Origin of the sequence: Pseudomonas sp. BS3782 TE3695 (assembly GCF_050435305.1) — a bacterium.
Lineage (GTDB): Bacteria > Pseudomonadota > Gammaproteobacteria > Pseudomonadales > Pseudomonadaceae > Aquipseudomonas.
In genome coordinates, this window is record NZ_JBNDKB010000001.1 from 921127 (window position 1) to 1151812 (window position 230686).

A 230686-nucleotide genomic window follows, 5' to 3' on the forward strand; every position below is an offset into this window, starting at 1 on the left:
CGATGTAAGCCCACTCATAGAAGCAGCGCAGCCCCGTGGGCAACTGGTGCTCGACCATCCGTCGTCCGGCGTCATAACTGAAGCGCCGTTGTACCTGGCCGGTGGCGTCGCGTACTTCGGCCAGATCGCCCGCTGTGTCATAGGCATAACTGGCGAGTATTTCGCGGCCTTGATCCGGATACAGGCGCTCAACCCGAGCAACACGGTCGCGTTCGCGAATCAGCTCGACCTGCACCAGATCGAAGGTGTCGCGCAGCCGCACCAAGCGTCCGGTTTCGTCATAGTCGAGGTAGATGCGGTTGTCATTGCGATCACCCAATTGATCAAGGCGCAGCAACGCGGTATTGCCCGGCGTTGGATTGAACAAGCGATACACGCCGTCATCGCTTTCAATCAATAACTGCCCATTAAGATGGCGCCGAACACTCAGCCCTTCCCCCGCACTGAACACCGCACCACCCAGGGGAATCGAACCCATGTCGATGCGCCGACCCTGTTCATCGGTGTAGATCAGCGTTTCACCACCCTCCGGGTGCGGCAGGATCTCGACGCACACCTCATACGACACACTCCAACCCGCCCCAAACAACCCATCGCGACGTTCATCACGGCTGTTGTAGAAGCGCTGCCAATCCATCGGCAAGAGGCCGGGCAACACGAAATCCAGCTCTTCATCGCCACCCAGCACTTTGGCCCCGGTCGCCGCATGCACCGGGTTCGACGAGCCCATGGCGGCGTTGGCCATCGCCCCCATCGCACTGCTGACGGCCATCGACGTCGCGCCACCGATCAGCATGCACGGCAATTTGCTGAAGAACTTACCCTTGCCGCCTTTGAGCATCAGCAACGCGGTGACTGCCAGCCCCACGCCCGGGGTCTTGCCGCTGCGGATCTCGCGCACCACCACCGAACCGCCGCCAATGGTCACGTTGGAGGAGATCAGTCCGGACGACACGACCTTGGCGTCGCAGGTGCTGCGATCGCCGCTGCGCACGGCGGGCTGGCCGTTGATGGTGACCTTGTCCGAGCCCTCGGCCAGAAACTGCGGCGGCATTGGCGGATGCTTCATGCAGACGAGCAGGTCCAGCGGCTTGGGCACCGCGCCGGGCGCCGGGGTGGCAACGGTGGGGCGCCACATCTGGGAGAAGAAGCTCTCGGCCATGTCGAGGTAGCTGGCTTCGGCTTCGGGCTCGGGCATTTCCAGCTCGGTGCCGGCGGGCGTGACATGGGACGGGATCGCCCCGGCGGCGCGAGCGGCGGGAATATTGTTGGTGAGGGTGTTGGTGGAGCCGGTGAGAATATTTGCCTGCACCGTGGGCGGAAACAGCGCGTTGCTGAAGCTCTCGCATAAATTGCTCAGGCCCTTGTCGGCCCCGGTCTTGCTCATGGCGAGACCGACGATCGTGCCCACCACCAGGCCGAGCACGATACAACCCAACCCGCCGGTGACGACGGTGATGCCGGTGGCCGCCACCACGGCGGCTGTGGCCAGCGCGGTAATCGCGATGTTGGCTGCCACCTCGAGCACGCCACCGAGGATGTCGGCCATCATCGAGGTGTGTTCGAGCGCATCGCCCAGCCGGGCGGCCCAGAGTGCGTCAGACATGCAGGGTGCTCATCAGGCCGGAACGTCGAACAGCAGCGAATTCTTGATGGTCGCCCAATGCGCGGCTTCGGCCTCGCCGAGTTTTTCAGCTTTCACGTAGCTCAGGGCGAGCATCTTGCGGGTGCCGGGCAACACCAGTGCCAACTGGTATTGGAAGACTTTGTCGTTGCCCTTGTTGAACTGGCTGCGCAATTCGATGCCTTCGACTTGCTGGTTGGCCCCCAGGCGCACGGCGACACCCGGTTGAAAACGCAAGTCTTGCACTTGTTTTTCCAGGCGCTTGAGCTGGTCGTCGAAGTTGCTTTGCAGGGTTTCGCCCTCAGCCAGCAAGCTGCGGCTGACAATCAGCGAAGTGCCCAGTTCAGGAAACTTGAGGATGTTGATCGACGCGTCTTGCAGTTCGCCTGCCGGCAGTTGGAACTGGAATTCATTGATTCGGTAAGTCATGGAACACAGATCTCGTGATTAGCCCTTGGGCTTGGGAAACGCGGCATTGATGTTGGCATCGATGCTGGCCTTGACGCCCTGGCCATCAGGCGTGGCGCCAGCGCCGCCGCCGTTGTTCAGGTGCAGCACGCCGCCGGTGTTGATCTCGGCATCACCGCTGGCATAGAAGCTGATTTGCACGCCGGTCAGGTTGATCTGGCCGCTGGCATTGAGCTCCAGGATGCTTTCTCCACAGACCAGCCGCAGGTTCTCACCCACTTCAATGACGTAGCTCTGGCTGATGCTGTCGGTCTTGCGCTGGCCCACCGAAAGAATGTCTTCCTGTTTGACGATACGCAGGCGGTTGTTGCCGATGGTCACCGTCTCGTTATGCCCGATGCTCTTGTTGCGGTCGTGGCCCACCGAGTGGCTTTCATCCACCTCGACCACGATGTCCTGATTGCGCTCGGCATGGATGTACAGCTGCTCGGCGCCTTTCTTGTCTTCCATGCGGATTTCGTTGAAGTTCGCCGGAGTGCCACCCTTGCTCGAACGGCTTTTCATGCCGCTTTGGGTGGCGTTTTCGGGCAAGTCGTAGGGCACGGTTTGTTCGGCGTTGTAGACGCGGCCGGTGATGATCGGCCGGTCCGGGTCGCCTTCGAGGAAGCTGACGATCACTTCCTGGCCGATTCGTGGGATCTGCATCGAGCCCCAGTTTTTCCCGGCCCAGGATTGCGACACGCGAATCCAGCACGAACTGTTTTCGTTGGACTGGTCGTGTCGGTCCCAATAGAAATGCACCTTCACTCGGCCGAACTGGTCGGTCCAGATTTCCTCGCCCTTGGGGCCGACCACCAGTGCGGTCTGCGGGCCTTTGACGATAGGCCGATGGGTGTTGGGCAGGGGACGGTAGCTTTGTTGCGCGTCGATGCAGGTCAGGCTGCTTTCGAACTGCGCCGAAGCGCCAGCGCCGCCGGTTTCCCCGCTTTCCTGGGCGACGTAGTAACGGGCGCCGACGATCAGGTATTCGCGGTTCTGGTCCTGGCGGCTGAAGCCCGTGAGGCTGAACAAATGTCCCGACCCCAGGCCCCGGGCGTTGCCGGCGAACTCGACCTGTTCGTGCAGTGTTTGCAAGGCTTCGATGCGGGTGCGGGCGTAATGTTCGCCGTCTGCGCTTTGCACATAGGTGCCGGGATAGTCGTACAGCGGATAGTCGCCGGCGGTGTGTGGACGAGGCATGGCCGAGCGCACGTCAATTCGCGCGCTGGGGCGTTGGAAGTCATAGTCGTTGAGTTCCAGCGAGCCCGGCTGGACTTCCTGGGCCAGGCGCCAGTCATGAATGTGATCGCGTTCGCGCTGCTGTTCATTCTTGGGATAGTAGGGCACCGAAGCGTAGCCGGGCACGCTGGTGTGGGCGCCGTAGGCATCGGCCAATACCAGCACATGACGACCCTGTTCATGGCGGAAGAAGTAGTAGATCCCTTCCTGCTCCATCAGGCGGCTGACGAAATCAAAGCTGGTTTCGCGATACTGCACGCAGTATTCCCACTCGCGATAGGGCCGGCTCAGGGCATCTTCGAAATCGGAAAAACCCAGGTCGCGAAACACCTGCTTGATGATTTGCGGGATGGTCAGATTCTGGAAAATCCGGCAATCGGAGGTGCGGGTCAGCAACCAAAACCAAGGCCGTAGCGTGACCTGGTAGCTGGCGAACTGGCCCAGGTCGACGTTCTGGCTGCAACGAGCAACGATGCCATGGAAATAGCGCTCGCCACCGCCGTCCAGTTGCAGGCTCAGGCACATGGGTTTGCCCAGCAACTGGTTGAGGTCGATGGCGTTGTCCAGCGAGTGCAATTGCAGCTCATAGTTGAACAGCCGCCCCAGCTCTTCGCCGCCGCCCATGTCCTTGAGCAACAGCACATCCGGCCCCAGGGGGCTGGTGATTTTTGCCAAGCGTGAGAGTTGCTTGAATAGCATTAGTTATCCCTTTGCCGCCTCATTTCCCGTAGGAGCTGTCGAGCGAAGTGAGGCTGCGATCTTTTCTCGATACCACTTGAGTCTCAAGCCGAAGAGCCAGATCAAAAGATCGCAGCCTTCGGCAGCTCCTACAAAGAAAGGCGGTTTGGCCTTAGGCCGCGTCGCTGAAGTCGTAGTGCAATTCGTTATCCCGGGCGCTGATCCGCACGCCTGCCAGCGCTTTGCCTTCGAGCATGCGAGTGAGGAACTCGCGGCTCATGTCTGGCAACAGGCTGTTGGTCAGGATGGTGTCGATCATCCGCCCACCGCTTTCGGTTTCGGTGCAGCGTGAGACGATCAGGTCGATCACCGCGTCGTCGTAATCGAAGGTCACTTTGTGGGTGTTCTCCACACGCTTTTTGATGCGGTTGAGTTGCAGGCGGGTAATGGCCTTGAGCATCTCGTCGCTGAGCGGGTAGTACGGAATGGTCACCAAGCGGCCCAGCAATGCCGGCGGGAAAATCTCCAGCAGCGGCTGGCGCAGGGCCTTGGCGATCTCTTCGGGCTCGGGCACGTTTTGCGGGTCTTTGCAGACCTGGGCAATCAGCTCGGTGCCAGCATTGGTGGTCAGCAGGATCAAGGTGTTCTTGAAGTCGATCACCCGGCCTTCGCCGTCCTCCATCACGCCTTTGTCGAAGACCTGGAAGAAGATCTCGTGCACGTCCGGGTGGGCTTTTTCCACCTCATCCAGCAGCACCACGCTGTAGGGTTTGCGCCGCACGGCTTCGGTCAGCACGCCGCCTTCGCCATAGCCGATATAGCCTGGTGGCGCGCCCTTGAGGGTGGACACGGTATGGGCTTCCTGGAATTCGCTCATGTTGATGGTGATGACGTTCTGCTCACCGCCGTACATGGCTTCGGCCAAGGCCAGGGCGGTTTCGGTCTTGCCCACGCCGGAAGTGCCCGCGAGCATGAACACGCCAATCGGCTTGCTCGGGTTGTCGAGGCCGGCGCGGGAGGTCTGGATGCGCTTGGCGATCATCTGCAGGGCGTGGTCCTGGCCGATGATGCGTTTCTTCAAGTGCTGATCGAGATTGAGCACGGTTTCCAGTTCGTTACGGGCCATGCGGCCCACCGGAATACCGGTCCAGTCGGCAACCACCGAGGCCACGGCCTGGTAATCGACCGTCGGCAGAATCAGCGGGGTTTCCCCTTGCAGAGCACTGAGACGCTGTTGCAGGTCCACCAGTTTCTCGCGCAGGACGTGGCTGTCTTCACTGCCAACGTCGCGGTCTACCACGCCGACGCTTTCGCGCAGGGTGGCACGGGTGGCGAGCAGTTCGTCCACCAGGGTTTTCTCTTCGGCCCAGCGGCTTTCCAGTTCGGCCAGGCGTTCGCGCTCGGCGGCCAGCAGGTTTTCGCTGTTGCTCTGGCGGGCGCCGATGAGGATGCCGATGGCGTGCTCGCGGGCGATGATTTGCAGTTCGGTTTCCAATGCCTCTATGCGACGACGACTGTCGTCCACCTCGGCCGGCACGGCGTGCAGGCTGATAGCGACCCGGGCGCAAGCGGTGTCCAGCAGGCTCACGGATTTGTCCGGCAACTGGCGCGCCGGGATGTAGCGATGGGAGAGCTTGACCGAGGCTTCCAGGGCTTCGTCAAGGATCTGCACCTGATGGTGTTTTTCCATGGTCGAGGCCACGCCGCGCATCATCAGCAATGCCTTGTCTTCGGACGGCTCGGCGACTTGCACCACCTGGAAGCGGCGGGTCAGGGCCGGGTCTTTCTCGATATGCTTCTTGTACTCGGCCCAGGTCGTGGCGGCCACGGTGCGCAGGGTGCCCCGGGCCAAAGCTGGCTTGAGCAAGTTGGCCGCGTCCCCGGTACCGGCGGCGCCACCGGCACCGACCAGCGTGTGGGCTTCGTCGATAAACAGGATGATCGGTTTTGGCGAGGCCTGGACGTCTTCGATGACCTGGCGCAGGCGCTGTTCGAATTCACCTTTCATGCTTGCGCCGGCCTGCAACAGGCCAACGTCGAGGCTGCGCAATTCCACATCCTTGAGCGCCGGCGGCACGTCACCGGCGACGATGCGCAGGGCAAAACCTTCTACCACGGCGGTTTTACCGACGCCGGCTTCACCGGTCAGAATCGGATTGTTCTGCCGACGGCGCATGAGGATGTCCACCAGTTGGCGAATCTCTTCATCACGCCCGACAATCGGGTCAAGCTTGCCACTGCGGGCCTGCTCGGTGAGGTCGACGGTAAAACGCTTGAGCGCTTCCTGCTTGCCCATGGCGCTCGGGGCTATGGCGCCGCTGGCTTCACCGGGCACGCTGCCTGCGTTGAAACCGTCGCTGGCGCTGAGCGCATTTTCCGGCGAGTCACCGACGTATTCGGCAAAACGCTCGCTCAGGGTCTCGGCCTTGATCTTGTCGAACTCTACCGACAGTCCGAGCAGCCCATGGCGCAGGCTCGGCGTCTTGAGGATGCCCAGCACCAGGTAACCGGTACGCACCTGGCTTTCGCCGAACATCAGGCTGCCGTAGACCCAGCCACGTTCCACGGCTTCTTCCACATGGGAGGACAAATCAGTGATTGAAGTCGAGCCGCGTGGCAAACGGTCCAGGGCTTCGGTCAAGTCACGAGCCAGGCGTGCCGGCTCGATATTGAACTGGCGGATGAGGCGGTGCAGGTCCGAGTCCTGCAATTGCAGCAACTGATGAAACCAGTGGGCCAGTTCTACATAAGGGTTACCGCGTAGCTTGCAGAACACGGTGGCGGCTTCGATGGCTTTGTAGGCCACGCTGTTGAGTTTGCCGAACAACGCGGCGCGACTGATTTCACCCATGCTCTTGGCTCCTTGAGGTTTGTGAGGTGTTGGCCTGCTCGGCGTAATGCCGGGCCAGTATTAAGTCCTTGGCATCTTTTTCGGGCTTGCCCAGCCAGGTATTGAAACCCAGGCGGAACTGGCGATTGAGTTGCAGCGCCGGTACTTCGGGCTGTTTCAGAATCAGGTTCAGGTCCCAGTCCAGTTCATGGCCCAGGTATTCGGCCACCCAGGCCACCAGCTCATTGAAGGGTTGGCTACCGGGCAGCATGCTCATGTAGTCATCCAGCTTGAGTGGCCCCAGGCGAATGCGGAATTTGTGCTGGCGATCCCAGACGTAACGGCCCAGGCAAAAATCCACGCCCAATTGATGGGCGCTGACGCCCACGCGGCTGCGTTCCGGCAGTTCCAGCCATTGGCCGACGTACTCTTCGATCTCCACCGGCAGGCCGAAGTACTCGCTGAGAATGGCCTTCAAACCATCCGGGTAGCGGGTTTGTGCTGACAGATGACCGCTGTAATGTAACTTCGCCGTATCGGGGATCAGCCCTTGTTTGAGCAGGCTCGGCATGCCCCGGCCGCTCAGTGCTGCCAGGCGTGCCGACCAGTAGTCATCGTCCGGGCGGTCATGGCTGACGGTCGGCCGCGCTTCGGCCCAGGCCCGATAAAACAGGCTCAGCAGGCGGTGATGGAATACATCCAGAAAGCGTTTGCTGGTGCTGTCGGCGTTGTTGCGCTGGCGTTCGCGTACATATTCGGTGAGGTGCAGCGGCAATGGGCCGTTGGGGCCGCCGAGGCCGAAAAAGAACTGCTCCAGGCGCGCCGGTGCGCCATCGACGCCCGGCTGTACCGACGCCAGGGTCGCCGGGGCGAAGGTGCAGTCGGCTTGTTGCCCAAGACGCAGCGGATCATCGGCCAGGCGCAACGAATGGCCCAGGCGCGGCAATTCAGGCGATTCGCACTCGATACGCCGCAACGCCTGGAAGAAGTCGTATTCCCAGGGCTCCTGGTGCATCGCGTCCAGAGTACTCACAGGGTCGGACGGCGTCCGGGCTTGGCTTTCCATCGCATGATCTCGCCGCGTTCGGTGGTACGGATCACCGTCTCGGTAAAACTGTTGATCGACACGTAACGTGCCAGGAAGCGCTCGAACACTGCACCGAGCAAAAAGACGCCAGTGCCGCGAAACGCGTTTTCATCGAATTCCAGGGTGATCTCCAAGCCACGACCAAACACGATCGGGCCGGGCATCGGCAGGCGTCGGGTGCAGGCCTTGCTGCTGACTTCGCGCAGGCCTTCGATCTGCAATTGCAACGCCGCGTCGTTGCTGTCGCCATACAGACGCAGCAGTTCGCGCAGGGCGGCGGCGCCCTGGCCTTGTTCACTGAGGGACAAGTAATTCAGCGACAGCTGGCTGATCAACCGCCAGGCCTTGGCGTCATGGGCATGGCTGGCGCGTGGGCGACTTGGGCCTGCCACGCAGCGCACCGCCGCCACAGGTGCGCTGTCGGCCAGGGTGAAGTCGGTCTTGCTGTTGCCCACACTCATGAACAGCGGCAGGTCGCGGTTGGTGCACAACGCTGTTACGCCCAGTTGGCGCAGGTCGTGGCGATAAGGCGCCTGCTGGCTGTCCACCAGGCTGACGAAGGTTTCGCTGCCGATGTACGTCGAGCGCGGGCCGTTGCGCCGCTGTCCGCTGGACAGCACGCGGGGTTCGCGTCGCACCGTGTACCAGGCCTGATCGCGGCCGTAGCGAGACGGATCGCGTACCGCATAGAACGGCAAAAAAGGCTGCTCCGAGCCGGTGCCGTGGCCGGTGAGAGTGGTCAGGGAATGAATCTCGAAATCCATCGGCCGGGTGCGGTCGGCGATCACATGGTGTTCATTGACCCGTTCCGACAAGTGAATGCGATCCAGGCGCTTGGGAAACAGGTTGATGGCGGGGGTGCAGAACGGCAGAAACTGCGCAGCTCCGACGCTGCCTTCCAGGCTCGGATCGTGACGGTCGAACAGCACGATCAATTCCAGTTCCTGGCCATCACAGCGTTTGACCGGCCGGCTCAGTTGGGTGAAATCGACAAACAGAAAGCGGTGGGGCAGGGCAAAGTATTCCTGCAACAGGCGATAGCCCTGGAAGGCCCGCGAGACCACCGGCAGCGCGGCGTCGGTATCGTCGAAGCCCTGGGAGCGCAGTGCGTCCTGCGGCAGGCGTTCCACCCAATTACCGCCGGGCTGACGGGCGAACACAGCGCAGACGTTGCCCAGCAGCTGTTCGTAAAGGCGGAAAGGTTGCTCGTCTGCTCCATTGAGGTACAGCGGCAGGTTGTCCAGAGCCAGACTGTTGAACGGTAGTTCGGCGCCGGTGCGCAAGGTCAGGCGCAGGCCGGCCTTGGCCTTGGGTTCGCTGGCGGCCAGGCGCCCGAGCACGGCGGACGGGTTGCCGAAATACTCGGCCTGGCTGACCTGCAACGGCCACAACGTCACCGCGTGGGCGGTGCGGTACTCGCAGCAGGTTTGGGTTTCGCGGCCCAGAGCGGTGCGCAGGACCGTGTCCCGGGGCAGCGGGAAACCGCTGCTCAGCGAGCCTTCATCAGGGTCGGCCTGCAATTGCACCACAGTCATCGACGGTGTCGGCGCCAGGTAATGGGGATAAGCGATTTCCAGCAGGTTATGAGTAAAGGTCGGGTATTCGGCATCGAGCTTGAGCTGTACTCGCGCCGTCAGATAAGCAAACCCTTCCAGCAAGCGCTCGACGTACGGGTCGGCGCAGTCCATGCCGGACAACGTCAGCCGACTGGCGATTTTCGGGTATTCCTGGGCGAACTCCGCCGCGCTTTCGCGCACGTGGTGCAATTCCTGGTTGTACAGTTCCAGCAGGCGCGGGTTCATGAGCGTCTCCGCTGATCGGCGTTGATCACTCGCACATGGCCGGATTCCAGGTCCAGGTCGGTCTGCAGCATCAGGCGCAGCGGCACTGGCTGCGCCCAGAGATCGCCTTCGATCTCGAAACTCAGGGCGTTGTGGTTCATCTCGGCGGATGCCCGGGCCCGCACGCGCAAGGTGTTCCGTAGAATCCGCGGTTCGAACGTAGCGATGGCCTGGTGGATCAGCGCTTCAAGCGCCGCGATATCGACGTTCGACGCACTGTTGCCGGCCAGGGCTGGCAGCCCGAAGTTAACCACCGACGTGCCGGCCGGGGTGTGCAACGTCGCATCGGCGCTGAGCAATGAAGTGGTGTTAAGCAACCACGCCAGGTCGCGCAGCACCGAAGCTTTCAATTGGGTCAGGGAGAGCACACGCTTGTCGGCGCTTTCCTTGAGGTTGCTCGGGTCGTCGTCGGTCAACCGGTCCAGCAGGGACGGTTGCAGACGATCGCGGGTAGCGATTTCGGTTACCACGTAAATGGCCCCACATACATTTTTTGGTCCCCGCCCGAGCCGCAGGAGGCATAGTTACTCGCGGCGCCCGCTTCCAGGGCCCCGTTGATTTGGCGGATAGCCTGCATTTTGCTGAGGCAATCGCGGCTGGGCGCTGGCATGTGCTCGCTACGCCAGACCGCGAATATCGGGATGTCGTTGAAAGTCTCTACACGCAGCCTTTGCGGTTTATCCAAACTGAAGCTGCAAGGCCATTCCATGTCCAGCTTCATACGAGTCTGGTCGGGTTTGACCAGTGTGCATCGGCCCTGATTGTCAACCAATCTGAGTTGTTGTCCGACGAAGACTGCCTGGGTGGCTGTTGGTTCAGCATGTTGGGCCCATGCGCCCAGGCTGATGAAATTCATCGCCAGGCACACGGTGAGCAGATGCTTTTTCATTGATGAACGAAGACCTGACCACGACTCGGACACCGAGCAGGGAAGGATTGGACTGGAGCAGCAAACACCAACCGCCCTCGGCGCGTTCAACCGGGCCGGGAGGGGCGGTTGCAGGCGATTGCGGATGGCGATTTTGGTTACCACCGGAATAGTGCCGTGAACATTTTCTGGTCTTGCTGGCCGAGCCCGCACATGGCGCTGGGGTTGACCGACGAGGCTTCCAGAACGCCGTTGATTTTGCGTACGGCCTGGGATTTTGTATCGCAGTCCCGACTAGGCGGCGGTTCGGGGACGCTCCGTTCGACCAGGAAAATCGGGACGTCTCTGAACATTTCTACCCGCAATTCACCCTTTGGGTTCAGGTTGAAATAGCACGGCCATTCCATACCCAGTACCAAATGAGTCTGATCCGGTTTGAGGACGGCGCATTGACCGTTCTGGTCGACTAGCTTAAGTAGCTGGCCAGCGAACGTTCCTTGAGTGCGAGCGGGCGCGTCGAGTTGGTCTGGATCGGTTTCAGCGCAGGCATTCAAACTGATCAGCAGGCCGCACAGGAGTGTCGCTCGGAGCATTGGCCCTATCATGTCAACTCCCAGAACCAGACCTGTCTGGAAAGGAAATCACCATCAAAGAAACCTTTGGTTCGGCCACGATTCCATAGGTCGATGTGGTCACCTGAGCGCTCACTTTCAGGCTCGTTTGCACGGCTGAAGCAATCCTTGAAAAAGATGATTCCGGTCTTCTGGCTGAGTGTCAGCCGATCGGCTGCGCTACCACTCAAAATAGTCGGACGCCCCAAATGATGCCGCCACAGCCAGTTCGCCAGAGACTCGGCGCCACGGGCATGGTCATGCTTGCATTTTGGGTCGGTGTAGGTCGACTTGTTGACCTTGATGGTCAGCTCGCCATTCAACGCGACACTCATACGAATCGCGCACTGGTTGCCCCAGGGCTGGTCGCATGGATCCTTGACGGTGGGATAGCTGCTCCACAAATTAATAAACGAAGGCTTGGCCATGACTCAGACACCGGATAGGAAAGGATTGGATTCGAGCAAGCACCAAAACACCCCCGGTGCATAACGCCGGGGGCATCTTCGATTACACCTTGACGTTCTGACGGATGTTCCAGCCGAACTTGACCGGCCCGCCTTCCTTGGTGCCATCGGCTTTCTGCGGCTGGTAGTCCACCAGCACCTTGGCGAAGTTCAGGGTGAGGTTTTCGGTCAGGCGATCATCGCTGCCCGAGCCGCCGGTGCTCAGGGACGTGACCAGCACTTCTTCCAGGTTGATGATCATGTACTCGACCTGGCTTTCGCCGCCGGCCTTGCGCACGGTCAGCTTGACCTTGTCGATGTGCTTGCCGCTGGCGCAGTGCATCATCAGGTTCGGTGAGGCTTTGTCGACGAACTTGGTCAGCGACAGGTCCTGGACGTTCACCTTGCCTGCACCACCACCGCTGCCCACGTGCATGTTGCCGGACTGAGACATGCCCCAGCTCCAGTTCAAGACGTCGATCTCGTCCTTGTGGGCCTTGTCCATGGACTCGCCCTTGATGTCGCCGATCTTGATGAAAATATCAACAGCCATGTTTTCTCCCTGTGTGGTCTCTACCACATTGTTTGGTTAACGCCGACCTTGCGAAATCTCTTTGAATGTCAGGCAAGACACAGAACCTGTGGGAGCGGGCTTGCTCGCGAATGCGCCGGATCAGTCGACATCAATGTTGGATGATCAACCGCTTTCGCGAGCAAGCCCGCTCCCACAGGGAGCAAGCCCTATCCACAAATCCGCTTGTTTACGCGCCTTTGGCCGAAGGCAGCTTGGATACCAGGCGCAGCGACACGGTCAGACCTTCGAGCTGATAGTGCGGGCGCAGGTAGAACCTGGAGTTGTAGTACCCCGGGTTGCCTTCCACGTCCTCGACGATCACTTCGGCCGCCGCCAACGGGTGCTGGGCCTTGGTGGTTTCGGTGGAGTGCGCCGGATCACCGTCGACGTAGTTGAGGATCCAGTCCTGCAACCAACGCTGCATCTCGTCCTTCTCTTTGAAGGAGCCGATCTTGTCGCGCACGATGCACTTCAAGTAATGAGCGAAACGGCAGGTGGCGAACAGGTATGGCAGGCGCGCAGCCAGGTTGGCGTTGGCGGTGGCGTCCGGGTCGTCGTACTCGGCGGGTTTCTGCAACGACTGGGCGCCGATGAACGCGGCGAAGTCAGTGTTTTTCTTGTGCAGCAGCGGCATGAAACCGTTCTTCGCCAGTTCCGCTTCACGGCGGTCCGAAATGGCGATTTCGGTCGGGCATTTCATGTCCACGCCACCATCGTCAGTCGGGAAGGTGTGCGCCGGCAGGTTTTCCACTTCGCCGCCAGACTCCACGCCACGAATGCGCGAGCACCAGCCGAAGTGTTTGAACGAGCGGTTTATGTTCACCGCCATTGCGTAAGCGGCGTTGGCCCAGGTGTACTTGGAGCTGTCAGCACCGTCGGTGCTTTCTTCGAAGGCGAAGGCCTCCACCGGATCGGTCTTGGCGCCATACGGCAAACGCGCGAGGAAGCGCGGCATGGTCAGGCCGATGTAGCGCGAGTCTTCCGATTCGCGCAGCGAGCGCCAGCCGGCGTATTCCGGAGTGGTGAAGATCTTGGTCAGATCGCGCGGGTTCGACAGTTCCTGCCACGAGCCCATACCCATCACGGTCGGCGATGCGGCTGCGATGAACGGCGAGTGCATGGCGGCGCAGACTTTCGACAACTCGCCCAACAATTCCACGTCCGGAGGCGACTGGTCGAAGTAGTAGTCACCCACCAGGCAACCGTAAGGTTCGCCGCCGAACTGGCCGTATTCTTCTTCGTACATCTTCTTGAAGATCGGGCTCTGGTCCCACGCGGTGCCCTTGAATTTCTTCAGGGTTTTGTGCAGGTCGGTCTTGGAGATATTGAGCACGCGAATCTTCAGTTGCTCATCGCTCTCGGTGTTGTTGACCAGGTAATGCAGGCCACGCCAAGCGCTTTCCAGTTGCTGGAAATCGGGGTGGTGGATGACCTGGTTGACCTGGGCGGTGAGCTTGGCGTCGATGGCGGCGATGATCGACTCGATCGACTTGATGGCGTCGTTGGACACCAGGTCGGTCTGCGCCAGGGCCTGCTCGGCCAGGGTGCGCACGGCGGTCTCGACGGCTTCGCGAGCGCGTTCGGTCTTGGGTTTGAATTCTTGCAGCAGCAGGGAGGCGAACTCGCTGGCTTCTTCGGTGGTGCTCAGTGTCTGAGCGTCTGCACGTACTGAATCGGTCATGATCATTCGTCCTGATTAAGCCTGAGGCTCGGCTGGCTTCGGCGCACTGGCAAGCGCCTGGAGCAGCGCCGGATCCTTGATGGCCTTCATGATGATTTCTTCGGCACCGGTCTTGCCGTCCATGTAGGTCAGCAGGTTGGCCAGTTGGGTGCGCGCTTCGAGCAACTTATTCAGCGAGTCGACCTTGCGCGCCACGGCGGCCGGGCTGAAGTCGTCCATGCTTTCAAAGGTGATGTCCAGGCTCAGGTTGCCTTCGCCGGTCAGCTCGTTGGGCACATGGAACGCGACGCGTGGCTGCATGGCCTTGAGGCGCGAGTCGAAGTTGTCGACATCCACCTCCAGGAACTTGCGATCGGCCACAGGTGCCAGAGGCTCGGCGGGCTTGCCGGCGAGGTCCGCCATGACGCCCATGACGAAGGGCAACTGGACCTTTTTCTCGGCGCCGTAGAGCTCGACGTCGTACTCGATCTGCACTCGAGGCGCACGGTTGCGCGCGATGAATTTCTGAGAACTTTGCTTCGCCACGTTGCTGCTCCTGGTCGCTCAAGCGACGGTGTTGGCGTCATCGGTGGTACCGCTGACGTGACTGCGTGATCCGTTCGCTTTTATTCGCTGTCTGGTCCGCGCAGGTTTTCAAATTGGCTCATGCCGTCGGGAATCAGGTTGCGCACGATGGCCGCAAAGTCGGCGTGCACCAGATTCTTCGCCCGGTTCAACAGCACCGGCAGCGGGCTGGAGGGCTCATGACGGGTGTAGTACGCAAGAATCCGGTCCAGGCTGCGCAGCACGTCGTCGCGGTTGTTGATTTCGCCAGTGCCGGTACTGCGCGGTGCACTCGGTGCGGTGGCGTATTCAACCGGCGCGGTGCTGTCTTCGCTGAGGGTATCGGGCAGGGGGCTGTCGCCGCTCTGGGGGGCGAACTGGCCGAGAATCTGCAGGGCCATTTTTAGCGGTTGCTTCAACGGGCCAAGGTCAACGCCCTGGGCGGACCCGATTTGTTCGCTGACCTGTTGCTCGATGGCCTCGGCGACACTGCGGGCCTCGTGCAAAGCAGCGCGGGTGATTTCCAACTGTTCGGGATCGCTGTCCAGGAACGCCCCGGCGAGCTGTTCGGCGCCGAGGTTTTCGTCAGGGAAGCTTTGGAGGCCGCTGGCATTGGCGGCGGCGCGCAGGCTGACAGCGCCAAAGGTTCGCGAACGGGCCAGGATGCTTTCGCGCAGCAGGCGAATAGTGGCATCGGACGTCAGGCCGGCGAGGGCATTGATGCGCACGGTGGGATCGTTGTCGTCTTCGGCATCCAGGCGCGGATGCAGGTCGGCCCAGTATTGCTTGAGCAATTCGCTGATCAGTGTCAGGACGCGGGCCAGGCCGGTGACGCCTTCGAGGGCAAGGGAACTTTGCAAAAGGTAATGGGTGATACGCAGGTCTTTGCTGCGTTGCAACAGAACCAGACTTTGCTGCTGGATGCTGCGCCATTCAGGGGGAGCGGCAGGCAATATCGAATCGCCCATGCTGCGCTCGGGTTGGCCTTGGGAATCGCGTTCCAGGCGCAAAAAATCCGCGTCATATTCCAAATCTTCACCACAAGGCGAAGTCGCGGAAACGGCGGCAAGCAGCAAAGACACTTCCACTGAATTTGATCTCCATATCGCCCGACTGACAGTCGGGCTATTCACACGTTAGTTCCAGTGGAACTTCACATGTTTCCTTGAGTGTAATGGCCCTTTGGATACGCAGTGATCTTAAAGTGCCATCATTGATATTCAAGAAGTTGTGCATTTTTGGTGTAGTACTTATGGCTTGTCAAGGTAAGCTATTTCCTCTGTGTGACAGATGTGAAGTGCTTAACAACCCGCGCGACCGATAGGTCGAAGCAGGCACTGATGCAGGTTTTTTGTCACGCAAGCCGGTTAAGATCAGCAATCATGCTGGTAAAAAGCCGTTTCAAGGTTGTTTTTGCAAGGTTGTCGGAGCGAGTCTGGCGGGAGTGAATCCCGATTCGCCCGCGCGCAAAGTGTTCAGCAAGGAGGCAAGATGTCGCTGTGTTTGACTATCACTAGTTATCACAAAATTACCCCTGGCCAGTGCCCTGAGAAATCAATGGATCAGGGCGTGATGGCAATTGGCCGTAATTCTGATAATGACTGGGTATTGCCCGATCCAGAGCGTTTGGTGTCCGGCAAACATTGCGTTGTTCAATATAAAGATGGCCGCTATTACTTAACTGATAACAGCACTAACGGTGTGGAATTGGTCAAGGCCGGTATTCGTCTGCGCAAGGGCAACAGCGAGCCGTTGCAAGATGGCGAAGTTATCCGCATCGGTGATTATGAAATCCAGGCGCGTATCGATTTCAGTCTGCCGGTGACCGACGGCAACCCTTTCGTCGATTCGTCTAGCAGCTTTGAAGCCCTGATGGGGCGTCAGGGCGCCGTCGTGAATACGCCGACGTCGTTGCCCGTGACACCACCTGCACATTTTCAGGGTGTATCGGCCATGGACACGATGCCGGACCTGTTCGACTTTCTGACACCGACCGGCGTTCCGCCGGCTACCCAGCCCGACCATGTCCCGGCCGAGCAGCACGACTTCCGCCCACCGACCCCGATCCCTGTCCCAACGCCCGTGGCCGGGCCTGCACCGCTGGCGTCGGCCCCGGTGATTCCGGAAGATTGGGACCTGCTCAGCGACAAGCCTGCACCGGTGGCGATGACCCCTCTGCCTGTTACAGAGGTTGCGCCGCCACCCGGACCTCACATCAGCGTACCGATCGAACCGGCACCCCTGTGCGAACCGCCCGTGGCTGTCGTCGAACGCCCGGTCGATCCGGTCAGCCCGGCCGGCAATTCTCAACCCGACCTGCTGCAAGCCTTTCTGCGCGGTGCCGGGCTGGATCAAATGCGTCTGGACAAGGCTCAGGTCGAGGCACAAATGGAAAGCATTGGCCGCAGTTATCGGCTGATGGTCGAAGGCCTGATCGATGTCTTGCGTGCTCGCAGCAGTCTCAAGGGCGAGTTCCGCATTCAGCAGACGATGATTCAACCGGTGGAAAACAACCCGCTGAAATTCGCTCCCAATGTCGACGAAGCCTTGCTGTTGCTGTTGCGTCACAGCAATCAGGCGTTCATGGCGCCGGACCTGGCTGTGCGCGACAGTTTTGATGACTTGCGTGCCCACCAATTGGCCGTGATGGCCGGCGTGGAAGCGGCGATCAAGCACCTGCTGGCGCGCTTCGAGCCGGCGCAGCTGGAAGAGCGCATGGGCAAGCCCGGTGGCCTGTCGAGCATTTTCAGTGGCTCGCGACAGGCCCAGTACTGGCAGCAGTTCACCGAGCTCTACAGCAATATTTCCCGCGAGGCCCAAGAGGATTTTCAGGACCTGTTCGGTCGGGAATTCAGCCGCGCCTACGAAGAACACAGTACAAGGCAGCGCCGCGGCTGAGCATCGCCATCGCATAGCGCCATTGATAGTAAAGAACGGAACAACGGATAGCTGAAACGTCATTGAGGACGCAGGATGATTCCCAGGTTTTTACTCGCAGTTGCCACCGCGCTTCTGTTGACCGCATGTGCCAAGGATACGGCCAAACCCCAGCCCTCAGAGGCTGAGGCCGAAGCCGACACGGCCGCCATCGAGTTGCACTTTCACGCCATTGCCGGGCTCAACCCCGGTGCCACTGGCCAGCCAGCCCCGGTCCGGGTGCGTATTTTCGAATTGAAAAATGCCGCCACCTTCGGCCGTTCCGATTATTTCGCACTGGCCGAACGGGCCCAGGCGACGCTCGGCGCCGATCTGATCGATCAGGACGAAGTGCTGATCCAGCCCGGCCACCAGTTGAGCCTGCAGCGCGACCTCGATCCGGCCACCCGCCATATCGGCGTGCTGGTGGGGTATCGCGAACTGGACCAGTCGTTGTGGCGCACGGTGATGAATGTCCCGCCACGCCAATACACCGAATACCAGATCAGCCTCGACGTACGAGCCGTGCGCAGCGCCGTCGTGGTTTCCCCATCCAGCCCTGCCCAATAAGCAATCGGAGCCCCCATGTCCTGGAACAATCGTGTGGTCTGGTCGGAAGGCATGTTCATTGGAACGCAGCACTTTCAGCAGCATGACCGTTACCTGGAGAACCTCATCGACGCCCGGAGCCGCCCGTTGTCGGCCGGCGCCTGGGGTTTCTCCGAATTGCTGATCGACCAGGGCCTGCTGGCCCAGGGCAAACTGGCGATTATTTCAGCGCGGGGCCTGCTGCCGGACGGTACGCCATTCAATGTCCCCCAGGATGACCTGGCGCCGAGCCCGCTGAACATCGACGATAATTTGCGCGATGGCCTGGTGTATCTGGCCTTGCCGCTCAAGCGCGCCGGGGCGCGCGACACCGTCGATGAAGGTGAAGTGCCGGGCGCTGCGCGCTATGTAAGCCAGGTGCGCGAAGTGCGCGACGACAACGCCCCGTTCGAAAACTGCGCACCGGTGGCGGTGGGTTCGCGAGCGCTGCGATTGTTGGTCGCCCAGGATGGCATCAGCGACTACGCCGCCATCGGCCTGGTACGAATCAAGGAAAAACGCGCCGACCGAGCCTTGGTGCTCGACGACACTTACATCCCGCCGCTGCTGGATGTGGCCGCATCCAAGCCCCTCGCCGCGTTCCGCAGTGAACTGTTGGGCCTGCTTCATCAACGTGGCGAAGCCCTCGCCGGGCGGGTGGTGGCATCCGGTGCCGGCGGCGCCTCGGAGATTGCCGATTTCATGCTGCTGCAACTGGTCAACCGTGCTCAGCCGTTGATTCAGCACTTGAGTCAGTTGAGCCCGTTGCACCCCGAGCGGTTTTACAGCGAGCTGGTGAGCCTGGCCGGGGAGTTCTCGACCTTTACCGCTTCCGGGCGGCGGCCTCAGGAATACCCGCAATACCAACACGATGACTTGGCGCTGAGTTTCGCGCCGGTGATGCAAGCCCTGCGTGAGGCGCTATCGATGCTGATCGACAGCAAGGCCACGCCGATTCCGATCGTCGAAAAAGCCTACGGCGTTCATGTGGCGATGCTGGCCGACAAGGCCTTGCTCGACAGTGCCAGCTTCATCCTGGTGGTGCGCGCCGACGTGCCCGCCGAGACCCTGCGCAGCCACTTCGGCCAACAGAGCAAGGTCGGCTCGGTGGAGCACATCCGCAACCTGGTCAACCTGCAATTACCGGGCATTGGCCTGCTGCCACTGCCGGTGGCGCCACGGCAGATCCCGTATCACGCCGGCTCCACCTATTACGAACTGGACCGGGGCAGCGAGCATTGGCAGCAACTGGCCAACTCCGGCGGTTTTGCGTTCTACATCGCGGGGCAATTCCCGGGGCTGAACCTGGCTTTCTGGGCGATCCGAGGATAAACCGCAATGAGCAACGACGATCGTACCCAATTCATGCCGACACCCGGTGGACGTGGCGCCGACCCGGTCCGCCCGGAGGCTGGTCGCGGCCAGGCCGCGCCGCTTTCGATGCCGGCCGCGCCGCTTTCGATGCCGGCCGCGCCGCTTTTGATCGGCACGGCCGAAGGTCTCAACCCCCTGGAGAGCGCCGCTGGCCCGTTGCTGGCTTTGCTGACCCGCTTGCGCAACACCATTGCCCACCCGGCGCCGGCGAGCCTGCGCGCGCAATTACTGGCCTACCTGCGCCAGTTCGAGGAGCGGGCCGAGGCTGCCGGCGTGGTGCGCAACGATGTGTTGCTGGCCCGTTACGCCTTGTGCACCGCCTTGGATGAAGCGGTGTTGAGTACGCCGTGGGGTGGTGCCAGCGACTGGGGCAAACAGAGTCTGCTGATCACCGTGCATAACGAAGCCTGGGGCGGCGAGAAGGTGTTCCAGCTGTTGGAACATTGCCTGCAAAGCCCCCGCGAGCGTTTGTATCTGCTGGAGCTGTTGTACCTGTGCATGTGCCTGGGTTTCGAAGGGCGTTATCGAGTCATGAACGACGGTCGCAGCCAACTGGAAGCCTTGCGTGAACGCACCAGTGCAGTCATCCGCAGCGCCCGTGGCGATTATGAACGTGAACTGTCTCCCCATTGGCGCGGCGTCACCGTGGCCCGCGACCGACTCGCGCAATTCATGCCGCCGTGGATCGCCGTGGCCATCGGCGTGGCGTTGCTGCTGGCATTGCTGTTCGGCCTGCGCTTGAAACTGGCCGCCGATGCCGAGCCGGTGTTTAAAAATATTCATGCGCTGGGCGAGATCCCGGTGCAGGCCATCGACCGTCCGGTGGTGCAACCGAAACTGATCGAGCGTCCCCGTCTGGCAGGCTTCCTCGCTGATGAAATCAAGGCCGGCCGGGTCGCTGTGGAAGATGCCGTTGACCGTTCAGTGGTGACCATCCGTGGCGATGAGCTGTTCGCCTCGGGCAGCGCCAGCATCGTCGACAATTTCCAGCCGCTGATGCTGCGCATCGCCGATGCCGTTCGCAAGGTCAAGGGCCAGGTCCGGGTGACCGGCCACAGTGACAATCGCCCGATTGCCACCTTGCGGTTTCCATCGAATTGGGCCTTGTCCGAGGCGCGGGCCAATTCGGTACTGCAAATCCTTTCGGCCAAAACCGGCCAGCCCGAACGCTTCAGCGCCGAAGGCCGCAGCGATACCGAGCCGCTGGCCTCGAACGCAACGACAGAGGGCCGCGCACGCAATCGTCGGGTCGAAATCACAGTGTTGGCGGAGGGGGTCGAGTGAAGGCGTTTTTCGGTTTTATCATCCGCTGGGTCATTCCGTTGCTGGGGCTGATCGCCCTGAGCCTGATCATCTGGTTTGTCGGGCCGTTGCTCGAATTGCTGGTGCCCGAAGGTCGGCGCTGGGCGCTGATCATTCTGGTGTTTGCGGTGTGGATCGCCTATCGGGTGTTTCGCATCATCCAGGCGCGCCGACAGGCCGCCGAAGTGCTGCGCAGCCTGGCGGCGCAAACCCCGCCGGACCCGACCAGCATCGCCACAGCCGAAGAGCTCGAAACCCTGCGCCAGCGCATGGACGAAGCCTTGGCGTTGTTGAAGAAAGCCAAGCTGGGCGGTGACGAACGACGCAATCTCTACGAACTGCCGTGGTACGTGATCATCGGCCCACCGGGTTCGGGCAAGACCACGGCGCTGGTCAATTCCGGGCTGCATTTTCCGTTGGCGGCGCAGTTGGGCGCCGGAGCCGTGCGGGGCGTGGGCGGTACGCGCAATTGCGATTGGTGGTTTACCGATCAGGCCGTGCTGCTCGACACCGCAGGGCGCTACACCACCCAGGACAGCGACGCGACAGTCGATAAAGCCGCGTGGCTGGGGTTTCTCGGCCTGTTGAAAAAACAGCGGGCCCGGCGTCCGATCGACGGCGCGTTTATCGCCATCAGCCTTTCCGATCTGCTGCTGGGCAATGACGCCGAGCGCGCTGCCCATGCCGCCGCGATCCGCCTGCGTATCCAGGAGCTGTACACGCAACTCGGTGTGCGCTTTCCGATCTACCTGATGCTGACCAAGCTCGATCTGGTGCCAGGGTTCATGGAGTATTTCGATACCCTGAGCAAGGAAGAACGGGCCCAGGTCTGGGGTATGACCTTTGCCCTGGACGACGGCAAAAACAATGACAGCCCGTTGGCCCATCTGCAAAGCGAATTCATCGGCCTGGAACAGCGCCTCAACGATCGTTTGGTGGAGCGTTTGCAACAGGAGCGCGACCCGGCGCGGCGCGATCTGATCTACGGTTTCCCGCAACAGTTCGGCGCATTGAAGGATTGCCTGCAAAGCTTCCTTGAGGGCGTATTCAAACCCAACGCCTTTGAAGAGCGGGTGCTATTGCGCGGGGTGTATTTCACCAGCGGCACCCAGGAAGGCAGCCCGATTGACCGGCTGATCGGCTCCATGGCCCAGAGCATGAACCTGGACCGTCAGCACCTGGCGCGCCAGAACGGCACCGGGCGCAGTTACTTCATCGAAAAACTCTTCAGCGCCGTGGCCTTTGCCGAGCGTGGGCTGGTGGGGGTCAATCCGAAAGTCGAACGTCGGCGCAAGTGGCTGGCCCGGGGCGTACTGGCCTCGACTGTGGCCCTGGTGCTGGTGGTCGGGACATTGTGGTGGGTCAGCTATCGCGCCAACCAGGCGTATATCGCGCAAGTCGATCAGAAAGTCTCGCCCCTGGGCCAGGCCGTGCAGAACCTCAGCCCGGCACAACGGGACGTGCTTGCGGTGTTGCCTTTGCTCAACGCGGTGAAGCACCTGGCCGACGATTCGCCGAACTGGGCCGAAGGCCTGGGCCTGTATCAGGGCGACATGCTTGAAGCCGAGTCTGGCAGCGTCTATCGCAAGTTGTTGATCGCAGTCTTCGCGCCACGCTTGCTCACGCGCATCGAAGAGCAATTGCACGGTGGCGGCAATTCGGACTTCCTTTACGAAGGCTTGAAGGCCTACCTGATGCTTGCCGACAGCGAGCATTACGATGCCGACTTCATCAAGGCGTGGATCGCCCTGGACTGGGATCGCAGCCTGCCGCGCGACTTGCCGGCCGAGCAGCGTTTGGCCCTGGAGGAGCACTTGCAGGCGCTGTTCGAGCGCCATCCGCCCACCGCACGTCTGGACCCGCGGCTGATCGACGACCTGCGCCGGCAATTGCAACAGCTGCCGGTGGCCCAGCGTGTCTATGACCGGGTCAAGCGGCAGAAACTGCCCGACGACATCCCGGACTTTCGTCTCAACGAAGCGGCCGGGCGCGATGCCGCGCTGGTGTTCAGCCGCAAGAGTGGCAAACCGCTGGGCGAACCCTTGAGCGGCTTCTTCACGGCCAAGGGTTACCGTCAAGGGTTTTTGCTGACCAGCCTGAACCAGACCGGCACCCTGGCCGAGGAGCAGTGGGTGCTCGGTCGCGACCAGGCAGAACAACAGAATGTCGCCAGCCTGGCCGCCGACGTGCGCCGTCTGTATTTCCAGGATTACCAGCGTCAGTGGGATGCCTTGCTGGCGGATATCGACTTCGTGCCGATCACCAGCGTGGCCCAGGCCGCCGATGTGTTGCGGGTGATTTCCGGCCCGACCTCGCCGTTGAAAAAACTGCTGGTAGCGGTGGCGAAGGAAACCGACCTGCAACAGGAAGAACACCTGCTGGCCGCCAAGGGCGCGCCGGTGGAGGGCGGGGTCGACAAGCTCAAGGAACGCTTGGGCACCTTGCTCGGCCAGGAGCAGGCGACGCAAAACACAGCGGATGCCGGTGAAGATCCCATCACCGCGCATTTTGCCGAACTCAACCGCATCGTCAGCAAAAACGAAGGCGAGCCGGCGGCCATCGACGGCCTGCTGGCCGACATGAACGCCCTGTATGTGCAGGTCAGCGCCATGGTCGGCGCCAGCGGCGACGCCTTGCTCGGCGAAGCCAAGAACCAGGCCGCAGCGGCCGCGACACGGGTCAGTCTCAACGCCGAACGTCAGCCGCCGCTGGTGCAAGGCCTGGTCAAATCGGTGGTCAACTCCACCACCAACAGCATGATGGGCGGGGTACGCAATCAACTGAACGCGGCCTGGACCAGTGAAGTGGTGAACATCTATCGCCAGTCCCTGGCCGGGCGTTACCCAATGTCGCCGGGCAGTGCGCGAGACGCGACCCTGGACGACTTCGGCCAGTTCTTCGGCGTGGGCGGGGTGATGGACAACTACTTCCGCAAATACCTGCAGCCGTATGTGGATACCTCGACCCAGGCCTGGCGCTGGCAGCCGGGCGCCGCACAGAAGCTCGGCATTGCTCCGGGCGTGCTGCAAACCTTCCAGCGGGCAGCGACCATCCGGGATGCGTTTTTCCGTTCCGGCGGCACCCAGCCGATGGTGCGCTTCGAACTCAAGCCAGTGGCGATGGACGCCACCATCACCCAGTTTTTGCTCGACCTCGACGGTCAGCAATTGAGCTACGACCACGGTCCGAGCCGCCCGACCGCCATGCAATGGCCCAACCCCGGCAGCATCGGCGTGGTGCGGATCTCGATCATGCCGCCCTCGTCCAGCGGTCGTTCCGGGATCACCCTGGACGGGCCTTGGGCCTGGTTCCGACTGCTGGAGCAATCGGACCTGACCGCCGGCAACTCGCCGGACCGCTTCAACCTGCGGCTGCGAGTCGACGGCGCCAGCGCCTCTTATGAGCTGCGGGCCAACAGCGCCTTCAACCCGTTCAAGAGCCGTGTGCTCAGTGGTTTCAGCCTGCCGGAGCGCTTATGAGCACGCCGGGCTTCTATGGAAAGCTGGCCAGTCGCGGGGATTTTGTCAGCCGTGGCTTGCCGCAGAGTTTTATCGGCCCCTGGGATTCGTGGCTGGCGGCGGGCCTGCTCGCCAGCCAAAGCCTCGGGGACCGTTGGCTGGATGCCTATCTGGTCAGTCCGTTGTGGCGCTTCATGCTCGGGCCAGGTGTATGTGGGCCGCAGGCCGCCGTTGGGGTGGTGATGCCAAGCATCGATCGGGTTGGCCGGTATTTTCCGCTGACGGTCGCGGTGCTGCTGGATCACGACGCTGACCCGGCGTCGGTTGTCGTCGGCTCGGATGTCTGGTTTGAGCAAGTCGAGCAATTGCTGTTGAGCACGTTAAGCGTGGAGGCGAGCTTCGAAGCCTTCGGTGCAGGGCTGGAGACGCTGGGCAGCCCGGCTTGCCTGCCGCGTGCTCCAAGCAGCCGTTTTGCCGGCCTGCATCGTTTTGATGTCACCGACCCGAAGGCGCGGATGACCGCGCTTGTCGAACTGGCCTGCGAAGGCGCAAGTCTTTGGTGGGGCCAGGGTTCGGAGCGTATCGCCCCTGCTTTATTGCGGTGCCAGGGCCTGCCGGCCGCCGCTGATTTTGCGCAATTTTTGCTCGGCCAAGAAGGTGTTGTGTAGATGTGTCCAAGCGTTGGAAAGACGTTCAAGTCTGCAAGCAAGAGCCATGTCGGCATGGTCCGCCAGGTTAACGAAGATGCTTGCCTGGACCTGCCGGAAAACGGCCTGTGGGTGGTTGCCGATGGCATGGGCGGGCACGCGGCGGGCGACTACGTCAGCAGTCTGATTGTCGACAGTCTGCGTAGCATTGCCGTAGGCCGCTCACTGGATGAATACGTCGCGGCGCTGAAAACCGATCTGCTGCGGGTCAACGCTGCCGTGCGTGAAGAAACCGCCAACCGCGGCGTGACCATGATGGGCAGCACCGTGGTGGCGCTGGTGGCGCGTGACTTGCGCGGAGTGTGCCTGTGGGCGGGTGACAGCCGCTTGTATCGCCTGCGTAAAGGCCGGCTCAAAAGCATCTCGCGGGACCACAGTTACGTCCAGGATCTGCAGGACAGCGGCCTGCTCAGCGAAGCTGAAGCCCGGGTGCATCCACGGGCCAATATTGTCACCCGCGCCGTCGGGGTCGGGGCGCAACTGGAACTGGCGATAGTCGAGCTGCTGTTGATGCCCGGCGACAGTTACCTGTTGTGCAGCGACGGGCTGAACAAAACCGTTACCGACCAAGAGATCAGTGAGGTGCTTGGCCATGACGAACCCAGTGAAATCGCCAGCAGCCTGGTGTCCCTGGGCCTGATGCGTGGCGCTCCGGACAACATCACCGTCATTGTCGTGAAGGTGCCGTCATGAATTCCGCCCTGCACATTCTGATCCCAGGCTATGACATCGACGGCGAGATCGGCGAAGGCGCCATGGCCAACGTTTACCTGGCGACCCAGCGCTCGCTGGAGCGCAAGGTGGCGCTGAAGGTCATGGCTGCCTCGCTGGCGGCGGACCCGAGTTTCTGCGAGCGTTTCCTGCGCGAAGGTAAAACCCTGGCGCGTCTGTCTCACCCGCATACGGTCACCATCCATGACATCGGCCATGTCGGTGAGCTGTATTACATGGCCATGGAATTCCTGCCCAATGGCACGCTCAAGGAGCGCATCGCCGCCGGCCTGACGCCGGAGCAGGGCCTGATCTATATCCGTCAGATCGCCTCGGCCCTGGGCTATGCCCATGGGCTGGGGCTGGTTCATCGCGACGTCAAACCGGCGAACATTCTGTTCCGCGCCGATGGCACGGCGGTGCTCTCCGACTTTGGTATCGCCAAGTCCATGGATGACCGCACCCAGTTCACCCAGGCCGGTTTCGCTGTCGGTACGCCCAGCTACATGAGCCCGGAACAGGCGCGTGGCCAGGACATTGACGGCCGGGCCGATCTTTATGCCCTGGGTGTGGTGCTCTACGAAATCCTCGTCGGCAAACTGCCGTATACCGGCAACGACGCACTCTCCACGGCCCTGGCGCATTTGACAGAACCGTTGCCGGAGCTGCCAGTACACCACGGTCGCTATCAAGAAGTGCTGCGCAAGTTGTTGGCCAAGGATCCGGCCGACCGTTTCCCGGACGCAGCGGCGCTGTTGCAGGCGCTGGAAAATCTGCCTCGGGAATCGGTTGAAGCGACCACCATCCGGCCGTTACCAATTCCGGTATCGCCGATTGCGGTTAGCAATGACCTGGCGGGATTGACGCCGGTGTCCATCGATATACCGACCGGCCCCGCGCAGCCACAACCTCGGCCCACTCCGGTTCCGCCGACTATGAAACCGGCGCCGTCGTCCACAGTCTCGGAGCAGCGAAAGAGGCCGGTGTTCGCCCTCGCCGCCGTCGCGGTGGCCGTGGCGCTGGTCTTGGGCGGCACGGGTTATTGGTGGCTGTCCGGTGACGTCGAAGCCGACGCCAAGGTGCCTGTGGTTTCAGCACCGCCGGCCAGCACGCCGCCGACCGTGGCGCCACCCGTAAAACCCCCTGTGGCGACGGAGGTCGATGGCGGTCAGCGTCCGCTGCTGATGGCCGGCAAAAAAACCTTGTTCCAGCGAGTACTCAGCAAGCCGGGGGCGAAACTCGCCAGCGAACCGGGGGCCACCCCTGACAAGGCCTTGCCGGCGTTTTCCGTGCTTTACGTCTATCAGCGCAAAGAAGTCGATGGCAGCCCGTGGCTGCGTGTCGGTGCCGCCACCGACGGGCGCAGTGACGGCTGGTTGCCGGCCGCGCAAATCAGCGACTGGAAGCAAAGCCTGGTACTCAAGTTCACCGAACGCTCCGGCCGTGCGCCGGTGATGTTCCTGCGTCAGCCCGGTGACGTGGAGAAGCTGCTGGCCGATCCGTCGACGGCAAAAAACCTGCTGCTCAAGGCCCAGCAGGATCGCGAAGACAACCAGCAGGTACTGGCCCTGGAACCGGCCGCCAGTGCGGTGCCGCAGAATCAGTTTTACCTGTTGCCGATCTTCGACTCACGCGAGAGCTTCGATGAGAACGGCCAGCCGGTGCAGTTGCTGAACGTGGCGTCCATCGACCCCGGCAATGCTCCAAAAACCGCAGCCAACAACACACCAATCACCACCGCCAATGCCGACGCGTTCCGCACTGCCGTGGTGTTGGTCGTTGACACCACTGTGTCCATGCAGCCCTACATCGATCAGGTCCGCGACGTCGTACATCAACTGCAAACCCGCATCGCCGAGCGGGACGAGCAGGACAGTGTCAGCTTCGGCCTGGTGGGGTTTCGCAGCAGCACCCAGAAAACCCCGGGCCTGGAATACGTCGCCAAAACCTTGATCACCCTGGACCAGGGCCGCGACCCACAGCGCTTCATGGACCTGGCGCGGCAGGTCAAGGCGTCCACGGTCTCGAGCCATTCGTTCAACGAAGATGCGTTTGCCGGTGTGATGGAAGCGGTCGAGGGCATGGACTGGTCCGGCTATGGCGGACGCTTGATTCTGTTGGTCACCGATGCCGGTGCCTTGCGCAAGAACGACTCGTATGCCGCCACGCAAATGAACGAGGCCGAAGTGCGCCAAGCCGCGCTGGGCAAGCAGATCAAGATCTACGCCTTGCACCTGCTCAGCGATGCTGGCAAGAAAACCCACAGCGGTGCGCAAAGCCAATACCGCACCCTGACCGCCGACGCCAACCCACAGATCGGCGACCTGTACATTCCGGTGCCGGGCGCCGATGTGCGCAAGTTCGGTGAGCGGGTGGACGAGATCGGTTCGGTGTTTGCCGACCTGGTGCATCAGGTACGTAGCGACAAGCCGCAAACCGTGCCGCTGCTGAGCGCCGCGCCGAGCCTGAGCGACAAATCGGCGGCCGTCGGCTACGCGATGCACATGGACTTCCTGGGGCGTAAAGCCGCCAGCCAGGCGCCGCAACTGGTCAGCGCCTGGACCGCCGACCGCGACCTGACCAACCCGGCACTGCCGGCATTCCAGGTGTGCGTGATGCTGACCAAGTTGCAGCTCAACGACTTGCAGCAATCGCTGAAACTGATCGTCGATGCCGCCCGCAAGACCCAGACCTCGCCGAAGAGTTTCTTTCAGGAAATCGCCAGCGCCAGTGCCTACATGAGCCGCGATCCCTCGGCCTTGCGCAAGGGTGGCAACCTGGCCGATGGCGGGGTGCTGGGTGAGTACCTGGAAGGGCTGCCCTACCGCAGCAAGTCGTTGAACATGACCCAGGATTTGTGGCTTTCCCTGAGTGTGGCCGAGCAGGAGGACTTTATCGACGAGCTGGATTCGAAGATCCGCCTCTACGAAACCTTCCACAACGACTTGGCTAACTGGGTGCGTTTCGGCGATGCCGAGCCGGGTGATGCCTTGTACCGCGTTCCGTTGTCGACGCTGCCGTGATGCTGAACATGAGTGCAGTGCACAAACACCGGGGCGTTGGCAGCCACCGTTACAGCCTGATGATCCCTCAGCTGCAACTGCGTGCCGGTGAGCAATTGGCGGTGGTCGGTCCCAGTGGCTGTGGCAAAAGCACATTGCTCGATTTGCTGGCGCTGGTGCTGGCGCCGGATCAGGCCGGGCAGTTTGATTTTGCGCCTGGCCAAACCCTCACGGACATTACCGGGCTGTGGCGCACAGATGCGCAAAGTGCCTTGGCGGACCTGCGCCGCCGGCACTTGGGCTACGTGCTGCAAACCGGTGGCCTGCTGGATTTTCTGGACGTGCGCGGCAACATCGACCTGTCGCGCAAACTGCTCGGTTTGAAAGACGACGGCAGCGTGGATCGCCTGGCCGGGGCGTTGGATATCGCCGATCAATTGAGCAAAAAGCCGGGTGACTTGTCCGTCGGCCAACGGCAACGGGTGAGTTGCGCCCGCGCCCTGGCCCATGGGCCGCGTTTGCTGCTGGCCGACGAACCGACCGCAGCCCTTGATCCGCTGAACGCCGAACGAGTGATGCAGTTGCTGGTGACCCAGGCCCGCGAATATGGCGTGTGCTGCGTTGTCGCCACCCACGATGAATCACTGGCCCGCGCCAGCGGTTTGCAGGTGCGGCGCATCAGTTGTCATCGCGACGTTGATGGCGGTGTCACCGCCACCCTCGAGGAGACCTGCTGATGCGCAGCGCGCTGGTGGCTTCCCTGGCCTGGCAGGATTACCGCAACGATGCGTGGCTGTCGGCCTGTTCGGTGCTGGCGCTGGTGGCGGTGGTCGCACCGCTGCTGGTGCTGTTCGGCTTGAAATTCGGCCTGGTCAGCAGTTTGACCGAGCGCCTGGAAAACGACCCGGCCACCCGGGAAATCATTCCCTTGGGCGGCGGCCGGTTCAGTGCCGCGTTTATCGCACAATTGAGCCGGCGCAGCGACGTGGCTTTCGCCTTGCCGCGCACCCGGCAGATTGCCGCGACGACGGATCTGAGCGCTGGCGCTTCGACGGTGACCGTCGAAATGATCCCCACCGCCGCCAACGACCCCTTGCTCGGCAGTCTGCCGGTGCCCCAAGGGCTGGATCAGGTGCTGCTCAGCCAGACCGTCGCCGAAAAGCTCGGGGCCAAGGCCGGTGATTGGCTGCAGGCCAGTTTCGGTCGGCAAATAGCTGGTCGTGGCGAGGCGCAGCGCACTCGCGTCCAGGTGCTGCACGTTCTGCCGCTGGAAGCCTTCGCCCGGGACGGATTGTTCGCACCGTTGGCCTTGCTGGAAGCGGCTGAAGATTATCGGGACGGTCGCGCCGTGCCAGCGTTCGGTTGGCCAGGTGATGCGGTGGGTGTGACGGAGCAGCGGGTGTATCCGGCGTTCCGGCTGTACGCCCGGCGTCTCACGGATGTCGAGCCGCTGCGTCAGTACTTCGCTGCGCAGAATCTGCTGGTCTCGACCCAGGCTCAGGCGATCGCCCAGGTGCAATCGCTGAGCCGCAACCTGTCGATCGTATTCTGGATCATCGCCGGATTGGCTTTGGCGGGAGCGTTCGCGGCGATTTTTGCCGGTGCGCTGGCGGCGGTCGAGCGCAAGCGTCGAGCGTTGTCGGTGTTGCGCCTGCTGGGGTTTTCCACGGCGGCGCTGTTGCTGTTTGTTGTGTTGCAGGCGCTGTACAGCGCCGGTCTCGCGGCTCTGCTGAGCGCCGGGCTGTATGGCTTGGCGCAATCGGGCCTGAACCATTTATTTGCGCAGGCGCCGGGCGAATACGCCAGTCATCTGTTGGCACATCACTACGCGTGGGCCTTGGTAGCCGTGCTCGGCGTCAGCGTCGTGGCGGCGGCCTGTGGTGGCTGGCGAGTGGCGCGTATCCAGGCGTGTGAAGGAATCCGAGATGTATAAGGTATTGGGCGCCGCCATGGCGCTGAGCCTGGCGAGCATGGGCATGGCTAGTCTCGTGGGCGCTGATGAAAGCACAGGCAAACTGGACAATCCCAAACCGTTGCCCGATGACGTCAGCCTGCCGCTGCCGTGCGAAGGGCAGATGGTGTTCCGTTACGTCTACATCCTGGCGCAAGGCACTCTGGACGACCGCGAGATCAGCCTCGGCTATCCCTTCAGCGAGGGCGAGGCCGGTTATCAACAGTCGTTCATCTCCGGTTACCGGCGGGACTTCATCAACGGCCAGTTCACCCTCAAGGATCTGCCCAAGGATTGGGGCAAGACCATCACGCCGTTGATGCCCAAGACGGACGCCAAGACCCCGCTCAAACCGATGCTCTATTTCATCGGCAAATACGAAGTCACCGCCCGCCAATACGCCCAGGTCATGGCCCAGGCGCAATCGCTGGCCAGCGGCGAGCCGGCGCCGGCCTGCGAGGCACTGCAAGCCGAGGCGCCGCAAGGCATGGCCGGGCGTTTGCCCAAGGTGAAGTTGTCGCGCTTCGAGGCCGAACGCTTCTCGGCGGTGTATAGCGCCTGGCTGATGAAATACCACAAGGACCTGCTGCCGGTGAGCGGTCGGGGCACCTCGGCTGAAGACGGCGGACTGGGTTTTGTGCGCTTGCCGACCGAAGTCGAGTGGGAATTTGCCGCCCGTGGCGGGCAGGCCATCAGCCGTCAGGATTTGGAAGGGCGCCTCTTTCCCCGACGCCTTGAGGGCAGCGAAAGCGACGGGCCGCTAGCCGATTGGGCGGTGTTCAACCAAGTCGCCGGCGGCACTGGTCAGGCAGCGCGATTGATGCCGATCGGCACCAAACTGCCAAACCCCATCGGCCTGTTCGACGTGATCGGCAACGCCGCCGAGATGGTCCAGGAATCCTTCCAGCTCGTGCACGCCGGACGCCGCCAAGGTACCTACGGCGGCTTCGTGGTCAAGGGCGGCAACTACCTGGAAGGCGAGGGCACCTTGTTCACCGGGATGCGTCGCGAATACCCATTGTTCGCCGCCGACGGCACCGAGCAAAGCAACGAAACCACCGGGTTCCGGGTGGCGATTGGCGCGTTGTCGGCGCCACGTTCGCGCTACAAAGAATTGTTTGCCCAATGGCAGAAAGAAGGTCGGCTGGCTTCGCTGACCGATGCCATCGACGACGCCCAGGACCCGACCAAACGTCTGGACAGCATCATTGCTGCCAGTGTCGATCCACGCCTGCAAGCCGAACTCGGGCTGGTCAACGAAGAGCTCAAGCGCAACGTCTCGCTCATCGCCCAGCAGCGCGAGGAAGCGGCCGGCAACCTGATCCAGTCGGCGGCTCTGGTGGCCGAGACCGTCAACAACTACAACATTCGCCTGACCAATTTGCAGAAGAGTCGCCAGCAGGCCGTGGACGCCAAGGACGAGGCCAGCGCCAAGCTGTTCGCCACCGCCATCGACAATGGCCGCAGCGCGCTGGACGGCGCGGTGGCGATCTACATCGACAACCTGGCGACCGGCACGCGCTACACCGATGCCGTGATCCAGGCGCAGTTTCAACGCATCAAGGAAGAGTTGGAGCGCAAGCCGGTACTGGGCAAAAGCCTGGTAACGCGCGCAACGTTATTCGTTCGCCATGTCGGTGATTATCGTCAGCAACGACGAGCCGACCCGGCGGCGATATTGAAGGAATTGCTCGCATCGAACGCCCAGCGGTCTTGATCGTTCGTTGTACAGCGAGCTTGGAAGGGACTCAGGCGGCGGTGGGCCGTGCTGAGCTGGTCAAACTTAAAAGAGAACACAACTATGCTTTCCTCCCGTAAACCTTTTGCTTCGCTTTCCAAGCGTCACTTGCTGCTGATGGCCGTTGGCTTCAGCACCGTACTGACCGGTTGCGCCACGTCGCCGACCTCCAAGGTCGCCTCGAGCACCAAGGTCGAGTACTACCCGAACTGCTACGAGCCAGTGCAGCACCTGCGTGCCACTGATTCGAACATGACCAAGTCGGTTGTCACCGGCGCGGCCGTCGGCGCTGTCGGCGGTGCACTGCTGGGTGCCCTGGTCGATTCCGAGAACCGTGGTCGCAACGCCGCCATCGGTGCCGCGGGCGGTGCCCTGGCTGGTGGTGCAGCCGGTTACTACACCGAGCGTCAGAAGCAGATCGCCGATGACAACCAGCGCATCGCGTCCTACGCCTCCGACGTCAACAAAAGCGCCGCCGACATCGACCGCAGCACCGCATACGCCAAGACTTCGCAGCAGTGCTACCAGAACGCGTTCACCAAACTGGTCGCCGACCGCAAGGCCAAAACCGTCAACGACACCGAAGGCCGCAAGCGCCTGGCTGAAATCGTCGCGGGCCTCAAAGAGTCCAACGACCTGATCGTTGCGGTGAACGGTAAAGCCAGCGAAGACCTGAACAACTACACCCAGGCCTACGAAAAAGACCTGCAGCAAGTCGGCGTGCAGCGCACTGACGTGGTCACCGTGGCAACCGCCGACACCACGCCAGTCGTGGCACCGACCAAGAGCAAAAAAGCGGTGAAACCGGCGAAAAAACCGGTGCTGCCAACCGTGCCGAAAGAAGCGGTCACCACCGAGAAAACCCTGCAGACCGCACAAGCCAAACAGGCGGAAAGCAAGCAAGTGGCTAGCGCAGGCACCACTCAAGTCAACAGCATGTGCAAGAACCCGGACCTGGGCGACTGGGCACCGGTGCCTTGCCCGAATGCTTGATTGAGTTTTCTGTAGGTCTTGGATCATTCCCACGTGTTGCGTGGGGATGATCTGTACTGGCTACACCTTGGCGCTGTGCGCCGCCATCTCCTGCGCTGGCAAATGATTCAGCGCTCGTTTCACCAGCCAAGCTACACAATCGAATCAATATCCAGATGAAATGGCGTGCCCACGGCATGCCCTCCGGTCATTGCCGCAATGGCTGCGTCGTGGTCTTCGGCCACTGGTGGAATCATCGCCAACTGTTCCTGCCATAAACGTCGGCCTCGGTGACTCGCTGGCTGTGCAGTGCAACGAGTCGAGCCCGGGTCATCTGGATTTTTTCCTTTTCCTTCCCTAGAGCCCGCTTCTTGTGGTCGTTTTGATAGTAATTGGCATGCGCGGTGGGATTCCTGTCAATTTGCTTCTCGAGATCGGTCAATTGTCTGCTGATGTTTTCCAAACCGTTTTTGATCCAGTAGATCTCCCGAGGCGTTGGCGAGCAGTGCTTCAGTGTTGATGCCTGGGCAGACGCTGAAGAGTTGGCCGTTGCGTTAAGTGATTCCTTTCAATTGCCAGAAACTCGGTTGTTCATCCATAGGTAGCTAATACCATGTGGGCAAACTCTTTCTTGCTTGGCTGAATATCAGCGTGCTGCTCCAAGTGCGCGCGCCATGCAGATTCAAGCATGGGGCCATCAAGATCGCCGTCGGTAGCGATATAAGCGGCGGCATCGTCCTTCACGGCTTGGACGTAGTGCTTCGAAGGACCATCTTTAGTGGCGTCTGAGGTCGAAATGAATGGTCCGACCGTTGTGTAGAGCAACCCAATTCCAGTCAGCATCGAGAACTCGAGGGGGCCACCGTTTAATAGGCAGCCAACCCCGTGGCACCCTTCCGCCCGAACAGGAGCGCTAGCTACGACTGTGAACATGGCAATGCAACAACACCCGAAGGCAACCGCCGATTTTTTATTGCGTCGAGTCATGATGGTGGATGGTCTCTTGATTGAAATGCGCTGCACCTCCTCAGCATTTGAGTTGTGCTTGTGCAAAGTACCAAGGCAGAGAGGCACTTCAATCCCAAGGTGACCAAACCAGACGCGTCCTACATGTGTTGCGGAAACAGGGTAGATAACTGTGTTGGCTTTTGTGCTCCCAGCTGTGTGCTGGGCACCCTGACGAGAAAACCCCCGATGGCGAGGAATACATCCATCAGGGTTGTTTACTGCTTGGCGAGTTAACAGGCTCGGCTTTGTCGCTCGGCGAAAATCGCCGCCATCTCGGGTTCATCTAGATGATCCAACGCTCGCTCCACCAACAAATGCACCCCGTCGGCCATCCGGCTGAGCGCCAGCGCTGCGGAGCGGTGTGAGCCGTCCACATCGTCGGCGAGGTCGGCGGCTTCGTTGAGTTTGTTTGAATCGGGGCTTTCGTAGGGAGAGACCGGATCGGTGTCTGGTGGGTTGGGTTTGACCTTGAACATTTACTAACTCCTGAAATGGAGCCGTTCACACGTCGCTGCTAAACGAAGGGTGGCGGCTGTGCGCGGGTTAGCAGACCGGGGAGTTAGCAAACCGGCGCGCCCAAGGGCTCCCCACGCACAGCCACCATCAAGTGCAGGGATATGAATACCTGACTGAAGGAAACGCTATGCACCTCACTAACAACCGCGGGCTGCTAAACCCGATCACTGATGAGCAGTGACACGAACCAAGTTACCGACCGGCCCCAAGGCGCACAAGCCGGCGGATTCTGGCGTAGCCATAGGCAACGACGCAAGGTGTTGTAGCTTGCAGGAAGTAACCTTGAGTCGTTTTAAAAAAGCGCTGTTGGGCGGTGTTTAACCATCGAAAATTCGACAGTTCTTACCAACTTCCATAGGGAATTCCGAACTTTTCTATGTAAGCTTTGGATGTCTCTGACAAGGGCCGATGCTTGCCGCCGGATTTTCCTTCGTAGGGACCTCTTCGGTTAATGGTTCCTTCGACTCGAGCAATTTCGACCGACTTCAGGCAAGGGCCGCCCAGCCAGACTTTGGCAATGCCCCCCGGGGCCAGACCAATCCCGATATCATCGCGGTAGTCGGTGATCCACTTGCCATCAGCCCTGCAAAAAGCTTTTTCAGGTTTACGCATGATCTCCCGAGCTGATTCAGGGATGACGATGTAAGCCTCGTAAGTTTGTGGCTCCACCAGCGATTGCCAACGTACGTAGATCAACCGTGGTAGATCAGCACCTGTGACATGGCGCCCTTTCCCGCCACCGTTACTGCTGACCCATCCTCTGGCAATACCCCGATTATTCGGAGGTTTTGGCACCGAGGCGATACCACCTCCCGCACCTCGGAATACTCGCTCCTTTATATCCACCACGTCTGCGGTTTCAATCCAGACTTCCATATAAGCAGGTGCTGAAAACCCCAAAAACCACGGTAAGCCCTTATCCGATTGAGCGAAGCTCTGCGAGTTGCCAGTAAAGAGCAAACCAAACAATAAACCCGCGCTTTTGGTGAAAAGGCGGACTGAATTATTCATTGGGATGAACCACGCGTTTGCTGTTTTTGGCTGGCCTGTTGATAAAAACAATGTTCGTGTCGCTGCTGTTGAAATCTTTGGCTGCGTTCCAGTGAGCTGAGATGTGGATATAGCGACTGCGTAATAGTGCTCTTTCTTCAACCGTCAATCCTTCGATCTTTGTGTCGCCAAGAGCATAGGCTTGCAGCTTTTTGTGGATGAGTACCAGATCGGCAGGCAGGGCTAGTTTCGGGTCGTTGGCGTCAATGATGTCAAACGGTACATCGTGTCGGACTGCAAGCTCGCGCATGATTCGTAAATAGACCAGCGACAGTTCGCCTCGCACCGGGCGTTCAATGGATGCAGCCGCAAAAACCTTCTTCTGTGGATCGGTATTGGTCTGATCTTTCCCTCTTGGTAAGGGTAGCGGCCTTTCCCAATGCTCCACTTTGATTTTGTTGCCCGGACCGTCGAAGTCGATTACGCCTTTTTCATACCAGGCGAACACCTCTTTTTCGGCAGTAAGGTAAGCAGCACTTCGGGTTGCATCCATGCTCTCGCTCACGGTGCTTGTAGAGGGCTTACCCAACAGGAGTTTTTCCTTGGCAATTGGCAAATAACCGCCGCCGAGGTCCGAGTGCACGCCGGGCAAAACCAGGTCTGTATCACCGAGGCTATTAAGGGCGAAATTTTCACGGACTTCGTCGCGAGCGACCAGGTGCACAACCTTATTGGCGCAGTCATCCGGGAGTTTAAGATTGGCGAAGGGGTTTCTGCTGTTGGCACCAGTGAAGTCGAGTGCCCACGGGTTGGCGATGGATGCGACAGTATCGAACAGGCCAATGAAATTGATGGTGACATCAGTTTTGAGACGCCAGTTGAAGTTACTGGACAAGACCGGAGCACCGGCCGGCAGTAATTCCGCGAGAATGTTTTGCTCGCCCTTGAGCACTTCATTTGCAAAATGTCGCGCGGCTGCCGCACCTCGGCTGAAGCCGAAAATATCGAATTCAATCCGATCAATTTTCATCCCTGGGTTCTTTTCCTCCAGTCGGCGTATCTGTTCCATGATAAGCGCTGGACTCCTTTCGACTCGGGCCGCCACACCTGTTTCGCCAATCCCCGTTGCTTGGGAGTAACGTGAGTCTTCCCCACCGCTCGTGGTCCCGATGCCCTCAACATAAATGGCGATCGATGTCTTCGTTGTTTCTGGCAACAGCGTTTCGTCCACTCGGTCTTCATAGAGTTTGTAAAGCCGGACAATATTGCTCACATCATTCCCATAACTATTGTCCGGCGAGCTCCCATTGCCGTCGTACCCGTAAGCCGCACAGTGCCTTTGTATTTCCTCAGCGGCCTCTGCGAGATTGGCATCCGGTGCATAGCACGCCGCCACAGTTTCGCTGTTGGCTTTGTTGTTTCCCGTGCCATCGAAGAACACCCCGATCCGCAAAGTAATCCCTTCCTCTTCGACGTCTTCCTCCTCTTCCTCCAGCTCATCCGATTCATTCACTTCCGATGGAGAAGGCTCAGGCGCGACGGACACCAACAAGCCCGCCGCAGCCCCCTGCAGTAATGTATGCGCAGCCGTACCCGGCGTTGGAGCACCCCCGACATCAATCGCGCTACTGCTGAAAATACCGTCGGCGTTGAGCACGATGTGTTGATCGCCGACCTTTATGGAAAGGCTCTCTTGCGCGCTAATCACCAGGTGCGTACCTGCCTTGATGTGCACGTGCTCACCGGCTTCGATAACCAGCGTTTCATCAGCTCTTGTGTGGCTCTCGCCTGCGACATGCAGGTAGTCGTTGCCGCTTACCTGGATTTTTCGATCCGACGTGATAGTGAGGTGCTCTTCAGATCCCAGCACCGTAATACGGTCGCCCTTGATGGTGACTCGATGCTCATTGCCCACTTCCAGCCGGCTGTCATTTCCAACCTTCTGCTCCATATCCCGCTGAGCACGCAGGTGGATCAACTCATCGCCAGCGCGATCGTCCATCGACAATTCGTTGTAGCCACCCGTAGCGGGGGAGCTGTGGGTGCGAAGTACGGTTTTGGTTTTGTTTTCGGGCAATGGGTAGGCCGGCGGCGTGACCTTGTTGATCAGGCAGCCGGTGATCAACGGATTATCGGGATTACCTTCGAGGTAGGTGACGAGGACTTCCATCCCGATACGCGGAATGATCACCGTACCGAAGTTGTCTCCCGCCCAGCTGGACGCTACCCGCAGCCAGCAACTGCTGTTTTCGTTATTGCGTTCAGACCGGTCCCAGTGAAATTTGACTTTGACGCGACCGTATTCGTCGCAGTAAATCTCTTCGCCGACAGGTCCGGTGACGCGGGCGGTCTGGCAATTCAGCATGGGCCTTGGTGCAGGCATCGGTGGCCGATAAAAAACGTCCCAGGGAATTGCGCTGAAGCTGTTGCGGTAGCCTTGGGTAAAGTCGTTCTCAGGTTCGGTAGCGCTGGTGGCGAACTCCTGGAGCGCTTGAGGCTGCTTCCCGAAATGGGTCACGCTGAGCAGCAGCCATAGATCATTGTGCGTTTCGTGTGGGTGTTTCGTTAGATTGAAAAAGTGGCCGCTGCGCAGCGTGGGCTGATCACTTTCGCCCTCCGTCAACTGATAATCGACTCGATGCCGTTCCAGTGCCTGCCGGGCCAGTTGTTTGCCGCGCTTTTCGTTCTCTAATGGCAGCGGATAGCTATAGTCTTCAAGCGTGGGGTCGAACTCCGCGGCAAAGCGACTTTCCAGCACCGCGTTCGGACGTTTCAGGTCGTAGTCACGGCGGGTCACGATGCTGGGGCGGGTTTTGAAACCCATGGAAAACTGGTTGACGACCGGATGCTCTGCCACCATGCCGGCGTCTTGCTGATACGGGGTTTCGCCCAGTTTCGGGAAGAATGTCTGGTCATCGGTAAACACCAGCATATGGCCTTGCGAAGAGTGTTGGTGATGCCACGTAATGCCGTCCTCGGCACAGAGCCGCTGGACGAACTCCAAATCATTTTCCCGGTATTGAGTGCAGTATTCGCGCGGGGGACTTGTTTTGACGTGGAAGGTGAATGCATCGGCTTGAATGCCGTGCGCTTTGAGGACGTGAGCGATGATTTGCGGCACCGTCTGACTCTGAAAAATCCGCTGATCCTGGCTGAATTGCAGGTAATACAGCGCCGGCACCAAGTGCACCCCATAGCGGGTCAGGCGTTTACCAACGTCGCCTTCGGACACCCCTTCGATGTATCCGTGGATACCTTCGCCGTTAAGGCCGAATTGGAGAAATGCAGGTTGGAGAAGCAGGCTCTCCAGATCGATATCGGGGTATTCACTGACCAGATCGACGCTGATTGAGTACAACGCGCTGATGGTTTCAGTACCTTCAAATGCCAGCACTTTAAAATCGTTGCGAACCGTCGGAATTGTAATGGTGAATTGCGCGGCATTGGCGGATGCGAGCATGCGCTTATCCTTTTGCTTTTTTAGCTCATCCTTGAGCAGGGAGATAAAAAGTTACGACGCACTTGTCATGTTTCAACTGAGCGAGTCGCAAGAATCCGAAAGCTATCAGCGCGCGGGAAAGAAATGATGTAGGAAGGGGCTAGAAACTGTGTGTGAAACTTCCCGCATTACCGAATATTATTGATGCCATCGGAAAAGAGGAGCACTTGATTTCGTTCTGTGCCTGTGCCCCCAGATGCTTGTAACGATAGCTTCGAAACTCGGGGAGCAACTCGGCCGCGAAGCGACTTCCCAGCAATAGGTCATGGCGTTTATGCGAAAGAAAAAATTCAACTCACGCTAACAAGGCTTGAAACAGATTGATGTAAGAAACCTCCCGGACGTTTGTAAGAGCGTTCCGAATACAAAGCATTGTGAAATAGGTAGGAAGCGCTTGTAGGTGGAGTTCTTTAAAATTATTTGATTTGCTTTCGATTTTGGCAATTTTTAGAAGAATTTCTGAGTTTAAAAAATGCTGTGCAATCAATATGATATCTCGCTCGTGACGAGATTTTTCCATCAAATACTCACGTTGCGTAATACATTTTCGGAAACGTCCTACTTTTATTTTTTTCAAGTCTTGTCATGCTTCGCCACCTGTTTCCAAGGCTGAGGTTCGATCTGCTGTCGAGCAGCTCGAGATCAATTTTTTAAAAGTAGGCCTTCATTGTGCTGAACTCGAATCTTCTAAAAATCTCAGCGTAATTTAGGGTGATATTCGAAAGTCAACAAAACATCTCGCGCCAAATTGTTTAATAAAGTGACAGCTAGTGGCTGTGTCGTTGCCCGATGCATCCACTTTGTAAGATCTCAATTGGATGTGATTTCTCATGGCTTTTCGTTAATTTTCAAGCCGCTGAAACTTCAATTGGCGTACGAGTGCAATCAACCCTAAAGGCTAAGGATGTCCTACTCAAACAAACTGTCGGCGCATTATCTCGATCTGGCAAAAGTCTCTATTTCCAAAGAGCGTTTCGCGGGCGAGGATGTTCGCTTTTCGAGCGAATATGAGGCGTTGGAAAGTGAGCTGGGTAAAGCCTCGTCCATGCACGAAAGCGGTCAGATCGACTGGCTGAAAATCCGCGAAAACAGTGAAAACCTGCTGCGCACTCAATCCAAGGATTTGCGTGTCGCAGCGTGGCTGACCTGGGCGTTGTACCAGCGCGAATCCTTCCAGGGACTGCTGGCCGGCCTCGGTTTGCTGCACCACCTCTGTGAAAATCATTGGGCCAAGGTTCATCCGAACAAGGCCCGCACTCGCTCCGCTGCCATCAGTTGGTTGGTGCCGCGTCTTGAGCAGGTGTTGAACGAAAACGTCGCGATCAAAGAGCAATTGCCGCTGTTCCGCCGTCTGGTCGAGCATCTGGAAGGGCTCGATGCCGCGTGCACCGAGCACCTGGGCGATGACGCGCCGTTGCTGCTGCCGATTTCCCGGCGCTTGAAAAACATGGTCCAGCGCGCCGCCGACAATCAGCCGGAGCCCGGTGTGGTGGGCGCCGCGGTGGCTCAGGTCAAGCAGGCCGCGACCCAGCTGTTCATCCCCGGCGCGCCGATCGATAACGAGAAAGAAGCCCACAAGGCCCTGCGCGCCCAGCAAGAAAACGCCCGTCCGTTGTGTGCCTGGTGGCTCAAGCAGAAAGCCACTGACCTGCGCGCCCTGCGCCTCAATCGCACGCTGCTGTGGCTGCCGATCGACGCGGTTCCCGAGCGTAACGCCGAGCAGATCACCGTTCTGCGCGGTTTGCCGGCGGACAAACTCAAGTCCTATCAGGACCGCTACGACCAGGGGAAATACGCTGATCTGCTAGTAGAGCTGGAGGCGAGCCTGGCGAAGGCACCGTTCTGGTTCGATGGCCAGCGAATAGTCTGGGAATGCCTCCAGGCGTTGAATGCCGAGATGGCGATGCGCGAAGTGGAAATCCACTTCGCGCTTTTGGTTCAGCGCCTGCCCGGCATCATCGAATTGCGTTTCCATGACGGCGCGCCGTTCGCCGATCCGGCCACCCGCGCCTGGATTGGCGCCCACGTCATGCCGCATCTGCAAAGCGCCAGTGCGCCACGCAAGGTCGAAGTCGCCGATACCCAGCCGGCCTGGGAACTGGCTCTGGAAGAGGTCTTGCCGATTCTGCGCAAGGATGGCCTCAAGGCCGCCGTGCAGATCCTCAAGCAGGGCTTGCAAAGTGCCCACGGCGGACGGGTTCGATTCTTCTGGCAGTTCGCCCTCGCGCGGCTGTGCTTCATGGCCAAGAAATACGAACTGGCCAAGACCCAACTCGAAACCCTCGACCAAACATTACAGGACTCAGGCCTGCACGCCTGGGAGCCCGATCTTGCGCTGGAAGTGCTGCATTTGCTGCATAGCTGCTGCGCGTTGTTACCGCAGAACCATGCAGTGCGTGAACGCAAGGAAGAGATTTATCGCAGGCTGTGCCACCTCGATCTCGAAGTGGTACTCGAATAGGCCCCCGGGCCACAACCGCAAGGAGAAAAGCCATGGCCAAAGAAGGCTCGGTAGCCCCCAAGGAACGCATCAACGTCACCTTCAAACCCGCCACCGGCGGTGCTCAGGAAGAGATTGAACTGCCGCTGAAACTACTGGCAATCGGTGACTACACCCACCGCAAGGACGAACGCAAAATCGAAGATCGCAAGCCGATCAGCATCGACAAGATGACCTTCGACGAAGTGCTGGCCAAGCAAGAGCTGAGCCTGACATTGAGCGTGCCGAACCGTCTTCAGGAAGAAAGCGACACTGAAGAACTGGCCGTGAAACTGCGCGTCAACTCGATGAAGGACTTCAACCCGGCCTCGCTGGTCGAGCAAGTGCCAGAGCTGAAAAAACTGATGGAACTGCGCGACGCGCTGGTGGCCCTCAAAGGCCCGCTGGGTAACGCGCCTGCGTTCCGCAAAGCCATCGAAGGCGTGCTCGCCGACGACGAATCTCGCAGTCGTGTACTGGGTGAACTAGGCCTGAACGCCGCAGCCCAGGACGCTTGAGTCTTTATCAGTCAAGGAAGCCAACACAATGAGCACTAGCGCAGCACAGCAAAAGAGCAACGAGAATGGCGAATACAGCATTCTCGACAGCATCATCGCCGAAACCCGCCTGACGCCAGACGACGAAGCCTACGACATCGCCAAACGCGGTGTGTCGGCGTTCATCGAAGAGCTGCTCAAGCCGCAGAACAACGGTGAGCCGGTCAAGAAGGCCATGGTCGACCGCATGATCGCCGAGATCGATGCCAAGCTCAGCCGTCAGATGGACGAAATCCTCCACCACCCGGACTTCCAGTCCCTGGAATCGTCGTGGCGTGGCCTGCAGTTGCTGGTCGACCGCACCAACTTCCGCGAAAACATCAAGATCGAAATCCTCAACGTCTCCAAGGACGATCTGCTGGACGACTTCGAAGATTCGCCGGAAGTGATGCAGTCGGGCCTGTACAAGCACATCTACACCGCTGAATACGGTCAGTTCGGTGGTCAGCCGGTGGGCGCGATCATTGCCAACTACTTCATGTCCCCAAGCTCGCCGGACGTGAAACTGATGCAGTACGTGTCCAGCGTTGCCTGCATGTCCCATGCGCCGTTCATTGCGGCCGCCGGCCCGAAATTCTTCGGTCTGGAAAGCTTCACCGGCCTGCCGGACCTGAAAGATCTGAAAGATCACTTCGAAGGCCCGCAATTCGCCAAATGGCAGAGCTTCCGCCAGTCGGAAGACTCCCGTTACGTTGGCCTGACCGTGCCGCGTTTCCTGCTGCGTAACCCGTACGACCCGGAAGAAAACCCGGTAAAGTCGTTCGTGTACAAAGAAACCGTTGCCAACAGCCACGAGCACTACCTGTGGGGCAACACCGCCTACGCGTTCGGCACCAAGCTGACCGACAGCTTCGCCAAATTCCGCTGGTGCCCGAACATCATCGGCCCGCAAAGCGGTGGCGCGGTTGAAGACCTGCCGTTGCACCACTTCGAAAGCATGGGCGAAATCGAAACCAAGATTCCTACCGAGGTATTGGTTAGCGACCGTCGTGAATACGAACTGGCCGAGGAAGGCTTCATCTCCCTGACCATGCGCAAAGGCTCCGACAACGCGGCGTTCTTCTCCGCAAGCTCGGTGCAGAAGCCGAAGTTTTTCGGCATCAGCGCAGAAGGCAAGGCCGCAGAGCTGAACTACAAGCTCGGCACCCAACTGCCGTACATGATGATCGTCAACCGCCTGGCTCACTACTTGAAAGTGCTGCAGCGCGAGCAACTCGGTTCGTGGAAAGAACGTACTGATCTCGAGCTGGAACTCAACAAGTGGATCCGCCAGTACGTGGCCGATCAGGAAAACCCGAGCGCCGAAGTCCGTGGCCGTCGTCCACTGCGCGCTGCCCAGATCATCGTCAGCGATGTTGAAGGCGAGCCGGGCTGGTACCGCGTCAGCCTGAACGTGCGCCCGCACTTCAAGTACATGGGTGCCGATTTCACCCTGTCGCTGGTTGGCAAGCTGGACAAAGAGTAAACGGAGCGACTCATGACTGGATACGGCAGCCTTTTCGAACGCCTGGGTGGCGACGCGGACAAACGCGTCGGCTGGAGCCGCGAGGTCTGCGCCATGGCGTCCGTGGCTGCCCATCTGGCCAAGATGCTCAGCACCCGTGCGGGCAGCGTGCAAACGCTGTCCGATTACGGGCTACCCGATCTCAATGACATGCGCCTGAGCCTGCACGACTCCCTGAGTCAGGCCCGTTTGGCCATCGAAAATTTCATCGAAGCCTACGAGCCACGCCTGAGCAATGTGCGTGTTATTTCCCTGCCGCGTGACAACGATCAGCTTCGCCTGTCCTTCAGTATCGAAGGCCTGCTGGAAGTTGATGGTTTCAAGCGCCAGGTCAGTTTCGCCGCGCGCCTGGATGGCAGCGGTCAAGTAAAGGTCAATTAAGGAGACTCCGATGTCCGGCAAACCCGCAGCACGTGTATCCGACCCCACCGCTTGTCCGTTCCCCGGCCACGGCACCAACCCGATCGCCGCCGGTTCCGGCGACGTGTTCTTCGACGGCCTCGCGGCCGCCCGCCAAGGCGATGCCTCGGCGTGTGGTGGTGCGATGGTTGGCGATCTTGCGACGACTGTTTTGATCAACGGTAAACCAGCGGCCACTGTGGGTTCTGTTGGTACTCATGGCAATAAGGTTACGGCTGGGTCTTCGACGGTGATTATTGGGAATTCGCATACGCCGGTGCCGTTTGTGGCGCCAGTTCCGTTGAACATTTTTGGTTTTGATGTACGTATTCAGTTGATGGACCCGGTATCTGGAGCTCCACTTAAAAACGTTGCATATATCGCCACTCTTGAAGATGGCTCGGAAATTCAAGGTGTAACGGACGAGACCGGACTGTCTAAATCACTGGGTTCAAAAGCTCAAGTTCAGAATATTCAAATTTCGGCTATTCCAAATTGGTTGGTTAGGGGGGAGTGAAATGCCTCAGGCCGTAAAAGTCGCAACTGTTGCGACAACTCCCGCGAAAGACCATACGCCAGTTCAAATTTACTTGGTAAGCGATCAAGACTTCGTAATTCCAGTCGTCTTTCCAGGCTACAAGATTCATGTTGAGGCAATGGGTGTTAGTCACAAATTCTCTGATTTAGGTCACGCAGGTGTGCTGATTGTCAATGGGAAAACAGGTCTGACGAAGTATGGGGAATACGGACGTTATGAAGGCGCAGGTCCACCTGGAATTGTAAGGGTACGCCCCGTGTCTAACGTTACGATCAAAGGTGGAGCGATAACTGAATTGTCGCTCAAAAAAACCTTGAGGAGCATGTCTACGTCTTATGGGCAGTCGAGCAATGTATCCGGGGTCGTTCTTAGAGGCGCAGCCTTTGCTCAAGCCGAAGCGTGGCTGAAAAACAAAGAAAAAGACAACGCCAATATGGATAGAGAACCGTACAGCTTGAGAAGCCATAACTGCATGACGTTTGTGGCTGATTTGGTTGATAGTCTCAATCTCGGAGCGCCTAAAAGGTCATATTTCGCTGTGATACCAAAAGACTATATGGAAGATTTCCAAGAAACAAAGCCGGATCTGGATTACATATTTAGCACCGATACGCTGGAGATAAAAGATTGATCTGGTTGAAACGCTTTCTAATGGTTGTTGGCGCACTGTCCTTGTTGGTAGCTTTGGGGGTGATATTTTTTATGGACTTTTCAAAAGATAAGCCACATTTGCTCAGTGAATATCCTAATTCCCACTGGAGAGGTGGTGCCGATGGCGGTCAGTATATTGAAGTGACCAAGTCGGAGCCTCCTTATTATTTCGTGCAAGTAAGACATGAGAGTGGCGAGTTATGGGACGAAGGCTGGCTCAAGTTTGGAGATGAGAATAGTGAACCGCTCACGGCTAATAGTGTGATCGCCTTCTCTGGAGAGGGTGTTATTTATCTTCAGCAGCGAAAAGTGCTTAGTTCAGATAAGGCGAAGGCGAAATAGCTTTAGTGAATCTTGAAAGGGTTGAAAAATGAAAGCTAAAAGGGACTGCCCCCGGTTTTCTGATCCATTGCAAGGAGCGGAATTGACGAGCTGCGCGAAAAAAGTGAGGGCAATAATTCTACTGGCACTTGCATTGGTTTTGCCGTTCGCGGTGTTTGAAATCTATGTAGTAACAGTCCATGGATTTGCCGAGCCCTATAGCTATTTTTTCTCGGTTCCTTTGGCGGTTGTTTCTTTTCTGCTTGTGCAGCTCGTTGTTGGTTATGCCGTTGTGAAAGGCTGGGCCCTCTGCAACATGCAAGGCAATTACACGCTTTGCTTGCATGGTTCATCACCTTATTTGTTCTGTTTTCACTCCCTCGGCTCGAACCCCGAGGGGGGGTGTAAATGAACGGCGTTTATTTTTTTGTCTGCGCGGCATTTTGGTTGATGACCTCGATGTTTGGGGTGGCTGCCCTTTATCGATTCAATCAGTGGGTGTTCCGTGAAATTTTCTAATGGGCCGAACCCAATGATCGCTGCTCGTTCGATGAAGGGCAGGGTATTGCAGTGCCCGATCGCATTCCTGAGTTCCGTCCAATGATCAGGTCCGACATCGAGCGCAGTCCAAAGGCAGTTCTTTCATGAGTTCCACCACCAGGCAGCTAACCCATGTCCTTTAACCACTACTACCAAAGCGAACTCACCGCACTTCGCCAGTTAGGTCGTCGATTCGCCGAGCGTAGCCCGGCGTTGGCGCCTTTTCTCGGGCAAGCCGGGCGGGATCCGGACGTGGAGCGGTTGCTTGAGGGCTTTGCCTTTCTGACCGGTCGCCTGCGCCAGAAGCTCGACGACGAACTGCCGGAGCTCAGCCATTCGCTGATGCACCTGCTGTGGCCCAACTACATGCGGCCGCTGCCGGCGTTCAGCATTTTGCAGTTCGACCCGTTGAAGCGTTCCGGGCCTGCGTTGAGGGTCGAGCGTGATACGCCGGTGGAGAGTGTGCCGGTCGATGATGTGCGCTGCCGTTTTCGCACGTGCTATCCGACCGAGGTGTTGCCGCTGGATCTGGCCGCGCTGACTTACTCGGTGAAGGGTGACGGTTCGCTGTTGAGCCTGCGCCTGGAGATGAGCGCCGATGGTCACCTTGGCGAGTTGGAGCTGAGTCGTCTGCGCCTGCACTTTGCCGGTGAGCGCTACATCAGTCAGATGCTTTACCTGAGCCTGTTGCGCAACCTTGAAGGCATCGAGCTGATCCCGCTGGATGGCGCCGGCAAGCCCATCAACGGGGTGAGCGGCCAGCCGATGGCGTTCAAGATGCCCGGCGACCGCGTGCAGCCGGTGGGTTTTGCCGAAGAAGAGGCGTTGATCCCGTATCCGCTGAACACCTTTCGCGGCTATCGCTACCTGCAGGAATATTTCGCCTTCCAGGACAAATTCCTGTTCGTCGATATCAACGGTCTGGACCTGCTCAAGGCATTGCCGGAGGACACGCTCAAGCAAATGCGCGGCCTCGAATTGCGTTTTGACATTCGCAAGAGCGGCATCATGCGCATGCGTCCGACCCTGGACAACGTGAAGCTCTACTGCACGCCGATCGTTAACCTGTTCAAGCACGATGCTTTGCCCATTCGCCTTGATGGCAAGCAGGACGAATACCTGCTGCTGCCGGCTGAATACGATCTGGAAAACTGCGGCGTGTTCTCGGTGGAAACCGTCACCGGCTGGAAGCCCGGCGGCCTCGGTTATCAAGCGTACGTGCCGTTCGAATCCTTCGAGCACGACCCGAGTTTCGACGTGCCCACCAGCCGTCCGCATTACAGCATCCGCCAGCGTTCGTCCTTGCTGCACGACGGCCTCGACACCTACCTGAGCTTCGGCATCCGCCACACCGAGGCTCACGAAACCCTGTCGATCGAGCTGATGTGCACCAACCAGAACCTGCCGCGCAAGCTCAAGCTCGGCGACATCTGCATGGCCTGCGAAGACACGCCGGAGTTTCTGAGTTTCCGCAACATCACGCCGGCCACCTCCAGCTTCGCACCGCCGCTGAACCGTGACTTCCTCTGGAAGCTGATCAGCAACATGTCACTCAACTACCTCTCATTGGCCGACGTCAATGCGCTGAAGGTGATTCTCGAAACCTACGACCTGCCGCGCTACTACGACCAACACGCGGAAAAAGTCAGCAAGCGCCTGCTGGGCGGGCTCAAGTCGATCAAGCACCAACACGTCGACAGATTGCACCGAGGGTTGCCGGTACGCGGGTTGCGCACCGAGCTGACCATCGACCCGGAAGGGTATATCGGCGAGGGCGACCTGTTCGTGTTCGCTTCGGTTCTTAACGAGTTTTTCGCGCTTTACGCCAGTCTCAATTCGTTCCACGAGCTGCGGGTAAAAAGCACACAGGGAGAGGTGTACCAATGGACACCACGTATGGGCCTGCAGCCCCTGCTTTAAGCGGGCTGACCCGGGTAATACGCGAGTACTCGCTGTTTCAGGCCGTGCTGCTGGTGATTGACCGGCTGCGCGATGCGCACCCGTACCTGAGCGAAGACGACCTATACGACCAGCTGGAATTCCAGGCCAATCCGAGCCTGGGTTTCCCTGGCAGCGACGTCGATCGCGTGGAGTTTTTCAAAGAGCATGGGCAGATGCGTGCGCGCTTGCGTTTCAACCTGATCGGCCTGGTCGGTTCCGGTTCGCCGCTGCCGGCGTTCTATGGCGAACAGGCCCTGGGCGACAGCGAAGACGGCAACCCGACCCGCAACTTCCTCGACCTGTTTCACCATCGCCTGCAACGGCTGATGCTGCCGATCTGGCAAAAGTATCGGTACCGCGCCAGTTTCCAGAGCGGCGCCCTCGACCCGTTTTCGGCGCAGCTGTTTGCCCTGATCGGCCTCGGTGGCGAAGAGATCCGCAAAGCCCAGGAGCTGAACTGGAAACGTCTGCTTCCGTACCTCGGCCTGCTCAGTTTGCGGGCGCACTCGGCGGCGTTGATCGAAGCGGTGCTGCGCTACTACTTCAAGCACGCCGAGCTGACCATCGAGCAGTGCATCGAGCGCCGCGTCGAGATCCTCGACGAGCAACGCAATCGCCTGGGCCGGGCCAACAGCATGCTCGGCGAAGACCTGGTGCTGGGCGAACACGTGCGTGATCGCAGCGGCAAATTCCGCATTCATATCCGCGAGCTCGACTGGCAACGCTTTCACGAATTCCTGCCGATCGGTTTCGGCTACCAGCCGCTGTGCGCGCTGGTGCGGTTCACCCTGCGTGACCCGCTCGATTACGACATTCGCCTGGTGCTGCGTCAGGAAGAAATCCGCGAACTGCGCATCGGTGAGCAGAACGCCTGTCGCCTGGGGTGGACCAGTTGGCTCGGCCGCGAGAAAGCGGACGGCGTGGTGACCCTGGGCAGCAAAATTCATTAAGGACAGATGACACATGATCAACGTAGACCTGCAACAACTTATCCAGGCGCTGGACGCCGAAACCCGTCGTGACCTGGAAAGTTCTGCCGAACGCTGCGTCGCCCGTGGCGGCAGCAAGATCCTCGTCGAAGACCTGCTGCTGGGCCTGCTGGAACGCCCGCAAGGCCTGCTCGCCCGCGCGTTGCAGGATGCCGAAGTCGATGCCGGCGAACTGAGCGCCGCGCTGCAATCGCGGGTCGAGCACAGCGCCTCGCGTAACCCGGTGTTCGCCCCGGAACTGGTGCAGTGGCTGCAAGACGCCTTGCTGGTGGCCAACCTCGAGTTGGGCCAGAGCCAGGTCGAACAAGCCGCGTTGATCCTCGCCCTGTTGCGCAACCCGATGCGCTACGCCGGCAGCCGTTATCAGTCGTTGCTGGCCAAGCTGAACATCGAGCGCCTGAAAGAATTCGCCCTGTCGCAGAAAGAACAACCGGCCACCGGCAAACCCGCCGTGCCCGGCGAATCGCTGCTGCAGCGCTTCACCCACAACCTGACCCAACAGGCCCGCGACGGCAAACTCGACCCGGTGCTGTGCCGCGATGGCGCGATCCGCCAGATGGTCGACATCCTCGCACGTCGTCGCAAGAACAACCCGATTGTGGTCGGTGACGCCGGCGTCGGTAAAACCGCGATCGTCGAAGGCCTGGCCTCGCGCATTGCGGCCGGTGAAGTGCCGCAAGTATTGAGAGGTGTCGAGTTGCTGTCCCTCGACATGGGCCTGTTGCAGGCCGGCGCCAGCGTCAAAGGTGAATTCGAACGTCGCCTCAAAGGCGTGATCGACGAAGTCAAAGCTTCGCCGAAACCGATCATCCTGTTCATCGACGAAGCCCACACCCTGATCGGCGCGGGCGGCAATGCCGGCGGCTCCGACGCGGCCAACCTGCTGAAACCGGCCCTGGCCCGTGGCGAGTTGCGCACCATCGCCGCCACTACATGGGCAGAGTACAAAAAATACTTCGAGAAAGACCCGGCCCTGGCCCGTCGCTTCCAGCCGGTGCAACTGCACGAACCGACCGTCAGCGAAGCGGTGACCATCCTGCGTGGCCTGGCTCAGGTTTATGAGAAGAGCCACGGCATCTACCTGCGCGATGATGCGGTGGTTGCGGCTGCCGAACTGTCTGCTCGCTATCTCGCTGGCCGTCAGTTACCAGACAAAGCCGTCGACGTGCTCGACACCGCATGCGCCCGGGTGCGCATCAGCTTCGCCGCCGCCCCGGAAAGCCTGGAACGCCTGCGGGGTGAACTGGCCGAAGGTGGCCGTCAGCGTCAGGCCCTGCGTTGCGACGCCGAGGCCGGTCTGCTGATCGATCACGAAGCACTGGACGCTCTGGAAGATCGCCTGGCCGACGCCGAAGAAGAAAGGGTCGCTCTGGAAACCCTCTGGACCGAACAAAAAAAATTGGCCGAGCGCCTGCTGGACCTGCGTCAGCAACTGGCCGAGGCCCGTGAAGCCGCTGCCGTCGAAGCAACCATCACGGTTGAAGAAGACGCTGAAGGCACCATGATCGAAACGCTGCCGATGGACGAAGCGCAAAGCGTTGAAACCCTGGAAGTCGCACTCAACGAAACTCACAAAGCACTGACCGAGCTTCAGGTCAAAGAACGTCTGGTGAGCTTCGAAGTCTGCCCGCGCCTGGTGGCCGAAGTGATCAGCGCCTGGACCGGCGTGCCGTTGGCGCAACTGGCCCGCGAACACAACGCCAAGGTCGCGAGCTTCGCCACCGACCTGCGCACACGCATTCGTGGTCAGGAACAAGCGGTTCATGCCCTCGACCGTTCGATGCGCGCCACTGCCGCTGGCCTCAACAAGCCTGATGCACCGGTCGGCGTGTTCCTGCTGGTCGGCCCGAGCGGCGTCGGCAAAACCGAAACCGCCCTGGCACTTGCCGATTTGCTGTACGGCGGCGATCGCTTCATCACCACCATCAACATGTCCGAGTTCCAGGAGAAGCACACCGTCTCGCGCCTGATCGGTGCGCCGCCGGGCTACGTCGGTTACGGCGAGGGTGGCATGCTCACCGAAGCCGTGCGCCAGAAACCGTACTCGGTGGTATTGCTCGATGAAGTCGAGAAAGCGGACCCGGACGTGCTCAACCTGTTCTACCAAATCTTCGACAAAGGCGTGGCCAACGATGGGGAAGGGCGTGAGATCGACTTCCGCAACACACTGATCCTGATGACCTCGAACCTGGGCAGCGATCGCATCAGCGAACTCTGCGAAAACGGTGCGCGGCCCACCGCCGAAGTCCTCGAAGAAACCATTCGCCCGGTGCTCAGCAAGCACTTCAAACCGGCGCTGCTGGCGCGGATGCGCGTGGTGCCTTACTACCCGGTCGGTGGCCCGGTGCTGCGCGAGCTGATCGAAATCAAACTGGGTCGTTTGGGCGAGCGCCTGAACCGTCGTCAGCTCGATTTCACTTATTCCCAGGACCTCGTCGATCACCTGGCCGAGCGCTGCACCCAAAGCGACAGCGGCGCACGCCTGATCGACCACTTGCTCGACCTGCATGTGCTGCCGTTGGTGGCTGACCGTTTGCTCGACGCAATGGCTACCGGCGAAAGCCTCAAGCGTGTGCATGCGACGCTCGACGGTGACGCCAGCGTGATGTGCGAGTTCGCCTGAGGTGGGTGTGATGTTCACTCAAGTGCCGCAACCGCTGGTCTATGCCGAAGCCTTGCTGGCGCAATTCGCCAGCCTGTCGCGCGCGGCGGACGGTGCTGCGCTGCTGGGTGACTTCGTGCGCGGTTTGGCCGAGCTCAGCGGCTGCGAGTTGACGCAGCTGTACCTGCTGGACGCCACTCATACCTGCCTGGGGATGAACGCCGAGTGCCTGAACGGCATTCTGCAACCTCGGGAAGGGGCGAGCCTGCCGGCGGATTACAACGGTGAACAACTGCTGCAATTTTCCTTGTGCCAGAACCGCGTGGTATGCCTCAGCGAGCTGAGCGGCAGCCTGCACGAAACCAGTTTTCTACCGCTCCAGGCCACGCCCTGGCAGTCACTGTTGTGTGTGCCGTTGGTCAATCAGCAAAAGGCTGTCGAAGGTTTGCTGCTGTGTGCCAGTCGCCGGCAGATCGACCTGCAAGGCTTTGCTGATTCCCTCGGTCAACTGGGCTCGTTCGTGCTCGGCCAATTGCACTTGCTGCAACGTTTGCGTCGGCCGGCCGGCGATACACGACCGGCGTCGGTCAGCGTCCCGAACGTCAGCGGTTATGGCCTGATCGGCAAGAGTTCGGCGATGCGCCAGACCTATTCGCTGATCAGCAAAGTTTTGCACAGCCCGTACACCGTGCTGCTGCGCGGCGAGACCGGTACCGGCAAGGAAGTGGTGGCGCGGGCGATTCACGACTGCGGTCCACGACGTTCCCAGGCATTCATCGTGCAGAACTGCGCGGCGTTCCCTGAGAACCTGCTGGAAAGTGAACTGTTCGGCTACCGCAAAGGTGCCTTCACCGGCGCCGACCGCGACCGTGCCGGGCTGTTCGACGCGGCCAATGGCGGCACCTTGTTGCTCGATGAAATCGGCGACATGCCGTTGTCCCTGCAAGCCAAGCTATTGCGCGTATTGCAGGAAGGCGAGATCCGCCCGTTGGGCTCCAACGACACCCACAAGATCGACGTACGCATCATCGCCGCGACGCACCGGGATTTGGCGGTGCTGGTCAACGAAGGCAAATTCCGCGAAGACTTGTACTACCGCCTCGCGCAATTCCCGATCGAGTTGCCGGCCCTGCGTCAGCGCGAAGGCGACATCCTCGACCTGGCCCGACACTTCGCCGACAAGGCTTGCGCATTTCTGCAACGCGATGCCGTGCGTTGGTCCGACGCGGCGCTGGATCACCTGTGCGGTTATGCCTTCCCCGGCAACGTTCGCGAACTCAAAGGTTTGGTCGAACGCGCGGTGCTGTTGTGTGAAGGCGGCGAGTTGCTGGCCGAGCATTTCTCTCTGCGCATGGAAGCCATGCCGGAAGACAACAGTCTGAATCTGCGTGAACGCCTGGAGCAGGTCGAACGCAGTTTGCTGCTCGACTGCCTGCGCAAAAACGACGGCAACCAGACCCTCGCCGCCCGTGAACTCGGGCTGCCGCGCCGCACGCTGCTGTACCGCCTCGGGCGCCTGAATATCAATTTGGGTGATTTCGATGGTTAACCCCATTTTTGAGCGACGCAATCCTGTGGCGAGGGAGCTTGCTCCCGCTCGACTGCGCAGCAGTCGCAATCCAGCCAACACGGTCTGCCTGAATAAACGGGACAGCTGGTTTTGGGGCTGCTCCGCAGCCCAGCGGGAGCAAGCTCCCTCGCCACAAAGGCAGCGCTCAGGCCCCATGGCTAGAGCGCTCAGTTTTACCTCATTCGCTTTCTATAGCGCCACCCGAACGGGTCGGCGCTTTGTGCTTTGCCTACCCCTGGAGACCCTCTGATGCCTGTTCGTCACTGGCAAGCCGTCCTGCTGACTCTCGTCGTTCTATGCGGCCTCGGCGGCTGTAGCGGCAATTACAAATACAACGACAACACCTATCGCCCATTGGGTGATCCGCAGGCGGTCAATCGCGGCAAGTGACCGCAAGGAGTATCACCATGGAACTGGTTTTCGAAATGCTGAACACCAAGCAGTTCGTGCCCACGGATTTGTGCCAGAAGACCTTCAAGCAGGCCGGTGGCGTGATTGGCCGGGGCGAGGATTGCGACTGGATCATCCCCGACCGCAAGCGTCACCTGTCCAACCACCACGCGTTGATCAGCTACCGCGAAGGCACGTTTTTCCTGACCGATACCAGCAGCAACGGTATTCAGGACAGCGAAAGCGGTGCGCGTCTGCGCAAAGGCGAGCCAATGCGCATCGAGCACGGCAGTGTGTACGTGCTGGGTGACTTCGAGATTCGTGCGCGACTGGTGCGCGACCCGGCGACATTCGACGTTGAAATCGGCCGTCCGCAGGCCGCGGGCAGCATCATTCCGGACGATGCGTTCCTCGACCTCGACCCGCTCAATGCCCTCGACCAGCAAGAGCGCGTGTACTCGGAAATCGATGAGCTGATCTCCCCGAGCACCACCATCGAAGACACCCGTCAGCGTGCCGACTACGCGCGCATCGACATGGAAAGCCTGGTGGTGCCGGAGCTGATCAATGCCCCGGCAGAACCTGCGCCAGCGCCGCCCAAAGCGGTCGAACGTCAGAGCGAAGGTTTCTGGGAACACTTTGGTGCGGCGTTGGGCGTGGACCTCAAAGGCCTCGACCACGACGCCCGCGAAGCCCTGGCCCTGAACGCCGCACGCTTGCTCAAGCAAAGCGTCGGCGGTTTGCAGCAGAGCCTGCGCACCCGCAGTGAACTGAGAAACGAACTGCGTCTGGCTCAAACCACCGTGCAAGGCACCAAGAACCCGCTGAAATTTGCCGTCGATGCCGGCGAAGCGCTGGGCATTCTGCTGCAAGGCAACAAGCCGGGTCAGTTGCCGGCCGAGCAAGCGATCTCCCGTGCCTTCCGTGATTTGCAGGCGCATCAGGTCGCGTTGCTGACCGCCAGTCGCGCCGCCGTTCGCGGCACCCTGGAGCACTTCTCGCCGCAACAACTGACCTTGTGCTTCGAGCGCGACAGCAAGCCGTTGCTCGCCACCTCCGGCAGCCGCTGGAGAGCCTACGGGCGTTATCACCAAGCCCTGCGTCAGGATGATGACTGGAGCGAGCGCCTCCTGGCCCGCGACTTCGCACAGGCCTACGAAGAACAGATCCGCCTGATTTCCACCCTCCACACCGACCACCAAGGATGATGCGCATGTCTCGCTGCTCGACCGCTTTTTTCAAGACGCTGACTGCGCTCGCTACCCTCGTGCTGTTGGCCGGTTGCTCGTCGCTGTCGCCGTATTCCACCATGACCAAACTCAACCTGAAGCTGACTGCCAGCGATCAGTTGAACCCGGACCTCAACGGTCGTCCGTCGCCGATTGTCGTGCGCCTGATGGAGCTCAAGCACCCGGTAACGTTCGAGAATGCTGATTTCTTCAGCCTCTACGAACGCGCCAAGGAATCCCTGGTCCCGGACCTGGTGGCCAGCGAAGAACTCGAGCTGCGCCCCGGTGAAACCGTCGAGCTCAAGCTCAGCGTAGAGGAGGGCAGCCGTTATGTCGGCGTGCTCGCGGCCTACCGCGACCTGCCGGAAACCAAATGGCGCTACACCGTGCAAATCACTGCGCTGGAAGTCACCGTGGCGGACCTGACCCTCGATCAGGCCGGCATCCGCAATACCCACGAAACGCTCGCCAAGGCGGATGACTGATCATGAATGCGCATAAAGTCATTTGGCAGGAAGGCATGCTGCTGTGTCCGCAGCACTTCCAGCACAACGATCGTTACTACGACCACCAGATGAAGACCCGCACCCAGTTGCTGCGCAGCTACATCTGGGGTTTCCTGAACCTGGAAATCGACTTGCAGTTCCTCAACATGGGCAAACTGGTGATCAGCCAGGCCTCGGGGATTCTACCGGACGGCAGCCTGTTCGAACTGGGCGGCAACACCGAGCCGTTGGTCCTGGACGTGCCGCCGAACACTGGCAACATGCCGATCTATCTGGCGCTGCCGCTGGTGACCGGTAACCACATCGAATCTCGCCGCCCCGAGCAGTCCGACGTGCTGGCGCGCTACACCGCGTATGACGCGGAAGTCGCCGACTCCAATGCGGGAGACGACTCCGCCAGCCAGGTCAGCTGCGGTCGGCCGGACTTCAAACTGTTGCTCGGCGAGCAGCAGAGCGACCAGGCCTACGTGAAGCTGAAGATCTGCGAAGTGCTCGATACTACGCCCGACGGCGTGATCAGCCTCGACCCCGACTTCGTGCCGACCTACATTCAGGCGCACTCGTCCAGCTACTTGCTGTCGTGCCTCAAAGAAGTCATCAGCATGCTCGGCCACCGAGGCGACACGATTGCCGAGCGGATCAGCTCCAACGGCAAGGTCGGTGGCGCGGAAATCGGCGACTTCATGATGTTGCAACTGATCAACCGCACCGAACTGTTGCTGCGCCATTACCTGGGCCTGGAACAGGTTCACCCGGAAGAGTTGTACCGCACGTTGCTGACCATGCTCGGCGATCTGGCGACGTTTTCCAGCGAGAGCAAACGCCCGCGTCTGGACAGCCGTTACCAGCACAGCGATCAGGGCGCGAGTTTCCGCAAACTGATGGAAGCGATTCGTCAGGTGCTGTCGATGGTGCTCGAACAGCACGCCATCGAACTGGTGCTGCAAGCGCGTCAGTACGGAATCATCGTGTCGCCCTTGCACGACCACAAACTGCTGGGCTCGGCCTCGTTCGTACTCGCGGCCAGTGCCAACTGCGACTCCGAAGAACTGCGCCATCGCTTGCCGGCGCACCTCAAGGTCGGCCCCGTGGAGCGCATTCGCCAACTGGTCAACCTGCACCTGCCTGGCATCAAGGTCAAACCGTTGCCGGTGGCCCCACGGCAGATCGCATTCCACTCCAACAAAACCTATTTCATCCTCGAACTCAGTTCTGAAGACCTGGCGCAACTCGAGCGCTCCGGCGGCTTCGCGTTTCACGTGTCCGGCGAATTCGCCGAGCTTGAACTGAAATTCTGGGCCATCAGGAACTGACCGACATGATCAAGGACATGGAATACAACCAGGACGACAAAACCATCCTGCTCGACCGCCAAGGCCACGGCCCGGCGTCGAGTCCGCTGACTGATTTCGCTGCGCCGCCGCGTTTTGAGCAGCTGGAAGAACGGATGATCTACGCCGCGCGCCTGCGCCCGGCCGAAGCGTTCAACATCAGCCTCAATTCGCTGGTGGCAGCGGCGTCCGACTTGCTGTCGGAAGTGGTGCGACTCAAGCACAGCGACACCCGCGAAGACCTGTACGCGCTCAACGAGCGACTGACTGCCGGGCTGAAGTTGTTTGAAGTGCGTGCGCTGCATCACGGCGCTGAAAGCAGCCAGGTGATGGCCGCCCGTTACGTGCTCTGCACCGTGGTCGACGAAGCCGTCGTCACCACGCCGTGGGGCAACGAAAGCGAGTGGTCGCAGATGAGCCTGCTCAGCAGCTTCCACAACGAAACCTTTGGTGGCGAGAAGTTCTTCCAGCTGCTGGATCGCCTGTCGAAAAACCCGGTCAAGCACCTGCCGATGCTGGAGCTGATGTACCTGTGCCTGTCCCTCGGTTTCGAAGGCAAGTACCGGGTGCAAGCCCGCGGCATGCTCGAACTCGAAGGCATCCGCGATGCCTTGTATCGGCAGATTCGTCAACTGCGCGGCGACGTGCCGCGTGAGCTGTCGCCGCATTGGGAAGGCTTGAACGATCAGCGCCGCAGCCTGGTGCGCATCGTGCCGGCCTGGATGGTGGTGCTGTTCACCGTGGTCTGCCTGGTGGTGATGTATTCGGGCTTCGCCTGGGTGCTGGGCGAGCAACGCGAAACCGTTCTGCAACCTTACCAGCAGCTGGATCCGGTCGCGGTTCAGCCGCAGTCGAAGCCGTAAACAGGGACGTGTGATGAAAAAGTTTTTCAAGAAAGTCGGTGCTTTCCTGCGCCAGACCTGGGTCTGGACCCTGCTGCTGGTGCTCTTTATCGCGATGCTGGTGTGGTTCGTCGGGCCGCTGCTGGCGGTCAATGACTACAAGTTCTGGGAAGGTTCGACCTCCCGCCTGCTGACCATCAGTGTGCTGTTCCTGATCTGGGGCCTGACCATGGTCTTCGCCAGCTGGCGCGCCGGTGTGCGCAAGAAGGCCATCGAGGAAACCGAAGACGGCCAGGACAGTATCCGCCGCGAAGAGCTGATCGACGAAGAGGAGAAAGAGCTTCGTGTACGCTTCAAGGATGCGTTGAAAACCCTGAAGACCTCGAGCCTGTATCGCGGTCGCAGCGAGCGCTGGCGCAGTGATTTGCCGTGGTACTTGCTGATCGGCCCGCAGGGCAGCGGCAAGACCAGTCTGCTGGATTTCTCGGGGCTTGAGTTTCCGATCAACAAGATCGACCGCAAGCTCACCCGCGACACCCTCGGCACTCGGCATTGCGACTGGTACTTCGCCGACCACGGCGTGCTGATCGACACCGCCGGGCGTTACTTGACCCAGCCGGATGCCGAAGTCGATGGCAGCGCCTGGAGCACCTTGCTCGACCTGCTGCGCAAGCGTCGTCGTAACCGTCCGTTGAACGGCGTGCTGGTGACTATCCCGGTGGAAACCCTGCTGGGCGGTAGCGAGCAAGACCTCGACACCCTGGCTCGCCAGGTGCGTGCGCGTCTGCAAGACGTGCATCAGAAACTGCATGTCGACGTGCCGATTTATCTGGTGTTGAGCAAGGCCGATCGCCTGCTCGGTTTCGACGAATTCTTCGATCAACTGACCCGCGAAGAAAGCGATCAAGTACTCGGTACCAGCTTCCGCAAAGAGCAGAGCGGTACTGATGTGGCTGTGCTGCGCGCCGAGCTCGAAGAGCTGCTGCGTCGCCTGAACAGCCAGGTGATCATGCGCATGCACCAGGAGCGCGACACCCAGCGCCGTGGCCGCATCCTCGATTTTCCGCATCAACTGGGGCAAATCGGCGAGCGCCTGTGCCTGTTCGTCGACATGGCGTTCACCGGCAACCGCTACCAGCGCGTAAGCCAGTTGCGCGGTTTCTACCTGACCAGCGCACCGCACCTGACCCAAGAGATGGACCAGACCACTGCGGGCATCGGCGCCAACCTGGGCATGAACGCCGGCGTGCTGCCGACTCTGCGCAGCGGCCGTTCGCGGTTCATTCACCACTTGCTCAGCCGGATGATTTTCCCCGAGGCCGATCTGGCCGGTCTGGATAAACGCGAGCGCAGCCGTATCCATTGGGGCCAGCGTGCGCTGTACGTGGGCGCACTGGCGGCACTGGCGCTGTTCGGCATGCTGTGGGCGGGCGGTTTCTCGGCCAACTATGAGCGTCTGGAAAACCTGCGTTCACTGGCGCAAACCTGGAATCAGCAACGCTCGGCCCTGACCGTCCGCGATGATTCCATGGCGGTGCTCAAGACCCTCGACACCCGCTACGCGGCGACCCAGGTCTTCCCGAACAAAGGTGACGTGTCGTACCACGAGCGCGGTGGCCTGTACCAAGGCGAAGACGCCAATCTGGTGGTCAAGAGCGCCTACGAGCGTGAGCTTGAAGCGCAATTGCTGCCACGGGTTGCGACCCTGCTGGAAGGGCAGATCCGCGCCAACATGAAGGACCGCGAACGCCTGCTCAACAGCCTGCGTGCGTACCTGATGCTGAACATGAAAGATCGCCGCGATGCTACGTGGCTCAAGGATTGGGTCGCCACTGACTGGTCCCTGCGCTACGCCGGCAACACCGCGGTGCAGAACGGCTTGAACACCCACTTCGAGCGCTTGCTCAAGCAGCCGTTTATCTACCCGCTGAACGATCAACTGGTGACGCAGGCGCGTCAGGTTTTGCGCAGCGAGTCGCTGGCTAACGTGGTTTACCGGATGCTGCGCGAGCAGGCTCGCAATCTGCCGGAATACCGCTTCAGCCAACACTTGGGCCCGCAGGGTGCGCTGTTTGTCGGCACCGATTACGTGATCCCGGGGTTCTACACCCAACAGGGTTATCAGCAGTATTTCTCGGTCCAGGGCACGACACTGGTCACCGACATTCTGCGTGACAACTGGGTGCTGGGCGAAGGGTCGGGCATCAGCGGCATGGACTTGCGTCGCCTGATGGTCGAACTGGAGCAGCTGTATTTCCGCGACTATGCCAATTTCTGGAGCGAAGCGGTCGGTCAGGTGGCATTGCCACCGATCAACGACGCCGGTGAAGGCGCCGAGCAACTGGCGGGCCTGACGTCCGCCAACTCCCCGGTGCTGCAACTGCTGGTGGAAGTGCGCGAGAACACCCGTTTCCAGGTCATTGCAGACAGCGCCGATGAAGCCGCCGAGGCGGCTGACAAACTGGATGAGAAGGGCGGCAAGTTGGGCAAACTCGCTGCGGCCGCCGCGGACAAAGCGTCGGACATTGCGAAGAACTTGCCCGACACCGCGAAAAAATCCCTGCAACGTCGCTTCGAACCGCTGCACCGTTTGCTGGATGACAACAACGGCCCGGCCGCTGATTTGACCCCGGCACTGACAGCACTCAACGACCTGCAACTGCAACTGTCTAGCCTGGCCCGCGCCAGTGCGCCGGAACAGGCTGCGTTCGAAATGGCCAAGACCCGTATGAGCGGCCAGCGTGATGCGCTGAGCAACTTGCGCAACGCGTCGAACCGTCTGCCGCGCCCTGTCAGCGTGTGGTTCAGCGTGCTGGCCGAAGACACCTGGCGTCTGGTGCTCAACGATTCCTACCAATACCTGAACCAGCGTTATCAGAGCGAGCTGTACAGCTTCTACGGCAAGGCGATCAACAAGCGTTACCCGTTCAGCGCCCACAGCACCAGCGACGTCGCGATCAGCGACTTCCGTGAGTTCTTCAAGGCCCAGGGCATCGCCGATCGCTTCTTCGACAACTACATGCGTCCGTTCGTGAGTGGCGACCCAGGCAACTACCGCCCGCGCAGCATTGACGGTCACAGCATGCCGATCTCCAAGGTCTACCTCGACCAGATGGCCGCGGCACAAGTGATCCGCCAGAGCTTTTTCGCCAGCAACCCGGCCGAGCCGCAAGTGCAGTTCAAACTGGAGCCGTACACCCTCGACCCGGCCGTCAGCCGTTCCGAGTTCAAGTTCGGTGACAAGACCATCGAATACCGTCACGGCCCGATCGTGCCGGTGTCGTTCAAATGGCCGACCGACGCTGAAGACGGTCGCACCAGCCTGGTCCTCGACAAAATGGCCGGCCGCCCGATCGGCATCGAGAAGAACTCCGGCCCATGGTCGCTGTTCCGTCTGTTCGACCTGATGCAGACCGAGTACCTGATGGGCCGCGACGTGCTGGTACTCAAGGCTGACGTGGGTGGCCTGCGCGCCAACTACTTGCTGTCGAGCCAGCGCACGCCGAACCCGTTCGACATGGGTGTGCTGCGTACTTTCCGTATGCCGGTGCAGCTCTGATGCTGGTTGCCAGTCCCTGGCGCAGTGCTGCGCGTACCGATCCGGGCAAGGTTCGGGCGCGCAACGAAGATGCTTTTCTCGACTGTCCACAGCAGGGGCTGTGGGTGGTCGCGGACGGCATGGGCGGTCATCAGGGTGGCGACATCGCCAGCCAGTTGATCGTCGCCAGCCTGGCGGAATTGCCGGTGCAGGACGGCTTCGACGAACGACTCAAAGGCATTCGCCAGTGCCTGCACTGGCTGAACCGTCGCTTGGGCCAGGAGTTGACCGTCACCGCCGGGCGTCACGACAGCATCATGGGCAGCACCGTGGTGGCGCTGCTGGTGGAAGGCAATCGCGCGGCCTGCATCTGGGCCGGCGACAGCCGCTGCTACCTGTGGCGCGGCCAGCGTTTGTATCAGCTGTCCAAGGACCATTCGCTGCAACAGCAACTGATTGACGAGCAGAACATGAGCGTCGAGCAAGCCCAGGCTCACCCAGCCGCCCATGCCTTGACCCGTGCGGTCGGGGCTGCCGAGCAGCTGACCCTGGACGTGCTCGAACTCGAAGTCTATCCAGGCGATGCGTTTTTGCTGTGCAGCGACGGTTTGTATCAAGGGCTGACTAGCGATGCCTTGGGTAACGCCCTGAGCCTGACCGCGCCGCACGTTGCGCTTGAGCGTCTGTTTGACGGCGCTCTGCGTGGCTCGGCGCGGGACAACCTGACCGCCGTGGTGATCCGCCAATGACTGAATTCATGCCACCGATCGACGACCTGCTGGTGACCGAGGAAGAAGCCAATAACCTGACTTACTTCGCCTTCGCCACGCCTCTAAACGCAAAGCCGCATAAAGCCAAACCCGCGCTGGCGCCCACCCGGGCCAGCATCGGCGAACTGCCGGACGTGCTGGCGGGACGTTACCGTATCGAGCGCCTGCTCGGTGCCGGTGGCATGGGCGCGGTTTACCGCGCACGGGACTTGCTGAGCGAACAGTTCGGCGACCCCGACCCTTACATCGCGCTGAAAATACTCAGCGAAGAATTTGCCGAATCGCCGGATGCCAGCGCCTTGCTCTACAGCGAGTTCGCCCTGACCCGACGACTGCGTCACAACAATGTGCTGCGACCGCACACCTTTGAAGTGGACACCGACTGTCAGCGCGCCTTCATCACCATGGAACTCATGCGTGGGCTCACCCTGGACAAATTACTCTGCGAGCGGCCCCTGGGCCTGCCGTGGATAGAACTGCGCGACATCGCGCTGCCGCTGCTCGACGCGCTGGCCTACGCCCATGCGCGCGGCGTGCTGCACGGCGACATGAAACCAAGCAACGTGATGCTCAGCGAAGACGGCGTGCGCCTGTTCGACTTCGGCCTTGGCCAAGCGCAAGAAGGCATCCTGCCCGGCCTGCCGCACCTGAGCCGCAACCGTTTCAACGCCTGGACCCCCGGCTATGCCGCCCCTGAACTGCTCGAAGGCCAGACGCTGTCGGCCAGCGCGGACGTGTATGGCGTGGCCTGCGTGATCTACGAACTGGCGGGCGGCAAGCACCCGTTCCGCCGTTTGCCGTCGACCGAGGCCCGCGATGGGCATCTCGAACGCGAACTGCAAGCACCCAAGCATCTACCGAAACACTGCTGGCCAGCCCTGCGAACGGCGCTGGCTTTCGATGCGGCCAAGCGCACCATCACCGCCGCCCAATTGCGTGACGCCTTGGGCGCCACTTCGTCCTGGCTACAACGTCTGCGACTTCGAGCGTAACGGATGACATTCGAACAGGGAGCAAGCAATGTTCAACCCAGCTAACGAAACGCACTTCAGCCTGACCGTCGACGGTTCTCAAGGCGATCAGGTCGGCGACCTGCAAGTGCTGTCGTTCACCGGTACCGAAGGCATCAGCCAGCCGTATCGCTTCGACCTCGAACTGGTCAGCGAAAACCCGGACCTGGATCTGGAAAAGCTTCTGCACAAGCAGGCGTTCCTCGCATTCGACCCGAAAGGCAGCGGCATCCACGGCCAGATCTACCGCGTCGCCCAAGGCGATGCCGGCAAGCGCCTGACCCGCTACAAAGTCTCCCTGGTGCCGCACCTGCAATACCTGCATCACCGCACCAACCAGCGCATCTACCAGCAGATGTCGGCGCCGAAAATCATCGCGCTGATCCTCGAAGAACACGGCATCAAAGGCAACGCCTACCGCTTCCAGCTGAACACCCCGTGCCCGGACCGCGACTACTGCGTGCAATACGACGAAACCGACCTGCACTTCGTCCAGCGCCTGTGCGAAGAAGAAGGCATTCACTACCACTTCCAGCACAGCGAAAAAGCCCACCTGCTGGTATTCGGCGACGACCAGACCGTGTTCCCCAAACTCGGCCAGCCAACGGCTTATGTACAAGGCAGCGGCATGGTCGCCGATGAACCGGTAATCAAAGGCTTCAAACTGCGCCTGGAAACCCGCACCGGCCGCGTCACCCGCCGCGACTACGACTTCGAAAAGCCCAACCTGAGACTCGAAGCCGGCTATAAACCCGACGGCAAACCCGACGGCGAAAGCGCCGAACCGGACCTCGAAGACTACGACTACCCCGGCCGCTTCCTCGACCGCGCCCGCGGCAAATTCCTCAGCCAACGCGCCCTCGAACGCCACCGCGCCGACTACCAGCAAGCCGAAGGCCACGGCGACCAGACCACCCTCGCCAGCGGCCACTTCCTGGAAATCTCCGACCATCCGCGCACCGAGTGGAACGACCTCTGGCTGCTCACGGAAATCGTCCACGAAGGCAAACAGCCGCAAGTGCTCGAAGAATCCGTGACCAGCGACACCACCAACAACAAAGACGACTTCCACCAGGGCTACCGCAACCGCTTCCTCGCCACCCCGTGGAACGTGTTCTACCGCCCCGCCCTGGAACACCCCAAACCCCGCGTCCTCGGCAGCCAGACCGCCATGGTCACCGGCCCCAAAGGCGAAGAAATCCACTGCGACCAATACGGCCGTATCAAAGTCCAATTCCACTGGGACCGCGAAGGGTTGGCCGATGACAAAACCAGCTGCTGGATGCGCGTCTCTTCGAGCTGGGCCGGCGACCGCTACGGCGCCATCGCCATCCCGCGGATCGGCATGGAAGTGCTTGTCACCTTCCTCGAAGGGGATCCCGATCAACCGTTGGTGACTGGGTGCCTGTACCACAAGGAAAACCTCGTCCCCTACGACCTGCCCACAAACAAAACCCGCACCGTATTCAAAATCCTCAGCTCACCGGGTGGCGGTGGGTACAACGAACTGCGGATTGAAGACAAGAAAGGGGCCGAGCAGATCTTTATCCATGCCCAGCGGGATTGGGATGAAAACATTGAGCATGACCAGAAGATTCGGGTGGGGAATGAACGCCACGACACGGTGGAGAAGAACACCTACACCGAGCTGAAGGCTGAAGAACATCGCACCACCATTGCTGATCGCAAGAGTGAGGTGCGGGTGGATGATCACCTGACGATTGGGCAGAACCAGCATGTGAAGTTGGGGACTGCGCAGCTGACCAGTGCGGGGAAAGAGATTCACCTGAAGGCTGGGGACAAGATTGTTATCGAAGCCGGGATGGAGCTCACGGTTAAGGCCGGTGGGAGTTTTATCAAGCTCGATGCGGGTGGTGTGACGGTTGTTGGGCCGGTGGTGAAGATTAATGCCGGTGGCTCGGCGGGGAGTGGGACCGGGATTGGGATTAAGCCACCGGTGCTGCCGGGGGCTACGGATAAGGATAAGGCGGGGAGTTTGATGGATCAGGCGTTGGGGAATGCGGTGCCTGAGAAGGTTAAACCGAAGGCTTTTTTTGTGTTTTCTGAGTGATGAAGTTCGTGATGACAACAAACAAACACGTAAGGCAGATGAAGTGGTTTTCCATTGCACTGTTGAGCTTGGGGATGAACACCGGTGCCTTTGCCTCGTCGCCCAGCGACGCCCAATGTCCGAGCAGCAACTTTGCTGATTTCGTCAAAGCTTTTTCATCCGAACCAGAGGTACAGAAAGCTTTTATCGCGTCCCCTGTGAAGCAGGTTCACGTAATAGCTGATGGCAACATACCAAAGGTTGTTGAGCGTAGCCTGAAGGAGTTGGCTACCGACGAATTGAAAGTACTGCTTTCGGAAAATGCCGCCAAATCGAATCTCACGATCGAGATCAATTTGCCGAACAGGGTGATTGTCCGCGATCAAACGGGCCAGTTTTTGAAGGTTTTCGTCTTCAAGCATGGCGATTGTTGGGTTCTAAACCGTGTTGAAGATTGGTCGCTCGAAGCAGCGATGGATGAAGTTGCTCGATCAGAGGAACCAGAGCTCAGTGAGCGAGAACTGAAGAAAGGCGTGATATTCGACAGGCTGGTTAATAAGGCATCTCCCGAGTCAGGTGTCTATTTGTACGCGGCGGCATTGGATAGCTATTTAGATGGCGCCCGAAAAGGTTCGGCCCAAGCTGCATTTGCTGCTGCGGGAATCAGTCTTTCTGGGCAAGCACCGCGATTGGAGAATTCCAGAATCCTGCAGCTTTTGATCCAGGCTTCAGAACGCATTCCGGACGCGGGTTTGACGCTCGCAGATTTTTACTGCGATGAGGGTGAGTACGACGAAAATCACGGCTGTATCAACCCGAAGCAGTCAATGGCCACATTGGAGCGTGCCGCTAGCCAGGGGTCAACTAACGCACGGATTCGATTGGGCGAGGTGTACGAAATGGGCACTGTCGTCCCTGCTGACCTACCTCGGGCTATGGCGTGTTATAGGGAAGCTCAAAAATCTGACCTCGAGTCCGGTACTAGTGCTGTTGACCGCTTGGCGACTCAAGGTGTCGTTAGTGATGACTCAATTCAATGTATTAAAGCAGGAAGCTTCCGATGAGTACCGGACTACTTGAACAGCGGGATAAATACCGCAGCGGTTATGAATACGGCCCCCATAAGGGCGACATCGATCATAATAATAACGGTAAGAAAGAGATTGATTGTTCCAATCTTTTGTACCAAATGCTGAAGGATGCGGGGTATACAATTCCGTACATGACAACGGCACAGCTAAATACGGACACTATTTATTTCGAGATAATTCCGCTTGCGAGTGTCGAGCCTGGTGATGTTGCACTTTGGATCGTATTTCACGGGCATACAGGGGTTATTGAGGACATCGTTAGCCCCAGTCGCAATAAGGGAAATTTTTTCGGGTCGCAATCCTCAAACGGACCGAAATCCGCAAAATACGGTGAAGATAGTCGCTACTGGCCAATGCCAGAAAAGTTTTTGCGTCCAAAACCCCAATTTAGAGGTGCCCAGCCAGCGCCTGCTCCTGCTCCTGTTCCTGCCCCAACAGCAGAGGCCGCTTCGCCGCTGATGAATTTTCAGTATCCATTCCGAAAAGCTGACGGTAAGCAGTTCAACGACGCCGAAGATGTCTACAAAGCGCTCGAAAATGAAAAGTCAGGGCATTACCTGCTGGGGAGCAACAAGTTTTGGCATGGCGGCATCCATATCAGCGATGCAAGTGCCCCACAATGCGTACTGAATGAGCCGATACGTTGCATGGCCGATGGTGAGGTCGTTGCGTATCGCCTTAATGAGGATTATCTGGAGTCGACGTTCGGCGACAACGAGAAAAAGCTGAAATATTCCAACTCCTTCTGCCTGGTGCGTCACGAGTACAAGTCGGCACCCAATCCGGAAGAAGGGCCGAACCAAGGCAAGCAAAACAAGCTGAACTTCTACAGTCTGTATATGCATTTGCTGCCTTATAAGCGCTATCCACTATCCGAGGAAGAAACACCAAAACCCAAAGTGACCATGAAGGTAAATGACTTCAAGGCATACGACGAGTTTCCCGAAACAAGCAGCGTTCAGTCACCCGGAAAACTGTCTATGGGCACCAAGCTTGAGGTGCTGGAGCAGAGAAGCGTCGGTAACGTCACCTATGCTAAAGGAAAAATCCTTTCCGGCAGTATAAAGAACGGGTCACACAAAGTTCGTGAAGCAGGGAGAGAGGTTTGGTTCGCCTATTTGAAAAATGGTGCACCTTACCAAAACTCCCAACCCAAACGTATTTGGTTCGCGGACGATGTACCGGAACGTGCCAAGCCAAAGTATTGGCACGGGAAAGTAAAAGCTAGGACGTGCAAACGCTTGGCGATGTATGCCGCACCAGCGAACCCTACGGATGGGCAACCTGCAGGTGCACGTATAGAAGAAAGTCGTGAGATAACGGTCAGCAGCACTATTGCGTTCGATAGCAAGGATGTTGTGAGCTTGGTTCTCGACAACAAATTGCGGCGAATGGCCCCATGTACACCGGTGGAAGCTAGCATATGGACAGGCACGGGGAGCGTACCATCAAATTTCTGGGCCATTGTCGAAAGCGATCCGGATAGCCAGTACGTGCAGTGGGAGACGCTCACGCCTACAGAGTTTGAGGTTGTGACGACTAGCATTGGAATCAAGGCTGGCGACCCGATCGGCTATTTGGGGCAAACGGAAAATCTCACTAGCGAGCAAGGCGCGTCGGACAGCAAGTTTCAGGTTCACGTCGAAATATTCACCGCCGAATCGGAAGTGAAAGACTTCCTTAAAAACCTCGCTGGTCTGAAAACAGGCAAACAGTACCTGCACTTGCCGACCGGAACGGAGCTCAAGAAAACACCCCCGGCGACGGGCATGACAGTGCTCAAACTCGACCATGCTGTCGACCTCAGTAAGGCTCCTGTCATAAAGGAAGGTACTGAAGACTGGTACAAGGTCAGTGTTACTAAGGATGCTCAACTGGTCAGCGGACTAGTGAAAAAAGCAGGCGCCCAAATCGTCACCCAGCACGACTGGGAAAAATTGGGATTCCATATTGTTGAAGAAACAAACGCTATGGCAGACGGTTTCCTCGACCCCGAAGACATGCCGCAGTTCTTCAAAGATTTGCTCATGAAAATTGATAAAAACCATGATGGTGAAGTCGATTCTGGCGAGCTCGCAGAGGCGTTAAAAAACGTTGAAACACGTTCGCAGTGGGCGAAGCTGATCGCTCATCATCCGACCGAGTGGAAGGATAAGGCGGACTCTGCTAAGTGGAGTAAGTTGGATCAACTGTTGGAAACATCCCCGAAGACGTTGAAGCATGAAAAAGAGCGCATTAGTAAGTATGTTTTTTGGGATGAGCTTGCTGGAACGGCGGCTATCAGTTCTAGCCTAATTTGGCATTTTCACCCGATAGCATTGCTTGAAAATTTCATGAGTCAATCCGTATACATAGATGTAGAACGTTTTGTGGCTATGTATGCCGAACAGCACGCATCGTTCCAAGATGAATCTCCAGCACTTTCAGCTAAGTCGAAAGAAAATCTACGGGAAATCGTGAAAAACATAAATATCTACGTCGATAAAAATAGAGAAATGCTGACAATATATGAGTTGTCGTATATGTTTGCAACGGCTAGGCATGAGGCATACAACTATACTATTGCCGAGTATTTTAGCGCTTCTCCAGAGGTCGGGCCGGTTAGTTATTTTGACAAATATGATCCTGTTCTTGCATCCAGCGCTGCGCATCGGCAGAGAGCGACAGATAATGGAAACACCGTCCAGGGTGACGGTTATAAATATCGTGGGCGTGGATTGGTGCATTTGACTTGGAAAAACAACTATCAGAAAGCCAAAGATTATTTTGGGATAGATTTTGTTGGAAGTCCTGAAGAGGCCGCTGGATTTAAAAATTCAGTTCCAATTATGATTTGGGGTATGAAAGAGGGTGTTTTTACCAATCAAAAATTGAGCACCTATGTCAATAACACCACCAAGGATTATCAAGGCGCTCGTAAAGTTATCAATGGTTCTGATCAGAAGGTTCTGATCGCGAGTTATGCCACTAAATTTGAAGCTATTTTGAGAGCTACATCCGTAGCGCCGGAGACCCGATAGAAATGAAAAAGATAAACCTGTTTGCGTTGTTATGCATCAGCCTGTCGGTCACTGTATCTGCTGCTGAAAAAGCAACGGTCTCTGCGGGCGATGTTTATGAAGTAAATGAGGAAACTCAGAGCCTGAAAGTTAGCTGGTCTGGTGGAAGTAAGGTTGTTGATGGTGTCGTTGGCGACAAAGGAGAAGTCACGAGAGATTTCGTTGACTTCAATGGCACTAAAGCCTTGCACTATGAAAATTTGGCGTCGAGCACTCCGTTTGAAGCGTACTTTACTCTGAGTAGGCAAGGAGACAGTGTCGTTGTCGATTGTATATACGCAAATATACGTAATGACAGAAACGGTATTCTTGTCAATAAGGCAGTTTGTGATCTTAACAGACCGCTCGTCGAGGATTATGAGGAGTCTATCTATGAGTTTTCTGATGAGTGGAAGAATACTACGGGAAAAATTTCAACAGAATCTTTGGGTAATACTCCAGCAGTAGCTTTGAATGTCGATGAGGCTCAGTACAAGGACATCCATTTGGTGAGGGTTTATAAGTCTCAGGACGATTTGGTGTCTAAATCTCCGTCAGTTGCTATTAAGCAAGGCAGCTCCCAGCATCAATTCGACTCTGGCACAATTTTTTCTGTATATAAGGCCAGTGACTTGAAATCTCCGCAGTATTTAGACGTAGCGGCGCAAGGTATCGAGAAAGCTTTTACTCGCTATGATTATGAGGGTTTGAAAACGTTGTTTAAGTAACCTTGATTTTGAGCGAGTGGGGGCGGACTGTTTTTTTGAGCATAATAAATCCGTCCCTTTTCTTGCTGTAACCTCGGAAGGATCAATTGACGGAGAGTGGCCGTTGATATGCTGAAGGGGACGCAACGTCCCCTTTTCTATTCGTGGTTCCGCTACACCTTCACCCGATGCTCCGCCGGATTCGGCGAATCAATATGATCCAGCGCTCGCTCCACCAATAACCGGACCCCATCCGCCAATCTGCTGAACGCCAAGGCTAAGGAGCGCCGTTCACCGTCCACGTCGTCGGCCAGGTTGGCGGCGATGGCGCTGATGGACAGCAGGTCTTCCGAGGCGTTGGCCAGGAGGGCTTCGGTGTCGATGTCGGGGGAGACGGTGAAGAGCTTGCCTTTGCGTTTGGGCTTTTCGTTGGGTGGTGGAGCGAAATGGTGGTCGAGGGCGCGTTCGGCGGCTTCGTGGAGTTTTCTGGAATCGAAGGATTCGTAGGGGGATGTGGCTGGGTTTTCAGGAGGATTCGGTGTTGGCTTGATCATTGAAATAGTACCGATATTAGGAGCTAACACCGTTTCGCTTGCGCTTCGAATGAGGTGGCAGCTGTGTATAGGTGTGCAAGACCGGAATCGGCAAACCGGCAAACCCGAAGGTCTCCCATACACAGCCGCCATAACGATTCGCGAGCATAAGAAAACGCTCGATGAATAGCCATAACCGATTGTGTGCCGATTCTGGACTTGCACGTCCGAATCACCGATTTTGCGGTGACGAACAGAGGTTATCGATGAGGGGCCAAGCTGCCTAGTTCATGGACAGCTCGGCGTTTTGAAGGAAATGTCCGATAAGTTTGAGGGCATCAAGATCAAAAGATCGCAGCCTTCGGCAGCTCCTACAGGAATGTGTTTCTTCAGGTGTAGGGCGGGTGTTGGGTATGACGCGGAGCGTCACGGGATGCATTCCTACGCGGGAGCGTGGCAACGATCAGGGTTGAGGCACTAAAGCGTGACTTGGCGGTCATCATGCTGGAAAAGCGGTTCATCTTCTTCTAACGCAACCCGACAGTGGCGTTCTGGCTTGAAGCCGCTACACTGCGCCAGCCGTTCATTTCTTCTTTGAGGCTGTGCGCATGAAATTTCGTTTTCTTCTGTGGATGCTGGGTTTGTTGATGGGTAAGGCCAGTCGGACTAATCCTGCGTTTCAGCAGCAGTTGGGTGACAAGGCGTTGGTGTTTCAGCTACAGACCCTGGACGGGAAAGTGGCGCGGCATTTCTTTGTGAAGGATCAGCGCATTACCAGCAAGTCGGGCGTGTATGCCGAGCCGGCGTTTGCGATTGCATTCAAGGATGCGGCGTATGGCTTTGCCACGATGCAGGCGAAGAACAAGCAGTTGGCGTTTATGACGGGGATTCAGGACAAGTCGATTCAGATCAAGGGCAACCCGGCGCTGGTGATGTGGTTTCAGGGGTTGACCAAGTATTTGAAGCCGAAGAAGGCCAAGCCGAAGGCATAAGTCTTTCAGGTAGCTCGCCGGGATTTTCGAGAGCTAGCCAGCCTCTTCAGCCATCCGACTCAGTAGGCCCGCGGGCGTCGAGTGGCTGGGCTCGGTACGTCTTATAGATCTGCTGGACTTGCGGGTTGTCCATGTTCGCGTATGTGATGTCTTCCTTGTCCAGGCCATCCAGGCCTCTGATACCACTGATGGTTTCTGGCCACTCGTCACGACTGGATATATCGACTACAAACGGGGTGAGGTAGTTATCGAGATGTCTCTCGCGAGGCTCTCGGATCTCGTCGCTGAGTGCCCGCAGGTAGTCGTCTTTGTTTGTCCTTGACCATGCGATGGCGAACTCGGCTCGATAACAGAGTTCCATGAAGACTAATAGAATCGTGCGCCCATTGCCGTCCAGGAAGGGGTGTGCGAAAGCCAGCTGGCCCATCACACCGCCGGGATGGGCTCTGAAGCGTTTCTTGTCAGCTGCTAGTTTAAGCGCATAGTTGACAGACATTTTGATGGAGTCTGGGCGCTCGAAGACGGTGCTGCGGGGATCGTCGAGGGAACCCTTGAAGACTGCCAGGTGGGGGACAAGCTCGTTCCGATCTTTTCCTGCCCAGTGATAGAAGCCGGAGAACAGGATCTCGTGAACTTTGAGGACTGTCTTGTAATCGATTGGCTTCTTCTTTGCCAAATAGGCAAGCGCATCTTCGATACTCAATTCGAACGAAAGATGCTCTGACTCTTTTACTTCAGTGGGATCTTTCAGTTGCAGCGAGTTTTGAAGATATCCAGCAGTATCAAAGTCGCCGAATGGATCAAAAGTCATGCGCTACGTTTCTGTGCGCGCCTTTCCTGAAGATAGCGCCCTTGAAGCGCCAGGATTTCAGACTTGCTCAGAACGCCTTTTCTCTTGAGATTGACGAGCAACTGTTCGATGCCATCCAACTCGACGGCATCGCCAGCCAAATGGGTAATGCTCACTGCCATATGACTCATGCCGTCACGTCCAGCAGTGACCTTGTTTTCTTTAGCAAGCTTACGGACTTGGCTTGCAACACTGGCTGTTTGGGTCATAGGAAAGCCCTCTATTTGCCGACAAATCATAGCAGGGCGCTTGCTTCCTGTCGTTGCTGGCTCAGTCGGACGGGGGCAAGCTCCCTCACCACAATGGGGTTGTGGTGATTCAGTTGGATCGGGGTGGATTCATCGCGGGCAAGCCCGCTCCCACAGGGATCGCCTAAATCCTGTGGGAGCGTGGCTTGCCCGCGATGCTTTTTAAGCCTGGCTGAATTGCGAAGCCAGTTCGCGCAACAGGACTTCAGCCTCAAGCACTTTGCTGACGACGTCGTTGGCTTTGTCGCGGGTCAGGCCGACGCGCTCCAGCAACGCATCCGGGATGTCTTCATCCGGGCCGGAGCCGATGCCGCGGCTGCGCAGCAGGCGTACGGCCAGGCAGACGAGGTTCGGGTATTCGGCGTAATCGCCGTCGTAGCTTGGGTCGTGCTGGAAGCGCAGGGCGGTGGCCAGTTCTTCGGGCATGTCCCAGAAGCGCATCAGCCATGCGCCGATCTGTTCGCGGCTGATGCCCAGCAGGTGTTGTTCCACGTAGCTGTGGCACAGGTGCGGGTTGACTTCCAGGTGGCGGCAGATCAGCGAGAAGTGCGGCGGGAACACGTGGGCCAGAAGCAAGTAACCGAAGTTGTGCAGCAAGCCGGCGAGGTAGGTCAGGCCGGCTTCCGGGCGCTGGGCGCGGGGCATGGCGCGGGTCAGGCCTTCGATGACGGCGGCGGTGTAGATCGATTGCTGCCAGTACGGCGTGGTGTGTTGCGGGTGGTCTTTGGGCAGGCTCAGAGTTTTGCCCAGGGCCAGGCCCAGCGCCAGGTTGATCACCAGGTCGAAACCCAATACCCGGACGATGGCGTCTTCCACTGAACGAATCTTGCCCGGTGAGGCATAGTACGGCGACGCTGCCCAGCTGACGACTTGTGCGGCCAGGGCCGGGTCGGTTTCGACCACGCCGGTGATGTCGTCGATAGTGGCGTTGGGGTCGACGCGCAGTTTGATGATTTTCTGCGCGGTTTCGGCCAGCGGCGGAATCTCGATGGTTTCTTCCAGGCGTTGCTGGATGCGTCGCGCGGTGAACGCTTGCACGGCCTGGGTGATTTCCTCGCGGTCATCATCCGGGCGGTCGAGGTTCGGGCGGATGCGGTTCACGGCTTCGCCGAAATTGCCGGCGCTGGCCTTGGTGAGCATGGTTTTGAAAGCGTCGCTGGAGATTTCCAGCAGTACGCCCGGCTCGCCCGAGTTGATCAGCAACGTCGGTTCACGCAGCAGGCTTTCTTCATACAGGCACGGCGAGCTGGTGAGCGCCGGCAGGCCGGGCAGCAGGCTCAGGCTGTGTTTGCCGAGCATTTTTACCAGGCGGTCGGTGGATACGGCGGTCAACCGGCGGCCGGTGAGTTCGGCGAGGCGGTTGAGGTCCAGCAATTGGCTCTGGGGGAACAGCACCATGAGCGCACCGACGGCATCGTCCAGCAAAACTGCCTGCACTTTGCGTGCGGCGTTCAGGCCGTGATGGTCGAGGACTTCTTCGTAAGCGATGCCCAGCTTGCCGAGCAGCAGCCGAATAACAGACGGAGCGTGCGGGGTTTCGGGGGCGAGGGCAGCTTCTGTCATGGTCTGTATCCGTTTGCAAACAATTGCAGGAGTATAACCAGCTTGTTTAACGCCAGGGTCCAGAAACTGCGACAGTGCTCACACTTGGCCGTATTGCTGCCCATGGCGTAGCCAGCGGTCGAGCAGCGGGCTGACGTGATCCGGCCAGCGCTCGAGCAACGCCTGAGCGGCGTCACGTACGGCGGGCAATAAATCGGCGTCGCGCATCAGATCGGCGACCTTGAATTGCAGCAGGCCGGTCTGGCGGGTGCCGAGCATTTCGCCGGGGCCGCGCAGTTCGAGGTCTTTTTCGGCGATGACAAAACCGTCGTTGGTTTCGCGCATGATGCCCAGGCGCTGACGGCCGATCTGCGACAGCGGCGGATGGTAAAGCAGCACGCAATGACTGACGGCGCTGCCCCGGCCGACACGGCCACGCAGTTGGTGCAGCTGCGCGAGGCCGAGGCGTTCGGGGTTTTCGATGATCATCAGGCTGGCGTTGGGCACGTCGACGCCGACTTCGATCACGGTGGTGGCGACCAGCAGTTGCAGGTTGCCGGCCTTGAACTCGGCCATCACCGCAGCTTTCTCGGCGGGCTTCATGCGGCCGTGGATCAAACCGACTTTCAACTCGCCGAGGGCGGCGGTGAGGTCTTCATAAGTGGTTTCGGCGGCCTGGCAGGTCAGCTCTTCCGACTCTTCGATCAGCGTGCATACCCAATAAGCCTGACGCCCTTCGGCACAAGCGCCGCGCACTCGCTCGATCACTTCGACGCGACGGGTGTCGGTGATCAGCACGGTGTTTACGGGCGTACGGCCGGGCGGCAGTTCGTCGAGGATCGAGGTGTCGAGGTCGGCGTAGGCGCTCATGGCCAGCGTCCGGGGGATTGGCGTGGCGGTCATGATCAGCTGGTGCGGACACATCCGCCCGCCGACGCCTTTCTGCCGCAATGCCAGACGCTGCTGCACGCCGAAGCGGTGTTGTTCGTCGATGATCGCCAGCGCCAGGTTCTTGAACTGCACCTCTTCCTGAAACAGCGCGTGGGTGCCGACCACCATTGGCGTGCCGTTGACGATTTGCTCCAGCGCGGCGACACGATTTTTACCCTTGAGCTTGCCGGCCAGCCACGCGACTTCAATGCCCAGCGGTTCGAGCCAGCGTTTGAAGGTAATGAAGTGCTGCTCGGCGAGAATCTCTGTGGGCGCCATCAGTGCGACTTGGTAACCGGCCTCAAGCGCTTGCAGTGCGGCGAGGGCAGCGACAACGGTTTTGCCGGCGCCGACGTCGCCCTGGATCAGCCGTAGCATCGGCTCGTGCTGACTGAGGTCGTAAGCGATTTCGTTGCCGACCCGTTGTTGGGCACCCGTCGGGGTGAAACCGAGGTTGGCCAAATACTGTTGTGGCAGCTTGGTGGCTTTTGGCATCGACGGCGCACGCAGGGCACGCATGCTCTCGCGCAGGCGCTGCTGGGACAATTGATGGGTCAGCAGTTCTTCGAAGGCCAAACGGTGTTGGGCCCAGTGATGACCGAGGGCGAGTTCGTCGACATCGGCATCGGCGGGCGGGTGATGCAGGTAACGGATCGCATCGGCCAGCGGCGCCAGTTGATAGTCCCGGGCCAGTTCTTTTGGTAGCCAGTCGGGCAGGCTGCTGGGGCCGAGCAGGGTCAGGGTTTGCATGCACAACTGGCGCAAGCGCTGTTGAGTCAGGCCTTCGGTGAGCGGGTAAACTGGGGTCAGGGTTTCGTCCACCGGCGGCGGCTCGTCGCCGGTGATGGCGCGGTATTCCGGGTGGTAGATCTCCAGCCCCGAGGCACCGGGCCGCGCTTCGCCGTAGCAGCGAATGCGTGTGCCGCGTTTGAGGCCTTCTTTCTGGGCGTTGCTGAAATGGTAGAAGCGCAGGCTGAGCCCGCCGGTGCCGTCCTGCAGGCGGACAACCAGGCTACGGCGTCGGCCCATGACCACGTCGGCGCCGCTGACGGTGCCTTCGATCACCGCATCCTGCCCCGGTCGCAAATGGCCGATCGGGACCACGCGGGTGCGGTCCTGATAACGCAGCGGCAGGTGGAACAGCACGTCCTGGAGATTCTCCAGGCCGACCTTGGCCAGTTTCTCGGCCATGGCTTCGCCGACACCCTTGAGTGCCGTCACCGACACTTGCGACAACTCGGTCATGGCAGCGACTTAACCGGCCACCACCGGCGCTGGCGGCTTGGCCACCGAGCACAGGCGAATGGAGTCGGCGAGGATTTCAATCGCCTTCGGCCGCGGAAAGCTCGCGCGCCAGGCGATGGCCACGGTGCGAAACGGCACCGGCGCGCTCAGTGGGCGCACTTCGATCACGCCTGGGGCGTAGTGATGGCTGTCGACTGCCGACAGCGGCAGGATCGAAATGCCCAGGCCGGAGGCAACCATGTGGCGGATGGTTTCCAGCGAGCTGGATTCCACCGTGGTGTGCTTGGCGCCGTCGTTGCCTTTGGTCAGGGTCGGGCAGGCTTCCAGTACTTGATCGCGGAAGCAGTGACCTTCGCCGAGCAGCAGCAGGCTCTTGTCGTTGAGCAGGGCGGCGTCGATGGACTCTTTTTGAGTCCACGCATGCTGGGCTGGCATCAGGACGTAGAACGGCTCGTCGTAGAGCTGCAAGGTCAGCACGTCGGCTTCGTTGAACGGCAGGGCGATGATGATCGCGTCGAGCTCGCCGTTGCGCAGTTTGTCGCGCAGCACGTGGGTGAAGTTTTCTTCGATGTACAACGGCATCTGCGGGGCGACCCGGTGCAGTTGTGGAATCAGGTGCGGGAACAGGTATGGGCCGACAGTGTAGATTGCGCCAACTTTCAGCGGTGCGGTCAGCTGGTTCTTGCCGGCCTGGGCCAGTTCGCGGATGCCCTGGGCCTGCTCGAGAACTTTCTGCGCCTGGGCAACAATGCCTTCGCCGACCGGAGTCAGGCGCACGGCGCTCTTGCTGCGCTCGAAAATCAGCACACCGAGTTCGTCTTCAAGCTTTTTCACGCCCACCGACAGGGTTGGCTGGCTGACGTGGCAACGCTCGGCCGCATGACCGAAGTGCTGCTCTTGGGCGAGGGTAACGATGTAGCGTAATTCTGTCAGAGTCATAGCAAGCGTCCATGAAGTTGCGAGCCAAGCATACCGGCTGCAATCGATAGACGCACGTTATCAGACTGAGTGTGCTGAGTGACACAGGGCAATGCGGATTTGCCGTTGCCAGATATGCAAAAGGCACCTTTCGAGTGCCTTTCATAGGTTTTGTAGCCGCCGAAGAACCTGTGGGAGCGGGCTTGCTCGCGAAAGCGGTGTGACAGTCAACTCAGATGTTGAATGTGATGGCCTCTTCGCGAGCAAGCCCGCTCCCACATTGGATCTGTGGTGCTTTTAGCGGCGACGTTCCAGCGAGTAAACAAACGGTGCAACGATCTCGATGGAGCCGTTATTCAGCATATCGGCCGGTGGCTTGGGCAGCGGTTGGGCGCGGCGGATCATTTCCAGGGTGGCCCGGTCCAGATCGGCGTTACCAGAGCGCCCTACCAGTTCGAACGACAACACGTTGCCTTCAGCATCCACCACAAAGCGCAGACGGTTCAAACCTTCCTTGCCCCGCGCCTGTGCACTGGCCGGGTACTTTTTGTACTTGGCCAGATGCGCGAGCAAAGTGCCTTGCCAACTGGCCTTGGCCGCTTGCTGCGCTGGCGATGGACCGGGCGCTGGCTGAGCGGATTTCTCCGTCGGTGCCTGGGTCGGTTGCGCGTCGCTCGGTTTTTCCTCGGAAGGCTTTTCCTTCGGCGGTTCCGGCTTTTTCTCCACAGGCTTGGGCGGTTGAGGCTTGGGCTTGGGTTTGACCGGTTTCGGTACGGCGATTTCGGCCTTCGGCGCTTCAGCCAATTTCGGTATCGGCAGTTCTTCCACCGGGGCCGGTGGCTGTGGCGGCGTGATCACTTTCGGCGGTGCGGGCGGTGGCGGGGCCGGAACCGGCGCCAGTTCGACCATCATCGCTTGCGGCGGCAGCTCGATCGGCGGGCGCGACGTCCAGTTCAGCGCCAGCGCAATGGCCAGCGCATGAACGCCTAGCACCACGGCCAGGCTCCCGCTGTAACGCGTCAGCTTTTGGCGCGTGTTGATCATTTCTTGGCTGCCGTCTCGAGTCCGACCAGGCCGACCTTCAGGTAGCCGGCGGCGCGTAGGGCGTCCATCACGCTCATCAGGTCGCCGTAGTCCACGCCTTTGTCGGCCTGGAAGAAGATCGTCGTGTCTTTCTTGCCCTGGGTCTTGGCGTCGAGTGCGGCGCCGAGGGTCTCGGCCTTCACTTCGTCTTCGCCGAGGAACAGGCGCTGGTCAGCTTTCACGCTGAGGAACACCGGTTTCTCTGGCCGAGGTGCAGGTTTGGCGGTAGAGGCGGGCAGGTCGACCTTGATGTCCACGGTGGCCAGCGGCGCCGCCACCATGAAGATGATCAACAGCACCAGCATCACGTCGATGAACGGCGTGACGTTGATTTCGTGGTTCTCGGCCAGATCGTCGTCTGCGCCTTCTTTCAAATGCAGGCCCATGGCCGATTACCCCACTTTCACCATGTGCGGTTGCGAGCTGCGCTGCTCGGTCGGCAGGTGGTCGAGATCACGGCTGACCAGCAGCAGGACTTCTGCCGAGGCGTCGGATACTTGTGCCTTGTAACCGGCAATGGAGCGGGCGAAGACGTTGTAGATGACCACCGCAGGAATCGCTGCAACCAGGCCCAGCGCGGTTGCCAGCAAGGCTTCGGCGATGCCGGGGGCTACGACAGCGAGGTTGGTGGTCTGGGTTTTGGCAATGCCGATGAAGCTGTTCATGATGCCCCACACGGTACCGAACAGGCCGACGAACGGCGCGGTGGAACCGATGGTGGCGAGTACGCCGGTGCCGCTGCTCATGTTGCGACCGCAGGCAGCGACAAGGCGCTCCAGGCGGAAGCTCACACGTTCCTTGATGCCTTCCTTCTCGCGGCTGTTGGCCGACAGGCGCATTTCTTCCAGCGCGTCGTGGACCAGCAGGTGGGCGAGGGTGCCTTCTTTGGCGGCCGTTGCGCTGGCTTCTTTAAGGGTGGCGGCTTTTTTCAGGTGGACGATTTCAGCGCGCAGACGACGCTTGGCGCCCATCAGCTCGAAGCCCTTGGCGATCCAGATGGTCCAGGTGATGATCGAAGCGATGGCCAAACCGATCATCACGATCTTCACGATGATGTCGGCGTTCTGGTACATACCCCACGGCGACAAGTCATGGGCCATGCCCAGCGTGTTGTCGGCTTCGAGGACTTCCGGCACGTCAGCGGCGTCCACGGCCTGGACCGGATCGGTCGCGGCAGGTGTCGCGGCAGGCGCGGCCGGTGTTTGAGCGGCAGCAGGCTGGGTGGCCGGCGCTTGTGCATCGGCGAAGGCAGCGGTCGGCGCCAGCGTCAGGCTGAGCAGCAGGGCGGCCATCGCGCTCCAGGCGCGAGGTCGTTTGGTTGGCGAAGCGGGGAATTGATTGGGTGTCATGCTGGCCGGACCTGAAAGGAAAAAACGGTAAATGTTCTTCCAGGCCTCGTGAGGCCGAGAACAAAAGTGGCGGGCATTATTGCAAGTAATTCTTGTTAACAAAAGTAATAGAGTATCTTTTTTTCCTTCATTGCTAGCCGCTGGTCCCTTGCCGGCGCTAGTCTGTGACTTTCCGATGGGAGTTTTCTGATGTCCGCGCCTTCTGTTTTGATCGCCGGTTGCGGTGATGTCGGCAGTCGTCTGGCTACGCAATTATTGGCTCGTGGGTGGGAGGTTCACGGCTTGCGGCGTGATGTCTCACGTCTGCCACAGGGCGTGATCGGCGTTGCCGGTGACCTGTTCAATAAAGACTGCCCGGCGACCTGGCCAATCGGTGCAGTGGATTACCTGGTGTATTGCGCGGCGGCTACCGATCACGATGAGGCGGGTTACCGCGCCGCTTATGTGCAGGGTTTGCAGCACGTGCTGGAATGGCTGAGCGATTATGGGCAAGTACCCAATCGACTACTGTTCGTTTCCAGCAGCAGCGTTTACGGCCAGCAGGATGGCGAGTGGGTCGATGAAACATCGCCGACGGTGGCGGGCGGCTATTCGGGTCGTTTAATGCTCGAAGCCGAGCAGGTGGCGCTCAATAGCGGCATCCCGACCAGCACCGTGCGCCTGACCGGCATTTATGGTCCGGGCCGCGAATGGCTGCTGACCCAGGTCCGTCGCGGCTATCGCGTGGCGATCGATCCACCGTTGTACGCCAACCGCATTCACGTCGACGATGCGGCGGGGTTGCTGGCGTTTCTGCTTGAGGCGGATCGGCGTGGGGTGGCGCTGGATGATTGTTACATCGGCGTCGATGATGCGCCCGCGCCGTTGGCCGAGGTGGTGGGTTGGTTGCGTGAGTATCTGGGAGTGACCGAATGGGCCGAGGACGCCAGTGTGCGTCGTGCCGGCAGCAAGCGTTGCAGCAATGCCCGGGCGAAGGCGTTGGGCTGGGCGCCGAAATATCCGAGTTTTCGCGAAGGGTATGCCGCGATCCTCGAAGGCCGCTGCTGAAATCCAGTTACACACAACAACTGTGGGAGCGGGCTTGCTCGCGAAGGCGTCATAACAGTCAACATCATCGCTGAATGTCAGACCGCTTTCGCGAGCAAGCCCGCTCCCACATTTAGACCGCGCGTCGGTTTAGATTCGGGTTATTGTTTTTCCAGCAACCATTTGCGATCACCCGGCGTAAACGAAGGCATCTCGTCCGCCAGTGCCGTATTCACTGTCTGGAAAATCTCCAGTTCCTTGCCCTTGCGCGCAAAGATCCAGGTATTGCCTTGGCCGTTCACCTGCAGCCAGATGTTGTCGTTGCCGCCACTCATCGACGCGCAATCGCCCGCCAGGCACAGGGCATAACGATCCGCACCGGGCAGGCCGGCGACCTGGCCATCGGCCTGGAATTTCACGGTGTTGCCTTCGCCGGGGCCGCTGACGATTTTCCAGCTGCCGCCCATATAAGCCGAATACAGTGCCCGCTCGAAACTCGCGCCAATCGGTGCGCCTTCGGGTACCGGGACCGCTGCACGGTCGAAGACTTGCTCCGGCTCGTTGTCGTTGGCGGCCTGGCTCAGTTGCTTGCCATCACGCTTCAGCTCGCTGGCGGAACTACCATAAAAGTCGACTTTCCAGGCGCCGGACTCCTCGCCCAGCAACTTGCCTTCGACGTTTTCAAAACCATTGGTGTAGCGGGCCTGACCGGCTCGGGTGTTGATGTCCCATTCCAGGTTTGGGCCATAGGCCTGGAGCGCTTCGCGCAGGGGGCCGCCCTTGGATGCAGCATCGATCGCCGACTGATTGATCCAGGTGCCGCTGATATCACGATCGGCAGGATCGCTGGCACAACCGCCCAAGAGAAGGGCGACCAGCGAGAGAGCTAGCGCTTGGCGCATGGTGGAATCCTTTCAAAGCAAGATCGGCGCAGCCTTTAGAAAGCTGCGCCGGACACGTTACTCGATGACCAGAATGGCATCCATTTCAACCTGCGAACCCTTTGGCAGGGCTGCTACGCCGATGGCGGCGCGGGCTGGGTAAGGTTGCTCGAAGTACTTGCCCATGATCTCGTTGACCTTGGCGAAGTGGCTCAGGTCGGTGAGGAAGATGTTCAGTTTGACGATGTCCTTGAACGAACCACCGGCCGCTTCAGCCACGGCTTTGAGGTTCTCGAACACCTGGACGGTCTGGGCTTCGAAGCCTTCGACCAGTTCCATGGTTTTTGGGTCCAGAGGAATCTGACCCGACATGTAAACGGTGTTGCCAGCCTTGATCGCCTGGGAATAAGTACCGATGGCGGCCGGGGCCTTGTCGCTGTTGATAACGGTCTTGGTCATGTATGACTCCTTGTAAGGGATGGGCTACGCGCGCATGCGGGTGATGCGGATGACCCCGGTCAGGGCGCGCAGTTTCTTGATCACGCGGGCCAGGTGCACGCGGTCGTGCACGCTGACCACCAGTTGGACCACGCTGATACGACCGTCGCGTTCGTCCATGCTGATTTTTTCGATATTGCCGTCGGCCGCGTTGACGCTGCTGGCCAGCAGGGCGATCAGGCCACGCTGGTGTTCCAGTTCGACGCGCAGCTCGACGTTGAATTCGCCGGTGACATCCTTGGCCCACGAGAGCTGGATGCATTTTTCCGGGTTGTGGCGGATTTCGCTGATGTTGCGGCAGTTGTCCAGGTGCACGACCATGCCTTTGCCCGCAGACAGATGGCCGACAATCGGGTCGCCTGGGATCGGCGTGCAGCACTTGGCGTAACTGAGCACCAGACCTTCGGTGCCGCGAATCGCCAGCGGGCCTTCCGGGCTCGGCAGCTGTTCACCTTCGCCCAGCAGGCGGCGGGCAACCACGTAAGCCATGCGATTGCCCAGGCCAATGTCTTCGAGCAGGTCTTCGATCAGTTCGAGGCGGTATTCGTGGAGCATCAACTGCACGCGCTCGGCCGGGATTTTTTCCAGGGAGCTGTCGAAACCGTTGAGTACCTTGTTCAGCAGGCGTTCGCCGAGGCTGATGGACTCGGACCGGCGCTGAAGTTTCAGCGCATGGCGGATGTGCGTCCGCGCCTTGCCGGTGACCACGAAGTTGAGCCATGCCGGATTCGGTCGCGCACCGGGGGCGCTAACGATCTCGACTGTGGAGCCGCTTTGCAGCGGTTCGGACAGCGGTGCGAGACGACGATTGATCCGGCAGGCAATGCAGCTGTTGCCCACGTCGGTGTGCACCGCGTAAGCGAAATCGACCGCCGTGGAGCCTTTGGGCAGCTCCATGATCCGGCCTTTGGGCGTGAACACGTAGACCTCGTCCGGGAACAGGTCGATCTTCACGCTCTCGATGAATTCCAGCGAGTTGCCGGCCCGTTGCTGCATTTCCAGCACGCCTTTGACCCACTGGCGGGCACGGGCATGAGTGCCTTTGGGCTGCTCGTCGCCACTGGATTTGTACAGCCAATGGGCGGCGATGCCGTTGTTGGCCATCTCTTCCATTTCACGGGTGCGGATCTGGATTTCGATCGGTACACCGTGCATGCCGAACAGTGTGGTGTGCAGCGACTGGTAGCCGTTGGCCTTGGGGATCGCGATGTAATCCTTGAAGCGCCCCGGCAACGGTTTGTACAAATTGTGCACGGCGCCCAGCACGCGGTAGCAAGTATCGACCTTGTCGACGATGATACGGAACGCGTACACGTCCATGATCTCGTTGAAGGCCCGACGCTTGCCGCGCATCTTCTTGTAGATGCCGTAGAGGTGTTTCTGACGACCGCTGACCTCACCCTGAATGCCGTCGATGGCCAGGCAGTGGCTGAGGGATTCTTCGATCTTGTTGACGATTTCCTTGCGGTTGCCCCGGGCGCGTTTGACCGCCTGGTTGATCCGCGCGGAACGCATCGGGTGCATGGCCTTGAAACCGAGGTCTTCGAACTCTATGCGAATGGCGTGCATGCCCAGTCGGTTGGCGATGGGCGCATAGATTTCCAGGGTTTCCTTGGCGATCCGCCGGCGCTTTTCGCCGGACAGTACTTCCAGGGTGCGCATGTTGTGCAGGCGGTCGGCCAGTTTGACCAGGATCACGCGAATATCGCGCGCCATGGCCATGGCCATTTTCTGGAAGTTTTCGGCTTGGGCTTCGGCTTTGGTCTCGAAGTTCATCTGGGTCAGTTTGCTGACCCCGTCGACCAGTTCGGCCACGGTTTCGCCGAACTGCGCTTGCAGCGCTTCCTTGGCAATACCGGTGTCTTCGATCACGTCATGCAGCATGGCCGCCATCAGGCTCTGATGGTCCATGTGCATGTCGGCAAGAATATTCGCCACTGCAAGAGGATGCGTGACGTACGCCTCACCGCTACGGCGGCGTTGGCCATCGTGGGCTTGTTCGGCGTAGAAGTACGCTCGGCGGACCAGGTTGACCTGGTCCTTGCCGAGGTAGGTCGATAAGCGATCGGCGAGGGCGTCTATGCTCGGCATGATGATTCCTGCCGTTCGTTGTGACTCCGCGCCGTGCTACGTCGACCGGGCATGGCCTTATACTGCCTCGTTGGACTCGTCCTCGAACGCTGCGAACAGCGGTTCGTCTTCGACGATTTCAGCGTTGGCGATGAACTCGTAGCTCATCAGGCCTTCAGCGATTTCACGCAGTGCTACAACAGTAGGCTTGTCGTTTTCCCACTGAACCAGGGGCTCTTTGCCGCCGGTGGCCAGTTGACGGGCACGCTTGGTAGAGAGCATGACCAGCTCAAAGCGGTTTTCCACGTGTTCTAGGCAGTCTTCAACGGTTACGCGGGCCATGGTATTCCTCGGAGCGAATGCAATATGCGCGCTGCCCGGTTGGGCGAGCGGACTCAACAGTTTAAAAAATCACCAGCGATTAGGGAAGCGCTGATTTTTTGACCAGGCCCTTCAACGCGCTATAAGTGCCAATGTAAAGCCCTTGCAGCGCTTTTGGGAAGGGCTGTTTAGTCGAGCAATTCAGCCAACAATTTACCGTGACGCTGCTGCTGACGCTTCTGATGCAGCTGATTGGCGCGGAAAATTGCCTGCAAATCGCGCAGCGCGTGGGCGAAATCGTCGTTGATGATCAGGTAGTCGTAGTCGACGTAGTGGCTCATTTCGCTGACGGCTTCACGCATCCGGCCTTCGATGACCTCGTTGCTGTCCTGGCCGCGATTGTTCAGGCGCTGACGCAAGGCTTCCAGCGACGGCGGCAGAATGAAGATCGAGCGGGCCTGGGGCATCAACTTGCGCACTTGTTCTGCGCCCTGCCAGTCGATTTCCAGAATCAGGTCGTGGCCTTCATCCAGTGTCTGCTGCAGGTGGCTTTGCGAGGTGCCATAGAGATTGCCGAACACTTCGGCGCGCTCGAGGAAATCCCCGTGCTCGATCATCTTCACGAACTCGCTGCGTTCGACGAAGTGGTAGTTCACGCCGTTGACTTCACCGGGGCGCATGGCGCGGGTGGTGTGGGAGACCGAGACACGGATGTCCTGGTCGGCGTCGGTCAGGGCTTTGACCAGACTGCTCTTGCCCGCGCCCGAAGGGGCGGAAATGATGTACAGGGTGCCGGTGCTGTGGGTCATGTCGGGTTTGCCTTACTCAATATTCTGCACTTGTTCGCGCATCTGCTCGATCAACACTTTGAGGTTGACCGCCGCCTGGGTGCTGCGCGGGTCGAAGGCTTTGGAGCCCAGTGTGTTGGCTTCGCGGTTGAGTTCCTGCATCAGGAAGTCCAGGCGCCGACCGGCAGCGCCGCCGGACTTGAGCACCCGGCGAACTTCAATGATGTGAGTGCTCAGGCGATCCAGTTCTTCGGCGACGTCGCTCTTTTGCGCGAGCATGACCATTTCCTGCTCCAGTCGCTGCGGGTCGAGGTCGGCCTTCATGTCGGTGAAGCGGTCGAGTACTTTCTGGCGCTGGGTGGCGAGCATCAGCGGGACCAGTTCGCGCAGGATCACCACATCCCCTTCAATAGAGGTCAGGCGCTCGTCGATCAATCGCGCCAGCTCAGTGCCTTCGCGCTCGCGACCGGCCTTGAGTTCCTTCAGGCCCTGGTGAAATAGCGCCAGGGCTTCGGCATTCAGTGCTTGCGGGTCGGCGGCGTCGGCCACCAGTACACCGGGCCAGGCCAGGACTTCCAGCGGGTTCAGCGCGGCCGGATGCTTGATCAGGCTGGCGACTGTCTCGGCGGCAGCGACCAATTGCGCGGCGCGTTCACGGTCCACTTGCAGCGGTTTGCCAGTGCTTTCTTCGGTAAAGCGCAGGGTGCATTCGAGCTTGCCCCGGGACAATCCCTGACGCAGGGCTTCGCGGACCGCGCCTTCGAGGTCGCGGAAAGACTCCGGCAGACGCAAGTGGGGTTCCAGGTAGCGGCTGTTGACCGAGCGCAATTCCCAGCTCAGGGTGCCCTGGATGCCGGCTTTCTCTACGCGGGCGAAGGCGGTCATGCTGTGCACCATGGAGGTACCTCGCAATGCAGGTCGGCGCGTAACCCATGGTTTGGCGGACCCGCTATCTGTGAATTAAAGCCGACAGGCAGCAAAGGCGCAGGATTGTAGCGCAGTGGGGCGGATGCGCCCAAACACACGCTGTGACAAAGAGCTGCAGGCCGTCGGCTAAGCTCTATTCAAGGGCTTTAATCGTCGGGCGATTTTTTTAGAAGTGCCCACTGGCGGCCCACGGCTCTATAATGCTCGGCAGTTTTCCGTCCTCCGTACAGGTAATCCCTATGAAACGTCCAAGTGGTCGCGCTGCCGATCAGCTCCGCTCGATCCGCATTACCCGCAACTACACCAAACACGCCGAGGGGTCTGTACTGGTCGAGTTCGGTGATACCAAAGTCATCTGCACCGTCAGTGTCGAGAACGGCGTGCCGCGTTTCCTCAAAGGCCAGGGCCAAGGCTGGTTGACTGCCGAATACGGCATGCTGCCGCGCGCCACCGGCGAGCGTAACCAGCGTGAAGCGAGCCGCGGCAAGCAAGGCGGCCGTACGCTGGAAATCCAGCGTTTGATCGGCCGTTCCCTGCGCGCTGCGCTGGACATGTCCAAACTGGGCGACGTTACCCTGTACGTCGACTGCGACGTGATCCAGGCCGATGGCGGCACCCGCACCGCGTCCATCACCGGTGCGATGGTTGCACTGATCGATGCCTTGAAAGTGATCAAGAAGCGTGGCGGCCTCAAAGGTGGCGACCCGCTCAAGCAAATGATCGCTGCCGTTTCGGTGGGCATGTACCAAGGCGAGCCTGTGCTTGACCTCGACTACCTGGAAGATTCGGCTGCCGAAACTGACCTCAACGTGGTGATGACCAGCACTGGCGGCTTTATCGAAGTTCAGGGCACTGCCGAAGGCGCACCGTTCCAGCCGGAAGAACTGAACGCGATGCTGGCACTGGCGAAAAAAGGCATGATCGAGATTTTCGAACTGCAGAAGGCTGCACTGGCCGACTGATCGGACCCGCTCCACGCAAGGAGGACGCCATGAGTGACGAGCAACTGCCGCTACCCACACCGAGCCGAGAGGCTCGTCAGTGGGCGATGTTTTGTCACCTGTCCGCCTTGCTGGGGATCTGGCTGCCGTTCGGCACGCTGATCGGGCCGCTGATTCTCTGGCAGATGAAACGCGAGTCCGACCCGTTCATCGACGCGCAAGGCAAGGAGGCGCTGAACTTTCAGATCACCGTCGCCATAGCTTCCGCCATCTGCTTCCTGCTGATGCTGGTGATTATCGGGTTCTTCCTGTTTGGTCTGGTCGCGATCGGTGCGCTGGTGCTGACCATTATTGCGGGCGTGAAAGCCAATGAAGGGTTCCCTTACCGGTATCCATTCACCTGGCGCCTGGTGAAATAAACGGCGACACCAATCCCCTGTGGGAGCGGGCTTGCTCGCGAATGCGGTGGGTCAGTCAACTTCAATGTTGAATGTTAAGCCGTCTTCGCGAGCAAGCCCGTTCCCACATTGAGTAATCATTGCCCACAAAAAAGCCGACAGTGAAGTCGGCTTTTTTGCGTCTGCGAAAAGACGCTTAGATTGTCAGCGTCCAGTCGTAGTCCACGATCAGCGGCGCGTGTTGCGAGAACCGCGGCTGGCGTGGCAAACGTGCGCTGCGTACGAAGCGGCGCAGGCCAGGGGTCAGCAGCTGGTAGTCGAAACGCCAGCCCAGGTTGAGCATCTCGGCCTGTTCGTTATCCGGCCACCAGCTGTACTGGTCGCCTTCACGGCTGACTTCGCGCAGGGCGTCGACATAGCCCATGTTGCCGACAATCTCGTCCATCCAGGCACGTTCCGGCGCCAGGAAGCCCGGGGATTGCTGGCTGTCGCGCCAGTTCTTGATATCCAGCTTCTGTTGCGCCACGTAGAGCGAGCCACAGTAAATGTACTCGCGACGTTTGCGCCGCTGTTTATCCAGATAACGGGCGAAATCGTCCATTAGCTTGAACTTCTGGTTCAAATCTTCATCGCCGTTCTGCCCCGAAGGGAGCAGCAAGGTCGCGATGCTGACCTTGTCGAAATCGGCTTGCAGGTAACGCCCGTAGCGGTCGGCTGTCTCGAAACCGAGACCGCTGATGACTGCCTTCGGTTGCAACCGCGAGTACAAAGCCACGCCACCTTGGGCGGGAACTTCAGCTTCGCAGGCATAAAGGAAGTAGCCATCCAGTTGGAAGGCTGGATCGTCCAGTTCAAAGGCGGAGGCACGGGTGTCCTGCAGGCAGATGACGTCGGCATTCTGTGCTTGCAGCCAACTGAGCAAACCACGCTCGACTGCCGCCTGAATACCATTGACGTTCACACTGATGATCCGCATAAGTGGCCCCAAAAATCGCGTGCGGGTATGATACACGGCGTCTACCTAATTAGCTAAATCCGTGGTATTTGGGGTTTTTTTCATGCAAGCGTATCAGCGCGACTTCATTCGTTTTGCCATTGATCGTGGCGTTTTGCGCTTCGGTGAGTTCACCCTGAAGTCCGGACGCACCAGTCCTTACTTCTTCAATGCCGGCCTGTTCAACTCGGGTTCTGCCCTGGCGCAGCTGGGTCGTTTCTATGCGGCAGCCATCGTCGAGAGCGGTATTTCGTTCGACGTGCTGTTCGGCCCGGCCTACAAAGGCATTCCTTTGGCCGCGACTACCGCGGTGGCATTGGCCGAGCATCACAACCGTGACCTGCCCTGGTGCTTCAACCGCAAGGAGGCCAAGGCCCACGGCGAGGGCGGCAGCCTGGTTGGCGCACCGCTGACGGGCGAAGTGTTGATCATCGACGACGTGATCACCGCTGGCACCGCCATCCGCGAAGTGATGCAGATCATCGCTTCCCAGGACGGCGCCAAGGCCGCCGGCGTGCTGATCGCCCTGAACCGTCAGGAGCGTGGCAACGGCGAGTTGTCGGCGATCCAGGAAGTGGAGCGCGATTTCGGCATTCCGGTGATCAGCATTGTTTCGCTGAATCAGGTGCTCGAGTTCCTGGCGGATGATCCGCAGCTCAAGCAACACCTGCCAGCAGTTGAGGCCTACCGCGCACAATTCGGCGTCTAACCACAATTCCTTGTGGGAGCGGGCTTGTGTGGCGAGGGAGCTTGCTCCCGCTGGGCTGCGTAGCAGACCCAAGGATTTTGTGAGTGCTACGCACTCAAGCGGGAGCAAGCTCCCTCGCCACAAAAGGTGGATTGTCACAGGGATTGCAGGCAAAAAAAGACCCCGCTCAGCCAGGCTGAGCGGGGTCTTTTTGTTTGTGTGGCTTAGTGACGCTTGCGATTACTGATCAGCGTACCCACACCCGTATCGGTGAAGATTTCCAGCAGAATCGCGTTTGGCACCCGACCATCGATGATCAACGAGCTGCCCACACCGCCTTGTACCGCTTCCAGCGCGCAACGGATCTTCGGCAGCATGCCACCGTAGATAGTGCCGTCGGCGATCAGGTCATCGACCTGTTGGGTCGTCAGGCCGGTCAGAACCGTGCCCGATTTGTCCATCAGGCCGGCGATGTTGGTCAGCAGCATCAGCTTTTCAGCCTTCAGCGCTTCGGCCACTTTCCCGGCCACCAGGTCGGCGTTGATGTTGTATGACTCTCCGTTGGCGCCGACGCCAATTGGCGCGATCACCGGGATGAAGTCGCCTTTGACCAGCAGGTTCAACAGGTCGGTGTTGATCCCGACCACTTCGCCAACGTGGCCGATGTCGATGATTTCCGGCTGGGTCATTTCCGGCGTCTGACGGGTGACGGTGAGCTTTTTCGCGCGAATCAGCTCGGCATCTTTACCGGTCAGGCCGATGGCGCTGCCGCCATGACGGTTGATCAGGTTGACGATGTCTTTGTTAACCTGACCGCCGAGGACCATTTCCACCACGTCCATGGTCTGCGCGTCAGTCACGCGCATGCCATCGATGAAGTGGCTCTCGATCGACAGACGCTTGAGCAGGTCGCCGATTTGCGGGCCGCCACCGTGAACCACGACCGGATTGATGCCCACGGCTTTCATCAGCACGATGTCGCGGGCGAAGCCGGTTTTCAGCTCCTCGCTTTCCATCGCGTTGCCGCCGTATTTGATCACCAGCGTCTTGCCGACATAGCGGCGAATGTAAGGCAGCGCTTCGGACAGGACCTTGGCGGTGTTGGCGGCGGCTTCGCGTTCGAGGGTCATTCAGGGCTCCGGGTGTTTCTATAGATCAAAACGGTAATTGGAGATCAGGTGCAACGCGCTTCAGCTGGACGTGGAACACATCCTTGATGCGCTGCAGTTCAGCCTCGTCATCGGCCTCGAAGCGCAGTACCAGCACCGGTGTGGTGTTGGAAGCGCGAACCAGGCCCCAGCCTTTGGCATAGTCGACTCGCACGCCGTCAATGGTGGTCAGGTCGGCGCCTTCGCCCCATTGCGCATCGTGCAATGCATCAATGATGCTGAATTTGCTCTCTTCGGTCACATGGATATTGATCTCTGGCGTAGAAATATCGTTCGGGAAGGTCGCGAACAACTCTTCCGCGGTGGATTTTTCCTTGCTGAGGATCTCCAGCAGCCGTGCGGCGGCGTAAATGCCGTCGTCGAAACCGAACCAGCGCTCCTTGAAGAAGATGTGCCCGCTCATTTCGCCGGCCAACAGGGCACCGGACTGTTTCATTTTCTTTTTGATCAGCGAGTGACCGGTTTTCCACATCAGCGGCCGACCACCGTATTCCTTGATCAGCGGGATCAGGCGGCGGGTGCATTTGACGTCGAAGATGATTTCCGCGTTCGGGTTGCGCGCCACGACGTCGCGGGCGAACAGCATCAACAGGCGATCAGGGAAGACGATGCTGCCGGTGTTGGTGACAACACCCACACGGTCGCCGTCGCCGTCGAAAGCCAGGCCCAGGTCGGCGTTGGTTTCCTTGACCTTGGCAATTAGGTCGACCAGGTTTTCAGGCTTGCCCGGGTCCGGGTGGTGGTTCGGGAAGTTGCCGTCGACTTCGCAGAACAGCGGGATGACTTCGCAGTTCAGGGCTTCGATCAGCTGCGGAGCGATCACGCCGGCCGCGCCATTACCGCAATCGACCACCACTTTCAGGCGGCGGGCCAATTTGATGTCCTGGACGATTTCGGTGTTGTAACGGTCGAGGATCTCGACCTGGGTGATGCTGCCTTTGCCGCTGCTCAGATTGTTGGTCTTGAGGCGTTCGTGCAGGGCCTGGATCTGTTCGTTGGCCAGCGTGTCGCCAGCAATGACGATCTTGAAGCCGTTGTAGTTCGACGGGTTGTGGCTGCCGGTGAGCATCACGCCGGATTTGCCAGCCAGTACGTTGGCGGCGTAGTACAGCGCAGGGGTTGGCACCAGGCCGACGTCGCTGACGTGGCAACCGCTGTCGGCCAGGCCCTGGATCAGTTGTTCCACCAGTTCCGGGCCGGACAGGCGACCGTCACGGCCGACGGACACATTGGGTTCGTTCTGGGCCAGGCTTTGGGAGCCGATGGCGCGACCAAGCCAATAAGCTGTTTCAGCGTTCAAGAATTCCGGGACAGTGCCACGAATGTCGTAGGCGCGGAAGATGCTGTCGGGGAACGTGGGTGCGACTTGGGCTGGGGTGCTCATTTCTGGAAATGCTCCATCTCTAAAGTGGCTGGACAAGCCTGCGAAAAACTCGTGGGCTGGCTCAAACTGAAGGGTATGACGGCGTTTTCGGCAGAGAGTTCGTGGTGTGTAAAGGCCATGCCATCAGCATCGGCGAGCAATTGGCCGGCCAATGCCTTGATTTCCAGTGGTAAACCTTCCAGATGACGTCTTTGCAATTTTCATCCTTAAAATGCAGAGGGCAGGCCAGGCCGGGCAGCATTCCCGGCCTGAATGCCGAGGGTCAGTGGCTGCCTGAGTGTCCGAAACCGCCGGTGCCGCGCTGGGTTTCGACGAACTCTTCGACCATTTCAAAATGCGCTTGGACGACCGGTACCAGCACCAATTGTGCCAGGCGTTCGCCTACCACCATGTTGAAATCGGTCTGGCCACGGTTCCAGCAGGACACCATCAGCGGGCCCTGGTAATCGGAGTCGATGAGGCCGACCAGGTTGCCCAGCACAATGCCGTGCTTATGGCCTAGGCCCGAGCGCGGCAGAATCAGCGCGGCCAAACCGGGATCGCCAATGTAGACAGACAGGCCAGTCGGAATCAGCAGGGTTTCGCCCGGCTTGATGACGGTGTCTTTTTCCAGCATGGCGCGCAGGTCGAGGCCGGCGGAGCCTGGCGTGGCGTACTGTGGCAGCGGGAATTCAGTCCCGATGCGGGGGTCGAGGATCTTGGCTTGCAAAGCGTGCATGTAAATTAAACCTGGTTCAGACGTTCGGCGATAAAAGTGATCAGCTGGCGAGCAATCTTGCTCTTGCTGGTCTGGGCGAAGAGTGTGGCGTGCAGCTCACGGTCGATCACGCTGCAGGCGTTTTCTTCGCTGTTGAAGCCAATACTCGGGTTCGCGACGTCATTGGCGACGATCAGATCGAGGTTCTTGTCTTTCAACTTGCGTGCAGCGTAATCGAGCAAGTGTTCGGTTTCGGCGGCGAAGCCGACGCTGAACGGACGGTCGGGACGGGTGGCGATGGTGGCCAGGATGTCCGGGTTGCGCACCATCTGCAGCAACAAGCCGTCGCCGTTCGTAGGGTCTTTCTTGAGTTTCTGTGGGGCGACGACTTCTGGGCGGTAGTCCGCGACCGCAGCCGAGGCGATGAACAGGTCGCAAGGGATCGCCGCTTCGCAGGCGGCGAGCATGTCGCGGGCACTGACCACGTCGATGCGCGTGACGCGATCCGGGGTCGGCAGATGCACGGGACCGGTGATCAGGGTCACGCGGGCGCCGGCTTCTACCGCGGCTTCGGCCAGGGCAAAGCCCATTTTCCCGGAGCTGTGGTTGGTGATGTAGCGCACCGGGTCGATGTTTTCCTGGGTCGGGCCGGCGGTGATCAGCACGTGTTTGCCGGTCAGCGCCTGGCGCTGGAAGCAGTCTGCCGCGCATTGGGCGAGGTCGGTGGCTTCGAGCATGCGGCCCATGCCGACGTCGCCGCAGGCCTGGCTGCCGGACGCCGGGCCGAAGACTTTGAAGTTGCGGCTTTCGAGGGTTTGCAGATTGGTCTGGGTCGCCGGGTCACGCCACATGGCCTGGTTCATCGCCGGGGCAACCGCGACCACCGCGTCGGTGGCCAGCACCAGTGTGGTCAGCAGGTCATCGGCGATGCCCTGGGCCAGCCGGGCGATCAGGTCCGCGGTAGCGGGGGCGATCAGCACGAGGTCGGCCCATTTGGCCAGCTCGATGTGGCCCATCGCGGCTTCGGCCGCCGGGTCCAGCAAATCGAGATGGACCGGATGCCCGGACAAGGCCTGCATGGTCAGCGGGGTAATGAATTCGCTGCCGCCACGGGTCATGACCACGCGCACTTCGGCGCCCTGGTCGATCAGGCGGCGAACCAGCTCGGCGCTCTTGTAGGCAGCAATACCGCCGCCGACGCCCAGAACGATGCGTTTCCGATACAGCCGCTGCATAGGTCTGCCTTTCATTTCGTTGATGACTGCATGGCGATACCCCCTCCCCAGGAGTGAAATCGCCCGCAAAAAAGATGGGCTACGATATCACAGCGACCGCTACGGAACAGCGGCGCCCACAGACATGGAGGTGTTATGAGCATTCGCGATTGGCCGGCAGCCGAGCGGCCGCGGGAGAGGTTGCTGGAGTTAGGCTCGGCGAGTCTTTCGGACGCCGAACTGCTGGCGATTTTTTTGCGTACCGGCGTATCCGGCAAAAGTGCGGTAGATCTGGCGCGACACTTGTTGATTCAGTTTGGTGGCCTGCGTTCGCTACTGGAGGCTGATCAAAAAACATTCAGCAAACAATTAGGGCTCGGACCCGCGAAATTCGCTCAGTTGCAGGCCGTTCAGGAAATGGGCAGGCGGCATTTGGCTGAACGCTCGCGCTACAAGTCGGCGTTGGAAAATCCGCAGGCTGTGCGTGATTATTTGAAGTCGATGCTCCGCCATGAGCCCCACGAGGTGTTTGGCTGCCTGTTTCTGGACTCCAAGCACCGGGTATTGGCGTTCGAAGCGCTGTTCCGCGGCTCCATCGACAACACCAGCGTCTATCCACGGCAGGTGGTCAAACGCGCTCTGGCCCATAACGCCGCAGCGCTGATCCTGTGCCATAACCATCCGTCGGGTAACCCCGACCCCAGTCAGGCCGACCGAATGCTGACCAAACGCCTGCAAGAGGCGCTGGACCTGATCGATGTGCGGGTGCTCGACCATTTCATCGTCGGTGACGGCGATCCGCTGTCCATGGCCGAGTATGGGTGGATGTGAGAGGAGGCCGGAAGAATACGAAACCAATGTGGGAGCGGGCTTGCTCGCGAAGGCGTCGTGTCAGTCGATATCAATGTTTACTGATAGGCCGCTTTCGCGAGCAAGCCCGCTCCCACAGGTTTTGTGGTGACGCTAATTACTTGAGGTTAACCTTCGAGTAATCCTGCCGGCCAAACGGACTGACCTGATAGCCCTCGACATCCTTGCGCGTCAACGCAAACGCAGTCGGATGCGCCAGTGGCAGCCACAACGCCTGTTGCTGGATCTGCGCCTGGGCCTGTTCGTAGAGCTTGGTGCGCACACCTTGTTCGCCGGTGGTCTTGCCGGCGCTGATCAGTTTATCCAGATCCTGGTTGCAGTAGCGGGCGAAGTTGGTGCCGGATTTGACCCCGGCGCAGGAAAACTGCGGCGTGAGGAAGTTATCCGGGTCGCCGTTGTCGCCAGCCCAGCCCATGAATAGCAGGTCGTGCTCGCCGGCCTTGGCGCGGCGAATCAGCTCGCCCCATTCGATCACGCGAATTTCGGCCTGGATGCCGATTTCCGCCAGATCGGACTGCAGCATCTGCGCGCCGAGGCTCGGATTTGGATTTAGCAGGCTGCCGGAAGGGCGGGTCCAGATGGTGGTCTGGAAACCATTCTTGAGCCCGGCCTTGGCCATCAGCGCACGGGCCTTTTCGACGTCATGCGAATAGCCCGGCAAGCCTTTGGCGTAACTCCAGGTATTGGGCGGGTATGGGCCGTTGGCGGGTTCGGCGGTGTCTTCGAACACGGCTTTGACATAGTTGGCCTTGTCGAACGCGAGATTGATCGCCTGGCGCACTTCAGGTTTATCCAGCGGCGGATGCTGGCTGTTGATGCCGACGAATGCGGTCATGAAGGCGTCAGTCTTTTCGACTTTCAGGGTGGGTTCTTTCTGCGCGGCCCGTACGTCCAGAGGCTTGGGTGACAAGGCGATCTGGCACTCGTTGCGACGCAATTTCTGCAAGCGCACGTTGGCATCCGGGGTAATGGCGAAGATCAGCGGGTCCACCGACGGCTTGCCACGGAAGTAATCCGGGTTGGCCTTGTAGCGAATCGAGGCATCTTTCTGGAAGCGCGTGAAGATAAACGGGCCGCTGCCGATCGGCTGGCTGTTGAGTTTCTCCGGGGTGCCGGCCTTCAGCAGTTTGTCGGCGTATTCGGCTGAATAGATCGAGGCGAAGCCCATGCTCAGGGTGGGCAGGAAAGTCGAGTCCGGGTGGTCGAGGGTGAAGCGGATGGTAAGCGGGTCCAATGCGTCGATCTTCTTGATCAGCGCGGGTAACTGCATCGATTGGGCGTGCGGGAAACCGCTCTGGGCGACTTTGTGCCATGGGTTCGCCGGGTCGAGCATGCGGTCGAAGCTGAACTTCACGTCTTCGGCGGTCAGTTCACGCGTGGGGCTGAAGTACTCGGTGCGGTGAAATTTCACCTGCGGATGCAGTTTGAAGACGTAGGTCAGGCCATCAGGCGTGACTTCCCAGCTGTCCGCCAGGCTGGCGACCACTTTGCCGCTGGCCGTGTCGAAGTCCACCAAGCGGTCCATCAGCACGTCAGCCGAGGCGTTGGTGGTGGTCAGCGAATTGTATTGCACCACATCGAACCCTTCCGGGCTGGCTTCGGTGCACACGCTCAGGGCGGCAGCCATAGCCTGTGGGCTCAGTAGAAGCGGGGCGAGCAGCAGCGGTAGGGCAGCGAGGCGCATGGTCGGATTCCTTTACAGATCGAAGGCCCATCTGCAAGTGCAGTCTGGAAAAGGCTTACCCTAGTGGGCTCTTTTGCAAATGACTATCCCCTTTTTCATTTTAAGGGGACTATGTGCGCTTGTTTCGGTGATGCGGACCGAGGAAAAACCGGAATCGGTCGGGTGGCCGATTTTCTGCGACGAGCGGTCTTGATCGGCGACAGCCTTTATCCAAGGCGCCCGGTGACCGAAAAATGGGGAATTTATTAAGTCCGCGCACACGGAATGTTGTTGCTCTCCAGTCTTTCTGGTATAAAGCAGCGCTCTTTTCTAGGGGCCCGGTTCCTTCACTGTAGGTGTAGCCGGTAAGACCTCTAAAGAAACGCGGCGCCTGGCGCCAAATGACTGAGAGATTAAGCGGCCAACCCATGCCGGGTTGGGCATGTGGTTTTAGAGGGCTGAGGCATGTCGAGAGTATGTCAAGTTACCGGTAAGGGTCCGGTGACTGGGAATAACATTTCCCACGCAAACAACAAAACCCGTCGTCGTTTCCTGCCGAACCTGCAGCATCACCGCTTCTGGGTTGAAGAAGAGAAACGTTTCGTGCGTCTGCGCGTATCTGCCAAAGGCATGCGTATCATCGACAAGCGTGGCATCACTGTCGTGCTGGCCGAAATCCGCAAAGCTGGCAAGATCTAAGGGAGCTAATCATGCGTGAATTGATTCGTTTGATTTCGAGCGCCGGTACTGGTCACTTCTACACTACCGACAAGAACAAGCGCACTACTCCGGACAAAATCGAGATCAAGAAATTTGATCCGGTTGTTCGCAAGCACGTGATCTACAAGGAAGGCAAAATCAAGTAATTGATTTTTCCCGACTTACGAAAAAGGCCCGTATCGCGAGATACGGGCCTTTTTTGTGTCTGTCTATTTTGTATTGCCTGGACCGGCCCCTTCGCGAGCAAGCCCGCTCCCACATTGGATTTGTGAACGACGCAGATCAAATGTGGGAGCGGGCTTGCTCGCGAAGGGGGCGGCCGGGGCAGCACAACTCCTCAAGCCTTCTGTTCAAACACCACGTAGATCTTGCGGCAAGGCTCCAGCACTTCCCAAGTCCCACGAAAGCCTGCCGGGATCACGAAGCGATCACCTACACGCAAGGTCTTGGCATTGCCATCGTCGTCGCGCAGCACTGAAACCCCCTGAACGATTTCGCAGTATTCGTGCTCGGTGTAGTTCACTAGCCACTGGCCGACTTCGCCTTCCCAAACACCCGCACTCATTTGGCCGCACGGGCTATTGTAGTGGTTGTACACCGCTTGCTCGGGGTCACCCTTGAGGACTTTTGCAGGGTCGGGCCGATAACGATCGGGCTGGGTGTTGGCCTGGCTGAAATCGACGATATCCTGAATGCTCATGCTGGTATTCCCCCGTGATTGCGCTGGAAAATTGAAAGTCTATGTTTATTAAAATGAACATCGCAAGGCCGTTTGCCCGCCTTGTGTCAAATATATTGAAACTTCACCGGCCGCTGGTTTAGGGTAACGGTTGCCTTGAGCCGAAAAGCAGGCTGGCCGGGCAGAATTCCTGACAGCGCCCGCATAGAACGCGGGGCACTCGTATTCAATAAGAGGAGGACACTCGAATGACCACCCTGACTCGTGCCGACTGGGAACAACGGGCTCGCGATCTGAAGATCGAAGGCCGCGCCTACATCAACGGCGAATACACCGATGCAGTCTCTGGGGAGACCTTCGAGTGCATCAGCCCCGTCGATGGCCGTCTGCTGGGCAAGATCGCCAGTTGTGATGCTGCCGACGCCCAGCGTGCCGTTGACAACGCCCGTGCCACTTTCAATTCCGGCGCCTGGTCGCGCCTGGCGCCGACCAAACGCAAAGCCACCATGATTCGTTTTGCCGGCCTGCTCAAACAGCACGCCGAAGAGCTGGCCCTGCTCGAAACCCTGGACATGGGCAAGCCCATCAGCGATTCCCTGTACATCGACGTTCCCGGCGCGGCCCAAGCCCTGAGCTGGAGCGGTGAAGCCATCGACAAGATCTACGACGAAGTCGCTGCCACCCCGCACGATCAGTTGGGTCTGGTGACTCGTGAGCCGGTCGGCGTGGTCGGTGCGATCGTGCCGTGGAACTTCCCGTTGATGATGGCCTGCTGGAAACTCGGCCCGGCGCTGTCCACCGGTAACTCGGTAATCCTCAAGCCCTCCGAAAAATCGCCGCTGACGGCGATTCGCATTGCAGCGCTGGCCGTTGAAGCCGGTATTCCGAAAGGTGTGCTGAACGTGCTGCCGGGCTACGGCCACACCGTCGGCAAGGCACTGGCCCTGCACAATGATGTCGACACGCTGGTGTTTACCGGTTCGACCAAGATCGCCAAGCAACTGTTGATCTACTCCGGCGAATCGAACATGAAACGCGTCTGGCTGGAAGCTGGCGGCAAGAGCCCGAACATCGTGTTTGCCGATGCGCCGGACCTGCAAGCCGCCGCCGAAGCCGCCGCCGGTGCCATCGCCTTCAACCAGGGCGAGGTCTGCACCGCCGGTTCGCGCCTGCTGGTCGAGCGTTCGATCAAGGACAAATTCCTGCCGCTGGTGATCGAGGCCCTGAAAACCTGGAAGCCGGGCAACCCGCTGGACCCGGCGACCAACGTCGGTGCGCTGGTGGATACCCAGCAGATGAACACTGTGCTGTCTTACATTGAGTCGGGTCATACCGACGGCGCCAAACTCGTGGCTGGTGGCAAGCGCATCCTGCAGGAAACTGGGGGCACGTATGTCGAGCCGACGATTTTCGACGGTGTGAGCAACGCGATGAAAATTGCTCAGGAAGAAATCTTCGGTCCGGTGTTGTCGGTCATCACCTTCGACAGCGCTGAAGAAGCCATCCAGATCGCCAACGACACGCCTTACGGCCTGGCCGCTGCCGTCTGGACCGCCGACATCTCCAAGGCTCACCTGACCGCCAAGGCTTTGCGTGCCGGTAGCGTGTGGATCAATCAGTACGACGGCGGCGACATGACCGCGCCGTTCGGTGGCTTCAAACAGTCGGGCAACGGTCGCGACAAATCATTGCATGCGTTCGACAAGTACACCGAGCTGAAGGCGACCTGGATCAAGTTGTAATAAGCCAGTGAGGGAGCCCGGTAGTAAATCGGGCTCCTGAACGACGCAGATTCCCTGTGGGAGCGGGCTTGCTCGCGAAGGCGGTGTAACAGCCAACATTGATGTTGGATGTGATGGCCTCTTCGCGAGCAAGCCCGCTCCCACATTTGCTTTGTGTAGTCTGTTAAAAAATCCACAGGAGCGTGGAAACATGCGTTGGGCGACGTATTTCGCCGTTTTGGCGTCTGTCTTGAGTGTCGGCCTGGCCTTGGGTGTCAGCATGCCGTTGGTATCGCTGCGTCTGGAAGGCTGGGGCTATGGCTCGTTCGCGATCGGCGTGATGGCGGCGATGCCGGCCATTGGCGTACTGCTGGGGGCGAAGATTTCCAGCCACCTCGCGGCCCGGTTTGGCACGGCCAATCTGATGCGCCTGTGCCTGTGGGCCGGGGCGGTGTCCATCGGGTTATTGGCCGTGTGGCCGAGCTATCCGGTCTGGTTGGTGTTGCGGTTGATGATCGGGGTGATCCTGACCCTCGTCTTCATCCTCGGTGAAAGCTGGATCAACCAATTGGTGGTCGAGCAATGGCGCGGTCGACTGGTGGCGTTGTATGGCAGCAGTTACGCGTTGAGCCAGCTGGCCGGGCCGTTACTGTTGGGGGCGTTGGGCACGGAGCATGATTATGGTTTCTGGGTCGGCGTCGGTTTGCTGATGACGTCACCGTTCCTGCTGTTGGGCCGCGGCGGCGCACCCACCAGCGAAGCTTGCAGCGTAACCCTCGGTGACTTGTTGACCTTCTGCCGCGGCTTGCCGGCGATTGCCTGGGCGGTGTCGCTGTTCGCGGCGTTCGAAGCGATGATCCTGACCTTGCTGCCGGTCTATTGCCTGCGTCAGGGCTTCACCACGGAAATCGCCTTGGCGATGGTCAGTACCGTCGTGGTGGGTGATGCCTTGCTGCAATTGCCGATTGGCGCGCTGGCCGATCGCTTGTCGCGACGTACATTGTTTACCGGTTGCGCGATGCTCTTGTTGCTGTCGAGTCTGGCGATTCCATTGCTGATCGACACGCTGTTGATCTGGCCGCTGTGGGTATTGTTTGGCGCCAGTGCCGGCGGTTTGTTCACTTTGTCGCTGATCTTGATTGGCGAGCGTTATCGCGACGATGCCTTGGTGCGCGCCAATGCCCATATCGCACAATTATGGGGAATTGGTTGCCTGATCGGGCCCTTGGCGGCCGGTGCCGGGAGTCAATGGATCAGCGGGCATGCCTTGCCGTTACTGATGGCGGCGGGCGCGTTGGGGCTGGTGATTCTGGTATCGCGGCAAGGGGCGTTTGGTGTGGTTCGGCCGGCATAGATCAAAAGATCGCAGCCTTCGGCAGCTCCTACAGTTGAACTGTGATCCCGGAGTTGCGAAGCTGAGATCCTGGCAATTCAAGCTACAACATCCGCTCCAGGCCAACCATGCTGCTGAGCCATGAATTGAAGTGTCGCCACCAACCTCCCGGTTCTTTGGTCAATATGCGCTGCTTGCCGTCGTCTTCGGTGACCCAGACGATCTGACCCTTTTCCAGCCGGGCCTGATAGCTGAGGGCAGGCGCCATGCCCTCCAGTGCCAGTTCACGTACCCGTCCGGCGAGCTGTGGGTTGTCCACCAGGACCCCGACTTCGGTGTTCCACAGTACCGAGCGCGGGTCGAAATTGAACGAGCCGATAAAAGCTTTCTGTCGGTCGAAAATCATCGCCTTGCTGTGCAGGCTGGAGTCGGAACGGTAGGAGGAGCTGCTGCCACTGTGAAACAGACTCGGTCCGCTACCGTTGTCTCCATTGTCGCCGGGCTGACGGCGCAATTCGAACAGCTGCACTCCATGCTCCAGCAAGGTTTTGCGATAAGGTGCGTAACCACCGTGCGCGGCCGGTACGTCGGTGGCTTCCAGCGAGTTGGTCAGCACACTGATCGATACGCCGGCATCGGCGCGACCGGTCAGGTAAACCAGCCCCGGTTGGCCGGGTACGAGGTAGGCCGAGACCATAATCAACTCTTTGCTGACCCCATTGAGCTCGGGCGCCAACTGGGTGGTCAACAACAAGTGCGGGTCAGGTTCGCCCTCGGACAGCACCTTGCTCGGCGCGTCCCACAATGCCTGGTTCCAGGCCCAGATCAGCTCCCGACGCCAGGCATCCAGACGCGGCTGAGTGGTGTAGGCCATCAACTGCTGATAAAGCGCATGATCCTGTTTGCGCGTTTCCTCCAGGGATTCGTCCAGTCGGGTTCGGGTGTTTTTCAGATCCCTGGCTGTCGGCTTTGTCGAGAGAAACTGCTCGATCGGCTTGCTCAGGGCACTGTTCCAGTACTGGTCGAAGCTATGCCCCAGCTGTTCGGCGACCGGGCCGAAACCAAGCATGTCGATGTCGGTGAAATTCAGGTTGGGCTCGGCATCGAAATACTCGTCCCCCAGGTTACGTCCGCCAACGATCGCCGCGCTGTTGTCCGCCACCCATAGTTTGTTGTGCATGCGCCGGTGTTGCTGCGACAGGTTTAAGAACCGGCCCATGGTTCGCGTAACGCCAGTGCTGCGGCCCAGATGCAGCGGATTGAACACGCGGATCTGAATCTTCGGATGTGCGGCGAGGGTTGCGATGATTCGGTCCAGGCCATCGCTGGTGGTGTCGTCGAGCAGAATCCGCACCCGCACGCCGCGGTCGGCGGCCTTGAGCAATTCGCTCACCAGTATTCGTGTGCTGATGCCGTCATGGACGATGTAGTACTGCAGATCGAGGCTGCTTTGGGCGTTGCGAATCAGCTCGGCGCGCGCGGTAAAAGCCTCGGCGCTGTCGGAGAGCAAGCGAAAGCCCGATTGGCCCTTATAGGGGGCTGCCTGGGCCTGGATCGAGCGACCGAACGCCGAATCGGCCGCGGGCAGGGCCTGACTCGGTTCGCGGGGGACATTGAGTGTTGTACAACCACCGAGGAGCGAGGCGAGTAACAGAAGAGCAAGCAGGGGCTGTCTGATTCTCACGGAGCGTATTCCGGATGGTGGCGGTTAGCATATGGACGCCGCATCCCGAAGAAAGGTCAGTCGGTTTCCGCCAACAGTTTGATGGCTGTCGCACCGACCTTGCGCACGGCTTCTTCGATCTGCGGAGTTGTTTTGGCAGCGTAGTTCATCCGCAGGCAATTGCGGTATTTGCCCGAGGCGGAAAAGATACTGCCGACCGCAATCTGAACGCCTTGGTCATGCAGTGCCCGATTGAGTTTCAGGGTGTCGAAGCCCTCCGGCAGTTCGACCCACAGCATGAAGCTGCCTTGCGGACGGCTGGCCCGGGTGCCAGCGGGGAAATAGCGGGTCACCCAGTCGATCATCGCGTCGCGGTTGCGCTGGTATTGCGTGCGCATCTTCCGCAAATGCGGTTCGAAGTGCCCAGCCTTGAGAAACTCGGCAATCGCAATCTGCGGTTGCGGCGCGGTGGAACCGGTGCTGATGTACTTCATGTGCAGCACTCGTTCCAGATAACGGCCCGGTGCGACCCAACCAATGCGCAGGCCTGGTGCCAGGGTCTTGGAAAAAGAACTGCAGAGCAGGACGCGACCGTCTTCGTCGAAGGATTTGATCGTGCGCGGGCGCGGGTAGGTGTAGGCCAGTTCGCCATACACATCGTCCTCGATAATCGCTACGTCGAAACGCTGTGCGAGCGTCAACAGCGCACGTTTGCGCGCCTCCGGCATGATATAGCCCAACGGGTTGTTGCAGTTGGGGGTCAACTGTATGGCTTTGATCGGCCATTGCTCCAACGCCAGCTCCAACGCATCGAGGCTGATGCCGGTGAGCGGATCGGTGGGGATTTCCAGGGCTTTCATGCCCAGGCCTTTGAGCGTTTGCATGGCGCCGTGAAAGCTCGGCGAATCCACGGCGACGATATCACCCGGCTCGCAAATGGCGCGGATGCTGGTGGACAGTGCTTCATGGCAACCGGTCGTGATCACCAGATCGTTGGCGCTCAACTGGCAGCCGGAATCGAGCATCAGGCGCGCGATCTGCTCGCGCAATTCAAGGGTGCCGTAAATGTTGTCGTAATACAGACCGGGCATGTCCTGCCGACGGCTGATTCGCGCCAGGCTGCGCAGCAGTGGTTTCATGGTCGGCGTGGTGATGTCCGGCATGCCGCGCCCCAGTTGCACGACGTCCTTGCGCGGTACGGCGCGGATCAGTTCCAGCACTTGATCCCACTGCGAAATATCTACCGGTCGTTGGGCCGGCCGGCCAATCGCTGGCAGCTCCGGCAGCTCGCGACTCACCGGTACGAAGTAACCGGACTTGGGTTTAGGCATCGCCAGACCCACGTCTTCCAGCATTCGATAGGCTTGCTGCACCGTGCTCAGGCTGACCCCGTGTTCGACACTCAGTGCCCGCACCGAGGGCAACCGGTCGCCGGGGCGATAGAAGCCCTGTTCGATACGCGTGCCGAGCAATTCGGCGAGGTTGACGTAAAGGGTCATGGCGCAGTCTCTGTGTGGGTGATTCGGTTGACCAGTACAGATGGGGCAAAAATGTGTGATTCAGACGCTGAAACGGAAAATCTGTATGGAGTTAATACACCGCCGTTGAATCTGTAATGCTTTTCGCCGCCCGCGCATCATGAAAGCTCTGGCTACCCAAGTAAACAGGAGCAATGAAAATGAACGGCTTGAGCGATGTGCGGCTGACGTTACACAGTCAGGAACTGGCGGCAGGGCAAAAAAACGGTGCACGCGAGGCGGTGATGCGCAACGCACCGTCCGGCCTGGGTCGCTGGGGTCTGTTCTGGCATCGTCTGCACACGCGCAAGGCGTTGCTGACGCTGACGCCGGAACAGCTCAGGGATGTCGGATTGAGTCGTGAGCAGGCGCGGGAGGAGGGGCTTAAGCCGTTCTGGCGTCTGTGAGATGCACCGCGGTCCCTCGTAGGAGCTGCCGAAGGCTGCGATCTTTTGATGTTGCTCTTGAAACAAGATCAAAAGATCGCAGCCTTCGGCAGCTCCTACGGGGGTCAGGCCAGTTCTTTGAGCCGATGCCACAACATCCCCAGCGCCAACAACGGAGAACGCAAATGCTTGCCACCCGGGAAGGTGATATGGGGCACCTTGGCAAACAGATCGAAACCACCGCTCTGCTGACCGCTGATGGCTTCAGCCAACAACTTGCCCGCCAGATGCGTGGCATTCAACCCATGACCGGCATAGGCCTGGGCGTAATACACATTCGGCTGCTCCTTGAGCCGGCCGATCTGCGGCAGGCGATTGGCGCCGATGCCGATCATTCCGCCCCATTGATAGTCGATGTTCACCCCGGCCAGTTGCGGAAACACCGCCAGCATCTTCGGTCGCATGTACGCGGCGATGTCTTTCGGGTCGCGCCCTGAATAATGGCAGGCGCCGCCGAACAGCAAGCGTCGATCCGCCGAGAGTCGGTAATAATCCAGCGCCACCCGTTGATCGCAGACCGCCATGTTTTGCGGTAACAAGGCGTGAGCCTGTTCGGCACTCAAGGGTTCGGTGGCGATGATGTAACTGCCGGCGGGCAGCACTTTGCCGCCGAGTTGCGGATTGAGATCGTTGAGGTAGGCGTTGCAACCCAGCACCAGCGTCTTCGCGCGAACCGTACCCTGGGCGGTGTGGACCTTGACCTCGGGGCCGTAATCGATGCGGGTCACTGCCGATTGTTCGAACAGCTTCACGCCCAATTGCCCGGCGGCTGCCGCTTCGCCGAGTGCCAGGTTCAAGGGATGCAGATGCCCGGAGCCCATGTCGATCAAACCGCCGACATAGCGATCGGAACCCACCACGCTGTGCATTTCGTGAGCTTGTAGCAGACGGGTTTCGTAGCGGTAACCGAGGCTGTGCAGCTCGATGGCGTCTTCGGCGAAGCCTTCCAGCTCTTGAGCCTTGTTGGCGAGGTCGCAGTAGCCCCAGGTCAGGTCGCAAGGGATCTGAAAGCGCTCGATCCGCTGTCGGACGATTTCCACCGCTTCCAGACCCATCAATTTCATCTGACGCACACCGTCTGCACCGATCACGTTGGCGAACTGGTCGAGACCATGGCCGACACCGCGAATCAACTGCCCGCCATTGCGTCCGCTGGCGCCCCAACCGATCTTGTGCGCTTCCAGCAGCACCACGCTGAAGCCGCGTTCGGCCAGTTCGAGGGCGGTGTTCAGCCCGGAGAACCCGCCGCCCACCACGCACACGTCCGCCACCAGCTCACCTGTGAGCACCGCAAGATCGGGCTGCGGCAGGCTGCTGGCGGCGTAATAAGAGGCTGCGTGTTGATGGCTCGAGGCAGGTTGCTGAACGGGGGCGTTCATGTGCGTCATCCTGGGTGCATGTGTTTGAAAAAGTTGACGGAGCATAAGCCGCCGCTTCGGACGCGGGCAACACCGGTCGGTTGGCGCTGTCTGGATCGGGTTTTTTGCGTCAGAATCCCGGTCTATTTCGTATTCGGTCACCGCTTCGATGAGTTGCAACAGTCAGAAAATTCGCACACTGCGCCAACAGATTCCCTCTTTCGAGTGCGTGCCCGGCTGCCATGACTGCTGTGGGCCGGTGACCACCTCGCCCGAAGAAATGTCCCGCCTGCCGCGCAAGACCCGGGCCGAGCAGGATGCGGCGATGGATGAACTCAATTGCGTCCATCTGGGCCCCAATGGCTGCACGGTGTATGACGAACGACCGCTGATCTGTCGGCTGTTCGGTACCACCAAAACGTTGCCATGCCCTAACGGGAGACGGCCGGTGGAGCTGATCCATCCGCGGGTCGAGAAGCAGATTCATGAATACATGGCTTCTACCCGACAGGTGTTGGTTTAGCGTCGCCAGCTGAAAGATCGCAGCCTTCGGCAGCTTCTACAGAGGAACGCGTACACCCGTAGGAGCTGCCAAAGGCTGAGATCTTTTGATCTTTGCTTTTCAGTCCGGAATCGGCAGGTTCAAGCTCTCTTTCACTTCTTCCATCACGATATAGCTCTTGGATTCGCGCACATGCGGCAGCTTGAGCAGGATGTCGCCCAGCAGTTTGCGGTACGAGGCCATCTCGGAAATCCGTGCTTTCACCAGGTAATCGAAATCCCCTGACACCAAATGGCATTCCAGCACGTGGGGCAGTTTTAGCACCGCGCGTCGGAACTCTTCGAAAGTATCGCCGGATTTGTAGTCGAGGCTGATCTCGACGAACACCAGCAGGCTACCCTTCAGGTGCTGCGGATTCAGACGGCGCGTTGTAGCCCATGATGATCCCTTCGCGCTCCAGTCGCCGTACCCGTTCGGTGCAGGGCGTAGTGGAGAGGCCGACCTTTTCCCCCAGCTCGGTGAAGGAAATGCGCCCGTCCGCCTGCAGGATCCGCAGGATGTTGCGGTCGATCTTGTCCAGCTCACGTTTGGTCTGAGTGTTGGTCCGCATAGGGGATGCGCCTCCGTGAAAAGGGTTTTTGCCGAGAATTGTCGCCAAATATAGGCACTTATATAGTGAAAAGCACTGGCTAATCTTTTTTAAACTGCCCACATCTTCGGTCTGCACACTAAACGTCAGCGGTAAGCCGCGATGAGGGATATGAAAATGCGCGTTCTGGTCTTGGGTAGCGGCGTCATCGGTACCGCCAGTGCCTATTATCTGGCACGGGCTGGCTTTGAGGTGACGGTTGTCGACCGTCAGCCAGCGCCGGCCATGGAAACCAGTTTCGCCAACGCCGGGCAGGTTTCGCCGGGTTATGCCTCGCCGTGGGCCGCGCCGGGTGTGCCGCTCAAAGCCATCAAGTGGCTGTTGCAGCGTCACGCGCCATTGGCGATCAAGGCCACCGCCGACATCCATCAATACCTGTGGATGGCGCAGATGCTGCGCAACTGCACCGCCAGCCGTTATGCGGTGAACAAGGAGCGCATGGTGCGCCTGTCCGAGTACAGCCGCGACTGCCTCGACGAATTGCGCGCCGAAACCGGCATTGCCTACGAAGGCCGCACCCTGGGAACTACCCAACTGTTCCGCACCCAGGCGCAGCTTGATGGCGCCGCCAAAGACATCGCCGTGTTGAAAGAGTCCGGCGTGCCGTTCGAATTGCTCGACCGCGCCGGCATTGCCCGGGTTGAGCCGGCCCTGGCCAGCGTCACCGACATTCTCGCTGGTGCCTTGCGCTTGCCGAACGACCAGACCGGCGACTGCCAGATCTTCACCACCCGCCTGGCCGAGATGGCCACGAAACTGGGTGTGGAATTCCGTTTCGGCCAGGACATCCAGCGCCTCGACTTCGCCGGTGATCGCATCAACGGCGTGTGGATCGACGGCAAGCTGGAAACCGCCGACCGCTACGTGCTGGCGCTGGGCAGTTACTCGCCGCAATTGCTCAAGCCGCTGGGCATCCGGGCGCCGGTGTACCCGCTCAAGGGTTACTCGCTGACCGTGCCGATCATCAACCCGGCGATGGCTCCGACGTCGACCATTCTCGACGAGACCTATAAGGTCGCGATCACCCGTTTCGACAACCGCATCCGCGTCGGCGGCATGGCGGAAATCGCCGGTTTTGACCTGTCGTTGAACCCGCGCCGGCGCGAAACCCTGGAGATGATCGTCAACGACCTTTATCCTCAGGGCGGCGATCTGGCCCAGGCGAGTTTCTGGACCGGCCTGCGTCCGACCACTCCGGACGGCACGCCGATTGTCGGTGCCACGCCGTTCAAAAATCTGTTTCTGAATACGGGCCACGGCACGCTCGGCTGGACCATGGCCTGTGGCTCCGGTCGTTTGCTGGCTGACCTGATGGCGAAGAAGACGCCGCAGATCAGCGCCGAAGGCCTCGATATTTCTCGTTATGGCAACAAACTTCAGGAGTCTGCAAAACATGTCAATCCAGCGCCAGCTCACCAATGAGCGCATGAGCCAGATCGTTGTTCACAACAGTACGGTGTATCTGGCAGGGCAGGTCGGCGATGACATGAGCGCCGGGATTGAACAGCAGACCCGTGAAACCCTCGCCAACATCGAGCGTTTGCTGGATCTGGCCGGGACCGACAAGAGCCGTTTGCTGTCGGTGACGATTTACCTGAAAGACATCGACGCGCACTTCGCAGGCATGAATTCGGTGTGGGACCAGTGGCTGCCAAAAGGCGTCGCACCGGCCCGCGCGACGGTTGAATCGAAGCTGTGCGAACCGCAAATCCTGGTCGAGCTGTCGGTTGTCGCCGCGCTGCCATAACGCTCAGCCAGAAAGATCCCTCTCCCGGCGCTGTTGGCGGTTCACGCTGTCAGCCAGCGCCGGTTTTTTTCAATTGACTGACTAGAAGTCTGCCGCCATGCGTCCAGCCCGTGCCCTGATCGACCTTCAAGCCCTGCGCCACAACTACCAGCTCGCCCGCGAAGTGACCGGGGCCAAGGCCCTCGCGGTGATCAAGGCCGATGCCTACGGCCATGGCGCGGTACGCTGCGCCCAGGCGCTGGAAGCCGAGGCGGACGGGTTTGCCGTGGCCTGCATCGAAGAAGCGTTGGAGCTGCGTGCCGCCGGCATTCGTGCGCCGGTGTTGTTGCTCGAAGGTTTTTTCGAAGCCGACGAGCTGTCGCTGATCGTCGAGCATGATTTCTGGTGCGTGGTGCATTCGCTGTGGCAGCTCGAGGCCATCGAAAAAGCCGCGCTGAGCAAACCGATCACAATCTGGCTCAAACTCGACTCGGGCATGCACCGGGTTGGCTTGCACCCGGCGGATTACCAGGCGGCCTATCAACGGCTGCTGGCCAGCGGCAAAGTGGCGAAGATCGTGCTGATGAGTCACTTCGCCCGCGCCGATGAGTTGCACTGCCAGAGCTGCGCCGAGCAGGTTGCGGTGTTCGAGGCGGCGCGTCGGGGTTTGTCGGCTGAAATCAGCCTGCGTAATTCACCGGCGGTGCTCGGTTGGCCACAGATTCCGAGCGATTGGGTGCGCCCGGGCATCATGCTCTATGGCGCGACACCGTTCGAAGAGGCTAATGCCGTGGCGTCTCGCCTGCAACCGGTGATGACCCTGGAATCGAAAGTGATTAGCGTGCGCGAACTGCCTGCTGGCGAGCCAATAGGCTACGGCGCGAAATTTGTCACCGCCAAGCCGATGCGCGTAGGTGTGGTGGCAATGGGTTATGCCGATGGTTATCCGCGCCAGGCACCGAGCGGTACGCCGGTGTTGGTGGCCGGGCAGCGTAGTCAGTTATTGGGTCGGGTATCGATGGACATGCTTTGCGTCGATCTGACTGATGTGCCGCAAGCCGGCCTCGGTTCGCCCGTCGAGTTGTGGGGCAAAAATATCCTCGCCAGTGACGTCGCGACGGCTGCGGGCACGATTCCTTACCAGATCTTCTGCAACCTGCATCGGGTGCCGCGGCTCTATTCCGGGGCCTGACGAATCACATGCCCGACCGAGAGTCGCTTCGCCAAACAGGATTCAGGCCCAAGTGTTGTAAATACTGAACGCTGTCGCCATGATAACGCTCAATATTCCTGCAAACCTGAATCCCTGGAGGCTCCAGCATTGGACGTCGGTGAACGACTGCAATCGATCCGTAAGCTCAAAGGTCTTTCCCAGCGTGAGCTCGCCAAACGTGCGGGTGTTACCAACAGCACCATTTCGATGATCGAGAAGAACAGCGTCAGCCCCTCGATCAGTTCGCTGAGGAAGGTTCTGGGCGGAATTCCCATGTCCATGGTCGAGTTCTTTTCCGAAGAAATCCTGCAGGAAAAACCGACTCAGATCGTCTACAAGGCTCACGAGCTGATCGATATTTCCGATGGGGCAGTGACCATGAAACTGGTCGGTCGGGCTCACCCGAGCCGGGCCATTGCATTCCTCAACGAAATCTATCCGCCTGGCGCCGACACGGGCGAGGAGATGCTCACCCACGAGGGCGAGGAGACTGGAATTCTGGTGGAAGGGCGGCTGGAATTGGTGGTCGGGCTCGAAACATTTGTGCTCGAAGCCGGCGACAGCTACTACTTTGAAAGTACCAAGCCACACCGTTTCCGTAATCCGTTCGATGCTCCGGCGCGACTAATCAGCGCAGCCACCCCGGCAAATTTCTAAGAGAAGCGGCGTCCTGCCCGGATTGCGCAGACGCCCTTGTTGTATTTCCTTCCCACGACAAGACCCCTTCGACTTTGGGGTTGTTTCAGTGTGACGGGCTTACCGCTATACTTGCGCCCGCCTGCGAACCGTGGCCGTGGGCGTGACTAGCCACCATTGAGGGTGTACGCGTGAACCTAATTATGAAAATGCTGGCCGCACCAGCAACCGTATTGGCCCTTTGGGCAGTCAGCGCACAAGCTGCGACCAACGACGATATCGCTAAACGTCTTGAACCCGTTGGCCAGGTGTGTGTGCAGGGCAAAGAGTGCAAGGGGATGGAAGTCGCTGCGTCTGCGGGGGGCGGTGATGCCAAGACCCCTGACTCAGTGATTGCAAAACATTGCAACGCATGCCACGGCACCGGCCTGTTGGGTGCACCGAAAGTCGGTGATGCTGCAGCCTGGGGCGAGCGCGCCAAGAAAGAAGGTGGCCTCGACGGCCTGCTGGCGAAAGCAATCTCCGGCGTCAACGCGATGCCACCAAAAGGCACTTGCGCCGATTGCTCTGATGCTGATCTCAAGGGTGCCATCCAGAAGATGTCCGGTTTGAAATAAGTCTGTCTTCAATGAAAAGCCGCTTTCGAGCGGCTTTTTTGTGCGTGCGATTTTTCGCTGAGGCTATGCTTTGTGGCAAATCCCCGGCAAGCTCGGTCCAACCCCAATTCATGGAACGGGCGGGAGGATCAGATGGTGCAGTTGTGTTCTATCGAACAGGCGGTCGATGACGTTCTGGCACGGTTGCCGGCGCATATCCACATGGGCTTGCCGCTGGGGCTGGGCAAACCCAATCACTTCGTCAACGCGCTGTATCAACGGATCGCGCAATTGCCTGAGCGGCAGCTGACGATGTACACCGCCCTGTGCCTCGGACGCCCGCCATTGGGCGATGGCTTGCAAAAGCGCTTCCTCGAACCCTTCATCGAGCGAGTGTTCGGCGATTATCCGGAGCTGGATTTTCTCGCCGATTTGCATCGCGACAGCCTGCCGGCCAACATTCACGTCCATCAATTCTTCCTGCAGCCAGGCAGCCTGCTGAACAGCGCATCGGCCCAGCAGGATTACGTCAGCAGCAATTACAGCCACGCGGCCCGGGACATCAATGCCGCCGGCTTGAACCTGATCGCGCAACTGGTCGCCAGCCACAGCGAGCATCCCGATCGCCTGAGCCTGAGCTGCAACCCGGACATCACCCTCGATCTGTTGCCGATGATTGCCAAGCGCCGGGCGGCGGGGGAGACGATCCTGCTGGTGGGGCAGGTACACAACGATTTGCCGTACATGCCTGGCGATGCGGAAATCGGCATCGACACCTTCGACCTGCTGATCGACGCGAAGGACAACACCACGCTGTTTTCCACGCCGAACATGCCGGTGGGTTTCCAGGATCATTTCATCGGGTTGCACGCCAGCACGCTGGTGCGCGACGGCGGCACCTTGCAGATCGGCATCGGTTCCATGGGCGATGCCCTGACGGCAGCGTTGCTGGCGCGGCAGGCTGACAGTGACGGTTACAAGGCGTTACTGGCGGATCTGAATCTCAGCCAATGGGCGCAGTTGATTGAGCACGAAGGGGGGACCGAACCGTTCGCCAAGGGCCTTTACGGTTGCAGCGAAATGTTCGTCAACGGCTTGCTGGTATTAGCGGACGCCGGGATCGTGCGGCGCAAGGTCTACCCGGACGTGGCGACCCAGCAGCAGGCGAATGCCGGGACGCTGGACGAGGCCGCGCAGACTGACGGCATCTCGGTGCATGGCGGGTTTTTCCTCGGGCCGCGCAGTTTCTACGAGCGCTTGCGCGCGTTGCCGCAGAACAAGCGACTCGAGTTCAACATGACCCGCATCAGCTACATCAATGAGCTCTACGGTCAGGAAGAACTCAAACGCTTGCAGCGCCTCGATGCGCGTTTCATCAACACTGTCTTCACCATGACCTTGCTCGGCGCCGGCGTGGCCGATCAACTTGAAGACGGGCGAGTGCTGAGCGGTGTCGGCGGGCAATACAACTTCGTCGTCCAGGGCCATGCGCTGGAAGGCGCGCGCTCAATCCTGCTGTTGCGCAGTTGGCGTGAGTCGGGCGGTGAAGTCAGTTCGAACATCGTCTGGGAATACGGCCACTGCACGATCCCACGGCATCTGCGGGACATCGTCGTCACCGAGTACGGCATCGCCGATTTACGAGGCAAGACCGACGCGGCGGTGATCGAGGCGTTGCTGAACATCAGCGACTCACGTTTCCAGCCTGGGCTGATCGAGCAGGCGCAAAGCGTTGGCAAATTGCCGAAACATTTTCGCCTCGATCCGCGTTTCGCCGACAACAGCCCACAGCGTTTGCAGGCCATTCAGGCTCGGCATTCGAATCTGTTTCCGGAGTATCCCTTGGGCTGCGATTTCACTGCTGAGGAACGGGACTTATTGCGGGCGCTGAACTGGTTGAAGAGCAAGTTCAAGCTCACGGAAATTCTGGAACTGGGCAAGGCCGCGCTGGATGCGCCGCAACCTTCGGAATTTCCAGTGCATCTGGAAAGGATGCAGCTGACGAAGCCGGAGGGGTTGAAAGAGGATCTGTTTCAGCGGTTATTGCTCACCGGCCTGAAGGCGACCGCTTTGTAACAGCCGACGGAGATCAAATGTGGGAGCGGGCTTGCTCGCGAAAGCGGTGTATCAGTCAAAGTTGATGTCGACTGGCACACCGCTTTCGCGAGCAAGCCCGCTCCCACACTGGTTTTGCGGTGCGGCGGTTTATTCGATAAAGGTTACAACACCATCGGCCAGCGACTGCACCCGCGCCAACGATTCCACGCGATAACCCTGGGCATCCAGTTCCGCACGGCCACCCTGGAATGACTTCTCGATCACGATACCCAAACCGGCCACGGTCGCGCCGGCCTGTTTGATTATCGAGATCAGCGCCTGCGAGGCCTTACCGTTGGCCAAAAAGTCGTCGATAATCAGCACGCGGTCGCTGCTGGTCAGGTGGCGCGGGGAGATCGCCACGGTGCTTTCGGTTTGCTTGGTGAACGAATAAACGGTCGCCGATAGCAGGTTTTCAGTCAGGGTCAGGGACTGATGCTTGCGGGCGAAAATCACCGGTACGCCAAGGTTCAGGCCGGTCATGATCGCCGGCGCGATGCCCGAGGCTTCGATGGTGACGATCTTGGTGATGCCCGAATCCTTGAACAGCGAGGCGAATTCGTCGCCGATCAGCTTCATCAGGGCCGGGTCGATCTGGTGGTTCAGAAAGGCGTCGACTTTCAAGACCTGATCGGAAAGCACGATGCCTTCTTCGCGAATTTTCTTGTGCAGTGCTTCCATGAAGCTTTCCTCTACTGACGCCATGTGCGCCTGGCGTGTAAAAAGTGTGCGGTTAAAAAGTGCTCAATTCTAGCGCTTTAACATCGCGCGTATATCCGCCAATGCGGTATTACCGCGCACGGCTTTGACTTCGGTCGGGGTGTCGTCGTTGCCTTCCCAGGCCAGGTCGTCCGGCGGCAGTTCATCGAGGAAACGGCTGGGCGCGCAGTCGATGATCTCGCCGTATTGCTTACGCTTGGCGGCGAAGGTGAACGCCAATGTCTGACGCGCCCGGGTAATTCCGACGTAGGCCAGGCGACGTTCCTCTTCGATGGTGTCGGCTTCGATGCTGGAGCGGTGGGGAAGGATTTCCTCTTCCATGCCCATGATGAACACGTAGGGAAACTCCAGACCCTTGGAGGCGTGCAAGGTCATCATCTGCACGCCTTCGGCGCCGTCTTCCTCTTCTTGCTGACGCTCCAGCATGTCGCGCAGGACGAGTTTGCCAATGGCGTCCTCGACGGTCATCTCGCCTTCTTCGTCTTTCTCCAGGGTGTTCTTCAGCGCCTCGATCAGGAACCAGACGTTACCCATGCGGTAATCGGCGGCCTTGTCGCTGGAGCTGTTGGTGCGCAGCCAGTTCTCGTAGTCGATGTCCATGACCATGCTGCGCAGGGCGGAAATCGGGTCCTCGCCGGCGCACTGCTCGCGGACCTTGTCCATGAAGCGCTTGAAGCGTGACAGGCGATCGGTGAAGCGCGTGTCCAGATGCTCGCCCAAACCGATTTCGTCGGTGGCGGCGTACATCGAGATTTTTCGCTCGGTGGCGTAGTTGCCCAGCTTCTCCAGCGTGGTCGAACCGATTTCCCGGCGTGGGACGTTGATCACCCGCAGGAAGGCGTTGTCGTCGTCCGGGTTTACGATCAGGCGGAAGTAGGCCATCAGGTCTTTCACTTCCTGACGTCCGAAAAAGCTGTTACCGCCAGACAGGCGATACGGAATCTGGTGGTGCTGCAGCTTCAGCTCGATCAGCTTGGCCTGGTAGTTGCCGCGATACAGGATCGCAAAATCGCTGTAGGGCCGATCCGTGCGCAGGTGCAAGGTCAGCAGTTCCACGGCCACGCGCTCGGCCTCGGCGTCTTCGTTGCGGCAACGGATCACACGGATTTCGTCGCCGTGGCCCATCTCGCTCCACAGCTGCTTTTCGAACTCGTGCGGGTTGTTGGAGATCAGCACGTTGGCACAGCGCAGGATGCGGCTGGTGGAGCGGTAGTTCTGCTCGAGCATCACCACTTTCAGGGATGGGTAATCATCCTTGAGCAGCATCAGGTTTTCCGGGCGGGCGCCGCGCCAGGCGTAGATCGACTGATCGTCGTCGCCCACCACGGTGAACTGGTTACGCTTGCCGATCAGCAGTTTTACCAGCAAATACTGGCTGGCGTTGGTGTCCTGGTATTCGTCCACCAACAGGTAGCGGACCTTGTTCTGCCATTTTTCCAGGATATCGTCGTGTTCCTGGAACAGTTTTACCGGCAGCAGGATCAGGTCGTCGAAGTCCACCGCGTTGAACGCCTTGAGCGTGCGCTGGTAGTGGGCGTAGACGATGGCGGCGGTCTGTTCTTTGGGATTGCGCGCGTTTTCCAGGGCTTCGGGCGGCAGGATCAGGTCGTTTTTCCACGAGCCGATCATGTTCTTGATCTCGTCGACGCCGTCGTCGCCCGAGTATTCCTTCTGCATGATGTCGGTCATCAGGGCTTTGACGTCGGTCTCGTCGAAGATCGAGAAGCCCGGTTTGTAGCCCAGCCGCACGTGTTCCTTGCGGATGATGTTCAGGCCCAGGTTGTGGAAGGTGCAGACCGTCAGGCCGCGGCCTTCGCCACCCTTGAGCAGCGTGCCGACCCGTTCTTTCATCTCGCGCGCGGCCTTGTTGGTGAAGGTCATGGCGACAATGTATTGGGCGCGGATGCCACAGTTCTGGATCAGGTGCGCAATTTTGCGGGTGATCACGCTGGTCTTGCCGGAACCTGCGCCGGCGAGCACCAAAAGAGGGCCGCCGACGTAGCTCACGGCTTCTTGCTGCCGGGGATTGAGTCGGGACATACGAAATCAGGGAGTCATCAGCGAAATGGGCCGGCATTTTAACAGGCTCAGCGAATTGTGCTGCTCTCTCCGACTTGTGACGTAACACGCGATCTCTAATTGCCGGTTTTGATACTTTCACGCAGGATGCGTAGTGAATTTGCGTCTAATGTTCGTATTCAAGACGCAAAAGCCGTGTTTGATAACCGATGTCATTTGGTCATTGGTTACCCGCGCGGCATAATGCCCGCCGCCTACATCTTTGCAGAGTCTAGGAGCTAGCTTGTCTACGCCTGTCGAACCCTTGCGTTTGCTGCTACTGGCCGAAGAGCCAGCGTGGGCAGCGTTGTTGCGCGAGTGTCTGGCTCCGATGGGGAGTTCGGCTGTGCTGCTCAGCGCGCCGAGCTGGGAGTCGGTCAGTAGCCTGTTCGATGACAACCGCAGCGCGGTGTTGTTGACGATTCCCGCTCTCCAGCCAGCACCCGGCCGTTGCAACCTGCCGACGGTGTTGCTGCTCGAACACGAGCCGCTGGCGCCGCCCGACGGTGTGAGCGACTGGCTGGTGCGCAATCTGCTGGACCCCGGCATGTTGCGCCGCTGCCTGCGCCACGTGCGTGAGCGCGGCGTGCTGGAAAACACCTTGCAGCGTCTGGCCGAGCAGGACCCGTTGACGGGTATCGCCAACCGTCAGGGTTTCCAGACCTTGCTGGCGGCGCGTCTGGCCGACAACGATGGTCGGGGCCTGGCCCTCGGTCACCTCGACCTCGACAACTTTCGACACGCCAACGACGCGCTCGGCCATCAGGCCGGCGACCGGTTGATCCTGCAAGTGGTCTCGCGGCTGAAAAGCCAGCTGGAGGCCAGCGATCAACTGGCGCGGCTGGGTAGTGACGAATTCGCCCTGCTGATCGACACCCGCCGTGCCCCTCAACGCGCCGAATGGATGGCCGAACGCATTACCGAAGCGCTGTCCGAACCCTATTGGATCGATGGCGAAAGCCTGTTGATCGGTTCCAGTCTCGGTATCGCCCACGCACGAGCGCAGGCCGGCGCCGACCCGTTGATGTGGCACGCGCACATTGCCATGCAGCAGGCCAAGAGCACTCAGGGCTGCACGTTTCATGTCTTCAACGAACGGATCAATCGCAATGCCCGCAGCATCGCCGACCTCGAAAGTGAACTGCGCCGCGCCTTGCGCCGCGATGAGCTGGAGCTGCATTACCAGCCACGCCTGAACCTTGAGGACGGCCAGATCGTCGGCCTCGAAGCATTGGTGCGCTGGCGTCATGGCGAACGCGGCTTGCTGCCCCCCAGCGAATTCGTGCCATTGGCCGAGCAAAGCGGCTTGATCGTGCCGCTGGGTTACTGGGTGATTTCCCGGGCCCTGCGAGACATGCAAGCGCTGCGCGAACGAGGTCTGCCGGCGCTGCACATGGCAATCAACCTGTCGTTCCGGCAGTTTCAGGACAGCCAATTACTGTCGACCCTGAGCCGGCTGATTGCCGAGCGCGGCGTCGAGGCGCAATGGCTGGAATTCGAACTGACCGAAACTGCGGTGATGCGTCGCAGCGATCTGGTCAAGCAGACCATGGACGCCCTCGGGCGTTTGGGCGTGCGCTTCTCGCTGGACGATTTCGGCACCGGATTCTCTTCGTTTGTGCACCTCAACAGCCTGCCGATTGCGTTGTTGAAGGTCGACAAGAGCTTTGTCGGCGGCATGGAAGAGCGGGAAGAGAATCGTAAACTGGTGCACGCGATGATCAACCTGGCGCACAACCTCAACCTGGAAGTGGTCGCCGAAGGCGTGGAAACACCAGAGCAGCTGGATTTGTTGCGCGGCTTTGGTTGCGATCAAGTGCAGGGGTACCTGATCAGCAAGCCGTTGCCGTTGGCGGAACTGGTTGAGTACCTGACGTTCGGCAGCAGTCAGCAGCCTGCACTGGAAGTCGTGGTTTAAACACGGACAAATGTGGGAGCGGGCTTGCTCGCGAAAGCGGTGTATCAGTCTACGTAGATGTCGACTGACACACCGCTTTCGCGAGCAAGCCCGCTCCCACAGGGGGTCTCAATCTGGCTGGGCGATTTGGAAACTCGCCCCTGACGCCGGCTCACGCCGAATCATCCGCTTCATCTTCCACTCAAACGCTAGCGTCAGGCTCACCGCCGCACATGCCAGCCCCAGCGCCAGACCCCACCAGACCCCCGTCGGCCCCCAGTTCAAATGGAAGGCCATCCACCAGGCGGCCGGTGCGCCGATCAGCCAATAGCAACCCAAACCCACCCAAAACGTCGTCTTGGCATCCTTGAGCCCGCGGATGCAGCCCATGGCGATGGTTTGTGTGCCGTCGAACAGCTCGAACCACGCCGCCACCGCCAACAGGCTCACGGCCAGGTTGATGACTTCGCGGAACGCCGGATCATTGTGGTCCAGGAACAAGCCGATCAACTGATGCGGCAGCAGCCAGAAGACCATCGCGAAGCCGAGCATTGCCGCCGCACCAAAGGCGATCCCGACCCGTCCGGCCAGCCGCGCATCGAGCAATTGCCCGGCGCCGTAATGTTGGCCGATGCGCATGGTGATCGCATAGGAAAGCCCCGCCGGAATCATGAACGCCACCGAGACGATTTGCAGGGCGATCTGGTGCGCCGCCAGTTGCGTACTGCCCATGGTGCCCATGCACAGCGCGGCGAAGGCAAAGAGGCCGACTTCCACCGCATAGGTGCCACCAATCGGCAGGCCCAGGCGCCACAATTCCTTCAAGTACTGACGGTTGGGGCGCGACAGCCCCGGGAGCAATGGATACGCGTCGTAGGCCGGATGTCGACGAATATGCAGTGCGAGCGCCAGCGCCATGAGGTTGGCAACGATCGCCGTGACCAGACCGATGCCCACCAGACCCATTTTCGGTAGGCCGAACATGCCAGTGATCAACGCATAGTTGAGCAGGAAGTTGGCCACGGTGCCGGCGAGGCTGATGACCATCACCGGTGTCGCCCGGCCGATGGCGCTGGTGAAACCACGCAGCGCCATGAAGCTCAGGTAGCCGGGCAGGGCGAACGGCAGGATCAACAGAAATTGGCCGGCAGCCTGGACGTTGGTTTCGGTCTGGCCGAACAGCAGCAACACCGGTTTGAGGTTCCACAACAGCAAACCCGCCACCAGCGCCATCAACCAGGCCAGCCACAACCCGGCCTGGGTCAGCCGCGCCGCGCCGATGATATCGCCGGCGCCCTGACGGATCGCCACGAGGGTGCCGACGGCGGCGATCACGCCGATGCAGAAAATCGATACAAACGAATACGTCGCCGCGCCCAGGCCGCCGCCGGCCAGTGCTTCGGGGCTCAGGCGCGCCATCATCAACGTGTCGGTGAGGACCATCAACATGTGCGCCAACTGCGAGGCAATCAACGGCCCCGCCAGCCGCAGGATGGCCCAGAGTTCACTACGCGCTGGATGCTGCATGATCATCACGCTCGATTGTCAGAGAGAACAGGAAACGTCGATTCTCGGCGCTCTGCGGGGTTTGCACAAAGGGATAAAAAGGATGGGTGGCATGATTAAAACTCATGCGGGGGAGTTTCTGATAAGTTGATGCATCGCGCTAAAGGAGCCTGCCTGATGTCCCGTCGTCTTCCTCCCTTGTATGCCCTTCGAGCATTCGAAGCGGCGGCGCGGCATAGCTCGTTTACCCGCGCCGCCGAAGAACTGTCGATCACCCAAAGTGCGGTCAGTCGGCACATTCGTACACTCGAAGAGCATTTCGCCTGTCGGCTGTTTCATCGCAGCGGGCGCAACCTGCAACTGACCGAATCGGCGCGGCTGATCCTGCCCGGCATTCGCGAAGGTTTCACCGCCCTCGAGCGGGCCTGCAATACCTTGCGTGCCGAGGACGACATTCTGCGCATGAAAGCCCCATCGACCCTGACCATGCGCTGGCTGTTGGCGCGGCTCAGCCGTTTTCGGCACCTGCGACCGGGGAACGAGGTGCAATTGACCAGCGCCTGGATGGACATCGATACGGTGGACTTCAACCATGAGCCCTTCGACTGCGCCGTCATCCTCAGCAACGGGCATTTTCCACCGGACTGGGAGGCGACTTTCCTGTTCCCCGAAGAGCTGATTCCGGTGGGTGCGCCGAATCTTCTGAAGGATCAACCGTGGGACGTTGCGCGCCTGGCCAGTACCGAGTTGCTGCACCCGACGCCAGACCGCCGTGACTGGCGCAACTGGCTGGAGCGCATGGGCCTGACCGATCAAGTCTCGCTCAAGGGTGGGCAGGTGTTCGATACGCTGGAGTTGGGCATGATTGCCGCCGCCCGAGGTTACGGCGTGTCCATGGGCGATTTGCTGATGGTGGCGGAGGATGTCGCACAGGGACGTCTGAGTTTGCCGTGGCCGACGGCCGTCGCCAGTGGTGAGAATTATTACCTGGTCTGGCCGAAAACCCGCCCCGGCGGCGAACGTTTGCGTCGCCTCAGCGATTTCCTGCAAGGCGAGGTCCGGGCCATGGAATTACCGGATGTCGAACGTCTGGGCTGAATCGATGGAGCCGCCGCAATGGCGGCCTTGAGCCATATCCCCGTTAATTACTCAAGTATTCAGCTTTGCCGCCGAAAATCTGCTGATAGGACCTTCGTGCAGGTTCCATGTTTTCCCACAATCAGAAATTTTGCCGAGTGTGCGATGGGATCAGAATGATCCGGCCACTGGGTCAGGAGCTGTCATGTCTCAACCTCGTGCTCGGATTGCCTCACAGCTGGGTCTTGCGCTTGCCGTGATTCTGGCGATTGCCATCAGTGGCAGTACCGTGTTCGCCCTGCGCTCGCTGGACACCGCGAACCTCGCCACCCGCGAAGAGCATCTGGCCAGTGAGGCCCGCCTGCTTGCCGATCAGTTGAGCACCTTTCACGGCACTTTGCGTGAAAGCACCCAGCGCCTGGCCGGCCTGTTCGAGAAGCGCTTCAGCGCCGGTTTGAGCGTGCATCCGGATGAGCCGGTGAACGTGGCGGGTGTGCAGACCCCGGGTCTGCACTTGGGCAGTGAAGTGTTGAACAACAACTTCGCGGAAGTCGACGAGTTCAAGCAGATGACCGCTGGTGTCGCGACCGTGTTCGTGCGCAGTGGTGAGGAGTTCATTCGGGTCAGCACGAATGTCACCAAACAAGATGGCAGCCGAGCCATTGGCACGCTGCTCGACCATGCGAACCCGGCTTACGCCCGTTTGATGGCGGGGCAGAGCTATGTGGGTCGAGCGTTGCTGTTCGAACGCTTCTACATGTCGCAGTACACCCCCGTACGCGACGGCAATGGCAAGATCATTGCCGTGCTGTACGTAGGATTCGATTACACCGACGCGCAGAACGCACAGTTCTCCAACCTCAAACGCTTCCGCATCGGCCAGACCGGTTCCCTGGCGTTGCTGGATGAACAAGGCAAATGGCTGGTGCCGATTGCCGGTGTACAGGCGCTGGATCAGGCGGTCTCGAGCATCGTCGGTCTGGCCAAGACACCGGGCAAAGGCGACTTCTGGAACGACACGTCGCAAGATTTTTACAGTGTTGCCGTGCCATTCGACGGTGGGCCGTGGTCGGTGGTGGCGAGCATGCCTAAAAGTGAAATCCGCGCCGTGACCTGGAGCGTGGGTATTCAACTGGCGATCGGCAGCCTGCTGGCGATGTTGCTGGCAGTCGGTTCGGCGGTCTGGTTGCTGCGCAGCAAACTGGCGCCACTGGGTGATCTGGTGCGTCAAGCCGAAGCCTTGGGTGCCGGTGATTTGAGTGTTCGCCTGAACGTGTCGAGCAATGACGAAATCGGCCAACTGGCCCGCGCCTTCAACCAGATGAGCCAGGCCCTGTCGACCATGGTCGAGCACATCCGTAAGGCCTCGGGCGAGGTCAACAGCCGTGCCCAGGCGTTGTCCGGTTTGTCCGGTGGCGCCTATGAAGGGATGGAGCAGCAGTCCGGCGAAATCACCAGCATGGCCGGCGCCGTAGAAGAATTCAGCGCCACCTCGCTGAACATTGCCGACAACATGGGCAACACCCAGCGTCTGGCGCAGGAAAACGCACAGCAAACCCAGATCGGTCGTACGTCGATGGACGAAGCGTCTTCTTCCCTGGAGCAAATCGCCGGTGCATTGAACAGCACCGCGACGGTGATCAATACCTTGGGGCAACGCTCCCAGGAAATCGGCGGCATTGTCGGGGTGATTACCGCGATCGCCGAGCAAACCAACTTGCTGGCGCTCAACGCCGCCATCGAAGCCGCCCGCGCCGGTGAGCAGGGCCGCGGATTCGCGGTGGTGGCCGATGAGGTGCGCAACCTGGCCTCACGTACGCGCCAGGCCACAGACGAAATTTCCGGGATGATCCAAAGCATCCAGCAGGAAACCGGCAACGCCATCAGCACCATGGAGCAGGGCAATGTGCTGATGCAGGAAGGCCTGTCGCGCAACGCCAACGTCGCCTCGGCGCTGGCACGGATCGATGAGCAAAGCCGCTCGGCCGGTGAGCAATTCGCCGCCATCACTACCGCGACCCAGGAACAAAGCAGCACCGCGACCTTGCTCAGCAGCAATCTGCAAAGCATCGCTTTAGCGAACAGTGAACAGCGCGAAGTGGTATCCAACTTGGCTGTGACGGCCAAAGAGCTGGAGAAGCTGGCGGCGGACTTGCGGCATGAGGTTGACCGGTTTCGTTGAGTCGCCTCTGAAATTGCTTTCGCGAGCAAGCCCGCTCCCACAGTAGATCTGCGGTGAACACACTATGTGTGAACACCCGAGATCAAATGTGGGAGCGGGCTTGCTCGCGAAGGGATCGACCTCAAATCAAGGATTTGTCCAAAATCTGCGAATCAATTCCTCTCTAGTCGTCTTCCTTGGCATTTAGCACCAGTGTCTCGATTTTTATGCTTGCTGAAACGTTTCTTCAAGTCTATAAAATTGGCACAACTCCAAGAAAGGCTGCTGCCATGACCCCGCTCAAACTCTTCGTTGCCCTCAGCGCACTGTCCGCTGCATCCCAAGCCTTGGCCTGGGATTACGTCCTGCTCGACACTGACAAAGCCGCCCAGAACTGGCAAATCACCAGCCAGCAACTCGGTGTAAAAACCGACAAACCCTTCAGTGTGACCCTGCGCACTTTGCATGGCGGTCGGCAGGAGGGGGTCAGCATCGTCGACATCGATAACGGCACGATGAAACTCTCGGTGGTGCCGACTCGTGGCATGAACGTCCTGCAGGCCTCGGTCGGCGATGTGCGCATGGGCTGGGATTCACCGGTCAAGGAAGTGGTCAATCCATCCTTCATCGAACTCAACGGCCGCGGTGGCCTGGGCTGGCTGGAAGGTTTCAACGAACTGGTCACCCGCTGCGGCTACGAATGGGTCGGCCACCCCGGCATCGACAATGGTGAGCTGCTGACCCTGCACGGTCGCGCCGCCAACATTCCTGCGAACAAAGTCACCCTGCACATCGATGAAAAACCGCCGTACGCCATCACCCTGCGCGGCGAGCTGAAAGAGCAGGCGTTCAAGAAAGTCGACTTCTCCGTCGCGACCGAACTGGTCACCGAACCCGGCAGCGTAGCGTTCGCCCTCAACGACACCCTGACCAACAACGGCGACTATCCGAAGGAATACCAGGCGCTGTATCACAGCAACTTCAGCACCCCGTTCCTGGAGCAGGGCGCCCGCTTCGCCGCGCCGGTGAAACAGGTATCGCCGTTCAACGACAAGGCCAAGGGCGATCTGCCGGACTGGCAAACCTACCGCGCACCGACCAAGGACTACGACGAAACGGTTTACAACGTGGTGCCGTATGCCGATGCCAAGGGCGATACGTTGACCGTGCTGCATAACAAGGCCGGCAGCCTGGGGGTTTCGGTCGGCTTCAATACTCAAACACTGCCCGTGTTCTCCCTGTGGAAAAACACCGATACCCAAGGCCAGGGCTATGTCACGGGGCTGGAGCCGGGGACGAGTTTTTCCTACAACCGCCGGTATCAACGGCCACTGAACCTGGTGCCGACGATTGGGCCGAAGGAACAGAAGCAATTCCGGATCAGCTACAGCTTGTTGGCAGATAAGGTAGCTGTGGATAAGGCGTTGAAGCGGGTGAGCGAGATTCAGGGTGGGCGGGAGACTGAGGTGCGGCAGACGCCGTTGGTTGATCTGACCAAGGGGTGATGCCGGCTAGAGTGTTGTCGGCCGATACTGCAGCGCTTCGGCCAAGTGTTCGCGGGTGATGCCATCGACTTGCTCAAGGTCCGCCAAGGTGCGAGCAACCTTGAGCAATCGATGAGCCGCTCGCAGTGACAAGGTCAGCCGTTCACAAGCCGTTTCCAGCCAGGTTTCGTCAACTGTGGATAACTTGCAGTGTTTGCGCAGGCCCGGCAAATCAAGGAATGCATTGGCACAGCCCTGGCGTTTTTGTTGGCGTTCTCGCGCATCGGCCACCAACGCGGCGGCGGTGGCAGTGTCGTCACCGGGCTTCAACGCAGGATTCAACGCCGTGGCTTCGCGAGCGACTGTCAGGTGCAGGTCGATGCGGTCCAGCAGTGGCCCCGAGAGTTTGTTGCGGTAACGCTGGACCATGTCCGGTGTACAACTGCATTTACCACTGGGCTCGCCAAGATATCCACAGGGGCAAGGATTCATCGCCGCGACCAGTTGAAAGCGTGCCGGGAAGCGTACGCGGTCCTTGGCGCGGGAAATCACGATGTGGCCGGATTCCAGTGGTTCCCTCAGCACCTCCAATACCTTGCGATCAAATTCCGGAAGCTCATCGAGGAACAACACGCCATGGTGGGCGAGGGTGATTTCGCCGGGTTGCGGTTTTGAGCCGCCGCCTACCAGCGCCGGGCCTGACGCGGAGTGGTGCGGCTGTCGGAAGGGGCGCTGTGGCCAATGACTCAACGGCACACAACTGGCGACGGATTGAATCGCCGCGACTTCCAGCGCCTCACTCTCGGCCAATGGTGGTAACAGCCCCGGCAGACGACTCGCCAACAACGTTTTCCCCGTCCCCGGCGGTCCGCTGAACAGCAGGTTATGAGCCCCTGCCGCCGCAATCAGCAACGCGCGCTTGGCCGCGAGTTGCCCCTGCACTTCATTCAAATCGGGGTAGGGTTTGCTGGCGTAGAGCAAACCATTGGAAGCGTAGGGGGGGGATGGGCGTGTGGCCATTGAAATGCGCGACCGCTTCAAGCAGATGATCCACCGCAATCACCTTCAACCCAGAAGCCAGGCACGCCTCCTCGGCATTCGCCCGCGGCACCACCAACGTGCGCCCGGCCTTGCGCGCTGCCAGCGCTGCCGGCAACACCCCACGAACTGCCCGCACTGCGCCCGACAGTGCCAGCTCTCCCAGGCACTCCACGTCATCCAGCGTCAATGTCGGCACTTGCACGCTGGCCGAGAGAATTCCCAAGGCAATCGCCAGATCGAATCGCCCGCCGTCCTTTGGCAGATCGGCGGGAGCGAGATTCAAGGTGATGCGCCGTGCCGGAAATTGCAGGCCGGAATTGATGATCGCGCTGCGCACCCGGTCTTTGCTTTCCTTCACCGCCGCCTCGGGCAGCCCGACCATGGTCAGCGACGGCAAGCCGTTGGCCAGGTGCACTTCTACGGTGACGGCGGGAGCTTCTACGCCGACCTGGGCGCGGCTGTGGACGATGGAGAGGGACATGGTCGTTCCTTGAGCTGACGAGGACCGCTTCCTGCGGTTTTTTGAAGGGTAGTTGGCGGAGGAAGTTCTGGTGGGGTGGTTTAGGCGACAAACTTTCACTGGATGTTGCAAGTACGAAGCAGGCCAATCGCGAGGCACAAAAAAACCGCGACTCGGGCGGTTTCTTCGGGGGCCTAATCAGGCTCGTGCACCTGCAAGCAAGCCATCAGGTTCAAGTTCTTTGCCATACGTTGCTGCGACTTTAAAAAAGCGACGCTGACTGGCAGAAACGTTTCCGGCCAAGCGGAGCGCCTCGGCATGATACTCAGCGATCATTAAGGGCTTCGCTTTTTGCTTTTTGGGTTTCATAGACACCTCGCGTGCCTGGATGAGTGGATTGATCTTATTGGTCGTCTAGCGAAAAGACAAGGCGGTTGGTTTTGTCAAAAATGAATCCAAGTTTTTGATAATAGGAAATGGCACCCGGGTCGGGTTCTTGTACTTCGATCTCATTGCAGCCCAGCATCCGCGCATAAAGTTCCGTAGCCAGCAATGCAATTGGAGCGATCCAGCCTCGTAAAGCGGGGGTGTTTCTTGTATGTCCCTGCAATAGCACAATTTTTATGCAGATAGTGCTTTCACGCGGAGTCGCATAGCACAAGCCACAGAGCTCTTCTTCATACCAGATAGCCAGATCCAGCCCCCTTGCATCCTTACGCTTCCAGTCCGGAATGCATTCCCACGGGTACAGGGTTACTGCTTCCCACAGATGACAGGAGTTGATTGCAGCCGCGGTGATCGGATCGAGCCTGAGTGCTGAGACGTCGATTTCTGCGGCACGAATGTCAGGATCATCGGACATGGCTTCGTAAGTGAGATTTCGAGCATCAGACTTGAATATCTGATTGCGGAGTTCTGTGCCTTTTCCTTTTCTTCTCATCGCTTTTGTACTGTTGAGATCGAGGCGAAGAAGGTAACGGACGCAGGCGTGGTCACGTAATCAGGCGCAGGAGCTGGCTACTGTAGGACCGTACTTAGATGAATGAAGGACGTCAGAAGCGCAACAGGTGGAATTGGGTATGGTTGTGGAAAATGACTACGTCTGGCGTGCAGCAAACGTAGTCCGTAGGCGGTGCAAATTGGTGTTAAAACGATTGCAACATCCGCGAAGCTCGCTTCCACCAAGGAGCATTGACCGTACGTTTTGACTCATCCTGAAGAGGCAGCACGTATGGAACATCCTGCAACCGAATCCACGGCTGGTTATTCCAGTGCAGCAAACTCAACGACATCTGCGGCCAATTCAGCAGGCTCAGTATCGGGCGTTCGGTTGAGGTGGGTTGTTGGGCGTCTCTGAGGGCTGGCACTACGTCGTGGGTCAGCCATTCGCGCAGGCTTCGGTATTCGGGGCAGTAGTGGTAGATCAGTAACGCGTAGACGCCGGATTCGCTGATCAGCAGAGTGTTTTCGATGGCTCCGTGGATGAGCATTTGTACGGTTTGGTGTTGGTCGGGATCGAGTTTGCGTAGCGCTCGTTCGTCGAGGAAGAGGCGGAGTAGGCGGCCGAGGTCTCTGGCGCTGAACCAGGGTTGGTTTTCCAGGAGGAGGGCGTGGAGGTGGAGTTTGTGGCGGGTGAAGACGTGGGGAATCAGATAAGCGTCATCGCTATTCATTGATACAGCTCCTTTTGCAAAGGGGCTGCCGTCAATCGTCGCCAAACGATTGGGTGGCAGCTGTACGCGGGTTGGCGAACCGGAGCAAAAGGAACCCGGCAGACCCGAAGATCTCCCACGCACAACCGCCATGACTCGATGTGGCGGGAATAAGTCCGCCATCGGATGGTCGTCGTGCGCCTTAAGCTTCCGGGTCGCCAAACCCAGTGCTGAACATTCAGCATTGAGTGAGCTTAGGAACCGGGGCTATGCGGCGCAATCGGACGGCGGTGGTTTTCTTGTAGGACGTTGCCGGGGTTATTGAGGGCTTAAAGATCAAAAGATCGCAGCCTTCGGCAGCTCCTACAGGGGTGGTCTGTCCAGTGTGGATGGCTGGTAGACCGAGGCGACCCCATTCGAGCAAGCCCGCTCCCACAGGGGATCGCATTTCACAGAGGGGTTGATGCGTTACTCAACAGATGGATTGAGCTTCGCTTCCAGCTCCGCCACTTTCGCCTCGAGGCTCTCCAACCGTGCGCGGGTGCGTGCCAGTACGACCATCTGGCTATCGAATTCTTCCCGGCTCACCAGATCCAGCTTGCTGAAGCCGCTTTGCAACAAAGCCTTGAACTGGCTTTCGATTTCGCTTTTTGGCAGTGGGGTGTCGCCGCTGAAGAGGCGGGAGGCGGTGCCGCTCAGGGCGTCGAGGAAGTCTTTGGGCGCGAGCATGGGAAATGTCCTGTCAACAATGGCGGGCAGTGTACCACGCAGTGTCTATAGTCAATCTCGGCAGCTGCGATGCACGCTTTTCGCGCAGTCGACTGGGCAGCCGCGCACTGTTGTTGTGCGTAACGGTTGCCTTAATCGGGCGGAAAGCTCTTGGGCAGCGGCCAAGACATTGAAATCAATGGGTTTTGGATAGATGGCAAGCTTTCTGCTTAGTCGCTGGTGACCCATGCACTGATGCAGTCGCTGTGACGAATGCAGTGCGCCAAGCGGAACGGGGGAAGTTTCGTGCGGAGTGGTTCGCTGGCGTCGGACGGGCAGGTAAGGCCGACGATGCGTTACAAAGCCAGGCACTGCGCTTAGACTTGAGTCGGGTTTGTTTTCCTGGGGCAAGTCCACCAAATCGGGAGAGAGTTTTCATGAAGCTAGTCACTGCCATCATCAAGCCGTTCAAACTGGACGACGTGCGCGAGTCGCTGTCCGAAATCGGCGTGCAGGGCATTACCGTTACTGAGGTCAAAGGCTTCGGTCGGCAGAAGGGTCACACCGAGCTGTATCGCGGCGCGGAGTACGTGGTCGATTTCCTGCCTAAGGTGAAGATCGATGTCGCCATTGACGACAAGGATCTGGACCGGGTTATCGAGGCGATAACCAAGGCCGCCAACACCGGCAAGATCGGTGACGGCAAGATCTTCGTGGTCAATCTGGAACAGGCGATTCGCATCCGTACCGGCGAAACCGATACCGACGCAATCTAAGCCGCCACAAACCCAACGCCCCAGGAGAAAACAATATGACTCTGCGTAAAATCGCAGGGCTAGGAGCCCTGTTGTCCCTCGTAATGCCCGGCCTGGCCATGGCGGCAGACGAAGTGGCGGCCCCAGTCCTCAATTCCGGCGATACCGCCTGGATGATGACCTCGACAGCCCTCGTGCTGTTCATGACCATTCCCGGCCTCGCGCTGTTCTACGGCGGCATGGTTCGCTCGAAAAACATTCTTTCCGTGATGATGCAGTGCTTCGCCATTACCGGTTTGATCAGCATTCTGTGGGTCATTTATGGCTACAGCATTGCGTTCGACACCACCGGCATGGAGCAGGGCGTCGTCAACTTCAACTCGTTCTTCGGTGGCATGGGCAAGGCGTTCCTCGCCGGTGTCACGCCTTCGAGTCTGACCGGCCCCGCGGCGCTATTCCCCGAGGCGGTCTTCATTACCTTCCAGATGACTTTCGCTATCATCACCCCCGCGTTGATCGTCGGTGCGTTCGCCGAGCGGATGAAGTTCTCCGCCATGCTGATTTTCATGGGCATCTGGTTCACCCTGGTTTACGCACCGATCGCGCACATGGTCTGGTCCGGTAACGGCGGCCTGATGTGGGACTGGGGCGTTCTCGACTTCGCCGGCGGCACCGTGGTGCACATCAACGCCGGCGTGGCCGGTCTGATTGCCTGCCTGGTGCTGGGCAAGCGTAAAGGTTTCCCGACCACTCCGATGGCCCCGCACAACCTCGGCTATACCCTGATGGGCGCCGCGATGCTGTGGGTTGGCTGGTTCGGCTTCAACGCCGGTTCCGCTGCCGCCGCCAACGGCACTGCCGGCATGGCGATGCTGGTCACCCAGATCGCCACCGCTGCTGCGGCGCTGGGCTGGATGTTTGCCGAATGGGTCACTCACGGCAAACCAAGCGCACTGGGTATCGCTTCGGGTGTGGTGGCCGGTCTGGTTGCAATCACTCCGGCGGCCGGCACCGTGGGCCCGATGGGCGCTCTGGTGATCGGTCTGGCGGCGGGCGTGGTGTGTTTCTTCTGCGCCACCACCCTGAAACGCAAACTCGGTTATGACGACTCCCTGGATGCCTTCGGCGTGCACGGCGTCGGCGGTATTCTCGGCGCAATCCTGACGGGTGTGTTCGCGGCACCTACCCTTGGTGGCTTCGGCACCGTGACCGACATCGCTGCTCAAGTCTGGATTCAGTGCAAAGGCGTGGGCTTCACGGTGATCTACACCGCGATCGTCACGTTCATCATCCTGAAGGTCCTGGACGCCGTCATGGGGCTGCGTATCACCGAGGAAGAAGAAGCGGTCGGCATCGATCTGGCGCTTCACAACGAACGCGGCTACAACTTGTAAGCACGCGCATGAAAAATTTGCCCGGCTTGCCGGGCATTTTTTTGTCCGGAATTTGTCAGTGAAGGAAGGGCTGAAAGGTTTTTTCATACACGTTCAGTCCCGTTTGCGACGGGCGTTTTTCTGCGGCCAATGGCTTACACGATTGAAGGAATATTAGGGCCTTTGTTTTTTTCCAGAGCGCGCTAGAATGCGCCCCGAACGTGCGGAGAACAGTATGTGGCAACAGACTCTGATCACCTTGCGAGCACGGCCCCGAGGCTTTCATCTGGTAACGGATGAATTACTCGCCGGCTTGCCTGAACTCAAGGCGTGTCGTGTCGGTCTGTTGCATTTGTGGCTACAGCATACCTCGGCGTCGTTGACCATCAACGAGAACGCCGATCCGGCGGTACGTCGCGACTTCGAACGATTTTTCAATCGTCTGATCCCACAAGGAATAGACGGCTATGAGCATAACGACGAAGGCCTGGACGACCTCCCGGCGCACTTCAAGGCCAGCGTACTTGGCTGTCAGCTCAGTTTGCCGATCTCGGCAGGCCGACTGGCGTTGGGGACCTGGCAAGGTGTTTATCTGGGCGAGCACCGTGATCACGGCGGTGCCCGTAAAGTCCTCGCCACCGTGCACGGTGAAGGGGCATGAAAACCGCTGGTCACAAGTGGTGGTTGATTTTTTTCCGGCAGCCGTCGACAGACAGCAAAGCTGGGCTATAACTAATTTGCTTTTCGCAAGTCATGAGGTAGAACATGAGCGACGATGATCTGGAAAACGACGACCTCGAAGTAGGCGACGAAGACGAAACCGAAGAAGGCCTTGAAGCGGCGGTAGAAGACGTCGCTGAAGATGACGGCGGTGATACGCCCGTTCCGACTGCCAAAGGCAAAGCCAAGGCTGCGGTATCGGTCGATGAGCTGCCGAGCGTCGAAGCCAAGAACAAGGAACGCGATGCCCTGGCCAAGGCCATGGAAGAGTTTCTTGCACGGGGCGGCAAGGTGCAGGAAGTGGAGGCGAATGTGGTCGCCGATCCTCCCAAGAAGCCTGATAACAAGTACGGCAGCCGGCCTATCTAAGCGCCTGCTTCTTGCTTGCTGAAAAAGCCCGCCGTCGCTGCGGGCTTTTTCATGGGTGAAACAAACGAATAGTATCGCGGGTAGGCGCGACTATTTTTATCCTGAAAGAAGAGTATTAATATCGTCAGCTGTGGTTCGCTCAACCAATTCGAATAGGTCTGTAATTAAGAATTTGCGTTTTTCCGGTCGTAGGGGATTTGTAAAGTTCGCCGCTATTCCTAATATCGATTTGACGGGATTTTAGAAAAGTCGCCTCTCGAATTTCCAGAGAACTACGGTAAAGCCATGGTATTTTTCGTGCCTCACCCTTTGCTATACCTGTTGGTGAATAAAATGTGCCTACTGTGCCTTCGTAAGCTTTAATCGGTACTTCAAATTTCTTATGTAGATATTGCGCCAGCGATCTGTCTCCTCCTTCTGCGGAATGACAGATCATCAGATGCACCTCACTATAATCTTGTACAGCTATACCTTTTCTTTTCAATCGGCTAACGACATCTCTTGGTTCTAGAATTCTGTTTTTACTCAGTAAATGCCCACCCTCTCTACCATGTCCATTAATAACCAAGCTTTTACCCCCCCGCTAGTAGTGGCTCATCGGCAGCATAAATTCCCCCAGAAACTCTCTTGATATTTTGATATCTAGATATGCCTTCTACAGCGCCGCCAGTAAAATCTAAAGAAACAGATAGTTGAGGCTTGCTGGGCAAATTTCCAAATGTTGAGACTAAAAATCTCCTAAACGGACTAAGGAAGTGACCCGTCGGGTCGGAAAAATTAACTGGATCGCACTCACAATAGGCATAGCTGTTAATTCCGCCTTTCCCAAATGGGCTCCAGCTATCTGGGCTATTAAAGCGCATTAATACTGGGTTAAACGCCCTGTATCCATTTCCCAACAAATAATGACCAGTAATTGGGTCGATCCGCTCACCATTGAATCCCAGCAGAGTTGGCGGGTCGCACTTTTTCGATGTATGGCCGTATGCTGTATAGGAAGCAGGTTGGTTTGTGTTGGCGCTCACTGTCTGCAGCACTGAACGTTGGAAATCATTAACTAATAAAGTGTTCGTGATGACTCCATTGGCATGTCGAGACTGAGCGAGTAGTTGATCCTCAATTTGAAACAAGCAGTTGTGTATTGATCCCTGAAGTTCAGTTGTTAATCGGTTTTTGTTGTAGAAGCGTTGAGTTCTTTGTTCGACTGCGGGAGATGAGGCGATCAACCGATCCAGGGGGTCGTATTTATATTGGCAGAGCACAGCAAGTGAGGGAGTGGACATGAGAAGGCCTCTGCAATAGTTTCGACATACAGGACAGCCTAATTTGGAAGAGAAGGTCTGCCTAGCTAGCAGAAGTGATAGGTTGGCAGCCGGCCTATCTAAGCGCCTGCTTCTTGCTTGCTGAAAAAGCCCGCCGTCGCTGCGGGCTTTTTCATGGGTGAAACAAAATCAAAAGATCGCAGCCTTCGGCAGCTCCTACATTATTGATGGTGTACACCTGTAGGAGCTGCCGAAGGCTGCGATCTTTTCGAGATCACCTCAAAACTAAACTGTATTCCACCGCGCCAACAACCCCGGCAATTCGTTCAGGCTACGAATCTCGGCATCCGGCGCCTTCTCTGCTTCCCACACCTTGCCCGCCGGGTTGAACCAGATTGCCCGTAACCCCGCCTGCTGGGCGCCGGCAATATCATCGCCGGGATGATCGCCAATATGTACCGCTGTTTCGGCAGTCGCGCCGCCCCGCAGCAGCGCTTCATGAAACAGTCGCGCATCGGGCTTGGCGATGCCGATGTCTTCGGCGCACAGGGCAAACTTGAAATAATCTGCCAGCCCCAATCGACGCACATCGGCATTGCCGTTAGTCACCACGCCAAGCGCATAGTGATTGGCCAGAATTTCCAGGGTCGGTTGCACCTCCGGGAAGATCTCCAGCTGATGTCGTGCATGCAGAAACACTTCAAAACCCTGATCGGCCAGGTCGGATGCTTCAGCATGTCCATAACCGGCTTCTTCCAGTGCATGGAACAACACCCGCCGACGCAAGGCACTGATGCGGTGTTTGAGGCTCGGTTCGTTGCTCAGCACCCGTTCGCGAATTGACCACAGATGTTCTACCGGTACTGCGCCAAGGTTCGGCGCCTGCTCGGTCAGCCATACACGCAATACGACTTCGGCGCTGGCGATCACCGGGGCGGTGTCCCACAAGGTGTCATCGAGGTCGAAGGTGATCAATTGGATGGTCATGAATCGTCGCCTTTAATGCGTTTGGCCCGTGGATGGGCGCTGTCGTAGACCGTCGCCAGGTGCTGGAAGTCCAGATGGGTATAGATCTGGGTGGTCTTGATGTCGGAGTGGCCGAGCAGTTCCTGCACCGCCCGCAAGTCTTGAGAGGATTCCAGCAAATGGCTGGCGAAGGAATGTCGCAACATGTGCGGGTGCAGGTTCTGCCCCAGTTCGCGCTCGCCGGCAGCCTTGACCCGCACCTGGATCGCCCGTGGACCGAGGCGCCGGCCTTGCTGGCTGACAAATACTGCGTCGTCCGCCGGGTTGGTCATTGCCCGCAAAGGCAACCATAGCTCCAGCGCTTCGCGAGCTTTTTTGCCCACTGGCAACAGCCGCGTCTTGCTGCCCTTGCCCAGCACTTGAACCATGCCATCAGCCAGGTCCAACTGATCAAGATTGAGCCCGGTCAATTCAGAAAGCCGCAGGCCGGAGGAATAGAACAGTTCCAGAATCGCCTGATCCCGACGCGCGAGAAAATCATCTTCCACCGCGCCCTCAAGCAGTTGCAGCGCGCGGTCGGTGTCGAGGGTTTTCGGCAGGCGACGTTCGCCCTTGGGCGGCGCCAGGCCGTTGGCCGGGTCGTGATCGCACAGACCTTCGCGGTTCAGATAGTGATAAAGCCCGCGCACCGCCGAGAGCAGCCGCGCCAGGCTGCGGGAGGATTGGCCCTGGGCATGCAGGCGCGCGATCAGGCTACGCAGGCGCTGGATGTCCAGCGCGGCCCAGCTGTCGATGTTCTGTTTGGCGCACCAGCCCAGCACTTTGTCGAGGTCGCGGCGGTAGGCATACAGCGTGTGCGGCGACACCTGCCGCTCACTGCGCAGGTGTTCGCAGTAAGCGTCCAGTTGTCGTTCCATGGTTAGCGTACCGAGCGCAAGGAGCTGTTGACCCGTGGCAGCACGCGGCCCATGACTTCGGCGATGTAACTCAAAAACAGCGTACCTACCGAGCTCTTGTAATGCTGCGGATCGCGGCTGGCGATGGCCAGGACGCCGTGGATGCCCTGGTGGCTGATGGCGACGACGGCGGTGGAGCCGATCTGCTTGCGCTGTTCTTCGCCGAACAGGAAGTCCAATTCATGCTCACGCAGGCTGCCGCTGACGCTTTTGTCTTCCGAGAGCAATCCGCCTATCGCCGTTTGGGCCTCGGCATGCGTCACCCACCGGCCCACCGGCATCGGGTTGTCGCCCAGCAGGATCAGGCTGACGAAGGGCACCTGAAAGTCTTGCCGCAGGCTGTCTTCAACGCTGATCACCACATCTTCCAGGCTGGTGGCGTCCATCAGTGCGAGGATCAGGCGGCGGGTCTTGTCGAAGAGTCGATCGTTGTCGCGGGCCACGTCCATCAAGTGCGAGAGGCGATGACGCAACTCGATATTGCGGTCGCGCAGAATCGTCATCTGGCGTTCGACCAGCGAAATGGTGTCGCCGCGCTGGTGCGGAATGCGTAGCGCCGGAAGCAGTTCTTCGTGCTCGATGAAGAAATCCGGATGAGCCTCCAGGTACGCGGCAATCGCCGCCGCCTCAAGGCTTTCGCAAGGAGATTCGTCGGGCTGCAGGGCGGGAACCTGGGGCTTGTCGGTCATGGGTTTCGCTCACTCAAAGACGCACTTGTCCTTCGTATACGCGCACTGCCGGGCCGGTCATCATGACCGGTTGGCCAGGGCCTGCCCATTCAATGGACAGACGCCCGCCGGGCAGGTCGATCAATAGCGGCGAATCCATCCACCCCTGGCTGATCGCGGCCACTGCGGCAGCACAGGCGCCGGTTCCGCACGCCTGGGTTTCCCCGGCCCCGCGTTCCCAGACGCGCAACTGCGCACGGTTCCGGTCGATGACCTGAAGAAAACCGACATTGACCCGTGCCGGGAAGCGCGGGTGATGTTCGATTTTCGGCCCCAGTTCATGCACCGGTGCGTTGTTGATGTCGCTGACCCGCAACACGGCATGGGGGTTGCCCATGGACACCGCGGCCAGTTCGACCATGGTGCCGTCGACGTCGACCTGATAGCTCAGGGCCTGGCTCGGGGCATCAAACGGAATCTCGGCCGGCACCAGGCGCGGGGCGCCCATGTTGACGCAGATCTGGCCATCGTTGCGGATGTCCAGTTCGATAATGCCGCTTTTGGTCTCGACGCGAATCAACCGCTTGGCGGTCAGGCGCTTGTCGAGCACGAAGCGGGCGAAGCAGCGTGCACCGTTGCCGCACTGTTCCACTTCGGAGCCGTCGGCGTTGAAGATCCGATAGCGAAAATCCACGTCCGGGTTGCTCGGCGCTTCGACGATCAGCAACTGGTCGAACCCGATCCCCGTGTGCCGATCGCCCCATTGCTTGGCGTGCTTGGGCAGGATGTGGGCGTGCTGGCTGACCAGGTCGAGGACCATGAAATCATTGCCCAGGCCGTGCATCTTGGTAAAACGCAGCAGCATGGTTTTACTCCGGCAGCAGGCTTTCGCCAGCAAACAACTCGGCTACCGTCTCACGGCGACGCACTTCAAATGCCTGATCACCGTCCACCAACACTTCAGCGGCACGGCCGCGGGTGTTGTAGTTGGAACTCATGACAAACCCATAGGCACCGGCCGAATGCACGGCCAGCAGATCGCCTTCTTCCAGGGCCAACTGACGGTCCTTGGCCAGGAAGTCGCCGGTTTCGCAGATCGGGCCGACGATGTCGTAGGCGCGAGCGGCGCTATTGCGCGGGCGCACGGCGGTGACGTCCATCCAGGCTTGATACAGCGCCGGGCGGATCAGGTCGTTCATGGCCGCGTCGACGATGGCGAAATCTTTGTGTTCGGTGTGCTTGAGGTACTCGACCTGGGTCAGCAGCACACCGGCGTTGGCAACGATGAAACGGCCCGGCTCGAACACCAGCGCCAGGTCACGACCGTCGAGACGCTCGCGCACGGCTTTGATGTAGTCGGCAGCCAATGGCGGCTCTTCATCGCGATAACGCACGCCCAAACCGCCGCCGAGATCGATGTGGCGCAGGTAGATGCCGCAATCGCCGAGGCGGTCGACCAGGCCCAGCAGGCGGTCGAGGGCATCGATGAACGGTGGCAGGGTGGTCAGTTGCGAACCGATGTGGCAATCGACGCCGACCACCTCCAGGTTAGGCAGTTGCGCGGCACGGATGTACACGTCTTCGGCGTCGGCGATGGCGATGCCGAACTTGTTCTCTTTAAGACCAGTGGAAATGTACGGGTGGGTGCCAGCGTCGACATCCGGGTTCACGCGCAGCGAGACCGGCGCGCGAACGCCCAACTCGGCGGCCACTACTTGCAGGCGTTCGAGCTCATCAGTGGACTCGACGTTGAAGCAGTGCACGCCGACTTCCAGCGCACGACGCATGTCATCACGGGTCTTGCCGACACCAGAGAACACGATCTTGTCAGCAGTGCCGCCAGCGGCCAGTACGCGTTCCAGTTCGCCACGGGAAACGATGTCGAAACCGGCGCCCAAACGCGCCAGGACATTCAGTACACCCAGGTTGGAGTTGGCCTTGACCGCAAAGCAGACCAGGTGTGGCACGCCGGCCAGCGCATCGGCGTAAGCCAGGTATTGGGCTTCGATGTGGGCACGGGAGTAGACGTAGGTCGGTGTACCAAAGCGCTCGGCGATGGCGGACAGGGCAACCCCTTCCGCGAACAGCTCACCGTCACGGTAGTTAAAAGCGTCCATAGCGTTCCCTTAGTAGACGTCGTGCTTGTGGGCTTTCGACGGAGTCTGCTGCGACGATTTGGCTTGCTCTGCAGGGTCCTGGTTTTCATCAGGCAGGTACAGCGGGCCTTTTTGACCACAGGCCGATAACAAGCTGACAAAAGCGACGAGCGAAGCGAGCGCAGCAAGGGAAGAGATCAGGCGCTTCATGGCGAAATCCTTGAAAATGCGTTAATTGCGCCGGAGTATACCGGCCACCCGGCAGCTTGCCTATGCGACGCGGCTCCCGTCCGGCGGGGCTTGGCCGGATGCCGGTAAGTTAGGTGCAGTCCATTGTGGGAGCGGGCTTGCTCGCGAATGCGGTCATTCATTCAATATTGATGTCGACTGACACGGCGCTTTCGCGAGCAAGCCCGCTCCCACAGGTGTACCTATATCGGTGCTTGGTCGTTATCCTTTGCAATCACCGGGGCTCGCCCGTATCTTGCGGCGCTTGAGCGTGAGTAGACACTTTTTGAGGTTCCCGCAATGAGTTTGACCGAAGCCCGTTTCCACGACCTGGTCGATGCCACCCAGCAGATGCTGGAGGATATTTTTGACGAGAGTGACCTGGATATCGATCTGGAGAGCTCGGCCGGTGTGCTCACCGTCAAGTTCGAAAACGGCAGCGCGCTGATCTTCAGTCGCCAGGAGCCATTGCGGCAGTTGTGGCTGGCGGCGGTGTCCGGCGGCTTCCACTTCGACTACGACGAAGAGAGCAAACGCTGGATGTGCGACAAGAGCGACGAGCAACTGGGCGAAATGCTTGAACGCATTGTCAAGCAGCAGGCTGACGTCGAACTCGATTTCGAAGGTCTGTGAAATCGTGACCCAGCCGGCACCTGTTCGTCCGCCTAAACCGCTGTATAGCAACGTTAGCCCGGCCGTGCCTTCGCCGTGCAGCGGCGTGTGTCGGCTGGATGAGCAGAAGGTTTGTCTGGGGTGTTTCCGTCATGTCGAAGACATCCGTGAATGGCGCTCGGCGGATGATGAGCGGCGGCGGGTGATTTGTGCGCAGGCTGCACAACGCAAAGTATTGGCTTAAGGGCTTTTGTGGCGAGGGAGCTTGCTCCCGTTCGGCTGCGCAGCAGTCGTGAACTTTTCGGGGCCGCTACGCGCCCCAGCGGGAGCAAGCTCCCTCGCCACAAAGTTATTCGCCAACCCTAAAAAGGGTGTTCGGCGGCCTCACTTGTATATTTATTGAGCTGTGATAGTGTCCAGAGACGCCTCAACCCATCGAGGCTCGTGAAAACCCCGCCTTTTTCTGGCGGGGTTTTGCTTTTTTCGTGCAGAAGAAAGGAGTCTGCCCTGATCATGACCGCACCTTCCATCACCCTTACCCGTCTGGACGTGCAACGTCTGGAGCGCCTGATCGACAGCCTGGATGACACGCTGCCGGGCGTTATCGCGCTGCAAACCGAACTGGATCGCGCCGATACCCTGGTCGGTCACGATGAAGTGCCGGCCGATGTCGTGACCATGAATTCCCGTGTGCATTGCCGTGAAGAGAGCAGCGGCAAGGACTATCACCTGACCCTGGTTTACCCCAAGGATGCCAACGCCGACGAAGGCCGGATTTCCATTCTGGCGCCGGTGGGCAGTGCTTTGCTGGGCTTGAAAGTCGGTCAGCACATCGACTGGCCGGCTCCGGGCGGCAAAACGCTGAAACTGACCCTGCTAGAAGTGGAATCGCAGCCTGCCGAGGGCGGCCACTTTCCGGAATAAACCCCTCAGACCTGCTCGAGCGCCTCGTTCAGTGCGCGTTCCAGGTCGGCCTTGTAGCGCAGATACAACTGGCTTGAACCCTGACCATCACCGAGCAGGCCCGACAGGTCCAGGTCGGTGATGTAGCAGCGATAGCGTTCGGTCTCGCGGCGCTGCTCGACGATTTCCCGGGCGACTACGCTGAACAGTTGGTCGCCATATTCCAGTTCGGAAAATTCCCGCTGATTGCAATACAACGTGACCTGCACCTGTCCTGGTGCGGCCTTGCCGACGATCGCCTGCACGTCATAAAACGGCTTGTTGACCGGCGTTTGCGGTGCCGGCCGGACTTCGACCCGACGCGCCCGTGCGGTACCTGAAGGCAACAATTGGTAATACAAAGTCTCCAGGCTCAGTGGCTGGGCGGCGTCCATCGGTAGCAAGGCATCGCGCCGGTACTGGATCGATTGCAGGAAGCGTTGCAGCGGCACCAACAGGCTTTGCTCGTCGTGATAAGGCAAGCGCTGCTGCCACAGGGCATTGAATTCGTCCAGAACATACACGTCGGCCTGGTGCTCGTGGACCCGGTAGAACACTTGAACGCAATCGGGTTGCCCCATGGGCAGGATCAGCGCCAGGTCGTGGTCTTCCAGTGCCATCGGGTCCAGATGAAACGGGCTGTAGCTCGCCTGTTCTTCGCCGAGGTAATCGAGCAGCGCCGGCAGGGTGGCAAGGGCAATGTGATTGACCTGGCCCGGCACCAGCTCCAGTACGTGGTAATGCTGCTGGACCTGAATCAGGTAACGATGATTGAGTTTGCTCAGCAGCAGGTTCTGCGCGGTATCGAGGATTTCTTCGACCCGCCGGGCAATGAATTGCGCGCGGTTGTGGCAGAAACAACGCACCCGCACCTTGGGCTGTTGTGGCCCGTCCGGCAGGGTGTTGAGGTAATCGCGCAGGCAGTCGAGCAAGGCGTGAGGGCCGTCAAAACGGCTGACCAGCACTTCGTTCCAGCTATTGAGCGTGACCTGATCCAGGGTCAGCACCAGGTTTTCTCGCACGCCGGCGTAACTCAGGGAATCGGTGCGCTCGGTGGTCATCAGGATGTTCAGGTCGCGATGGTGCTTGAGCGGGTCGACGCCTACATTCACCAGAATCAGTACTTCGCTCGGCACACTGGCGCGCAGCAACGGCTCTTCGGCGACAGTGGTCAGGGGCAGGGCGATGCTTTGTTGCAGGCTGCCGAGCAGGTTGAACAGTTCGAACTCGCTCAAATCGCTGGTGCCGGGGTGCAGGGCCAGGCGGGTGCTGCTGTCGATCACGCCGTTGCGGTGGCACCAGGTGAGCAGTTCCAGCAGCTGGCGGCTGCGTTTGATCGGCGCGAAATGTTCCCACTCATGGGCCGTCAGGCTGCCGTTGTACAAACCCCATTGAGTTTGCCCCGGTTCCTTCTTGTTGGGTGCCTGCACCAGCGTCAAGGTGTCTTCGGCCAGATCGGGGGCGATGCCCGGGTTGATGAATTCGACCTTGTCGGCCTTGCGCTCGAAGGCCGCGTACAGCCGCCGCCCCAGTACATTGAGGTCGCGCTTGTTGATCAGGCTGACGGTCTGCTCGTTGCGGGCAAACTGCGTCAGGAAGCGGTAGCTGTAATTCAACTCGCCGACCAAGGCTCGGCGTTCGGCGCTGACCTGGCGGACCTTCCACTGGCTGCGGCTGTCGAGCAAAGCGAGTTGACGCTGATCCCACTGCCATTCGTGGGCCAGGCGTTCGAGCAACGAACGCTGCCAGTTCTGGGTGCGACCGCTGTTGCCGGTGAGTTTGCGGTTGACCTTCAAGTACAGCGCACGGCGCACCAGTTCCAGGCGTTCCGGTTCGCCCCGGGCCGTGAGGTATTCCTCGATGCGCCGGTACACCACGACGTATGGATCCAGTTCATCGAGGTCCAGCTGATTGGCAAACACCGCCTGCTTGAAGCGCAGGCTCAGGCAGTGGACCTTGGGGTGTTCGCTGGCATAGACCTCGGTCAGCAGCAGTTTGAGCACTGATTTGTGCGGGGACTCGATGCCTTTGAACAATTGCCAGAGCCCGGCACCGATGAATTCCCCGGGGGGGATATACGCCAGATGCCCCAGGTCCAGGGTTTCGTCGGCACGAATGAAACGCTTGGATAGCAGCGTATGGGTATAACGGTCGTACGCTGCCTCTTCGTAAACCGGCACCAGCCACCAGATGGGTGTGCGGCCAGCCAGCCAGATCGCGGTGCGGTAGAACTCGTCCAGCAGCAGGTAGTGCTGGGTGGTGCCGCAGTCTTCCGAACTCAGTTGGGTATCGCGCTCACCGAGCACGAAGCGCGCAGGGTCGATCAGGAAGAAATGTGCCTCGGCGCCCTGGCTGGCGGCCCATATCTCGAGTAGCTGGCATTTCTTGCGCAACTCAATGAGCTCGCCTTCGCTCAAGTCCGGCCCGTGACAGACCCACACATCCATATCGCTCTGATCGGCCTGGGCCAAGGTGCCGAGGCTGCCCATCAGAAACAGGCCGTGAATCGGTCGTGGCGGGTTGCTGCCATGGCGTGGTTTGTAGGAAAACGAGCGGGTCAGGCGCTGGGCTTCGGCGAGGGTATTGGCGTCAGGTTCGAAATTCGACAGCCCGGCCGGGGTGCTGCCGGAGACGTAACCCGGCAACAGCGGATGATTGACGTGGAAAAACAGCGGCAGCAAAGTCAGCACCGTTTGCTGGCGGGTCGACAACCCTTCCATCGCACGGGCCATGCGGCCCTCGTTGAGCTTCAGAAAACGGGCGCGCAGCTGGCTGAGAACCTTGCGGTCGATTCCCTCGTCCAGATCGGGGCGGATTTCATGGGTGCGGGTCATGTCAGCTCAATCCGGCTCGCGGGCTCGGATGTGGAGGGCTCGGGATGAGGGGCAGTTTAGCGCCTCGTCCCTGGGACTTTTAAGCTGATTTTGTATTTCTGGCGTCAGGTTTCTATCGCACGGCGACAGCGGGCACCGAAGTGTGTGCCCGCGGAAATCCCGTGACAGAGGTTTCCGTGGGCGATGCGGTGAGGCTCAGGCTGTTTCGCGTACGGACAAAATGGTTAGAACGGTTTGTACATTTTGTGCAGCGTCACGCCCCAGGCTGGTCAGATAACCGCCATCGGGCTGGGTAATCAATTCTTTATCGAACAGTCTTTGGGCAGCGGCAATGGCTTTCGGGGCAGCGGTCTGATGAATTTTCAAACCTTCCTGGGAACTGTCCAGGTTGAAGAGGGCGAGGATTTCCAGTTCGGCAACCAACTCAGGGGTAAGCGACATAAGGACTCCAGACTTTCTAGGAATTGGACGATAGCGCTCCTAAGGTGAGCCCACTCGCGCAGCATGTCCAGTGCTCGTAACAGGGTTTTTCGCTTGAGGTGGTTTCCAGTTCAGTCAGCGTCTGGGGCAAGTCGGTACTGATGGGTGACAATCTGTGTGGAGGCGGGCTTTTGTGGCGAGGGGGCTTGCCTGTGGGGAGGCAGCTTGCTGTGGCGAGGGAGCTTGCTCCCGTTGGGTCGCGAAGCGGCCCCAAAAGCTTTGCGGCTGCTACGCAGCCGAACGGGAGCAAGCTCCCTCGCCACAGCAAGCTCCCTCGCCACAAAAGCCCCGTGACAGGGCTGGGGTTATTTCTTTTCCGGCGGCAACTCTGGCAGCGCGCGCAACGCGGTTTCGTACCACTCGGTATTGAAGGCGCGGTCTTCTTCGAGGATCGCGTCGATTTCCACCGCCAGCACGTGTGCCATCAGGTTGAGGATTTCCTCACGCTCGTAACCCACCAGGGTCAGCTTGTTGAACGTGGCCTTGGCCGCCGGCGGGTTGTCGCTTTCGATCTGGTTTTCAATGGCTTCGATCAGCGTCGTTTCGGTGAACTCTTCTTCGTCGTTGTCGATGTCAGTTGGCTCGCTCATGGCAGGCTCCTCAAGTTAAGGCGGCCAGTTTACCTGCATTCAGCGCTGTGATGCTGCTGGCAAGAAGTGCCCGGGCGTTCTATAACTGGCGCTGCCAACCCCCTGCACGGCCTGGAGGCTAACGAATGCTCAAGCTTTATGGATTTTGCGTCAGCAACTACTACAACATGGTCAAGCTGGCGTTGCTGGAAAAGGGATTGCCATTTGAAGAGGTGCCATTTTACCCAGGCACTACCCCCGAGACGTTAGCCATCAGCCCTCGCGGAAAGGTCCCGGTGCTGGGCGTCGAACAAGGTTTCATTAACGAAACCAGCGTGATTCTCGAGTACATCGAGCAGAGCCAGAATGGCAAGGCGTTGCTGCCGAACGAGCCTTTCGAGCGAGCGCAGGTTCTGGCCCTGGCCAAGGAAATCGAGCTGTACATCGAGTTGCCGGGCCGCGCGTGCTATGCAGAGGCGTTCTTCGGTATGGCCGTGCCGGACGCGATCAAAGAGAAAACCAAGGCCGAGTTGCTGCTGGGCTTTGCTGCCCTGAGCAGGCATGGCAAGTTCGCTCCCTATGTGGCGGGTGACAGTCTGAGCGTGGCTGACTTGTATTTTCTCTACAGCGTGCCGATGGCCCGTGCCGTGGCGCAGAAGCTGTTTGATATCGATCTGTTGGCCGAAATGCCGGCGGCCAGGGCGCTGCTGGAGCGTCTGGAGCACAATCGGCATGTGCAGCGGATCGCAAAGGACAAGGACGCGGCGATGCCGGCGTTCCTGGAGATGATCGCGTCCAAAAAGTAGACGTGTAACGATCTTGAGAATGCCTTCACGAGCAAGCCCGTTCCCACATTGGATCTCCAGTGTTCACAAAGTTTTGCGTTCACTACTTACCTAATGTGGGAGCGGGCTTGCTCGCGAAGCTTTTGGCAATTTAACGGCTGGCGAGTAACGCCTGACCGCGGGCAACAGCCTTCTTGACCTGCGCCGGCGCCGTTCCGCCGATGTGGTCGCGGGCATTCACCGAGCCTTCCAGAGTCAGCACGGCAAATACGTCCTGCTCGATCTGGTCGCTGAACTTGCGCAGTTCTTCCAGGCTCATTTCCGCCAGGTCTTTGCCGGTGTCCACGCCATACTTGACAGCATGGCCGACGATCTCGTGGCAGTCACGGAACGGCAGGCCACGGCGCACCAGGTAGTCAGCCAGGTCGGTGGCGGTGGAGAAACCGCGCAGGGCCGCTTCGCGCATCATCGCGTGCTTGGGCTTGATCGCCGGGATCATGTCGGCGAAGGCGCGCAGCGAGTCGCGCAGGGTGTCGGCGGCGTCGAACAGCGGTTCCTTGTCTTCCTGGTTGTCCTTGTTGTAGGCCAATGGCTGGCCTTTCATCAGGGTCAGCAGGCCCATCAATGCGCCGAATACCCGGCCAGTCTTGCCGCGAACCAGTTCCGGCACGTCCGGGTTCTTCTTTTGCGGCATGATCGAGCTGCCGGTGCAGAAACGGTCCGGCAGATCGATGAACTGGAACTGTGCGCTGGTCCATAGCACCAGCTCTTCAGAGAACCGCGACAAGTGCATCATCGCGATGCTCGCGGCCGAGCAGAATTCAATGGCGAAGTCACGATCGGACACGTTGTCCAGGGAGTTGCCGCCGACCGCGTCGAAGCCCAGCAGTTGAGCGGTGTACTCGCGGTCGATCGGGTAAGTGGTGCCGGCCAGTGCGGCGCTGCCCAGCGGCATGCGGTTGGTGCGCTTGCGACAGTCCACCAGGCGCTCGTAGTCGCGGCTGAGCATTTCGAACCAGGCCAGCATGTGATGCCCGAAGGTCACTGGCTGCGCGGTTTGCAGGTGAGTGAAGCCCGGCATGATGCTGGCGGCTTCGCGCTCGGCCTGCTCCAGCAAGCCTTGTTGCAGACGAGTGATTTCGCCCAGGATCAGGTCGATCTCATCACGCAGCCACAGGCGGATGTCGGTGGCGACCTGGTCGTTACGGCTGCGACCGGTATGCAGTTTTTTACCGGTCACGCCGATGCGGTCGGTCAGACGCGCCTCGATGTTCATGTGCACGTCTTCAAGGTCGATGCGCCAGTCGAACTGGCCGGCCTCGATTTCACCCTGGATGGTGTTCAGGCCATCGATGATGCTGTCGCGCTCGGCATCGGTCAGCACGCCGACCTTGGCCAGCATGCTGGCGTGGGCGATCGAGCCCATGATGTCGTGGCGATACAGGCGCTGGTCGAAGGTGACGGAGGCGGTGAAGCGGGCGACGAAGGCGTCGACGGGTTCACTGAAGCGGCCGCCCCAGGACTGATTGGTCTTGTCAGTGCTCATGAATTCGCTCGTATCGGCTTGAAGAAGGATGGCGTGAAACGCTGACGCGGATAATAACAGGGTTGCCAATCCTGTCGCTGACACTGGTCGACAGGTTTTTTCTCATCGCGCCACCCCTGCTCGAAGCAAGCAATGCGCAAATTGCGCAACGATATTTTTCAATTGAGCAATATCGTCCCGCCAACCGTCTACAGTTGGACAGAGGATCAGCGCACTTCTCGATGCTGCAGCTGACTATAGAGAGAAGAGGGGTGTTCATATTGTGTATCAGCAAACCCTACGGCGATGCCTCGCCAGTGCGGGCCTGGGCCGCCAGTCACGCGGCAGATGAAAATTTAGCCGCCGGTCTCGCGGCACTTTTTGGCCCTCGCGCTAGTCTTAGCGTGGATCGCGGTGACGGACGTCACTTCACCTGTCTACGCTATCCTTGTGCGAGACTCACGCAGGAATCCAGCGCAATATGAATGTCCTGATCGTTGATGACGAACCCCTGGCCCGCGAGCGCCTGAGCCGAATGGTCGGCGAACTCGAGGGATACAATGTCCTGGAGCCCAGCGCCACGAATGGCGAAGAGGCGTTGGCACTGATCGACAGTCACAAACCGGATATCGTGTTGCTCGATATTCGCATGCCGGGCCTCGATGGCCTGCAAGTGGCTGCACGATTGTGCGAACGCGAAACCCCGCCCGCCGTGGTGTTTTGCACCGGGCCCGATGAATTTGCCGTGGAAGCCCTGCAGGCCAGCGCCGTGGGCTATCTGGTGAAGCCAGTGCGCACAGAACAGTTACACGAAGCATTAAAGAAAGCCGAGCGACCCAATCGCGTCCAGCTCGCGGCGTTGACTCGCCCGGCGGCCGAAACCGGCAGCGGTCCGCGCAGCCATATCAGCGCCCGCACCCGAAAAGGCATCGAGCTGATTCCGCTGGGTCAGGTGGTCTACTTCATCGCCGACCACAAGTACGTCACCTTGCGTCATGAAGGTGGTGAAGTACTGCTCGACGAACCACTCAAGGCTCTCGAAGACGAATTCGGCGACCGTTTCGTGCGGATCCACCGCAACGCACTGGTGGCTCGCGAACGCATCGAGCGGCTGCAACGCACGCCCCTGGGGCATTTCCAGCTGTTTCTCAAAGGCCTGAACGGCGATGCCCTGATTGTCAGCCGACGTCATGTGGCCGGCGTGCGCAAAATGATGCAACAGCTTTAAAGGCGGATTTGCAGCCTGTTACCGGACATTGAAGGCCAGGGAGGCCATGCAGTTTCTGATACAAGTCAAAGCGGATTTGGCTGAGCTGTTATTATCTGCCGTATCTATTCAGTACGGATTGATCCATGTCCTCTCGCGAAATCCGCATCGCCACCCGCAAAAGTGCTCTCGCCCTGTGGCAGGCCGAGTACGTCAAGGCTCGTCTGGAAGAGGCCCATCCGGGCCTGCTCGTGACGTTGGTCCCGATGGTCAGTCGCGGCGACAAGCTGCTCGATTCGCCGCTGTCGAAAATCGGCGGCAAGGGCCTGTTCGTCAAAGAGCTGGAAACTGCGCTGTTGGAAAATCAAGCCGACATCGCCGTGCATTCCATGAAAGACGTGCCGATGGACTTCCCTGAAGGCCTCGGTTTGTTCTGCATCTGCGAGCGCGAAGACCCGCGCGATGCCTTTGTCTCCAATACCTACGCCAGTCTGGCTGAGTTGCCATCAGGCAGCATCGTCGGCACCTCCAGCCTGCGTCGTCAGGCGCAGTTGCTGGCCCGGCGTCCAGACCTGGAAATCCGTTTCCTACGCGGCAACGTCAACACTCGCCTGGCCAAACTCGATGCCGGTGAATACGACGCCATCATCCTCGCCGCGGCGGGTTTGATTCGCTTGGGCTTCGAAGACCGCATCAAGTCGGCCATCAGCGTCGAAGACAGTCTGCCGGCCGGTGGCCAGGGCGCGGTCGGTATCGAATGCCGTAGCGTCGACACTGAGATCCACGCGCTGCTGGCGCCGCTGCATCATCAGGATACGGCCATTCGCGTAACCGCCGAACGTGCGCTCAACAAACATCTGAATGGTGGTTGCCAGGTGCCAATCGCTTGCTACGCCGTGCTTGAAGGCGAGCAGATCTGGTTGCGCGGGTTGGTGGGTGATCCGAGCGGCGGCCTGTTGCTCAGCGCCGAGGCCCGGGCGCCGCGGGCAGATGCCGAGGCTTTGGGGGTACAAGTGGCCGAAGACCTGCTGAGCCAGGGCGCCGCCGACATTCTGAAAGCAGTCTACGGCGAGGCAGGGCACGAGTGACTGGCTGGCGCCTGTTACTGACACGCCCTGCGGATGAATCGGCGGCGCTAGCCCGTGTGCTGGCCGACGCGGGGGTTTTCAGCAGCAGCTTGCCGCTTTTAGATATCGAGCCGATTCCCGCCTCTGAGACAATGCGCGAAGTGATTCAGAACCTGGATAGCTATTGCGCGGTGATCGTGGTCAGCAAACCGGCCGCCAGAATCGCTGTCGATCTGCTCAATCAATACGGGTCGCAGCCACCGGGCCTGAAGTGGTTCAGCGTGGGCGCGGCGACGGCGCAGATTCTCGAGGATGGCGGGCTGGATGTGAGCTGCCCGGTGGACGGCGATGACAGCGAAGCCTTGCTTGAGTTGGCGCCGTTGCGCGAGGCTGTCGTCGGCCCCGATCCGCGGGTGCTGATCCTGCGCGGGGAGGGCGGGCGCGAGCTGCTGGCTGAGCGTTTACGCGAGCTTGGTGCTAGTGTCGAGTATCTGGAGTTGTACCGGCGCGGTTTGCCGCAGTACCCATCGGCAACGCTGCCAGACCGGGTCAAGGCGGAACGCTTGAACGGGCTGGTGGTCAGCAGTGGACAGGGTTTTGAGCACCTGCACCGATTGGCTGGCGATGCCTGGCCGAGCATGGTGCGGCTGCCGTTGTTTGTTCCAAGCCCCAGGGTCGCCGAGTTGGCACGCGCCGCAGGGGCCCAAACAGTTGTGGATTGTCGTGGCGCCAGTGCCGCGGCCTTGCTGGCGGCGTTACGGGAACATCCCGTGCCCGTTTTCTAATGCAAAGGATGGATACGTGAGCGAAACAGCCTTGCCTAAAGATGACGTCCGGCCCGTGCTTGATGCATCGGCTGATGCACCAGTTGAAACTGCGCCACCTGCTGTTGAGCAGCGCCGAGGCAACGGGTTGGCAATCGTCGCGCTGCTGCTGGGCGCTGCCGGTGTTGCCGTGGGCGGTTGGGGAGTCTGGCAGGTGCGTCATCTGCAAGCCAGTAACCAACAACAGTTGAGTCAGATACAGGCGTTGAACGATCAGGCCCAGAGCCTGAAACTCAACGAGCAACGCCTGACGGCTCGCCTCGAGCAAATGCCGGCCGCCGAGGAACTCGACGCACGCAGTCGTCTGGTCACTCAACTCCAGGGCGATCAGCAACGCCTGAATCAACGTCTGGAGACCGTCCTCGGCGCGAGCCGCAAGGACTGGCGTCTGGCCGAAGCGGAGCACTTGCTGCGCCTGGCCAGCCTGCGTCTGTCGGCATTGCAGGACATCAGCAGCGCCCAGGCCCTGGTGCAAGGCGCCGACGAAATTCTCCGTGAACAGAACGACCCCGGGGCTTTCGCCGCTCGCGAGCAAGTGGCCAAAACCCTGGTGGCCCTGCGCAGTACCGAACAACCGGATCGCACGGGGTTGTTCCTGCGACTGGGTGCCTTGCGCGATCAGGTGATCAACCTCACCGAGCTGGCGCCTGAGTACAAGGATCGTGGCGAATCCCTGCTGGGCCTGACCGCTGATGGCGACGGCGCCAGTCGCTGGGCGCAATGGTGGGATCAGATCTCGCGTTATATCCGCATCGATTTCAACGCCGACAAGAATGTCCGTCCGCTGCTGGCAGGTCAGAGCCTGAGCCAGGTGCGTCTGGCTCTCAGTCTGGCGCTGGAGCAGGCGCAATGGGCCGCGCTCAATGGCCAGGCCGCGGTGTACACCCAAGCGCTGGCTGAAGCGCGGGATGTGCTCAAGAGCAACTTCAACCCGGACAACCTTCAGAGCAAAGTGATGCTGGAGCAGGTGGTCGAGTTGAGCAAGCAGCCAGTCACGGTGGTCACGCCGGATCTGACGGGCACCTTGAGTACGGTTCAGGCCTATCTTGAACGTCGTAATATCAATGCCGAGGAGTCGGTGAAACCTCTGGCCAAACCTGCCGCGAGCACACCGCAGGAGGCCACGCCATGAAGCGCCTCTATGTCATCGTGTTCGTCGTCATCGCGGCGGCTGCCGCGCTGGGGCTGGCGATTGCCGAGCATTCCGGCTACGTGCTGATCGCCTACAAAACATTCCGTTATGAATCGAGCCTGTGGGCAACCCTCGCCCTGGTGGCTGTGTTGTGGCTGGTGTTCTGGGGCATCAAGGCGCTGATCGAGCTGGTGACAACTTCCGGTGGCGTGGTCAATCCATGGTCCCGGCGCAATCGCAGTCGACGGGTACAAGTGGCGATAGAACACGGTCAGCTGGATTTGGCCGAGGGCCGTTGGGCCAGTGCGCAGCGTCATTTATATCGCGCAGCGGAAGCCGAGCGCCAACCGCTGCTCTACTACCTCGGTGCCGCCCGCGCCGCGAACGAACAAGGTCACTACGAGGAAAGCGACAACCTGCTGGAGCGTGCCCTCGAGCGGCAGCCCCAGGCCGAGCTGGCGATTGCCTTGAGCCATGCCCAATTACAGACTGACCGCGGCGATACTGACGGCGCGCTGGTGACCCTGCAGGCCATGCACGAGCGTCATCCTCATAACGTCCAGACCCTGCGCCAGTTGCAACGCCTGCATCAGCTGCGGGGCGACTGGTCGGCCGTGATTCGCTTGTTGCCGGAGTTGCGCAAGGACAAAGTGTTGCCACCGGCCGAACTGGCTGAGCTGGAGCGCCGGGCCTGGGGTGAAAATCTTTCGTTGGCGGCGCACCAGGAAGAAGACGGAACAGTCGGTTTGCAATCGCTCCAGCGCGCCTGGCAACAACTTACTACTGCCCAGCGCCAGGAACCGCAACTGGTGCTGGCCTATGCCGAGCAATTACGGCAACTGGGCGCGCAGGTCGAGGCCGAAGAAGTCCTGCGGGCAGCCCTCAAGCGCAAATACGACAGTCATCTGGCGCGTCTGTACGGGCTGGTTCGCGGCAGTGATCCGGCCAGACAGCTGCACACCGCCGAGGGTTGGCTCAAGGATCATCCCGCCGACCCGAGCCTGCTGCTGACATTGGGCCGTTTGTGCCTGCAAAGCAGTTTGTGGGGCAAGGCCCGGGATTATCTGGAGAGCAGCCTGCGCGTGCAGCGCAACCCTGAAGCCTGCGCCGAACTGGCGCGGTTGCTGGCGCAACTGGGTGACACCCAACGCAGTAATCAGCTGTTTCAGGAGGGCTTGGGCCTTTTGGATGAGCGCTTGCTGGCGGCACCGCTGCCGGTGCCGGCTCACGCCTGATTCCCGCCCCGGACCTTATGTAGGAGCTGCCGAAGGCTGCGATCTTTTGATGTTTTATAAGATCGCAGTCGCTTCGAATCCGCCACTGTTTCAGCGTTGTCATCCTTCGCCGGCAAAGTCCTACAGAGGACTACATCAAATCCTCTCGACACTGTCGGGAATTCCCTACACTTCTGGTGAAGTGTCCGTGGTGGCCTGCCTTGAAAGGCTGTCGCGCTTTCCTCTACCGTAACCACCTGTCTCTACTGTTACGGAAAAGCCATGTCTTTGGCCTGCTCACGCTCCTTGTTTTTCATGGTTTTCATTGCAGGTGCCCTGGCCTTGGGCGTTTCCTACCATCTGGAATATGTGGTCGGCCTCAAGCCTTGCGGGTTGTGCCTGTTGCAGCGGGTTTGCCTGGCACTGCTCACGGCTGCCTGCCTGGCGGCTTCAGTGCAGGGGCCTGGCCGCTTCGGATCCTTCCTGTATTGGTTGCTGAGTCTGCTTTGCAGTCTGGCGGGCACCATCACGGCGTGGCGCCAGGTGGTGTTGCAGAGCGATCCGGTTCATCAGTTATCGGCATGCTCGCCTGATCTGGCCGATCTGTTCGCCAACACGCCCTGGTTGCGTGTCGTGCAGCGAATGTTTAAAGGAACCGCCGATTGTGCGGAGATTTCCTGGACGCTGTTCGACTTGAGCATCCCGGAATGGAGTTTGCTGTTCTTCGTTGCGATGATGATTCTGGGCGGGTACCAGTTGCTGCGCCTTGTCTGGATCGCGTGTCAGCGACCGCTCAGCGGCGAGTCGTCGCACCGGGCATTGGCAGGTGATTAAACACTTGTATGAACTTTATCTCCTGCGTACCTTGAAGCCATAAGCGCGCGGGCATAATCTGGCCCGCACGTGTCATTGGATTTATGTTGCTCGAATGACGCTCTGCCTGGTCGATTCTTGATCTTCAAGTGTGCGACAGGTGTAGAGCAGCATGACCCACAAGGGAAGAGAGAATCACCATGCTCGAAAGTTGTCAGAATGCTCAGGAACGCTGGGGTGGAGTGCATCTGCTGATCGATCGCTGGTTGCAGGAGCGTCACGAACTGGTTCGGGCCTATGATGCTCTCGGCGACAAGCCCGAGGCTCTGGGCGAGAACCGAAAACAGTTGCAGGAGTTCTGCGGTGTGCTGGTCGACTACGTGTCAGCCGGGCATTTCGAAATCTACGAACAGCTGACAGGCGAAGCCAAGGCGTTCGGTGATACTCGCGGTCTGGAGCTGGCCGAGACGATCTACCCGCGCATCGACGTCATTACCGAGAAGCTGCTGGCGTTCAACGACCTGTGTGATGCCGGTAAGTGTGTCGCGGAGAAATTCAAGGAGCTGGGTGGCTTGTTGCACGAACGCTTCGAACTGGAAGATTGCCTGATCGAAGTGCTGCACACTGCTCACAAGGAAGAGGATTCGGTTCAGGCCTGAACCTTATCCGGCAACACCCTCTAAACGGTGCGCAAATGCGCGCCGTTTTTCGTCTTCGGCTTTCAGCTTGTAGCACCGCGCAATTCGATTTCGAATACCAGCGGCGTGAACGGCTCGATCACATCGCCGGCACCGTCGGCGCCATAGGCTTGCGCCGATGGAATCACCAGGCGCCATTTCGCGCCGACCGGCATGTTTTGCAGCGCACTGCGCCATCCACTGATCACGCTATCAAGACTGAACCACTGCGCCTCGCTGTTCTGGTCAAACACTGAGCCGTCAGGCAGGCGTCCGATATACAGCACCTGGACCTTGCCATTCGGACCGGCCTTGGCGCCGGTACCCGGCATCAACTCCGTCAGCAGTATTCCATCGGCCAGTTCTTGAACGCCGGGTTTGGCTTTTTCTTCAACGAGAAACCGTCGCTCGTTTTCCAATGCCAATTCACTTTGCGGTACAGACGACTGCATGGCAATCCGGGCTTCATGCTCAGCCAGAATCTGTTCGATCCGCTCATCTTTCAGTGCCAGTGGCTTGCCTTGATAGGCTTGTTGCAAGCCTTCGAGAAGGGCCTGAAGTTGCAGGTCCGGAACTTCCTGGCGCAAGCGTTCGCCAAGACTTGCGCCCAAGCTGTAAGCGAGATCGTGAGTGTCATTGACGGCGTTTTTTTCGGCGGCTTGGGCCACAGAAAAAACCACGCAAAGCGATAAGAAAAGGTAGCGCGACATGGGCACTCTCCGACCTGAGATACGCAGGATTATGCCAGTGTGGATGCGCTCGAAGGTGAACTGGTTTTAGTTGCGCGCAGAACATTTTTGCGATGTTGCAATGGAGTGCTTTCGATACTGTCAACAGGCCCTAGCGGCGGTTGCAGCAGAGGTCTAGTATGAGCCGCATTCACGTCAGCCAGGAGGTAAACCATGTCGGCCACCAAGAAGCCAGTAAATACTCCGTTGCACTTACTCCAACAACTCTCGGGTAGCCTGCTCGAGCATTTGGAAAACGCTTGTTCCCAAGCCTTGGCTGATGCTGAAAAACTGCTCGCCAAACTGGAGAAGCAGCGCGGAAAAGCACAGGAAAAGTTGCACAAATCCCGGACCAAATTGCAGGACGCTGCGGCGGCCGGCAAAGCCAAGGCGCAAGCCAAGGCCAAAGAGGCGGTGAAAGAACTTGAGAACTTGCTCGATGCCCTCAAGGATCGCCAGTCCGAAACGCGCAGCTACATCCTGCAACTCAAACGCGATGCTCAAGAAAGCCTGAAACTGGCCCAGGGCGTCGGTCGTGTCCAAGAGGCTGTCGGCAAGGCGTTGTCCCTGCGTTCGGCCAAGCCAGCGGCGGCACCTGCGAAGAAGGCTGCGGCCAAGCCAGCTGCTGCAAAAGCACCAGCCAAAACTGCGGTGAAAACCACAGCCAAGCCAGCCGCAAAACCGGCAGCGAAAAAACCAGTCGCTGCCAGTGCTGCGAAACCAGCGGCTAAAACGACGGCTGCCAAACCTGCCGCCAAGCCAACTGCTGCCAAAACAGCTGCCGCTAAACCGGCTGCAAAAACCACGGCTGCCAAACCCGCCGCAAAAACTGCAGCGGCTAAACCTGCTGCCAAGCCAGCCGCTAAAACTGCCGCTGCCAAACCTGCCGCGGCTAAAACAACCGCCAAGCCTGCTGCGAAGCCCGCTGTAAAAACTGCGGCTAAACCCGCTGCCAAACCGGCTACCAGAACCGCTGCTGCAAAACCTGCTGCCGCTGCCAAGCCAGCCGCCAAACCGACTGCAAAACCAGCCGCTAAAACTGCGGCAAAATCAGCGGCAAAACCGGCCGTGAAAAAGCCGGTCGCTGCTGCCAAATCGGCCACTGCACCTGTTGCCAAGCCAGCGACTGCAGCGCCAGCGCCCGCTGCTTCGGTTTCGCCCGCGCCTGCAGCAACCACCTCGACAACCACGTCTGCGCCAACGCCAGCCGCGTCGTCGAGCACCAGCACCACCCCAACCAGCGCTTCCTAAGTGCCGGTTGCCGCGACGCGCAGCTGATGCAGCGCGTCGCGGTCCAGGTTGGCGGCGCCTGCCGCCAGACCTTCCAGCCAGGCCGAGAGATCGGTCGCCTCATCCTGCGGCCAACGCTGCGCCAAACGCTCCAGTCGCAGCAACAAATGCCTTTCGGCTTCCATCTCCAGTGTCTTCACTTGTCCGCGTAAATCATCCAGCCCGGCATCCTCGCTCGCAGCGGCTTTCCATTGCTGGCGCAAAGTGCGCAATGGTTGCACGACATCCGTATCCCAAGGCCCGGCTACATCGCGTAGCTGCTGCAAGCGTCGCTCGCTGCAGGCAACGCGCCGTTCTCCCAGCCATAACCCGCACAGCAGCAGGCACACATTCACACCCCTCGACTGCAAGTGCAGGCATGCGCGTTCAACGCCACGACGAGAATAAGTAGTAACGGAAAAGCTCCACAGGTCAGAGGACATAGTGCTACTCGCGCCAGTTGCGAGCGAAGCTGGTAGACTCCGCCGCCATTATGATTCGACTTCAGAACCTCACTTTACAGCGTGGCCCGCAACGTCTGCTAGAAGACGCCGAGCTGACCCTGCACGCCGGCCACAAAGCCGGCCTCATCGGTGCCAACGGCGCCGGTAAATCGAGCCTGTTCGCCTTGATTCGTGGCGAATTGCACCCGGACTCGGGTGACTGCTTCTTGCCGGCCGACTGGCGCATCGCCCACATGCGTCAGGAAATCGAGACACTCGAACGCCTGGCGGTCGACTACGTGCTCGATGGCGACCTGCGCCTGCGCGAGGTGCAACGCGACCTCGCCGCAGCCGAAGCGGCCCATGACGGTGCCGCTCAGGCCCGCCTGCACTCGGAACTCGACAGCGCCGACGGTTACACCGCCGACGCCCGGGCCCGCAAGCTGCTGGCCGGCCTTGGGTTCACCAACGAGCAGATGGATCGGCAAGTAGGAGATTTCTCCGGTGGCTGGCGGATGCGTCTGAATCTTGCGCAGGCTTTGATGTGCCCTTCGGACCTGTTGCTGCTCGACGAACCAACCAACCACTTGGACCTCGACGCCATCATCTGGCTCGAAGAGTGGCTTAAAAGCTATCCCGGCACCTTGTTGCTGATTTCCCACGACCGGGACTTCCTCGATGCCGTGGTCGATCACGTAGCCCACGTCGATCAACGCAAGATCACCCTGTATCGCGGTGGTTACAGCGCTTTCGAACGCGCCCGCGCCGAACGTCTGGCCCAGCAACAACAGGCCTACGAGAAGCAGCAAGCGCAACGTGCGCACATGGAAAGCTACATCGCCCGCTTCAAGGCCCAAGCCACCAAGGCCCGTCAGGCGCAGAGCCGGATCAAGGCACTGGAGCGGATGGAAGAGCTGTCCGCCGCCCACGTCGATTCGCCGTTCGACTTCGTCTTCCGCGAGTCGACGAAAATTTCCAGCCCGCTGATCGACCTGTCGGATGCTCGACTGGGTTATGGCGACAAAGCCGTGCTGGAGAAGGTCAAGCTGCAACTGACCCCCGGCGCGCGGATCGGTTTGCTCGGCCCGAATGGCGCGGGTAAATCGACCCTGATCAAAAACCTCGCCGGTGAGCTTGAGCCGTTAGCCGGTCGCCTGACGCGCGGTGAAAACACCGTCGTTGGCTACTTCGCCCAGCATCAACTGGATTCTCTCGACGCCAAAGCCAGCCCGTTGCTGCATTTGCAGCGCCTGGCGCCGACCGAGCGAGAGCAAACCTTGCGCGACTTCCTCGGTGGTTTCGACTTCCGCGGCGCGCGTATCGATGAGCCGGTACTGAATTTCTCCGGCGGTGAGAAGGCGCGTCTGGCCTTGGCATTGATCGCTTGGGATCGGCCGAACCTGTTGCTGCTCGACGAACCGACCAACCACCTGGATCTGGAAATGCGTCTGGCGCTGACCATGGCCCTGCAGGAATTCAGTGGCGCGGTCTTGGTGGTTTCACACGATCGCCATCTGCTCAAAAGCACCACTGACAACTTCTATCTGGTGGCCGACGGCAAGGTCGAGGAGTTCGACGGCGACCTGGAAGATTACGCCCGTTGGCTGGTCGAATATCGTCAACGCAATACCCCGGTCAGCAATACCCCGGTCAATCCGGACAAGACCGACAAGAAGGCCCAGCGCCAGGCTGCCGCTGCGTTGCGTCAGCAACTGGCACCGCACAAGCGTGAGGCTGACAAGCTTGAAGCCGAGCTGGGCAAGCTGCACGAGAAACTGGCGAAGATCGATACGAGCCTCGGCGACAGCGACATTTACGAGCCGATGCGCAAGAACGATTTGCGTGATCTGCTGGCTGAACAGGCCAAGCTGAAGGTGCGTGAAGCCGAGCTGGAAGAAGCCTGGATGGAAGCGCTCGAACTGCTCGAAAGCATGCAGGCGGAGCTGGAGGCGTTGTCCTGATGGAAGCCTTCAAGTTGCCGCTGCCGGCTGGATGGGGCGAGCCGCTCTGGCTGGTCGTGCAAATTCTGCTGATCCTGCTGGCCGGTTATATCGCCCAGCGCGTCGTCGCCAAATGCCTGACTCGCCTGGGCGAACGCTATCCGTTTCCGCCGCAGTTTTTCATGCCGCTGCGCGGTGGTTTGCGCTGGCTGATCATGGGCAGTGCACTGATCTTTGTGCTGGAACGACTTGGCGTGTCTGCAACGGTGTTGTGGACGGCGTTGTCCGGTTTCGTTGCAGTGGCCGCCGTGGCGTTTTTCGCCATGTGGAGCGTGCTGTCCAATCTGCTGTGCGCGATCCTGATTTTCACCGTCGGCCCCTTCCGTATCGGCGATGTGGTCGAGTTGGTGGATACCACCGACAAGCCTGGCGTCAAAGGCCGGGTGGTGGCGATCAATCTGCTCTACACCACGCTGATCGAAGCCGAGGAACTCGGCACCGGCACTGCAATGGTGCAGGTGCCCAATAGCCTGTTCTTCCAGCGCTCGGTTCGGCGTTGGCGTGGGACTGATGTGTTTCCTTCCAATGGGTTTGAAAAATAGGTTCTGAATTCCTGTATTGATGTCGGCTGCTAGACCGTTTTCGCGAGCAAGCCCGCTCCCACACTAGATTGATCTGAATCACAAATTTGTGTCCACTGTATATCCCATGTGGGAGCGGGCTTGCTCGCGAAGGGGGGCTCAAGCCGTAAACGCTGGTCGACAGTCGCCATATCCTGCAAAAAATCGGTAGTCATCGACCCGAAGGCGCATTAGCTTAGACGTCTGTCACGAGTCTGAGTCGAGGTGTGCGATGGTGCTTCAAACATGGCTGGCGTTTTTTGCCGCCTGCTGGGTGATCAGTCTTTCTCCCGGGGCTGGCGCCATTGCGTCGATGTCCAGCGGTTTGCGTTACGGTTTCTGGCGCGGTTACTGGAACGCCTTGGGCCTGCAACTGGGCCTGGCCTTGCAGATCGCGATTGTCGCTGCCGGTGTGGGGGCGATCCTCGCGGCTTCGGCCACGGCTTTTTATGCGATCAAATGGTTTGGCGTGGCCTACCTGGTCTACCTCGCGGTCAAGCAATGGCGCGCGCTGCCCAATGACATGAGCGACGACGCCGCCATCCGGCAGATCGGCAAGCCGATGGCGCTGGTGTTCCGGGGCTTTCTGGTGAACATCAGCAACCCCAAGGCCTTGGTGTTCATGCTTGCGGTGCTGCCGCAATTCATCGACCCTCACGCGCCGCTGGTGGCCCAGTATCTGATTCTCGGCGTGACCATGATCGGCGTCGACCTGATCGTCATGGCCGGCTACACCGGGCTGGCGGCCAAGGTGTTGCGTTTGCTGCGCACACCCAAGCAGCAACAACGCATGAACCGGACTTTTGCCGGGCTGTTCATTGGTGCGGCGGCGTTCATGGCGACCCTGCGTAAAGCGGCGGCATAAAAAACCGTCAGGCACAAAAAAGGCGACCTCTTCAGGTCGCCTTTTTCAATTGTGGCGAGGGGGCTTTTGTGGCGAGGGAGCTTGCTCCCACTCGGCTGCGCAGCAGTCGTAAAGCCGGCTGATACGGGGGTTGCCTGACTACTGGGGCCGCTTCGCGGCCCAACGGGAGCAAGCTCCCTCGCCACAAAGCTCCCTTCGCCACGGCGCGGCATTATAAACAGGGATGCTGGCTATGTAATGGCTTTTTAGCTTCGTATTTTCGCAATGTGCCATTACTTATATTCACCCCGAAAATCCCAGTGCTTCCCAGGAAATTCCAACAAAGCTTGAGTGAAACTCATTCGGAGTGAACAATGTGTTACTTCGTATTTCCATTTGAGAGTTATTCATGATTGCCTCCTCTCGTTTTCTGGCGTGGCTTGTGCTGCCGATGATCGCGTTCTGCAGCTTCAATGCGCTGGCCGAAACCGCAGAAGGTGCGCCCAAGGCCCTGCATTTGCTCGATTACATCGGCGCCGATTATCCGGCGACGGTGGAGGCGGGCAATGTCATCGATGAACCTGAGTACCGCGAACAACAGGAATTCCTCAAAGTGCTGCAAGGTTTGATCGCCGATTTGCCGGCCAAACCCGAGCGCGCAGAGCTGGAGCAGGGCGTCGACAGCCTTGGCGCTGCCATCGAGGCTCGCAAGAATGGCGCGGATGTTGCTCGTCAAGCGCGTCAGCTGGGAGCAAAACTGGCAGTGACCTATGAGGTCAGCCAGGCCCCGATCATCACCCCGGACCCGACTCGCGCCGCGCCGCTGTATGCCCAGCAATGTTCGGTGTGCCATGGCGATGCGGGTGCCGGTGACGGCCCGGCGGGCGTCGGCATGACGCCGCCGCCGGCCAATCTGCGTGATGCCGTGCGACTGGACCGTCTGAGCCTTTATGCGATCTACAACACGCTGGGCATGGGGGTTGAAGGCACCGACATGCCGGCCTTCGCCGATCAACTGGATGATCGTCAACGTTGGGACCTGGCGACCTACATCGCCAGCTTCAGCGCCGATCCGGCTGCGGCCAAATCCGGGAAAACCTACAACATCGCCGACCTCGCGCGTCAGACGCCAGCCGAAGTGCTGGCCGCCGAAGGCCCGCAAGCAGCCGCTACATTCCGTGCACAACGGGCACAACCGCCGCAGGTCAAGCGTGGTCCGGGGCAGTTGCTTGATTACACGGCGGCCACCCTGGACAAGAGCATCGCAGCCTACCGCGCCGGCGATCACGATCAGGCTTATGACTTGTTGGTAGCGGCCTATCTGGAAGGCTTCGAACTGGTCGAAAGCTCGCTGGACAACGTCGACGCCAACGTGCGCAAAGACACCGAAAAATCCCTGATGGCGTATCGTCAGTCGTTGCAAGACGGCTTGCCGGTGGCCCAGGCCGAGCAGCGTCTGGAAGCGGCCAAAACCAAGTTGAAAGAGTCCGCTGGCCTGCTGGGCAGTGATGGCTTGAGCTGGTCGCTGAGCTACATTTCCGGTCTGTTGATTCTGCTGCGTGAAGGCCTGGAAGCAATTCTTGTGCTCGCGGCGATCCTCGCGTTCCTGCGCAATACCGGTCAGCAATCGGCGGTGCGTAGCGTCAACATCGGTTGGGGCCTGGCACTGCTGGCCGGGCTGGCGACCTGGGCGGTGGCGGCGTATGTGATCGACGTCAGCGGCGCCCAGCGCGAATTGCTGGAAGGTGCGACGGCGTTGTTTGCCAGTGTCATGGTGCTCTGGCTCGGCGTGTGGATGCACGATCGTCGCCACGCAGCGGCCTGGCAGGATTACATCAAGAGCAGCCTGGTGAGCGGCGGCGGGCGTTTCGGCTTTGCAATCCTGGCGTTCTTCTCGGTGTATCGCGAGCTGTTCGAAGTGATCCTGTTTTACGAAACCCTGTGGCTGCAAGCCGGGCCAGCAGGGCACAACGCCGTAATGGCGGGCGGGGCGACGGCGCTGGTATTGCTGATCGGGCTGGCTTGGGTGATTCTGCGCGGCTCGGCGAAACTGCCGCTGGCGTTGTTTTTCGGCATCAATGCCGGTTTGCTCTGCGCGTTGTCGGTGGTGTTTGCCGGCCATGGCGTGAAGGCGTTGCAGGAAGCCGGGATCTTCGGCACGCGGCCGGTGCCGTTCTTTGACTTCGACTGGCTGGGGATTCACGCTGATGCGTATTCCCTGAGTGCTCAGGCCGTGGCGATCATTGCGATCATCGTGTTGTACAGCCGTAGCCGGATGGCCGAGAAGCGGCGGGTGCCGGTTTCTTAACAGCATTCGCTGCGCTCATAATCGCGGGCAAGCCCGCTCCCACAGGTTCAGCGCTAACCTTGTGGGAGCGGGCTTGCCCGCGATGCTTTTCAATAGAGGAAACACTATGCGCGTGTGGATCGATGCCGACGCCTGCCCTCGGGCAGCCAAGGATCTGGTGGTGAAGTTCGCCCTCAAGCGCCAGTTCGAAGTGGTGCTGGTGGCCGGCCAGCCGCAGATCAAACCGGGCCTGGCGCTGGTGAAGCTGATCGTAGTGCCCAGCGGCCCGGATGCCGCCGACGATTATCTGGTGGAACACGCGGCGCCGGGTGAGCTGGTGATTTGCAGCGATGTGCCGCTGGCGGACCGGTTGGTGAAGAAAGGCGTGGCGGCGCTGGATCCGCGGGGCAAGGAGTTCGATGCGCAGAACATGGGCGATCGACTGGCGGTGCGAAACCTGTTCACCGATCTGCGCGAGCAGGGCCAGATGAGCGGCGGACCGGCGCCGTTTGGCGAGCGCGAGAAGCAGGCATTCGCCAATGCGCTGGACCGGATACTCACGCGGTTATCGCGTAAAGCCTGAAAAGATCGCAGCCTTCGGCAGCTCCTACAGGATTCGCATAAACCTGTAATTTGCGTCGGTCACGGTCCATGTAGGAGCTGGCGAAGCCTGCGATCTTTTGATCTTGCTTCTTTACTCGTCGTTCTCGTGGGTCAGTTCCAGCACGCGGTCGACCAGTTTGTTGATGCCAGAAGCGGCCTCGCTGATCGATTGCGCCAGCATGTACGCCGGAGTGCTCACCAGCTTGCGCGCCTTGTCTTCGACGATGTCGGTCACCGCGCACTCGGCATGGGTGGCGCCCATCTTGTTCATCGCGGCGGCGGTATCGGCATCGTTGCCGATGGTGCAGGTCACGCCCGGGCCGTAGATCTTGGCCGCCAGGGCCGGCGAGATGCAGATCAGCCCTACCGGTTTGCCGGCCTCGGCGAACGCTTCGGTCAACGCCAGGACGTCAGGCTGAACGCTGCATCCGGCACCTTCGACGGCAAAGTTCGACAGGTTCTTGGCCGAGCCGAATCCGCCGGGAACGATCAGCGCATCGAAGTCTTCGACGCTGGCTTCACGGATATCCTTGATGTTGCCCCGGGCGATCCGTGCCGATTCCACCAGCACGTTGCGCGCCTCGGGCATTTCTTCGCCGGTCAGGTGGTTGATCACATGCAATTGCGCGATATTGGGTGCGAAACATTGCACCTGGGCACCGCGCTGGTCCAGCCGCAGCAGGGTGATCACGCTTTCGTGGATTTCGGCGCCGTCGTACACGCCGCAGCCGGAAAGGATCACTGCAATTTTTTTGCTCATGGGCTTTTCTCCAGATTCATGGCGTTAAATGTCCACTAATTTGTCACTCGTTGCCATAGGGTTAATACGCGGCTACACCTAATCTCTGCTGAACGATTCTGATCAGGGCGCGTCATGGACTTAATTCTGTATGCGGTGCCGTTTTTCTTTGTGCTGATTGCGGTCGAGCTGCTGGCCGACCGTTGGCGCGGGGTGAGCAATTATCGCGTGGCAGACGCGATCAACAGCATCAGCACCGGCGTGCTGTCGACCACCACGGGCCTGCTCACCAAAGGCGTCGGCCTGGTCACTTATGCCTTCGCCCTGAAGCATCTGGCCGTGATTGAGTTGTCGGCCGACAGCGTCTGGGTCTGGGTTTTTGCCTTCGTCTTCTACGACTTCTGCTATTACTGGCTGCACCGCATGGGCCACGAACGCAACATCCTCTGGGCTGCCCACTCGGTGCATCATCAGAGCGAGGATTACAACCTCTCCACGGCCTTGCGTCAGACCAGCACCGGGTTTGTGTTGAGCTGGATTTTTTACCTGCCCATGGCCGTGCTCGGCGTTCCACTCGTGGTGTTCGTCAGCGTTGCGGCGCTGAATCTGCTGTACCAATTCTGGGTGCATACCCGGCACATTCCCAAGCTCGGCTGGTTCGAATGGTTCTTCGTCACGCCGTCCAATCATCGGGCTCACCATGCACAGAACGCTCTTTACATGGATCGCAACTACGGCGGAGTGTTCATTATTTGGGACCGTCTATTTGGCTCGTTCCAGGAAGAGGACGATAACGAGCCGGTGATTTTCGGCGTGACCACACCGCTGGCGAGCTGGAATCCGTTGTGGGCGAACGTGCAGTTCTATATGCAGCTGTGGGATGACGCCCGGCGTGCCGAAAGCGGATGGGACAAACTGCGGATCTGGTTCATGCGCACCGGTTGGCGGCCGGCGGATGTGGCGGCCAAATACCCAATGAACAAACCGGACCTGAGCCAGTTCCGCAAATTCGAGGTACCGCTGGACGGACGCCATCAATGGTATGTGGCGCTGCAATTTTGCATCTACATCGCCTTGGGCAGTTACTTGATGAATCTGGAGCAAAGTCTGCCGACCGCAGCCCTGCTGTTGGGCTGGGGCGCCGTGGCACTGGGGTTGTTTGTATTGGGCGTGGCCCTGGAGAATCGCCCGCAGGCATTGAAACTTGAGCTGTTGCGGCTGGCGTCGAACCTGCCGCTGGTATGGCTGGCGCCAATGGTCGGGCTATGGCCGGACAGTGTAATGAGCAACGCGGCGAGCTGGGTGGGGCTGCTCAGTTACAGCCTGCTCAGCGTAATCGGTCTCTACTGTTGTAGAAACCGCTTCACTCGATGGGCGTCGTAGGTTCGCTGGATTTGGCCTGTTCGGCTTTCAACGCTTGCTCGTCGGCATAGATCTGCTTCGCCAGACGGGCATTCTTGAAGCGTCGGCGCAGCCACAGGCAAAAGCCCAATACCAGCAGGGCGCCCAGCACCCACAGCTCATACTTCTTGACGCTACCGAGCATGCCTTCAAGCACTGCGCCGAAGTGATAAGCGGCAGAAGCCAGCGCGGCAGCCCAGATGGCTGCGCCAATCCCGTTGAGCAGCAGATAACGTCCCGGCGGATACCCCGACAGACCGATCGCCACCGGCATCACGGTGCGCAGTCCATAGACAAAACGGAAGCTCAGCACCCAGATGTCCGGGTGCTTGCGGATATGTTCCAGCGCCCGATCGCCCATCAGTTGCCAGCGCGGTTTGCGCGCCAGCAATTTGCGCCCGTGCTTGCGTCCCAGGAAGTACCACAGCTGATCGCCGGCATAACTGCCGAGGAATGCCACGAGCATCACCACCTTGATGTCCATGTATCCACGGAACGCAAGGAAGCCTGCGAGCACCAGGATGGTTTCGCCTTCGAAGAACGTGCCGAGAAAGAGGGCGAAGTAGCCGAATTCCTGAAGAAATTGTTGGAGCATTGTCTGGGTGCTGGCGAAATGAACGCGCAGCCTAACCCCTCGGACACATTCAGGAAAGTGTCAAAATGTGTCTCGACGTGAACATTTCCTACAAGGACAATGGAATGCGGCTTCCTGAAGCACAACTGTCATCCGTTCGTCATAATGGCCGCTTATAACTGTCACGCTCGCCCGCCAGCGCGGGCTCAGGAGTCTGCCGTGAGCTTTACCCCCGCCAATCGTTTGTTTCCTGCAACCCGCCTGCGTCGCAACCGTCGTGATGATTTCTCGCGTCGACTGGTCCGTGAAAATGTGCTGACCGTCGATGACCTGATCCTGCCGGTGTTCGTGCTGGACGGTGAAAACCGTCGCGAAGCGGTGGCGTCGATGCCGGGCGTCGAGCGCCTGACCATCGACCTGTTGCTGGAAGAAGCGGCCAAGTGGGTTGAGCTGGGGATTCCGGCCCTGGCATTGTTCCCGGTGACGCCGCCGGAGCTCAAATCCCTGGACGCCGCTGAAGCCTGGAATCCCGACGGCATCGCCCAGCGCGCCACCCGAGCGCTGCGTGACCGGTTCCCGGAGCTGGGAGTTATCACCGACGTCGCCCTGGACCCGTTTACCACCCACGGTCAAGACGGCATTCTCGACGAAGAAGGCTACGTGCAGAACGACATTACCGTCGACGCACTGGTTAAACAGGCCCTGTCCCACGCCGAAGCCGGCGCTCAGATGGTGGCGCCTTCGGACATGATGGACGGTCGCATTCAAGCGATCCGCGAAGCGCTGGAGCTGGCCGATCACGTCAATGTGCGGATCATGGCTTACTCGGCCAAATACGCCAGCGCCTATTACGGCCCGTTCCGCGATGCGGTGGGTTCGGCGCTGAACCTGGGCAAGGCCAACAAGGCCTCCTATCAGATGGACCCGGCCAACAGCAACGAAGCCCTGCACGAAGTGGCGGCGGACTTGTCAGAAGGCGCGGACATGGTCATGGTCAAGCCAGGCATGCCGTATCTGGATATCCTTTACCGGGTCAAAGAAGAATTTAAAGTGCCGACCTTTGTCTATCAGGTCAGCGGTGAATACGCCATGCACATGGCAGCGATCCAGAATGGCTGGTTGAGCGAAGGGGTTATCCTCGAATCCCTGACCGCTTTTAAACGTGCAGGCGCTGATGGCATCCTGACTTACTTTGCCGTCCGTGCTGCTCAATTGTTACGAGAGCAAAAATAGCCCTCCCAGGAACATTCGATGAATACCGAAGGACTCACTGAAGTTGCCGTAAAAGACGCTCAACCTGTGGTGGAGCCAATCGCCGAAACCCCGCCGGAGCTGGAGCCTGCTCCACCCGCGGTGGCGGCCGAGCCCGTTGTTACGGCGCCAGCGATTGCCATTCCCGGCCTGGATGACAGCAGCCTGTACATCCATCGTGAGCTCTCGCAACTGCAGTTCAACATCCGCGTGCTGGAACAGGCGCTGGATGAGTCCTACCCATTGCTGGAGCGGCTGAAGTTTCTGCTGATTTTCTCCAGCAACCTGGACGAATTCTTCGAGATTCGTGTCGCCGGCCTGAAGAAGCAGATCACCTTCGCTCGCGAACAGGCTGGCGCCGATGGCCTGCAACCGCACCAGGCCTTGGCTCGCATCAGTGAACTGGTACACGGTCACGTCGATCGCCAATACGCGATCCTCAATGACATTCTGTTGCCGGAACTGGAAAAACATCAGGTCCGCTTCATCCGTCGCCGCTACTGGACCACCAAGCTCAAGACTTGGGTTCGTCGTTATTTCCGCGACGAGATCGCCCCGATCATCACCCCGATCGGCCTCGACCCGACGCACCCGTTTCCGTTGCTGGTAAACAAGAGCCTGAACTTCATCGTCGAACTCGAAGGCATCGACGCCTTCGGTCGCGACTCCGGTCTGGCGATTATCCCGGCGCCGCGCCTGCTGCCGCGGATCATCAAGGTGCCAGAGGAAGTCGGCGGTCCCGGCGACAACTATGTGTTCCTGTCGTCGATGATCCACGCACACGCCGATGACCTGTTCCAGGGCATGAAGGTCAAGGGCTGCTACCAGTTCCGCCTGACCCGAAACGCCGACCTCGCGGTTGACACCGAAGATGTCGAAGACCTGGCCCGCGCCCTGCGCGGCGAGTTGTTCTCCCGTCGCTACGGTGACGCAGTGCGGCTGGAAGTGGCCGATACCTGCCCGAAACACCTGTCCGATTACTTGCTCAAGCAGTTCAACCTGCATGAGACCGAGTTGTATCAGGTCAACGGCCCGGTCAACCTGACCCGCCTGTTCAGCATCACTGGCCTGGACAGTCATCCGGAGCTGCAATACAACCCGTTCACCCCGCAGATCCCGAAACTGCTGCAAAACAGCGAGAACATTTTCAGTGTGATCAGCAAGCAGGACATTCTGCTGTTGCACCCGTTCGAGTCGTTCACCCCGGTGGTCGACTTGCTGCGTCAGGCAGCGAAAGACCCGCACGTGTTGGCGGTTCGCCAGACGTTGTATCGCAGCGGCGCCAACTCCGAGATCGTCGATGCGCTGGTAGACGCTGCGCGTAATGGCAAGGAAGTGACGGCAGTGATCGAATTGCGCGCGCGGTTCGATGAAGAGTCCAACCTGCAACTGGCCAGCCGTCTGCAAGCGGCCGGTGCGGTGGTGATTTACGGCGTGGTCGGTTTCAAGACCCACGCCAAGATGATGCTGATTTTGCGTCGCGAGGCGGGCGAGATTGTCCGTTACGCCCACTTGGGGACCGGCAACTACCACGCGGCCAACGCCCGTCTGTATACCGACTACAGCCTGCTGACCTCCGATGATGCCTTGTGCGAAGACGTCGGCAAACTGTTCAGCCAGTTGATCGGCATGGGTAAAACCCTGCGCATGAAAAAACTGCTGCACGCGCCGTTCACGTTGAAGAAGGGCATGCTCGACATGATTGCCCGGGAGACGCAATTCGCCCTTGACGGTAAACCGGCGCACATCATCGCCAAGTTCAACTCGCTGACCGACCCGAAGGTCATCCGCGCGTTGTACAAGGCCAGTCAATCCGGGGTGCGTATCGATCTGGTGGTGCGCGGCATGTGCTGCCTGCGACCGGGCATCGCCGGGGTGTCCCACAACATCCACGTGCGCTCGATCATCGGTCGCTTCCTGGAACATACCCGGGTCTTCTACTTCCTCAATGGCGGCGAAGAGCAGATGTTCCTGTCCAGCGCCGACTGGATGGAGCGCAACCTCGACAAGCGCGTCGAGACTTGCTTCCCGGTCGAGGGCAAGAAGCTGATTTTGCGGGTCAAGAAAGAGCTGGAGCTTTATCTCACTGATAACACCCACAGCTGGAGCCTGCAGTCGGACGGTCGCTACATCCGCAACACGCCGACCGGCAACCAGAACCCGCGCAGTGCCCAGGCCACCTTGCTTGAGCGTTTGGGCAGCCCGATTTTGGCGGTTCGCTAAGACCAGTCTCCCGGGTAGCCATTCAAAGGCTGCCCGGGCTTCCAATCCTGTTGAATTCCCCTGTAGGAGCTGCCGAAGGCTGCGATCTTTTGATTTTGCTTTTTTAAAACAAGATCAAAAGATCGCAGCCTGCGGCAGCTCCTACGGGATTGTTGGCAGCCTTCTGATTAGCGCACGTTCAGCACGAAGCTGACGCGGGTCAGCCATTCCGCTTCGAGGGCGAAGTCGGCCTGGGTCAACTGGTTATCGTCCAGCCAGTGTTCGGGGAACAACACATCCAGGCTGTGGCCGTTGGCGTGCAGTACGACCTGAGGCATTTGCTGGGTACCGCGGATGTGGTGGAACAGAATCGCAAAACGCAGCAACACGCACAGGCGAATCAGCTTGATGCCTTCGTCGCCGAATTCGGCGAACTTGTCCTTGGGAATGTTGCGTCGGTGGCCACGTACCAGTAGCGCGAGCATTTGCTGGTCTTCGCGGGAGAATCCGGCCAGGTCCGAGTGTTCGATCAGGTAGGCGCCGTGTTTGTGGTACTGGTAGTGAGCAATGTCCAGACCCACTTCGTGCACCTTGGCCGCCCAACCGAGCAATTCACGCCAGACACCGTCGTTCAGGTCCCAGTCTTCGGCCACTTGATCGAAGGCATGCAGCGCCTTGCGTTCAACCCGAGCGGCTTGTTCCAGGTCAACGTGGTAACGCTCCATCAGCGAGCTGAGGGTGCGCTCGCGCACGTCTTCATGATGATGACGGCCCAACAGGTCGTAGAGCACGCCTTCGCGCAGGGCGCCTTCACAGTGGTCCATGCGTTGCAATTCGAGGGCGTCGAAGATCGCTTCGAGAATTGCCAGCCCGGCGGGGAAGATCGCCCGGCGGTCGGGCTTGATGCCTTCGAAATCGATTTTCTCGGCATCGCCGAGTTTGAACAGCTTGCGCTTGAGCCAGGCCAGGCCTTCGGCATTCACTTCGCCAGTGCCATGCCCGCCGGCCTTCAGCGCCAGGCCAATGGCGCGAATGGTGCCCGAGGAGCCGATGGCTTCATCCCAGGTCAGGCGGTGCAGGGCGTGTTCGATGCTCATGATCTCCAACCGCGCCGCGGTATACGCCTGGGCGTAGCGGGCCGGAGTGATCTTGCCATCCTTGAAGTAGCGCTGGGTATAGCTGACGCAGCCCATTTGCAGGCTTTCGCGCAGCAGCGGTTCGAAGCGCTGGCCGATGATGAATTCGGTACTGCCGCCGCCGATGTCGGCCACCAGGCGCTTGCCCGGCGTGTCGGCGAGGGTGTGGGAGACGCCGAGGTAAATCAGGCGCGCTTCTTCACGGCCAGAGATGACTTCCACCGGATGGCCAAGAATTTCTTCGGCGCGGTGGATGAATTCGGCGCGGTTACGGGCTTCGCGCAGGGCGTTGGTGCCGACGATCCGCACGGTGCCGGGCGGCATACCGCTGATCAGTTGGGCGAAACGCTTCAGGCAATCGAGCCCGCGCTGCATGGATTCTTCGCTGAGTTGGCGCTCTTCGTCGATGCCGGCGGCCAGCTGAACCTTCTCCCCGAGACGTTCGAGAATCCGGATTTCGCCGTTCTGGGCCTTGGCCACGACCATGTGAAAGCTGTTGGAGCCCAGGTCGATTGCGGCGATCAGGGACAGATTCTTGGCTTGGGATTGCGGCATGGTCAGGGGGTCTCGGTCGATAACCTCGACATCCTGCCACGATCAAACGCTGCCGCCAACGCGTAGGCGCTGTCGAAGGCTGCGATCTTTTACCACGGGGCATCCGTGGTGTTGCGAATGACCTCTTCGCGGGCAAGCCCGCTCCCACAGGTTTTTGCGTCGAACACATGATCGCGTTCCAGCAGAGAACCCTGTGGGAGCGGGCTTGCCCGCGAAGGCGGCCTCAAAGGCACTAAGTATCCTTCAGCCTGCCGCTTCCACCGTCCCGATAAAATTCGCCAGCTCCGTCGTCTGCGGGTTGGCAAACAACACCTTTGGATCCCCCACCTCATGCACCTTGCCATGGTGCATGAACACCAATTTGTCCCCCACCTCGCGGGCAAAGCGCATTTCATGGGTGACCATAATCAGCGTCATGCCTTCCTTGGCCAGTTGCCGAACCACGCTCAGCACTTCGTTGACCAGTTCCGGGTCCAGCGCCGAGGTGATTTCATCGCACAACAGCACCTTCGGTGACATGGCCAGCGCTCGGGCAATCGCCACCCGCTGTTGCTGGCCGCCAGACAACCGATCCGGGAAGGCATCGAACTTTTCCCCCAGCCCGACCCGTTCCAGCATCTGTCGCGCCAATTCGGCGGCTTTGGCTTTCGGCACTTTCTGCACCACTTGCGGCGCAAGCATGACGTTTTCGCCCACCGTCAGATGCGGGAACAGATTGAACTGCTGGAACACCATCCCGACTTTCTGCCGCAGGCTGCGCAGGTCGGCACGGGCAGCGTCGAGGTATTCGCCGTCGACTTCGATCACGCCGTCATTGATCGATTCCAGGCCATTGAGGGTGCGCAGCAAGGTGGATTTGCCCGAGCCGCTGCGACCGATGATCGCCACCACCTGGCCTTCGTCGACACTCAGGTCGATGCCTTTGAGCACATGGTGGTCGCCATAGTATTTATGCAGGGCGGAAATTCTAAGCAGAGGCATGCAGTCTCCTTTCCAGGTAGCGCGCACTGAGGGACAAGGGGTAGCAGAGCAGGAAGTAACCGAGCGCCACCAGGCCGTAGACCATGAAGGGCTCGAAGGTCGCGTTGGCGAGCATGCCGCCGGTCTTGGTCAGTTCGGTGAAGCCGATGATCGAGGTGACGGCGGTGCCTTTGACCACTTGCACCGAGAAGCCCACGGTCGGCGCCACCGCAATGCGCAGGGCTTGCGGCAGGATCACGTAACGCAGTTGCTCCAGCGGATTGAGCGCCAGGCTCGACGAGGCTTCCCATTGGCCATTGGGGATCGAATCGACACAACCGCGCCAGATCTCCGCCAGGTAAGCGCTGGTGAACAGCGTCAAGGCAATCGCCGCAGCCATCCACGGCGAAATCTCCACACCGGCCAACGCCACACCGAAGAACACCAGAAACAGCTGCATCAACAGCGGTGTGCCCTGGAACAGTTCGATGTAGGTGCGGGCTAAGTGGCTGGGCAGGGATTTTTTTGAAATCCGCATCACCATGATCAACAAACCGATCAGCCCGCCGCCGATAAACGCCACCAGCGATAATGCCAGGGTCCATTGCAGGCCCGTGAGCAGGTTGCGCAGGATGTCCCAGAAGGTGAAATCGCTCATTGGCTGCTGCTCCTTGCTATGTAGCGCCGGCCGATCCAGTTCAGTAATTGGCGGATCAGCAGCGCCATGCACAGGTAGATCAGTGTGGTCAGGGCATAGGTTTCAAAGGCGCGAAAGTTGCGCGATTGAATGAAATTGGCGGCGAAGCTCAGCTCTTCGGTGGCGATCTGCGAACAGACCGCCGAGCCGAGCATCACGATGATGATCTGGCTGCTCAGGGCCGGCCAGACCTTGCCCAACGCCGGAAGCAGAACCACGTGGCGGAAGGCCTCGAAGCGGGTCATTGCCAGGGCGGCCGCGGCTTCCAGCTGCCCGCGGGGGATCGCTTGAATGCCGGCGCGGATGATCTCGGTCGAATAGGCGCCAAGGTTGATCACCATCGCCAGCACCGCCGCCTGCCATTCGGAAATCTGCAGGCCCAGCGACGGCAAACCGAAGAAGATGAAAAACAACTGCACCAGAAATGGCGTGTTGCGGATCAACTCGACGTAAACCCCGAAAATGCCGGCGAACGGGCGAATGTTCCACGCCCGCACCAGCGCCCCGACGATGCCCAGACCGACCCCGAGCACCGCGCCAATGGCCGTCAACTCAAGGGTGAACAGCGCACCGCGCAACAGCAGATCGGTGTTTTCTACCACCGGCAAGAAATCGAACTGATAAGCCATAAATCGTCTCCGCGTACGATCAGAGATCGGCCGGCAGCGGCTCTTTCAGCCAGGTTTGCGAGTTCTTTTCCAGCGCACCGTCAGCCTTGGCCGTGGCGAGGATGTCGTTGACCTTGCCCAGCAGCGCTGGCTCGTTCTTGTTCACGCCAACGTAAACCGGCGAGTCCTTGAGCTTCACTTTGAGGGCTGGCACGCGTTTCGGGTTTTTTTCGCTGATCGCTACCATCACCACGTTGCCACTGGCGATCAGGTCGACTTGCCCTGCGAGGTAAGCGGCGATGGTCGAGTTGTTGTCTTCGAAGCGTTTGATGGTCGCGCCTTCGGGGGCGACTTTGGTCAGCTCGATGTCTTCGATGGCGCCACGGGTGACGCTGATGGTTTTGCCCTTGAGATCGTCCAGGCCCTTGATGGCGACGTCTGGTGGGCCGAATACGGCGAGGTAGAACGGCGCGTAGGCACGGGAGAAGTCGATGACCTTTTCGCGCTCAGGGTTCTTGCCGAGGCTGGAAATCACCAGGTCGACTTTGCCGGTGGTCAGGAACGGAATGCGGTTGGTGCTGTTGACCGGGGTCAGCTCAAGTTTGACTTTGAGTTGGTCGGCCAGCAGTTTGGCGGTGTCGATATCGAGACCGCGAGGTTTCATGTCCGGGCCGACCGAACCGAACGGCGGGAAGTCCTGGGGCACGGCGACTTTGAGGGTGCCGCGTTTGACCACATCCTCCAGACCGTCGGCGTGGGCGGGTGCCTGGCTCAGCATCAGGCTGGCAAACAAGGCGGCGAGGAGGGCGCTGTAACGCAGGGTCATGGCAAATCTCCGGATCGGCGGGAAGTGATTTCTGCGGATCGACAGAGCACGGGCCATGCCAAGATTGGTTTTTGGGCGCCGCAGGCCACGGTTTTGCTGGTGTCGTTCGGTCTTACTGGTCTGAACAGTTGGGTGGCATTTCGCACCCTGATGGCGCACCCGTGAAAATCCCCGAACCCCCATGGGGCACGACTTGCCGGACGTCGCGAATAGCTTTACAACTAGCCGCTCATTGGCCTGGTTCGTCTGAAAAAACCATGAACTCGATCTCCCGCGCCGTACCCGAAGTGGCGCTGCAAGCCATCCGTAAACTGATTACCGAGCAAGGTTTCGGGGCGGGCGATGCCTTGCCTTCGCAAAGGGACCTGGCGGTGCAATTGGGGGTCAGCCGGGCATCGTTGCGCGAGGCGTTATCGTCCCTGAGTGCACTGGGCGTGATCAGTATCCAGCCAGGCAAAGGCGCGTTCGTGCAGTCGCCGGTCGATCTGCCTCGGGGTGACGCGGCGCCGGGCTGGCCGTTCGCGGCTCAGGCGTCGCCGCTGGACATCTTCCAGTTGCGCTACGCGCTGGAAGGTTTTGCCGCGGGGCTAGCGGCCGTGACCCTGAGCACCGATGAGCTCGATGCCCTGGAAGACAATGTCGCCGCCATGCGCAACGAACTGCGGGCCGCCGACTTCGATGCAGCGGCGCAACTGGATTTCGAGTTTCACCGGTGCATTCTCCTGGCCAGCGGCAATCAGGCAATGCTGAGCATCCTTTCAGCCAGTGCCGATATCTTCCTGGAGAGCCAGAAGCTACCGTTCATCCGGGCCGAACGGGCCATGGAAACCTGGCAGGAGCACCGTAAAATCCTCCGCGCACTGGCTCGTCGGGCCTCTGGCGCCGCGCAGAAGGCCATGCAGGAGCATGTGCGCAATGCCGCCCTGCGTACCGGAATTGCTTTCGTCGCTCCCGCCACCTCATGACTTGAGCTATACCCAAACTCATGGGCCACCATAGCGAGACTCAATCATCTGCGGCTTCCTGAACACGGGAAGGGCGGCTATGATGGGCCACGTTTTTTATTGCTTACAACCCGGAGACATCCATGAGCAGCGATCTTATCAAGCACGTCACCGACGCTAACTTCGAAGAAGAAGTACTGAAGGCTGCTGGCCCTGTGCTTGTTGACTACTGGGCTGAGTGGTGCGGCCCTTGCAAAATGATCGCCCCGGTTCTGGACGAGATCGCTGGCACCTACGCTGGCAAGCTGACCGTTGCCAAGCTGAACATCGACGAAAACCAGGAAACTCCGGCCAAGCACGGCGTACGTGGTATCCCGACGCTGATGCTGTTCAAGAACGGTAACGTCGAAGCCACCAAGGTCGGTGCGCTGTCGAAGTCGCAACTGGCTGCTTTCCTCGACGCCAACATCTAAGCGTTGTTATAAAGTGTCATGAAAAGGCCCCGCATAATGCGGGGCCTTTTCGTTATTGAGGGCTAGACGCTCTGAAACTCAGGTGGTACATTCGGCCCCGCACTGGTTTCTCCACTGCCCCCTGCTAGCCGTCGCCGACGCACTCCTTTTCGAATTAGTACGCGATCCTGTCGCCTTCTCTGCGGCGCGGCCTCATTAAGCCAAAAGCTTAATTTCCCCCCTCCATAAATGATTACGTCATTCCTATATGAATCTGACTGAACTCAAGCAAAAGCCGATTACCGAACTGCTCGAATTGGCCGAACAGATGGGCATAGAAAATATGGCCCGTTCGCGCAAGCAGGACGTGATTTTCTCCCTGCTCAAAAAGCACGCTAAAAGCGGCGAGGAAATCTCCGGTGATGGCGTGCTGGAGATTCTCCAGGACGGCTTCGGCTTCCTGCGCTCCGCTGACGCTTCCTATCTCGCCGGCCCAGACGACATCTACGTCTCGCCGAGCCAGATCCGCCGCTTCAACTTGCGCACCGGTGACACCATCGTTGGCAAGATCCGCCCTCCAAAGGAAGGCGAGCGTTATTTCGCACTGCTCAAGGTCGACACGATCAACTACGATCGTCCCGAGAACGCGAAAAACAAGATTCTCTTCGAGAACCTGACCCCGCTGTTCCCGACCGTGCGCATGAAGATGGAAGCCGGCAACGGTTCCACCGAAGACTTGACCGGTCGTGTCATCGATCTGTGCGCCCCGATCGGCAAGGGCCAGCGCGGCCTGATCGTTGCACCGCCGAAAGCCGGTAAAACGATCATGCTGCAGAACATCGCGGCGAACATCGCACGTAACAATCCTGAAGTTCATCTGATCGTATTGCTGATTGACGAACGTCCGGAAGAAGTGACCGAAATGCAGCGCACCGTGCGCGGCGAAGTGGTTGCCTCGACGTTCGACGAGCCGCCAACTCGCCACGTGCAGGTTGCCGAAATGGTGATCGAGAAGGCCAAGCGCCTGGTCGAACACAAAAAGGACGTGGTGATCCTGCTCGACTCCATCACCCGTCTGGCGCGTGCCTACAACACCGTGATCCCGAGCTCCGGCAAGGTGTTGACCGGTGGTGTCGATGCCCACGCCCTGGAGAAACCGAAACGTTTCTTCGGCGCGGCACGGAACATCGAAGAAGGCGGCTCGCTGACCATCATCGCTACCGCGCTGGTTGAAACCGGCTCGAAGATGGACGAAGTGATCTACGAAGAATTCAAAGGCACCGGCAACATGGAACTGCCTCTGGATCGCAAGATCGCCGAGAAGCGTGTGTTCCCGGCCATCAACATCAACCGTTCCGGTACTCGCCGCGAAGAGTTGCTGACGGCCGACGACGAACTGCAGCGTATGTGGATCCTGCGCAAGCTGCTGCACCCGATGGACGAAGTCTCTGCCATCGAGTTCCTGGTCGACAAGTTGAAACAGACCAAGACCAACGACGAGTTCTTCCTGTCGATGAAACGCAAGTAAGTCGCAGAAAGTCAGCAAAAGCCGGGGAAACCCGGCTTTTTGCTATCTGATTTTTGATCAACGGCAGTTCGTGGTTCTGAATAGAGGGGTTCGGCGCTAAACTGCCTGCCCCGAACGCCACGGCCAACACGAGGCTCACGCATGCAATATCGCGACTTGCGCGACTTTATCAGCGGCCTGGAAAAGCGCGGCGAACTCAAGCGCATCCAGGTTCCGGTGTCCCCAGTGCTCGAGATGACCGAGGTCTGCGATCGCACGTTGCGCGCCAAGGGCCCCGCGCTGCTTTTCGAAAACCCTACCGGTTATGACATTCCCGTACTTGGCAACCTGTTCGGCACCCCCGAGCGCGTGGCGCTGGGCATGGGCGCAGAAGCAGTCAGTGAGTTGCGCGAAATCGGCAAGCTGTTGGCGTTCCTCAAGGAGCCCGAGCCGCCGAAAGGCCTGAAAGACGCTTGGTCCAAGCTGCCGATCTTCCGCAAGATCATTGCCATGGCACCGAAAGTCGTCAAAGACGCGGTCTGCCAGGAAGTGGTCATCGAAGGCGACGATGTCGATTTGGCGATGTTGCCGGTACAGACCTGCTGGCCGGGCGACGTCGGTCCGCTGATCACCTGGGGCCTGACCGTCACCAAAGGTCCAAACAAGGATCGCCAGAACCTCGGCATCTATCGTCAGCAGGTGATCGGCCGCAATAAGGTGATCATGCGCTGGTTGAGCCACCGTGGCGGCGCGCTGGATTACCGTGAATGGTGCGAGAAACACCCCGGCCAGCCGTTCCCGGTCTCCGTGGCCTTGGGCGCTGACCCGGCAACCATTCTGGGGGCTGTGACGCCGGTGCCGGACAGCCTCTCCGAATACGCTTTCGCCGGTCTGTTGCGCGGCAACCGCACCGAACTGGTGAAGTGCCGCGGCAACGACCTGCAAGTGCCGGCCACTGCTGAAATCATTCTGGAAGGCGTGATCCATCCGGGTGAAATGGCCGACGAAGGCCCGTATGGCGACCACACTGGCTATTACAACGAAGTCGACAGCTTCCCGGTGTTCACCGTCGAGCGCATCACCCATCGGATCAAACCGATCTATCACAGCACCTACACCGGCCGTCCGCCGGATGAGCCGGCAATTCTCGGCGTGGCGCTGAACGAAGTGTTTGTGCCGATCCTGCAGAAGCAGTTTCCGGAGATCACCGACTTCTACCTGCCGCCCGAAGGCTGTTCGTACCGCATGGCCATCGTGACCATGAAGAAGTCGTATCCTGGGCATGCCAAGCGGGTAATGCTCGGTGTCTGGTCGTTTTTGCGACAGTTCATGTACACCAAGTTCGTTATCGTCACTGACGACGATATCAACGCACGGGACTGGAACGACGTGATCTGGGCCATCACTACGCGCATGGACCCCAAGCGCGACACGGTGATGATCGACAACACGCCGATCGACTACCTCGACTTCGCCTCGCCGGTTTCCGGCCTGGGTTCGAAGATGGGGCTCGATGCCACGCATAAGTGGCCTGGCGAAACCACTCGCGAGTGGGGCCGGGTCATCGTCAAGGATGAAGCCGTTACCCAACGGATCGATGCCATCTGGAATCAGTTAGGAATAGATTGATGCGTGTAACCTTGCAGCCCTCCGGAGCAGTGCTAGAGATTCTGCCCGGCGAGCGGATTCTCGATGGCGCGCGGCGCCTGGGCTATGAATGCCCGCAAAGCTGTCGAAACGGCAATTGCCATGTGTGTGGCGCGTTGTTGGTGGAAGGGCGGGTCGAACAAGCCGGCGAGGTGCGCGACCATGGCGAGTTCTACACTTGCATTGCAGAGCCGCTGGAAGACTGCATCGTGCTGTGGGATGGCGTGCTCGCGCTGGGAGAATTGCCGGTGCGCAGCGTGTCGTGTCAGGTCATTGAATGCAGGGATGTCGGCGGCGATACCTGGCGCGTGCGTTTGCGTGCGCCGGCGGGCAAGCCACCGCGCTATCACGCCGGCCAGTACCTGATGATCGAGCGAGAGAACGGCGAGAAATCCGCCTTCTCCCTGGCCTCTGCACCGCATTCCGGTCGCGACCTGGAAATTCACATATTGGCGCGCGAAAGCAGTGCGCTGAGCCTGATCGAACAGCTTCAGCGCAACCCGATAGTGCGCATCGAGATGCCGTTCGGTGATACCCATCTGGCGGAACTGCCAGACGGTCCACTGGTACTGATTGCTGCCGGGACCGGCATGGGCCAGATCCACAGCCTGATCGAACATTGCCGGGCCGCGGGGTTCAAGCATCCGGTGCATCTGTATTGGGGCGTGCGTCGTCCTGAAGACTTTTATGCCATCGAACATTGGGATGAATGGGAAAAACTGCCCAATCTGTTCCTGCATAAAGTCGTCAGCGATCAGTGTGGTTGGGGAGGACGCTGCGGCATGTTGCATGAGGCAGTGTGTGAAGATTTCCCTGACCTGAAAGCCCTGCACGTCTACGCCAGCGGCTCTCCGGCGATGGTCTATGGCACCCTGGATGCGCTGGTCGAAGCGGGGATGGATGCCCATCAAATGCGCGCGGATGTTTTCGCTTACGCGCCGCGAGCCTGATCCGCGCTCTTAAATCAATATAACTTCCCATATAGCCGATCGGTATTTATGAATTTATATAAATGCCGGTAGGTTATATCTCATCAGGCAATAAGTTTTAGAACACTGGCGTGGCACTTAAATTGCCTTCAAACCTATGTGCCTTATTGTTACAACGGTGCGTTCTATTAAGTAATTCTTCACCCGCGGGGAGCTGAACGCTATTCGCCATGAGCGCCATTGAATCTGCTTTTTTGAATCTGGCTTACCCTCCGCAGCTCGATCTTGGGCCGCAGCTTACGCACGAACAGCTGCTCAGCTCGATGCAATCGACCATGGCGCGCCACAAGGGTGGGCCGGTGTGGTTGTTCGCTTACGGTTCGCTGATCTGGCGCCCTGAATGTGCGGCGGTAGAGCGAATACGCGGTCGCGTTCATGGCTACCATCGCGGCTTATACCTGTGGTCCCACGAACATCGCGGTACACCGGAAGTGCCCGGGCTGGTATTTGGCCTGGATCGCGGCGGCTCATGCAGCGGGTTTGCCTATCGCTTGCCCGAAGAACAACTCGACGCTTCGCTGTATGCACTCTGGCAACGTGAAATGCCATTCCCATCCTATCGCCCGCATTGGCTCAACTGCCGTCTCGAAGACGGAAACCAGGTTCAGGCATTGGGGTTCGTATTGGAGCGGCACCTGCCCAGCTATGCCGGCAACTTGCCGGATCATGTGCTGAGCCAGGTGTTCGACAGCGCTTGCGGGCGTTACGGCACCACTCGCGAATATGTCGAGCAGACCGCTCACGCCCTGCGTAGCCACGCCATGCCAGACCGAAATCTGGAGGCGCGGCTCAAGCGTTGCAAATCAAAGACCGATCAGGCGATCGCTTCGCGGCTCTGACTGGCGACTTGCTTGTGCCACAGCGTTGGCGCAAGGAAGGCCATCGCCAGCAGGCATGCGCCGATCAGCAAGACGAAACCGCCGTCCCAGCCGAAGTGGTCCACGGTGTAGCCCATCGCTGCACTGGCCGCGACTGAACCACCCAGATATCCGAACAACCCCGTGAAGCCTGCTGCAGTCCCGGCGGCTTTCTTCGGCGCCAGTTCCAGCGCTTGCAGACCGATCAGCATCACTGGGCCGTAGATCAGGAAGCCGATCGAGACGAGCGCGATCATGTCGACGGTCGGGTTGCCGGCCGGGTTAAGCCAGTAAACCAGTGTCGCCACGGTCACCAGCGCCATGAACACCATGCCGGTCAGGCCACGATTGCCACGGAAGATCTTGTCCGACATCCAGCCGCACAGCAGCGTGCCCGGGATCCCCGCCCACTCGTAGAAGAAATACGCCCACGAGGTTTTATCCACGGTGAAGCCTTTGGCTTCCTTGAGGTAGGTCGGTGCCCAGTCCAGCACGCCGTAACGCAGCAGGTAGACGAAGACGTTAGCCATGGCGATGTACCAGAGCATTTTGTTGCGCAGCACGTACTTGACGAAGATTTCCTTGGCACTGAATTCCTCTTCGTGGCTAGCGTCGTAACCTTCCGGGTAGTCGTTCTTGTACTTCTCGATCGGCGGCAGGCCCACCGACTGTGGCGTGTCGCGCATGGTCATCAAGGCAAACACCGCGACGGCCAGAGCCACCGCTGCCGGTACGTAAAACGCGGCGTGCCAGTCATTGAATAGACCCATGCCGAGCAAGAACAGCGGGCCGATCAGGCCGCCGCCGACGTTGTGTGCCACGTTCCACACAGACACCACGCCACCGCGCTCCTTCTGCGACCACCAGTGCACCATGGTTCGGCCACTCGGTGGCCAGCCCATGCCTTGGGCCCAGCCGTTGATGAACAGCAGGATGAACATCATGGTCACGCTGGACGTTGCCCAAGGCGCGAAGCCGAAAACGAACATCACGCCGGCCGACACCAGCAGGCCAAATGGCAGGAAGTAGCGCGGGTTGGAGCGGTCGGACACCAGGCCCATGAGGAACTTCGACAGGCCGTAGGAAATCGCAATCGCCGACATTGCCAGGCCCAGTTGACCACGGGTGTAACCCTCGTCGATCAGGTACGGCATTGCCAGGGAGAAGTTCTTGCGCAGCAGGTAGTAACCCGCATACCCAATGAAAATCCCGGCGAAGATCTGCCAGCGAAGGCGTCGGTAGGTGCTGTCTATTTTTTCTTCAGGCAATGGAGCCTGATGTGCGGCAGGACGAAAGAAAGCAAACATTCAAGAGCTCCAGATTTCTTGTTTTGACTGCGGATGCGAATGTTACAGTTTCGTTACTGAAAATAGCATTGGTTATCATCAGCAAAACAGCGGAAATGTTGGAAATCGAGTGTTCCTTTATGAACATGTCGCCCAGACGTAAATGAAGGACGGTGTTGAAAGTATTACCTCTGGCCGCTTTGTTACGCCTGAGGCTTCCGGAGTAGGGCAGGTGTTTGGGAAATGTTCTGTTCGGTTACCAGAAGCCATGACCTTCAGCGTGGAGCCATGGAGCTTTAACCCAGGTTCACGGCACATGCCGATGGCTCGAGGCGACCCGGCTTGCGGTAGCGCAGTGGAGATTCAAGCCGTAGACGGTCGGCCCCCTATTAATGCAAGTCCAGACCGTTTTGTCGGGATCAGCGACCTGAATCACCACTTTCCCGACCCCTGCGCTGGCCAAGATCATCGATGTTGTTGACGCGATCAAGTCGGATTGTTTTGGAACATGACGTAGAGTGGCGCTAATCCTGAGTTGAGGGGGAATACAATTACGTAGTCGTCAAAAATCACTTCAGAGGGATTGGAAAATGTCTGAATCGCTGGAATACCTCGTGAAATGATAGTGCTGGGAGATCTCTTCCAGGCTTTGACTGGTCGGTTTTCAGGCATCCAGATCAAGGTAATTGCGGCAGTGTCTTCGCTAGTGAAATTGTAGGTCCCAGTGTAAGGCGAGCTGACGGCTCTTCTGACCCTGACGCTTGACTTCAGGGTCGCGCCGTCCGCTGTTGCGAGTTGGACTGCCGGCATCATTTCATTAAACTCAGAGACTTTTCCGGATCCAAGTCTAAATGGGAGATTCACTTCGCCTTTCGCCTGAGCAAGACCTTGCCAGTCCAAGGGCTCATTGAAGCCTAGTTCGGAAATCGGAATACTCAATGCGTAGCGCTCTGAGTGGCCCAGGTTCATGGAGAAACAGAGAATGTTTACATATTTGCCTATGGCGCCATTACCCGGCGTCGTGGCCAAACGGCTAAGGTGCGCAACTGCGTTGAGCGTTGCCTCTTGTAATGCCAGCGAGATACGCTCGAAAGACGCCATCGCTTCCGCAGCAACCGTCATCACCAATGGCCCTTCACTAGCGCGGGAGTAGGGCGCGTAATAGATGCCGGGGGTATCGACAGGTACGTTGCTGCTTGCGGTATTTTCGGGTATTTCACCAGCTCGTTGTTCCTTAAAACCGGGCAGGCTCTTATAGGCATGGAATACTTTTAGCGTGGCCAACACGTTTTCAGGAGATGACTCGTTATTGAAGTCGTCCGTGTAGAAAAGCAGGTCCGCCCCCATTGGGTGTTGACAGATTGTGTCGAAATGCGAAACAAGTCTGTCGTGCTCATCTTCCAAAACATCGACGGCCCAGATTTTTTTTACGAAGCTCAAGAATTCTGCTTCGGTGTAGTCTTGAATTGTTTGTTTAAGTTCCATCTTCCGTGATTCCCTGTTTTTGATTCGCAAGAAGCAGAGTTCTGCACCTTGCCCATGCTGAAATGGGCGAGGTGATCCATTGGACTTAGTCGTGGTCTTTTTCGATTAAAGTAAAAACCAGGGTGTCCACCTGCATTGAGGCTGTGTACTGAAACACTACCTTTATGTTCGGATGCTTTTCAGGGTCGAGACGATAAGATTCCCAGCCTCCTGTTTGACCCATGGGTTTTGGCATTTTTACCGGAGGCTGCACCTCCAGAGGCGTTGTAAACAAGGCGTGTACGTCAGATTGGGACATATTCGAAGTGTAGGGATTCGGTAACTCTCCCTTGTAGATGGGCAGCCCTGGCATTGATTCCAGCACAGTAATGAAGAGCTTTTCGAAGCGCCGGGTTTCAGCCCAGAAGCTAAGTTCGAGGCCTGCGGCAGGTTCAATATCTAACCAGTCTCGCCCGGGATAAAGCTCTTCCAAGGGTTGATTCGGAATACTTCCTTCGGATATTAGGATGTCATAAGATAGTCCCAGTTTTTTGATCCAGTGCTCTATGGTTGTAGCTTTCATCAATACCACCCCTGTTCTTTGTTTAAGACATGTAATTGCTGTCGGGCTTTCTCAATGTCGGACTCTAAAAAGCCTTCTTCTAATAGTCCTTGCTTAATTGCGTTGAAATTACTATCTACTGCGGCCTGAATATCTGCGGAATCTTTGGCTTGCTTGTCCTTCGTGTTTCGCCCGGCATACGTCTCGCTGTACTTCTGATGGATGCTAGTAGGAATTGTGATACTCGGAGCGTGGTCGAGGTATCTTTTAATTTTACGTCGCGGCAGCTCGGGGAAATTTGCAGCCAGATGGCTTTCCAGCGCCTTGCGAGAAGGAATGTGGTCAGCATCCAACCCATCCTTCACGCTTCGCTTGCTCAAATCACCATAGGGCCCCACCTCCAACGGCCTCACCGGCATCTCGGCATACAGGACGTATTGCGGTGCCAATCCTGGATCTGTCGGCAACCAGAGAATACCGGTGAGGACGTCCGCTACGTCAATGCCGGGTAATGTTTCATTTTGTGGGGGCAGGGGTGTGGTCGTTCCTCCGAGATACACAGGAACGCGCACTGGAACCCCCGGCAAAGGCGTCGGGCCGAGCAGTTCGCTACCAGGGGGAATGAGTGGAGTCCAATTCGGTGGATTGGAAACCATGCTTCCGGCGTTTGCGCTGAATGCTTTTCGCGCCGCGTCAAAAGCATCGGATACCGGGCTTCCGGGAAGCGACCAGGGGGCCGCGGTAGAAGTAACGTCGGTTGTACCCGGTCGTCCGTTGGGGCCAACTATCCCCATCTCATCGAAGTTGTAAGTGTCTCTAGCCGCCGTTGGTTGTTCGAGATAGCGCAGATCAAACTTTCTGGAATCGCCGACCCAGTCGCTCTTCTTGGCGATTGGGGCATAGCCTTTTTCCATTCGCTTGGCATTGAGGTCATAGAGCGACCTGCTCAGGTCTTTATCCTTTGCCGTCGTTTTCCAGAAATCTTTTTTAAAGTCGTCAGCCGATATGAATTGCCGGCCTCGCAGCCGGTCTGCCAACTGCGATGGAATGGCGGCTGGGTTGCCTTGTCGAGTCAATCCGCGCAGGTCATTTGTCGTCGGCTGACCGTTACCGGTTGCCACTTCGGGATTGCCCCATGGGGTATTGAATGCAACGTAGAAAGGTGCCAGACCCAGATGTTGGGGAAACACTATCAGCCGGTCATTGAAGCGCGTGTCCGCTCCGGTCGGTATGGTTTCTACTGGAGGCTGGCCGGAAGCCATGATTAGCCCCGAATACCCCATGGATGGTGCGCTTGCTGTCGTTTCTTGCGGACTAGTGGTGAGCCGCAAGGTGATGGGGGAAAAGCCTTCGCCGGTAACCTGAATGCTGTTTGTCAGCGGGTCGAGTATGCCGGCAACGACCTTGACCGCACTGGGCACGATGTTTCCATCGGTCCTGGCAACGAGAAACTTCGTTTCCATTGCTTGGGTTTCGAAACGGACCCGATAATCCAGATCAACTGTGCCGTTTTCGTCGGCAGTTTTCCGCAAGTCCAGGTTATCCGGCAGTTCCATCATTTCTGCTGGTACGCTCAGCGCTTTGATCGCGAGATCACGCTGAGTACCGGACAATTCAGCATCGCCCAGTACGGGCGAGTAAGTCATTGCAGTCACAAACGTGCCTGCAATTTGTCCGGTTCGCAGACGAGCAATCCTGAGCAGCTCTGCCATGGCATCGCCAAGGGCAACATCCAGCGCCGTTTCGAGAAACTTTGGGCTCAATAGAGCCGAGGCAGTTATCAGCATTGGGCGTGATGCCGCAACGCCAGCGGGCGCACTCACGGTATTGGTCGACCTGATAACTTCCAGGCGCCGTTCTTCGTTGTTTTTTCTGAATGCCTTGACGTCTGCCTCTTGAGCTTTTAATAACGCTCTGTGTTTTTGAGCTTCTCGTTCCCAGCGCTCTTCGCGTGCACGCCATTCGGCTACGAATTGGGTGTTCTTCACAGAAAGTGCATGCGATTGCTCGGTCAGTCTGCGGATTATTTCAGTGAGCGTCCGTACCGCTTGTGCGGCGTCATATGAAGACGCCCAAGACTGGTGAGCACTTGCGGTGCTACCAAGTTCATGAAATCTATTCAGGTAATCCTGGGTGGTCTGGTTTAGCGCTGCGCTACCAAAGAACGCATTGGCTCTGGTAGTCATTGCTTGAAGTTCGGCCTTTTTCAAGGCTAACAAGTGATCAACACTTGCTTTGTCTTTAAGAAGGGCAAAGCTGCCGGGCACCTCGCGATCTATTCTGACCGAGGGATGTATAGCGTTTAGCTCGGTTTGAACTACTTGATCCAGAGTTGTGCGTCGTAATGAGTGTTCAGCGTCAAGTGCATTGCGGGCCGATTCATATTGAAGGGTTTGTGTCGCAATTGTTTGATTCTGAGCGGCGATGGCAGTTTCACGCCGATGTTGTTCCAACGTTTGGAGACGCTTGGCTCGCCTGCGGCGCCCCGCGCTTCCACTGCCCGAAAATCCACCACCTCCACCCGTAGTGAAAAAACCATTACTTTGGGTGGTGTGTGCAATGTTTCCATGAAATATGTTTACTGTTCCATCATCCATACAGTCACTCCTTGTCTGTATGGGGCAGGATGGTTTTTATTGTGGTGTCTTGTGCACTACATATTTATCGCATTTAAAGCGGGGCTCTGAATAGTGTTTCAAATTTTTAGCCAAGCCACCAACCATTGACCAAGTTAAGCCATGAGAATCAGTTTTAGCGAAGATGTCTGAGCCAGGAAGGTTGGCTCAGACGTCCGAGGTTACCTAATCTGAACCACCACTTTCCCGACCGCCTTGCGCTGGCCAAGGTCATTGATGGCTTGCGCCGCGTTGCTCAGCGGATACACCTGCGACACCAGTGGCTTCAACTTGCCCTCGGCAAACCAGCCAAACAACTGCTGGAAGTTCGCCGCGTTGTCCTGTGGCTGACGTTGGGCAAACGAGCCCCAGAATACGCCGACTACCGCTGCGCCTTTGAGCAGTGCCAGGTTCACTGGCAGCTCCGGGATTCGTCCGCTGGCGAAACCGACCACCAAAAGTCGGCCGTTCCAGGCGATGGCGCGGATGGCCTGGTCGAACAGATCACCGCCGACCGGATCGTAGATCACGTCGGCGCCCTGGCCGTCGGTCAGGCGTTTGATCTCGTCCTTGAGGCTGGTTTGGCTGTAGTTGATCAACTCATCGGCGCCGGCGGCCTTGGCCACTGCGAGTTTTTCTGCGCTGCTGGCGGCGGCTATGACGCGAGCACCCATGGCTTTGCCGATTTCCACGGCGGCAAGGCCGACGCCGCCGGAAGCGCCGAGCACCAGCAAGGTTTCGCCAGGTTGCAGGTTGCCCCGTTGCTTGAGGGCGTGCATCGAAGTGCCGTAGGTCATGCTGAATGCGGCGGCGGTGTTGAAGTCCATCGAGGGCGGGATCGGCAGCACGTTGTAGCCCGGCACCGCGACCTGCTCGGCAAAGCTGCCCCAACCAGTCAGGGCCATGACCCGGTCACCGACCTTGAGGTGACTGACCTTCTCGCCCACCGCGCTAACCACACCGGCCGCTTCGCCACCCGGCGAAAACGGGAAGGGCGGCTTGAATTGGTATTTGCCCTCGATGATCAACGTGTCCGGGAAATTCACCCCAGCCGCGTGCACATCCAGCAGGATTTCATTCTTCTTCGCCACAGGGCTGGCGACGTCTTCCAGCACCAGCGATTCGGCAGGGCCGAAGGCTTTGCACAGCACGGCTTTCATCAGGGCTATTCCTTTGGGAGTGATGGCCGATAAGTGTAGGTGTGTGAGTCATTGGGTCAACGAGCATGCCCGACCCTGATAGTCAGCCATAAGCTTGTGCTTGAGCGGCGGGTCGTTATGCTTGGCCGCAAACCGGATAAGGAGCGAATTGTGAAAGCGTGGATCATGTTGATGCTGGCCCTGTCTCTGCCTGTGGCAGCGCTGGCCGAAGAAGCCAAAGAAGGTGAAGCCCCGAAGGTCAACTACATCACCCTGAGCCCGCCATTCGTGGGCAACTATGGGCTGGACGGCACGCCCAAACTCAAGGTCTACAAGGCCGATGTGGCCTTGCGGGTGACCGGTGACGAGGCGACCAAAGCGGTAAAGGCCAATGAGCCATTGATCCGTAACAAGCTGGTGGCGCTGTTTGCACAGCAGACCACGGAAGCCATGAATAACATCGAAGCCAAGGAAAAGCTGCGTCAGGAAGCCTTGAAGCAGACCCAGCAAGTGATGAACGATGAAACCGGCAAACCGGTGGTTGAGGATTTGTTGTTCAACAACCTCATTATTCAGTAAGACTTTTTTTGTCTGGGCTGTCCCCTTCGCGAGCAAGCCCGCTCCCACAGTTGACCGCGTACTTATCCTGCAACTCGGTTTAATGTGGGAGCGGGCTTGCTCGCGAAGGCATTCTTGCTGTCGCTGCATCGCTCATGCCCGTAATGCAATCACCGCCGCCCACTGCTCCGCCGTCACTGGCATCACCGATAGCCGCGAACCCTTCTGCACCAGTGGCATCTCAGCCAGCGCGGTTTGCTGCTTCAGATAATCGAGCTTCAGCACCTTGGGGAATGTCTCGACATGCGCAACATCAATCGCACTCCAGGCGTTTTTCTCGGCAGTGGCCTTTGGATCGAAATAATGACTTTCAGGCTCCAGCGCCGTCGGGTCCGGGTAAGCCGCCTCGACAATTTTGCCGATCCCGGCAATCCCTGGCTCGGGGCAACTGGAGTGATAGAAGAAAAACTCGTCACCCACCGCCATGGCCCGCAGGAAGTTACGCGCCTGATAGTTGCGAACCCCGTCCCAGCGCGCTCGGCCAAGCTTTTCCAGGTCTTTGATCGAGAGTTCATCGGGCTCGGATTTCATCAGCCAATAGGCCATGGTTTTGCTCCTTGCGAGGTGAGTGGGCAAGTGGTCGGGCATTTTATGACAAACCGACGGTCGGTTGACGCCAGTGTTTGCGTGTCGGTTCACGTTGTCGCAAAATGCCGGCCTTCTAAGCTTGACGCTGCTGCACGGCCTACACCTACAACGGAAACCGCTGCTGTCATCGTGTTGATGTGCCTTTGGGGGGCAATCGATGAAACGCAAACCGGATTTACTATGGATTTTGGTTGTTTTATTTGGGCTGGGTGTCGTGACCACCGGTTATGCCCAAAGCCTGTGGAACAATAAACCCGATGCTCCGGTCGAGATCACGCAGCAACAGCCGTCGGCCTTCAAGCGCTGAACCTGTCTTTTGGACGCCGCTGATATCAGTGGCGTCTAGTCCGCGAAATACCACGCCTTGTCCGTGACCGTTCCCTGCAGCGGCACATCCCAGCTCGCCTGAGCCAATCGTTGCACCTTCTGACATTCATGGGCCAGGCCCAGCAGCGTCGGCTTGCGCCAGTTTTTGCGCCGCGCCAGGTACGCCAGGCTTCGGTCGTAGAAACCACCGCCCATTCCCAGGCGTCCGCCGACATCGTCAAACCCCACCAGCGGCAACAACACCAGATCCAGCGCCCAGACCTTGCGTTGCCGGGCAATGTTGTGCCGTGGTTCGGGGATACGAAAACGGTTGGGCTTGAGCTTTTCCCCAGGACGAATTCGCTGGAACACCATTTTGGTTTGCGGCCAGGCACTGAGCACCGGCAGATACGTCGCCTTGCCCCGCCGTTGCGCGGCCCGCATCAGCAGACGTGGGTCGATTTCACCGTCGTTGGGCAAGTACAGGGAGATGTGTTTTGCGCGGCGGAACAGCGGATGCTGGGCCAATTGCTTATACAGCCCGCGAGCGGCCTCGCGCTGCTGACAGGGTGTCAGTGCGCGGCGGGCCTTGCGCAGCATGCGTCGAAGTTGCGGGCGGGGCAGCAGCGCAGGTTCGGTCATGGATTCAGGCTTCAGAAGTGCGAGTACCAAAGCGTACCCGTAAAAAAGCCGATGCCGGTATTTAAACCGGCATCGGACTGGAATCAGGCTCCCCGGATGAACCGCTGTCGACTTAGCCCTTGAACCCGAAAGTTCAAGGTGGAAGATGCAGTAGGCTTTAAGGCTTTCCGTCTAGCGGACATGCACACCAGCCCAACGTGCAACCTCCAGGGTAGTGCGAATCGGCTCAGGGACGTCGTCAACTGGCAAGCACCCCAGGGAGTGATGCGAGTATACCCCAAGCGGTTTCGCGTTTCAGCCCTTGGTGACATCCGGATCGGTCGACAGCGCCAGATCGACGCGGTCCAGCAGGTCACGAACCTGCTCACGGGTCGAGCCGCTGGCCTGGACATCCGGGCGTTCTTCCTTGTGCAGAAGCTCGTGCGTGATGTTCAGGGCGGCCATCACGGCGATGCGGTCGGCGCCGATGACTTTGCCGCTGCTGCGGATTTCGCGCATCTTGCCGTCCAGGTAACGGGCAGCGCTCACCAGGTTGCTGCGCTCTTCCTGAGGGCAAATGATCGAATATTCTTTGTCGAGGATCTGCACGGTAACGCTATTGCTTGAACTCATGAGTCTTGCTCCAGGGCCTTGAGGCGCGAAATCATCGATTCGACCTTACGCCGGGCGATTTCATTTTTTTCAATGAGGTGCGCGCGTTCCTCGCGCCAGGTCTTTTCCTGAGCTAATAGGAGTCCGTTCTGACTCTTTAGTTGCTCGACCCGAGTAATTAGCAGTTCGAGTCTGGCCATCAGCGCTTGCAGGTCGGTGTCTTCCATTGTGTCCACTGGTTGTGTCTGATGGGTGGCAGGCTCTGTACAAAACTGCCTGCGCGTCGATCATGCTTCGTTAAAAACAGGCTCGCAATGCTCATGTAGGCCCTACACTCCGCGTGCTCGCCTGTTTTTGCCTTGCCTGATCGCCGCTCGGCGAGTTTTCGTACAGGCCTGGCTGGCGGACAGCCTTTAATAGTCTTGGCGAGTCTGTCGATGTAGGATACAAGGCCTTCATTCTAGACATAGCGCCGTCTGGCGCCTAGCTGCCCATGCCCATTCAGAATTCTCCGTACCAAGCCTTCGCCACCCTGCTGAGCACCAGTGGCCATCCTGTCTCGCCTGCCGAACTGCACGGCCTGTTGCTCGGTCGCAGTTGCGCCGGTGCCGGCTTCGAAGCCGACAGCTGGTTGGCTGACGCCGCCGAGCTGCTCGAAGGCGAGCCACAAGACAACGTTCGCAACGCCTTGATCGGCCTGCAAGAGATGGTCAAGGGCGAGCTTACCAGCGACGACATGACCGTGGTCCTGCTGCTGCCGACCGACGACGCGCCGCTCACCGAGCGTGCGGCCGCGCTGGGCCAATGGTGCCAGGGCTTTCTGACCGGCTTCGGTCTGACCCGCCGCGAATATGCCTTGAGCACTGAAGCCACCGAAGTGCTGCAGGATCTCGCCGCCATTGCCCAGGTACAGGACGCGCTGGAAGAGTCTGATGACGGCGAAAGCGACTACATGGAAGTGATGGAGTACCTGCGCGTCGCTCCGTTGCTGCTGTTCACCGAAACCAAGAAAACCGACGAAGCGGCTGCCAAACCGTCGTTGCATTAATCGCGTGCCAGGGAAAGCCATCTGCCCATGATTCATATCCCGAAATCGGAATACAGCCGTCGCCGCAAGGCGTTGATGGCGCAGATGGAACCCAACAGCATTGCCATCCTGCCCGCCGCCGCGGTGGCCATCCGCAACCGCGACGTCGAGCACGTCTACCGTCAGGACAGTGACTTCCAGTACCTCAGTGGTTTTCCCGAGCCTCAAGCCGTCATCGTCTTGATGCCCGGCCGTGAACACGGCGAATACGTGCTGTTTTGCCGGGAGCGTAATGCCGAACGGGAATTGTGGGACGGCCTGCGCGCCGGCCAGGAAGGCGCGATCCGTGATTACGGCGCCGACGACGCATTCCCCATCACCGACATCGACGACATCCTGCCGGGCCTGATCGAAGGCCGTGACCGGGTGTACTCGGCCATGGGCAGCAACCCGGAATTCGATCGGCACCTGATGGACTGGATCAACGTGATCCGCTCTAAAGCACACCTCGGCGCCCAGCCGCCGAACGAATACGTTGCCCTGGATCATCTGCTTCACGACATGCGCCTGTATAAATCGGCGGCAGAAGTGAAGGTAATGCGCGAAGCCGCACGGATTTCCGCCCAGGCCCATATTCGTGCGATGCAGGCCAGCCGTGCCGGTTTGCATGAGTTCAGCCTCGAAGCCGAGCTCGATTACGAGTTTCGCAAGGGCGGGGCGAAGATGCCGGCATACGGTTCGATCGTCGCCGCCGGGCGCAACAGCTGCATCCTGCATTACCAGCAGAATGACGCCGTGCTCAAGGACGGCGATCTGGTGCTGATCGACGCCGGTTGCGAGATCGACTGCTACGCCAGCGACATCACCCGCACCTGGCCGGTCAACGGCAAGTATTCACCGGAGCAGAAGGCGATTTACGAGTTGGTGCTGGCTTCCCAGGAAGCGGCGTTTGCCGAAATCGCACCGAACAAACACTGGAATCAGGCGCACGAAGCCACGGTCCGGGTGATTACCGCCGGTCTGGTGAAGTTGGGCCTGTTGCAGGGCGACGTCGACGAGTTGATCGCCAGCGAAGCCTATAAAGCGTTTTACATGCACCGCGCTGGCCACTGGTTGGGCATGGATGTGCACGACGTTGGCGAGTACAAGGTCGGCGGCGAATGGCGCGTGCTGGAAGTCGGCATGGCGCTGACGGTCGAGCCGGGCATTTATATTGCGCCGGACAACCAGAACGTGGCGAAGAAATGGCGCGGCATTGGCGTACGTATCGAGGACGACGTGGTGGTCACTAAAACCGGTTGTGAAATCCTGACGAACGGCGTGCCGAAAACGGTCGCCGACATCGAGGCATTGATGGCCGCCGCACGGACACAAGCGGCATGAGTCGAGTCAATCTGGCAATCATCGGCGGCGGCCTGGTCGGCGCCAGTCTGGCGTTGGCGTTGCAGGCCGGGGCCAAGGCTCGTGGCTGGAAGATCGTGCTGATCGAACCATTTGCCCCCGGCGACAGCTATCAACCCAGTTATGACGCCCGTTCTTCGGCGCTCTCCTTCGGTGCCCGGCAGATTTATCAACGGTTGGGCGTGTGGCAGGAAATTTCCCGCCGCGCCGAGCCGATCAAACAGATTCATGTCTCCGACCGTGGACGTTTCTCCACCGCGCGGTTGTCGGCGATGGAAGAGGGCGTTCCGGCGCTGGGTTATGTGGTGGAAAACGCCTGGCTCGGCCAATGCCTCTGGCACAGTCTGGACAAGGACGTGATCAGTTGGCGTTGCCCGGCGGAAGTCATCGGCATGGAACCGCTGACCGACGGCTATCGCCTGACGCTCAACGATGAAACCCTGGTGGAATGCGACCTTGCGGTGCTCGCCGATGGCGGCCGTTCCGGCTTGCGTGAGCAACTGGGGATTGGCATCAAGAAACGCCCGTACAACCAGAGCGCGCTGATCGCCAACATCACCCCCAGCGAAGCGCACAACGGCATGGCCTTCGAACGTTTCACCGACGATGGGCCGATGGCCTTGCTGCCGTTGCCGGACAACCGTTGCGCGCTGGTCTGGACCCGTCTGGGCATGGACGCGCAACGACTGGCAGCCCTTGATGACCGCAGCTTTCTCGCTGAGCTGCAGGGCATCTTCGGTTATCGCCTCGGCACGCTGAAACAGGTGGGCGCACGGCATTTGTATCCGCTGTCGCTGATCGAAGCCGAAGAGCAAGTCCGCCCGCATCTGGCGATTCTCGGCAACGCCGCCCACAGCCTGCATCCGATTGCCGGGCAAGGGTTCAACCTGTCCCTGCGCGATGCCCAAGCCCTGGCCGATACCTTGTTGGGCAGCGAAACCGGGCCCGGCGATTTCGCCACCTTGCAGGCCTACCGCGAGCGTCAGCGCATGGACCAGAACCTGACCGTGGGCTTCTCTGATCAGGTCACCCGGTTATTCGGCAGCACGCAGCCGCTGGTTTCTCTGGGCCGCAACATCGGGCTGCTTGGCCTCGATCTGCTGCCGCCGGCCAAACGCTGGTTCGCACGACAAGCCATGGGCCTGGGTACGCGTCCCGATGACTAAGCGAAAGCCGGGCAGGGAGCACCTGTAAGTCGATATTCACGACGGCGCGAGCACTTGGGTGACACGGGTCGAAAAAATCCTTTACGTGCGGCTCAAGCCGCAAGCGAGACAGGCTTAAAGCATGGAAATGCGCGCAGATCTGCTGATTGTCGGAGCCGGAATGGTCGGCGGTGCCCTGGCGCTGGCGTTACAAAACAGTGGGCTGGAAGTCCTGCTGCTGGACGGTAGCCCCCTGAGCGTCAAACCCTTCGATGAACAGGCACCGTTCGAACCGCGGGTGAGCGCCTTGTCGGCGGCCAGCCAGCGAATACTCGAACGCCTGGGCGTTTGGGATGGCATCGTCAACCGGCGCAGCAGCCCCTATACGCAGATGCACGTCTGGGATGGCAGCGGCACCGGGCAGATCCATTTCTCGGCGACCAGCGTGCATGCCGAAGTGCTCGGGCATATCGTCGAGAACCGCGTGGTTCAGGACGCCTTGCTCGACCGACTGCACGATTGCGATCTCGGGATGCTGGCCAATGCGCGTCTGGAGCAGATGCGCCGCTCCGGTGACGACTGGCTGCTGACCCTGGCCGATGGCCGCACCTTGCGGGCACCCTTGGTGATCGCGGCGGATGGCGCTAACTCGGCCGTTCGGCGCCTGACCGGTGTTGCGACTCGCGAATGGGATTACATGCACCACGCGATCGTGACCAGCGTGCGCAGCTCAAAACCTCATCAAATGACCGCTTGGCAACGATTCACCGACAACGGCCCGCTGGCGTTTCTGCCGCTGGAGCGGGACGGTCAACAGGATTGGTGCTCGATCGTCTGGTCGACCACGCCGAGCGAAGCCGAACGCCTGATGGCGCTGGATGACGAAGGCTTCTGCAAGGAACTGGAACGGGCCTTTGAAGGCTGCCTCGGCACCGTGCTCAGCGCCGACCCGCGTTTGTGTGTGCCGCTGCGTCAGCGTCATGCCAAGCGTTATGTGGCTGAAGGTCTGGCGCTGATCGGCGATGCGGCCCACACCATCCATCCGCTGGCCGGGCAAGGCGTGAACCTTGGTTTCCTCGATGCCGCGGTGCTGGCCGAAGTGCTGCTGCAAGCGGCCGCACGCGGTGAGCGGTTAGCGGACGTGAAAGTACTCAGTCGCTACGAGCGTCGGCGCATGCCCCACAATCTGGCGTTGATGGCCGCGATGGAAGGGCTCGAGCGGTTGTTCCAGGCCGATCCGTTGCCGGTGCGCTGGTTGCGTAATACGGGGTTGAGGATGGTCGACCAAATGCCCGAGGCCAAGGCGTTGTTCGTGCGTGAAGCGCTTGGGTTGATTGGGGATCTGCCGGCACTTGCCAAGGCCTGAGATCTTCGTTGGGGCTGATGGCCTCTTCGCGGGCAAGCCCGCTCCCACATTTGAAATGCATTCCAGTGTGGGAGCGGGCTTGCTCGCGAAGGCGGCACATTCAACGCACCTTCCAAAACCGTGCAACATCCGGTAACGCCTCCACCCACTGTTCGATTGAGATGCGAAATGTGAGTCCTTATCATTTGCTCTCACTCCCCTATTCGAGAGACCGCTCCCATGTTGGCACCCAAGCGTCTACTGACCGCACTGGCCCTGACCCTAATTGGCAGCACCGCCGCCCAGGCCGCCGACGAGGTGGTGGTTTACTCCTCGCGTATCGATGAATTGATCAAACCGGTCTTCGATGTCTATACCCAGAAAACCGGCGTGCAGGTGAAGTTCATCACCGACAAGGAAGCACCGCTGATGCAGCGGATCAAGGCCGAGGGCGAAAACGCCACTGCCGATCTGCTGCTGACTGTCGATGCCGGCAACCTCTGGCAGGCCGAGCAGATGGGCATCCTCCAGCCGTTCACTTCCAAGGTGATCGACGCCAACATCCCGTCGCAATACCGGGCGTCCTCCCATGCCTGGACCGGCCTCAGCCTGCGGGCTCGGACCATTGCCTATTCCACCGACCGGGTTAAACCCGCTGAACTGACCACCTACGAAGCGCTGGCCGACAAGCAATGGGAAGGTCGTCTGTGCCTGCGCACGGCAAAGAAGGTCTACAACCAGTCTCTGACCGCCACCATGATCGAAGTCCATGGCGCCGAGAAAACCGAGAAAATCCTCAAGGGCTGGGTCAACAATCTGTCCACCGACGTGTTCTCCGATGACGTTGCCGTGCTGGAGGCGATCAATGCCGGCCAGTGCGATGTCGGCATCGTCAACACTTACTACTATGGCCGTCTGCACCAACAGAAGCCGGACCTGCCGGTGAAACTGTTCTGGCCGAATCAGGGCGACCGTGGCGTGCACGTCAACCTGTCGGGCATTGGCCTGACCAAACACGCTCCACACCCAGAAGCCGCCAAGGCGCTGGTGGAGTGGATGACCACGCCCGAAGCGCAAAAGATTTTCGCTGACGTGAACCAGGAATTCCCGGCCAACCCTGCCGTTGAGCCTTCAGCTGAAGTCGCGAGCTGGGGCAAGTTTAAGGCCGACACCTTGCCGGTGGAAATCGCTGGCAAGCGTCAGGCTGAAGCGATCCGGATGATGGATCGGGCTGGCTGGAACTGAGTCTGCTGTTTTAAAGGTCAAAAGATCGCAGCCTTCGGCAGCTCCTACCGGGTGTACATCATCCCAACGTAGGAGCTGCCGAAGGCTGCGATCTTTTTGCATTTTTTCCTTACACTTCACGATTTCCTTGCGAGACACCTTCCTTGGCCCACCCCGCCCAACGCCGCTGGTATCCCCTGGTCTTCGCCATTGCTGCGCTGGTCCTATTGCCCCTGAGCGTTCTGCTTTTTTCCTGGCAAATCATTGATCAGCAGATCTGGTCCCACCTGTGGGACACCCAGATGCCGCGACTGCTGGGCAATACCCTGACGTTGGTACTCGGCGTCGGTTTTGGCGTAACGCTGCTGGGTGTCAGCCTGGCCTGGCTCACCAGCCTCTGCGAATTCCCTGGGCGGCGCTGGCTGGACTGGGCGCTGATGTTGCCCTTTGCGATTCCTGCTTATGTGCTGGCATTCGTCTTCGTTGGCCTGCTGGATTTCGCCGGCCCCGTGCAAACCTTACTGCGTGAATGGTTTGGCAGCGGTTTGAGACTGCCGCGAGTGCGCTCCACCGGCGGAGTGATTCTGGTACTGGTGCTGGTTTTTTATCCGTATGTTTACCTGTTGGCACGTAGCGCATTCCTGGCTCAGGGCAAAGGCTTGATGGAAGCCGCGCGAGTCCTTGGGCAATCCCCATGGCAGGCGTTCTGGCGAGTGGCATTGCCCATGGCACGTCCGGCCATTGGCGCGGGCGTGGCGTTGGCGCTGATGGAAACCCTGGCGGATTTCGGTGCCGTGTCGGTGTTCAACTTCGATACGTTCACCACCGCTATCTACAAAACCTGGTACGGCTTTTTCAGCCTCTCCACCGCCGCGCAACTGGCCAGCCTATTGCTGTTGGTGGTGATGGTCGTGCTGTATGGCGAGCGCCGTGCCCGCGGAGCCCATCGGGCGAGTAACGAACGGCCGCGGATCAAGGCGTTGTATCACCTGCGAGGGTTCAAGGCGCTGGCGGCCATGAGCTGGTGCGGTCTGGTGTTCGCCTGCGCTTTCGTCATTCCCGTGCTGCAACTGGTGATGTGGTTCTGGCAACGCGGGCGCTTCGATCTGGATGAGCGTTATGCCGGATTGATCCTCCATACCCTGTACCTGGGCGGCATGGCTGCATTGATCACCGTCAGTGTCGCTCTGGTGCTGGCTTTTGCCCGTCGATTGGCGCCGACCCGGGCGATCCGCTCCGGCATCAGTCTGGCCAACCTTGGTTACGCCTTGCCGGGCTCGGTGCTGGCGGTGTCGATCATGCTGGCATTCAGTTACCTGGATCGCGAACTGGTGATCCCGCTGTCGGGCTGGCTTGGCGGCGCGGGCAAACCGTTGCTGCTGGGCAGTCTGTCGGCGTTGTTGCTGGCCTATCTGGTGCGTTTTATCGCGGTGGCCTATGGACCGCTGGAAAGCAGCCTGGCGCGAATACGGCCCTCTTTGCCCGAAGCAGCACGTAGCCTTGGCGTCAGTGGGCCACGACTGTTTTTCAAAGTGTATCTGCCGTTGCTGCTGCCGGGCACATTGAGCGCGGCGTTGCTGGTGTTCGTCGACGTGCTCAAGGAAATGCCCGCAACCCTGCTGATGCGCCCGTTTGGCTGGGACACGCTGGCGGTGCGGATCTTTGAAATGACCAGCGAGGGCGAGTGGGCGAGGGCCTCGTTGCCGGCGCTGACCCTGGTGTTGGTCGGGCTATTACCGGTCATCGGATTGATCCGACGTTCGGCGCATCGAAACGCGTAGGTGTCAGTCCTACACCTTGCGGCTACAATGCGCGGCATTCGGTGCGGTCCGTCCTCGGATCGGGTTGCTGAAATCGGCTGAAAGCCTTTTATTTCAAGGCATTTCATCCCGTGCAGCGCCTGCCCGCACCTTCGCCACGCCCGGAAGGAGAAACCCATGGGACAGCGTACGCCTCTGTACGACCTTCATCTCGCCCTCGGCGCGAAGATGGTCGATTTTGGCGGTTGGGATATGCCTCTGCATTATGGCTCGCAGGTCGAGGAACACCATCAGGTGCGCCGCGATTGCGGGGTTTTCGATGTATCCCACATGACCGTGATCGATGTTGACGGCCCCCAGGCCAAGGCCTGGCTTCAGTATTTGCTGGCCAATGACGTCGAACGTCTGCACAGCGCCGGCCGTGCCTTGTACAGCGCCATGCTCAACGAGCACGGTGGCATCGTCGACGACATGATCGTCTATCGTCTCGAGGACGGTTATCGCCTGGTGGTCAATGCCTCCACCCGTAATCAGGATCTGGCCTGGATGCAGGCGCATCTCGGCGACTTCGATGTGCAACTCAACGAGCGCTCCGAACTGGCGATGCTGGCCATTCAAGGGCCTCACGCCCGGCACAAGATTGCCGAACTGGTGACTCAGTCCCGCGGCGCGCTGATTCAGCAGCTCAAATATTTCGAAGGTCAGACCGACGGTGACTGGTTCATCGCGCGCACCGGTTACACCGGTGAGGATGGTCTGGAAATCCTGCTGCCGGCGGATCAGGCCCCGGGCTTTTTCAACGATCTGGTGGGGGCGGGTATTTCCCCGATCGGCCTCGGTGCCCGCGATACCTTGCGTGTCGAAGCCGGCATGAACCTCTACGGGCAGGACATCCATCAAGAAATTTCGCCATTGGCCTCCAACATGGCCTGGAGCATTGCCTGGGAACCGGACACGCGCCAGTTCATTGGCCGCACTGCCCTGGAAGCCGAACAGGCCAATGGCGTACAGCACAAACTGGTGGGTCTGGTCCTGGAAGAACGTGGGGTTTTGCGGGCGCATCAAGTGGTTCGCATCGCCGATGTTGGCGAAGGGGAGATCACCAGTGGTAGTTTCTCTCCTACGCTTAGCAAGTCGATTGCACTGGCGCGCGTGCCGGTGGCCACCGCCGACCGCGCTGAAGTGGAAATCCGTGGCAAGTGGTACCCGGTTCGAGTGGTCAAGCCGACCTTCGTACGCCATGGCAAAACCTTGATCTAACTTTTTTTGGCGGGCAATGACCGCTGACATTTTTCTTGAGGACACAGAACATGAGCGAAATCCCAGTCGACCTGCGTTTTGCCGAAAGTCACGAATGGGCCCGTCTAGACCATGATGGCGGCGTGAAAGTGGGTATTTCAGACCATGCTCAAGAAGCCTTGGGTGACGTCGTGTTCGTCGAGCTGCCGGAAATCGGCAAAGTGTTCGCGGCCGGTGAGGCTGCGGGTGTCGTCGAGTCGGTCAAGGCTGCCTCCGATATCTACTCGCCAGTTTCCGGCACCGTCATTGCCGTCAACGAAGAGTTGGCCGACAACCCGGAACTGGTCAACAGCGCGCCCTATGACAGCTGGTTCTTCAAGCTCGAGCCAAGCGATACCACCGAACTGGACAATCTGCTGCTCGATGCAGTTGCCTACAAGGCCGTCATCGGCGAGTAATGCTCGCCCCGTGTAGGAGCTGCCGAAGGCTGCGATCTTTTGATCCTGTTTTTAAAAATCAAGATCAAAAGATCGCAGCCTTCGGCAGCTCCTACACCGTTCTTGTATGACTCTCAATGGCTCCCGACAGCGACTGCTATGCTGGTTTGACCGCATTGCATCGACGCCGAGCGCCAGTCAAGAGAGAGCCCGTCATGTCCCAGTTGCCGTCCTTGAGCCAGTTACGCGACCCCAATACCTTCCTGCGCCGCCACTTGGGCCCTGATGCCGCCGAACAGCAGGCGATGCTCGACAGCCTTGGCCTTGGCAGCCGGGTCGAGCTGATCGAGCAGACGGTGCCGCCGGGAATCCGTCTCAACCGGCCGCTGGACTTGCCGCCGGCCCTCGACGAACAAGCCGCGCTGGCGAAGTTGCGGGGCTACGCCGAGCAGAACCAGGTCTGGACCAGCCTGATCGGCATGGGATACCACGGCACCCTCACGCCGGCCGTCATCTTGCGCAACGTGCTGGAAAATCCCGGTTGGTACACCGCCTATACGCCCTATCAACCAGAGATCGCTCAAGGCCGGCTCGAAGCGTTGCTGAATTTCCAGCAACTGACCATCGACCTGACCGGCCTGGAGTTGGCCAACGCCTCGCTGCTGGATGAGGCCACGGCGGCAGCCGAGGCCATGGCACTGGCCAAGCGCGTGGCCAAATCCCGAAGTAACCTGTTTTTTGTCGATGAGAATTGCCACCCGCAGACCATTTCCGTGGTGCGGACCCGGGCCGAAGGGTTCGGTTTCGACCTGATCGTCGACGCTGTGGATAACTTGAAAAAGCACCAGGTGTTCGGCGCGTTGCTGCAATATCCCGACACCCACGGTGAAGTGCGCGATCTGCGCCCATTGATCGATCATTTGCACGCCCAGCAAGCTTTGGCTTGCGTGGCGACCGATCTGCTAAGCCTGCTGTTGCTGACTCCGCCGGGGGAGCTGGGCGCCGATGTGGTATTCGGTTCGTCCCAGCGATTCGGCGTACCCATGGGTTACGGCGGCCCGCACGCGGCGTTTTTTGCCAGCCGCGACGAATACAAACGGGCGATTCCCGGGCGGATCATCGGCGTTTCGAAAGATGCTCGGGGCAATGTCGCCCTGCGCATGGCCCTGCAAACCCGCGAGCAACATATCCGCCGGGAGAAGGCCAACTCCAATATCTGCACTGCCCAGGTGCTGCTGGCCAATATCGCCAGTTTCTACGCGGTGTACCATGGCCCGGAAGGGCTCAAACGAATTGCCCAACGCGTCCATCGGCTGACCAGCATCCTCGCCGCTGGCCTGGAGCGTCACGGGATCACCCGTCTCAACCAGCATTTCTTCGACACCCTGACCCTTGAGGTGGGGGGCACTCAGACGGCGGTCATCGAAAGTGCCCAGGCGGCGCAGATCAATTTGCGCATTCTCGGCCGTGGTCAGTTGGGCCTGAGCCTCGACGAAACCTGTGACGAAACCACCGTGGCGAAGTTGTTCGATGTGTTTCTCGGTGCCGATCATGGGCTCAACGTCGACGACCTGGACGCTGAACCGCTGGTCTCCGGCATTCCTGCCGGGTTGCAGCGCAGTACATCTTATCTGCGTCATCCGGTGTTCAACGCTCATCACAGCGAAACCGAAATGCTGCGTTACCTCAAGCAACTGGAAAACAAAGACCTGGCGCTCAATCAATCGATGATTCCGCTGGGCTCTTGCACCATGAAGCTCAATGCCACCAGCGAGATGATCCCCATCACCTGGCCGCAGTTCGCCAACCTGCATCCGTTCGTGCCGAAAGAGCAGGTGGTGGGTTATTCCTTGATGATCGAGGAGCTGGAGCGCTGGCTTTGCGCGATCACCGGTTTCGATGCGATCTGCATGCAGCCCAACTCGGGCGCTCAGGGCGAGTACGCCGGGTTACTGGCGATTCGCAAATATCACGAGAGCCGCCATCAGGGCGCGCGGGATATCTGCCTGATCCCGTCATCGGCCCACGGCACCAACCCGGCCTCGGCACAAATGGCCGGGATGCGGGTGGTGATCGTCGAGTGCGATGAGGCGGGTAATGTCGATCTGGATGATCTGAAGGAAAAGGCCACGGCGGCAGGGGATAAACTGGCCTGCCTGATGGCGACTTATCCTTCGACCCATGGGGTTTACGAGGAAGGCATCAGCGAGATCTGTGAAGTTATCCACAGCCATGGCGGTCAGGTGTACATGGATGGGGCCAACCTCAACGCGCAGGTTGGGTTGGCACGGCCTGCCGATATCGGCGCCGACGTGTCGCACATGAACCTGCACAAAACGTTTTGCATTCCCCACGGCGGTGGCGGGCCCGGCATGGGGCCGATTGGCGTTCGCGCGCACCTGGCGCCGTTCGTCGCCAATCACCCGGTAGTGCCCATCGACGGCCCGCTGCCGGAGAACGGCGCGGTGAGCGCGGCGCCCTGGGGCAGCGCGAGCATTTTGCCTATCAGCTGGATGTACATCGCCATGATGGGGCCGCAACTGGCGGATGCGAGCGAGGTGGCGATTCTCGCCGCGAATTACCTGGCGCAGCATTTGGCCGGCGCATTTCCAGTGCTCTACACCGGGCGCAACGAGCGAGTGGCCCACGAATGCATCCTCGACTTGCGACCGCTCAAGGCACAGACCGGGATCAGTGAAGAGGACGTTGCCAAACGCCTGATGGACTACGGCTTCCATGCGCCGACCATGTCATTCCCGGTGCCGGGGACGTTGATGGTCGAACCGACCGAGAGTGAGTCGAAGGCGGAACTGGACCGTTTTATCGGCGCGATGCTGAGTATTCGCGCGGAAATCACCGAGGTGCAGAATGGCAACTGGCCGGCGGAGGACAACCCGCTGAAACGCTCACCGCATACCTTGGCCGACATCACCGGGGTTTGGGAGCGCCCGTACAGTATCGAGCAGGCAGTGACGCCGGATGCGCACACCAAGGCCCACAAGTACTGGCCGGTGGTGAACCGCGTGGACAATGTCTACGGCGACCGCAATCTGTTTTGCGCGTGTGTGCCGGTGGATGAATACCGCTGAATTCACGAGAGATGAAGATCTAATGTGGGAGCGGGCTTGCTCGCGAAAGCGGTTCAACATTCACAATTGATGTCGACTGAAACACCGCTTTCGCGAGCACGCCCGCTCCGACAATAGATCGCATTTCAGGCAAAAAAATGCCGCTCATGAGAGCGGCATCTTGTTCAGCAACGAACCTTATTTCGAGGCGATGGCATTCTTCGCCAGGATGGCATTCGCCAGCTCCATGTCCGTGGCTTGCAGGCCAGGGTGATCAGCGCGGACTTTCTGTATCGCAGCTTCCAGGTAGGGGCCGCGAATGGCGCCGTCACTGGCGACAAAGCTGCCGGCGTCGTCCTGGGCGGCGACGACCAGCTTGTGATCCCTGGAGGTCAGGTAAGAGGTGCCGGTGGTGGCACCGGACGTAAGGACGTTACGCCAAAAGCTGTCATCAGCCATCGCCGAACCGACTGGAAGGGACAACACGGCGAAGGTAGCGACAGCAAGTTTGAGACGCATAAAAGGTGACTCCACTGGGTATTAACTGCGGCCTTTGATTGCCAATTACCCAATCGAGTTCCGTGACGTTAGTCGGCTCGCCGCAGGAGCTGCCGCAGGCTGCGATCTTTTGATTTTTGCTTTTAAAAACAAGATCAAAGGATCGCAGCCTGCGGCAGCTCCTACCGACATCAGGCCTACTTCTGCTCACTCTGCGGCGTCACCCGCAACACCTCCTCGATGGTGGTCAACCCCGCCGCCACTTTCTGTGCCCCCGACAAGCGCAAACTGCGCATGCCTTCCTTGAAGGCCTGACGGCGGACCGCCAGTAAATCGGTATCGGGGTTGATCAGCGCTTTGATGCCGTCCGTCAATTGCATGATTTCGTACACTCCGGCGCGGCCGCGATAGCCGGTTTCGCGACACTCCAGACACCCGATGGCGCGTTGTGCGTTGCCTGGCAGTGGCGCTTGCCAAGGCCGGGTCAGGGTTTGCCAGTCGTCCTCGCCCAAGGTCAGCGGCGCTTTACAGTGCGGGCATAACGTACGGACCAGACGCTGGGCCATGACGCCGAGCACCGTGGCTTTGATCAGGTAATGCGGCACGCCGAGTTCCAGCAGGCGGCTGATGGCGCTCGGGGCGTCGTTGGTGTGCAACGTCGACAGCACCAAGTGGCCGGTGAGTGCCGCCTGAATCGCCATCTCGGCGGTTTCGAGATCGCGGATTTCGCCGATCATGATGATGTCCGGGTCTTGCCGCATGAGTGCGCGCACGCCGGCGGCAAAGGTCAGATCAATGTTGTGCTGGACCTGCATCTGATTGAACGCCGGCTCGACCATTTCGATCGGGTCTTCAATGGTGCAGAGGTTGACCTCCGGCGTCGCCAGTTTCTTCAGGGTGGTGTACAGCGTGGTGGTCTTGCCTGAACCAGTCGGCCCGGTCACCAGAATGATGCCATTGGGCTGGCGGGTCATGTCCTGCCAGCGACGCAGGTCATCGGCGGAAAACCCCAGCTGATCAAAGTCCTTGAGCAGCACTTCCGGGTCGAAGATCCGCATGACCATTTTTTCGCCGAACGCGGTCGGTAATGTCGACAGCCGCAGCTCGACTTCGCCACCATCCGGGGTTTTGGTTTTGACCCGGCCGTCCTGGGGTTTGCGTTTTTCTGCGACGTTCATCCGCCCCAGGCTTTTCAGGCGGCTGACGATGGCCATGGTCACCTGCGGCGGGAATTGATAGACGTTGTGCAGCACGCCGTCGATGCGAAAGCGCACCGTGCCTTGCTCGCGCCGGGGCTCGATGTGGATATCGCTGGCCCGTTGCTGGAATGCGTACTGGAACAGCCAGTCGACGATGTTGACGATGTGCGCATCGTTGGCGTCCGGCTCCTGATCGCTGGCGCCGAGGTTGAGCAACTGCTCGAAGTTGCCCAGGGTGCTTATTTGCTGGTCGGCGTTGGTGGCGCCACTGACCGATTTGGCCAGCCGGAAAAACTCCACGCTGAAGCGCTGGATGTCCACCGGGTTGGCCACTACGCGCTTGATCGGCAGCTTCAGCACGTGGGTCAGGTCAGCTTCCCAACTGCTGACGAAGGGCTGGGCGCTGGCCACGGTGACGGCGTCGCGGTCGATGGACACCGCCAGAATCTTGTGGCGTTGGGCGAAGGCATAGGACATCAACGGCGTGATGGCCGCGACGTTGATTTTCAGCGGGTCGATGCGCAAGTAAGGCTGACCGGCCTGCTGAGACAGCCAGAGTGTCAGGCTTTCCAGATCGAGGTGTTTGCCGGGACGGCTGAGGTCGTCCAGGTGTTGGCTGGCGATGAATTCCAGCGGGTGCTGCTGACCATTTATGGCGTGACGGCGGCGGGCGTTGAGCGCGTGTTCGGCCGAGTCCTGACTGATAAAGCCTTGGGCGACCAATTCACGCAGCAAATCATTGAGGTCCAGCCAGCGGTCCTGAGTGGCGAGTTGAACGGACATGCGGGCTCCTTTTGAACAACCGTCCGCAAAGGATAGTCGCGCACCCGCAGACCGTTGGGCCACTACCCGACCAAGGCGTGTCGTTTCTTTTCAGCCTGCCGCCTGAGCCGGCTCTTCCCACGCAGAATCAGCCGCTTGCAGGTTTACCGAGCAGACGCTGATCAGGTTACGTAATTTTTCCGCGATCACTTGGGCACGGTGCCAGCTCAGGCCGTCCATGATTATGTCGACTGACAGCAGATCGTCCATGCGCTGCACATTGACTTGCTGCGGCGTCAGAAACTGCAAGGCGAAAAGATTGAGCGCCCGGCACAGCAGATCCGGCTCGGCCTCGGCCAGTAATTGATAGTGAACGCGGCAGTGGGCGTTGCTGACGTTCCAGACATCGGCGCGGGCGGGCGAGGTGTTCACGGCTTCTAAATGCGGCATGGTCGAGCTCCAAAATCACTGGAGGAATTTTTACATTCGGTACCGGGCATTTCTTATCTATGATTGGGCTCATTGACGATTTATCGAATCGTTCAATTCGAGTTCATATCATCTACAGGTTTTTCTATGCACAGCGAGCTGGATAGCTACGACCGCAAGATTCTGGCGTTGCTGCAAGAGGACGCTTCGCTCTCCAGCGCGCAGATCGCCGAACAGGTAGGGCTCTCGCAGTCGCCGTGCTGGCGGCGGATTCAGCGGATGAAGGAGGAGGGGATCATTCGCGCTCAGGTGACGTTGCTTGACCGCAAGAAAATCGGCCTGAACACGCAGATCTTCGCCGAGATCAAACTCAACGCCCACGGACGTTCGAACTTCACTGAGTTCACCGAGGCGATTCGCGGTTTTCCCGAAGTGCTGGAATGTTATGTGCTGATGGGGTCGGTGGATTTCTTGCTGCGGATCGTCACGGCAGACATCGAGGCTTATGAGCGCTTCTTCTTTGAGAAGCTGTCGTTGGTGCCGGGGATTCAGGAGGTCAACTCGATCGTGGCGTTATCGGAAATCAAGTCCACGACGAGTTTGCCGGTGTTGCGCTGAGGATGTTCGAAGGTTTTTGTGGCGAGGGAGCTTGCTCCCGCTGGAGTGCGTAGCGCTCCCCAATCCGGCCATTGCGGTATGCCAGACAAACCGCGATGCCCGGATTTACGACTGCTTCGCAGCCGAACGGGGGCAAGCCCCCTCGCCACAGGGGTCTTACAGACGCAGCAAAGTCTTCCAGGCGCGATTTTGATACACCGCAATCGCCTGGTGCTTACGCGCATCCAGCGATTCATCGGTAATCGGCTCGTTGGCCAGTTGCGTCAGTTTGTTCAGTTCACCGTACAGGCGATCCATTTCCGGGATCTCCAGTACGCCGCGGGCATGGTGCAGCCAGGCCTGGATGCGCTCGATACGCGGCAGCTGCTCGGCCAGGTCTTCTGGCTGTTGCTGATAACGCTGCAATTGCAGCGAGTTGGCTTCTTCGCCCAGCATGCGCGGCAACCAGCTGCCCAGTTGTGCAGCGCCCTGGCGATTGCCGCGGGTGTTGCGATCAGCCGCCCAGGTGCGGGCCAGCAACCAGCGTGAAGTGTTCAGGGAGAACAGGCCCCAGCGCGGGTCTTCGAGTTCTTCGAGGAACTGCTCCGGCGCGGCTTTGCGCACGTCTTCGTCGTCCAGGCCGGCTTGTACCAGCGGGCGCCAGTCTTCCAGCAGGGCATCCAGCGCGACGCGCAGATCATGAGTCGACTGACGCGGTGCGGCCTGACCGAGGCTGCTGATCAGCGCGCGCATTTCAGCGAGGTTCTCGACCCAGTCCTGCAACAGGCGCCAGTGGCCATTGAAGCGATATTGCTCGGCCAGACGCTGGCTGCTGCTCAGCAAATGCCAGCTCAGGGCGGCGAACGCATCGTCCAGCGGCATTTCGGCGGTGATCTGCGGCGCCGGCAAGCTCAGCGAGTAGCTGTTGGCGTCGAACAGGCGATAACCGCGTTCGGCCTTGCTGATGTCACATGGCATCAGCGGGAGGGTCGCGGCCAGTTCGGCGGCCAGTTCCAGCAGCGCGGCCGGTTCGCCTTCGCGCAGTTCCAGTTCCAGCTCGCAGATTTCTTCTTTCTGCTTGCCAACCACCACGTGGCCCAGGTCCAGCGCGGCTTCGATGACCACTTTGGTCTTGCCACGGCCCCAGGCGATTTCTGCGCGTTCGCGAACGAAATCGGTGGTGAAGATGGCTTTCAGGGTTTTCTTGTCCAGTTCGGCCAGCTCTTCGGGCCAGCATTCGCCGTCGAGTTTTTTCACGTCGAGCTTGGCTTTGGCCAGAGGCCAGTCGTACTCGTGACGCTCGGACAGACCGGCGACGCTCTGGCCACGGGTCTTGAGGGTCTGAATCACTTCGTCGCCATCGCGGCGCAGGCGCAGGGCAACCTTGGCGCGGGCCAGGTCGCGCTCAGGCGTGTCGAAGTACTGGTTCATCAACTCACGGCGTTCCCAGCCACTTTTGTTGCGTTTTTTCAGTAACGGGTGCTCGCGCAGAGCGGCGAGGGTTTCGCGGCTGACGCGGAGTTTGATTTCGGTTTCTTTCTGCATGGCCGGAAAATCCAGGATCGGGAGCGCAGCCGGGGGAATGTGTGGCTGCCAAGGTCGTGCAGTGTACAGGACTCATTCGAGATAGGGTCTGTTGACGCTGGGTGACGAGCCGCGACGGTTTATTCCTGTCACCGGATGGTTCTATGATGGACTTCAATTCGCGAGTCGGGAGTCAGCGATGCCTTTGCCGTCCATGAAAGATCAGTTCGCTGCGCTGATCGCCGCACCGTCCGTCAGCTGTACCCAACCCAGCCTGGATCAAACCAATCGGCCGGTCATCGACTTGCTGGCGACTTGGCTCGGGGACCTGGGTTTTGCCTGCGATATCCAGCAGGTCAGCCCCGGCAAATTCAATCTGCTGGCCAGTTTTGGCTCCGGCCCCGGCGGCCTGGTGCTGGCCGGTCACAGCGATACGGTGCCCTACGACGAGGCGTTGTGGCAGACCGATCCGCTGAAACTGACGGAAGTCGACGGTCGTTGGGTCGGCTTGGGCAGTTGCGACATGAAGGGGTTTTTCGCCTTGGCCATTGAAGCCGTCAAACCCTTGCTTGATCAGCCGTTCAAGCAACCCTTGCTGATCCTCGCCACCTGCGATGAAGAAAGCTCGATGGCCGGCGCTCGCGCTCTGGCCGAAGCCGGGCGGCCATTAGGTCGCGCGGCGGTGATCGGCGAGCCGACCGGGCTGAAGCCGATCAGGATGCACAAAGGCATCATGATGGAGCGCATCGACATTCTTGGTCAGAGTGGCCATTCCTCGGACCCGCGCCTGGGTCACAGCGCCCTCGAAGCCATGCACGACGCCATGGGCGAACTGCGCGGCCTGCGCCTGGCATGGCAGCGCGAGTTTCGTAACCCACAGTTCAGCGTGCCGCAGCCGACCCTGAATTTCGGTTGCATCCACGGCGGGGACAACCCTAATCGCATCTGCGGCCAGTGTTCGCTGGAATTCGACCTGAGGCCTTTGCCAGGCATGGACCCCAAAGCGTTGCGCGCAGCGATTCTGCAGAAGCTCAATCCGATTGCCGAACGGCATCAAGTGAAGATCGATTACGCACCGCTGTTCCCCGAAGTGCCCCCCTTCGAGCAGGCCGAAGACTCGGAATTGGTCAGGGTCGCAGAAAAGCTTACCGGTCATCATGCCGAAGCAGTGGCGTTCGGCACGGAAGCGCCTTATCTTCAGCGTCTTGGTTGTGAAACACTGGTATTGGGCCCGGGCGACATCGCCTGCGCGCACCAACCGGGGGAATACCTCGAAATGTCACGTTTGCAGCCTACCGTGCATCTATTACGTCAACTGATTGAACATTACTGCCTGACACCGGCCAAAACGGTGTAGGAGCTGCCGAAGGCTGCGATCTTTTGATCTTTGCATTTTAAAAACAAGATCAAAAGATCGCAGCCTTCGGCAGCTCCTACAGAGCGTGTATAAATTGCCGATGTCCCAACCCGTATTCATGAGGAGAGCGCGCGTGTCGCCAAGCCTGTTCCGACGATAACCATCAGCCCGCTGTGCGTTTACTGCTTTACCCTTTTTTCGGCTGCTATTTATTAGGCCCAGGTTCATGCCCGAATACGTCAATTGGCTTCGTCACGCTTCGCCTTACATCAACGCTCACCGCGATTGCACCTTCGTCGTCATGCTGCCCGGCGACGGCGTTGAACACCCGAATTTCGGCAACATCGTCCACGACCTGGTACTGCTGCACAGCCTGGGCGTGCGACTGGTGCTGGTTCACGGTTCGCGCCCGCAAATTGAAACCCGCCTCGCTGCTCGCGGCCTGATTCCGCATTACCACCATGGCATGCGCATCACCGATGCGGCGACGCTTGAGTGCGTGATCGATGCGGTCGGCCAATTGCGCATCGCTATCGAAGCCCGGCTGTCCATGGACATGGCCTCCTCGCCAATGCAGGGTTCGCGCCTGCGGGTGGCCAGCGGCAATCTGGTCACGGCACGGCCGATTGGCGTACTTGAAGGTGTCGACTATCACCACACCGGCGAAGTGCGCCGGGTCGACCGCAAAGGCATCAATCGCCTGCTGGACGAACGCTCCATCGTGCTGTTGTCGCCATTGGGTTACTCGCCGACCGGGGAGATATTCAACCTCGCGTGCGAAGACGTCGCCACCCGCGCCGCTATCGATCTGGGGGCGGACAAGCTGCTGCTGTTCGGCGCCGATCCTGGCTTGATCGACGAAAACGGCCGGTTGGTCCGCGAATTGCGCCCGCAGCAAGTACCGGCGCACTTGCAGCGTTTGGGCAGCAACTATCAAGCCGAGCTGCTGGATGCGGCCGCTGAAGCGTGCCGGGGCGGGGTGGCGCGCAGTCACATCGTCAGCTACGCCGAAGATGGCGCGCTGCTGACCGAACTGTTCACCCGTGACGGTGGCGGTACGCTGGTGGCCCAGGAACAATTCGAGGTGGTGCGCGAGGCGGCCATCGAGGACGTCGGCGGTTTGCTGGACTTGATCAGCCCGCTGGAAGAGCAGGGCATTCTGGTGCGGCGTTCCCGCGAGGTGCTGGAGCGTGAGATCGAGCAGTTCAGCGTGGTCGAACGCGAAGGCATGATCATCGCCTGCGCGGCGCTGTATCAGATTGCCGATTCGGATGCCGGGGAATTGGCGTGTCTGGCGGTGAATCCGGAGTACCGCCATGGTGGTCGCGGCGATGAATTGCTGGAGCGCATCGAAACCCGCGCCCGGGCCCAGGGGCTGAAAACCCTGTTCGTGCTGACGACCCGGACGGCCCACTGGTTCCGTGAGCGGGGCTTCGTGCCAAGCAGCGTCGAACGCCTGCCATCGGCGCGGGCGTCGCTTTACAACTATCAGCGTAATTCGAAGATCTTCGAAAAAGCCCTTTGACGGGGGCTGTCCGTGTTGGCTTTTGTGGCGAGGGGGCTTGCTCCCGCTGGGCAGCGAAGCGGCCCCAAAACCAGCGAACGCGTTATGACTGATTCACCGCGTTGTTGGATTGGGGAGTCCTCCGGCCTCCAGCGGGAGCAAGCTCCCTCGCCACGGGTTTGGGGTGTTATTCAGTGACGAATTTCGCGCTGACATACGGCGAACAATCCGACTGCATCTCGACCTTCTCTTGTCCCCTCAAAGCACTTCGCCCTTCGCCTGGGCTGGAAATGCCGAGCTGACCAGCAGCTCCGGCACATCATTGGCGCCGGTCAACGCGGCTTAAACCCCTGCGAACGCCCCATACGTCGGCGGAAAAAGAAAATATCATTGATACACAAACTGTAACAATTTGACTAGATAGTGCGCGTTTGGCCATCATCGCGTCGCCTTTTCGATAGTGATTGACGTATGGGGAATACGTCGAAAGCTAATCGATCTAAAAAAACGTCAATAAATACCATTTAGGAATTAGCTTGTGAGCCGATACCGTGTATCCCGGTTCGGGTCAAAGTCATAACGGTATATTCCTAAAAGATATTAAAAAGAATGAAATAATTCTTTTTGGGTTTATAAGGAGATCATTACCCTGCAGGGACCAAATCATTGCGGTTAGACCTTGGTCGTAGACACACATGGTTACGATTGACTTGTCAGTCATGGACCAGTGCTAATCGCGCATCTTGGATCTGGGGCGTTAGACCCTGGACCAAGAGCATAAAAATTAGAACGAGAGGAGCGAAACAATGAAGAAGTCCACCTTGGCCCTGGCAGTGGCCGTAGGGGTTTTGGCGCAGCAGGCAGGCGCCGCCGGTTTTATCGAAGACAGCAAGGCGTCCGTCAGTTCCCGAACCCTGTACTTCAACAACGATAACCGCGAAGGCGGTTCCGACCAGCGCGAAACGGCCACTGGCCTGAAGTTCGACTACAAGTCCGGTTTTACCCAAGGCGTTGTAGGTTTTGGTATCGACGCCCAGGCTCTGGTCGGTATCCATTTGGATGGTGGCAAAGGTCACCACCCGGATAACAACTCCTTTGTCCCAAGCGACACCGACGGTTCGGCCGTACACAATTGGAGTCGTCTGTCTGGCAACGTAAAGGCGCTGTTCTCCAAGACCGAGGCTCACTTGGGTGGTGCCCTGGCGCCTAACTTGCCGATTCTGATAGCCAGCGATGGTCGTTTGCTGCCGCAAACCTTTGAAGGTGGCACTATCACCTCCAAGGAAATCGACAACGTAACCTTCAACGGCGGTCAATTGGAGCACGCCGTAGGCCGTGCGGGAACCAACAGCACCGGCCTGGCAGTGAGCGGCGGTACTCAGGACAGCAACCAGTTCCGTTACGGCGGTGCTGACTGGAAAGTCACCAAAGACCTGACCCTGCAGTACTACTACGCCAACCTGCAAGACTATTACAAACAGCACTTCCTGGGCGCGGTACATGTTTTCCCGATTACCGAAGGCCAGTCGTTCAAGACTGACTTGCGTTACTTCGACAGCAGCTCAGATGGTCGCAACGGTGACGCCGGCTATCGATTCAACAACAACGGTGGCTATGCCAAGACCCCGGGCGAGGTCGATAACAAGACCTGGAGCGCCATGTTCACCTATACCCTGGGTGGCAGCGCATTCTTGTTGGGTCACCAGCAAGTTGGTGATGACGGCGGCTTCGTCTACCTGAACCAGGGTAGCCTTTTGAATGACAGCGGTCGTAACGAAGGGGCTGGCGGCTCAAGCTTCTACCTGTTTACCGATAGCATGATCCATCAGTTTGTCCGCGCAGGTGAGAACACCACGTTCGGTCAATATTCCTACGATTTCACCGCACTGGGCGTTCCGGGCTTGAAGGCTGCAATTGCCTACCTCCACGGTGACGACATCAAATCCGCCACCGGTGGAAGCGATTCGTCCGAGTGGGAACGTGACATGCGCCTGGACTACGTTGTCCAGCAAGGCCCTCTGAAAGGCTTTGGCACTACCCTGCGTCACGGCACCTACCGTGGCAGCAGTACTGGTATCGCCGATCAGGATCAGACTCGCCTGATCTTCAACTACACTTACAACTTCATGTAAGACGTAGAAAAAAAGCCCCGCCCGGCATCTCGCCGGGCGGGGCTTTTGCGTTTTCAAGGAGGGCTCACCCCGTAAACCCTCCTTGAAATTTCCCTCTTTTGCAGCAATTCAAGGCCTTCTCGAACCTTGTAGGCGATGTTCGTCCTCATGGGCATCCAGGTCCAGTGAACAGATATTTGATATTCATTTATGATCTAACAAAATCGACATTTATTCTTTTTAATCTCTAATGAACGCAGGCACAGTTGGGCTCAACAAGCACTCAAAAGGAGCCGCACCATGAGCCTCAGACTTGGCGATATCGCCCCCGACTTCGAACAGGATTCCAGCGCCGGCACTGTCCGTTTCCATGAATGGCTGGGCGATAGCTGGGGCGTGTTGTTTTCCCATCCGGCGGACTTCACGCCGGTGTGCACCACCGAGCTGGGTTTTACCGCCAGGCTCAAGGATGAATTCACTCAGCGCGGCGTCAAAGCCATTGCTCTGTCGGTCGACCCGGTGGACTCGCATCACAGGTGGATCGAGGACATCAACGAAACCCAGAACGCCATCGTCAACTTCCCGATCCTCGCCGATGCGGACCGTAAAGTGTCCGACCTGTATGACCTGATCCATCCGAATGCCAACGACACCCTGACCGTACGTTCTCTGTTCGTGATCGATCCGAACAAGAAGATTCGGCTGACGATTACGTACCCGGCGAGTACCGGCCGTAACTTCAATGAAATTTTGCGGGTGATCGATTCGCTGCAGCTCACCGACAACTACAAAGTGGCCACCCCGGCCAACTGGCAGGACGGTGATGAAGTGGTGATCGTGCCGTCGCTCAAGGACGAAGATGAAATCAGGCAACGGTTTCCCAAAAGTTATCGCGCGGTGAAGCCGTACCTGCGCCTGACGCCACAGCCGAATCGTTAAACGTCAAAAAATCGCAGCCTTCGGCAGCTCCTACATTGGAATTGGCGTACACCTGTAGGAGCTGCCGAAGGCTGCGATCTTTTCCAGGCATCAACCAAAGCAGGGGATTTTGGGCCGTTTCGACGGCCTCTTTTTTGTCCGGAAAAAGACTATTGATATATTCATTTAAAGAATAACCAAATGAATAAATATGATTTATGGATATATAAATCAGCTGTTAAGGTCACTCATCAAACGCGAAATCGCAAGCCGCGAATCGCCAACATCGCTCAAGGAATTGTCTGAATGCTGGTCGTCTCACTCGGTGGCAGTCCCAGCCCACGCTCCCGTTCCGGGGTTTTGCTGGAGCGCTCGCGACGCTGGTTGCAAGAGCAAGGGGTGGAAGTGGTGAGTTACCAGGTACGAGACTTCCCGGCCGAAGATTTACTGCATGCCCGCTTCGACAGCCCGAAAGTGATCGACCTGTTGCAACAGATTGAAAACGCCGATGGCTTGTTGATCGCCACGCCGGTTTACAAAGCGTCGTTCTCCGGTGCGCTGAAAACCTTGCTCGATCTGCTGCCCGAACGTGCTCTGAGCCACAAGGTGGTTTTGCCGATGGCTACCGGCGGCAGCATCGCCCATATGCTGGCGGTGGATTACGCGCTCAAACCGGTGCTGTCGGCGTTGAAAGCCCAGGAAATGCTACAGGGGATTTTCGCTGTGGACAGCCAGATCGCTTACGGCGAAGGCAGCGCCCAGGCGCAGTTGGCGCCGGAGCTTGCGCAACGATTGTTTGAAGCGCTGGAGCAGTTTTTCAGCGCCATGGCTCGACGGCCCAAGCCGCTCGATCCGAACCTGTTGAACGAACGTTTGTTGAGTGCTCGCTGGAGCATTTAAGCCAGCCCTCAAGTCACATCCGAATTTGAAGTACTCCACCTTACTGGCCCGCTAACGGGCAAGCAGGTGCAGCCAAAACCCAACTGCAAAAAGGAGAGCGCTATGCGCACTGTCATTTTGCGTCGTGGTCTGGTCGCTCTGTTTGCTGCGGCTGTCACCTTCGGCGCCATTACTCAAGCTCAGGCACTTTCTACCCATGAAGGCGTCCTGCGGATCGGTTATCAAAAGTACGGCACGCTGGTGCTGCTCAAAGCCAAAGGCACACTCGAAAAACGCCTCGCCGCCCAAGGCGTGGATGTGCAATGGACTGAGTTCCCCGGTGGTCCGCAACTGCTCGAAGGCCTGAACGTCGGCTCCATCGATTTTGGCGTCACCGGTGAAACGCCGCCCGTGTTCGCTCAGGCGGCCGGCGCCGATCTGCTCTATGTTGCCTATGAACCGCCAGCGCCCCACAGCGAAGCGATCCTGGTGCCGAAGGACTCGCCGATCAAATCGGTGCAGGACCTCAAGGGCAAGAAAGTCGTGCTCAATAAGGGCTCCAACGTGCACTACCTGCTGGTGCGTGCGCTTGAAGACGCCGGCCTCCAATACACTGACATCCAGACCGTGTTCCTGCCTCCAGCCGATGCCCGTGCCGCATTCGAGCGTGGCAGTGTCGATGCCTGGGTGATCTGGGACCCGTACCAGGCCGCCGCCGAACAGCAACTGCAAGCACGCACGCTGCGCGACGGCAAAGGACTCGTCGACAACCATCAGTTCTACCTGGCGACCAAACCTTACGCGCAGAAAAATCCTCAAGTGATCAAGGCGCTGGTGGAAGAAGTGCGTGCGGTTGGCGAATGGTCCAAGGCCAACCCCGAGGATGTGACCAGGCAAGTTTCGCCACTGCTTGGCCTGCCAGCGGACATCACCCTGACCTCGATGAAACGCCAGGGCTACGGCGCGCTGTTCCTGACCCCTGATGTCGTCGCGGCCCAACAGAAAATCGCCGACAGCTTCTACCAGCTCAAGCTGATTCCCAAACCCTTGAGCATCAAAGACGTGATCTGGACACCACCTGCCACCGTGGCCAAAGCGCCGTAATTCGATTTCCTGAGGAGACCACTCCATGAGCCTTAATATCTTCTGGTTCCTGCCTACCCATGGCGATGGCCATTACCTTGGCACCGCTGAAGGCGCTCGCGCAGTCGACCACGGTTACCTGCAACAGGTCGCGCAAGCAGCGGATCGTCTGGGCTTTGGCGGGGTGCTGATTCCCACCGGTCGCTCCTGCGAAGACTCGTGGCTGGTGGCCGCGTCGTTGATCCCGGTGACCCAGCGTTTGAAGTTTCTGGTTGCCCTGCGCCCCGGGATCATTTCCCCGACGGTGGCGGCGCGTCAGGCCGCGACACTGGATCGCTTGTCTGGCGGTCGGGCGCTGTTCAACCTGGTCACCGGAGGCGATCCGGAAGAACTGGCCGGCGACGGTTTGTTCCTCAGTCACGAGGAACGCTATCAGGCCTCAGTGGAATTCACCCGTATCTGGCGCCGGGTACTAGAAGGGGAAACCGTCGATTACGACGGTCAGCACATCAGCGTGAAGGGCGCGAAGTTGCTCTATCCGCCGATCCAGCAACCGCGCCCGCCGCTGTATTTCGGTGGCTCGTCGGAAGCCGCGCAAGACCTAGCGGCAGAGCAGGTCGAAATGGTCCTGACCTGGGGCGAGCCGCCGGCCGCCGTGGCGGAAAAAATTGAACAGGTTCGTGCCAAAGCGGCGAAGCTCGGCCGCACCGTGCGCTTCGGTATTCGCCTGCATGTGATCGTTCGAGAAACCAATGCCGAGGCATGGCAAGCGGCGGAGCGACTGATCTCGCATCTGGACGATGACACCATCGCCCGTGCCCAGGCGTCTCTGGCGCGTTTCGATTCGGTCGGCCAGCAACGGATGGCCGCCTTGCATGGTGGCAGTCGCGACCATCTGGAAGTCAGCCCCAACCTTTGGGCCGGTGTTGGTCTGGTGCGCGGCGGGGCCGGTACGGCGCTGGTCGGCGATGGCCCGACCGTGGCCGCTCGGGTGAAGGAATACGCGGACCTGGGCATCGATACGTTCATCTTCTCCGGTTATCCACATCTGGAAGAGTCGTACCGTGTCTCTGAATTGCTGTTCCCGCACCTCGATATCGAGCGTCCGGAACTACCGAAAAGCGCCGGTTACGTCAGCCCGTTTGGCGAGATGGTCGCCAACGACATTCTTCCCAAAGCCGCGTCCCAGAGCTGAGGCGCCGCCATGAAGAAAATCATCCACAACCTCGCGCCCTGGGCGCTGCCGGTCTTGTTGCTGGCGGTGTGGCAGTTGTCGGTGTCGGCGGGCTGGTTGTCGACGCGGATTCTGCCGGCGCCGATCGCGGTGATCGAAGCCGGTGTGAGCCTGGTCAGCAGCGGTGAAATCTGGATTCATCTGGCCATCAGCGGCTGGCGCGCGGCGCTCGGTTTCGTCATCGGCGGCGGCATCGGTCTTGCGTTGGGCTTCATCACTGGCCTGTCGACGTGGGGCGAACGCCTGCTCGACAGTTCGGTGCAGATGATCCGCAACGTGCCGCATCTGGCACTGATTCCACTGGTGATCCTGTGGTTCGGCATCGACGAGTCGGCGAAGATTTTTCTGGTGGCGTTGGGCACGTTGTTCCCGATTTACCTCAACACGTATCACGGCATTCGCAACGTCGATCCGGCGTTGGTGGAGATGGCCCGCAGTTATGGCCTGTCCGGTTTCAGCCTGTTTCGCCAAGTGATTTTGCCGGGTGCGCTGCCATCGATTCTGGTCGGCGTGCGTTTCGCGCTGGGCTTCATGTGGCTGACCTTGATCGTGGCGGAAACCATTTCCGCGAGCTCGGGCATCGGCTATCTGGCGATGAATGCACGGGAGTTTTTGCAGACCGACGTGGTGGTGCTGGCAATTCTTTTGTACGCGGTGCTCGGCAAGCTGGCCGACCTTGCGGCGCGTGGGCTTGAACGCGTGTGGCTGCGCTGGCATCCGGCTTATCAGGTTGCCAAGGGAGGTGCTGCATGAAGGCTCAACAACCTCCACGCCTGCTGCGCGGTATTCCGCTAGTGGTGCGCAAGCTGCAAAAAACCTTCGGTTCACGGCAAGTGCTGCGTGAAATCGACCTGCACATTCCGGCCGGGCAGTTTGTGGCGGTGGTCGGGCGTAGCGGCTGCGGCAAAAGTACCTTGCTGCGCTTGCTCGCCGGTCTCGACAAGCCCACGGCTGGCGAGTCGCTCGCCGGTTCCGCACCACTGAGTGATGCGCGGGAAGACACCCGACTGATGTTCCAGGAAGCACGTCTGCTGCCGTGGAAAAAGGTCATCGACAACGTCGGTCTCGGGCTCAAGGGCAACTGGCGGCCGCAAGCACTGGAAGCGCTGGAAGCCGTCGGCCTGGCGGATCGCGCCAACGAATGGCCGGCAGCGTTGTCCGGCGGGCAGAAGCAGCGTGTGGCCCTGGCTCGCGCGTTGATCCATCAACCACGCTTGCTGTTGCTCGACGAACCGCTGGGCGCACTGGATGCCCTGACCCGAATCGAAATGCAGCAATTGATCGAACGGCTCTGGCAACAGCATGGCTTCACCGTGTTGCTGGTGACCCACGACGTCAGCGAAGCGGTGGCGATTGCCGATCGGGTGATTCTGATTGAAGAGGGTGAAGTCGGCCTCGACCTGCCTGTGGAACTGCCGCGCCCTCGGGTCCGTGGCTCCCATCGGCTGGCGACGCTGGAAACCGAAGTGCTCAACCGCGTCCTGTCCCTGCCTGGCCAACCGCCGGAACCGGAACCTGTTTCACCACTGCCTGCGCAATTGCGTTGGGCGCAATAAGAGCAGCGCAAGCTTCAAGCTGCAAGTAAAAGCGCTCTGCTTCTACTTGCAGCTTGCAGCTTGTAGCTTGCAACTTGCAGCTCATTTCGACCTCAGGAGAAATCTTATGACTATCAAAGCCATCAACGTTCGTAACCAGTTCAAAGGCTCGATCAAGGAAATCGTGCTGGGTGACGTGCTGTCGGAAATCGACGTGCAGACGGCCTCCGGCATCGTCACTTCGGTGATTACCACCCGTTCGGTGAAAGAGCTGGAACTGGTGGTCGGCAGTGAAGTGATCGCGTTTGTGAAATCCACCGAGGTGTCGATCGCCAAGTTGTAAGTGCGTGCGTAAACAATAACCCTGGAGGGTATTAGCCCTTCGGGGTTTTTTATGCGCGTGATTCAGTGAGTTCGGCGGTGCGGCCTTCGCGAGCAAGCCCGCTCCCACATTTGATCTTCAGTGGACACGGATTCTCTGTACGACAGAAATCCACTGTGGGAGCGGGCTTGCTCGCGAAGGGGCCAGTGAAGCCCGCGAGGATCAGGCTGTCATAGCGCGCTTGGGCAGATAGGGTGGCAAATACAACCCAAGATAAGCATCAAACACCCGCATCCCTTCTTCAGCCATGCGCGGCGTGATCTGCCCATGCTGTTGCACCGAGCGTGCATACACTCGGTCCCCCAGCTCCATGGCCAGCGCAAACACATCGACATCACTGGGCAAGGTTGGCAATTCGAAGTGGTGGTCGAACAGCTTGTGCATCAGGTCGCCGAGTTCGATGTCGTGCTGGCGGTCGGCCTGGGTGACTTCGGTCAGGCCGTGCTGGGCGAGGATCAGTTGGCGGGCGGCGGCGTCTTCGTCGTAGATGGCGAGCATGCGTTGTTCCACCAATCGCGACAGATCGCGCCAGCCGTTGAGGGCATGGTGATCGATGGGCGCTTGCAGGCAGGCGCGGAATGCGGCGTGGACATCGGCGGTCAGGGCTTCAAGCAGGGCCGGGACGCTGGCGAAAAAATGGTAGACGGAGGAGGGCGGGATCTCCGCGCGTTCGGCGACGCTGTAGATCGACAGGCTGGCCACGCCCTCGGCGGCCAGCAGCGTGCGGGCGGCATCGAGTATCGAATCGATCCGGGCCTGACTGCGGGCGCGGGGTTTGCGAATGGTGGCGGTGCGCGTCATTGAAGTCTCCTGCGGGGCAGCGGGCATTGTACGCAGAGCGCGGGGATGATCCATACCCTGTGGCGAGGGAGCTTGCTCCCGTTGGGTCGCGAAGCGGCCCCAAAACCAGTCAATGCGGTGTGCCTGACAAAACCGTATCGCTGGAACAGGGAGTCCTTCGGCCTCCAGCGGGAGCAAGCTCCCTCGCCACAGGGTTCTTGATGTCGGCCATAAAAAAACGCCGCAAGCTGTGAAGCTGGCGGCGTTGTTTTTACTGCAATCGCTTAAACGGTATGCAGGTACCAGTTGTATTCGAGGTCGGAGATGGAGTGTTCGAACTCCTCCAACTCGCTCTCTTTACAGGCGACAAAAATGTCGATGTATTTCGGATCGATGTACTTGGCCATGACTTCGCTGTCGTCCAGCTCGCGCAGTGCATCACGCAAGTTGTTTGGCAGGCTTTGCTCGTTCTGCTCGTAGGAGTTGCCTTCCACGGGCGCGCCCGGCTCGATTTTGTTGGTCAGACCGTGGTGCACGCCAGCCAAAACAGAAGCCATCAACAGATACGGGTTGGCGTCGGCGCCGGCCACACGATGCTCGATGCGCACGGCATCGGAGGAACCGGTCGGTACGCGGATGGCCACGGTGCGGTTGTCCAGGCCCCAGCACGGCGAATTCGGCACATAGAACTGTGCGCCGAAACGACGGTAGGAGTTGACGTTCGGGCAGAGGAAAGCCATCTGCGCCGGCAGGGTCTCGAGCACACCGCCGATCGCGTGACGCAGTGCGGCGTTCTGCTCGGGATCCTCGCTGGCAAAAATGTTTTTGCCCTCTTTATCTAGAATCGAGATGTGGACGTGCAGACCGTTACCCGCCTGGCCTGGGTAAGGCTTGGCCATGAAGGTGGTGTCCATCTCATGGTCGTAGGCGATGTTTTTGATCAGACGCTTGAGCAGGACCGCATAGTCGCAGGCCTTGATCGGGTCGGCCACGTGGTGCAGGTTCACTTCGAACTGTGCCGGGGCACTTTCCTTGACGATCGCGTCGGCAGGGATGCCTTGCTCTTTCGCACCTTCCAGAATGTCCTGGAGGCAGTCGACATATTCGTCGAGGTCGTCGATCAGGTAGACCTGGGTCGAATGCGGGCGTTTGCCGGAGATCGGCGAGCGCGGCGGTTGTGGGCGACCGTTCACGTTTTCCTGGTCGATCAGGTAGAACTCCAGTTCGAACGCGGCGCAGATGGTCAGGCCCATCTCGTCGAACTTGGCTACGACTTGTCGCAGGACTTCGCGCGGGTCGGCGAAGAAAGGATCACCTTCGAGTTCGTGCATGGTCATTAACAGTTGCGCGGTCGGGCGTTTCTGCCAGGGCTCATTGCACAGGGTGTCGGGGATTGGATAGCAGATTCGGTCAGCATCGCCGATGTCCAGGCCCAGGCCGGTGCTTTCCACCGTCGAGCCATTGATATCCAGAGCAAATAGAGAGGCCGGCAGGTTGATGCCTTTCTCGTAAACCTTGTGGAGGCTGGTGCGTTCAATGCGCTTGCCGCGCACCACACCATTCATATCCGCAATCAGAAGGTCAACGTACAGAACCTCAGGATGTTCCTTAAGGAACGCGTTCGCTTCGTTAAGCTGAACGGCACGCGGGGGTACCGACATGATGCAACACCTTTGTTGTTAAAAATATCAATCATTGATCTCTTCGGATTCCAGTCAACCCGAACGGCATGCCGAAGTCAAGCGAGGCCTTTTTTGCCCTAAAAAAGCACTCATGGGGCTTTTTTGAGGCACTTTGGGGCGTTTTTTTGCCTTCATCCTTCTTGGCGCCCGCGAGCTTGAGCGGGCCGTGTTGTATTTTTTACGGGGGTGTTGTGTAAAAAAATGAACAAGGCTAAGCTCGATTTAAACCCATAACAGCAATAATACCGGGGTGCTTCATGTCTCGCCTGCCGTTAATCGGCGTCACCGCCTGCTCAAAGCAGATCGGTCTGCATGCTTATCACATCAGTGGCGACAAATACGTACGCGCCGTGGCTTCAGCTGCCAAGGGCCTGCCGTTGATTCTTCCATCCCTGGCGGATCTACTGACATCGTCCGATATTCTGGACGCTCTGGACGGCATTCTCTTTACAGGCTCTCCTTCCAATATAGAACCGTTTCACTATAACGGCCCGGTCAGTGCGCCAGGTACTGCTCATGATTCTGCACGCGATGCCACCACTCTCCCGCTGATCCGCGCCGCTGTCGAGGCCGGTGTTCCCGTGCTCGGCATTTGCCGTGGCTTCCAGGAAATGAATGTGGCATTCGGCGGCAGTCTGCATCAGAAGGTTCACGAGGCCGGTCCGTTCATGGATCACCGTGAAGACGACAGCCTGCCGCTGGAAGGACAGTACGCGCCAAGTCACCCGGTGCACGTTCAGCCGGACGGTGTACTTGCCAGGCTGGGCCTGAAGAGCGAGATTCAAGTCAATTCGATTCATGGTCAGGGCATCGAGCGTCTGGCGCCTGGCCTTCGTGTGGAAGCGGTGGCACCCGACGGATTGATCGAAGCCGTCTCTGTCATCGAAGGCAAGGCTTTTGCTTTAGGGGTGCAATGGCATCCCGAATGGCAGGTAAGCTTGAATCCTGACTACCTTGCGATTTTCCAGGCATTTGGCGATGCCTGTCGCAAGCACGCTCTACAACGCGACGCCGATGCGTCAAACAACGCCTGACTTATAAGAGTCAGGAAACTCAGCCTAAGAGGCATTTATGAGTAACAACCTCGACCAGCTCACCGATTGGTTGAAAGACCACAAGATCACAGAAGTCGAATGCATGATTGGCGACCTGACGGGCATTACCCGGGGCAAGATCTCGCCGACCAACAAGTTCATTGCTGAAAAAGGCATGCGCCTGCCCGAAAGCGTTCTGTTGCAGACTGTCACCGGCGACTACGTCGAAGACGACATCTATTACGAATTGCTCGACCCGGCCGACATCGACATGATCTGCCGCCCCGACCATAACGCGGTGTTTCTGGTGCCATGGGCCATCGAGCCCACCGCCATCGTGATTCACGACACTTACGACAAGCAAGGCAACCCGATCGAGCTGTCGCCGCGCAACGTGCTCAAGAAGGTGTTGAAGCTCTACGCCGACCACGGCTGGCAGCCGATCGTGGCGCCGGAAATGGAGTTTTACCTCACCAAGCGCAGTGATGACCCGGACTACCCGCTGCAACCGCCGATTGGTCGCTCCGGTCGTCCGGAAACCGGTCGCCAGTCGTTCTCGATCGAAGCGGCGAACGAATTCGACCCGTTGTTCGAAGACGTCTACGACTGGTGCGAACTGCAAGAGCTGGACCTCGACACGCTGATCCACGAAGACGGCACGGCGCAGATGGAAATCAACTTCCGTCATGGCGATGCCCTGTCCCTGGCCGACCAGATTCTGGTGTTCAAGCGCACCATGCGTGAGGCCGCGCTCAAGCACAACGTGGCGGCGACCTTCATGGCCAAGCCCATGACCGGCGAGCCGGGCAGCGCCATGCACTTGCACCAGAGCATCATTAGCCTTGAGACCGGCAAAAACGTTTTCTCCAATGAAGACGGGACCATGAGCCAGCTGTTCCTCAACCACATTGGCGGCCTGCAGAAATTCATTCCTGAGCTGCTGCCGTTATTCGCACCCAACGTCAATTCGTTCCGCCGCTTCCTGCCGGATACCTCGGCACCGGTGAACGTGGAGTGGGGCGAAGAGAACCGCACCGTAGGCTTGCGGGTTCCAGATGCCGGGCCGCAGAACCGTCGGGTGGAAAACCGTCTGCCGGGTGCCGATGCCAACCCTTACCTGGCCATCGCCGCCAGCCTGTTGTGCGGCTTTATCGGCATGGTCGAAGGGCATAACCCGAGTGCGCCGGTCGTGGGTCGCGGTTACGAGCGGCGCAACCTGCGCCTGCCCCTGACCATTGAAGATGCCCTGGACCGGATGGAAAACAGCAAGACCATCGAAAAGTACCTAGGCAAGAAATTCATCACGGGCTACGTCGCGGTCAAGCGGGCCGAGCATGAAAACTTCAAACGCGTGATCAGTTCGTGGGAGCGGGAGTTCCTGCTCTTTGCCGTCTGATGCGCCGGGCGCGGCTGTAAATCGCCGCGCCTTCACTGGAATCCAAGGAGAATTCCCATGACCAGCAACAACCCGCAAACCCGTGAATGGCAAGCCCTGAGCAGCGATCACCACCTGGCCCCGTTCAGCGATTTCAAGCAGCTGAAAGAGAAAGGCCCGCGGATCATCACCCATGCCAAGGGCGTTTACCTCTGGGACAGCGAAGGCAACAAGATCCTCGACGGCATGGCCGGCCTGTGGTGTGTCGCCGTCGGCTACGGTCGCGATGAGCTGGCCGATGCCGCCAGCAAACAGATGCGCGAACTGCCTTATTACAACCTGTTCTTCCAGACCGCTCACCCGCCGGTGCTGGAATTGGCCAAGGTCATCGCCGACGTTGCGCCTGAAGGCATGAATCACGTGTTCTTCACCGGTTCCGGTTCCGAAGGCAACGACACCATGCTGCGGATGGTTCGCCACTATTGGACGATCAAGGGCCAGCCGAAGAAGAAAGTCATCATCAGTCGCAAGAACGGCTATCACGGTTCCACCGTGGCCGGCGCGAGCCTGGGTGGCATGACGTACATGCACGAACAGGGCGATTTGCCGATCCCGGGTATCGTCCACATTGCCCAGCCGTACTGGTTCGGCGAAGGCGGTGACATGACCCCGGACGAGTTCGGTATCTGGGCAGCCAATCAGCTGGAAGAGAAGATTCTGGAAGTCGGCGTCGGCAACGTCGGGGCCTTTATTGCCGAGCCGATCCAGGGCGCCGGCGGCGTGATCATCCCGCCAGACAGCTACTGGCCACGCATCAAGGAAATCCTCGCCAAGTACGACATTCTGTTCGTCGCCGACGAAGTGATCTGCGGTTTCGGCCGTACCGGCGAGTGGTTCGGCAGCGATTTCTACGACCTAAAACCCCACATGATGACCATCGCCAAGGGCCTGACCTCCGGCTATATCCCGATGGGCGGCCTGATCGTGCGCGACGACGTGGTCGAAGTGCTCAACGAAGGTGGCGATTTCAACCACGGTTTCACCTATTCCGGGCACCCGGTGGCTGCTGCGGTAGCGCTGGAAAACATTCGCATCCTGCGCGATGAGAAAATTGTCGAGCGCGTGCGTACAGAAACGGCACCTTATTTGCAAAAGCGTCTACGGGAACTGAGCGATCACCCGTTGGTGGGGGAAGTGCGGGGGGTCGGTCTGCTGGGGGCCATTGAACTGGTTCAGGACAAAGCCACCCGCAAACGTTACGAAGGCAAGGGCGTTGGCATGATCTGCCGCACGTTCTGCTTCGAAAACGGCCTGATCATGCGCGCCGTCGGCGACACCATGATCATTGCTCCGCCACTGGTGATTACACCGGCTGAAATCGACGAGTTGGTAACCAAGGCGCGCAAGTGCCTGGACCTGACCCTGAGTGCGTTGCAGGGCTAAGTGCTAGGCTCTGAACGAGGTGCGAAGTTTGCACTTCGTTCAGTGCAAACAAAGGATGGGTCTTTCCTTGAAAGCCTGCCTTGGAACTTGCCAGACTAACGGTTGTTCGGATGCCCGGTAACCGGCCGCTGAGCACGTGGTTAAAAAGAAAAACTGGAGCATTACCCATGAAGGCATTAGGTATGAAGATAGCTGGCAAGACCCTCCTCGCCATGTCCCTGATGGGCATGATGGCGGGCGCCGTTCAGGCGGACGACAAAGTGCTGCGCGTGTACAACTGGTCCGATTACATCGCACCGGATACCGTCAAGAAGTTTGAAGCCGAGTCGGGTATCAAAGTCGTCTACGACGTGTTCGACAGTAACGAAACCCTGGAAGCCAAGCTGCTGGCAGGCAAGTCCGGCTATGACATCGTCGTGCCGTCGAACAACTTCCTGGCCAAGCAGATCAAGGCCGGCGTTTACCAGAAGCTGGACAAGTCCAAACTGCCCAACTGGAAAAACCTGAACCCGGACCTGCTTAAAGCCGTATCGGTAAGCGACCCGGGTAACGAACACGCATTTCCTTACATGTGGGGTTCGATCGGTATCGGTTTCAACCCAGACAAGGTCAAGGCTGCACTGGGTGCCGACGCGCCGACCAACTCGTGGGACTTGCTGTTCAAACCTGAAAACGCTGCCAAGTTGAAGTCATGCGGTATCAGTTTCCTCGATTCGCCAACCGAGATGATTCCGGTGGCGTTGCATTACCTGGGCTATCCAACCGACACCCAGGACAAGAAACAACTGGCTGAAGCCGAAGCGCTGTTCCTGAAAATCCGTCCTTCGGTGGGCTACTTCCACTCGTCCAAATACATCTCCGACCTGGCCAACGGCAACATCTGCGTCGCCGTGGGTTACTCGGGTGACATCTACCAGGCCAAGGCTCGCGCCGCTGAAGCCGGTGACAAGGTGAAAGTCAGCTACAACATTCCAAAAGAAGGTGCCGGCAGCTTCTACGACATGGTCGCCATCCCTAAAGATGCCGAAAACGTCGAAGGCGCCTACAAGTTCATGACCTTCCTGCAGAAGCCGGAAATCATGGCCGAGATCACCAACGCCGTGCGTTTCCCGAACGGTAATGCGGCGTCTACCGCACTGGTCGATAAAGAAATCACCAGCGATCCAGGCATCTACCCGCCAGCGGAAGTGTTGGCCAAGCTGTACGCGATTGCCGATTTGCCGGCCGCCACCCAGCGGATCCTGACTCGCAGCTGGACCAAGATCAAATCCGGTAAATAAGTAATAAACCCTGTAGCAGCTGCCGAAGGCTGCGTCCAACCGCGCAGCGGTTGCGCTCTCAAGAACGCGGGAAGGTCCTTCGGGCCTTAACGCAGCCTTCGGCAGCTGCTACAGGGATCAGCATAAAAGTTTTGCTGGAACGGTTTTTCGAGGGTAAGTTGCGCGCCGGTTTTGTTGCCAGGCAGCCATGGCTGTCATGTAACGCGGGGCAACTTGGGCCCAACTAATTTTAGAGGACCTCCACTTGCCTATTTTTTCTTTGTTGCGCAATGCCCTGTTGGTCGGCGCCGGGCTGACACTGGCGGTCAGTGTTCAGGCCGCTGGCACAGTGCATATTTATAATTGGTCGGATTACATCGGTGAAACCACCTTGGCCGACTTCCAGAAAGAAACCGGTATCAAGCCGGTGTATGACGTATTCGATTCCAACGAAACCCTGGAAGGCAAGTTGCTGGCCGGGCGTACCGGATATGACGTGGTCGTGCCGTCCAACCACTTTCTGGGCAAACAGATCAAGGCCGGGGCTTTTCAGAAACTCGACAAATCGAAGCTGACTAACTATTCCAACCTCGACCCGGTGCTGCTCAAGCGTCTGGAGCAGAACGATCCGGGCAATCAGTACGCCGTGCCGTATCTGTGGGGCACTAACGGCATCGGTTACAACGTCGACAAGGTCAAGGCCGTGCTGGGCCTCGACAAGATCGATTCGTGGGATGTGGTATTCGAGCCGCAGAACATCAAGAAGCTGCAGAGCTGCGGGGTGGCGTTCCTCGACTCCGCCGATGAAATGATGCCCACGGTCCTCAATTACATGGGCCTGGACGCCAACAGTACCAACCCTGAAGACTACAAAAAGGCCGAAGCCAAGTTGCTGGCAGTGCGGCCTTACGTGACGTATTTCCACTCCTCCAAATACATCGCAGACCTGGCCAACGGTGATATCTGCGTGGCAATCGGTTTCTCCGGCGATATGTTCCAGGCCAAGGCCCGCGCCGCTGAAGCTGGCAAAGGCATGAACATCGCCTACTCGATTCCGAAAGAGGGCGGCGCGCTCTGGTTCGACATGCTGGCGATCCCCAAGGATGCCGCCAACGTCAAGGAAGCCCATGCCTTCATCGATTACTTGCTCAAACCCGAAGTAATTGCCCAGGTCAGCAATTCCGTAGGCTACGCCAACCCGAACCCCGGGTCGGACAAACTGATGGAACAGTCCATACGCACCGACGCATCGGTCTATCCACCGCAAGCGGTCCTCGACAAGACATACGTCTCCACCGAGTTGCCACCAAACATTCAACGCTTGATGACGCGCAGCTGGACCAAGGTCAAGTCGGGCAAATAGCTTCAAACTATCCAGGTTCGCCACGTTGAGCGAACTGCAAATTCTGTTGGGAGTTTCGTAAATGGCAGTTGCCTCCGGCGCCTATAAGAAAGCCCTCGAGGGCGACCAGACACCTAAACAGGTGCTGGTCAAAATCGACCGGGTCACCAAAAAGTTCGACGAGACGATTGCCGTGGACGACGTGTCCCTGGAAATCAAGAAAGGCGAAATCTTCGCCCTGCTCGGCGGCTCGGGTTCGGGCAAATCCACCTTGCTGCGGATGCTGGCAGGTTTCGAACGGCCCACGGAGGGGCGCATTTACCTCGATGGCGTAGACATCACGGACATGCCGCCGTACGAGCGGCCGATCAACATGATGTTCCAGTCCTACGCCTTGTTCCCGCACATGACCGTGGCGCAGAACATCGCCTTCGGCCTCAAGCAGGACAAGCTTCCCGCCGCTGAAGTCGATGCACGCGTGGCCGATATGCTCAAGCTGGTGCAGATGAGCCAGTACGCCAAGCGCAAGCCGCATCAGTTGTCCGGTGGCCAGCGTCAGCGTGTGGCGCTGGCGCGATCTTTGGCCAAGCGACCGAAGCTGTTGCTGCTCGACGAACCGATGGGCGCGCTGGATAAAAAGCTGCGTTCGCAAATGCAACTGGAGCTGGTGGAAATCATCGAGCGGGTCGGCGTGACCTGCGTGATGGTCACCCACGACCAGGAAGAAGCCATGACCATGGCCGAGCGCATCGCGATCATGCACCTGGGCTGGATCGCCCAGATCGGCAGCCCGATCGACATCTACGAAACCCCGACCAGCCGCCTGGTCTGCGAGTTCATCGGCAACGTCAACATCTTTGACGGTGAAGTGATCGACGACGCCGAAGGCCACGCGATCATCACCTGCAAGGACCTGGACCGGCAGATTTATGTGGGCCACGGCATCAGCACTTCGGTGCAGGACAAGTCCGTGACCTACGCGATCCGTCCAGAAAAACTGCTGGTGACGCCGACCATGCCGACCTGCGAGTACAACTGGTCCAGTGGCAAAGTGCATGACATTGCCTACCTCGGTGGCCACTCGGTGTTCTACGTCGAGTTGCCGAGCGGCAAGATCGTCCAGTCGTTCGTCGCCAACGCCGAACGCCGTGGCGCGCGCCCGACCTGGGGTGATCAGGTTTACGTGTATTGGGAAGACGACAGCGGCGTGGTGCTTCGCTCATGAACCTGCGCAAATTCAAACGCCGGCTCAACCGAATAATTCCCGGTGGCCGTCAGCTGGTCATCGGGGTTCCGTTCATCTGGCTGTTCCTGTTCTTCATGCTGCCGTTCTTCATCGTCTTGAAGATCAGCTTCGCCGAAGCCGACGTGGCCATTCCGCCGTACACCGAGATCTACAGCTTCATCGACCAGAAGCTCCAAGTGCTGCTTAACCTGAGCAACTATGCGATGCTCGGCGATGACGAGTTGTACATCGCCGCTTACCTCGGTTCATTGAAGATGGCGCTGATCAGCACCGTCCTCTGCCTGTTGATCGGCTACCCGATGGCCTACGCCATTGCCAGTGCCCGCAAAGAGCTGCAGACGGTGCTGGTGCTGCTGATCATGATGCCGACCTGGACCGCGATCCTGATCCGCGTGTATGCGTGGATGGGCATCCTCAGCAACAACGGTCTGCTCAACGGCTTTTTGATGAGCATGGGCTGGATCGACGAACCGCTGCAGATCCTCAACACCAACCTCGCGGTTTACATCGGGGTCGTTTACTCCTATCTGCCGTTCATGATCCTGCCGCTCTACGCCAACCTGGTCAAACACGACACCAGTCTGCTGGAAGCCGCGTCGGATCTCGGTTCGAGCACCTTCAACAGTTTCTGGAAGATCACCGTGCCGCTGTCCAAGAACGGCATCATCGCCGGTTGCATGCTGGTGTTCATCCCGGTGGTGGGCGAATTCGTGATCCCGGAACTGCTCGGCGGTCCGGAAACCCTGATGATCGGTAAAGTGCTCTGGCAAGAGTTCTTCAACAACCGTGACTGGCCGGTGGCATCAGCGCTGGCGGTGGTGATGCTGGCGATCTTGATTGTGCCGATCATTCTGTTCAACCGTAGTCAGGCCAAAGAAATGGAGGGCAAGGAATGAAGCGCTTCCGTTTCTCGAGTTTCATGCTGGTAGCGGGTTTGCTGTTCATCTACGCGCCGATGCTGATCCTGGTGATCTACTCGTTCAACGCCTCCAAACTGGTGACGGTGTGGGGCGGCTGGTCGATCAAGTGGTACGTGGGATTGATGGACAACACCCAACTGATGGGCTCGGTGGTGCGCTCGCTGGAAATCGCCTGCTACACCGCGATTGCAGCGGTAGCATTGGGGACGCTGGCGGCGTTCGTGCTGACGCGAATCACCCACTTTAAGGGCCGCACGCTGTTCGGTGGTCTGGTCACCGCGCCGCTGGTGATGCCGGAAGTGATCACCGGTCTGTCGCTGTTGCTGCTGTTCGTGGCCATGGCGCAGATGATCGGCTGGCCGCAGGAGCGCGGTATCGTCACCATCTGGATCGCTCACACCACGTTCTGTGCGGCGTATGTGGCGGTGGTGGTGTCGGCGCGCTTGCGTGAGCTGGACCTGTCCATCGAAGAGGCGGCCATGGACCTGGGCGCACGGCCATGGAAGGTGTTCTTCCTGATCACCATCCCGATGATCGCGCCGTCGCTGGCGGCGGGCGGGATGATGTCGTTCGCCTTGTCGCTGGATGACCTGGTGCTGGCGAGCTTCGTGTCCGGTCCGGGTTCCACGACCCTGCCGATGGAAGTGTTCTCGGCGGTGCGCCTGGGCGTGAAGCCCGAGATCAATGCCGTGGCCAGCCTGATTCTGTTGGCGGTGTCGTTCGTCACGTTCCTGGTCTGGTACTTCAGCCGTCGTGCCGAAGAGATTCGCAAGCGTGCGATTCAGCAAGCCATCGAAGAAAGCGCCGCTGACTCCTGGAAACAACCGGACGTGCGCCGGGCGCAGGCGCCGGAAGCGGCTTGAGCTTGATGCCGGGTTGACCACACATGTGTGGTCAACCCAAATCCACTGTGGGAGCGGGCTTGCTCGCGAAGACGGACTGACATTCAACATCCATGTTGACTGACCCACCGCTTTCGCGGGCAAGCCCGCTCCCACAGTGATCGGTGTGAAGCAACAATTTTGTGATCAACACAAAACCTGTGGGAGCGGCGGTGCGACGATTCGACTTGCCCGCGATGACGTCAGTTAAACCAACAGAAATCTATTGCCCTGAACGCGCTGGCAACAGCTTCAACGTGCTGCGGGTATTGGCCATCACTTCTTCATCATTGAAATGCGCCTGGTAATAAACCCCTTCGATATATGCCTCGGACTGGTCGTCATAGTGACGGTCGAACGGCACGCCGCTCTGGCCGACCGGGTTGATGGTCAGGCTGTGGGCCGGGTCGGCGAAGTCGATCAGCCGCCGAGTCGACGGGCCGTAAGTCACAGGCCACGGCGCCGGGCCGATCTTGGCCGAGAGGTTGTTCGGCACTTCATGGGTGCCGGGCGCCGCGAACGGTCCGACATTGAAGATCCGCTCCAGCGGCTTTTGCGTCCCCAGCGGATGGCCGTGAGTCAGGGTGTGCGCCTTGCCCCACTGCCATTGTGTGGAATCGGCGCCCAGGATGGTTTTGAGGTGAGCCATGCTCGCTTGCCAGGCCACCTTGACCGTATCGGCGCGGGTTTCCTTGCCAGAGGTGTTGCGGTTGTCCCACCACGGTGAGTCGGCGGAGGCTGCCAGGCGCGGCAGTGCGGCATCGATCACTCGGGTCGGCAGCAGCGTTTCGAAGAAGTCATTGCCCAGCTCATCGCGCATCGCCGCCTCGGTGAGGTTGAACAGAAACTGGTTGAACAGCGTGGCGCTGATCGAGTCCAGCGGATAATCGCCGCTCCACTGCGCCAGTTGCTCCACGAGTTTGAGCTCGGCGGGATCGCTAACCCCTTCACGCAGTACCGGTAGCAACGGCGCCAGCAAGCGCGGGCCGTAGTCGGTGGTGGTACCCAGTTGCAGCTTCTGGCTGGACTCGTTGTCCCACTTCACGTTCTTGTCGCTGAGTTGACGATTGAGTTGCTGACCGCGATCGGCAAGGTTGTAGTAACCGGGAATTTCCATACCGGTCGGCGACACCGGCTGGAAGTTGGCCGAGACGATATAGCCCCGCGCCGGGTTCTCTTCCTGTGGGTTGGCGCTGAACGGGTAAAAACCTTCCTTGTCCGCCTGAGGGGTGCTGCCGTCGAGGATGAAACCGGGCTTCACCCCGGCCGGGCGCTTGGGCAGCAGCGCCGAGGCCCACCAACCGATGTCACCCTTGGCGTTGGCGTAGACGATGTTCAGTCCCGGTGCCTGAACCTTGGCCGAGGCGGCGCGGGCCTTGGCCAGGGTGTCGGCGCGGTTGAGCTGGTAGAAGCCGTCGAGGATCGGATTCGGCGTCTCGAGGAAGGCCCACCACATGGCGACCGGTGTTTTGCCGGCGGCAGTGCCGAGCGCATCGTTGATGATCGGGCCGTGGGGCGACTGGCGCAGGATCAGCGTGACCGGTGACTGGCCTTTGACCGCGATCTGTTGTTCGGTGTTGACCATGTCGACCCATTGGCCGCGATACCAGACCTGATTCGGGTTATCCGGGTTGACCTTCTCGGCAATCAGGTCCAGGTCGTCGTTCTGGAACATCGTCAGGCTCCAGCCGAAGTCCAGGTTGTGGCCCAGAAACGCAAACGGCACCAGCGCCTGATGGTAACCGTAAAGCTCGAAACCCGGCGCCGATAGGTGCGCTTCGTACCACACCGACGGCGCCGAGAAGCGAATGTGCGGGTCACCGGCCAGCAGTGGCTTGCCGCTTTTGCTGCGGCTGCCGGAAATCACCCAGGCATTGCTGCCTTCGAATTGCGGCAGGCCATTGTCGGCCAAGGCCTGCTCACTCAAACGGGCGAGGGCATTCAGATCCTTCCAGTCATTGGCGGTGAGGCTCGGTGCGGGGTTGGCGCGTCTTTTGGCCAACACGCCCTTGGGCTGCCAGTCGAGATCAAAGATATTCAAATACTCGGCGCCCAGTTGGTCACGCACGTAAGTCAGCAAGGGTTCGGTGCGAAACGCCGCAGCAAAGCTGTAGGCCATGTAGCCGGCGATGCTGATGCTGTCTTCGGCAGTGAACGGGCGCTTGGGGATCCCCAGCACGTCGAACTCGGCGGGCGCCGCGTGACTGTCCTGATATTGATTGATGCCGTCCAGATAGGCTTGCAGCGCCTTCCATGCCGGCGACTGACGATCCAGCGCGGCCACATAACTGTCTGCCCGCTCGCGGATGCGCAGGCTGCGAAACAGTTTGTCGGTGTCGATCAGTTTCGGGCCGAGGACCTCGGCCAGCTCACCCCGGGCCAAACGCCGCATGGCTTCCATCTGGAACAGTCGGTCCTGGGCGTGCACGTAGCCGAGGGCGCGGTAGAGGTCGGTTTCGTTTTCGGCGC

Annotated in this window: 205 protein-coding genes, 1 other RNA gene and 6 pseudogenes (2 of these 212 running past the window's edge); 120 read left to right on the forward strand and 92 right to left on the reverse strand. The window is 59.3% G+C overall.

All coding sequences use genetic code 11. The features are described from left to right. The 14 genes from ABH909_RS04095 to tssA (ABH909_RS04160) form a co-directional block, all read right to left on the reverse strand. Window positions 1-1606, reverse strand: the beginning of a protein-coding gene (locus tag ABH909_RS04095; protein ID WP_429430699.1) for an RHS repeat-associated core domain-containing protein. 2738 nt of this gene lie to the left of the window's left edge; only the first 1606 of its 4344 coding nucleotides appear in the window; the start codon lies at window positions 1604-1606; its stop codon lies off the left edge, out of view. A 12-nt stretch (window positions 1607-1618) separates the two neighbouring features. Continuing rightward, window positions 1619-2053, reverse strand: coding sequence for a DcrB-related protein (locus tag ABH909_RS04100; RefSeq protein ID WP_123500815.1), 435 nt, complete (start codon window positions 2051-2053; stop codon window positions 1619-1621). An 18-nt stretch (window positions 2054-2071) separates the two neighbouring features. Next, window positions 2072-4009: a type VI secretion system Vgr family protein gene (locus ABH909_RS04105; protein WP_429430701.1), complete on the reverse strand. Its 1938-nt coding sequence runs from the start codon at window positions 4007-4009 to the stop codon at window positions 2072-2074. Window positions 4010-4160: 151 nt separating this feature from the next. Beyond that, entirely contained in the window at window positions 4161-6839 is a 2679-nt protein-coding gene (tssH, locus tag ABH909_RS04110; protein WP_429430703.1) for a type VI secretion system ATPase TssH, read from the reverse strand. Next, entirely contained in the window at window positions 6832-7884 is a 1053-nt protein-coding gene (gene tssG / locus ABH909_RS04115) for a type VI secretion system baseplate subunit TssG (RefSeq protein ID WP_429430705.1), read from the reverse strand. Before tssG (ABH909_RS04115) ends, tssH (ABH909_RS04110) begins: the two co-directional genes overlap by 8 nt. Further along, on the reverse strand, window positions 7848-9707 hold the full coding sequence (gene tssF, locus ABH909_RS04120) for a type VI secretion system baseplate subunit TssF (RefSeq protein WP_429430707.1): 1860 nt from the start codon (window positions 9705-9707) through the stop codon (window positions 7848-7850). The genes tssG (ABH909_RS04115) and tssF (ABH909_RS04120) overlap by 37 nt, the downstream gene beginning before the upstream one ends. Further along, complete coding sequence (gene tssE / locus ABH909_RS04125) at window positions 9704-10216, reverse strand: type VI secretion system baseplate subunit TssE (RefSeq protein WP_123357168.1); 513 nt, start codon at window positions 10214-10216, stop codon at window positions 9704-9706. The genes tssF (ABH909_RS04120) and tssE (ABH909_RS04125) overlap by 4 nt, the downstream gene beginning before the upstream one ends. Next, window positions 10210-10635, reverse strand: a complete 426-nt coding sequence (locus ABH909_RS04130; protein WP_429430709.1) for a hypothetical protein — start codon at window positions 10633-10635, stop codon at window positions 10210-10212. Before ABH909_RS04130 ends, tssE (ABH909_RS04125) begins: the two co-directional genes overlap by 7 nt. A gap of 137 nt (window positions 10636-10772) precedes the next feature. Next, a complete protein-coding gene (locus ABH909_RS04135; RefSeq protein ID WP_429430711.1) occupies window positions 10773-11207 on the reverse strand; it encodes a hypothetical protein in 435 nt (144 codons plus the stop codon). A gap of 8 nt (window positions 11208-11215) precedes the next feature. Further along, the gene (locus ABH909_RS04140; protein WP_218395549.1) at window positions 11216-11653 is read right to left on the reverse strand and encodes a type VI secretion system amidase effector protein Tae4; all 438 of its coding nucleotides are present in this window, start codon (window positions 11651-11653) and stop codon (window positions 11216-11218) included. Window positions 11654-11735: 82 nt separating this feature from the next. Beyond that, window positions 11736-12224: an Hcp family type VI secretion system effector gene (locus tag ABH909_RS04145; protein ID WP_429430712.1), complete on the reverse strand. Its 489-nt coding sequence runs from the start codon at window positions 12222-12224 to the stop codon at window positions 11736-11738. Window positions 12225-12432: 208 nt separating this feature from the next. Next, window positions 12433-13926, reverse strand: coding sequence for a type VI secretion system contractile sheath large subunit (gene tssC / locus ABH909_RS04150; protein ID WP_007894498.1), 1494 nt, complete (start codon window positions 13924-13926; stop codon window positions 12433-12435). Window positions 13927-13941: 15 nt separating this feature from the next. After that, the gene (tssB, locus tag ABH909_RS04155; RefSeq protein WP_007894500.1) at window positions 13942-14451 is read right to left on the reverse strand and encodes a type VI secretion system contractile sheath small subunit; all 510 of its coding nucleotides are present in this window, start codon (window positions 14449-14451) and stop codon (window positions 13942-13944) included. 80 nt (window positions 14452-14531) lie between these two features. Next, window positions 14532-15557 carry a type VI secretion system protein TssA gene (gene tssA / locus ABH909_RS04160; protein WP_429430713.1) on the reverse strand — a complete coding sequence of 342 codons (1026 nt, stop codon included), beginning with the start codon at window positions 15555-15557 and terminating at the stop codon, window positions 14532-14534. A 403-nt stretch (window positions 15558-15960) separates the two neighbouring features. Here tssA (ABH909_RS04160) and tagH (ABH909_RS04165) point away from each other — a divergent pair, with 403 nt between their 5' ends. From tagH (ABH909_RS04165) to tagQ, 12 genes are all read left to right on the forward strand, one after another. Continuing rightward, window positions 15961-17367 (forward strand): type VI secretion system-associated FHA domain protein TagH, encoded by a 1407-nt coding sequence (tagH, locus tag ABH909_RS04165; protein ID WP_429430715.1) that lies wholly within the window; start codon window positions 15961-15963, stop codon window positions 17365-17367. A gap of 75 nt (window positions 17368-17442) precedes the next feature. After that, a complete protein-coding gene (gene tssJ, locus ABH909_RS04170; RefSeq protein WP_429430717.1) occupies window positions 17443-17955 on the forward strand; it encodes a type VI secretion system lipoprotein TssJ in 513 nt (170 codons plus the stop codon). 15 nt (window positions 17956-17970) lie between these two features. Beyond that, on the forward strand, window positions 17971-19305 hold the full coding sequence (tssK, locus tag ABH909_RS04175) for a type VI secretion system baseplate subunit TssK (RefSeq protein WP_429430719.1): 1335 nt from the start codon (window positions 17971-17973) through the stop codon (window positions 19303-19305). Window positions 19306-19311: 6 nt separating this feature from the next. Further along, a complete protein-coding gene (locus tag ABH909_RS04180; protein WP_429430721.1) occupies window positions 19312-20631 on the forward strand; it encodes a DotU family type VI secretion system protein in 1320 nt (439 codons plus the stop codon). After that, on the forward strand, window positions 20628-24128 hold the full coding sequence (tssM, locus tag ABH909_RS04185) for a type VI secretion system membrane subunit TssM (protein ID WP_429430723.1): 3501 nt from the start codon (window positions 20628-20630) through the stop codon (window positions 24126-24128). Before ABH909_RS04180 ends, tssM (ABH909_RS04185) begins: the two co-directional genes overlap by 4 nt. After that, window positions 24125-24775 carry a type VI secretion system-associated protein TagF gene (gene tagF / locus ABH909_RS04190; protein WP_429430725.1) on the forward strand — a complete coding sequence of 217 codons (651 nt, stop codon included), beginning with the start codon at window positions 24125-24127 and terminating at the stop codon, window positions 24773-24775. The genes tssM (ABH909_RS04185) and tagF overlap by 4 nt, the downstream gene beginning before the upstream one ends. Further along, window positions 24776-25507 (forward strand): PP2C family protein-serine/threonine phosphatase, encoded by a 732-nt coding sequence (locus ABH909_RS04195; protein WP_429430727.1) that lies wholly within the window; start codon window positions 24776-24778, stop codon window positions 25505-25507. Beyond that, window positions 25504-28548 (forward strand): serine/threonine-protein kinase, encoded by a 3045-nt coding sequence (locus ABH909_RS04200; protein ID WP_429430729.1) that lies wholly within the window; start codon window positions 25504-25506, stop codon window positions 28546-28548. The genes ABH909_RS04195 and ABH909_RS04200 overlap by 4 nt, the downstream gene beginning before the upstream one ends. After that, window positions 28548-29264: an ABC transporter ATP-binding protein gene (locus ABH909_RS04205; protein WP_429439743.1), complete on the forward strand. Its 717-nt coding sequence runs from the start codon at window positions 28548-28550 to the stop codon at window positions 29262-29264. The genes ABH909_RS04200 and ABH909_RS04205 overlap by 1 nt, the downstream gene beginning before the upstream one ends. Beyond that, complete coding sequence (locus ABH909_RS04210) at window positions 29264-30460, forward strand: ABC transporter permease (RefSeq protein WP_429430731.1); 1197 nt, start codon at window positions 29264-29266, stop codon at window positions 30458-30460. Before ABH909_RS04205 ends, ABH909_RS04210 begins: the two co-directional genes overlap by 1 nt. A gap of 37 nt (window positions 30461-30497) precedes the next feature. Beyond that, the gene (locus tag ABH909_RS04215; protein ID WP_429439745.1) at window positions 30498-32195 is read left to right on the forward strand and encodes a formylglycine-generating enzyme family protein; all 1698 of its coding nucleotides are present in this window, start codon (window positions 30498-30500) and stop codon (window positions 32193-32195) included. An 84-nt stretch (window positions 32196-32279) separates the two neighbouring features. Further along, on the forward strand, window positions 32280-33209 hold the full coding sequence (gene tagQ, locus ABH909_RS04220; protein WP_429375823.1) for a type VI secretion system-associated lipoprotein TagQ: 930 nt from the start codon (window positions 32280-32282) through the stop codon (window positions 33207-33209). A gap of 455 nt (window positions 33210-33664) precedes the next feature. Here tagQ and ABH909_RS04225 read toward each other — a convergent pair. From ABH909_RS04225 to tssI, 5 genes and pseudogenes are all read right to left on the reverse strand, one after another. Next, window positions 33665-33742: pseudogene (locus ABH909_RS04225) on the reverse strand (DUF6124 family protein); the annotation flags it as partial. Window positions 33743-33779: 37 nt separating this feature from the next. Beyond that, window positions 33780-34031, reverse strand: a complete 252-nt coding sequence (locus ABH909_RS04230; protein ID WP_429430733.1) for a DUF2388 domain-containing protein — start codon at window positions 34029-34031, stop codon at window positions 33780-33782. 395 nt (window positions 34032-34426) lie between these two features. Continuing rightward, window positions 34427-34672 carry a DUF6124 family protein gene (locus ABH909_RS04235; RefSeq protein WP_429430735.1) on the reverse strand — a complete coding sequence of 82 codons (246 nt, stop codon included), beginning with the start codon at window positions 34670-34672 and terminating at the stop codon, window positions 34427-34429. A 382-nt stretch (window positions 34673-35054) separates the two neighbouring features. Next, window positions 35055-35723, reverse strand: coding sequence for a DUF2931 family protein (locus ABH909_RS04240; RefSeq protein WP_429430737.1), 669 nt, complete (start codon window positions 35721-35723; stop codon window positions 35055-35057). Next, window positions 35716-39162: a type VI secretion system tip protein TssI/VgrG gene (gene tssI / locus ABH909_RS04245; protein ID WP_429430739.1), complete on the reverse strand. Its 3447-nt coding sequence runs from the start codon at window positions 39160-39162 to the stop codon at window positions 35716-35718. Before tssI ends, ABH909_RS04240 begins: the two co-directional genes overlap by 8 nt. A gap of 943 nt (window positions 39163-40105) precedes the next feature. Between tssI and tssA (ABH909_RS04250) the strand changes: the two genes are divergently transcribed. The 24 genes from tssA (ABH909_RS04250) (at window position 40106) to ABH909_RS04365 (ending at window position 69815) form a co-directional block, all read left to right on the forward strand. Then, on the forward strand, window positions 40106-41662 hold the full coding sequence (gene tssA / locus ABH909_RS04250) for a type VI secretion system protein TssA (RefSeq protein ID WP_429430741.1): 1557 nt from the start codon (window positions 40106-40108) through the stop codon (window positions 41660-41662). Between the two features lie 32 nt (window positions 41663-41694). Next, entirely contained in the window at window positions 41695-42198 is a 504-nt protein-coding gene (gene tssB, locus ABH909_RS04255; protein WP_429430743.1) for a type VI secretion system contractile sheath small subunit, read from the forward strand. Between the two features lie 28 nt (window positions 42199-42226). Beyond that, window positions 42227-43702, forward strand: coding sequence for a type VI secretion system contractile sheath large subunit (gene tssC / locus ABH909_RS04260; protein ID WP_008007668.1), 1476 nt, complete (start codon window positions 42227-42229; stop codon window positions 43700-43702). 12 nt (window positions 43703-43714) lie between these two features. Beyond that, on the forward strand, window positions 43715-44122 hold the full coding sequence (gene tssE / locus ABH909_RS04265; RefSeq protein WP_429430746.1) for a type VI secretion system baseplate subunit TssE: 408 nt from the start codon (window positions 43715-43717) through the stop codon (window positions 44120-44122). Between the two features lie 10 nt (window positions 44123-44132). Further along, the gene (locus ABH909_RS04270; RefSeq protein WP_429430748.1) at window positions 44133-44657 is read left to right on the forward strand and encodes a PAAR domain-containing protein; all 525 of its coding nucleotides are present in this window, start codon (window positions 44133-44135) and stop codon (window positions 44655-44657) included. 1 nt (window position 44658) lies between these two features. Further along, window positions 44659-45309 (forward strand): hypothetical protein, encoded by a 651-nt coding sequence (locus ABH909_RS04275; protein WP_429430750.1) that lies wholly within the window; start codon window positions 44659-44661, stop codon window positions 45307-45309. Beyond that, window positions 45306-45671, forward strand: a complete 366-nt coding sequence (locus ABH909_RS04280; protein WP_007894571.1) for a hypothetical protein — start codon at window positions 45306-45308, stop codon at window positions 45669-45671. Before ABH909_RS04275 ends, ABH909_RS04280 begins: the two co-directional genes overlap by 4 nt. A 28-nt stretch (window positions 45672-45699) precedes the next feature. After that, complete coding sequence (locus ABH909_RS04285; protein ID WP_429430752.1) at window positions 45700-46062, forward strand: hypothetical protein; 363 nt, start codon at window positions 45700-45702, stop codon at window positions 46060-46062. 260 nt (window positions 46063-46322) lie between these two features. Further along, on the forward strand, window positions 46323-48110 hold the full coding sequence (gene tssF / locus ABH909_RS04290) for a type VI secretion system baseplate subunit TssF (protein WP_429430754.1): 1788 nt from the start codon (window positions 46323-46325) through the stop codon (window positions 48108-48110). After that, on the forward strand, window positions 48074-49081 hold the full coding sequence (tssG, locus tag ABH909_RS04295) for a type VI secretion system baseplate subunit TssG (RefSeq protein ID WP_429430756.1): 1008 nt from the start codon (window positions 48074-48076) through the stop codon (window positions 49079-49081). The genes tssF (ABH909_RS04290) and tssG (ABH909_RS04295) overlap by 37 nt, the downstream gene beginning before the upstream one ends. 13 nt (window positions 49082-49094) lie before the next feature. Beyond that, window positions 49095-51743, forward strand: coding sequence for a type VI secretion system ATPase TssH (gene tssH, locus ABH909_RS04300; protein ID WP_429430758.1), 2649 nt, complete (start codon window positions 49095-49097; stop codon window positions 51741-51743). Between the two features lie 10 nt (window positions 51744-51753). Beyond that, the gene (locus ABH909_RS04305) at window positions 51754-53271 is read left to right on the forward strand and encodes a sigma-54 interaction domain-containing protein (RefSeq protein ID WP_429430760.1); all 1518 of its coding nucleotides are present in this window, start codon (window positions 51754-51756) and stop codon (window positions 53269-53271) included. A gap of 270 nt (window positions 53272-53541) precedes the next feature. Next, window positions 53542-53682: a hypothetical protein gene (locus ABH909_RS04310; protein ID WP_007894589.1), complete on the forward strand. Its 141-nt coding sequence runs from the start codon at window positions 53542-53544 to the stop codon at window positions 53680-53682. Between the two features lie 17 nt (window positions 53683-53699). Next, window positions 53700-54890 (forward strand): type VI secretion system-associated FHA domain protein TagH, encoded by a 1191-nt coding sequence (gene tagH, locus ABH909_RS04315; RefSeq protein ID WP_429430762.1) that lies wholly within the window; start codon window positions 53700-53702, stop codon window positions 54888-54890. A 5-nt stretch (window positions 54891-54895) separates the two neighbouring features. Further along, complete coding sequence (gene tssJ / locus ABH909_RS04320) at window positions 54896-55396, forward strand: type VI secretion system lipoprotein TssJ (protein ID WP_429430764.1); 501 nt, start codon at window positions 54896-54898, stop codon at window positions 55394-55396. A 2-nt stretch (window positions 55397-55398) separates the two neighbouring features. Next, complete coding sequence (tssK, locus tag ABH909_RS04325) at window positions 55399-56730, forward strand: type VI secretion system baseplate subunit TssK (RefSeq protein WP_429430766.1); 1332 nt, start codon at window positions 55399-55401, stop codon at window positions 56728-56730. Between the two features lie 5 nt (window positions 56731-56735). After that, window positions 56736-57611, forward strand: coding sequence for a type IVB secretion system protein IcmH/DotU (icmH, locus tag ABH909_RS04330; RefSeq protein WP_429430768.1), 876 nt, complete (start codon window positions 56736-56738; stop codon window positions 57609-57611). A gap of 13 nt (window positions 57612-57624) precedes the next feature. Continuing rightward, the gene (gene tssM, locus ABH909_RS04335) at window positions 57625-61149 is read left to right on the forward strand and encodes a type VI secretion system membrane subunit TssM (protein WP_429430770.1); all 3525 of its coding nucleotides are present in this window, start codon (window positions 57625-57627) and stop codon (window positions 61147-61149) included. Then, window positions 61149-61877 carry a PP2C family protein-serine/threonine phosphatase gene (locus ABH909_RS04340; RefSeq protein WP_429430772.1) on the forward strand — a complete coding sequence of 243 codons (729 nt, stop codon included), beginning with the start codon at window positions 61149-61151 and terminating at the stop codon, window positions 61875-61877. The genes tssM (ABH909_RS04335) and ABH909_RS04340 overlap by 1 nt, the downstream gene beginning before the upstream one ends. After that, the gene (locus ABH909_RS04345) at window positions 61874-62890 is read left to right on the forward strand and encodes a serine/threonine-protein kinase (RefSeq protein ID WP_429430774.1); all 1017 of its coding nucleotides are present in this window, start codon (window positions 61874-61876) and stop codon (window positions 62888-62890) included. The genes ABH909_RS04340 and ABH909_RS04345 overlap by 4 nt, the downstream gene beginning before the upstream one ends. A 28-nt stretch (window positions 62891-62918) precedes the next feature. Then, window positions 62919-64979 carry a type VI secretion system tip protein VgrG gene (locus ABH909_RS04350; protein WP_429430776.1) on the forward strand — a complete coding sequence of 687 codons (2061 nt, stop codon included), beginning with the start codon at window positions 62919-62921 and terminating at the stop codon, window positions 64977-64979. A gap of 38 nt (window positions 64980-65017) precedes the next feature. Next, on the forward strand, window positions 65018-66022 hold the full coding sequence (locus ABH909_RS04355; RefSeq protein ID WP_429430778.1) for a sel1 repeat family protein: 1005 nt from the start codon (window positions 65018-65020) through the stop codon (window positions 66020-66022). Next, window positions 66019-69069, forward strand: coding sequence for a hypothetical protein (locus tag ABH909_RS04360; protein ID WP_429430780.1), 3051 nt, complete (start codon window positions 66019-66021; stop codon window positions 69067-69069). Before ABH909_RS04355 ends, ABH909_RS04360 begins: the two co-directional genes overlap by 4 nt. Before the next feature lie 2 nt (window positions 69070-69071). Continuing rightward, entirely contained in the window at window positions 69072-69815 is a 744-nt protein-coding gene (locus tag ABH909_RS04365; protein WP_429430782.1) for a hypothetical protein, read from the forward strand. Window positions 69816-69967: 152 nt separating this feature from the next. Here ABH909_RS04365 and ABH909_RS04370 read toward each other — a convergent pair whose 3' ends face one another. Further along, window positions 69968-70348, reverse strand: a complete 381-nt coding sequence (locus tag ABH909_RS04370; protein WP_429430784.1) for a DUF6124 family protein — start codon at window positions 70346-70348, stop codon at window positions 69968-69970. 587 nt (window positions 70349-70935) lie between these two features. Here ABH909_RS04370 and ABH909_RS04375 point away from each other — a divergent pair. Beyond that, a complete protein-coding gene (locus tag ABH909_RS04375) occupies window positions 70936-71319 on the forward strand; it encodes an SCP2 sterol-binding domain-containing protein (RefSeq protein ID WP_183680692.1) in 384 nt (127 codons plus the stop codon). Between the two features lie 46 nt (window positions 71320-71365). Here ABH909_RS04375 and ABH909_RS04380 read toward each other — a convergent pair whose 3' ends face one another. The 8 genes from ABH909_RS04380 to exbB form a co-directional block, all read right to left on the reverse strand. Further along, window positions 71366-72130: a Fic family protein gene (locus ABH909_RS04380; RefSeq protein WP_429430786.1), complete on the reverse strand. Its 765-nt coding sequence runs from the start codon at window positions 72128-72130 to the stop codon at window positions 71366-71368. Further along, window positions 72127-72378: a hypothetical protein gene (locus ABH909_RS04385; protein ID WP_429430788.1), complete on the reverse strand. Its 252-nt coding sequence runs from the start codon at window positions 72376-72378 to the stop codon at window positions 72127-72129. The genes ABH909_RS04380 and ABH909_RS04385 overlap by 4 nt, the downstream gene beginning before the upstream one ends. Before the next feature lie 201 nt (window positions 72379-72579). Further along, window positions 72580-73980 carry an aminoacyl-tRNA deacylase and HDOD domain-containing protein gene (locus ABH909_RS04390; RefSeq protein ID WP_429430790.1) on the reverse strand — a complete coding sequence of 467 codons (1401 nt, stop codon included), beginning with the start codon at window positions 73978-73980 and terminating at the stop codon, window positions 72580-72582. A gap of 78 nt (window positions 73981-74058) precedes the next feature. Further along, window positions 74059-76134: an ATP-dependent DNA helicase RecG gene (recG, locus tag ABH909_RS04395; RefSeq protein ID WP_429430792.1), complete on the reverse strand. Its 2076-nt coding sequence runs from the start codon at window positions 76132-76134 to the stop codon at window positions 74059-74061. 9 nt (window positions 76135-76143) lie between these two features. Then, on the reverse strand, window positions 76144-77073 hold the full coding sequence (locus ABH909_RS04400) for a hydrogen peroxide-inducible genes activator (RefSeq protein ID WP_008073417.1): 930 nt from the start codon (window positions 77071-77073) through the stop codon (window positions 76144-76146). 276 nt (window positions 77074-77349) lie between these two features. After that, window positions 77350-78096, reverse strand: coding sequence for an energy transducer TonB family protein (locus ABH909_RS04405; protein WP_123499437.1), 747 nt, complete (start codon window positions 78094-78096; stop codon window positions 77350-77352). Then, entirely contained in the window at window positions 78093-78521 is a 429-nt protein-coding gene (exbD, locus tag ABH909_RS04410; protein ID WP_429430795.1) for a TonB system transport protein ExbD, read from the reverse strand. Before exbD ends, ABH909_RS04405 begins: the two co-directional genes overlap by 4 nt. Window positions 78522-78527: 6 nt before the next feature. Continuing rightward, window positions 78528-79484 (reverse strand): tonB-system energizer ExbB, encoded by a 957-nt coding sequence (gene exbB / locus ABH909_RS04415; RefSeq protein ID WP_429430797.1) that lies wholly within the window; start codon window positions 79482-79484, stop codon window positions 78528-78530. 189 nt (window positions 79485-79673) lie between these two features. On the opposite strand from exbB, the gene ABH909_RS04420 reads away from it, so the two are divergent. After that, window positions 79674-80531, forward strand: coding sequence for an SDR family oxidoreductase (locus ABH909_RS04420; protein WP_429430799.1), 858 nt, complete (start codon window positions 79674-79676; stop codon window positions 80529-80531). A 140-nt stretch (window positions 80532-80671) separates the two neighbouring features. On the opposite strand, the gene ABH909_RS04425 is transcribed toward ABH909_RS04420, so the two are convergent. From ABH909_RS04425 to ABH909_RS04450, 6 genes are all read right to left on the reverse strand, one after another. Continuing rightward, window positions 80672-81412, reverse strand: coding sequence for a hypothetical protein (locus ABH909_RS04425; RefSeq protein WP_429430801.1), 741 nt, complete (start codon window positions 81410-81412; stop codon window positions 80672-80674). A gap of 57 nt (window positions 81413-81469) precedes the next feature. Further along, window positions 81470-81850 carry a RidA family protein gene (locus tag ABH909_RS04430; protein ID WP_095633622.1) on the reverse strand — a complete coding sequence of 127 codons (381 nt, stop codon included), beginning with the start codon at window positions 81848-81850 and terminating at the stop codon, window positions 81470-81472. Between the two features lie 24 nt (window positions 81851-81874). Beyond that, entirely contained in the window at window positions 81875-83980 is a 2106-nt protein-coding gene (spoT, locus tag ABH909_RS04435) for a bifunctional GTP diphosphokinase/guanosine-3',5'-bis pyrophosphate 3'-pyrophosphohydrolase (protein ID WP_007894658.1), read from the reverse strand. A gap of 57 nt (window positions 83981-84037) precedes the next feature. Further along, the gene (gene rpoZ, locus ABH909_RS04440; RefSeq protein WP_003177259.1) at window positions 84038-84301 is read right to left on the reverse strand and encodes a DNA-directed RNA polymerase subunit omega; all 264 of its coding nucleotides are present in this window, start codon (window positions 84299-84301) and stop codon (window positions 84038-84040) included. 167 nt (window positions 84302-84468) lie between these two features. Beyond that, on the reverse strand, window positions 84469-85089 hold the full coding sequence (gmk, locus tag ABH909_RS04445) for a guanylate kinase (protein ID WP_095633621.1): 621 nt from the start codon (window positions 85087-85089) through the stop codon (window positions 84469-84471). Window positions 85090-85101: 12 nt separating this feature from the next. Further along, window positions 85102-85965, reverse strand: a complete 864-nt coding sequence (locus ABH909_RS04450) for a YicC/YloC family endoribonuclease (RefSeq protein WP_429430804.1) — start codon at window positions 85963-85965, stop codon at window positions 85102-85104. Window positions 85966-86234: 269 nt separating this feature from the next. On the opposite strand from ABH909_RS04450, the gene rph reads away from it, so the two are divergent. After that, window positions 86235-86957, forward strand: a complete 723-nt coding sequence (gene rph / locus ABH909_RS04455) for a ribonuclease PH (RefSeq protein WP_095633619.1) — start codon at window positions 86235-86237, stop codon at window positions 86955-86957. A gap of 29 nt (window positions 86958-86986) precedes the next feature. Then, window positions 86987-87355, forward strand: coding sequence for a DUF4870 domain-containing protein (locus tag ABH909_RS04460; protein WP_429430807.1), 369 nt, complete (start codon window positions 86987-86989; stop codon window positions 87353-87355). Window positions 87356-87530: 175 nt separating this feature from the next. Here the strand turns inward: ABH909_RS04460 and ABH909_RS04465 are convergent, their stop codons facing one another. Further along, complete coding sequence (locus ABH909_RS04465) at window positions 87531-88310, reverse strand: exodeoxyribonuclease III (protein ID WP_007934608.1); 780 nt, start codon at window positions 88308-88310, stop codon at window positions 87531-87533. An 82-nt stretch (window positions 88311-88392) separates the two neighbouring features. Here ABH909_RS04465 and pyrE point away from each other — a divergent pair, with 82 nt between their 5' ends. Beyond that, window positions 88393-89037 (forward strand): orotate phosphoribosyltransferase, encoded by a 645-nt coding sequence (pyrE, locus tag ABH909_RS04470; RefSeq protein ID WP_150734013.1) that lies wholly within the window; start codon window positions 88393-88395, stop codon window positions 89035-89037. Window positions 89038-89240: 203 nt separating this feature from the next. On the opposite strand, the gene argB is transcribed toward pyrE, so the two are convergent. From argB to coaBC, 5 genes and pseudogenes are all read right to left on the reverse strand, one after another. Then, complete coding sequence (gene argB / locus ABH909_RS04475) at window positions 89241-90146, reverse strand: acetylglutamate kinase (protein WP_007894690.1); 906 nt, start codon at window positions 90144-90146, stop codon at window positions 89241-89243. Between the two features lie 25 nt (window positions 90147-90171). Further along, window positions 90172-91575 (reverse strand): annotated as a pseudogene (locus ABH909_RS04480) (phosphomannomutase/phosphoglucomutase); the annotation flags it as partial. Then, window positions 91566-91766: a hypothetical protein gene (locus ABH909_RS04485; protein WP_063342131.1), complete on the reverse strand. Its 201-nt coding sequence runs from the start codon at window positions 91764-91766 to the stop codon at window positions 91566-91568. The pseudogene ABH909_RS04480 and the gene ABH909_RS04485, both read right to left, overlap by 10 nt. 65 nt (window positions 91767-91831) lie before the next feature. Further along, window positions 91832-92287: a dUTP diphosphatase gene (gene dut, locus ABH909_RS04490; RefSeq protein ID WP_007894692.1), complete on the reverse strand. Its 456-nt coding sequence runs from the start codon at window positions 92285-92287 to the stop codon at window positions 91832-91834. A gap of 5 nt (window positions 92288-92292) precedes the next feature. Then, a complete protein-coding gene (coaBC, locus tag ABH909_RS04495; RefSeq protein WP_429439747.1) occupies window positions 92293-93501 on the reverse strand; it encodes a bifunctional phosphopantothenoylcysteine decarboxylase/phosphopantothenate--cysteine ligase CoaBC in 1209 nt (402 codons plus the stop codon). 135 nt (window positions 93502-93636) lie between these two features. On the opposite strand from coaBC, the gene radC reads away from it, so the two are divergent. Then, complete coding sequence (gene radC, locus ABH909_RS04500; protein WP_429430810.1) at window positions 93637-94311, forward strand: RadC family protein; 675 nt, start codon at window positions 93637-93639, stop codon at window positions 94309-94311. A gap of 136 nt (window positions 94312-94447) precedes the next feature. On the opposite strand, the gene ABH909_RS04505 is transcribed toward radC, so the two are convergent. After that, window positions 94448-96034 (reverse strand): ABC transporter substrate-binding protein, encoded by a 1587-nt coding sequence (locus ABH909_RS04505; RefSeq protein ID WP_429430812.1) that lies wholly within the window; start codon window positions 96032-96034, stop codon window positions 94448-94450. A gap of 444 nt (window positions 96035-96478) precedes the next feature. On the opposite strand from ABH909_RS04505, the gene rpmB reads away from it, so the two are divergent. Continuing rightward, window positions 96479-96712: a 50S ribosomal protein L28 gene (gene rpmB, locus ABH909_RS04510; protein WP_007894701.1), complete on the forward strand. Its 234-nt coding sequence runs from the start codon at window positions 96479-96481 to the stop codon at window positions 96710-96712. Window positions 96713-96723: 11 nt separating this feature from the next. After that, window positions 96724-96879 (forward strand): 50S ribosomal protein L33, encoded by a 156-nt coding sequence (gene rpmG / locus ABH909_RS04515; RefSeq protein ID WP_007894709.1) that lies wholly within the window; start codon window positions 96724-96726, stop codon window positions 96877-96879. A gap of 191 nt (window positions 96880-97070) precedes the next feature. On the opposite strand, the gene ABH909_RS04520 is transcribed toward rpmG, so the two are convergent. Then, window positions 97071-97433 (reverse strand): cupin domain-containing protein, encoded by a 363-nt coding sequence (locus tag ABH909_RS04520; protein WP_429430814.1) that lies wholly within the window; start codon window positions 97431-97433, stop codon window positions 97071-97073. Between the two features lie 227 nt (window positions 97434-97660). Here ABH909_RS04520 and ABH909_RS04525 point away from each other — a divergent pair, with 227 nt between their 5' ends. Further along, complete coding sequence (locus tag ABH909_RS04525; protein ID WP_429430815.1) at window positions 97661-99154, forward strand: aldehyde dehydrogenase; 1494 nt, start codon at window positions 97661-97663, stop codon at window positions 99152-99154. A 190-nt stretch (window positions 99155-99344) separates the two neighbouring features. Then, a complete protein-coding gene (locus ABH909_RS04530) occupies window positions 99345-100487 on the forward strand; it encodes an MFS transporter (RefSeq protein ID WP_429430817.1) in 1143 nt (380 codons plus the stop codon). Window positions 100488-100569: 82 nt separating this feature from the next. On the opposite strand, the gene ABH909_RS04535 is transcribed toward ABH909_RS04530, so the two are convergent. Continuing rightward, on the reverse strand, window positions 100570-102150 hold the full coding sequence (locus tag ABH909_RS04535; protein WP_429430819.1) for a phospholipase D family protein: 1581 nt from the start codon (window positions 102148-102150) through the stop codon (window positions 100570-100572). A gap of 56 nt (window positions 102151-102206) precedes the next feature. Then, on the reverse strand, window positions 102207-103628 hold the full coding sequence (locus tag ABH909_RS04540) for a PLP-dependent aminotransferase family protein (RefSeq protein ID WP_429430821.1): 1422 nt from the start codon (window positions 103626-103628) through the stop codon (window positions 102207-102209). Between the two features lie 179 nt (window positions 103629-103807). Between ABH909_RS04540 and ABH909_RS04545 the strand changes: the two genes are divergently transcribed. After that, a complete protein-coding gene (locus tag ABH909_RS04545; protein WP_429430823.1) occupies window positions 103808-104053 on the forward strand; it encodes a DUF1127 domain-containing protein in 246 nt (81 codons plus the stop codon). Between the two features lie 104 nt (window positions 104054-104157). Here the strand turns inward: ABH909_RS04545 and ABH909_RS04550 are convergent, their stop codons facing one another. Continuing rightward, window positions 104158-105471 carry an NAD(P)/FAD-dependent oxidoreductase gene (locus tag ABH909_RS04550; protein ID WP_429430824.1) on the reverse strand — a complete coding sequence of 438 codons (1314 nt, stop codon included), beginning with the start codon at window positions 105469-105471 and terminating at the stop codon, window positions 104158-104160. 148 nt (window positions 105472-105619) lie between these two features. On the opposite strand from ABH909_RS04550, the gene ABH909_RS04555 reads away from it, so the two are divergent. Next, window positions 105620-105973 carry a YkgJ family cysteine cluster protein gene (locus ABH909_RS04555; RefSeq protein WP_007894729.1) on the forward strand — a complete coding sequence of 118 codons (354 nt, stop codon included), beginning with the start codon at window positions 105620-105622 and terminating at the stop codon, window positions 105971-105973. A 99-nt stretch (window positions 105974-106072) separates the two neighbouring features. Here the strand turns inward: ABH909_RS04555 and ABH909_RS04560 are convergent. Then, a pseudogene (locus ABH909_RS04560) lies at window positions 106073-106562 on the reverse strand (Lrp/AsnC ligand binding domain-containing protein). Between the two features lie 156 nt (window positions 106563-106718). Here ABH909_RS04560 and dadA point away from each other — a divergent pair. The 6 genes from dadA to ABH909_RS04590 all read left to right on the forward strand — a co-directional run bounded on the left by dadA (window position 106719) and on the right by ABH909_RS04590 (window position 112848). Beyond that, complete coding sequence (gene dadA, locus ABH909_RS04565) at window positions 106719-108023, forward strand: D-amino acid dehydrogenase (RefSeq protein WP_429430826.1); 1305 nt, start codon at window positions 106719-106721, stop codon at window positions 108021-108023. Then, window positions 107995-108348 (forward strand): RidA family protein, encoded by a 354-nt coding sequence (locus tag ABH909_RS04570; RefSeq protein WP_123499481.1) that lies wholly within the window; start codon window positions 107995-107997, stop codon window positions 108346-108348. Before dadA ends, ABH909_RS04570 begins: the two co-directional genes overlap by 29 nt. A 97-nt stretch (window positions 108349-108445) precedes the next feature. Next, on the forward strand, window positions 108446-109519 hold the full coding sequence (alr, locus tag ABH909_RS04575) for an alanine racemase (RefSeq protein WP_429430828.1): 1074 nt from the start codon (window positions 108446-108448) through the stop codon (window positions 109517-109519). 129 nt (window positions 109520-109648) lie between these two features. Then, window positions 109649-110197, forward strand: coding sequence for a cupin domain-containing protein (locus ABH909_RS04580; protein ID WP_018927504.1), 549 nt, complete (start codon window positions 109649-109651; stop codon window positions 110195-110197). Window positions 110198-110379: 182 nt separating this feature from the next. Then, window positions 110380-110793, forward strand: a complete 414-nt coding sequence (locus ABH909_RS04585) for a c-type cytochrome (RefSeq protein WP_429430830.1) — start codon at window positions 110380-110382, stop codon at window positions 110791-110793. A gap of 132 nt (window positions 110794-110925) precedes the next feature. Continuing rightward, on the forward strand, window positions 110926-112848 hold the full coding sequence (locus ABH909_RS04590) for an acetyl-CoA hydrolase/transferase C-terminal domain-containing protein (RefSeq protein WP_429430832.1): 1923 nt from the start codon (window positions 110926-110928) through the stop codon (window positions 112846-112848). Window positions 112849-112977: 129 nt separating this feature from the next. Here the strand turns inward: ABH909_RS04590 and ABH909_RS04595 are convergent, their stop codons facing one another. After that, entirely contained in the window at window positions 112978-113550 is a 573-nt protein-coding gene (locus ABH909_RS04595) for a xanthine phosphoribosyltransferase (protein WP_429430834.1), read from the reverse strand. 69 nt (window positions 113551-113619) lie between these two features. After that, complete coding sequence (rep, locus tag ABH909_RS04600; RefSeq protein WP_429430836.1) at window positions 113620-115629, reverse strand: DNA helicase Rep; 2010 nt, start codon at window positions 115627-115629, stop codon at window positions 113620-113622. A gap of 262 nt (window positions 115630-115891) precedes the next feature. Here rep and ABH909_RS04605 point away from each other — a divergent pair, with 262 nt between their 5' ends. Then, window positions 115892-117565, forward strand: a complete 1674-nt coding sequence (locus tag ABH909_RS04605; RefSeq protein ID WP_429430838.1) for a putative bifunctional diguanylate cyclase/phosphodiesterase — start codon at window positions 115892-115894, stop codon at window positions 117563-117565. 108 nt (window positions 117566-117673) lie between these two features. Here the strand turns inward: ABH909_RS04605 and ABH909_RS04610 are convergent, their stop codons facing one another. Continuing rightward, window positions 117674-119071, reverse strand: a complete 1398-nt coding sequence (locus tag ABH909_RS04610; RefSeq protein WP_429430840.1) for a NorM family multidrug efflux MATE transporter — start codon at window positions 119069-119071, stop codon at window positions 117674-117676. Between the two features lie 156 nt (window positions 119072-119227). On the opposite strand from ABH909_RS04610, the gene ABH909_RS04615 reads away from it, so the two are divergent. The 3 genes from ABH909_RS04615 (at window position 119228) to ABH909_RS04625 (ending at window position 123793) form a co-directional block, all read left to right on the forward strand. Then, window positions 119228-120148 (forward strand): LysR substrate-binding domain-containing protein, encoded by a 921-nt coding sequence (locus ABH909_RS04615; protein ID WP_007894759.1) that lies wholly within the window; start codon window positions 119228-119230, stop codon window positions 120146-120148. 184 nt (window positions 120149-120332) lie between these two features. Then, the gene (locus tag ABH909_RS04620; protein ID WP_429430842.1) at window positions 120333-122309 is read left to right on the forward strand and encodes a methyl-accepting chemotaxis protein; all 1977 of its coding nucleotides are present in this window, start codon (window positions 120333-120335) and stop codon (window positions 122307-122309) included. 269 nt (window positions 122310-122578) lie between these two features. Then, window positions 122579-123793 (forward strand): aldose 1-epimerase family protein, encoded by a 1215-nt coding sequence (locus ABH909_RS04625; RefSeq protein WP_429430844.1) that lies wholly within the window; start codon window positions 122579-122581, stop codon window positions 123791-123793. 6 nt (window positions 123794-123799) lie between these two features. On the opposite strand, the pseudogene ABH909_RS04630 reads toward ABH909_RS04625, so the two are convergent. The 5 genes and pseudogenes from ABH909_RS04630 to ABH909_RS04650 all read right to left on the reverse strand — a co-directional run bounded on the left by ABH909_RS04630 (window position 123800) and on the right by ABH909_RS04650 (window position 127654). Then, window positions 123800-125294: pseudogene (locus ABH909_RS04630) on the reverse strand (YifB family Mg chelatase-like AAA ATPase). Between the two features lie 177 nt (window positions 125295-125471). Next, on the reverse strand, window positions 125472-125642 hold the full coding sequence (locus ABH909_RS04635; protein WP_173860504.1) for a hypothetical protein: 171 nt from the start codon (window positions 125640-125642) through the stop codon (window positions 125472-125474). Between the two features lie 34 nt (window positions 125643-125676). Beyond that, a complete protein-coding gene (locus tag ABH909_RS04640) occupies window positions 125677-126213 on the reverse strand; it encodes an N-acetyltransferase (RefSeq protein WP_429430846.1) in 537 nt (178 codons plus the stop codon). 205 nt (window positions 126214-126418) lie between these two features. Further along, the gene (locus tag ABH909_RS04645; protein WP_429430848.1) at window positions 126419-126946 is read right to left on the reverse strand and encodes a BRO-N domain-containing protein; all 528 of its coding nucleotides are present in this window, start codon (window positions 126944-126946) and stop codon (window positions 126419-126421) included. 447 nt (window positions 126947-127393) lie between these two features. After that, window positions 127394-127654: an accessory factor UbiK family protein gene (locus ABH909_RS04650; RefSeq protein WP_429430850.1), complete on the reverse strand. Its 261-nt coding sequence runs from the start codon at window positions 127652-127654 to the stop codon at window positions 127394-127396. A 416-nt stretch (window positions 127655-128070) separates the two neighbouring features. Between ABH909_RS04650 and glnK the strand changes: the two genes are divergently transcribed. The 4 genes from glnK (at window position 128071) to sutA (ending at window position 130850) form a co-directional block, all read left to right on the forward strand. Further along, window positions 128071-128409, forward strand: coding sequence for a P-II family nitrogen regulator (gene glnK / locus ABH909_RS04655; RefSeq protein ID WP_002555808.1), 339 nt, complete (start codon window positions 128071-128073; stop codon window positions 128407-128409). Window positions 128410-128444: 35 nt separating this feature from the next. Beyond that, window positions 128445-129782 carry an ammonium transporter gene (locus ABH909_RS04660; protein ID WP_429430852.1) on the forward strand — a complete coding sequence of 446 codons (1338 nt, stop codon included), beginning with the start codon at window positions 128445-128447 and terminating at the stop codon, window positions 129780-129782. Between the two features lie 214 nt (window positions 129783-129996). Further along, a complete protein-coding gene (locus ABH909_RS04665; RefSeq protein ID WP_429430854.1) occupies window positions 129997-130422 on the forward strand; it encodes a secondary thiamine-phosphate synthase enzyme YjbQ in 426 nt (141 codons plus the stop codon). Window positions 130423-130526: 104 nt separating this feature from the next. Continuing rightward, window positions 130527-130850 (forward strand): transcriptional regulator SutA, encoded by a 324-nt coding sequence (gene sutA / locus ABH909_RS04670; protein WP_427624095.1) that lies wholly within the window; start codon window positions 130527-130529, stop codon window positions 130848-130850. A 139-nt stretch (window positions 130851-130989) separates the two neighbouring features. Here the strand turns inward: sutA and ABH909_RS04675 are convergent, their stop codons facing one another. From ABH909_RS04675 to lptM, 8 genes are all read right to left on the reverse strand, one after another. Next, entirely contained in the window at window positions 130990-131418 is a 429-nt protein-coding gene (locus ABH909_RS04675) for a hypothetical protein (RefSeq protein ID WP_429430856.1), read from the reverse strand. A gap of 4 nt (window positions 131419-131422) precedes the next feature. Then, window positions 131423-132133, reverse strand: coding sequence for an RHS repeat-associated core domain-containing protein (locus ABH909_RS04680; RefSeq protein WP_429430857.1), 711 nt, complete (start codon window positions 132131-132133; stop codon window positions 131423-131425). Window positions 132134-132397: 264 nt separating this feature from the next. Then, window positions 132398-133099: an HAD family hydrolase gene (locus tag ABH909_RS04685; protein ID WP_429430859.1), complete on the reverse strand. Its 702-nt coding sequence runs from the start codon at window positions 133097-133099 to the stop codon at window positions 132398-132400. Then, the gene (gene xerC / locus ABH909_RS04690) at window positions 133096-133995 is read right to left on the reverse strand and encodes a tyrosine recombinase XerC (RefSeq protein ID WP_429430861.1); all 900 of its coding nucleotides are present in this window, start codon (window positions 133993-133995) and stop codon (window positions 133096-133098) included. The genes ABH909_RS04685 and xerC overlap by 4 nt, the downstream gene beginning before the upstream one ends. A gap of 2 nt (window positions 133996-133997) precedes the next feature. Next, entirely contained in the window at window positions 133998-134723 is a 726-nt protein-coding gene (locus ABH909_RS04695; RefSeq protein WP_429430863.1) for a DUF484 family protein, read from the reverse strand. 13 nt (window positions 134724-134736) lie between these two features. Continuing rightward, window positions 134737-135567 (reverse strand): diaminopimelate epimerase, encoded by an 831-nt coding sequence (gene dapF / locus ABH909_RS04700; protein WP_429430865.1) that lies wholly within the window; start codon window positions 135565-135567, stop codon window positions 134737-134739. A 4-nt stretch (window positions 135568-135571) separates the two neighbouring features. Continuing rightward, entirely contained in the window at window positions 135572-136819 is a 1248-nt protein-coding gene (gene lysA / locus ABH909_RS04705; RefSeq protein ID WP_429430867.1) for a diaminopimelate decarboxylase, read from the reverse strand. A gap of 9 nt (window positions 136820-136828) precedes the next feature. Next, window positions 136829-137008 (reverse strand): LPS translocon maturation chaperone LptM, encoded by a 180-nt coding sequence (gene lptM, locus ABH909_RS04710; protein ID WP_063342161.1) that lies wholly within the window; start codon window positions 137006-137008, stop codon window positions 136829-136831. 318 nt (window positions 137009-137326) lie between these two features. On the opposite strand from lptM, the gene cyaY reads away from it, so the two are divergent. From cyaY to rnk, 3 genes are all read left to right on the forward strand, one after another. After that, on the forward strand, window positions 137327-137659 hold the full coding sequence (cyaY, locus tag ABH909_RS04715; protein ID WP_429430869.1) for an iron donor protein CyaY: 333 nt from the start codon (window positions 137327-137329) through the stop codon (window positions 137657-137659). Between the two features lie 4 nt (window positions 137660-137663). Further along, window positions 137664-137882 (forward strand): DUF1289 domain-containing protein, encoded by a 219-nt coding sequence (locus tag ABH909_RS04720; RefSeq protein WP_253417645.1) that lies wholly within the window; start codon window positions 137664-137666, stop codon window positions 137880-137882. A gap of 269 nt (window positions 137883-138151) precedes the next feature. Beyond that, complete coding sequence (gene rnk / locus ABH909_RS04725; protein WP_123500472.1) at window positions 138152-138562, forward strand: nucleoside diphosphate kinase regulator; 411 nt, start codon at window positions 138152-138154, stop codon at window positions 138560-138562. Window positions 138563-138567: 5 nt separating this feature from the next. On the opposite strand, the gene ABH909_RS04730 is transcribed toward rnk, so the two are convergent. From ABH909_RS04730 to ABH909_RS04740, 3 genes are all read right to left on the reverse strand, one after another. Further along, window positions 138568-141414 (reverse strand): class I adenylate cyclase, encoded by a 2847-nt coding sequence (locus ABH909_RS04730; protein ID WP_429430871.1) that lies wholly within the window; start codon window positions 141412-141414, stop codon window positions 138568-138570. Window positions 141415-141609: 195 nt separating this feature from the next. Beyond that, entirely contained in the window at window positions 141610-141855 is a 246-nt protein-coding gene (locus ABH909_RS04735; RefSeq protein WP_007894898.1) for a TIGR02647 family protein, read from the reverse strand. A gap of 344 nt (window positions 141856-142199) precedes the next feature. Further along, the gene (locus ABH909_RS04740) at window positions 142200-142484 is read right to left on the reverse strand and encodes a hypothetical protein (protein ID WP_429430873.1); all 285 of its coding nucleotides are present in this window, start codon (window positions 142482-142484) and stop codon (window positions 142200-142202) included. 125 nt (window positions 142485-142609) lie between these two features. On the opposite strand from ABH909_RS04740, the gene ABH909_RS04745 reads away from it, so the two are divergent. Continuing rightward, window positions 142610-143269 carry a glutathione S-transferase gene (locus tag ABH909_RS04745; RefSeq protein WP_429430875.1) on the forward strand — a complete coding sequence of 220 codons (660 nt, stop codon included), beginning with the start codon at window positions 142610-142612 and terminating at the stop codon, window positions 143267-143269. Between the two features lie 130 nt (window positions 143270-143399). Here ABH909_RS04745 and argH read toward each other — a convergent pair whose 3' ends face one another. Beyond that, window positions 143400-144794 (reverse strand): argininosuccinate lyase, encoded by a 1395-nt coding sequence (gene argH, locus ABH909_RS04750; RefSeq protein WP_008076102.1) that lies wholly within the window; start codon window positions 144792-144794, stop codon window positions 143400-143402. 338 nt (window positions 144795-145132) lie between these two features. Between argH and ABH909_RS04755 the strand changes: the two are divergent. The 8 genes and pseudogenes from ABH909_RS04755 to rsd all read left to right on the forward strand — a co-directional run. Continuing rightward, window positions 145133-145258, forward strand: a pseudogene (locus tag ABH909_RS04755) (sensor histidine kinase); the annotation flags it as partial. Further along, window positions 145255-146001 (forward strand): LytR/AlgR family response regulator transcription factor, encoded by a 747-nt coding sequence (locus tag ABH909_RS04760; RefSeq protein WP_007899317.1) that lies wholly within the window; start codon window positions 145255-145257, stop codon window positions 145999-146001. The pseudogene ABH909_RS04755 and the gene ABH909_RS04760, both read left to right, overlap by 4 nt. Before the next feature lie 125 nt (window positions 146002-146126). Continuing rightward, window positions 146127-147068 (forward strand): hydroxymethylbilane synthase, encoded by a 942-nt coding sequence (gene hemC, locus ABH909_RS04765; RefSeq protein ID WP_429430877.1) that lies wholly within the window; start codon window positions 146127-146129, stop codon window positions 147066-147068. Next, complete coding sequence (locus tag ABH909_RS04770; RefSeq protein WP_429430879.1) at window positions 147065-147832, forward strand: uroporphyrinogen-III synthase; 768 nt, start codon at window positions 147065-147067, stop codon at window positions 147830-147832. Before hemC ends, ABH909_RS04770 begins: the two co-directional genes overlap by 4 nt. Window positions 147833-147848: 16 nt before the next feature. Further along, the gene (locus tag ABH909_RS04775) at window positions 147849-149003 is read left to right on the forward strand and encodes a uroporphyrinogen-III C-methyltransferase (RefSeq protein ID WP_429430881.1); all 1155 of its coding nucleotides are present in this window, start codon (window positions 147849-147851) and stop codon (window positions 149001-149003) included. Beyond that, on the forward strand, window positions 149000-150238 hold the full coding sequence (locus ABH909_RS04780) for a heme biosynthesis protein HemY (RefSeq protein ID WP_429430883.1): 1239 nt from the start codon (window positions 149000-149002) through the stop codon (window positions 150236-150238). Before ABH909_RS04775 ends, ABH909_RS04780 begins: the two co-directional genes overlap by 4 nt. 261 nt (window positions 150239-150499) lie before the next feature. Then, the gene (locus ABH909_RS04785) at window positions 150500-151051 is read left to right on the forward strand and encodes a disulfide bond formation protein B (protein WP_429430885.1); all 552 of its coding nucleotides are present in this window, start codon (window positions 150500-150502) and stop codon (window positions 151049-151051) included. 179 nt (window positions 151052-151230) lie between these two features. Further along, window positions 151231-151689 carry a sigma D regulator gene (rsd, locus tag ABH909_RS04790; RefSeq protein ID WP_429430887.1) on the forward strand — a complete coding sequence of 153 codons (459 nt, stop codon included), beginning with the start codon at window positions 151231-151233 and terminating at the stop codon, window positions 151687-151689. 62 nt (window positions 151690-151751) lie between these two features. Here the strand turns inward: rsd and ABH909_RS04795 are convergent, their stop codons facing one another. Next, window positions 151752-152417, reverse strand: a complete 666-nt coding sequence (locus tag ABH909_RS04795; RefSeq protein ID WP_429430889.1) for an FKBP-type peptidyl-prolyl cis-trans isomerase — start codon at window positions 152415-152417, stop codon at window positions 151752-151754. Window positions 152418-152609: 192 nt separating this feature from the next. On the opposite strand from ABH909_RS04795, the gene ABH909_RS04800 reads away from it, so the two are divergent. Beyond that, complete coding sequence (locus ABH909_RS04800) at window positions 152610-153686, forward strand: AlgP family protein (RefSeq protein ID WP_429430891.1); 1077 nt, start codon at window positions 152610-152612, stop codon at window positions 153684-153686. Here ABH909_RS04800 and ABH909_RS04805 read toward each other — a convergent pair. Next, complete coding sequence (locus tag ABH909_RS04805; RefSeq protein WP_429430893.1) at window positions 153683-154147, reverse strand: TIGR02444 family protein; 465 nt, start codon at window positions 154145-154147, stop codon at window positions 153683-153685. The two genes, ABH909_RS04800 and ABH909_RS04805, sit on opposite strands and share 4 nt — an antisense overlap. A 50-nt stretch (window positions 154148-154197) precedes the next feature. Here ABH909_RS04805 and ABH909_RS04810 point away from each other — a divergent pair, with 50 nt between their 5' ends. The 5 genes from ABH909_RS04810 to ABH909_RS04830 all read left to right on the forward strand — a co-directional run bounded on the left by ABH909_RS04810 (window position 154198) and on the right by ABH909_RS04830 (window position 160421). Then, window positions 154198-156108, forward strand: a complete 1911-nt coding sequence (locus ABH909_RS04810) for an ATP-binding cassette domain-containing protein (protein ID WP_429430895.1) — start codon at window positions 154198-154200, stop codon at window positions 156106-156108. Next, entirely contained in the window at window positions 156108-156689 is a 582-nt protein-coding gene (locus ABH909_RS04815) for a mechanosensitive ion channel domain-containing protein (protein WP_429430897.1), read from the forward strand. The genes ABH909_RS04810 and ABH909_RS04815 overlap by 1 nt, the downstream gene beginning before the upstream one ends. Window positions 156690-156939: 250 nt before the next feature. Further along, window positions 156940-157572: a LysE family transporter gene (locus tag ABH909_RS04820; protein WP_095633128.1), complete on the forward strand. Its 633-nt coding sequence runs from the start codon at window positions 156940-156942 to the stop codon at window positions 157570-157572. A 388-nt stretch (window positions 157573-157960) separates the two neighbouring features. After that, window positions 157961-159859, forward strand: a complete 1899-nt coding sequence (locus ABH909_RS04825) for an FTR1 family protein (protein WP_429430900.1) — start codon at window positions 157961-157963, stop codon at window positions 159857-159859. Between the two features lie 106 nt (window positions 159860-159965). Further along, window positions 159966-160421, forward strand: coding sequence for a YaiI/YqxD family protein (locus tag ABH909_RS04830; RefSeq protein WP_183680748.1), 456 nt, complete (start codon window positions 159966-159968; stop codon window positions 160419-160421). A gap of 111 nt (window positions 160422-160532) precedes the next feature. Here ABH909_RS04830 and elbB read toward each other — a convergent pair whose 3' ends face one another. Further along, a complete protein-coding gene (elbB, locus tag ABH909_RS04835; protein WP_052964543.1) occupies window positions 160533-161201 on the reverse strand; it encodes an isoprenoid biosynthesis glyoxalase ElbB in 669 nt (222 codons plus the stop codon). 114 nt (window positions 161202-161315) lie between these two features. On the opposite strand from elbB, the gene ABH909_RS04840 reads away from it, so the two are divergent. Further along, window positions 161316-162563: a sterol desaturase family protein gene (locus ABH909_RS04840; protein ID WP_429430903.1), complete on the forward strand. Its 1248-nt coding sequence runs from the start codon at window positions 161316-161318 to the stop codon at window positions 162561-162563. Here ABH909_RS04840 and ABH909_RS04845 read toward each other — a convergent pair. Then, the gene (locus tag ABH909_RS04845; protein WP_429430905.1) at window positions 162544-163176 is read right to left on the reverse strand and encodes a DedA family protein; all 633 of its coding nucleotides are present in this window, start codon (window positions 163174-163176) and stop codon (window positions 162544-162546) included. The two genes, ABH909_RS04840 and ABH909_RS04845, sit on opposite strands and share 20 nt — an antisense overlap. Window positions 163177-163374: 198 nt before the next feature. Between ABH909_RS04845 and hemB the strand changes: the two genes are divergently transcribed. After that, entirely contained in the window at window positions 163375-164388 is a 1014-nt protein-coding gene (hemB, locus tag ABH909_RS04850; RefSeq protein ID WP_429430907.1) for a porphobilinogen synthase, read from the forward strand. A gap of 18 nt (window positions 164389-164406) precedes the next feature. Continuing rightward, window positions 164407-166629 carry a polyphosphate kinase 1 gene (gene ppk1, locus ABH909_RS04855; protein WP_429430909.1) on the forward strand — a complete coding sequence of 741 codons (2223 nt, stop codon included), beginning with the start codon at window positions 164407-164409 and terminating at the stop codon, window positions 166627-166629. A 167-nt stretch (window positions 166630-166796) separates the two neighbouring features. Here ppk1 and ppx read toward each other — a convergent pair whose 3' ends face one another. From ppx to ABH909_RS04880, 5 genes are all read right to left on the reverse strand, one after another. Then, window positions 166797-168299 carry an exopolyphosphatase gene (ppx, locus tag ABH909_RS04860; protein ID WP_429430911.1) on the reverse strand — a complete coding sequence of 501 codons (1503 nt, stop codon included), beginning with the start codon at window positions 168297-168299 and terminating at the stop codon, window positions 166797-166799. Between the two features lie 243 nt (window positions 168300-168542). Next, window positions 168543-169280 carry an amino acid ABC transporter ATP-binding protein gene (locus ABH909_RS04865; RefSeq protein WP_429430913.1) on the reverse strand — a complete coding sequence of 246 codons (738 nt, stop codon included), beginning with the start codon at window positions 169278-169280 and terminating at the stop codon, window positions 168543-168545. Continuing rightward, window positions 169267-169917 carry an amino acid ABC transporter permease gene (locus ABH909_RS04870; protein ID WP_429430915.1) on the reverse strand — a complete coding sequence of 217 codons (651 nt, stop codon included), beginning with the start codon at window positions 169915-169917 and terminating at the stop codon, window positions 169267-169269. Before ABH909_RS04870 ends, ABH909_RS04865 begins: the two co-directional genes overlap by 14 nt. Then, window positions 169914-170585, reverse strand: coding sequence for an amino acid ABC transporter permease (locus ABH909_RS04875; protein WP_008076077.1), 672 nt, complete (start codon window positions 170583-170585; stop codon window positions 169914-169916). Before ABH909_RS04875 ends, ABH909_RS04870 begins: the two co-directional genes overlap by 4 nt. A gap of 19 nt (window positions 170586-170604) precedes the next feature. Then, window positions 170605-171390, reverse strand: a complete 786-nt coding sequence (locus tag ABH909_RS04880; RefSeq protein ID WP_429430917.1) for a transporter substrate-binding domain-containing protein — start codon at window positions 171388-171390, stop codon at window positions 170605-170607. Between the two features lie 257 nt (window positions 171391-171647). On the opposite strand from ABH909_RS04880, the gene ABH909_RS04885 reads away from it, so the two are divergent. The 6 genes from ABH909_RS04885 (at window position 171648) to ABH909_RS04910 (ending at window position 177768) form a co-directional block, all read left to right on the forward strand. Next, window positions 171648-172355 (forward strand): FadR/GntR family transcriptional regulator, encoded by a 708-nt coding sequence (locus ABH909_RS04885; protein WP_429430919.1) that lies wholly within the window; start codon window positions 171648-171650, stop codon window positions 172353-172355. Window positions 172356-172477: 122 nt separating this feature from the next. After that, complete coding sequence (gene trxA / locus ABH909_RS04890; RefSeq protein WP_007899382.1) at window positions 172478-172807, forward strand: thioredoxin TrxA; 330 nt, start codon at window positions 172478-172480, stop codon at window positions 172805-172807. A 247-nt stretch (window positions 172808-173054) separates the two neighbouring features. After that, window positions 173055-174314, forward strand: a complete 1260-nt coding sequence (rho, locus tag ABH909_RS04895; protein ID WP_007899384.1) for a transcription termination factor Rho — start codon at window positions 173055-173057, stop codon at window positions 174312-174314. A gap of 141 nt (window positions 174315-174455) precedes the next feature. Further along, the gene (gene ubiD / locus ABH909_RS04900) at window positions 174456-175922 is read left to right on the forward strand and encodes a 4-hydroxy-3-polyprenylbenzoate decarboxylase (RefSeq protein ID WP_007899385.1); all 1467 of its coding nucleotides are present in this window, start codon (window positions 174456-174458) and stop codon (window positions 175920-175922) included. Further along, on the forward strand, window positions 175922-176890 hold the full coding sequence (locus ABH909_RS04905) for a CDP-6-deoxy-delta-3,4-glucoseen reductase (RefSeq protein WP_429430921.1): 969 nt from the start codon (window positions 175922-175924) through the stop codon (window positions 176888-176890). Before ubiD ends, ABH909_RS04905 begins: the two co-directional genes overlap by 1 nt. A 209-nt stretch (window positions 176891-177099) precedes the next feature. After that, window positions 177100-177768, forward strand: a complete 669-nt coding sequence (locus ABH909_RS04910; RefSeq protein WP_429430923.1) for a gamma-glutamylcyclotransferase — start codon at window positions 177100-177102, stop codon at window positions 177766-177768. Here the strand turns inward: ABH909_RS04910 and glpT are convergent. From glpT to ABH909_RS04935, 5 genes are all read right to left on the reverse strand, one after another. Then, a complete protein-coding gene (gene glpT / locus ABH909_RS04915; protein ID WP_429430925.1) occupies window positions 177744-179093 on the reverse strand; it encodes a glycerol-3-phosphate transporter in 1350 nt (449 codons plus the stop codon). The two genes, ABH909_RS04910 and glpT, sit on opposite strands and share 25 nt — an antisense overlap. 465 nt (window positions 179094-179558) lie before the next feature. Beyond that, window positions 179559-180557 carry a bacteriocin immunity protein gene (locus ABH909_RS04920; protein ID WP_429430927.1) on the reverse strand — a complete coding sequence of 333 codons (999 nt, stop codon included), beginning with the start codon at window positions 180555-180557 and terminating at the stop codon, window positions 179559-179561. 85 nt (window positions 180558-180642) lie between these two features. Continuing rightward, entirely contained in the window at window positions 180643-181119 is a 477-nt protein-coding gene (locus ABH909_RS04925) for a DUF6392 family protein (protein WP_429430929.1), read from the reverse strand. Next, window positions 181119-183695: an S-type pyocin domain-containing protein gene (locus ABH909_RS04930; RefSeq protein WP_429430931.1), complete on the reverse strand. Its 2577-nt coding sequence runs from the start codon at window positions 183693-183695 to the stop codon at window positions 181119-181121. Before ABH909_RS04930 ends, ABH909_RS04925 begins: the two co-directional genes overlap by 1 nt. A gap of 200 nt (window positions 183696-183895) precedes the next feature. Beyond that, a complete protein-coding gene (locus ABH909_RS04935; protein ID WP_429430933.1) occupies window positions 183896-184873 on the reverse strand; it encodes an NADPH:quinone oxidoreductase family protein in 978 nt (325 codons plus the stop codon). A 150-nt stretch (window positions 184874-185023) separates the two neighbouring features. Here ABH909_RS04935 and ABH909_RS04940 point away from each other — a divergent pair, with 150 nt between their 5' ends. Further along, window positions 185024-185431, forward strand: coding sequence for a flagellar basal body-associated protein FliL (locus ABH909_RS04940; RefSeq protein ID WP_429430935.1), 408 nt, complete (start codon window positions 185024-185026; stop codon window positions 185429-185431). Window positions 185432-185563: 132 nt separating this feature from the next. Here ABH909_RS04940 and ABH909_RS04945 read toward each other — a convergent pair whose 3' ends face one another. Next, window positions 185564-186016 carry an EVE domain-containing protein gene (locus tag ABH909_RS04945; RefSeq protein ID WP_429430937.1) on the reverse strand — a complete coding sequence of 151 codons (453 nt, stop codon included), beginning with the start codon at window positions 186014-186016 and terminating at the stop codon, window positions 185564-185566. A gap of 199 nt (window positions 186017-186215) precedes the next feature. Between ABH909_RS04945 and ABH909_RS04950 the strand changes: the two genes are divergently transcribed. Beyond that, window positions 186216-186365, forward strand: coding sequence for a hypothetical protein (locus ABH909_RS04950; RefSeq protein WP_429430939.1), 150 nt, complete (start codon window positions 186216-186218; stop codon window positions 186363-186365). A 35-nt stretch (window positions 186366-186400) separates the two neighbouring features. Here ABH909_RS04950 and ABH909_RS04955 read toward each other — a convergent pair whose 3' ends face one another. The 4 genes from ABH909_RS04955 to ABH909_RS04970 form a co-directional block, all read right to left on the reverse strand. Further along, window positions 186401-187006 (reverse strand): 5-formyltetrahydrofolate cyclo-ligase, encoded by a 606-nt coding sequence (locus ABH909_RS04955; RefSeq protein ID WP_429430941.1) that lies wholly within the window; start codon window positions 187004-187006, stop codon window positions 186401-186403. An 85-nt stretch (window positions 187007-187091) separates the two neighbouring features. After that, window positions 187092-187270: non-coding RNA, 6S RNA (ssrS, locus tag ABH909_RS04960), on the reverse strand. Between the two features lie 30 nt (window positions 187271-187300). Next, on the reverse strand, window positions 187301-187618 hold the full coding sequence (locus tag ABH909_RS04965) for a cell division protein ZapA (RefSeq protein ID WP_429430943.1): 318 nt from the start codon (window positions 187616-187618) through the stop codon (window positions 187301-187303). After that, window positions 187615-187824, reverse strand: a complete 210-nt coding sequence (locus tag ABH909_RS04970; RefSeq protein WP_007982902.1) for a TIGR02449 family protein — start codon at window positions 187822-187824, stop codon at window positions 187615-187617. Before ABH909_RS04970 ends, ABH909_RS04965 begins: the two co-directional genes overlap by 4 nt. 266 nt (window positions 187825-188090) lie before the next feature. On the opposite strand from ABH909_RS04970, the gene ABH909_RS04975 reads away from it, so the two are divergent. From ABH909_RS04975 to gcvP, 10 genes and pseudogenes are all read left to right on the forward strand, one after another. After that, window positions 188091-188645 (forward strand): YecA family protein, encoded by a 555-nt coding sequence (locus ABH909_RS04975; protein WP_008012538.1) that lies wholly within the window; start codon window positions 188091-188093, stop codon window positions 188643-188645. Window positions 188646-188672: 27 nt separating this feature from the next. After that, a complete protein-coding gene (pepP, locus tag ABH909_RS04980) occupies window positions 188673-190007 on the forward strand; it encodes a Xaa-Pro aminopeptidase (RefSeq protein ID WP_429430945.1) in 1335 nt (444 codons plus the stop codon). Continuing rightward, a complete protein-coding gene (gene ubiH / locus ABH909_RS04985; RefSeq protein ID WP_429430947.1) occupies window positions 190004-191191 on the forward strand; it encodes a 2-octaprenyl-6-methoxyphenyl hydroxylase in 1188 nt (395 codons plus the stop codon). Before pepP ends, ubiH begins: the two co-directional genes overlap by 4 nt. A gap of 28 nt (window positions 191192-191219) precedes the next feature. Beyond that, a pseudogene (locus ABH909_RS04990) lies at window positions 191220-191309 on the forward strand (tetrameric acyl-CoA thioesterase); the annotation flags it as partial. Between the two features lie 9 nt (window positions 191310-191318). Next, a complete protein-coding gene (locus ABH909_RS04995) occupies window positions 191319-192536 on the forward strand; it encodes a 2-octaprenyl-3-methyl-6-methoxy-1,4-benzoquinol hydroxylase (protein WP_429439749.1) in 1218 nt (405 codons plus the stop codon). Between the two features lie 219 nt (window positions 192537-192755). Continuing rightward, window positions 192756-193760, forward strand: coding sequence for an extracellular solute-binding protein (locus ABH909_RS05000; protein ID WP_429430949.1), 1005 nt, complete (start codon window positions 192756-192758; stop codon window positions 193758-193760). A 143-nt stretch (window positions 193761-193903) separates the two neighbouring features. Next, window positions 193904-195520 (forward strand): ABC transporter permease, encoded by a 1617-nt coding sequence (locus ABH909_RS05005; RefSeq protein ID WP_429430951.1) that lies wholly within the window; start codon window positions 193904-193906, stop codon window positions 195518-195520. Between the two features lie 156 nt (window positions 195521-195676). Next, window positions 195677-196759, forward strand: coding sequence for a glycine cleavage system aminomethyltransferase GcvT (gene gcvT / locus ABH909_RS05010; RefSeq protein ID WP_429430953.1), 1083 nt, complete (start codon window positions 195677-195679; stop codon window positions 196757-196759). Window positions 196760-196809: 50 nt separating this feature from the next. After that, a complete protein-coding gene (gene gcvH, locus ABH909_RS05015; RefSeq protein WP_429430955.1) occupies window positions 196810-197196 on the forward strand; it encodes a glycine cleavage system protein GcvH in 387 nt (128 codons plus the stop codon). A gap of 194 nt (window positions 197197-197390) precedes the next feature. After that, a complete protein-coding gene (gene gcvP, locus ABH909_RS05020; protein WP_429430957.1) occupies window positions 197391-200264 on the forward strand; it encodes an aminomethyl-transferring glycine dehydrogenase in 2874 nt (957 codons plus the stop codon). Window positions 200265-200441: 177 nt separating this feature from the next. Here the strand turns inward: gcvP and ABH909_RS05025 are convergent, their stop codons facing one another. The 3 genes from ABH909_RS05025 to ABH909_RS05035 all read right to left on the reverse strand — a co-directional run bounded on the left by ABH909_RS05025 (window position 200442) and on the right by ABH909_RS05035 (window position 203152). Continuing rightward, complete coding sequence (locus ABH909_RS05025) at window positions 200442-200762, reverse strand: DUF2388 domain-containing protein (protein WP_429375875.1); 321 nt, start codon at window positions 200760-200762, stop codon at window positions 200442-200444. Between the two features lie 176 nt (window positions 200763-200938). Beyond that, complete coding sequence (locus ABH909_RS05030; RefSeq protein ID WP_429430959.1) at window positions 200939-202723, reverse strand: GspE/PulE family protein; 1785 nt, start codon at window positions 202721-202723, stop codon at window positions 200939-200941. Window positions 202724-202813: 90 nt separating this feature from the next. Next, a complete protein-coding gene (locus ABH909_RS05035; protein ID WP_429430961.1) occupies window positions 202814-203152 on the reverse strand; it encodes a hypothetical protein in 339 nt (112 codons plus the stop codon). 126 nt (window positions 203153-203278) lie between these two features. Here ABH909_RS05035 and ABH909_RS05040 point away from each other — a divergent pair, with 126 nt between their 5' ends. Then, on the forward strand, window positions 203279-203749 hold the full coding sequence (locus ABH909_RS05040; RefSeq protein WP_429430963.1) for an Lrp/AsnC family transcriptional regulator: 471 nt from the start codon (window positions 203279-203281) through the stop codon (window positions 203747-203749). 156 nt (window positions 203750-203905) lie between these two features. Here ABH909_RS05040 and ABH909_RS05045 read toward each other — a convergent pair whose 3' ends face one another. Next, window positions 203906-205273, reverse strand: a complete 1368-nt coding sequence (locus ABH909_RS05045; protein WP_429430965.1) for an inorganic triphosphatase — start codon at window positions 205271-205273, stop codon at window positions 203906-203908. Window positions 205274-205451: 178 nt separating this feature from the next. On the opposite strand from ABH909_RS05045, the gene argE reads away from it, so the two are divergent. The 10 genes from argE (at window position 205452) to ABH909_RS05095 (ending at window position 216216) form a co-directional block, all read left to right on the forward strand. Further along, the gene (argE, locus tag ABH909_RS05050; protein ID WP_429430967.1) at window positions 205452-206609 is read left to right on the forward strand and encodes an acetylornithine deacetylase; all 1158 of its coding nucleotides are present in this window, start codon (window positions 205452-205454) and stop codon (window positions 206607-206609) included. Window positions 206610-206835: 226 nt separating this feature from the next. After that, on the forward strand, window positions 206836-208134 hold the full coding sequence (gene argA / locus ABH909_RS05055) for an amino-acid N-acetyltransferase (protein ID WP_429430969.1): 1299 nt from the start codon (window positions 206836-206838) through the stop codon (window positions 208132-208134). Between the two features lie 785 nt (window positions 208135-208919). Next, window positions 208920-210245 carry an OprD family outer membrane porin gene (locus tag ABH909_RS05060; RefSeq protein WP_123500374.1) on the forward strand — a complete coding sequence of 442 codons (1326 nt, stop codon included), beginning with the start codon at window positions 208920-208922 and terminating at the stop codon, window positions 210243-210245. 279 nt (window positions 210246-210524) lie between these two features. Continuing rightward, the gene (locus ABH909_RS05065) at window positions 210525-211163 is read left to right on the forward strand and encodes a peroxiredoxin (RefSeq protein WP_429430971.1); all 639 of its coding nucleotides are present in this window, start codon (window positions 210525-210527) and stop codon (window positions 211161-211163) included. A gap of 285 nt (window positions 211164-211448) precedes the next feature. After that, entirely contained in the window at window positions 211449-212042 is a 594-nt protein-coding gene (ssuE, locus tag ABH909_RS05070) for an NADPH-dependent FMN reductase (RefSeq protein WP_007899466.1), read from the forward strand. Between the two features lie 102 nt (window positions 212043-212144). Further along, the gene (locus tag ABH909_RS05075) at window positions 212145-213125 is read left to right on the forward strand and encodes a sulfonate ABC transporter substrate-binding protein (RefSeq protein WP_429430973.1); all 981 of its coding nucleotides are present in this window, start codon (window positions 212145-212147) and stop codon (window positions 213123-213125) included. Between the two features lie 25 nt (window positions 213126-213150). Beyond that, window positions 213151-214299 carry an FMNH2-dependent alkanesulfonate monooxygenase gene (ssuD, locus tag ABH909_RS05080; RefSeq protein WP_429430975.1) on the forward strand — a complete coding sequence of 383 codons (1149 nt, stop codon included), beginning with the start codon at window positions 213151-213153 and terminating at the stop codon, window positions 214297-214299. A 9-nt stretch (window positions 214300-214308) separates the two neighbouring features. After that, window positions 214309-215091: an aliphatic sulfonate ABC transporter permease SsuC gene (ssuC, locus tag ABH909_RS05085; RefSeq protein WP_429430977.1), complete on the forward strand. Its 783-nt coding sequence runs from the start codon at window positions 214309-214311 to the stop codon at window positions 215089-215091. Then, window positions 215088-215894, forward strand: a complete 807-nt coding sequence (ssuB, locus tag ABH909_RS05090; protein WP_429430979.1) for an aliphatic sulfonates ABC transporter ATP-binding protein — start codon at window positions 215088-215090, stop codon at window positions 215892-215894. The genes ssuC and ssuB overlap by 4 nt, the downstream gene beginning before the upstream one ends. 106 nt (window positions 215895-216000) lie before the next feature. Next, window positions 216001-216216 carry a TOBE domain-containing protein gene (locus tag ABH909_RS05095; RefSeq protein WP_003229256.1) on the forward strand — a complete coding sequence of 72 codons (216 nt, stop codon included), beginning with the start codon at window positions 216001-216003 and terminating at the stop codon, window positions 216214-216216. A gap of 201 nt (window positions 216217-216417) precedes the next feature. Here the strand turns inward: ABH909_RS05095 and ABH909_RS05100 are convergent, their stop codons facing one another. Together ABH909_RS05100 and ABH909_RS05105 are read right to left on the reverse strand one after the other, a co-directional pair. Further along, entirely contained in the window at window positions 216418-217056 is a 639-nt protein-coding gene (locus ABH909_RS05100; protein WP_429430981.1) for a TetR/AcrR family transcriptional regulator, read from the reverse strand. A 263-nt stretch (window positions 217057-217319) separates the two neighbouring features. Further along, a complete protein-coding gene (locus ABH909_RS05105; protein WP_095633178.1) occupies window positions 217320-218696 on the reverse strand; it encodes a glutamine synthetase family protein in 1377 nt (458 codons plus the stop codon). A gap of 278 nt (window positions 218697-218974) precedes the next feature. Between ABH909_RS05105 and ABH909_RS05110 the strand changes: the two genes are divergently transcribed. The 8 genes from ABH909_RS05110 to ABH909_RS05145 all read left to right on the forward strand — a co-directional run bounded on the left by ABH909_RS05110 (window position 218975) and on the right by ABH909_RS05145 (window position 228199). Beyond that, window positions 218975-219751: a gamma-glutamyl-gamma-aminobutyrate hydrolase family protein gene (locus ABH909_RS05110; protein ID WP_429430983.1), complete on the forward strand. Its 777-nt coding sequence runs from the start codon at window positions 218975-218977 to the stop codon at window positions 219749-219751. Window positions 219752-219788: 37 nt separating this feature from the next. Then, window positions 219789-221147 carry a glutamine synthetase family protein gene (locus ABH909_RS05115; protein WP_429430985.1) on the forward strand — a complete coding sequence of 453 codons (1359 nt, stop codon included), beginning with the start codon at window positions 219789-219791 and terminating at the stop codon, window positions 221145-221147. 57 nt (window positions 221148-221204) lie between these two features. Continuing rightward, on the forward strand, window positions 221205-222569 hold the full coding sequence (locus ABH909_RS05120) for an aspartate aminotransferase family protein (RefSeq protein WP_429430986.1): 1365 nt from the start codon (window positions 221205-221207) through the stop codon (window positions 222567-222569). Between the two features lie 182 nt (window positions 222570-222751). After that, entirely contained in the window at window positions 222752-223849 is a 1098-nt protein-coding gene (locus ABH909_RS05125) for a polyamine ABC transporter substrate-binding protein (protein WP_095633273.1), read from the forward strand. Window positions 223850-224093: 244 nt separating this feature from the next. Next, the gene (locus ABH909_RS05130; RefSeq protein WP_429430987.1) at window positions 224094-225191 is read left to right on the forward strand and encodes a polyamine ABC transporter substrate-binding protein; all 1098 of its coding nucleotides are present in this window, start codon (window positions 224094-224096) and stop codon (window positions 225189-225191) included. A gap of 61 nt (window positions 225192-225252) precedes the next feature. Continuing rightward, window positions 225253-226395 carry an ABC transporter ATP-binding protein gene (locus ABH909_RS05135; RefSeq protein WP_429430988.1) on the forward strand — a complete coding sequence of 381 codons (1143 nt, stop codon included), beginning with the start codon at window positions 225253-225255 and terminating at the stop codon, window positions 226393-226395. Between the two features lie 35 nt (window positions 226396-226430). Then, window positions 226431-227312 (forward strand): ABC transporter permease subunit, encoded by an 882-nt coding sequence (locus ABH909_RS05140; RefSeq protein ID WP_177318856.1) that lies wholly within the window; start codon window positions 226431-226433, stop codon window positions 227310-227312. Next, window positions 227309-228199: an ABC transporter permease subunit gene (locus ABH909_RS05145; protein ID WP_429430989.1), complete on the forward strand. Its 891-nt coding sequence runs from the start codon at window positions 227309-227311 to the stop codon at window positions 228197-228199. Before ABH909_RS05140 ends, ABH909_RS05145 begins: the two co-directional genes overlap by 4 nt. Window positions 228200-228440: 241 nt before the next feature. On the opposite strand, the gene ABH909_RS05150 is transcribed toward ABH909_RS05145, so the two are convergent. Then, on the reverse strand, window positions 228441-230686 hold the 3' portion of the coding sequence (locus ABH909_RS05150) for a penicillin acylase family protein (RefSeq protein WP_429430991.1). The gene runs 166 nt beyond the window's last position; only the last 2246 of its 2412 coding nucleotides appear in the window; the start codon falls outside the window, past its right edge; its stop codon occupies window positions 228441-228443.

Bases quoted from the DNA above. Each gene is read 5' to 3' on its own strand.
- ABH909_RS04680 (WP_429430857.1), bottom strand. From the start codon at position 132,133: ATGTCCACTCCCTCACTTGCTGTGCTCTGCCAATATAAATACGACCCC.
- ABH909_RS04450 (WP_429430804.1), bottom strand. From the start codon at position 85,965: ATGGTGCACAGCATGACCGCCTTCGCCCGCGTAGAGAAAGCCGGCATC.
- ABH909_RS04550 (WP_429430824.1), bottom strand. From the start codon at position 105,471: ATGAACGCCCCCGTTCAGCAACCTGCCTCGAGCCATCAACACGCAGCC.
- ABH909_RS05100 (WP_429430981.1), bottom strand. From the start codon at position 217,056: ATGACGCGCACCGCCACCATTCGCAAACCCCGCGCCCGCAGTCAGGCC.
- dapF (WP_429430865.1), bottom strand. From the start codon at position 135,567: ATGCTGCTGCGTTTTACCAAGATGCACGGCCTGGGCAATGATTTCATG.
- ABH909_RS04870 (WP_429430915.1), bottom strand. From the start codon at position 169,917: ATGAGCGATTTCACCTTCTGGGACATCCTGCGCAACCTGCTCACGGGC.
- rep (WP_429430836.1), bottom strand. From the start codon at position 115,629: ATGTCCCGACTCAATCCCCGGCAGCAAGAAGCCGTGAGCTACGTCGGC.
- tssJ (WP_429430717.1), top strand. From the start codon at position 17,443: ATGATTCCCAGGTTTTTACTCGCAGTTGCCACCGCGCTTCTGTTGACC.
- ABH909_RS04355 (WP_429430778.1), top strand. From the start codon at position 65,018: ATGAAGTGGTTTTCCATTGCACTGTTGAGCTTGGGGATGAACACCGGT.
- ABH909_RS04590 (WP_429430832.1), top strand. From the start codon at position 110,926: ATGGTGCAGTTGTGTTCTATCGAACAGGCGGTCGATGACGTTCTGGCA.
- ABH909_RS04270 (WP_429430748.1), top strand. From the start codon at position 44,133: ATGTCCGGCAAACCCGCAGCACGTGTATCCGACCCCACCGCTTGTCCG.
- ABH909_RS04285 (WP_429430752.1), top strand. From the start codon at position 45,700: ATGAAAGCTAAAAGGGACTGCCCCCGGTTTTCTGATCCATTGCAAGGA.
- argB (WP_007894690.1), bottom strand. From the start codon at position 90,146: ATGACCCTCGAACGCGAAGCCGCCGCCAACACCGCCAAGGTCCTGTCC.
- ssuB (WP_429430979.1), top strand. From the start codon at position 215,088: ATGAAGGCTCAACAACCTCCACGCCTGCTGCGCGGTATTCCGCTAGTG.
- ABH909_RS04545 (WP_429430823.1), top strand. From the start codon at position 103,808: ATGAACGGCTTGAGCGATGTGCGGCTGACGTTACACAGTCAGGAACTG.
- ABH909_RS04105 (WP_429430701.1), bottom strand. From the start codon at position 4,009: ATGCTATTCAAGCAACTCTCACGCTTGGCAAAAATCACCAGCCCCCTG.
- gcvT (WP_429430953.1), top strand. From the start codon at position 195,677: ATGGGACAGCGTACGCCTCTGTACGACCTTCATCTCGCCCTCGGCGCG.
- pyrE (WP_150734013.1), top strand. From the start codon at position 88,393: ATGCAAGCGTATCAGCGCGACTTCATTCGTTTTGCCATTGATCGTGGC.
- recG (WP_429430792.1), bottom strand. From the start codon at position 76,134: ATGACCGAGTTGTCGCAAGTGTCGGTGACGGCACTCAAGGGTGTCGGC.
- ABH909_RS05030 (WP_429430959.1), bottom strand. From the start codon at position 202,723: ATGTCCGTTCAACTCGCCACTCAGGACCGCTGGCTGGACCTCAATGAT.
- ABH909_RS04880 (WP_429430917.1), bottom strand. From the start codon at position 171,390: ATGACCCTGCGTTACAGCGCCCTCCTCGCCGCCTTGTTTGCCAGCCTG.
- tssF (WP_429430754.1), top strand. From the start codon at position 46,323: ATGTCCTTTAACCACTACTACCAAAGCGAACTCACCGCACTTCGCCAG.
- ABH909_RS04405 (WP_123499437.1), bottom strand. From the start codon at position 78,096: ATGATCAACACGCGCCAAAAGCTGACGCGTTACAGCGGGAGCCTGGCC.
- tssC (WP_008007668.1), top strand. From the start codon at position 42,227: ATGAGCACTAGCGCAGCACAGCAAAAGAGCAACGAGAATGGCGAATAC.
- rho (WP_007899384.1), top strand. From the start codon at position 173,055: ATGAATCTGACTGAACTCAAGCAAAAGCCGATTACCGAACTGCTCGAA.
- ABH909_RS04235 (WP_429430735.1), bottom strand. From the start codon at position 34,672: ATGTTCAAGGTCAAACCCAACCCACCAGACACCGATCCGGTCTCTCCC.
- coaBC (WP_429439747.1), bottom strand. From the start codon at position 93,501: ATGCAGCGGCTGTATCGGAAACGCATCGTTCTGGGCGTCGGCGGCGGT.
- tssH (WP_429430758.1), top strand. From the start codon at position 49,095: ATGATCAACGTAGACCTGCAACAACTTATCCAGGCGCTGGACGCCGAA.
- ABH909_RS05060 (WP_123500374.1), top strand. From the start codon at position 208,920: ATGAAGAAGTCCACCTTGGCCCTGGCAGTGGCCGTAGGGGTTTTGGCG.
- ABH909_RS04935 (WP_429430933.1), bottom strand. From the start codon at position 184,873: ATGAAAGCCGTGCTGTGCAAAGCCTTCGGCCCTGCCGAATCGCTGGTG.
- rpoZ (WP_003177259.1), bottom strand. From the start codon at position 84,301: ATGGCCCGCGTAACCGTTGAAGACTGCCTAGAACACGTGGAAAACCGC.
- ABH909_RS04420 (WP_429430799.1), top strand. From the start codon at position 79,674: ATGTCCGCGCCTTCTGTTTTGATCGCCGGTTGCGGTGATGTCGGCAGT.
- ABH909_RS04905 (WP_429430921.1), top strand. From the start codon at position 175,922: ATGCGTGTAACCTTGCAGCCCTCCGGAGCAGTGCTAGAGATTCTGCCC.
- ABH909_RS04385 (WP_429430788.1), bottom strand. From the start codon at position 72,378: ATGACCCAAACAGCCAGTGTTGCAAGCCAAGTCCGTAAGCTTGCTAAA.
- ABH909_RS04240 (WP_429430737.1), bottom strand. From the start codon at position 35,723: ATGAATAATTCAGTCCGCCTTTTCACCAAAAGCGCGGGTTTATTGTTT.
- ABH909_RS05035 (WP_429430961.1), bottom strand. From the start codon at position 203,152: ATGCCGCATTTAGAAGCCGTGAACACCTCGCCCGCCCGCGCCGATGTC.
- ABH909_RS04745 (WP_429430875.1), top strand. From the start codon at position 142,610: ATGCTCAAGCTTTATGGATTTTGCGTCAGCAACTACTACAACATGGTC.
- ABH909_RS04140 (WP_218395549.1), bottom strand. From the start codon at position 11,653: ATGGCCAAGCCTTCGTTTATTAATTTGTGGAGCAGCTATCCCACCGTC.
- exbB (WP_429430797.1), bottom strand. From the start codon at position 79,484: ATGACACCCAATCAATTCCCCGCTTCGCCAACCAAACGACCTCGCGCC.
- ABH909_RS04810 (WP_429430895.1), top strand. From the start codon at position 154,198: ATGATTCGACTTCAGAACCTCACTTTACAGCGTGGCCCGCAACGTCTG.
- ppk1 (WP_429430909.1), top strand. From the start codon at position 164,407: ATGAATACCGAAGGACTCACTGAAGTTGCCGTAAAAGACGCTCAACCT.
- tssM (WP_429430770.1), top strand. From the start codon at position 57,625: ATGAAAAAGTTTTTCAAGAAAGTCGGTGCTTTCCTGCGCCAGACCTGG.
- ABH909_RS04645 (WP_429430848.1), bottom strand. From the start codon at position 126,946: ATGAATAGCGATGACGCTTATCTGATTCCCCACGTCTTCACCCGCCAC.
- tagH (WP_429430762.1), top strand. From the start codon at position 53,700: ATGGAACTGGTTTTCGAAATGCTGAACACCAAGCAGTTCGTGCCCACG.
- ABH909_RS04650 (WP_429430850.1), bottom strand. From the start codon at position 127,654: ATGCTCGCGCCCAAAGACTTCCTCGACGCCCTGAGCGGCACCGCCTCC.
- sutA (WP_427624095.1), top strand. From the start codon at position 130,527: ATGAGCGACGATGATCTGGAAAACGACGACCTCGAAGTAGGCGACGAA.
- ABH909_RS04425 (WP_429430801.1), bottom strand. From the start codon at position 81,412: ATGCGCCAAGCGCTAGCTCTCTCGCTGGTCGCCCTTCTCTTGGGCGGT.
- ABH909_RS04845 (WP_429430905.1), bottom strand. From the start codon at position 163,176: ATGCTCCAACAATTTCTTCAGGAATTCGGCTACTTCGCCCTCTTTCTC.
- tssK (WP_429430766.1), top strand. From the start codon at position 55,399: ATGAATGCGCATAAAGTCATTTGGCAGGAAGGCATGCTGCTGTGTCCG.
- ABH909_RS04310 (WP_007894589.1), top strand. From the start codon at position 53,542: ATGCCTGTTCGTCACTGGCAAGCCGTCCTGCTGACTCTCGTCGTTCTA.
- trxA (WP_007899382.1), top strand. From the start codon at position 172,478: ATGAGCAGCGATCTTATCAAGCACGTCACCGACGCTAACTTCGAAGAA.
- argE (WP_429430967.1), top strand. From the start codon at position 205,452: ATGCCTTTGCCGTCCATGAAAGATCAGTTCGCTGCGCTGATCGCCGCA.
- ABH909_RS04615 (WP_007894759.1), top strand. From the start codon at position 119,228: ATGTCCCGTCGTCTTCCTCCCTTGTATGCCCTTCGAGCATTCGAAGCG.
- ABH909_RS04365 (WP_429430782.1), top strand. From the start codon at position 69,072: ATGAAAAAGATAAACCTGTTTGCGTTGTTATGCATCAGCCTGTCGGTC.
- tssG (WP_429430756.1), top strand. From the start codon at position 48,074: ATGGACACCACGTATGGGCCTGCAGCCCCTGCTTTAAGCGGGCTGACC.
- lptM (WP_063342161.1), bottom strand. From the start codon at position 137,008: ATGAAGCGCCTGATCTCTTCCCTTGCTGCGCTCGCTTCGCTCGTCGCT.
- xerC (WP_429430861.1), bottom strand. From the start codon at position 133,995: ATGGAACGACAACTGGACGCTTACTGCGAACACCTGCGCAGTGAGCGG.
- ABH909_RS04585 (WP_429430830.1), top strand. From the start codon at position 110,380: ATGAAAATGCTGGCCGCACCAGCAACCGTATTGGCCCTTTGGGCAGTC.
- ubiH (WP_429430947.1), top strand. From the start codon at position 190,004: ATGAGTCGAGTCAATCTGGCAATCATCGGCGGCGGCCTGGTCGGCGCC.
- ABH909_RS05135 (WP_429430988.1), top strand. From the start codon at position 225,253: ATGGCAGTTGCCTCCGGCGCCTATAAGAAAGCCCTCGAGGGCGACCAG.
- gcvP (WP_429430957.1), top strand. From the start codon at position 197,391: ATGTCCCAGTTGCCGTCCTTGAGCCAGTTACGCGACCCCAATACCTTC.
- ABH909_RS04460 (WP_429430807.1), top strand. From the start codon at position 86,987: ATGAGTGACGAGCAACTGCCGCTACCCACACCGAGCCGAGAGGCTCGT.
- ABH909_RS04965 (WP_429430943.1), bottom strand. From the start codon at position 187,618: ATGAGTTCAAGCAATAGCGTTACCGTGCAGATCCTCGACAAAGAATAT.
- ABH909_RS04825 (WP_429430900.1), top strand. From the start codon at position 157,961: ATGATTGCCTCCTCTCGTTTTCTGGCGTGGCTTGTGCTGCCGATGATC.
- ABH909_RS04380 (WP_429430786.1), bottom strand. From the start codon at position 72,130: ATGACTTTTGATCCATTCGGCGACTTTGATACTGCTGGATATCTTCAA.
- ABH909_RS04135 (WP_429430711.1), bottom strand. From the start codon at position 11,207: ATGCTCCGAGCGACACTCCTGTGCGGCCTGCTGATCAGTTTGAATGCC.
- ABH909_RS04970 (WP_007982902.1), bottom strand. From the start codon at position 187,824: ATGGAAGACACCGACCTGCAAGCGCTGATGGCCAGACTCGAACTGCTA.
- rpmG (WP_007894709.1), top strand. From the start codon at position 96,724: ATGCGTGAATTGATTCGTTTGATTTCGAGCGCCGGTACTGGTCACTTC.
- ABH909_RS04505 (WP_429430812.1), bottom strand. From the start codon at position 96,034: ATGCGCCTCGCTGCCCTACCGCTGCTGCTCGCCCCGCTTCTACTGAGC.
- ABH909_RS04760 (WP_007899317.1), top strand. From the start codon at position 145,255: ATGAATGTCCTGATCGTTGATGACGAACCCCTGGCCCGCGAGCGCCTG.
- ABH909_RS04920 (WP_429430927.1), bottom strand. From the start codon at position 180,557: ATGGAACTTAAACAAACAATTCAAGACTACACCGAAGCAGAATTCTTG.
- ABH909_RS04840 (WP_429430903.1), top strand. From the start codon at position 161,316: ATGGACTTAATTCTGTATGCGGTGCCGTTTTTCTTTGTGCTGATTGCG.
- tssI (WP_429430739.1), bottom strand. From the start codon at position 39,162: ATGCTCGCATCCGCCAATGCCGCGCAATTCACCATTACAATTCCGACG.
- ABH909_RS04130 (WP_429430709.1), bottom strand. From the start codon at position 10,635: ATGAAAAAGCATCTGCTCACCGTGTGCCTGGCGATGAATTTCATCAGC.
- argA (WP_429430969.1), top strand. From the start codon at position 206,836: ATGCCCGAATACGTCAATTGGCTTCGTCACGCTTCGCCTTACATCAAC.
- ABH909_RS04735 (WP_007894898.1), bottom strand. From the start codon at position 141,855: ATGTCGCTTACCCCTGAGTTGGTTGCCGAACTGGAAATCCTCGCCCTC.
- ABH909_RS04930 (WP_429430931.1), bottom strand. From the start codon at position 183,695: ATGGATGATGGAACAGTAAACATATTTCATGGAAACATTGCACACACC.
- tssC (WP_007894498.1), bottom strand. From the start codon at position 13,926: ATGACCGATTCAGTACGTGCAGACGCTCAGACACTGAGCACCACCGAA.
- ABH909_RS04540 (WP_429430821.1), bottom strand. From the start codon at position 103,628: ATGACCCTTTACGTCAACCTCGCCGAATTGCTCGGCACGCGTATCGAA.
- ABH909_RS04685 (WP_429430859.1), bottom strand. From the start codon at position 133,099: ATGACCATCCAATTGATCACCTTCGACCTCGATGACACCTTGTGGGAC.
- ABH909_RS04275 (WP_429430750.1), top strand. From the start codon at position 44,659: ATGCCTCAGGCCGTAAAAGTCGCAACTGTTGCGACAACTCCCGCGAAA.
- ABH909_RS04570 (WP_123499481.1), top strand. From the start codon at position 107,995: ATGTCAATCCAGCGCCAGCTCACCAATGAGCGCATGAGCCAGATCGTT.
- ABH909_RS04230 (WP_429430733.1), bottom strand. From the start codon at position 34,031: ATGCTGACTGGAATTGGGTTGCTCTACACAACGGTCGGACCATTCATT.
- ABH909_RS04100 (WP_123500815.1), bottom strand. From the start codon at position 2,053: ATGACTTACCGAATCAATGAATTCCAGTTCCAACTGCCGGCAGGCGAA.
- ABH909_RS04430 (WP_095633622.1), bottom strand. From the start codon at position 81,850: ATGACCAAGACCGTTATCAACAGCGACAAGGCCCCGGCCGCCATCGGT.
- ABH909_RS04215 (WP_429439745.1), top strand. From the start codon at position 30,498: ATGGGCATGGCTAGTCTCGTGGGCGCTGATGAAAGCACAGGCAAACTG.
- ABH909_RS04555 (WP_007894729.1), top strand. From the start codon at position 105,620: ATGAGTTGCAACAGTCAGAAAATTCGCACACTGCGCCAACAGATTCCC.
- ABH909_RS04820 (WP_095633128.1), top strand. From the start codon at position 156,940: ATGGTGCTTCAAACATGGCTGGCGTTTTTTGCCGCCTGCTGGGTGATC.
- hemC (WP_429430877.1), top strand. From the start codon at position 146,127: ATGTCCTCTCGCGAAATCCGCATCGCCACCCGCAAAAGTGCTCTCGCC.
- gcvH (WP_429430955.1), top strand. From the start codon at position 196,810: ATGAGCGAAATCCCAGTCGACCTGCGTTTTGCCGAAAGTCACGAATGG.
- ABH909_RS04665 (WP_429430854.1), top strand. From the start codon at position 129,997: ATGTGGCAACAGACTCTGATCACCTTGCGAGCACGGCCCCGAGGCTTT.
- dadA (WP_429430826.1), top strand. From the start codon at position 106,719: ATGCGCGTTCTGGTCTTGGGTAGCGGCGTCATCGGTACCGCCAGTGCC.
- spoT (WP_007894658.1), bottom strand. From the start codon at position 83,980: ATGCCGAGCATAGACGCCCTCGCCGATCGCTTATCGACCTACCTCGGC.
- ABH909_RS04205 (WP_429439743.1), top strand. From the start codon at position 28,548: ATGCTGAACATGAGTGCAGTGCACAAACACCGGGGCGTTGGCAGCCAC.
- ABH909_RS04640 (WP_429430846.1), bottom strand. From the start codon at position 126,213: ATGAGAAGAAAAGGAAAAGGCACAGAACTCCGCAATCAGATATTCAAG.
- ABH909_RS05095 (WP_003229256.1), top strand. From the start codon at position 216,001: ATGACTATCAAAGCCATCAACGTTCGTAACCAGTTCAAAGGCTCGATC.
- pepP (WP_429430945.1), top strand. From the start codon at position 188,673: ATGATTCATATCCCGAAATCGGAATACAGCCGTCGCCGCAAGGCGTTG.
- ABH909_RS04875 (WP_008076077.1), bottom strand. From the start codon at position 170,585: ATGGCTTATCAGTTCGATTTCTTGCCGGTGGTAGAAAACACCGATCTG.
- alr (WP_429430828.1), top strand. From the start codon at position 108,446: ATGCGTCCAGCCCGTGCCCTGATCGACCTTCAAGCCCTGCGCCACAAC.
- gmk (WP_095633621.1), bottom strand. From the start codon at position 85,089: ATGACCCACAGCACCGGCACCCTGTACATCATTTCCGCCCCTTCGGGC.
- ssuD (WP_429430975.1), top strand. From the start codon at position 213,151: ATGAGCCTTAATATCTTCTGGTTCCTGCCTACCCATGGCGATGGCCAT.
- ABH909_RS05120 (WP_429430986.1), top strand. From the start codon at position 221,205: ATGACCAGCAACAACCCGCAAACCCGTGAATGGCAAGCCCTGAGCAGC.
- ABH909_RS04925 (WP_429430929.1), bottom strand. From the start codon at position 181,119: ATGAAAGCTACAACCATAGAGCACTGGATCAAAAAACTGGGACTATCT.
- ABH909_RS04595 (WP_429430834.1), bottom strand. From the start codon at position 113,550: ATGGAAGCACTGCACAAGAAAATTCGCGAAGAAGGCATCGTGCTTTCC.
- ubiD (WP_007899385.1), top strand. From the start codon at position 174,456: ATGCAATATCGCGACTTGCGCGACTTTATCAGCGGCCTGGAAAAGCGC.
- ABH909_RS04785 (WP_429430885.1), top strand. From the start codon at position 150,500: ATGTCTTTGGCCTGCTCACGCTCCTTGTTTTTCATGGTTTTCATTGCA.
- ABH909_RS04815 (WP_429430897.1), top strand. From the start codon at position 156,108: ATGGAAGCCTTCAAGTTGCCGCTGCCGGCTGGATGGGGCGAGCCGCTC.
- ABH909_RS04210 (WP_429430731.1), top strand. From the start codon at position 29,264: ATGCGCAGCGCGCTGGTGGCTTCCCTGGCCTGGCAGGATTACCGCAAC.
- ABH909_RS04195 (WP_429430727.1), top strand. From the start codon at position 24,776: ATGTGTCCAAGCGTTGGAAAGACGTTCAAGTCTGCAAGCAAGAGCCAT.
- argH (WP_008076102.1), bottom strand. From the start codon at position 144,794: ATGAGCACTGACAAGACCAATCAGTCCTGGGGCGGCCGCTTCAGTGAA.
- ppx (WP_429430911.1), bottom strand. From the start codon at position 168,299: ATGCCGCAATCCCAAGCCAAGAATCTGTCCCTGATCGCCGCAATCGAC.
- tssA (WP_429430741.1), top strand. From the start codon at position 40,106: ATGTCCTACTCAAACAAACTGTCGGCGCATTATCTCGATCTGGCAAAA.
- ABH909_RS05115 (WP_429430985.1), top strand. From the start codon at position 219,789: ATGAGTAACAACCTCGACCAGCTCACCGATTGGTTGAAAGACCACAAG.
- ABH909_RS04995 (WP_429439749.1), top strand. From the start codon at position 191,319: ATGCGCGCAGATCTGCTGATTGTCGGAGCCGGAATGGTCGGCGGTGCC.
- ABH909_RS04375 (WP_183680692.1), top strand. From the start codon at position 70,936: ATGAAATTTCGTTTTCTTCTGTGGATGCTGGGTTTGTTGATGGGTAAG.
- ABH909_RS04200 (WP_429430729.1), top strand. From the start codon at position 25,504: ATGAATTCCGCCCTGCACATTCTGATCCCAGGCTATGACATCGACGGC.
- ABH909_RS05025 (WP_429375875.1), bottom strand. From the start codon at position 200,762: ATGCGTCTCAAACTTGCTGTCGCTACCTTCGCCGTGTTGTCCCTTCCA.
- ABH909_RS04520 (WP_429430814.1), bottom strand. From the start codon at position 97,433: ATGAGCATTCAGGATATCGTCGATTTCAGCCAGGCCAACACCCAGCCC.
- rsd (WP_429430887.1), top strand. From the start codon at position 151,231: ATGCTCGAAAGTTGTCAGAATGCTCAGGAACGCTGGGGTGGAGTGCAT.
- ABH909_RS05105 (WP_095633178.1), bottom strand. From the start codon at position 218,696: ATGTCGGTACCCCCGCGTGCCGTTCAGCTTAACGAAGCGAACGCGTTC.
- ABH909_RS04305 (WP_429430760.1), top strand. From the start codon at position 51,754: ATGTTCACTCAAGTGCCGCAACCGCTGGTCTATGCCGAAGCCTTGCTG.
- ABH909_RS04350 (WP_429430776.1), top strand. From the start codon at position 62,919: ATGTTCAACCCAGCTAACGAAACGCACTTCAGCCTGACCGTCGACGGT.
- glnK (WP_002555808.1), top strand. From the start codon at position 128,071: ATGAAGCTAGTCACTGCCATCATCAAGCCGTTCAAACTGGACGACGTG.
- ABH909_RS04660 (WP_429430852.1), top strand. From the start codon at position 128,445: ATGACTCTGCGTAAAATCGCAGGGCTAGGAGCCCTGTTGTCCCTCGTA.
- tagQ (WP_429375823.1), top strand. From the start codon at position 32,280: ATGCTTTCCTCCCGTAAACCTTTTGCTTCGCTTTCCAAGCGTCACTTG.
- ABH909_RS04360 (WP_429430780.1), top strand. From the start codon at position 66,019: ATGAGTACCGGACTACTTGAACAGCGGGATAAATACCGCAGCGGTTAT.
- tssJ (WP_429430764.1), top strand. From the start codon at position 54,896: ATGTCTCGCTGCTCGACCGCTTTTTTCAAGACGCTGACTGCGCTCGCT.
- ABH909_RS05000 (WP_429430949.1), top strand. From the start codon at position 192,756: ATGTTGGCACCCAAGCGTCTACTGACCGCACTGGCCCTGACCCTAATT.
- tssB (WP_429430743.1), top strand. From the start codon at position 41,695: ATGGCCAAAGAAGGCTCGGTAGCCCCCAAGGAACGCATCAACGTCACC.
- elbB (WP_052964543.1), bottom strand. From the start codon at position 161,201: ATGAGCAAAAAAATTGCAGTGATCCTTTCCGGCTGCGGCGTGTACGAC.
- tssF (WP_429430707.1), bottom strand. From the start codon at position 9,707: ATGAACCCGCGCCTGCTGGAACTGTACAACCAGGAATTGCACCACGTG.
- radC (WP_429430810.1), top strand. From the start codon at position 93,637: ATGAGCATTCGCGATTGGCCGGCAGCCGAGCGGCCGCGGGAGAGGTTG.
- ABH909_RS04400 (WP_008073417.1), bottom strand. From the start codon at position 77,073: ATGACTCTGACAGAATTACGCTACATCGTTACCCTCGCCCAAGAGCAG.
- rph (WP_095633619.1), top strand. From the start codon at position 86,235: ATGAAACGTCCAAGTGGTCGCGCTGCCGATCAGCTCCGCTCGATCCGC.
- ABH909_RS04525 (WP_429430815.1), top strand. From the start codon at position 97,661: ATGACCACCCTGACTCGTGCCGACTGGGAACAACGGGCTCGCGATCTG.
- ABH909_RS04800 (WP_429430891.1), top strand. From the start codon at position 152,610: ATGTCGGCCACCAAGAAGCCAGTAAATACTCCGTTGCACTTACTCCAA.
- ABH909_RS04910 (WP_429430923.1), top strand. From the start codon at position 177,100: ATGAGCGCCATTGAATCTGCTTTTTTGAATCTGGCTTACCCTCCGCAG.
- tagF (WP_429430725.1), top strand. From the start codon at position 24,125: ATGAGCACGCCGGGCTTCTATGGAAAGCTGGCCAGTCGCGGGGATTTT.
- tssE (WP_429430746.1), top strand. From the start codon at position 43,715: ATGACTGGATACGGCAGCCTTTTCGAACGCCTGGGTGGCGACGCGGAC.
- rpmB (WP_007894701.1), top strand. From the start codon at position 96,479: ATGTCGAGAGTATGTCAAGTTACCGGTAAGGGTCCGGTGACTGGGAAT.
- tssH (WP_429430703.1), bottom strand. From the start codon at position 6,839: ATGGGTGAAATCAGTCGCGCCGCGTTGTTCGGCAAACTCAACAGCGTG.
- ssuC (WP_429430977.1), top strand. From the start codon at position 214,309: ATGAAGAAAATCATCCACAACCTCGCGCCCTGGGCGCTGCCGGTCTTG.
- dut (WP_007894692.1), bottom strand. From the start codon at position 92,287: ATGCACGCTTTGCAAGCCAAGATCCTCGACCCCCGCATCGGGACTGAA.
- ABH909_RS05065 (WP_429430971.1), top strand. From the start codon at position 210,525: ATGAGCCTCAGACTTGGCGATATCGCCCCCGACTTCGAACAGGATTCC.
- ABH909_RS04370 (WP_429430784.1), bottom strand. From the start codon at position 70,348: ATGATCAAGCCAACACCGAATCCTCCTGAAAACCCAGCCACATCCCCC.
- ABH909_RS04610 (WP_429430840.1), bottom strand. From the start codon at position 119,071: ATGCAGCATCCAGCGCGTAGTGAACTCTGGGCCATCCTGCGGCTGGCG.
- cyaY (WP_429430869.1), top strand. From the start codon at position 137,327: ATGAGTTTGACCGAAGCCCGTTTCCACGACCTGGTCGATGCCACCCAG.
- ABH909_RS04975 (WP_008012538.1), top strand. From the start codon at position 188,091: ATGCCCATTCAGAATTCTCCGTACCAAGCCTTCGCCACCCTGCTGAGC.
- ABH909_RS05045 (WP_429430965.1), bottom strand. From the start codon at position 205,273: ATGCAGAAAGAAACCGAAATCAAACTCCGCGTCAGCCGCGAAACCCTC.
- ssuE (WP_007899466.1), top strand. From the start codon at position 211,449: ATGCTGGTCGTCTCACTCGGTGGCAGTCCCAGCCCACGCTCCCGTTCC.
- ABH909_RS04180 (WP_429430721.1), top strand. From the start codon at position 19,312: ATGAGCAACGACGATCGTACCCAATTCATGCCGACACCCGGTGGACGT.
- ABH909_RS05145 (WP_429430989.1), top strand. From the start codon at position 227,309: ATGAAGCGCTTCCGTTTCTCGAGTTTCATGCTGGTAGCGGGTTTGCTG.
- ABH909_RS04635 (WP_173860504.1), bottom strand. From the start codon at position 125,642: ATGAAACCCAAAAAGCAAAAAGCGAAGCCCTTAATGATCGCTGAGTAT.
- ABH909_RS04465 (WP_007934608.1), bottom strand. From the start codon at position 88,310: ATGCGGATCATCAGTGTGAACGTCAATGGTATTCAGGCGGCAGTCGAG.
- rnk (WP_123500472.1), top strand. From the start codon at position 138,152: ATGACCGCACCTTCCATCACCCTTACCCGTCTGGACGTGCAACGTCTG.
- ABH909_RS04950 (WP_429430939.1), top strand. From the start codon at position 186,216: ATGAAACGCAAACCGGATTTACTATGGATTTTGGTTGTTTTATTTGGG.
- ABH909_RS04620 (WP_429430842.1), top strand. From the start codon at position 120,333: ATGTCTCAACCTCGTGCTCGGATTGCCTCACAGCTGGGTCTTGCGCTT.
- ABH909_RS04955 (WP_429430941.1), bottom strand. From the start codon at position 187,006: ATGACCGAACCTGCGCTGCTGCCCCGCCCGCAACTTCGACGCATGCTG.
- ABH909_RS04945 (WP_429430937.1), bottom strand. From the start codon at position 186,016: ATGGCCTATTGGCTGATGAAATCCGAGCCCGATGAACTCTCGATCAAA.
- ABH909_RS04795 (WP_429430889.1), bottom strand. From the start codon at position 152,417: ATGTCGCGCTACCTTTTCTTATCGCTTTGCGTGGTTTTTTCTGTGGCC.
- ABH909_RS05110 (WP_429430983.1), top strand. From the start codon at position 218,975: ATGTCTCGCCTGCCGTTAATCGGCGTCACCGCCTGCTCAAAGCAGATC.
- ABH909_RS04340 (WP_429430772.1), top strand. From the start codon at position 61,149: ATGCTGGTTGCCAGTCCCTGGCGCAGTGCTGCGCGTACCGATCCGGGC.
- ABH909_RS05075 (WP_429430973.1), top strand. From the start codon at position 212,145: ATGCGCACTGTCATTTTGCGTCGTGGTCTGGTCGCTCTGTTTGCTGCG.
- ABH909_RS04145 (WP_429430712.1), bottom strand. From the start codon at position 12,224: ATGGCTGTTGATATTTTCATCAAGATCGGCGACATCAAGGGCGAGTCC.
- ABH909_RS04345 (WP_429430774.1), top strand. From the start codon at position 61,874: ATGACTGAATTCATGCCACCGATCGACGACCTGCTGGTGACCGAGGAA.
- ABH909_RS04780 (WP_429430883.1), top strand. From the start codon at position 149,000: ATGAAGCGCCTCTATGTCATCGTGTTCGTCGTCATCGCGGCGGCTGCC.
- tssK (WP_429430719.1), top strand. From the start codon at position 17,971: ATGTCCTGGAACAATCGTGTGGTCTGGTCGGAAGGCATGTTCATTGGA.
- ABH909_RS04865 (WP_429430913.1), bottom strand. From the start codon at position 169,280: ATGCCTCTGCTTAGAATTTCCGCCCTGCATAAATACTATGGCGACCAC.
- glpT (WP_429430925.1), bottom strand. From the start codon at position 179,093: ATGTTTGCTTTCTTTCGTCCTGCCGCACATCAGGCTCCATTGCCTGAA.
- tagH (WP_429430715.1), top strand. From the start codon at position 15,961: ATGTCGCTGTGTTTGACTATCACTAGTTATCACAAAATTACCCCTGGC.
- ABH909_RS04805 (WP_429430893.1), bottom strand. From the start codon at position 154,147: ATGTCCTCTGACCTGTGGAGCTTTTCCGTTACTACTTATTCTCGTCGT.
- ABH909_RS05040 (WP_429430963.1), top strand. From the start codon at position 203,279: ATGCACAGCGAGCTGGATAGCTACGACCGCAAGATTCTGGCGTTGCTG.
- ABH909_RS04885 (WP_429430919.1), top strand. From the start codon at position 171,648: ATGAACTCGATCTCCCGCGCCGTACCCGAAGTGGCGCTGCAAGCCATC.
- ABH909_RS04730 (WP_429430871.1), bottom strand. From the start codon at position 141,414: ATGACCCGCACCCATGAAATCCGCCCCGATCTGGACGAGGGAATCGAC.
- exbD (WP_429430795.1), bottom strand. From the start codon at position 78,521: ATGGGCCTGCATTTGAAAGAAGGCGCAGACGACGATCTGGCCGAGAAC.
- tssG (WP_429430705.1), bottom strand. From the start codon at position 7,884: ATGGAAAGCCAAGCCCGGACGCCGTCCGACCCTGTGAGTACTCTGGAC.
- ABH909_RS04625 (WP_429430844.1), top strand. From the start codon at position 122,579: ATGACCCCGCTCAAACTCTTCGTTGCCCTCAGCGCACTGTCCGCTGCA.
- ABH909_RS04390 (WP_429430790.1), bottom strand. From the start codon at position 73,980: ATGACAGAAGCTGCCCTCGCCCCCGAAACCCCGCACGCTCCGTCTGTT.
- lysA (WP_429430867.1), bottom strand. From the start codon at position 136,819: ATGGACGCTTTTAACTACCGTGACGGTGAGCTGTTCGCGGAAGGGGTT.
- ABH909_RS04695 (WP_429430863.1), bottom strand. From the start codon at position 134,723: ATGACCGACAAGCCCCAGGTTCCCGCCCTGCAGCCCGACGAATCTCCT.
- ABH909_RS04530 (WP_429430817.1), top strand. From the start codon at position 99,345: ATGCGTTGGGCGACGTATTTCGCCGTTTTGGCGTCTGTCTTGAGTGTC.
- icmH (WP_429430768.1), top strand. From the start codon at position 56,736: ATGATCAAGGACATGGAATACAACCAGGACGACAAAACCATCCTGCTC.
- ABH909_RS04740 (WP_429430873.1), bottom strand. From the start codon at position 142,484: ATGAGCGAGCCAACTGACATCGACAACGACGAAGAAGAGTTCACCGAA.
- ABH909_RS05125 (WP_095633273.1), top strand. From the start codon at position 222,752: ATGAAGATAGCTGGCAAGACCCTCCTCGCCATGTCCCTGATGGGCATG.
- ABH909_RS04830 (WP_183680748.1), top strand. From the start codon at position 159,966: ATGCGCGTGTGGATCGATGCCGACGCCTGCCCTCGGGCAGCCAAGGAT.